The organism is Nocardiopsis sp. MT53, from assembly GCF_019598965.1.
Taxonomy (GTDB): Bacteria; Actinomycetota; Actinomycetes; order Streptosporangiales; family Streptosporangiaceae; genus Nocardiopsis; species Nocardiopsis changdeensis.
Map to the genome: position 1 here is coordinate 6,839,153 of NZ_CP080599.1, position 230,686 is coordinate 7,069,838.

Consider the following 230,686-nt stretch of genomic DNA (forward strand, 5'->3'; position numbering starts at 1 on the left):
GGGACGGCGGCGGCCATGAGCTCGGCGGTGGAGCCGTAGCCGACCGTCTTGAGCATCTCCTCGACGGCGCCGGGCGCGGGTCCGACGTGGCGGTCGGCGAACACCCGGGCGGGCGCGCCGGGGACGTTCACGGGCTGGTCGGACACGGAGACCTCCTGGTGACAGGGCCGATGCGGATCGGCGGTGTTCCTCACGGTCTCCCCCTCTGTCACCGGGCACGGCGGCGCCCAGGCTTCAGAGCGGCCTTCTCCGCACGGTCCGTGGTGCCTGAGAGGTTACTGGGGAGTATTGCCCCGTCGGCGCCCCTGGGTCAGGGGTCTCTCCCGCGCGGTATCGACAGCCTGCTGACGCTGTGTTCACTTGTACGGACAGGGCGAATGTCGGTTTTCATCCCTGTTGTGGTTACGACCGTACTCGATCACATCGCCACAGGCCGAGTCCCCCCGCGCGTTCCGCGCGCCTCGCGCGCCCGGGCGCAACGAGGGCCCGTGCGGCCGTCCCTCCGCACGGACCCTCCACCGTCCTCTCTCGGACGGTCCCCGGCGGGGCCTTCGCGCGGCCCCGCACTCCTCTCTCGGACAGTCGCACCGCCCCCGCCCCGAGAACACACCGTGTCCCGCATCACACCCAGACCCGGGGTGGAAAAGGGGGGAGCCCGTGCGGCCGTCCCTCCGCACGGGCTCCTTCTCCCATCCCTCTCGGACAGGGTTCGAGGAGGGCTTCGCACGGCCGTCCTCCGCACGAAGCCCTCGACTCTCACTCTTTCATCCCTCTCGGACGATCCGCAGCCACACCGCCGTGTCGGACGGCAACCGATCGCCCTCCAGGGGCCCGCTGGCCACCAGCACCCCCCGGTGCGCGGGCAGGTCCGCGGGGTCCCCGCCCAGGTTGACGACACAGGCCACGTCGCCGCGGGCGAACGCCAGCACCTCCTCGGGCGCCTCCAGCCAGCGCATCCCCGGGCCGTCGGCGGGCGGGGCGCCCAGGGCGGGTTCGGCCCGGCGCACCGCCAGCGCCCGGCGGTACAGGCGCAGCATGCCGTCGGGGTCGGCGGCCTGGGCCGCGGCGGTGCGCGCCGCCCAGCCCGCGGGCTGCGGCAGCCACGGATCGGCCGCGCCCGGCGGCCCGAACCCGAACGGCGGCCCCTCCCCCGACCACGGCAGCGGCACCCGGCAGCCGTCCCGCCCCCGGTCCGCGCCGCCCGAGCGGACGAACACCGGGTCGTCGATCAGCTCCTCCGGGACGTCCACTTCCTCCAGGCCCAACTCCTCGCCCTGGTAGACGTACACCCCGCCGGGCAGCGCCATCGCGAGCAGCGCCGCCGCCCGCGCCCGCCGGGTGCCCAGCTCCAGGTCCACGGGCTCGCCGTGGCGGCGGTCCGCGAACGAGAACCCGGTGTCCCCCGCCCTCCCGTACCGCGTGACGTGCCGGGTCACATCGTGGTTGGACAGCACCCACGTGGCGGGCGCCCCCACCGGGGCGTGCGCGGCCAGGGTCCGGTCGATGACCGCCCGCAGCGCCTTGGGCTCCCAGGGGCAGCTGAGGAAGTCGAAGTTGAACGCGCTGTGCAGCTCGTCGGCCCGCAGGTACCGGGCGAACCGCTCCGGGTCGGGCAGCCACATCTCCCCCACGAACACCCGGTCGGGCCCGTAGGACTCGGCGATCCGCCGCCACCGCCGGAACACCTCGTGCACCCCGTCGCGGTCGGAGAACGCGCTCTCGTCCCCCTCCGGGACGTCGGGCAGCCCCGGGTCCTTGACCATCCCGTCGGCCACGTCGACGCGGAACCCGTCCACCCCCCGGTCGAACCAGAACCGCAGGATCGCGTCGAACTCCTCGCGCACCCGCGGGTTCTCCCAGTTCAGGTCGGGCTGCTGCGCCGAGTACAGGTGCAGGTACCACTCCCCCGGGCTCCCGTCGGCCTCGGTGACCCGGGACCAGGCGGGGCCGCCGAACCGGGACCGCCAGTTGTTGGGCGGCAGTTCCCCGCTCTCGCCCCGGCCGGGCCGGAACCAGAACAGCGAGCGCTCGGCCGAGCCCGGCCCGGCCGCCAGCGCCTCCCGGAACCACACGTGCTCGCTGGAGCAGTGGTTGGGCACGATGTCGATGATCACCCGGATGCCGCGCTCGTGGGCGGCGGCGATGAGCCGGTCGGCCAGGTCCAGGTCGCCGTACACGGGCGCGATGTCGGTGTAGTCGGCCACGTCGTACCCGCCGTCGGCGAGCGGCGACGGGTACCACGGGCTCATCCACAGCGCGTCGACCCCCAGCTCCGCCAGGTGGTCGATCTCCCGCAGCACCCCGGCGAGGTCGCCGACGCCGTCGCCGTCGCCGTCGGCGAAGCTGCGCGGGTAGATCTGGTAGATGGCGGCGCCGCGCCACCAGTCCGGGTCGTGGTGTCCGGTCACGTTGCGGTGTCCTTGTCGTCGGAGGGGTCGGGAGGGACGGTCATCCCTTGAGCGCGCCGGCGGAGAGCCCGGCGATCACCTGGCGCTGGAACACCAGGAACAGGGCGAGCACCGGCAGGCTGGAGACGACCATCCCGGCGATGAGGAGGTTGAGCGGCATCTCGGTGGAGATCCGCGCCAGGTGGACGGTGATGGTCTGCACCAGCGGGTCCTGGAGCACCACCAGCGGCCAGACGAAGTCCTTCCAGGCGGCGACGATCGCCAGGATCGACACCACCGCCAGGATCGGCCGCGACAGCGGCAGCACGATCCGCAGCATGATCTGGGCGGGCCCGGCCCCGTCCAGCCGGGCGGCCTCCACCAGTTCGGCGGGGACGCGGTCGAAGAACTGCTTGAGCACGAACACGTTGAACGCGTTGGCGGCCATCGGCAGCCACACCGCCCAGGGCGTGTTGAGCAGGTTGACCCCGATCAGCGGCACGTCCGCGACGGTGAGGTAGGTGGGGACGAGCAGCGCGGCGGCCGGGAGCATGAGGGTCGCCAGCATCATCCCCAGGACGGCGTTGCCCAGCACGGGGCGCAGCCGCGACAGCGAGTAGGCGGCCGGCACGGCCACCCCCAGCTGGAACAGCCAGGCGCCGCCCACCACCACGAACGTGTTCCACAGGTACCGGCCCAGGTCCAGGGTCTCCCAGGCGAGGAGGTAGGTTTCGGGCCGCCACTCCTGCGGCAGCAGGGTGGGCGGGGTGCGGACCAGTTCGGCGGGGGGTTTGAGGGAGCCGCTCACCGCCAGCAGCATCGGCCCCAGGAACACCACGGTGAACAGGACGATCACCAGGAGCAGGACCACCCGGTAGCCGATCCTGCCCCGGGGGCTGTTGAGGGTGAGCGGGGAGACGAGGGTGCGCTCCCCGGTGCGCGCGGGCGGGCCGCCGCGGGCCCGCCGGGGACGGGTCGGGATCATGGCTCTCCTTCGGGGGGCGGGTCAGCGGGCGCGGGTGGCCCACAGGTACAGGGCGGAGAACACGGCCAGGACCGCGAAGAGCATGAGGCTCAGGGCCGCGGCCGCGCCGAAGTCGCCGAAGGTGAAGGCGTAGCGGTAGATGAGCAGCAGGACCGTGGTGGTGGCCCCCTCGGGTCCGCCGCCGGTGAGGATGTAGGGCTCGACGAACACCTGCATGGTCGCCACGACCTGGAGCAGCAGGAGCACGAGGATCACGAACCGCATGTGCGGGATGGTCACCGACCACACCCGCTGGAGCAGCCCGGCCCCGTCGAGTTCGGCCGCCTCGTACAGCTCGCCGGGGACGGCCTGGAGGCCGGCCAGGTAGATGAGGGTCGCGGTGCCCAGGTTGGCCCAGGTGGAGACGATGACGAGCGAGATCATCGCGGTGTCGGCGGAGTTGGTCCACTCCAGCCCGGGCAGGCCCACCGCGCGCAGCGCCCCGTTGAGCAGGCCGGGGCCGGGGTCGTAGAACCACTTCCACAGCAGCGCCGACACGATCGGCGGCAGCATCACCGGCAGGTAGACGACCAGCCGCAGGTACCCGCGGGCGTGCCTGAGCTCGTTGAGGACGAGCGCCAGCACGAACGGCAGCGCGAAGCCGAAGACCAGGGCCAGCAGGGTGAACCGCGCGGTGTTGGCCCAGGCGGTGGCGAACAGCGGGTCCTCGGCGAGGGTCCGGAAGTTCTCCAGTCCCACCCACACCGGGTCGGTGACGAAGTTGACCTGTTGGAAGGCCAGCGCGACGCCCCGGGTGACCGGATACCAGGAGAAGACGGCGAAGCAGAGGATCGCGGCGGACAGGAAGGCGTAGGCGACGGCGTTCTCGGCGACGCGGCGGCGCAGTGCCCCGGCCGGCCGGCGGGGGGCGCGGGCCGGGGTCGGCGGTGCCGGCGGCGCGGGAACGGTCGCGGTGCCGGTTTCGGGCATGGCGGGCTCCGTGGGGACGGGGCGGCGGCCCGGGGTGCGGGCCGCCGCCGGGGGCGGGGGCGTCACTCCAGGACGGCGTCGATCTCGTCGCTCGCGGTGGCGAGCAGCTCGTCGATGTCGGCGTCCTCGCGGGTCAGCACCGCCTGCATGGCCGTGTCGAGGATCGCGTAGACCTGCTGGGCCTGCGGGGGCTCGACGAAGCCGGGGATGTCGGGCTGGGCGTCCACGAAGGTCTGGTAGTTGTCCAGCGGGACGTTGGCGTTGGCCTCCTTCAGGGCCAGCTGCTCCTCGCGGGTGCCGCCGACCCAGATGTCGGGCGTGGGCGCCATCGGCAGGCCGACCGGGGAGCCCAGTTCGAGGGCGTCGTCGATCATCTCCTGGAACCGGTCGGGCTCCAGGAACTTCCACTGGAGCCAGGTCAGGCCCGCCTCGATCTGCTCGGGGGTGAGCCCGGCCCTGAACATGTAGCCCTCGCCGCCGATCAGCGTGCCCTGCTGCTCGGGCATGGGGGCCAGGCCGTAGTCGTCGTAGTCGCCCTCGAAGTTGTCGACGATGGGCTTGAGGTTGTCGGGCGCGCCGATGTACATCCCCAGGGTCCCCGCGCCCATCATGCGCTGGAGGTCCTCGAACTCCAGCATCTGCCGGTCGCCCATGGAGCCGTCCTCCCAGCGCATAGCGTGGAGGGTCTCCAGGATCTCCCGACCCTGGGCGCCGTCGACGTTCGCGGTCATGGTGCCGCGGTCGACGGTCTCGGCGCCCAGGGAGTTCATCCAGGCGTTGAAGTGCCAGCCGCCCTGGTTGTTGGTGCTCAGCTCGGCGAAGCCGACATGGTCCCCGCCCAGGTCGCTGATGGCGTCGGCGGCCTCGCGGACCTCCTCCCAGGTGGTGGGCGGGGAGTCGGGGTCCAGTCCGGCCTCCTCGAACAGGGTCCGGTTGTAGACCAGGCCCATCGAGTAGTTGGCGGTGGGCAGCCCGTACAGGCGGCCCTCCTCGTCGCGGAACACGTCGAGCAGCCCGGGCTGGATCCGGTCGGTGATGCCCAGGGCCTCGGCCTGCTCGGTGATGTCGGAGACCTGGCCGCGCTCGATGAGCGCGGCGGGGTCGGTGAAGTAGACGTAGAAGACGTCCTCCAGCTGCCCTCCGGCGAGCTTGGTCTGGAACGTCGCGGGGTCCATGAACCCCTCGCGGGGGTCGATGCGGATGTCCTCGTGGAGGGAGTGGAACTCCTCCACGTCGTCGTCGAAGATCGCCCGCTCGACCGGCTTGGTCCGCTCCGGCTGGCCGTTGACGACGATCGTGACGGTGCCGTCGGCGGCCGGGGCGTCGGAGCCGCAGGCGGTGACGCCCACCGCCAGGGCGACGGCGGCGGCCGCGAGTGCGGTGCGCCGGGGAACTGCGACACGGTGTGTGCCCATAACCTGCTCGTTCCTTTCCGGCTCCTCCCCCGGGGAAGCCATGTGGTGGTGCCGGAACGATAAAACAGCCGGACACACTTCTGCAAGAAACGAACATGAGCTTGCAAATCAGCTACACAGCCTGGAAATACAGGCATAATGCGAGCTGAATCACACAGGGGAGTCGAGCGAACCCGCCTAACGAAGGCGTAACGAAGCCCCGCGGAACCGCCCGGACGGGGACATCGGGCACACGGGGGTCCCGGACACGACAGAGGGGGCGTGCGCGACCGCGCACGCCCCCTCCGGGGATCCCGTGTCTCAGCCCCGGACGGCCGCCCTCTCGCCCCGGGGGCCGCCGTCCGGGAGGGCCGGGGCCGGGCCCGCCGAGGCCCGCACCACCAGCTCCGGCTCGAACATCAGCTCCTCGCGGGAGACCCGGCCGCCGTCGATCCACCGGGCCAGCACCTCCACCGCCGACCGGCCCATCGCCTCGATCGGCTGGCGCACCGTGGTCAGCGGCGGATCGGTGCAGGCCATCAGCGGGGAGTCGTCGTACCCGACGATCGACACGTCCCCGGGCACCGACAGCCCGCGCCGCCGGACCGCGCGCACCGCCCCCAGCGCCATCACGTCGCTGGCGCACAGGATCCCGGTGACCCCGCGCTCCAGCAGCCGCTCGGCGGCGGCCCGGCCGTTCTCCATCGAGTACAGGGCGTGCTCCACCGGGGGCGGCGGGCCGTCGCCGAAGCAGGAGCGCAGCGCCGCCCGCTTGCGCTGGGAGGGGACGTGGTCGGGCGGGCCCGCCACCAGGCCGATGCGCTCGTGGCCCAGCGCCCGCAGGTGGGCGACCACCTGCTCGACGGCGACCGCGTCGTCGCAGGCCACCCGGGGGAAGTCCAGGGAGTCGACGGCCGCGTTGACGAGCACCGTGGGCAGGTTGCGCTCGTGCAGGTCGGCGTAGTGGTCGTGGGCTGCGTCGCCCTGGGCGTACAGCCCGCCGGCGAAGATGATGCCCGAGACCTGCTGGGACAGCAGCAGCGAGACGTAGTCGGCCTCGGTGACCCCGCCGGCCGTGCGCGTGCACAGCACCGGGGCGAAGCCGCGCCGGGCCAGTTCGGTGGCCATGACCTCGGCCAGGGCGGGGAAGATGGGGTTCTGGAGTTCGGGCAGCACCAGGCCCACCAGGCGTGCGCGCTCGCCGCGCAGCTGGGTGGGGCGCTCGTAGCCGAGGACGTCAAGGGCGGTCAGGACGGCTTCGCGCGTACCGGGGGACACTCCGGGCTTGCCGTTGAGGACCCGGCTGACCGTGGCCTCGCTGACCCCGACCTTCTCGGCGACCTCCGCGAGTCGACGTTTCATGCCCCTAAGGTACGGCATGGAACGCAAGCGGCTTGCATCCGCTTGCAGGAATCGTCATCGGCTTGCGGTGCTCGGCGCGGAGCCCGGGTCAGCCGGTGCGGCGCTCCTTGCGCCGGCGGGCCAGCTCGTCCACCGGGGCCGCGGGCGGGGCGGGGGGCAGTTCGCCGCGCTCCTCGGCCGGGACCACGCCCAGCGCCTCCTCCAGCTCCCGCCAGACGTTGGCCAGCGCCAGCCCGAACATGCCCTGGCCGCGCTGCATGAGGTCGACGACCTCCTCGGGGGAGGTGCACTCGTAGACGCTGACGCCGTCGCTCATGAGGGTGATGCGGGCCAGCTCGGGGGCGGGGCGGCCGCGCAGGTGGTCCACGGCGGTGCGGATCTGTTGGAGGGATATCCCGGTGTCCAGCAGTCGCTTGGCCACCTTGAGCAGCAGGACGTCGGGGAGGCTGTACAGGGGGGCGTTGTGGGCACCGGTGTGCACGCTCGGCTCCACCAGGCCGGTTCTGGCCCAGTAGTCGAGCTGACGGTAGGTGATCCCGGCGGCCGTACAGGCCGCGGGACCCCGGTACCCGACGTCCATAGGCGGCGCCACCACGTCCTCTTCGCACGGTAGGCCCTGCTGCCCCGCTAGCCGCAGCGCGGACCGCCTGTCATGGGGTTCCCGCTTGCCGCTCGCTACCGCCACGCCGACCTCCGGCTTCTCGTCCCGCGGCGGTCTCGACAGGGGATGTCCACAGAGGGAACGGGTGCGCCGCGGGTTCCACTGCACCGACCGTAAGGCGGCCGGAGGGCAGCGTCAACGACACCCCTCGGCGCGTCGCCAAGTGCGCGCCCCCGGGTGCCGCGGAGCCGCGGTGGTCACGCCGTGTGCGCGCACCCCGTTTTTCGGCCCCGACCTCGACGTTCACTTCCCCGTCCCCAATCTAACACCGGCACCCCGGAACATCACCGCAGGTCGCGGCCGTGTTCCGGGGCGTCCCCGAGCGCCCGGCGCGGTTTCACTCCGTACGGCGCCCGAAATCCTCGGGCGTGATGTTGTCGAGGAATTCCCTGAACGCCTCGACCTGGTCCTCCTGCTCGTCCGGGATGGGCATCCCGGCCTCGTCGATCACGTCCTCGTGCGCGTAGATCGGCGTACCGGTCCGCAGCGCCAGCGCGATCGAGTCCGAGGGCCGGGCGCTGACCTCGGCACCGTTGCTGAACACGAGCTCGGCGTAGAAGATGCCGTCGTTCAGCCCGGTGATGTTGACCGTGGTGAGCTGGGTGTCCAGCGCGTCCAGCACGTCCCGGAACAGGTCGTGGGTGAGCGGCCGGGCCGGGACCACACCCTGCTGCGCGAGCGCGATCGCGGTCGCCTCCACCCCGCCGATCCAGATCGTGAGGTAGCGGTCCCCGTCGGATTCCTTGAGCAGGATTATCGGCTGGTTCGAGGGCATCTCAACCCGGACGCCGACGAACTCCATGTGCTTCACAGCGGCTCCGTCCCACGAGTCGTCATGCCGGATGGGCGCTCGTCCCTGTATCCCCCGTTGGATCAGGACCCGAGGGCGAAATCGGCACCCTTCGATACAAAGCTCTCCGGCGGCGGGGGGCCGCAAACCTACTCGGCCCCGGCCGCCGCCGTCAACGGTGCGCGTGCACGCCCGATACCGTTCCTCAGCGGCGCGGCTTGGTCAGCAGCACCATCCGGAACTTGCCGATCTGGATCTCGTCGCCGCCGCCCAGCTCGGCCTCGTCCACCGGCTCCCGGTTGACGTAGGTGCCGTTGAGGCTGCCCACGTCGCGGACGCCGAAACCGTTGCCGCGGCGGAAGAACTCGACGTGCCTCCGCGAGACGGTGACGTCGTCGAGGAAGATGTCGCTGTTGGGGTGGCGCCCGGCGGTCGTGACGTCGTTCTCCAGGAGGAAGCGACTGCCGGCGTTGGGACCGCGCTTCACCACCAGGAGAGCCGTACCGGGCGGCAGGGCGTCGACGTTGGTGGGGTCGACGTTGCCCGACTCGTCACCGGAGTCCTCCTCCTCCAGGGCCTGTATGCCGGAGATGGAGATGGTGGACGTGACGTCTCCGGCGGACTCCCCGCTCCCCCCGGGCCGGGGACCGGGCTGTCCGTCCCTGCGGACGGGGGTCCCACAGTGGGAGCAGAAACGGGCATCATCCGCAACGGCGTGACCGCACTGCGTGCAGTAAACGCTCGACATAGGTCGGCTCGGCCTCCTACCGCACGGGGCGGTGCTTGATTCGGCTGATCGGTGGCACGTTCCGGTCGTCGTGCGGGCGAGGGGCCCGCACGGCGTCCGGAACGCGGCGAGACGATCCGCTGTCGCGGCAGCGGCGCACCTCGCACGGTCGGTCGCTAGGTCTCATCCCCCATGTTGTACTCCTCATCACCTCTACCGGGTCCGCCGTTGCGGGAAGGCCCGTGCGGTAGGCGACGCGGCGCTCCAGGGAACACTCGACTTTAAACCATATCCCTGTCCGGGAAGGGCTTCGCTCCTCGTCGGCCTGCCGTGGACACCCCGCCTCGGGAGCGGTGGGGCGAACGGCGGATCCGGTGCCCGGAGCACCGACTCCGCCGGGGACGGTCCCGACGAGAAGAGACACCTCTCTGGTTACCGATGCCGCTCCGGGGGTTTTGGTTCGCTCCCGCGCCCCACGGATTCGCCTCGCCGCCGCCGTACCGCCACGACCTGTCGTTATGCCCAGTTTAGCCAGCGGGCACGGCTCGGCCACCGGCACCGGGGCCGTTGTTTCCACCGTACACCGAAGGGGGTGCGGGCCACACGGCCCGCACCCCGGCCGGAATCCGAGGTCAGCCCTCGGCGCGTTCGACGACGTTCGCCCACTCGGCCAGCAGCCGGTGGGCGGTGTCCGGGTCGGGACCTTCGGCCCAAAGATGGGTCACGGCCTCGGCGGTGTCCGGCAGGACCAGCGCCCAGCTGCCGTCGGGCTCCAGGACGCGCACGCCGTCGGTCGTGTCGAGCTCGCGGTCGCCCGCCGCCTCCACGACCGCCCGCATGACGCTGCCCTTGACGGCCCAGGGGGTGGGCACCGAGCGGCGCAGCAGGTGCGCGTGCGGGATGGCCCCCTCGATCCGGCTCAGCGTGCTGCGGGTCCGCGCCACCAGGCCCAGCAGCCGCACGAAGGCCGCGATGCCGTCACTGGTCGGGCTGAACTCGGGGATGACGAAGCCGCCCCGGCCGTCCCCGGCCAGGATGACGTCGTCCCCCTCCTGTACCGCCTTGGTGAGCTCGTTGATGGCCGTGGCCGTCCAGAGCACCTCGACGCCGTGGGCCCGGGCCACCTGCTCGGCCACGCGGGTGATGGTCACCGGCAGCGCCACGCTGCCGCCCTTGCGCTCGGCGCACACCAGGTCCAGGACCGCGAGCAGGGCGCGCTCGCCGTCCACCAGCTCGCCCTTCTCGTCCACGATGGAGAGCCGCTCCGCCACCGGGTCGAACCGCACCCCGAAGTCGGCCCCCGAGCCGGAGACCAGCTCGCCCAGGCGCTCCAGGTCGCGGTTGCGCTTGGCCGCGGTGTCGGTGGGAGAGTCCTCGTCCAGCCGGTTGTTGACGGTGAGCACGTCCACGCCGATCCGGCCCAGCAGCGAGGGCAGGATGAGCGAGCCGCTGCCGCCCGCGCAGTCGACCACGACCTTCAGGCCCGCCTCGGCGACCCCGGAGGTGTCCACCGCGCGCAGCAGGTCGTGGGCGTAGTTCTCCACGTTGCGCGAGGGGAACGTCAGCTCGCCGATCTCCCCGGGGAAGGCCCTGCGGTACTCGGCCCGGGAGAACACCCGGTCGAGCTTGCGCTGGGCCGCCGGCGACAGGTCGGCGCCGTCGGAGTCCAGGAACAGGATGTCCACCGACTCCGGGTCCCCCGGGGTGGTGCGCACGGTGATGCCGCCGCTGACCCCGCTCTGGGACGTGTGGAAGCGGGCCACCGGCAGCGGCACGACCTCCAGGTCGCGCACCTCGATGGCCGCGGCCGTCAGTGCGCTGATGACCGCCCGCTTGAGCGTCCGGGCCGCGCGCGAGACGTCGCGCGAGGTGGTGACGATCGCGCCCTTCTTGAGGGTGGTGGCGTAGGCGTTGGCCAGCCGCACCGCCAGCTCCGGGGTGATCTCCACGTTGATCAGGCCCGAGACGCCGCGCGGCCCGAACAGCGACCGCTGCCCGCGCGACTCCCAGATGACGTTGGTGCTGACGACCGCGCCGGCCTCGATGGTCTTGAACGGGTAGACCTTGACGTCGTTGTGGAGGTAGGCCTCGGACTCGATGACGCAGTCCTCGCCGACGACCGCGCCCTCCTCGATCCGGGCCGCCGCCATGACGTCGGTGTTCTTGCCGATGACCGCGCCGCGCAGGTTGGCCCCGCGGCCGATGAAGACGTTGTCGTGCAGCACGGTGCGGTGCGCGAAGGCCTCGGCGCGCACCACGGCGTTGCTGCCCACGACGGTGAACTCGCGCAGCTCGGCGCCGGCCTCCACCTTGGCGTAGTCGCCGATGTAGAGCGGGCCCTTGAGCACGGCCTCGGCGGAGACCTGGGCGCCCTCGCCGACCCACACGCCCGGGGAGACCTCGAACCCGTCGATCTCCACCGCGACCTTGCCCGACAGCACGTCGGCCTGGGCGCTGAGGTAGCTCTCGTGGGTGCCCACGTCCTCCCAGTAGCCGTCGGCGATGTAGCCGTAGAGGGGCTCGCCCTCCTCCAGGAGCTCGGGGAAGACGTCGCCGGACCAGTCGACCACCTCGCCCGCGGCGACCCGGTCCAGGACCTCCGGCTCCATGATGTAGATGCCGGTGTTGACGGTGTCGGAGAAGACCTGGCCCCAGGTGGGCTTCTCCAGGAAGCGCTGGATGCGGCCCTGCTCGTCGACGATGATGATGCCGAACTCCAGCGGGTTGGGGACCCGCTTGAGGGCGATGGTGACCTTGGCGCCCTTCTCCCGGTGGAAGCGCACCATGTCGGTCAGGTCGATGTCGGTGAGCGCGTCGCCGGAGATGACGATGAAGGGCTCGCCGCGCAGGTGGTCCTCGGCGTTCTTGACGCTGCCGGCGGTGCCGAGCGGGACCTCCTCGGCGACGTAGTGCAGCTTCATGCCGAGTTCTTCGCCGTCGCCGAAGTAGTTGCGGATCAGGGTGGCCAGGAACTGGACGGTGACCACCGTCTCGGTGAAACCGTGCTTGCGCAGCAACCGCAGCACGTGCTCCATGATGGGTTTGTTGACCACCGGAAGCAGGGGTTTGGGCTGGTTGGCGGTCATGGGGCGCAGGCGGGTGCCCTCGCCCCCGGCCATGACCACGGCCTTCATGTTCGGCGAGGACGCCGCGGCGCCCTCCTCGCGGGCGGTCATCGCCGGCACCTCCGCACGGTGGAGGGTGCGGGGACCGCGGGAGGCACCGCGGGGAAAAGGTGTTCGGAGCGCGCGGACGACCGCGCGGTGGGACATGTTCTCATGGTGGAGACGACACTCCCTTTCGTTCCGACAGGACTCTCGGTGAGCCGGTCCGTCGGTGGATCAGGTGCCCGTCCGCCCCTGTTCCCGGCCTGGCAGGCCGAGGCCGTCGACGTCCGCGCCGGGGTCGCCGTCGGCGGTCGCCTGCGTGGCCGGATCGGAACGACCCGGGTCGAGGCCGCGACCGGGGTCGCCGTCCTCGGCGGCACGGTGACCGTCGGTGAGATCGACGCGTTCGTCACGGCGGGTCTGGGCGATCAGGCGCAGTCCCTGAACGGCGTACAGCAGTCCGGCCCACCAATAAAGAGCCGTTCCCCACAGCGCGAAGGCCCAACCCATAATCTGCGCCACATCTCCGACGACGCTGGCGTAACCCGCGATGAACAGCAGGGGGAAGGCGTAGAGAAGGCACAGGGTGGCGGCCTTGCCGGCGAAGTTGACCGGCAGGGGGCCGTAGCCGAAATACCGCAGCAGCGGCAGGGCGCCGAGGATGAGGACGTCGCGCAGGACGAGGATGGCCATCAGCCACCACGGGACGATGTCGCGCACGACCAGTCCCAGCAGGGCGGCGAAGATGTAGAGGCGGTCGGCCAGCGGGTCCAGGACCGTGCCCAGCCGGGAGGTCTGGTTCCAGGCCCGGGCGATCTTGCCGTCGAGCCAGTCGCTGAGCCCGGCGAAGGCGAGCACGCCCAGCGCCCACCAGTCGGCCTGCGGCACCAGGACGAGCCACAGGAAGAGCGGGACGCCCAGCAGCCGCAGCATGCTCAGCAGGTTGGGAACCGTCCAGATACGGTCACTGACCGCCGGGCTGGCCACATCGCCCCCCGCCTCGAGTCTGCCATCTTCCGCGGATCGCCCCATGACGCCAACGATAACGGTCCGAGGTGTCGTTCTCCGCCACCGTGGTGCCCCACTCCCCCTGTGGCCCGGCAGGCGATCGCCCGCCCATCGTACCCTGCGGCATTGCAGGTCGATTGACCGATATGTCGTTTTCGCTCCGTGTGATCCTCCAGGACGAACGAACCGGGCCCCGGAAGCGTTCCCCCACGTGGCCGCCCCGGCGGACGCCGGCGCGCCCGCCGGCCGGGCGACGCGCCCGCACGCCGGGTGTGGCCGGGGCGCGGGGCCGTCTGCGAGGCTGGCCGGAGCAGAACCACAGCGAAACCGGGAGGACCCCATGCTCGTCGCCTTCTCCGTCAGCCCCATGGGCACCGGCGAATCCGTCGCCCCGGCGGTGGCCAGGGCCGTCAAGGTCGTGCGCGACAGCGGCCTGCCGAACCGCACCGACGCCATGTTCACCACGGTCGAAGGGGAGTGGGACGAGGTGATGGCCGTGGTCAAGGCCGCCACCGAGGCCGCGGGCGAGGGCGCCGGCCGGGTGTCCCTGGTGCTCAAGGCCGACATCCGGCCCGGCGTCGCCGGGGCGCTGGAGGGCAAGGTCGAGGCGGTCGAACAGGAGCTGCGCGACCTGTGACCCGGCCGCGGGCCCGCCCCGGCGGGCCCGCGCCTCAGCCCTGGGCCTCCAGGACCATGTCCGCGGCGCGCAGTCCCGACAGCAGCGCGCCGTGCACCGTGGCGATGTGCTCGATCTCGGTGGCCTCGCCGGCGAAGAACAGCCGGTCGTCCACCGAGGCGCGCAGCGCCACCCGGTCCCCGTCGCCGGAGCCGACGGCGGTGTAGGAGAACGCGCCCCTCGCGAAGGGATCGTCCGTCCAGGCGCTGAGGTGGTGGTCCACCGGGTCGGGCGCCTTGCGGAACATGGTGCGCAGCGACGCCATCGCGTGCTCCACCACCTCCCCCTCGGACATCTTCGCCAGGAACCGCGCCGGGGCGCCGCCGTTGCGGGACACCAGCACCGGCACCCCCAGCACCCGCTGGCCCGCGTACCAGTGGAACCAGGCGCCGTGCTCGGTGCCCAGGTGCACGAGCACCTCGGCGTCGCCCCAGAACACCTCGTCGAAGCGCAGGAACAGCTTCTCCAGGCGGCCGTTGCCCAGCCGCTCGATCGCCAGCCTCTTGTCCTCGGGCAGCTCCGGGCGGAAGTCCACCTGGCCGGCCTTGAGCACGCCCAGGGGCAGGGTGACCACGACCCGGTCGGCGGTGAGGGTCTCCTCCCCGTCGGGGGTGTCCACCCGCACCGACACCCCGTCCTCGCCGTGGGACACCTCCAGGACCACGTGCTCCAGGCGCACGTCCAGGCCGCGCGCCAGGTGGTCGGTGATCTGGCCCATGCCGTCGGGGAACACCACGTCGTCGCCGCTGAACTCGTGCAGGGCGCCCACCGCCTCGAAGGAGACCTCCTCGGCGTCGGCGCCGTGGTCGCCCTCGACCATGCGGTGCACGATCTCCTTGGCGTCGCGGGCGCGGGCGCGCACCAGGTTCGCGTCGTAGAGGGCCTGGTCGATGCCCTGCTCCATGGACTCCTGGGAGCCCGCGCCGATGTTGGCCCAGTACATGTGCTCGTGCAGGAGGTTGACGTCCTCCATGTTGCGGCGGTGCCGGTCGAAGAGCAGCCGGCGGCCCTTGGGGTCGTAGGCGGTCTCCGTGGAGCGGTTGAACACGGCGGTGCGCAGCCCCAGGGAGCGGACCAGGTCGGCCAGGGGGTTGTTCTCCTCGCCGCGCATCCAGGAGGCCCCGGCGTCCAGGGTGGCGCCGTCCCATTCGCGGAACGTGTGGATGCGCCCGCCGGTGCGGGCCCGGCCCTCCAGGACGGTGACGCGCTCGCCGGCCTCCGCCAGGCGGTCGGCGGCCGACAGACCGGCCATGCCCGCCCCGATGACGAGGGTGTGTCCGCGCCCGGGCGCCGCCTCGCGGCCCCGCGGTTCGGGGGCGGTGTCGCCCTCGACGGGTTCCTCGGTGATCTCCGCGCCGACGTCCTCCTGCATGGCACTCCCCTCCCGGTGACCGACAGTGCGACTGTATGTGCCCTTCGTGGCGATCGCCGGGATGACACCCCGGCGGGCACGGCGACCGCGAGCCGGGGAAGCGGAACCGGATCGGCCGCTTTCCCTAACAATCCGCGGTCATGTGGTTACACTCCGGATGTCCACCTCCCGTCTTCCGAGGGGTTCACCGTGCGTCTCATCGCCGCCACCGTCACTTCGGCACTCGTCCTGGGCTGTGCCACCGCCGCCTCGGCCACGGCCGCGCCCCCGGTGACCGCCCTCCTGGCCCCGGTGGTGGAGCTGTCGGCCGACCGGCTGGCCACCGCCGAGCTGGTGGCGGCCGCCAAGTGGCACAGCGGCGACCCGGTCGAGGCCCCCGAGCGGGAGGCGACGGTGCTGGCCGAGGCCGAGCGGTCGGCCCGCGCCCTGGGCGGCGACCCGGAGGTCGCGCTGGCGGTCATGCGCGACCAGATCGAGGCCAACAAGGTGATCCAGCGGGGCAGGCACGCCGACTGGTACGCCCACCCCGACCGGAGTCCGCTGCGGCCGCCGGACCTGGCCGACGCCCGGGCCGACCTGGACCGGATCACCCCGGCCCTGGTGGGCGCGCTCACCGACGCCGGCGCCGGTCTGGCGGCCCCCGGCTGCGAGGCCGAACTGGCCCGCACCGCCCGCCGCGTCGCCGACGAGCGCGGCATGGACCGCCCGGGCCGTACCGCCCTGGCCGTGTCCCTCTCGTCCGTCTGCGCCTGACCGGCTACCCGGCCACGTAGGCCTCCACCTCGTCCGGCAGCCGCTCCCACAGGGTCCAGGCCAGCATGCGGTGCAGGCCGTCCAGGTGGGTGAGCCCCTCCCGGCGCTCCATCCGCTCGTAGTAGGGGTGGTCGACCGCGCCGTCGCTCAGGAACAGCGGGCCGTGCGGGGCCTCGGCCATCCAGGACAGCCGGCCCCAGCAGTCCGGGTTGGTGCGGTGGTAGTCCTCGCGCCACTCCCGCAGGGTGGCCGCCGCCTCGGCGACGGTGGCCCCGGCGGGGGGCACCGGCTCGCGCTCCCCGTACTCGCCGGCGTGCCAGGGCAGCAGGATCCCGGCGATGTCGTCGCCGGTCAGGACGGCCCGGTACCACCGGCCGCCGCGCTGCTCCCCCGCCAGCCGCAGGACGCCCTCCACGTACTCGTTGCCCGACCGCGAGACGGCGTCGGTCCCGGGGTGGGCGGCCAGGAACCGCCGCACCACGTCGTCGGTGGTGAGGGCTTCGAAGGTGCGCATGGGACGGTCCTCGTTCTCGTCGGGGCGTCGTCCCACTCTAGAGGTGGCCCCGGCCCCCCGGGAGGGGTGCCGGAGCCACCACCGCGGTCCGCCGGGGCGTCCGCGCCCCGGCCGACCGCGTCAGCGCCCGTCGGGGTTGCCGTCCTCGTCCTCGAACTCGATCCGCTCGGCGCGACGCTCGCCCTCGACGTGCTCCTCGTGGGTCACCTCGCGCTTGCGCACGTGGATCTCCTCCACCGGCACCTGCCGCTTGGAGACGACCGGGCGCTCCTCGTAGAGGGTGAAGGTCTCCTCCCCCTCCTCCATGGAGTGCGCGTCCGTGACGTCGGCGGGGTCGGTGATCGGGCGGCGCTCGACCTCCAGCTCCTCGTGGGAGACCGGGACGGCCTCGTCGAACCGCTCGGTGTCGACGTGGCGGCGCATCCTGGCCTGACCGGACTCGCGCCGCTCCACACCGATGTCGACCTCCTCCTCGGAGCGGATGACGACCTCCTCGTCGGCTCCGGCGGACGCCTCGCGCTCACCGGTGCCGACGGGGCCGGGCCCGGCCGCGCGGGGCGGGGCCCCGGTCGGCTCGGCCCACCCCTCGGGGGCCGTGTCGGTCCGCCCCGCCGTGTCGGCGGTTCGGCCCTCGGCGGCCCACCCCTCGGTGGTCCGGCCCTCCGCGGCCCGGCCCGAGGACGAGGGCGCGTGCTCCTCGTAGTACCGGCGGACCGTCTGCTCCTCCTCCGGCGAGATGTGCTCCTTGGCGTCGATGTTCGGAGCGCCCTTGACGGTGGACTTGTCGTAGGGGACCTGGATGTCCTCCTGGACCGGCTGCGCCCCCTGGAGGGGGACCAGCGTCTCCCGCATGCCGAACAGCCCGGTGTGGACGGAGGCCCAGGTCGCGTCACCGGTGCGGTCGTCCAGGTACACCCGGGCGATCTTCCCGATGTCGTTGCCCTCGTCGTCCAACACGTGGTGCCCCACGAACCTCTCCGCACGGTGGCCTGCCATGGTCCTCCCCCTTCGGTCGGCGGGCGGGCCCGTCGACCCACCCCACACCCCGCCGCCCTACCCCCTGTGAGCGGGGGAAACGGCATTTTTCCCAGATCAGGGAAGAGATGGTCAGGGCTTGGGACGGGTTGACGGGCCGCCGACCCGGCGTTGGCGGAGAGCATGCACGCGCCCGGCTCCGGGGAGGACCCGGCGGCTCCGGCGGGGCACCGCCCGGGTCAGACGAGGACGCCGTCCCTGGCCACCACGCGGCCCGCGCGCACCACCAGGTTCCGCGGCGGCAGGTCCACCACGACCTGGGGCGTGCACTCGCCCTCCACCAGGACGAAGTCCGCGGGCGCGCCGGGGGTGAAGTCCGCCGCGGGCAGGCCCACCACGGCCGCTCCGCCGTGCGCCGCGGTGTCCAGGGCCGCGTCGAGCTGCTCGTCGGTACGGGCCCGGGAGACCTTGGCCAGCTGGTGGGCGCGGTGCAGCATGTCGGCGTCACCGAACGGGCTCCAGGCGTCGCGGACCCCGTCGGAGCCCAGGCCCACGAGCACGCCGTGCCCGCGCAGCCGCTCCACCGGCAGCACCCGGTAGGGGTCGGAGGCGACCGTGGTCAGGGCGACCCCCGCCTCGCCCAGGGCGGCGGCCAGCGCGTCGAACCCGTCCCCGGCCTGGGGCACGGCGAAGGCGTGGCCGACCGTCACCTTCCCGCCCAGGCCCAGCGCCCGGGTGCGTTCGGCGATGGCGTACAGGGTGCGCGCCCCGGTCTCCCCGCCCTCGTGCAGGTGGATGTCCACGCCGACGCCGTACCGGTCGGCCAGGCCGAAGACCAGGTCGAGCTGCCCGGTGGGGTCCTCGTCGAACTCGGTGGGGTCGATGCCGCCGATGAGGTCGGCGGCCCCGGTGCGCAGCGCCTCCTCCATCAGTTCGGCGGTGCCGGGCGCCCGCCGCACCCCGTGCTGGGGGAACGCGACGACCTGGACGTCCAGCGCGTGGGCCAGGTTCCGCGCGGCCTCCCGGACGCCCTCGACCCCGGCCAGCCCGTAGGCGGGGGCGATGTCGGCGTGGGCGCGCATCGCCCGGGTGCCCCGGGTGACGGCGTGGCCCATCAGGCGCTCGGCGCGCGCCCCGACGGGGGTGGGCAGGGTGGCGAACACCTCGGCGTCCTGCTCCCCGAGTTCGGCGATGCCGCGCGCCGGCCGGCGCGAGTACCAGGGCTCGCCCCAGGTGGTCTTGTCCGGGTGGATGTGCGCGTCGACCAGCGTGGGCAGGGCGACGCGGCCGCCGCAGTCGACCACCTCCGCCCCGTCGGCGGGGCCGGCCGCCACCCGGCCGTCGACCACGACGAGGTCGACGGGGTCGCCGCCCAGGGGGCGCAGGTCGCGGAAGATCGTGGTGCTGGGGTGTGCGGTCACGTGGGATCCTTCCCGGGTCCGGCGCGGCGGGCCCGGGTGGCGGGCGCCGTTGCCGCGCGAGAGATCGGCCGTCGGCTCAGCCCGACGGTTAACGGTATACCACTATCCCCCCGCGAGAACGGCGAAGGCGCGGGGCCGTCGCACGGCCCCGCGCCTTCGCGGTGGTTCTCGGCGGGAGGTCAGACCTTGCGCCACTGCGGCACCCAGGCGCCGTCCTCCACGGTGTAGTCGCCGAACAGCGCCGGGGCCTCCTTCTGGAGGGTCTCCCCGATCCGGTGGAAGAGCAGGCGGATCTCCTCTTCGGCGCCGGGCGCCGTGCGGGCCTCCAGGGTGTGGCGCAGGGTGCGCACGTTGGCGGTCCACACCAGCCCGGTGGCCACGCCCTCGGGGGCGAACCGGCGCATGAAGGAGGTCTTGTGCTTCTTCTCCGCGAACTTCACACCCTCGTCGTCGAGGCCGAAGTGGTCCGCCATCCAGAGCTGGAACTCCTCCATCTGCGCCAGCATCGCCTCGGCGCGCTCCATCAGCTCCGGGTCGTCCTGGGCCCAGTCGGGGAACCAGAACGGCAGGTCCGTGAGGCGCACGAACCGCAGCGACTCCTGGGAGATCGCCACGCCCGGCCGGTGCCGGATGAGCTCGTGGGTCAGGACGCGCGACACGTTGTGCAGCACGAACCCGAAGTTCACGTGCTCCAGCACCGAACCGTGCAGGCTGGCCAGGATGTTGCCCAGGTAGGCGTCCTGGTCGGTGCGCACCCGCGTGACGTTGGGGTTCAGGCCCGGCTCCCAGGAGCGGTAGCACAGCCGCCCGGCGAACTCGGCGAGGTTCTGCGGGTCGTTGAGGTGGTCGTCCAGGTCCCCCCGGTCGAAGCGCTCCAGCCAGGACTCCCCGCCGACCTCCTTGAGGTAGTCGGCGATCGCGTCGTAGTCCAGTTGCGGACGCGAGATCAGTCGGACCTGTGGTTCGACCCTCTTCACTGCACTGCCTCCCGTGTCATGGCCCCGGCCCGCGGGCACGCGTGAGCGCCGTGGCCTGGGGTTCGGGAACACGGGGGCGTGTGACGGGGTCGGGGCTGATCAGCCTTCCACGAGGGTACACGTCCGGGGGCGCGGCGGCGCTGGCCGCACGCCCGGCGGGCCGGGGCCGTCCGCGGACCGTCCGCGGGCCGCGAGGGGGCGACCTCCCGGCCCCGCCGGGAGTACGGGACGCCGGGCACTAGAGGCCGAAGAAGTAGCCGGGGGTCAGGATGAGGCCGAGCACGATGGCGATGATGCCCCACAGGAGCTGGCCCCGCAGCACCCCGAGGACGCCGGCGACGAGAAGGATGATTCCGAGGATTGTCAGCAAAATACCCATGCACAACCACTAACCGATAACGAATCGATCAAACTCGCCGTCCCCGCGAGGAGAACGCGCGGGCCCCGTGCCGCACCGGATCCGGCCTGGTGGGCGGTGCTCCGTGTGGGCCGCGCCACGGTCGCGATCCGCCCGCGGACCCCGGTTCCGGGCCCCCGCAGCCCGCCCGCGCGGGCCGGCGTGCGGCCGGGACCCGCGCAGGGGCCCCGGCCGCGCACCGGCGGGTCAGCGGCGGGCCAGGCGCAGCGCCCGGGCCACGATCTCCTCGCCGACCGAGGCGGTGAGGATCGACTCCGGGTGGAACTGCACCGCGTAGCGGCGGCTCTCCCGGTCCTCGATCGCCATCACCACCGGCTCCTCCCCCTCGGCGTCGATGACCGCGGTGACCCGGTAGTTCTTGACCTGGTCGGGCAGTGCGTAGGTGGAGTGGTACCGGGCCGCCTGGAACACCCCGTCCTCGCCCAGCCCGGCCACCAGGTCCCCGCCCAGCGCGCGGACCCGTCCCGGCTTGCCGTGCACCGGCGCGTCCAGGGTGCGCAGCTCCCCGCCCGCGTGCTCCACCATGCCCTGGAGGCCCAGGCACACCCCGAACACCGGCAGGCGGCGGGCCTCCAGCGCGTCGAGCAGGGCCGCCATCCCGAAGTCCTCGGGCAGCCCCGGCCCGGGCGAGAGCACCACCAGGTCCGGCGCCAGCCGGTCCAGCAGCTCCGGCTCGAACCCGTAGCGGACCGTGGTGACCTCGGCCCCGTGGCGGCGCACGTAGTCGGCCAGGGTGTTGACGAACGAGTCCTCGTGGTCGACCAGCAGCACCTTCAGGCCCTCGCCCGGGCGCTCGGCCGACGCGTCCGCCTCCCGCCCCGCGGACTCCCCGGCGGCGTCCGGGGCCTCCTCGCTCAGCGCCAGGGTCTCCAGCAGGGCGCGCGCCTTGAGGAAGGTCTCGCGCTCCTCAGCCTCGGGGTCGGAGTCGTAGAGCAGGGTGGCCCCCACCCGCACGGCCGCGACCCCGTCACGGATGTGCGCGGTGCGCAGGGTCAGCCCGGTGTTCATCGACCCGTCGAAGTTGATCACCCCGACGGCGCCGCCGTACCAGCGGCGCGGGCTGGTCTCGTTCTGCTCGATGAACCGCATCGCCCAGGTCTTGGGCGCCCCGGTCACCGTGACCGCCCACATGTGGGTGAGGAACGCGTCCAGCGCGTCGAACTCCCGGCGCAGCGTCCCCTCGATGTGGTCGACGGTGTGGATGAGCCGCGAGTACATCTCGATCTGGCGGCGTCCGATGACCCGGACGCTGCCCGGCTCGCACACCCGCGACTTGTCGTTGCGGTCGACGTCGGTGCACATGGTGAGCTCGGACTTCTCCTTGACGGAGGAGAGCAGCTCCTGGATGTTCTCGGCGTCGCCCAGGGCGTCCTCGCCGCGGCGGATGGTGCCGGAGATGGGGCAGGTCTCCACCCGCTGCCCCCGGCCCGGCTCGCCGCTGACCCGCACGAACATCTCCGGGGAGGCGCCGACCAGGTACTCGCCCTCGCCCAGGTTGAAGAAGAACTCGTACGGTGCGGGGTTGCGCTCGCGCAGCTGCTCGTAGAAGCGGGCGGGCGAGGAGCAGCGGGCGTAGGTGCGGTGCCCGGGGACGACCTCGAAGAGGTCGCCGCGGCGGAACTTCTCCTTGGCGCGGGCCACCACGGCGGCGTAGGAGCCGGGCTCGGGCCCGTCGGGCACCTCGGCGGCGACCACCGGCGGGGTCGGCTCGGTCTCGCGGGGCAGGCCCCGGGTGTCGGCCGCGTCCCGGCCGCCGGCGGCCGGGACGGCGAAGTCGTAGGTGTAGCGGACGCACGTCTCGCGCTTGCGGTCGCGCACGACGATCGCGTCGGGCAGGTGCAGGACGAGGTCGCGGTCGGCGGGGTCGCGGTCGATGTGCCGCTCGATGGGCTCGAACTGGAAGGCCAGGTCGTAGCCGAAGGCTCCGTACAGCCCCAGGTTGGGGTCCTCCGGAGCGCTGAGGGCGTCGATGACGGCGCGCAACGCGGTGAAGACGCTGGGGCGGCGGCTGCGCTCCTCCTCGGTGAAGAACACGCCCGGGTCGGGCTCGGGGACGGTGACCGCGGCGTGCGCGGGACCGCTCTCGAAGTCGACGCCGGTGGGCTCCAGCGCGCCGGCGACGACGGGGAGCAGCACGCGGCCGCGGTCGTTGAGGGCGGTGGCGGTGACCCGGCGCCCGCGGGCGGTCAGCTCCAGACAGGGGTCCACGTACCCCAGGTGCCAGCGGTCGTACCGGCCCGGGTACTCCATGCCGGAGGACAGCACGCCGCCGCGGCGGGTCTCGACGTCGCGGACGAGGTCGGTGAGGACCTCGGGGTCGCAGGGGGTGGCCTGGCGGTGGACGGTCACGCCGCCCCGGGTGCGGTACGTGGTGGTCTGTGCGTCGCTGGGTGTCACGGCCGGTCCTTCGGGCGCTGGTCGGTCGGGGTGGGCTGCACCGGCCGGGGCCGCGAAAGGAGAACGACCGCCGGTCCGGGGCGGTCGCTGCGAGAGATACGCGAAACGTGGGCGCCGCCTAGGAGCGGCGCCACCACTGGGCCTGAACGGAGGTGTTTCGCATGGGGCAGAGTGTAGCGGGCGCGCGGACCGCTGGGGAGGCCTTCGGGGAAATCCGCCGGAACGCGTCGCGGGCGGCGGAGCGCGGGTGGCACGCCCGGGGTCGGCGTGCTATGGTGAGGGGCTCTGCCCGATGAATACCTGACATCAGTCTTGATATCAACGCTGATCTTACCACGAGGAGACCAGTGAGTCAATCCGCTCCCGAAGCCCGGTCGCCCGAACGGGAGGCCCTGGCCGCCGAGCAGGCCCGGGTCACCGCGATGTACGAGCGGCTGGACGAACTGCGCGCCCGCACCGAGCTGCGGCTCTCCGACGCCCAGCTGCAGGACCGCAGCGGGTTCGCCGCCCTGGTGGAGCGCGAGACCCGCACCTTCGAGCACGCCCGGGAGCGCGCCCGCCTGGGAGCGGTCGAGGAGGGCCTGTGCTTCGGCCGGATCGACCTCGTGCACGACGACGGCCCCGAGGCCCGCTACATCGGGCGGATCGGCCTGCGCGACGCCGACTACGAGACCATCCTCGTGGACTGGCGGGCCCCGGCCGCCCGCCCCTTCTACGCCGCCACCCCCGGCGACCCGAACGGGGTGACCCGCCGCCGCCACCTGCGGGTGCGCCGCCGCCGGGTGACCGGGCTGGACGACGAGGTGTTCGACCTCGACGGGCTCGGCGACGCCGACCGCCGCCAGCTCGTCGGCGAGGCCGCCCTGCTGGCCGCGCTGGGCGGCGGCCGCACCGGGCGCATGGGCGACATCGTCGCCACCATCCAGACCGAGCAGGACCGGGTGATCCGGGCCCGGCTCGACGGCGTGCTCGTGGTCCAGGGCGGTCCCGGGACCGGCAAGACCGTCGCCGCCCTGCACCGCGCCGCCTACCTGCTCTACACCCACCGCGACGTCCTGGAGCGGCGCGGCGTCCTGGTGGTGGGGCCCAACCCGGCGTTCCTGCGCTACATCGGCGACGTCCTGCCCTCCCTGGGCGAGACCGACGCGGTCCTGCGCACGGTCGGCGACCTTTTCCCCGGGGTCTCCGCGACCCGGCACGACCCCTACCGGGTCGCCGCCCTCAAGGGCGACACCCGCGTCACCGCCCTGGTCCGCGCCGCGGTCCGGGACCGCCAGCGCACCCCGCGCGAGGCGTTCGGCTCCGACGACCTCCTGGTGGAGGCCGACGCCGGGGTGCTGACCGTGCCCGGGGAGGCCTGCGAGCGCATCGTGCGCACCGCGCGCGGCCTGCGCCTGGGGCACAACGTCGCCCGCAAGTACGCCGTCAACGCGCTGCTGGCCGAGCTCGCCCGCGCCGAGGCCGCGCTGCTGGGGCGCGCGCTGCCGGAGGAGGACGTGCGCTACGTCGGCGAGCGTCTGTGGGCCGAGGACCCGGTGCGCGACGCCCTGGACGCGCTGTGGCCGCTCCTGTCCCCGCGGCGGCTGCTGCGGGAGCTGTTCGCCGACGCCGAGGCGCTGGCCCGGGTGGGCGGGCAGGCCGGGTACTCCCCCGCCGAGGCCGCCCTGCTGCACCGGCCCGCGGACGGGGGCGCCGCGGACTGGACCGTCGAGGACGTGCCGCTGCTCGACGAGGCCGCCGAGCTGCTGGGCCGCGACGACTCCGGCCGCCGGGCCCGGGAGCGCCGCGCCGCCGCCGAGCGCGCCGAGGAGGAGCGCTACGCCCAGGGCGTGCTGGAGTTCACCGGCCTGTTCGAGGACGGGATGATGAGCGCCGCCGACCTGGCCGAGCGGCACCGCGACCGCGGCCCCGGCCTCACCACGGCCGAACGCGCCGGCGGCGACCGCGAGTGGACCTACGGGCACGTCATCGTCGACGAGGCCCAGGAGCTGTCGCCGATGGCCTGGCGCACGGTGATGCGCCGGGTGCCCACCCGCTCCCTCACCGTCGTGGGCGACCTCGCCCAGACCGGCAGCGCCGCGGGCGCCGCCTCCTGGACCGGTGTCCTGGAGCCGTACGCCCCGGGCAAGGTGCACGTGGAGCGGCTGCGGGTGAACTACCGCACGCCCGCGCCGATCATGGCCGTGGCCGCCGACGTGCTGCGCGCCGCCGCGCCGGACGAGGAGCCCCTGGAGTCGGTGCGCGAGGACGGCGCCCCGCCGCGCGCCGTACCGCTGCCCGCCGGCCTCGCGGGCCTGGCCGGCCTGGTGGCGGCCGAGCGCGCGGAGATCGGCGAGGGCAAGGTCGCGGTGATCACGGCCGACGCGCGTATCGGGGCGGTGCGGGCCGCCCTGCCCGGGGCCGCCGGGGCCCGGGACCTGGAGCACGACGTGGTGGCGCTGACCGCCACCGAGTCCAAGGGGCTGGAGTTCGACGCCGTGGTGGTCGTGGACCCCGACGCCCTGCTGGCGGCACCGCGCGGTGCCAACGACCTGTACGTCGCCCTGACCCGCGCCACCCGCCGCCTCGCCGTCGCGCACACCGGCCCGCTGCCGCCCGTGCTCTCCCGGCTCGCCTCCTGACGCGGCCGCGGTGCCGCGGTGCCACGGTGCGATGGCACCGCGGCGCCGTGGCGGCACGGCAGCGTGACGCGGTGGCACCGTGGCGGCGCGGAGCCGCCGGACGGGTCTACCAGCCCGCCCCGGGCGCCAGCTCGCGGACCTGCGGTCGGGCCGCGTCCCAGACCGTGGTGAACCACGCCGAGAACGGCTCCGCGGCGCGCAGGCGCTCCAGCTCCGCGGGGCCCACCGCGAGGACCTCCTCGACCTCGTCGGGGTCGGGGTCGGCCGGCAGGTCCAGGCGCCCCACGAAGAGGTGGTTGAACTCGTGCTCCACCAGGCCCGACGCCGGGTCGGGGTGGCGGTAGGCCACCGTCCCCGCCTCGCGCAGCAGGGCGGGCGCCACCCCCAGCTCCTCGCCCACCCGGCGCAGCGCCGCGATCAGCGGCCGTTCCTGCGGGTAGGGGTGGCCGCAGCAGGTGTTGGTGAGCACCCCCGGCGAGTGGTACTTGCCGCGGGCGCGCCGCTGCAGCAGCAGGCGGCCCTCCCCGTCCACGAGGAAGACGGAGAACGCCCGGTGCAGGACGCCCGGCGCGCGGTGGGCCGACAGCTTCTCCGCGATGCCGGTGGTGACCCCGTTCTCGTCCACCAGCTCCAGCAGGATCGGTTCCTGCCCGGGTGCCGGGGCGGGGCGCTCGGGCGCCGCGGTGCTCGTACTCGTGCTCAGGGAGTGGGACATCGCCGTCCTCGGGTTCGGTGCGGATGCGGGGGACCGTGCCCGCCTGAGGCGGGCACGGCGTGCGCCGGGGTCCGGGGCGCGGTCTCCCCGGGGCGGACCGGGCCGCTCCGGGAAGCACGGCGTCCGGGCCGGGGGCGGCGGCCCCGCGGCCCGGAGGCCTCAGATGCGGTCGGCCGCGATGAGCAGGTAGTGGAAGCTGCGCTCGCGGTAGGCCGTCAGGAAGGGCTCCTCGACGCCCGTGGCGACGGAGGAGCGCTGCCGCAGCTCCCAGTAGGGGATGGTGGCGTCGGTCAGGTCCACCACGGAGATGGGGACCAGCCCGTTGGCCGCCATGGCCTTGAAGTAGTGGCTGCGCGGGTGGATGTTGCAGGTGTAGTGCTCGTCGATGCGGCTGACCGCCTTGGAGCGGCCGCCGGTCACGTCGTTGTAGCAGCCCGTGATGGTCACGTAGCGGCCGCCGTGCCTGAGCAGGCGGGCGTGCTCGGCGAAGAGCTCGAACAGGTCCACGTACATGGTGGACTCGTTGTTCCAGCTGGCGCTGAGCGAGCCGGTCTCGAAGCCGGTGTCGAGCATGTTGCGGAAGTGGAAGCTCACCTTGTCGTCCACCCCGCGCTCGCGGGCCTGGGCGTTGGCGAAGTCCACCTGCTTCTGGGAGATGCTGATCCCGTCCACGCTGCAGCCGAACCGGGCGTTGGCCATGAAGCTCGTCCCGCCGCGCCCGGACCCGGTGTCCATGATCCGGTCCTGGGGGCCGAGCGGGCCCAGGTGGTCCAGCAGCAGGTCGGCCTGGGCCGTCTCCAGGCGGTGCATCTCCTCGATGATGCGCCGGTCCCGGGTCTCCTCCGGGCCCTCCAGGACGGAGGGGTCGTAGTCCCCCACCCCGTAGTGGTGGTGGAAGAGGCCGTCGACCTCGCCGAGGCGGATGTTGACCGGGTCCTGCTCGGCGTTCCAGTAGGCGGCCACCGACTCCTGGTAGGCGGTGCGCAGGACCTTCTCCGAGGGTGCGGCCGAAGGCGCGGGCATGGTGTCGGTCATCGGGAGGGAACTCCTTGTCGTCGTGATGGTGCGGGGCGGCGCCCCGCGGGCACGCGGAAAGCGCGCGTGCCGGAAGGGTGTGCGTTGCGTTCGGGGGCCCGTGCCGGCCGTCAGGCCTGGACGGTCTCGGCGGGCCGGTGGTAGCGGGCGCTGCTGGCGTGCCATTCGCGGCTGCCGCCCATCCAGGCCCACAGGCCCCACAGGAACCGGCCGAGCTCGGGCGGGCCGGTGGCGGCCAGGGCGGCGGCCTCCGCCTCGAAGGTGTGCATGAGCTCATCGTGGATCTCGACGGTGCGCACCATCGCCTCGCGGGCCGTGCAGCCGTCCTCGGTCTCGATGAGCCGGGGCAGGCTGAAGTCGTCGACGTCCTCCTTGCCCATGGAGTAGAGGTCGTTGACGATGACGCTGGCCGATCCGGCCAGGGTCAACGCCCGCCGGACCTCGGGGCGGCCGAACTGCTCGGCGGGCAGCTCGTAGCCGGCCACCGGGTCGATGAGGGCCATGCAGGGCACGAAGCTGTTCTCGTGCCGGTGCATGAGGAACTCCCACACCGGCGGGCGCTGCCCGCTGGTGTACCAGACGCCCTCCTGGTTGTAGGCGACGAACATGATGGCCAGCTCGTGCCGGAGCCTGCGCACCTGCTGCCAGGTGGCGTACCGGGCCAGGTTGTCGATGCTGGAGCGCAGCGCCACCGCGACCGGGTCGGCCTGTACCACCCGCTCCAGGACGGGCGCGTAGCGGCGCGGCAGGTGGGCCTGGTCGATCACCGAGTGGGCGATGGCCAGGCGCTGCCCGAGCAGGTCGTGCCGGGCCTCCTCGACCTCCCCGTCCACGTAGTGGTCGTCCACCGACCACTCGGCCAGGGCGCACTTGGCTGCGGCCAGCAGGCGGTCGGGGTCGTCGGTCTCGGGGTGGGCGAGCATGATGAGCCGCCCGAACCCGGCGGCCCGCACCCGGTCGAGCTGGCCGGGGTAGACGCCGACCTCCTCGGCCCACTCAACGAGCCGGTCGTCCACCTCGTCGCCCAGCGCCGGGTCGTCGCGCACCGCCGGGGGGCAGTACAGGACCGGCACGGGGTCGGCCTCCCCGCCCGCCACCCGGGTCCCGGGGTCGGCGGGGGTCGCGGGGACCGCGGGAGCGGAGGCGACCGCGCCGGAGGACCCCGCCGGGCGCAGGCCCGGCGGGTGGACCGGCAGGGACGGGGTTCCGACTCCGGCCCCCGGGCCCGCCGGGGCGGGGGCCCGCACCGGCAGCTCGGCCGGACCGGGGCGCCGGGGATCGCGCAGCACCGCGTCCACCAGCGCCGCGATCTCGGACGCGGCGGGAGCAGCGAACAGCCTGGACAGCGAGGACACCGTGTCACCCCTCCTTCGTCGGTGTCGTCCGCGGCGGTGCCGGTGGGCCCGGCACCGCCGCCGATCGTGTCGGCGATGCGTCAGGCACGCGGCCTGACCTCGATGTTCTCCAGGATCCCGACGGCGTCGGGCACCAGGATCGCGGCCGAGTAGTAGGTGCTGACCAGGTAGGAGATGACGGCCTTGTCATCGATCCCCATGAACCGCGCGCTGAGCCCCGGCTCCACCTCGTCGGGCAGCCCGGTCTGGTGCAGGCCGATGACGCCCTCGTTGTCCTCGCCGGTGCGCACCGCGATGATCGAGGAGGTCCGGTGCTCGGTGACGGGGATCTTGCCGCAGGGCAGCAGCGGGATACCGCGCCAGGCAGGCACCCGGTTGCCGTTGATCTCGGCGGTATCCAGGGACAGGCCGCGCTTGTTGCACTCCTTGGCGAACGCCGCGATCGCCTTGGGGTGCGCGTACAGGAACTGGGTGTTGCGCCGCATGGTGATGAGGTCGTCCAGGTCGTCCGGGGTGGGCGGACCGTCCTGGGCCTGGATGCGCTGGCCGAAGTCGGCGTTGCGGAGCAGGCCGAAGTCCTCGTTGTTGACCAGCTCGTGCTCCTGGCGCTCGCGCAGCGCCTCGATGGTCAGGCGGAGCTGGTGCTCGGTCTGGTTCATCGGCTTGTTGTAGAGGTCGGCGACCCGGCTGTGGATGCGCAGGACCGTCTGGGCGACGCTGAGCTCGTACTCGCGGGGCTTGAGCTCGTAGTCGACGAAGGTCTGCGGCAGCTCGAACTCGCCGTCGTGGCCCGAGGCCAGCTCGATCTCGGCCTCGCCGTACTTGTTCTGGCGCTGCTCCGGCAGGGCCCCGAACATCTGCACGTGGAAGCTCAGCGCCTCGGAGCGGTCCACCGCCTCGGCGAAGTCGCGGCGGGTGAGCGAGAGCAGCACGCCGGCGGTGTCGGCCCGGTAGGTGGAGTCCCACACCGGGTCCTCCGCCACCAGGTGGGACTCGCCGAACTGCTCGCCGTCGGCGAGCACGCCCAGGCGGTCGGCGCTGCCGTAGCGGCCGGTGGCGATGCGGCTGATCCGGCCGTGCACGATGAGGTACAGGCGGTCCACCGGGTCGCCCTCGGAGACCAGGACCTGGCCGGGCTCGAACTCCTGCTGCTCGAAGCGGCCGGCGAGGTCGGTGAGCACCTCCTCGTCCTCGAAGCCGCGCAGCAGCGCCAGCTCGCCGAGTTCGCGGGGGATCACCTGGACCTGCGAGCCGGTCTGCTGGAACTCGATGCGGCCGTCGCCCACGGTGTAGGTCAGTCGGCGGTTGACCCGGTAGACGCCGCCCTCGGTCTGCACCCAGGGCAGGGTCTTGAGCACCCAGCGGGAGCTCTTGCCCTGCATCTGCGGGGCGGATTTGGTGGTGGTGGCCAGATTCCGCGCGGCGGCGGTGCTCAGGCTCTTCTGCTGACCGCTACGCACCTCGGGGGCTTCGGTCGACATCGGCCGTCTCTCTCCTGTGTCGTGTGAGGGTCCCCGTTCCGCACCCGCTGAAAGGGACCCCGGAACAAGGTGGGAAAAGGTTCGATTCGGTCGCCGGACGCGGACCGGAAGCGGCATGCGAATGCGTCCCCCGACCGCGAAAGCGCTGCCCACGCTAGAGGCGCCGCCACCGGCCCCGCAAGCGAACGGGGAATTTTCCCGACGAACCGCGATCAGCGGTGATCCGATAACACAAAAGTACGAAGTCCCTTAAAAGAAACCCCGGACTTTATTTCCGTGACCCATGTCTCACGCACATGGGAAGATCGCGACATAAAGCCGCGATCCGCCACTCCCACAAAAGCCGCAAGGAACACCAATGCCGCATTACCGGCCGCGGCGCGACGCCCACCCGAGGGGTTCCCGGTCACCCCCGCTCCCCCGTTTCCGGCCCGGCCCCGGTGACGGATGGGACCCCCGTCAACGGACGGCGGCCCGCCCGGCGGGGGTCGCCGGGCGGGCCGCGGGTCACGGGGCGGGGGCGTCAGGTCGCGCCGATGGCCCCGCACTCCTCCTCGCCCATGTCGCGAGCGGACTCCAGGTCGTAGGGGTCGTCCTCGATCCAGCCCTCGGGGCGCTCGCCCTCGGGCATCTCGTCGGAGTAGGCGGGCGTGAAGGTGTACTCGTCCCACACGCAGTGCACCGGGCCGGCCGAGCGCCACCAGTTCGGCCAGGCCTCCCAGCGGCCGCCGACGTCGTAGAAGGACACCTCCCCGTAGTGCGAGGTGACCAGGCGCACCGACACCTCCTCGCCCGGCCGGGCGACGGGGTGGACGACGGTGTACTCGGTGCGCACCGCCAGGTACGGCATCCCGTACTGGTCCTCGGCGGTCTCCGCCCACATCCGGCCGTCCACCTTGACCACGTCGCCGATGGGCTCGGCGGTCCCGGGCGTGAGGTGGAAGAGCAGGGAGCGGCTGTCGAGCGCGGGGTCCTCGTGCCCGTGGTACTTCTCGTACCAGTCCATCGCCTGCCCGCTCAGCAGGGACCGGAAGCGCATGTCGTCACCGCCGAAGACGGATTCCCGGTCCAGGTAGACCGCCTCCAGCAGCTCGCCGGTGGTGTCGTAGGCCTCCTGGACCCGGTCGGCGGGGTACTCGCCGATCGCGGCCGCCTCGGGGACGGTGAACCCCTCCCCGTACTCCTCGGCCTCGGTGCCGCCGAACGGGTCGTCGCGGTCGACCTGGTCATGGGTGATCGGGACACCGGTCACGTCCCGGACGACGTCGTTGAGGAGGTTCTCGGCGGGGGCGCATCCGGTCAGGGCCGTCGCCGCGACCACCGCCGCGCACAGCGCCGCGCGCGGATTCCGGGTCAGGGGTTTCAGGGACACGGGGGATCCTGTCTTCACTTGTCGGGGGATATACGAACTTCGCCCAGTTTTACCCCACTCCCACGACACTCCCCCAGCCCCACCCGCCCCATGCCCACCACCGTCGAGAGGCCGGGGCCCCACCCCGCCCCGGGGCTCCCGGCCGGGGCCGGAAAATCCCTTTCCCCCGTTCCGGAAGGCGGGGTACGTTCGCCCGGTGAACACTCGGAAACGCAACGGCACCGTATTGAGGCTCGACTCGGCGGCGTGCGGCCCGGTGCCGATGGCGGCCCCGAAGCGCCGCGCCGTCACCGGCCGCTGCGCCCGGCCCGGCTGCTCGTGCTCGGGCTGGTGCGCCCGGTTCGCCGCGGTCCGCGGACGCCCCGGCACCGGTCCTGGCCGCACCGGCCGGTCCGCCGCCCGGCGGGGCGCACGCTCCCCCGCCCTGCTCCACCGCACCACGACCGGCCGCTCCCGCCACGCCTGACCGCCCCCCACCCGCCCGGGACGGCGCCCGCGGACTCCGCCGGGCGCCGGTCCGGGGCGGCAGGCCGGCAGGGCCGCCCGGAGCGCCGGCTCATACCAGTTCGGCCGCCACGGTCTCGGGTTCGGCCAGGCACCGCCAGGCGGGCACCCGTACCGTCCGCATCCCCGAGACGGCGGCGAAGAGCCCGACGCGGTCCACCGTTCGCTCCAGGGCCCGCCCCGGGATGGACGAACCCGTGGTGTCCGGCGCCGCCCCGTCGAGTACGACGGCCGTGTCCCCGTCCGGCCCGGGCACCACCAGGTCGCACGGGTACCCTCCGGCGCGGTGCCCGACCCGGGGATCCCGCCCCCGCGCCAGGAGCGCCTCGAAGAGCAGGACGCCCGCCGCGTCCAGCCCGGTCTCCTCGGCCGGGCCTCCGGCGGAGGCGAGGTCGGCGAGCAGGCCGCCCTTCTCCTCCCAGTAGCGCCGGTCGCCCACGATGTACAAGCGCGACCTGGCCCGTGTCGCCGCGACGTTCCACAGGTTCTGCCGGCTCAGGGCCCACTGCCCGGCGTTCCGGTGCACCCCCGTGGCGGCCGTCGGCGAGATCACGACCACGTCCCGTTCCCCGCCCTGGAAACGGTGGGCCGTACCCACCCGGATCCTCTCGGCCGCCTGCTCGCCCAGGTTCTCCTCGAACCAGCGGACCTGTGCGGCGAAGGGTGACACCACACCGATGCCCGCGTCCGGGGGGAGGGTCCGCCAGAGTTCCCTCAGCAGTTCGAGCACCGCCTCCCCCTCCTTCCGGTTGAGGCACGAGCCGGCCCGGGGCCGCTCGCAGCTCCCCTGGACGTCGATCCATCGAACGGCCGGCTCCACGGGCGCGGCCAGGGACGCGGTGTCGGTGCGCACCGACAGGCGGCCTCCGTAGAACCGCCGGTTCACCGGGGCGATGATGTCGGGGTGGCAGCGGTAGTGCTCGTCCAGCCAGAGCACTTCCCCGCCCCCTTCGACGAGCGCGGACGCGGCGGCGTGGTAGGCCGAGGCACCGGTGAGGCCGAGCGACCGCTCCTCGAGGAGGGCGCGGTCGAGGCCGTGCACCGCCTGCAGGCGGCGGTCGTCCTCGGAGTCGAGCGGATCGACCGGCTGGAGCTGGTGGGGGTCCCCGATGACGAGGGCGCGCCGCGCCCGGTAGAGCAGGGGGACGAGGTCGGCCACGGTGCACTGGGTGGCCTCGTCCACCACGACGAGGTCGAACAGACCCGGATCCGGGGGGAAGACGCCGCGCACCGACCGGGACGTGACGGCCCACGCCCGCACCGTGCGCACCAGGGACCGCATGCCCTTCCAGGACTTCTGCTTCGACGCCAGGTCGCGCAGACGGCCCTCGATGACGCCTCGCCCCCGGTGGAGCGCCTCCGCCGTCCGGCCCAGCAGGTACTCCTCGGAGGCCTCGCGGCGCTCGGCCCTGATCCGGCGGATGCGGGCGGCCGTCTCCTCCGGGCTCGGCGCCGCGGCGGAGGAGGCCCGCAGGGCCCGCCACTCGTGTTCGACCTCCAGGAAGGACAGGACCGCGCCCAGCTCCGTCTCCGTACCGTCGATCCCCAGGAGGCGGCGGGTCCGCCACCGGTGCCACCAGCCGGTCCACCGGGCCTCCATCGCCGCCCCCACGCGGTGCCTCCAGCCGTGCAGGTCCGGCGAGTCCCCGAAGGACTCGGCGGCGACGGGCGGGGGCAGGCCCCCGAGCAGGCGCCGGCGCGTGCCGGCGATCAGGGCCGACCGCCGTTCGCGCCGCTCGGCCTCGGCCAACTCCTGCCGGGCCTGTCCGAGGGCCCGCTCGTGGACGGCCAGCCGGGCACCGGCGGTGGCGGCGTCGGCCTCCGGCCAGGAGGCGGCCAGCAGTGCGGTGAGGGCCTCGGGCTCGGCCGCCCTCCGCTCACGGTTGCCGGTGCGCACCATGAGGGCCGCCCCGCCGCCGATCCGGTTCACCCGGCCGGCCACCTCGTCGACGGCCGTGTTGTTGGTGGAGGCGACCAGGACCGACTGCCCCGCGGCGACGGCGGTGGTGACCACGGAGGTGATGAGTTCGCTCTTGCCCGTGCCGGGGGCGCCCGTCGCCACGGTGAGGGTGCGGTTCATCGCCGAGGCCAGGATGGCCTCCTGCGCCGAGTTCCCGTGGCCGGTCACCACGGCGGGGGCACGGGCACCGTGTTCGCGTGCGGCCTCCGCGGGCTCGGACAGCGCCCCCAGGGCCGTCCCGCGGATGGCGCCGGGCCTGATGCCGTTCCCGCCTTCGCGGTGGTCGAGGTCGCCGACGAGCTGTTTGACCGCCGTGGCGGCGGGATCCCCGCGGTAGAGCAGGGCGGCGTTGTAGGCCCCGCGCCGCGCCCCCGGGCGGAGGTCCAGGGCCCGCCGCAGCCCTCCGGCGGCCAGTCGGTCCACCATGGCCAGGCCCAGGCGCCCGCACACGGTGCGCGCCCTGTCCGACAGCGCGGTGACGCCGTCCCCGGGCCGGTCCGCCTCGAACCAGGCGAGCAGCTCCTCGATGTCCTCCTCGGCCACGGCCTCGGCGGAGAGCAGCAGTTCCCGGTTGAGCTCGGGCTCGCCGACCGGAACGAGGAACCGCCCCCCGGGCTCCTCCACCATCTCCACGTCCATGACGACGAGGGGGGCGGCCTTGGGCCGCCCGCCCCTCCGGCCCCGGCGCGCGGGGTCGAACAGCACCGCGGGGTAGCCGTAGCGCAGGGGACGCGACTCCTTGGCCGCCTCCCCGGCGAGGTCCCCGGCCCGGCCGGTCAGGGCCCACCGTTCCAGGGCCCGGCTGAGGAGGGCCTCCGATCCCATATCGCAGACCGCGATGTCCTGGCTCCCGGCATCGGGCAGCTGCTGGAGGAGGCTCTGGCGCAGCAGCCCGTCACGCAGGTAGTCGAGGTAGGGCGCCCACGACCATGTGCCCGGGGCCGACGCCGGAGCCGCCGGCTCCGTCCGGGTGCCGCGGCCGGAGGAGGCGTCCCGCACCCCCCTTCCCGCCCCCGCTCCGCGCGCCTCCGTGTCCGGAGCCGCCGCGCCGTCGGCGCGGCCGGGCAGACCCGTGGCCGTGGCGGCGCCGGTGTGCCGGGCCAGGATCAGTGATCCGCGCACCCCGAGCGAGGAGACCGTGACGCGCTGCCCGTCCACCTCGTCCACCTCCCGGTGGACGTGCTGGTAGAGGTCGACCGCGTCGATCCACCCGTCGCCGTCGGCGTCGGGGGCCGCCCCCGCCAGCCCCCGGATGACCGCGCTGGAGAAGGGGGAGGGGCGGACGCCCTGGCTGTTGTCCCCCTCGCGCGCCCGCTCCAAGGCTCCGGAGGCGGCGATGACGTAGATTCCGGCACCGTCGCTGAGCTGGCGTTCGAGGTCGAGCGGGTCTTCCTCCTCCGCACCGCGCGTGGCGAAACCGTCCGCGAAGGCGCCGCCGTAGCAGCAGTCCAGCAGGAGCACCCTGCTGCGCATCCTGGAGTCCTCCAGGAGCCGCTTGAGGACCTCCGACGAGATCGCCGTGGTCTCGAGCCGCTTGCGCCGCGTGTCCCGGAGCGCCAGGTGCAGGCGGCCCCGTTTGTCCTTCAGCCCGTGTCCGGAGAAGGAGATCAGGAGGAGGTCCCGGGGGCCGGCCTCGGCGAGGGCCGCCTCGAGGACCTCCATGGCCTCGTTCCGGACGGGGTCCAGGAGCGTCTGGATCCGGTCGTAGTGACCGTTGGCCCTGAGCACCCGCTCCAGGGAGAGGACGTCGGCGTGCGGCGAGCGCAGGTCGTCGAGTTCCTCGTAGCAGTTGACACCGATGAGGATGGCGGTGCGCTTCACGCTCCGGTGTCCTCCGCCTCCGCGCCCTCCCCTGCTTCCAGGGGTTCCCCGGCCTCCCGGGCCTCCAGAGGCTCCGGGGGTCCCCCGGGCCTGTCGGCCTCCCCGGCCGGCCGGGGCTCCCGGGCGCGCAGTGCCCGCACGTAGGTCTCGACTTCGGCGGGGTCCATCCGCCCCTGGACCGTCACCCTGTTCCCGTCGACCTCCACGGTGACCGACCTCTGCCCGCTCTGTTCGAGCCAGGTCCCGGCGAGCGAGACCAGAGAGGTGAGGACCGGTTTGAAGAGGACTCCGACGACCACCACCGCTCCCGCGACGGCGGCCGGGTCGGCGGACCGCGTTCCGGCGGAGGAATCCCCCTCCTCGGCCGGCCGGACCTCGTCCACGTCGAGGCGTTCCAGAAGGAGCACCAGGTCGCGGGTGTACCGGTCGGCCTCCTCCTCTGTGACGTCCTCTTGGAAACCGATGCTGACCAGCGACTCGTCCCGCGGCACCCGCGCACACTCCTCTTCGCCGAAAGGGACCGTTCTGTCACGGTCCGCGACCATTCCGGCACGCACGTTTTATCAGGTCAACGGAATATCTGTCGGTGGAATCGAGCAGGTGACCGCTTTCGGCCAACCGAATGGTGCGCACAAAGCGCTCCTGTCGCTCTCAGCGAGGCAGGACGCGACCGCGTCAACCGGCCGATTCCGTCCCTCTTCGGCTCTGCCGTACACGCCGGCTCCGAAGCGACCGCCGCACGCGGCGTCGGCCACGCTGCGTGACGAACCTAGCCGAGCCCTGCGGCGACGCCCAGAGGAAGAAGTCCGGATAGCGACAAAAACCCCAGGCGCCGCGAACCCCGGACTTCGCTCACGTCCCCGGTGCGACCCGCAGCACGATGAGGGCGTACTCGCGGCCCCGGTTCCCGGCCTCCCGCGGGTCGTCCCGGAGTTTCAGGCCCAGGGGTCGGCGTCCCGTCCCAGCCGGGGCAGCCGGACGGACACCCCGTCGGCCCGGCCCCTCCCGACCAGGAAGTCCATGCTGGCCGCCATGTCGTCGAAGAGCAGGGGCAGCGGCCGCAGCGGCCGGTGCAGCGGGCGCAGGAAGTCGTCCCAGTGGATCGGGACGACCCGCCGCGCCCCGAGCGCGGTCACCGTGTGCTCCCAGTACCGCTCGCGGAACTCCTCGTCCTGCCTGCCCAGGGCACCGATGCCCAGGTAGACGGTCTCCGCGCGGTACCCGTCGAGCGCCCCCGGCACGCTGTTGGCGCTGGCCTGGACGAGGAGACCGCGTCCGCCGTGGTGCACGTGCAGCGCGTAGCAGTCACCCGTCCTGTAGCCGGAGGCGCGCGCCGGGGTCCACAGGGGCGCCCGGACACTGCCCGGGGCCCGGTCCCCGGGACTGTGCGCCGCGGGCAGCGCGGTGAGCTCGAAGCCGCCCACCTCCACCGTCCGGCCCGTCACCACCTCCCGGAACCGGTGCCCGGGAAAGCCCTGGCCCAGCGCGATGTTCCGGGTCGAGGCCGAACCCATCAGGGTCGCCCCGGTCATGGCGGCCACCGTGGCCGAGTCCAGGGCGTGGTCGTAGTGGGAGTGGGCCACGAAGAGCGCGTCGACCCGGCCGACGCCGTACCGCCGCAGGCAGGCCCTGATCCGCGCCCGGTCGGGCGCGATCCCGCCCAGGGCCAAGCGCAGCGGGGAGGGGCGGCTGAAGAAGCCGTCGGTGAGGACGGCGTGCTCCCCGTCGTGGAGCAGCAGGGTGGACACCCCGAGGAACTTCACGCGCAGCGCTCCGGGCTCCGGCGGCGCCGGCTCCTGCCACAGGCCGTCCCAGGCGGCGAGGTCGGGGGCCGTCAACCCGTCGAGCACGGCGAACGGCCGGGACCGCCCGGTCACGCGGGCCACCGGACCGGAAGCCGGGTGCCCGCCGGACGGACACGGAGGTCCATGGGTCCTCCCTCGGGTCGGGGAACACGGTGGCGGGCCCTGGAGGCCCGGGGGTCTCAGGGTCCGCGCACCGTCGGCGGAACACCTTCGTGCGCACCGGCCGGGCGGCGTCGGGCCGTTCTCCCCCGAGCCCGCGACCGGTGGTCAGCGATACCGGTAGTGAGCGTAGACCCGGTTCACCTGGCCGGTCCAGAAGTCCAGCCGCTGGGCCGGGGAGGCGTTCGGGGTCAGCAGCCCCTTGTCCACGGCCAGGGCGTAGAAGCCCGGCCCCGGGTCGTTCCCGCCCTGGTAGAGGGTGATCGCCGAGATCATGGCGCCGACCTCGGGCAGGGTCCGGTCCACCGCCTCGCCGAGCAGCCGCCCCACCGCGGCCCGGTCGTCCGGCTGGGAGAAGTCCAGGGCCCGCTGTCCGGTCCGCACCACCAGGGCGCGGCTCAGCTCGGTGTAGGTGACGACCGCGCCCGCCCGCGCGCGCTCCTCCAGGAAGCCCACGGTCGCGGCGACCAGTTGCTCCCACTCGACAGCGGTCTTTCCGTACACGCTTCCTCCATCGCGTCGGCGCACTGCCGTGAACCGGCGGCCGGGGAGACCGCGCGGTGGCGCGAACCTATCCGAGCCCCGGGAACCGCTCCAGGGTCTTAGGTCCGGAACCCGGCGGGCCGCGGCGGGGCGCCGCGCTCACCGCGCCCCGGCCCCGCCCGCGCACCAGCGGCCGGTGTCCGGATGGGCGGCCGCGGCCACGGCACCGGCCGCCGTACCGGCGCTCACCAGGCCGAACACGATGGCGATCAACACCCAGTCCACCGGCCCTCCCAGGAAGAAGACCTGAACGATGATGCTCGCCCCGTGCACGGACGCCGCGATACCCGCCCCGATGACCATCCGCCTCCCGTTCTCCCCCCGCCGGGACAGCCGCCACGCCCCCAGGAAGAGAAGCGGCGCCTCGATGAGGCCCGCCACCAGGTTCACCACGATCGCCTCCGTCGGCGAACCGGGGAAGAGAAGGCCCACGACGGCCAGCACGACAACCTCTACGACTGGCCGAGCTCGTCCTGAGCGCGTGTTCCTACGAGCCCAGCGAGGACCGCGCAGTGCGCGCCGACTGCCTGATCTTGCGCATGTGGCAGGTTTTCGAGGACTTCGGCATCCGAGCCCTGTCCGACGCCTTGAGCGTCAGGGGAGGCCGGTGTCTGCCCCAAGATTCACGATCCCACTTGGACCACGAGAGAACAGCACGACTCGCCCAGGTCTCGTTTACGAGCTCTTGGGAGCCGACAGCGGCAGCCCCGCCGACGTGGTGGACGTCAAGTACAAGCGGGTCTAGGGTACAAGCGGGCATGTCGGCGACTGCCACCAAATGTTGGCTTACTGCACTCGGCTCGATCTCGTGAATGGCCGCCTGGTTTACGCAGCGAGTCCGAAAACCAAGGGCGGCCGACACCATCTCCACGGCGGCAGGGGGATCACCGGACACCAGCACGTCCTTGACCTTGGCACCAAGCCGGAGGCTCTCCTCGATCGGATCGACGCCATCGCCGACTCCATCCACCAAACGGCACTTCCAGCCCTGGGAAGCTTATGAAGAGCCCACCGAGTCCACGTGAATCCGAGCGACGTTCACCTTGACCCGGGACTCTACACCCGGGAAGCCTCTCTAACTCAAAGCTTGCCGTACCAGCGGAGAGTCGCAGGAAGAGCGGCCACATTCGGCCATCAACGCAGTACTTTATTCGAACTTGATTTCGACCTCCTTAAGCTTCCCGAGATCACTCCACGTCAGGGAGCCGTTCGAAAACCATCCCACCGCCACCTGCACGCGGTTTCCTGAGAAGAAACCTGAGACCTGGCCCCCTTGCCTCAAGGGAAGTGGTAGAAACAGCTTGACCAATCTCTGGAAAGGGTGAACATCTCTGAGCGAGACTCCCCTCCTTGCGGTGGCCCCAGAGGAAGACTCCGGCTCCCGTACTCTCAACCGCTATCGCTGGCAGTCACGTGTCGCCACCCGTGATCTCCTCGCCCTCCTCAGCCTGGATCTGACCGACCGGCAACACGGAGAAGTTTCACCCCATCGAGCGTTGATCAGCGAACGCCACGAGGATTGGGCACTATTCGACGGGGATCGATGGTGGCTGGTATCCGCCAAACACCTCGACAACGATCAGGGGGCGTGGACCTGGTCGACCCTGATGAGCGATGGCGGAATCCCTCATCTCTACCGGAACTACCGACGTCTCTCCGAAGCTCCTGGGTGCCGCATGGTGACCAACAATGCCATCCGAAGCATGCCGGAGACGCGGCTCCTTCGCGACCTGTGCCAGCTCGAAGACGGAGCCGACGCCACTCCTCGAAACGCACTGTCCCCCGAGGAGCGAGCCGGTTTGAACCTCACCTTGGCCCGGTACCTGTTGGTACACCACAAGGACGCCGGGCTGAGCGAAGAGGAGTCCCAGGGGCGCTCAAACCATGTGAACCACTGCGAACCGAATAACGATCTGATCGCCTCCTCTACACGCTTCCTGGATTCCCTGTTGTTGGACACGAACATCCCGGGCCGAAGGCACATCGTCGACGCAGGGCCACTGAGATTCGTCAGACCCGTGCTCCACCGGCTCGGACATCCTTCGACCGAGGCGGAGGCGGTCTGGGAGGCGCTCACCGGATTCGTGGAACAGAGCATGGAGGACCAGCTCCCCACAGAAGATGCAGGACTCACCGACCTGATCCGTTCCTTCAGCACACGGCCTCATGCTCTCGGACCAGAGGCCGTGGAGAAGCGCACCGTGACCACGGGTCAGGCTTTGACAGTGATCGAGCGGGCTCTGCGCAGGCCTCAGGTCTTTCTCGCACCGGGACTCCCCTTCGAACACAAGGTCTCCGTCAAAATGACCGTAGGCAAACTGGAGTCCAACGCCATTCAGCGGGCCGAAGACCGCATGGCCACATGGCGAAAAACCTGCGCAGCGGAGGTCGACGACTCACCGGGCAACCACGCCCAGCTCCAGGAGTTTGCAGACGAACTGGAAGACCGAGTCGATGATCTCCATGTCGAGCTGCGCAACGAAGGTGTGGGACAGGAGATGTTCGGCACCCGCCTATGGCACAGCGCCACACGGCTGCCACCCGAGAGCTTTCCACCCCTCCCCTTCCGACTGACCCGGACACTCCTCACCGGAGCGCTCGCCGATGCCTCCGATCAATGCCGCATCTGGTTCACACCGTTCCGGTTCAACGCCGACGCCATCCTGCTCGGATCCTCCACTCCCGTTTCCGATGCCCAGGACGAAGAAGGAAGCGAGTGACGTGAACCACCCTATTCCGACTCGGAACCGGGAGTACTTCCTCCGGGACCGGAACTACCACGAGATTCGGGTTCTCCTCCTCGTTCATTCGGTCTCCGAGGAAAATTCCGGGCCCGGATACGTAGATGGACTGGGGCAGTTGGCCAAACTCGACTTCCTGGTGCGCTATCCCCTATTCGCCAGTCAGGTCCTCGATGAACTCGACCCCACCGATCCCCGTCTCCACCGGGAGGAGGCCGATGTCCGGGCTGTGGAGGCCCCCATGCACAGGCACCGCTACGGCCCATGGGACGAGCGTTACTACACCGTGGTGGGTGCACTGCTCGGACGGACTCTGCTTCTCCGCGGCTCCGAAGGCCGGGCCCGCATGACCTTGCGGCCGAGCGCTCATGGCATAGAGGTGGCCCGGGCAGCGGCAGTCACGCCCGCATGGGCGGCGATCTCGGACCGCTGCCGCGCTGTGGCCGAAGCCGCCCGTGGCATGAACGGTAACCGTATCGCGGGACTGATCCAGGGCCGCTTGTCCCTGAACGAGGAACACGATTTCGGAGATTTGATCACGTGAGCATCCTGTTCCGGGTCGAAGCGCTCGAACTCCACACGGACAAGGAACGACATGACCGGCGAACCTTCCGGAAAGGCCTGAACCTTCTGATCGGCGACCCCGGAGCGGGCAAGAGCACGCTGATCGAGCTGATCCGCTTCGGCTTGGGAATGAAAGCCCAGCAGACCCCAGTGGTGGAACGCTCGGTGGAACGAGTCACCGTGGAGATCGTGGCTGGCGATCACCGGCTCGGCCTGGCACGTGCGGTACGCACTCCCGGAATCGTGGAAGTCGTCGACCTTGACTCCCAGGAAGCCCTCGGTGAGTACCCGGTCGTTCCCGACCAGGACGAGATCGGTATCGGCACAGCCTTGCTCCGATGGCTGGGGGTCCCTTCAGATATCGAGGTCACCGTGAACGGCCGACGTAAGGTAGTGACTTTCGAACATGTATGGGAGTACATGCACGTACCCCAGTTCGAGATCGATCACAGTATCGCCCGCCACGATGTCACCTCTCTGACCCCTCGACGCAAGCGCATCTTCGAATTGCTCTTCGGGCTTGTCGACGAACGCCTCACGACCCTGGAGGCAAAGGTCGATGAGACCAAGGGGAAGCGGCGTGATGCCGGCGCCCATCTCCAGGGTGTACAGGCTCTGGTCGAACGCGCAGCTCTCCCTGAACAGCACGACCTCATGAACGAGTTGTCCGAGGCGGAGCAGCATCGGCAACGACTTCTACGGACCGATGAGAGGCTGCGTTCCTCTCTCGGGGCCCGTGACGACCGAATCGTCGCACTGCGCGGACTACTCACGGCCACTCGCAATACGGTGGCCAGAACAGACGAAGCACTGCAACGCCTTGAACAGACACAACAGCAGCGCCGTACACGATCCGAGGAACTGGCAGCAGCCCTGGCGAGGCTGGATCGCGTCCGTACCGCAAACGTCCTTCTTGCCCCCATCGAGTTCAGCCAATGCCCGCGATGCCTCCAGGAGCTGGATGAACATCGTGCAGAGCCCGAAGCCTGTCGGCTATGCCTTCAGGACATTCCACAGCAGGAACCTCACCGCCCAAGAAGGACACCGCATGAGCGGTCCGGCGGCCCGGACCGGCTCCCGCTCGCCGTGCCAGGAGAGGCAACCGCCCAGGAGACCCAACTATCGGACCAGAGCGAGGAGATACGCCTGCTCCTAATCCAAGGAGAACAGGAACGCGCGACTCTTCAAAGTTACCGCAGCGACCTCTTGGAGGAACTCCGCGAACTGGAGGCGGAGCTGGACCTTCTCACCTCGCGCCTGGGTTTCCCCGGCTCCGAGGAACTCGCCCGGGTCGCAGAACAGCTCGCAGGGGCGACGGCGGAGGTCGAACGGATCAACCTCCTGCTCTCCACTGCCGAACACGCGGCGAGCTTCGCCACCGCGTACGAAGTGGCTGTTGAAGCGTGGACGGACGCCAAAGAGGAACTGAGCCGACACCAGGAGTACCTCGAGTCCACGTCCAGTACGCTGTTCTCCAGCCTGACAGAGATCTACAGTGCGCTGCTGCTGGATAGCTTTACGGCTCCCAACGTGCGGGAGGCGCTCATCTACTCGCGGGATTTCCTCCCCTACATCGACGGGAAGAAATTCGACACCGTGAGCATCAGCGGGGGCAACCGGGTCCCCTTCATCGTGGGGTACTGGTTGGCGCTGCAGTCGGTCGCGTTGAGCAGTCCTCAGTACCCCTTCCCCGGTTTTCTCATCCTGGACAGCCCACAGAAATCCCTGGGCCCGCTCCAGGAGCTGAGTACAAAGATGTACCGGCAGATCCAGGCCATGGCCGCAGAACGGGAGGAAACGTTCCAGATCTTCGTGCTCGACACGGACTTGCCCAGAGATTTCACGCCCTCCCGGGAACCGATACAGCTCACTTACCGGAACCCGGGTATCCGGTCGATCAGACATCCGGGGCCCGGAGCCGTCCATACGGTCGAGGGCGAACCCGTCGAGGAGCCCGGCATCGAGTAGGCCGCCTCGCTCAAGGCGACGGAAAAGTGTTGTGCGGCCGCACACCAGGCGCAGCCGCACAGGTCCTTCGGAACCGGGCTCAGCACTCGGTGTGGAGCGGACCGAGCAGTCGGTGAAAGGTCCCCCATCAGGGACTTCAGCAAGGTCGGTGGAGGAGGCGCCCCAGTAGGAGCCGGTGGCCTCACCAAACCAGACGGCCAAGTGCGGGTGCCGGACTTGGAGGGCGGCGGCGCGGCGGTGCTCGCGCAGGTACTCGGCGTGGTGGCCGCCCAGCAGGGGAGGTTCCGAGCGCGGAGCCAGCGACCGGACTGGTGCTCGCAGGCCTGGCAGTGCGGGCCTCGGGTTCCGGGTCGCCGGGCTAGGGGGCGAGCGGGGTCCGGGGGCGCGAGACAGGATGCGTCATCGACTTCGAGCACCGGGATGGACAGTACCGGGTACTGCGCCACGGGGAGCCCGCACGCCACCTCAGTGAGGGCGAGAAGACCGCGATCGCCCTGCTCTGCTTCCTGCAGAGCCTGGAGGAGCGGGGCAGGGAGCTGTCCTCGACCGTCGTCGTGGTGGACGACCCGGTGTCCAGCCTGGCCGACGAACTCACGTACGGCGTCTACTCCACCCTGACCACCAGGCTGGACCCCGAGGAGGGAAGTGCCGTCAGCTCTTCGCCCTCACCTACAGCACGGCGTTCCTGCGTCACTGGAGCAAGGACCTCAAGCACCAGGACACCTCCAGCACCCTGCACCTAATGAAGTCACGACGGACCGCCGAAGGGCGCCGGTCCCCGGAACTGGTCCCGATGGACCCCAAGGGTCCCAAAGCTGTCCTGCTAGAAACCGAATATCTGTTCCTGTTCCACACCGTTGCCGACACACTGCTGCGGGCACTGAACGAGCCCTCCGTGGAGGCGGACCTCGCACTGACCACATCGTCCCCTAACCAGGCGCGCAAGATCATGGAGCTTTTCCTCCAGTTCAAGTCGCCCAAGCAGGGCATCAACCTGGCCAATGCCGTCGAAGTCGCCCTCAAGGACCACCCCGCACTGGCCGCGCGCATCGTCCGGTTCGTCCACAGTGGTTCCCACCGCTCCGCGGATCCGAACTCTGTCCCTCTCGCGGATCCCACAGTCCGTGAGACGTCGCCGCAGTGTTCATGCGCAGGGTGGACAAGACCCATTTCGAGGGCACCTGCCATCGCCTGGGCTCACTGACCGGATGGACCAGATCTCGTCCCCGTGAGAACCGGGGAGCCCAATTCGCCGAGGCGCACACGCTCCTGCCGTTGGGCAGCCCCGGGAAGGTCCAGGACCTCCAAGGGCCGTCGTACATCTTCGACCTTCTCACCGACCTCCGCATCGGAGCCTGACCCGGCCGCCCAAGAGACCGGCGCGCCCCGCAGCGGGCGATGCGGCGAACGAGTCCCGATGACAGGATCACCGTGGCGCCTCTGTTTCTCCGGCAAGCCGACACCGAGGCCGGGCACCACAGAAAGGGAGCGCAGGGGTCACCGACGAACGAGACCTGATCGGGTACGACGAACCCCGTGTCTTGGGCGAGGTCTTCCCCGACCGGAACACCGTCGGCCCTGGCCACCTAAGGTGCTCCACATGCGGGACCGTCCTGGCCGCCGACCGGTTGACCATCATCAAGCACCACCACGCGCGGTGTACGAAAGCGCAGCTGCGGATCTACTGCCCCGACCATGCCTCCCGCGCCCAGGAACGCGTCGGAGGCGGTGCGCCCGGATCTGCACCCGACCGCCGAACAGATCACAGCCGGCCGATGACCCCCTGATCGACACGACATACGACCACCGACATTCCCGTGGGTAAGGCCCCTGAGGCCCACAACGACACCCTGCGCCTCTACCACCGGACGCTCTGGATCAGGGAACTTCCGGACGGAACGTGCTTCGATCTCGCCGATGGGAGTCGGCGGGTTATCCCATTTACGAGTCGGACCAAGGCGGCTTCTGGCTCAGCAGCGACACCGTCGTCTCCATGTTCCCGCACAAGACCCGGGCCGTCGTCACGGAGCTCGATGACGGGAAGTTCAAGACGTTCTGGAACCTGGGCTACACGGTCGGCGGGGTGATGATCTGGCCGGGCAACAGGGCCGGGAACAAGCAGACGATCAGCAGCGCCCGCGGCTTCCCTCCCCGGCTCTCCGACCGGTTCGACCTCACCGTCGAGTGCGTCCGCCGCCGCTACACGGGCGGGCGGAGCCCACTCGGCGACGTCCTCATCCGGCACGCCGAGTTCTTCGCCTTGTTCGAGACCTTCCAGGGGCTCATCGACCACTTCCTCCTCCGCGACCTGCGCAAGGGGGACCGGATCAGGTTCGCGATGCCGTTCGACGACTCCGCCCTGCCGTCAGTGCCACAGGACCTGGCGACCTACCCGCGATAGGACTCCCCGGGAACATCGGGGGTTGACCGGAAACTCTTCCCTCCTCGGAGGTCGGACCTGGTGACCGGATCCTTGGGGGCGCTCAGCCGGCCCGTCGTTCTCGGGCCGGGGCCGCGGTCCGCGGCCCCGGCGGGTTCCCGGTCATAGGACCGCGAAGACGACGCCGACCATGGCGATCAGTGCGGTCATCGTGGCGAGGAACGTGGTGAAGGACGCGCGCAGCGCGGCCGACCACGACTTCTTCTCCTCTCGGGTGAGCAGCATGGCGATCACGGCGAACAGCAGCGCCAGACAGGCGGCGATGGCCATGCAAATGAGAACCGCGGCGAGCTTGACAGGCATGTGTCTGCGACCTCTGTTCATTTGTGAGTTACGGAGAGCGACGAACTGGGGGTGTGGTGCGGCGCACCCGAGCGGGCCACAGCACGGGCGGGTTCTACGTCTACAACGGTACCAATCAGCTGCAGCACGCACAACTATTTACCGCACTCAATAGATGCATTATCCTGAACAAGGCCGACCGGATACCTCTCCCGCCATCGGGAGAGCCGATCTGACCAGGTATTTCGAGGGACGAGGAGACGGTTCGCGTGAATGAGACCCTGTCGCTGGGGCCACTCCGGCGCCTGGTGGGCATCGTCCGGGAGGGCCTTCGACCCGCGCCCACCGCCACCGGGGCAACAGAGCGGGACACTGAACACGCTGCCGTCCTGTGGGTGCTCGCCACCGCCTTCGTCGCTTTCTGTGAGGACATCGGGCTCGTGGAGCACACGTCCCTGACCCGGACGGACGTGCCGGCCGACCTCCCGACCGCCAGCCCCCTACAGGTCATCGAGCGGTCCATGAACGAGGCGGTCGAAGCGCACCCCGTTCTCGGCGAGGTCTTCCACGGCGCAGGCACATGGCGAGAGCACCGGCCGGACGAGGCCACGGCCCGGCACCTGGTGGCCTTCTGGCGCAACGGGAAACGCGCGCCTCTGGGATCGGTGCCGATCCCCTCGGCCACCGGCGCCGGACCGGACACCACCCTCTTCGAGATCCTCTACCAGAACCTCTCCGAGGACTCACGCAAGGCCTACGCCCTGCAGAGCACTCCCGACTTCGTCATCGACCTGGTTCTCGACCGTTCCCTGGGGCGGGCCCTCAAGGAGACCGACAGCGTCACCGAGCACGGGTTGCGCTACATCGACCCCGCCTGCGGTTCCGGCGGGTTCCTCCTGAACGCGTTCCGCCGGGTGTTGGAAAGGATTCGCGAGGAAAGGCCGGACCTGCCCGGGGGCGAGGCGATCGCCCTGGCCCTGGCCTGCGTCCACGGTTGCGACCTCAGCCCGATCGCCGTCATGGTCAGCCGCTTCCGCCTCGCGGTCGAAGTGCTCGGGCAGGCCCGTAACGCCTCCCCCGAGGCCGAGCGGGAGTGGCGGCTCCTCGTCGCCGAGGCGGACTCACTGCTGGAAGGGCCCGGCGCACCCGTGGTCCTGGGCTGGCCCTGGGCCGGAAACGGGGATCTCGCCCTCCTGAACCTGACCACGGGCGCGAACATCCTGCGGCGTTCCAGCTACGACGCGGTGGCCACCAACCCTCCCTACATCGTCCCAGGGGACCAGGACGCGACGAAGGCCTACCGCGAGGGCTATCGGAGCGCGCGATCCGGTGCTTTCACCCTGAACGCCCCTTTCACCGAGTGCGCCTTCTCCCTGGCCCGCTCGGGTGGGTACGTCGGCCTGCTGACGGCGAGCGCCTTCGCCAAGCGGGAATTCGGCAGGCCCCTGGTCGAGCGATTCCTCCCCACGGTGCAGATCAGCGACATCATCGACACCTCCGGCGCCTACATCCCCGGCCATGGCATACCGACGCTCATCCTCACCGGGCGCAACCGGGAACCCTCCCCGGGCTCACGCGTCACCGTCGTCAACTGTGAGCGCGGCGAGCCCTCCGCCCCGGACGACCCGGGCCAGGGCAGGGTGTGGACCTCCCTCAAGGAGCGACTCGCCAAGGTTCCCAGCGAGGACGCCTGGACGTCCTCCCACGAACGCCCACAGGATGATTTCCGGACCCACCCCTGGCTTCTCAGCCCGCCCCGGACCGAAGCCGTGTTCCGCTCCCTGCGCTCGGACACACTGCTGAGCGACCACGTCCACCGCATCGGCTACATCGCCAGCACCGGAGCGGACGAGCTGTTCTCCGCGTCCCCCGCCTCGATGCGCCGTTGGGAGGTGGAGGCGGAGGCGACCATCGACCTGGTCACCGGTTCGGAGGTTCGCGACTGGCAGGTCCGCAGCGACCTGAAGGCCTTTTTCCCCCGCACGTGGGAAGAGCGCACGAAACTCGTCGACCTGCGGGACCTTCCCGGGCACCTCAGGCGGTTGTGGCCCTATCAGAGGGTGCTCGCCAACCGGTCCAGGATCAACCCGAAGAAATGGTACGACTGGCATCAGTTGACGACCAACCGAAACGTGTCCTCATGGTCGATCATCTTCCCCTGGGTGGCCACCCACACCCACTTCGCCCTGAACCGGGACGTGAACGCGCCGCTGAATTCGGCTCCGGTCATCGAACTGCCCACCTCCATCACCGAAGAGACGGCCCTGGCGCTACTCGGGGTGCTCAACAGTTCGACCGTGTGCTTCTGGATGAAGCAGGTCAGCCGGAGCAAGGGCAACCCCAGGGGCGACCAGCTCAGGTCGGGGGAGGGCTGGGAGGCGATCTACGAGTTCACCTCATCGCGTATGCGTGAACTGCCCCTGCCCGCTCTCACCGAGGCGGAGATACCCCGGGAACTCGACTCGCTGGCGCGCGAGCTCCTCACCCTGCGCGCCGAGGTCGAGGATGCCGGAACACCCCCGACCGGAGAGCGCATCGCGGTACTGGGCCGAGAGTGGCGCTCCATCCTGGGGCGTATGGTCCTGCTCCAGGAGGAGCTCGACTGGCGGGTCTACGAGTCGTACGGGATCGTTCCCACCGGGAGCATCCCCCATGTTCCCCTCGACTCGTTGCCCGAAGGGATCGTTCAGGGAGAACGGGCCTTCGAGTTCGCACTGGCCCGGGAGCAGGACGAGGCTCCCGAGGCCTTCGAGGAGAGCGAGTGGTTCGCGAGGAACGCCATCAGCCGCTCCACGACTCCGCCCGCCCACTGGCCGTCCGATTACCGCCGGGTCGTGCTCGCGCGCATCGACGCCCTACGTAACGACCCTGCGCTCCGTGTGCTGGAACGACCGGACTTCAAACACCGGTGGGCCACTCCCCCGTGGGAATCCGTGTGGCGCCCCGCAGTCGCCGCCTGGCTCCTACAGCGGTGCGAGAGCCGAGAGCTCTGGTACACACTGGGGACGGACGGGGTCGAGCGGCCGACCGTTCGGCCTCTCTCCGAGTTGATCGGGGCGCTGGAGAACGATCCGGACGTGATCGCCGCCGTCGAGACGCACAGCCCCGGATCCACCGTCAGGAAGGTGCTCGCCGCGCTGCTCGCGGAGGAACACGTCCCCTTCCTCGCAGCGCTCAGGTTTCGCGCTTCCGGCCTGCGCAAACACCGAGAATGGACGCGCTTGTGGGACCTGCAGTGGAGGTGGGAGAACCCTCCTCCGTCCGGTGACACCGCTGACGCCGATCCGTCGGGCGCGCCGTCGCCCCCCAAGTTCACCGCGGCCGATTTCCTCAGGAAGTCGTACTGGGCCAACCGAGGCAAATTCGACATGCCCAATGAACGGTTCACCTCCTACTCTCCCGACCCCTCCCCCGGGCTGTCCCCCACCAGCATGCTCGGATGGGCCGGATGGGACGCGCGTGACCGCGCCTGGGCACTGGTGGACATCGTCGAACGGAACCTGGCGACACCCCAGGCCCCCACGCAGACCGTGGTCCCCCTGCTCGCAGGCCTGGCCGAGATACTGCCCTGGGTCGACCGCGTCGGGGCCGGAATCGGCCCGCGCCGTTCGCACAGAGACGGCGTCGAACTGAGGCGAAGGTTCGCAGAGTACCTGAACAGGTTGGAGCTGACCGAGGAACAGGTCTCCGCATGGGCACCGCCTCCCCCGCGCCGTGGGCGTCCGCCCAAGCGGACCGAGAGCTGAGCGTCTCCATGCACAGGGCCATCTGACCGGTACCGGCACATCAGACACGAACAGCGGCCGACGAGTGGGGGCGGATGCAACCGTCACCCGCCCCTTTCGGAGACGGCCCGGTCCTCTGCGGCGGCCCCGGCTTCGGCCCGGGTCGAGGATGAGCAGTACCGTGCCGGGGAATGCACAACGCTAGGGGCACGATGCAGGAGACCCGTCTGCTGGGCGAGGAGTGGAGAGGGGCATGCCTTCAGCTGGTCCAGGACACCTTGCTGGTCGTCATGGAGGACGAGCGCGAGGACGCCCGTCTCACCGATCTCTTCCTCGCGGTCGCCTTCGACCTGAGGAGCCGCCGCCCCCTGGGCCCCATGAACTCTTTCGGATCCCCGGTCCACCTGGTCGGCCTTCCCGCTCTCGCTCCCACCCCGGTCCTGGCGTCCGCCACCGCCGAGACCCTGACGATCACCGACATGCGCAACGGCTCCGTTCTGAAGACCTTCCCCCTACCTGATACAGGGACGGGGAAACGATCCTTTGACGGGTACCACCTGGCCATGGGCCACCACGGCGGCCGTGACCTGCTCTTCCTGCACCAAGCCGGGGAGGGGCACCACCATTCGGTGTCAGCTGTGGACCTTGCCACCGGAGAATCGCTCCCCGCCCTGGGATTCAACCACTGCCGTTACCGGGAAATCAGCGAGTGCCTCACTTTGCGGCACGGCTACCTGGTATGTCCTACAACCAAGGAGGTCGTCGAGGCCTGGGACTACGGCTTCGACACCATCGACAAGCCCTTCGTTCACGTACAACGGGCGGATGACGGCTCCCGGGTGGGCGAGGTCGGTCTCCACGGTTGGGTCCCCGAGGGCCGGGCCGTCGATATCGTTCGCGCGGCCGGGAACACCTACCTCGCCGAAGCCGAGGACATAGTCACCCTGCCCGATCTGGAGCCGGTGTTCTCGGCGGGGGATCCGTGGGCTGTGGTGTCGCGGGTGACCGAGTGGGACGGACGCCCGGTCGCCGTCATCGTCCAGGAGAGAAACCGCCCACAGGAGCTTCCGGGGCTGTTGTACCTCCTGTTCCTGGACACGAAAACCCCGCAGAAGATCGTCCTGCCCTGGCCGGCCCCGCCACGGGTACACGACCTTCTGGCCACCCCTGACGGCACAATCGTGGTCTCATCCGCCGCGGGCGTCCACGTGCTCGACGTGGATCCCTCCGAGGCCGCCCGCACCAACCCACCGAAGTGAGCCAGCCGGTATCGGAGCGGGTCCGGTCCCCAGACGAACGGCCGACGGTGTTCCGGTTTCCTCTCCCAGTGAGGCACGGCGCTGCGCTGCGACCCCGAGTGTCCTCAACCCCGCACCAGGGACGAACCGGAACCGCAGGGCCGAAGGCTTCTGCTGCTAGGGTTCCGGCCCGGTGAAGCCCATCACGCCGATGTGCTCGTTCGGGGTCTGGTAGAGGATCGCGCGACCCGGTAACCGTCCGCCGCCAACCGGAGCACAAAAGCCAGGTCCCGGCGCGGATCGGTCGAACCCCGCCATGTCCTCTACTTCTCTCTGCCCGTGTCGTGGTTCTCGAAGCCGTGCACAACGGCCCAGCAGGTGGGGTGCGGGGCCCACGAAGCGAGTGCTCCGCGGGTGCCCTGTGCATTCCTGGCGGCACATTGTCCCTGCTTTCACCGCCGGTTCTCGTTCGTTCCAGTCCGCTCGGCCGACGGGCGAGGCGGTGAGGACGGGGGCCGGTACGAGGAGGGAAAAGGCAGGTGCGGAACCGGGGCGAGACGTCGGTGTCGACGCGCGTGGTCTTCGATCGGTCCCGTATTCGCGAGCTTGAGAGAGGTGCGGGTCACCAGAGGGGACGTTGGTGGAGGAGTTCGGTGTGGGGCGTCCGCCCGGGCGGGGTGGCCGGGCGGGTGGGGCGGTCAGGTGTGGGGGCGGGCCCGGGGGCGGTCGGGGTGGCCGCTGCCGGCGATGTCGCTGAGGACCTCGGCGGCGGCGAGTTCGTCGCGGGCGGCGAGGCGGTCGAAGCCGTCGACGGCCGGGTGGGCGTAGGGGCCCAGGGTCGCGATGAGGACGGCGCCGGCGACGAGGACGCCCATGAGGACGGGGATGACGGGGTCGTAGGAGCCCAGCAGGTCGTAGCCGAGCCCGAGGAGGAGGGGTCCCAGCGCGCTGCCGAGGAGGAACGCGGCCTGGACCAGGCCCAGGATCCGGCCGAAGTGGCGGGTGCCCAGGTAGCGGGTGATGAGCAGGGCGAGCAGGTCGCCCTCGATGCCGAAGGCGACGCCGATGAAGGCGACCGCGACCGCGGCGGCGCCGAAGGGCGGTTCCAGAAAGAGCATGCCGGCGATGGGGGCGAGGATCACGATCGGGCCGACGACGGTCGCGTGCACGCGGTCGAGGAGGAGGCCGCCGACGACCCGGCCCACGAGCGAGGCGAGGCCGAAGACGACCAGCAGGGTGGCCGCCTGTTCGGGGGCGAGCCCGCGGTCGGTCATCATCGGCACGAGGTGGACCTGGAGGCCGTAGACGACGACCCCGACCAGGCCCAGGCCGAGGGCGACGGCCCAGAACCGCCGGGTGCGGAGCGCCTCGCCGACGGTCAGGCCGGGGAATTCGAGGCTGACGTCGCGTCCGCGGGACCGGGTCTCCCGGACGAGCCGTCCGCGGACGTGGTGTTCGGCGCGGGCGCGCACGAACAGGGTGACCATCGTGACCGACACCAGGACGGAGACCAGGGCCATGAGGCCGTACGCCGACCGCCATCCGACGTTCTCGATGAGCGCTCCGGCCAGCAGCGGGGCCAGGGCCGAGCCCAGTCCGATGATGCCCGTCACGACCCCGACGGCGAGGGCGCGGTTGTTGTCGAACCAGCTCACCACCGCCCGGGTGGCGGGCACGGCCGTTCCGGCCCCGAAGAGGCCCACGAAGAAGCAGGGGACGAGGTAGGCCCACTCGATGGGCGGCACCAGGCCGATCAGCGCCATCGAGGCCGCGAACAGCACGAAGCCCGGCACGAGGATGTAGCGCGCGGCGAAGCGGTCCACGAGTTGTGCGACGACGACCAGGCCGATGGCCATCCCGACCGCCGCGACCGAGAACGCCCCGGTGACGGTGGTGCGGCCGAACCCGGTCTCCTCGGCGATCGGCAGTACGAACAGGCCGATGGTGGCCAGGTACATCTGGGGGCCGACGGCGTTGGCGGTGCCGCTGCCGATGATCACCCACCAGGGGCTTCTGGGGCGGGGCGGGCGGGGGGCTGTGGTGCTCATGCGGCCTCCGTGGGCTGTGGGGTGGCGGTGCGGGCGGCGGTCAGGAGGCGGGGAAGGCGACCTCGGTCAGTTCCTCCGAGGTCCGCCAGACGCGCGCGGCCTCCTGTTCGCTGCGCAGCGGCGGGTACAGCCGCTGCCGGGCCGGCGGGCCGCCGAGCCGGCCGGGGCCGGCGGGGCTGTAGAGCTCGCCTCGCCCGGCGTCGGGGACGGTCGCGGCCAGGAGGGCGGGCAGCTTCGCGGTCTCGAGGGTGCCCAGCAGGATCCCGCGGGCCGACAGGGCCCGGATCCGGCGGATGTGCGGGGTGTCCTCACTGCGGCCGAGCTCGGGGCGGGCGGCCAGCAGGCTGGTCGGGGCCACCCCGGGGTGGGAGAGGTTGCTGGTGATGCCCCAGCCGTGGGCCGTGCTGCGGCGGTCCAGTTCGAGGCCGAACAGCCCCAGCGCGATCTTGGACTGGCTGTACGCGCGCATCTCGTCGTAGGAGCGCTGCCAGTTCAGGTCCCCCCAGTTGACGGCGCCCCGCCGCGCGGCCACGCTGATCTGCGAAGTGACCCGGGCCCGGCCGGCGCGCAGCAGCGGGAGGAGGCGGGCGACCAGGGCGAAGTGGCCGAGGTGGTTGGTGCCGAACTGCAGCTCGAACCCGTCCGCCGTGGTCTGCCGCCCCGGGGGCCGCATCACGCCGGCGTTGTTGATGAGGATGTGGATCGGCCGGGCCTCCCGACGCAGGGTGTCGCCGAGGGTCGCGACCGAGTCGAGCGAGGACAGGTCGAGGCTGCGCAGCGAGACGTCGGCGCCGGGCGCGGTGTTCCGGATCTCGGCGATCGCGGCCGCGCCCTTGTCCGGGTTGCGGACCGGCATGATCACCTCGGCGCCCGCCGCGGCGAGCTGGAGGGCCATTCCCAGGCCCATCCCGTCGCTCGCGCCGGTGACGACGGCGCGCTTCCCGGTCAGGTCCGGCATGGTGATGTGGATGGGTCGGCGTGGCATGGTCCTGCTCCTCGGTGTCGTGGTCGCGGGGCGGTCGGCGGGCTGTCGCCGCCGGGGCCCGGGGTCTTCGGCCCGTGCGGGCGGTGCCGGTGCGGGCGGTCGCGCCGCCGGTGCCGCCGGGGGCGCCGGTCGTGGTCTCCCGCGGCCGGTCCGGCCCGGGGCCGGGTGGTGGTGGGCGACGCGTCCGATCGCGTCCCGGGGTCCCGTTCGAGCCGTGGCACCGATCCTGGGCGGGCGGCATGGGCCTATCCAGGACCTCGCGATCACAGGTTCGCCGGGCCTCCCCTGCGGTCCCTGCGGGGTTCGTCGCGGTCGGGGCACCGGGCCCGGGGGAACCCTCAGGGAGCCCGCGAGGAGCGAGTGGATGCCGACGGCGGTACGGGGGCGACCGGGGCCGGAATTCCCATCACCGTTCCGGTACCACGTCCCGAAAAACGCCGCACTCACGGATGATCACCGGGTTTCCCGAACTTTCCGAGGACCAGGGGGGAATGAAAAAGCGATACAGCCACTCGCTTTTTTATGTGCGCGGAGCCATCGGAACCGGACTCCGCTACGGAAACGCGTCGATACCCCGGGGGAGCGGGAAAGGCCCCCGCGCCAGGCCCGCCCGGCGCCGGGCGGCGACACCTCCCCAACCAGGCAAGGCCCCCGCCGCACCTCGGTTGATGGGATCATGGAATGCACGGTTCCACCGACCTCTGTTCCCGCCGGTCCCGCCGTTTCCACTGTTTCGAATGTTTCTGCGGTTTCTGTTGTTCCTGCAGTTCCCGTTGCCCGTGTTAACTTCTGGAGACCGAGCCAACGAACCTGGCGCAATTGGACATTCAACCTTTAAGGTTCTGCCATCACCCCGCAGTAGGGCGTGGTGAGAGAAAGGTTGTCCCATGAAGGCATCCCCCCTCCTTCGTTTCGCCGACCGGATCCTCGAACGCTTCACCCCCCGGGCCGAGGCCCAGGCGGCCGCCGCCCCGTGCGGCTACCAGTACCGCTGCGTCAGCAGCACCTGTCCCCGGCGCGTGTACCGGCAGCGCCGCGAGTGCTGCCTGCAGGGCGGCGATGCCCGTTGCAGCTCGTGGGTGACCATCGCCTGCGACTGCTGACCCCTGGTCGGCGCGGTCCCGCCGCAGGGCGGGGCCGCGCCCGCCCCTCCTCCCCCGCCCCCGCGAACCGTGAAGCGGACCCCCTTGCTCGTACTCACCACGTTCTTCCTGCAGACCGCGGTCGCCGGGATCCTCCTCACCTCCGGGCTGTCCAAGGTCCGCGGTGACGCCAACCTCCGGACCTGGGCGGACCTGGCCGAACGCCTTCGTGTCCCGCGCTTCCCCGCCCGTGCCGCCTCCCTCGCGCACGTCGCGGTCGAACTGCTCGTGGGCGCCGCCCTGCTCGCCGGGGCGTGGGCGAGGGTGCCCGCCCTCATCGCGGCCACCGTTCTGTTCACGGCCTTCGCCCTGCTCGCCCTGTACTCCGTACGCGCGGAGAAGGCCGTCACGTGCTCGTGCTTCGGCAAGGCCGAATCCGCGCTGGGGTGGCCGCACGTGTGGCGCAACGCCGTACTGACCGTGCTCGCCGCCGCCGGCCTGGGGTGCTCCCTCGCGCTCGGCCCCGCGCTTCCGCCCCCAGGCGGAGCGGCGGTGATGCTGGCGGCCGCCGTCGCGGTCACGGCGGTGACGTTCTACTTCGACGACCTCGTCGACCTCTTCGGCCCCGGGGCGGGCGGCACGCCGTCCGCGCCCCTCCCCCACGCATAGAACCTGGAGAACGTGATGGGAGTCCTCGTCGCGGCGGTCGTGGTACTGACCGCTCTCACGCTGTTCAACCTGGTGCTGACCATGGCGCTGGTGCGCCGCCTGCGCCAACTGGAGGCCCCCGGGCGGGGAGGGGCGTTCCCCGAGTTCCCGGACCTGGAGGAGGTCCCGGCCGGCCGGCCCGTCCCGGACTTCACCGCCACGACCAGGGACGGGGTCGAGATCTCCGCCAAGGAGCGGCTCGGCGACCGGGCGGTGTACGCGTTCTTCGACACGAGCTGCGGCACCTGCAAGAAGCAGCTCCAGCCCCTGGTGGACTTCGCCCGGCGGGCGGGCCTGTCCCCCGAGCAGGTCATCGCGTTCGTGGGGCACGAGGACCCCGAGGCCGACGCGGACGCCTACACCTCCGTCCTGGAGGGGCACGCCACCATCGTCATGCAGAGCCTCGGCGACGAGGTCGGCCTGGCGTTCTCCCCCGGCGGCATCCCCGCCGTCATCCTCGCCGACGCCGACGGTGTGGTGGTCCGCTCCGGTGTGGAGGTCAGGAGCGTCGCGGCCGCCTTCCTGGAGGCCTGATGCCCTCGGACGCGCCCGGGTCCGCCCCACGGGACGGGATGGGCCCGCGCGCCGCGTGTGCGCGGGCCCTCCGCTCGCTGGAGATCGCCTGGCGGGCGGCCCCCTGGTCGCTGGTCCTGTACTCCGTCCTGACGGTGGCGGCCGGCGTCCTCCCCGCCGGGGCCACCCTCGTCACCAAGTGGCTCCTGGACATCCTCCAGGCCGGTGACGGCGCCGAAGGCGTCCCGGGGCCGCTGGCGGAGGCGCCCCTGCTGCTCGTGGTGCTCCTCGGGATGTTCACCCTGGTCTCCGCGCTGTCCGAGTACGTGCTGACCTACCTGAGCTCGCGCCTGAAGCGCGCGGTGGCGCTGCTCGTGCAGGAGCGCCTGTACGGCGCGGTCGACCGGATCGCGGGGCTACGCCGGTTCGAGGACCCGGCGTTCCTGGACCGGTTGCGGATGGCGCAGACGGCGGCGACCACCGCTCCGGAGGAGATCCTCGGGTCGCTGTTCGGAACCGTGCGCTGGGCACTGACGATCACGGGCTTCCTCGGGATCCTCCTGACCATCAGCCCCGTGATCACCGCGATCACGGTGGTGTCCGCACTGCCGATGCTGTTCGTGCAGATGATGCTCGACCGCGAGCGGGCCGGGATGCTGTGGCGGATGAGTCCGCGCATGCGCCGGCAGATGTTCTACCAGCAGCTGATGCTGGACCCGGCGGCCATCAAGGAGACCCGCCTGTTCGGCGCCGGGGGGTTCCTGCTGCGGCGGATGCGCGGTGAGCTGCTCCGGATCAACGGCGCCGAGGAACGCCTGGACCGCAGAACGGTCCTCGGTCACGGGCCCCTGGCCCTGCTGGGCGCGCTGGTGTCGGCGGGCGGCCTGGTGTGGATGGTGGCGGGCGCGCTGCGCGGAGAGTTCACGATCGGCGACGTGTCGGCGTTCATCGCGGCGGTCGCGGGGGTCCAGTCGTCCCTGGGCGGCATCGTCGGGAGCCTGACCGGCGCCTACCAGGCCCTGCTGCTGATGGGCCACTACCAGGACGTCGTCTCCACCCCCTCCGACCTCCCGGTCCCGGCCGATCCGCGTCCCGTCGGGCGGCTGCGCGAGGGGATCGAGCTGGAGGACGTGTGGTTCCGGTACACCGACGACGGGCCGTGGGTGCTCCGGGGGGTGTCGCTGACCATCCCCGCGGAGGGGTCGCTGGCCCTGGTGGGGCTCAACGGCGCCGGCAAGAGCACCCTGGTCAAGCTCCTGTGCCGCATGTACGACCCGACCCGGGGCCGGGTGCTGTGGGATGGGACGGACCTGCGCGAGATGGACCTCGGCGCGCTGCGGAGCCGGATGAGCGCGGTCTTCCAGGACTTCATGTCGTACGAGCTGCCGGTACGGGAGAACATCGCGCTCGGGGCCCTGGAGGACGGGGACGACGGCGACCGGATCCGCGAGGCCGCCCGGACGGCCGGGGCGGACGGGTTCATCGGGGACCTGCCGCACGGGTACGACACGATGCTCTCCCGCGTCTTCTACCAGTCGGAGGACGGGGACGAGGACACGGAGTCGGGCACGACCCTGTCGGGCGGCCAGTGGCAGAAGCTCGCGATCGCGCGGTCGATGATGCGGCGGGGCCGGGACCTGCTGATCGTGGACGAGCCGACCTCGGGACTGGACCCGGAGGCCGAGCGGGAGGTCCAGGACCGGCTGCGGGCCCTGCGTACAGGGGCGGCGACGGTGATGATCTCCCACCGGCTGGGCGCGGTACGCGGAGCGGACCGGATCGTGGTCCTCGAGGACGGTGTGGTCACCGAGCGGGGCGACCACGGGGAGCTGATGGCCCGGGGCGGGGAGTACGCCCGGCTGTTCTCCCTCCAGGCGGAGGGGTACACCGGCGGCGACGCGCCCGGCGACGCACCCGGCGGCCCTCCCGCGGAACCGGACGAGGTGATGGCGTGATCGTGGTCGCGGTGCTGGGGCCGGCGGTGCTGGCGCTCGCCGCCCTGGGGGCGGCGGCCTGGCGGTTGCGCAGCCGCTACGTGGTGATCACGGTGCGGGGGACGAGCATGGAGCCGACCTACCGGCCCGGGGACCGGGTGCTGGTCCGGCGCGGCGTGTCCGGCATGGCGGCGGACGACGTGGTGGTCGTGGGCGAGCCCGACCCGGTGACCGGTTGGCGCGGGGCGGCCCCGTTGGACGGGAGGGTCGCCGGCCGGGGGTGGTACATCAAGCGGGTGGTCGCCCTGGGAGGCGACCGGTACCCGGTGGAGGTCGGCCTCCGGGGGGCGTGCCCGCGGGGGCACGTGGCGCTGCTGGGCGACAACGTGCTGAGCACGGACTCCCGGGTGCACGGGCCCTGCCCGGAGGGGCAGGTCCTGGGGGTGGTGGTCCGGCGGATGGCGTCCGTTTCCGGGGGGCAGGAGGCGGCGGGCGGGTCTCCCGGGGTGTGACGGGGGCCTGCGACCGGTCGGCACCGGGCAGGCGCGCCGCCGATGGAGCGGACGCGATGGGTGGGACCCGGCATGTGCCGAGTCCTGCAATCGGCCCACGCCGGGCAAGCGCGCCGTCGGCGGAGCGGAGGCGGGCGAGCCTCGGGATGTGCCGAGGTCTGCGACCGGCCCACGCCGGGCAGGCGCGCCGTCGGCGGAGCGGACGCGTATCGGAGCCGGTCGGCGCGGGCGGGGTTTCGGCCTACGGGGAGGGGCGGGTGCGGGTTGTTGCGGGGACCCGTGCCGGATAGGGGCGGACCGTTGCGGAATATGGGCTCGGATTGCACGAAACCGCCCCCGGAGCCGCCCCGCGGGCGGTAGAACGGTGGTCGTTGCGCGCGGTGACGCGGTCATCGCGGAAGGTGCGATGGAGCGGGGGCGGGAATGGTGTACGCGGGCACGGGCGGCGGTCGGCCGGTCCGGCCGCGGGTCGCCCCCGGGGGTGCGCACCCCTCGGCGGCGGGGACCGGCGGCGGCACCGGGGGTGTCGGCGAGTGTGCGGCCCGGGGGGTCGTGGCCGAACCCGGGTACGGCGGATTCGAGGAGTCGCTGCCGATGTCGGGCTGGGGCATGGGCGGCCGCGTCGCGTTCGCGCTGCCGGACGGGACGGGGCCGGCGCGGGCCGCCGCGCGGACCGTTCCCCTGTGCGACCTGCTGGACCTGGCCCGGTGGGTCTCCCCGTGCAGGCCGCTGACCCGTGCCGGAGCACTCGGCGCCGACGACGTGCGCGCCGCGGTGGAGGAGCTGGGTCTGTGGCCCGCGGTCACGGAGGCTGCCGCGGCCGATCGCGCCGACCGGTTGCGGAGGCTGGGCTGCGCCGGGGACCTGCCGGAGTTCGCCGCCCTGTGGCGTGCGGCGGTGGAGCTGGGGGTCATCGAGGTGGACTCCCGGGAGGCGCGCCCCGCCCCCGGGTTCGCGGACGGGCGGACCGATGGGCTCCTGCCCGTGTGGGAGGCCCTGTTCCTGTCGGCCGTCGAGGGCGACGAGGTCCCCGGGCGGGAGGTCGGCGGGGGCGAGGCCCTGCCGGCCGTCCTGCACGTGCTGCGGGAGGTGCCCGAGGGCACCGCGGTCCCGCTGACGCGGCTGGTCGACCTGGCGTGGCACCTGCGCCGCGGCCGCCGCCCGGCGGAGCCGGAGCGCCGGGCCCGCGCGGTGGCGGCCGAGACGGTGTACGCCGGTGTGGTGCGGTTGGCCCGGGTCGGGGCGGTCCGGCTGGTCGGGGCCTCCCCCGCCGGGCTCCTGGTCCCGCACCGGCTCGGCCGCGGGCGCTCGCCCCTGCCGCTCTGGCCGGGCGCCCAGGAGGCGGTGTCGACAGAGCCGGTCGACGGCGCGGTGGTGCTCACCGCGCTGGGGCGGCACGGGATGCGGTCGCTGGGGCCCGGGGACGGACCGCGTGGGGAACCGGTCTCCGGGGGCGCGGTGCCCGCCCCGCGCGCCGGGGCCGACCGGGGCGACGGGGTCGGCGCGTTCGGCGCAGGTGCCGGGGGCCGGGATGCCGGAGCCGCGGGGCGGGGCTCCGGTTCCGGGACCGCCGGTCTCCTCGACAGGCTGAGCGCCCTGCCCCCGCCCCGGCACGACGCCGAGATCGGGCCGTGGCTGGCTGAGCGTACGGCCGCCGAGGCGGTCCGGGACATCGCGGCCGCGGCCGCCGAGCCCGGGCCTCGGGGGGCGCTGCGCCGCACGGTCGGGGTGTCGGTGCTGGTCGCGGTGGGCGATGGGGCAGCGCCGGAGCTGCGCGCCCTGCTCGGATCCGCGAGCGCCGAGGTGGCCGGCCTGGCGGCCGGGGCGCTGATGGCCCTGCCCGGGACCCCGCCCGGGGAGCATCTGGACCTGCTCGCCGAGTACGGCCCCTGGTGGACGATCGACACGGTGTCCGGGCTGCTGGCCCTGGGCGAGGAGCATGTCGGGGAACTGCTCGGCCCCGGGTCCGGGGAGGGGACGGACGTCCTCGGCGAGATCCTCCTGTCCGGGCAGGAGCGGGTGTGGCGGGTGGACCACCCCGGGGCCCTGACGGCCCTGGAGGCGCTGGGCCGCCTGCATCCGGACGCCCGGGTCGCGAAGGCCGCGCGCCGGGCGGCGGACAGGGCCCGAGCCCGTCGGGGCTGAGGGGCGGGAGCGCGCGGGCCGGGCCGTTCCCCCGCACTCGGCCGGGCGTTCGTCGTCTCCCAGGGCGCCCGCCGCCGGGGGTGGCCGACCGGTGCCGGGCCACCGCCCAGAGGGGCCCGGGCCCGGCGCCGGGCCCCGCCGGAGAGGCCGGCGGGAACCGCGGGACCGCGGTCAGTCGCAGCAACAGCAGCAGCAGTCGCAGTTGCAGTCCGGGCAGTCGCAGCCGTCGCACCAGGCGTCGCGCCGCTTGCCCGACCACGGCCCCGGGTGGGGGTCGCGGCAGCAGAGCTGGCAGGTGCAGCACATGAACAGCGCCACCGCGCAGCCGGCGATGGGGCCCCGGCGCTTGGGAGGGTGGTGCAGCTGCGGCGTTCCGCAGGTGCACGACTCACAGCAGCCGCCGCCGTCCTTGTCGCGGCCGCCGCGGTCCCCTCCGCCGGACGAGTAGGAGTCGTAGCCGTCGCCGGAGGTGCCGCTGTCGTTGCGGCGCCGCTTGCGGTTCTGGTCCTGGTGGCCGTGGGGGTGGTGGCCCTGCGGGTGGTGCGGGCCACCGGCCGGGTACTGACCGGGGTACGGCTGCTGCCCGGGGTGGGGGTGTTGTCCCGGGTGCGGATGCCGTCCGGGGTGCGGGTGGCCGTGGCCGGGAGGGTGGTGGCCTGCCTGGGAGAAGACGCGGTCGACGGCGCGGCCGAGTTCGCGTTCCAGGAGGGCGCGGACCAGGCGGTCGTCGGTGAAGGCGGTCTCCGCCAGGGCCAGGCGGACGCCCAGCGCAGCGTCGTCGCACAGTTCGCGGGCCCGGTCCAGGCCGGTGCCGGTGGCGGCGAGCGGGTTCCACGCGCCGCGGGTCCGGTCCTCCTCCAGGTCCTCGACGGCGTCGAGGAGGTGGGCGATGCGGCCGAAGAGGCGGCCCGCCTCGCGCAGCGGCTCGGCGTTGGCCGGGCGGCCCGCCAGGGCGGCGGTGTGCGCGAACGCCTCGCCGGTGGCCTCCTCGGTCGGGGCGGTGACGGTGAGGACGTCGGTGCCGGGCCCGGCGGAGAGTTCGAGTTCGCGCTGGCGGTCGATGACCGCGAGGAGGGCGGAGCCGTCGAGGCCGAGCCCGTCGCCGGAGGCGGTGGCGCCGCGCCGCCAGCGTTCGGCCATCCGGCCCGCGAGGGCGCGGACGCCGCGGCGGGCGTAGACGCCGTCACCGTCCTCGATGTGGTCGGTGATCTTGGCCGAGGCCAGCATCAGGGACACCGCTGCGGCCAGGTGGGCGCCCGCGCCGTCGGCGGCCTGCGCCCCGCGCATGCCGCGCAGCGGGCAGCGTCCGGCCTGGCGGGTCCCGGCCTGCTCCGGGGCCTGGGCGGCGGTGAGGACGGAGATGACCAGGCCGTCGTAGTTGGTGGCGATCCGGGAGACCTGGCCGTGGTCGTCGCGTAGGGCCAGGCACAGCCCGCACATGTGGGCCATCCACTCGTCGGCCAGTCCGTCGGGCAGGGTGTGGCGACAGGGGCGCAGGATTCCGAACACGGGCGCCATCTCACTTCCGGATCGTCGCGATGGGACGACGGTTCGATGCCGTGGACGGGCTCCGGGTTCCGGCGGAACGCGAACGGGGGCGGTGGTGCCGCCCCCGGCGCCCACCTGGGGCTGCCCGGTCAGGGGGCGCGCCGTGCCCCGGTCCGCCCCGGCGCCGCCGAGGGGCGGGCGGTCGGGGGCCGGACGGACGGAGAGCCGGGCGGGCGAAGGACCGGGCTGGCGGGTCAGCGCAGGGAGGCGGAGCCGCAGCACTTCTTGTACTTGCGGCCGGAGCCGCACCAGCAGGGGTGGTTGCGCTCGGGCGGCCAGGGCGCGACGTTCGGGGAATCCGGCGCCGGGACCGCCGAGACCCAGGCGCGGAGGGTGCCCGGGTCGGCCGGGTCGAGGCCGTGTTCGGCGGCGAAGTCCGCGATCTCGGCCGGGGTGACCGGGATCGTGCCCAGCCGGACGTCCGGGAAGCCGCGGGCCTGGGCGCGCAGGGTGAGCTCGACGGCGTGGTGGTGGGCGGCCGGGTCGCCGGAGCCGGAACCGGGGTCGGCGGGCAGCAGGCCGCGTTCGCGCGCCTCACCCAGGGCGGGGTGGGGGAAGAAAGCGTGGTTCTCGCGCACGGTCTCCGGGATCGGGCGGGGGTCGGCGGTGTCCTGGGGGAAGGAGCCGGAGAAGGCCTCGGGGAGGGGGAGGTCGGGGGCGGTGGTGTCGCCCGCCATGCGGCGGAGTTCGGCGGCCGCGTCGGGCAGGTGGCGGTCGGCCTCGCGGGCGGCCAGGTCGTGGCCGTCGGGGGTGAGGCCGAGGCGTTCGCGGACCGCGGCCCGGCCCAGGAGGGGCATCAGGCCGATGCGGTTGAGGTCGGCGACGGTCTCGGCCGGGCCGGTCAGGATGCTGCGGCAGGCGATGTTGTAGCAGTTCAGGGCGCGTTCGAGGGCGCCGTCGGCGGCGAACTCCTCGGCGAGGAGGAGGGCGAGGACCCGGTCGAGGCGGCCGGAGTCGAGGAGGCCGGCGATGAGCCGGTCGGCCGTGTCCGCGTCGCCCTGGCGGCGCAGGAGGACGGCGAGCGCGTGGGTCGCGTACTGGCGGTGCGCCTCCTGCGGGGCGTGGGAGCGCAGGGCGTCGAGGAGGGCGCGGGCACCGTCGGGGTCGGTGTCGCCCAGGTCCAACGCGGCGTCGAGGAGGAGGTGCGCGTCCGGGGCGGCGGCGAGCGCGACGCGCCGGTGCTCGGGCAGGGGAAGGGCGTGGACCGCTTCCAGCAGCGGCTGCGGGAGGGCGGCGGGGACCGGCGGTGTTCCTGTCATCCCTCCAGGTTAGGAGCGGGTGTCCCCCGGCCGCGCCGCACGCGGGCGGGGCCGGGGAAAGCGGCGGAAGGTCACAGCCCGCTCAGGGGGTCGGCCGCACGCGGGTCGGCCGCGCTGCGGGAGTCGGCCCGGGCAAGAGCGGCATCGGACGGGACGCGTCCGGCCGGGGCGGCCGCCGCCCCGCCGGTGCCGGTCGGTACGGGGGTGGGCGGCGCGACCTCCCGGACGGATCAGAGCGGCCACCAGGAGGCGTCGGCCAGTCGCCCGAGGAGGTCGAGAGCACCGACGCCGAAGCGGGCCCCGGCTTCCAGGCCGGTGACGAGGAAGGCGAACAGGAGCAGCGCCACCAGTGCGCGGACGGGCCACCGGCGCTGCGGGGAACCGGTGGCGAGGGGTTCGTCGTCGTCCTCCCGATCGATCCAGGAACGGTCCAGGCGGGCGACCTCGCGGCGGGAGTCCTGGAGTTCGGCGTGGTAGTGGTCGCGTTCGTCGCGCACGCGCTGGAGCTCGGAGCGTTCGGCGCGCACCGCGGCGCGGGCGTCGACGAGGTCGATGCGGGCCTCCTCCGGGCCGTACTTGGTGAGCCAGCGCTCCAGGCGGTCCAGGGGGAGGTCGACGTACTGGGTGGGCCAGTTGTCCTCCGGGGCGACGTGCTCGGAGGGTTCGGGGGCGGTCTCGGCGGCGTAGTCGGGGGTGCCGGGGGGCTCGGGGTGGGGAGCGGCGGCGGCATCGGGCTCGGGGGTGTCGGGGAAGAGGGGCGGGGCCTCGTCCGGGGTGCGCTCCGCGGCGGGCGGGAACTCCTCGGGGTCGGGGGGCTGCGGGGTCGACCGTGTGGGGCGGCCCCCGAAGGCGCCCTCGGCGAGGGCGCGGACCCGGCCGTCCGGGCGGGGCGTGTCCGGTTCCTCGGCGCGGGAGGTGCCGCCGGCGGGGGTGTCGCGGCGGGTGGTCCGCTTGCGGAAGAGGCCGGTGCGGATGGGCGAGGGGGAACGCCGGGCGGAGGCGGGGGGTTCGGGATCCCTTGGAGGCTCGGGGTCCCGCGGGGGTTCCGGATCGACGGCGGGGGCGATGCGTGGCCTGCGGGGTTCGGGGGTGTCGAAGATGCGCGGCGGGCGCCCCTCTCCCGGTCGGCGGTCGTCCGGGGAGGAGGGCTCAGGGCCGGGGCCGGTGGCCGTCTCGGTGTGCGTCGGCGCGATGCGGGGGCGGTGCGGGCCGGGGGCACCGTCGTCGGCTCCGCTGCCGGGGGTCGGGGTGGTGGACGGCCACAGGGCCTCGTCCGGGTCCGCCCCTCCGGAGGAGGCGGGGGCGAGGCCGGGCCAGAGGGGTTCCTCGGGGCCGGGGTCGGGATCGGGGCTGGAATCGGGTGGCTCCACGGCGGCCCGGCCGCTGGGAACCGAGGGCTCGGGGGGTGCCTGGGGGCCGGTCTCGTCGGTGCCGGGCGGCTCGACCTCGGGCAGGGCCGAGGCTGCCTCGGCGGCGGCCTCCCGGGACGCCCAGGCCCGGGCAGGGAGGTCTCTGGCCGGGGACGCCTTACGGAACGGGGAGGACAGGGGCGCGGAACCGCCGCCGGTGTCACCAGGGAGGGATTCGGCCTCGGGGAGATCGTCGTCGGCCGCGGCGGTGTCCGTGAGGTCCGCGAAGCGGGAGGGTCCCGCTGGCCCTTCGGTGCTCGTGATGCGGGTGGGATCGGTGGGGCCGTCCGGGTCGGCCGAGGTGAAGGGTGCGCTGCCGCTGCCCGTGCGGCCCGTGGGGTCGTTGGAGCCGTCGAGGCCGGCCGACGTGAGGGGCGTGCTTCCGGTGTCCGTGCGACCTATGGGGTCGGTGGGGTCGTCGCGGTCGGCCGACGTGAGGGGCGTGCTTCCGGTGTCCGTGCGACCCACGGTGTCGGTGGAACCGTCCGGGTCAGCCGACGTGAAGGGCGCACTCCCGCTGCCCGTGCGACCCACGGGGCTGGTGGGGCCATCGGGAACGTCGGAGGCATCCGCAGGTGCGACCTCGGCAGCCTCCCCGCCCCCGGAGAAGCGAGCGCTGCCCGCAGGCCCCGAATCGGCAGGAACACGGGGCAGGGGCTCGGCCTCGGGCAGATCGTCGTCCGCCTCTGCCGGACCGGTGCGGGCGACCGAATCTCTGCCGCCGGCAGGGAAGGCCGCACTCGCGGTACCCGTGGGGTCGGTGGGACCGTCGAGGTCAGCCGACATGAAAGGCGCACTCTCGATGTCCGTGCGATCCACGGGACCGGTGGGACCATCGGAAACGTCGAGGGCATCCGAAGGCACGGCCTCGGCAGCCTCCCCGATCCCCGGAAGGCGAGCGCTGCCCGCGAGTTCAGAATCGACAGGAACGCGGGGCAGGGGTTCGGCTTCGGGCAGATCGTCGTCTGCCTCTGTCGGGCCGGCAGGGCCGACCGAATCTCCGCCATCAACAGGCCCGAAGGCCGCGCTCATGGAACCTGTGTGACTCGCGGGGCCCGTGAGATCGCCGGGACCCATCGAGTCGCCATCGATGGCCGATGTGAAGGGGGCGCTGCCGCCGCTGTCCGTGCGGTCCACGGGGCCGGTGGGACCATCGGGAACGTCGAGGGCATCCGCAGGTGCGACCTCGGCAGCCTTCCCGGCCCCTGAGAAGCGAGCGCTGCCCGCAGGCCCTGAATCCTCAGGGAGCCGGGGCAGGGGCTCGGCCACCGGCGGCTCATCACCTGCGTCCTCGTCAGCCGCGGCGCGTTCGGGACCGGCTGAATCGCCCGGACCTGCGGATTCCCGGGGAAGAGGCTCGGCTTCCAGTGGGTCGTCGGCGGGGCCCCCAGGGCCGGTGGGACGTGCGGGACCACCGGGGGCGACCGGCCCCTCCGTGTGCTCGGCACCGGAGGGGAGACCGGTGTTCCGGTCGTCGGAAGCAGCGGACGCATCGGCGGGGCCGTTAGGGCCCGGGGAGTCGGTGTCCTCGCCTCCGAAGGCGCCCTCGGTGACGAAGCGGCGGAGGCGGGCGGCGCCCTCCGGGCGGGCCGCGGACGCCTTCGCCGCGGGCACCGTCGGCACAGGCGCGTTCACCGAGGGCTCCGGCAAGCGGTCCGGCGCGGCCTCGGCGCCCGGCTCCGCACCGTCGGCGGCGACCGCCGCGGCGAGCGGCCGGTCATCACCGTCCTCGCTCCCGTCCCCGGCACGGGGTGCCAACGGGCGGGGGTCCAGCCAGTCGGTGAGGAGGTCGCGGCGCTCCCCGAACGTCGGCGCGTCCGGAACGCCCCGCTCCGCGAGGTGCTCCGCGAGCGCGTCCCCGCCCTCCTCGCGCAGCACGCCCACCAGGCGCTCGGCCACCGTCCGGAACCCGGCCCCGGGCATCCGCAGCAGCGGCCCCGCCGCCCCCGTCGGCGGCCCGAAGACGATGTGCTGTCGGCTCTCCTCCAGTACCGGGTCGTACGTGGACAGCGACCACTCCCAGCCCGGCGCCGGGCTCGTCCCGCGCGGGCTCAGCACCTCGTACAGGCTCCGGTGCAGCCCCCACAGGAAGCGCAGCTGCACCGCGTTCCACAGGTCCGCCCGTCCCGGGTCCAGGAACACCCGCACCGGCAGGTCGGGCCGCTCCAGCGCCGCCGCGACCCCCAGCGCCAGCAGCTCCTCCCCGCCCGGGGCGGCGAGGTCGGCCGCGCGGCGGTCGCGGGCGCGCACCGCGCCCGGCGCCGCCGACCGCTCCCAGGGCTCTGGGGCGTCCAGCACCGGCATCGCCGCCCACCCCGGGGCGGGCGGACGGGTGCGGTGCGGGCGGGTGTTGGGGTTCTCGTGCAGGCTCAGAACGCGCGGGAGGGTGAGCCCCTCGGCCGGGCCGACGATGGCCCAGGCGTGCGCGGACTCCACGTCCCCCGGCCAGCGGTAGACGAGCGCCGCCTGCCCGTCCTCGTAGGCGCGCACCCACAGGGTCTCGGGGTGCTCGGCCGGGTCGGGCATGCACACCCGGTAGTCGACCGTGAGGGCCGGCTGGAGGCGGTTGCGCCAGGCGCGCAGGGTGAGGCGTTCGTCCTCGGCGAGGGAGGAGGAGGCGGGCCCGGGGCCGACGCGCCCCAGCAGGGTGGGATCGGCCCAGGCGAAGTGGATCTGGTGGTACGTGCTCTCCGGCAAGTGCCCCTCCCCGCGGGTCGCCCGGGCGGTGGGATCCGACCGCCGCCTCTAGGGAAGGTATCCGGTCAAACGCCGGTAAAAACCGTGTTCGCGAACATGTGCACGGCCCGTGTCCGCCGTTGCTCAGGCGTCACTCGCGTCCCGGGGGTCTCCGGTCACCCCCGGGAGGCCGCTCCCACCTGCCCCTATCCGGTCCGGCCCGCCCGGCCCCGGGCCCGGCGCGCGTCGGCCGCGGCGCGCGGGGCCCGCGGGTGTCCGCTTCCGGCCGTGCCCCGGCCCGCCCCCGTTCCGGCCCGCCCCCGCGCGCCGGAACGGGCCCGCACCGCGGCCGCGGCCGGTCAGTGGGCCGCGTCGAGGGTCTCGCGCTGCTCCGGGGTGAGTTCGAGGTCGGCGGCCTCCACCGCCTCGTCCAGCTGCCCCGTCCCGCTGACCCCGATCACCGGGACCATCCCGCCGCCGATGAGCCAGGACAGCACCACCTGGTTGCGGGTGGCGCCGGTCTGCCGGACGACCTCGTCGAGCGCGGCCAGCCGGTTGCGGGTGCCGGGGTGGTCGTAGGCGGGGCCGAGTTCGGCGGCGCGTTCGGGGCGCGCGTAGGAGCCGTGGAGCAGCGGGGTGTACACCGTCAGGACCAGGTCGCGCCCGGCGGCCTTCTCGGCGTTCACGTAGTCCAGCAGTTCGGGGGTGACGTGCGTGAACCCCGGGGACTCCAGCTGCACCTCGTGGCGGGGCTGGAGGTAGCTGTACCGGTACTGGAGCGCGGTCACCCGGTGCCCGTGGACCCGGGCCGCGGCCCGGGCGCGCTCCAGCCGCCAGGTGCGGTGGTTGCTCATGCCCAGCAGCGCCACCGAGCCCTCGTCGACGGCCCGCGACAGGGCCGCCATCGTCTCCTCCAGCGGCGTGGCCGGGTCCTCCTTGTGCGTGTACAGCAGGTCGAGGCGGTCGGTGCCCAGCCGCCGCAGGCTGCGTTCGACGGCGGTGGCGACGGCCCCGGCGGACAGCCCCTCCCAGGACTCGGGGCCGCCCCCGGGGACGGTGGGCTGGGCGCCGAGCTTGGTGGCGATGAAGACCTCGTCGGTGATGCCGCGTTCGCGCCGCCACCGGCCCAGGAAGGTCTCGCTCTCGTGCCCCTCGAAGCCGTCGACCCAGTACTGGTAGCAGTCGGCGGTGTCGACGAAGGTGCCGCCCGCCTCCATGAACCGGTCCAGCAGGGCCGCCGAAGTGGCGTCGTCGGTCTGGCTGCCGAACTTCATGGCGCCCAGGCACAGGGCGCTGACCTTGCGGCCGCCGATCTCGGTGTAACGCATCAGTCGCCGTCCTTGAGGGTGTGCGCGGTCTCGGCGGCGCGGTCGGAGAGGACGCCGAGGTAGTAGTCGATCTTGTGCTCGATGGCGCCCTGGCGGTCGATGAGTTCGGCGATGCGGGCGTCGAGCCGGTTCTTGTGCTCCTGGAGCACGTCCAGGCGCTCGGGGATGGTCTGGTCGCCCGCGCGGACGAGTTCGGCGAAGTCGCGCAGGCGGGCGATGGGCATGTCGGTGTCGCGCAGGCAGCGGATGAGGTGGAGGAGCTCCACGTCGTCGGTGCGGTAGCGGCGGTGGCCGCTGGGCGCCCGGTCCACCCGGCGCAGCAGCCCGGCCTTCTCGTAGTAGCGCAGCGTGTCGAGGGTGAGATCGAAGCGCTCGGCGATCTCCCCGGGGGTGTAGAAGTCCTTCACGGGTCCAGCATGGGACCTGGAGTGCACTCCAGGTCAAGGGCCGCCGCCGAACGGGGTCCCGGGCGGCGCGCTCCCGCGGGCGTCAGGCCCGGTCACTGCTGCCCTGGACGGCGCCGACCACCGCCGCGGTGAGGTGGTCGATGATCTCCTCCTCGCCGACCTCGGGGTGCTCCAGCCACCACTCCCCCGCCGCCTGCACCATCCCGACGACGGCGTGCGCGGTGATCTGGGCGCGCAGCCGCCCGGTGATGCGGCCCTCGCCGACCAGGAGCTCGGCCAGCTCCTCCCCCATGCGGCGCACCATCATGCCCAGGTCGCTGCGGGTGCGCTGGTCCTCGGAGGTGGCCCGGTCCATGAGGAAGCGGTAGAGGTTGAGATTCTGGGAGATCATCGACAGGTAGGCGCCGACGGTGGCCCGGGCGCGCACGTCGAACTCGGTGTGCCGGTGCAGCTCGTCGCGGATCCGCTCGATGAGGGGGTCGACGTGGCGGGAGGCGAGCGCCCTGTACAGGCCGCTCTTGTCGCCGAAGTGCCGGTAGAGGATGGGCTTGCTGATCCCGGCCTCGGCGGCGATGGCGATCATGGAGGCGTCGGGGCCGTCGCGCTGGATGACCCGGTCGGCGGCGTCGAGGATGGCGCGGCGGCGTTCGGGGTCGCGCCCGCGTCCGCTCCCCCGCCCGCCGCGGGCGCGGGGCGCGGGAAGGGTCTCCGACACGGGCGCCGTGCCGGGGGCGTCGTCGCTGTCGGTCATCGGGGTCCGCCGCACGTCTTGGTAGGCCACAACGTTCGAGCTTAGAGGTTGCCGAGGGGTCCGGTGCCCGCGCCGGGGGCGGTCCCGCGGGGGTTCGCGGGGTCCGTCCCCGGCGCGGCGGGCCCGGGGTCAGCCGCGCAGGGCGATCCAAGTGGCCCACGCCTGGCCGAGGAGCAGCCCGTCGGCGTCGTACAGGGCGCTGCCGGTGCGGATCTTGCGGCCGTCGACGGAGTCCAGGTGTCCGGCGACCACGTGCGTCCGGCCGATCCGGGGGGCGCTCAGGACCTGGACGGTGATGCGGCCCAGGACGGCGGGGCGGCCGGCGACGTCGCTGGACCAGCCGCCGGGGCAGTCCAGGGCGGCCCACACGTCGGGCAGGCCGACGGCGCCGGTGCCGTCGTCCAGGGAGGGGTGCGGGGTCCAGGTGCAGGCGACGGTGTTGCCGATCCCGTCGGGGCCGTGGCCCGCGCGGACCTGTCCGGCGAACAGGCGCAGGCCCTCGCCCTCGGCGCGCTCGGTTCCGCAGCTGTAGCAGCGGGGGAAGGGGTGCCGGTCCAGGCCCGCGTAGCGGCCCTCGGCCTCCCGGGCGGCGGCCGGGTCGACGGGTTCGCCGGGGACCGCGGGGGTGTCGGGGGCGGTGACGGTCTCGGCCTCGGCGACGAGCCGGGCCTTGGCATCGGCGGCCTCGGGGTCGACGAGCCGCACGGGCGCTCCGTCCTCCTCCTCGACGGCCAGCGGTCGGCCCAGGGGCGGCGGGACCCGCAGGGTGACCTGCACGGCCGGGCCGCCGACGGCGGTCAGGCGGGCGGCCAGCAGTCCGGCGCTGTAGCCGCCGTTGCCGGAGCCGTCGGGGCCGTTGTGCGTGGTGGGGATGGTGATGGTGGGGGCGTCGTTGCCCGTGGTCGCGTGCATGGCCCCAGGGTAGAGGTGGGACGTTTCCCGCCGCCAGGACGCCGGGGCCCGTTCGTAGGGCACCGGCCGCCCGGGGGCGGGGGAAGGGCGCCGGCGGTCGCCGCCCCCGCGGGGGTCAGTCGTCCTCGGGGAGGGCGGCGGCCAGGCGGGCCGGCGGCCACTCCTCCAGGCTCCGGAAGTCGGCGTCGAGCAGCCCGATCCGCGGGTCCACCCGGTGCAGCAGGGCCGAGGACGGGTGGCGGCGGTGCACCCAGTCGACGTCCCGGTCGGTGATCATGTCGTCGACCCAGGCGAAGGGCCGCCCGTCGGCGTACTCGACCAGGGTCGCGGTCTTGAAGCAGAGCCCGTCGGTGGCGTCGGACCAGTGCGGCAGCTCGACCACCGGCAGCTCGGGCAGGCCGATGACGGGGCCGATCATCGTGTTGGCGTCGTACTCCCAGGTGGTGGCCCAGACCAGGGTGTAGGGAAGGGCGAGCAGGTACTCGCCGTGGTCGGGCCGCAGCCACACGCGCAGGGGCTTGGGGGCGTCCTCCCAGCCCCGGGGGCGCAGGCGGTGGGTGGTGTAGCCGTCGGGGCGGCGTTCGCCCGGTGCCCGGAACGGGTTGAGGGGGCCGTCGACGTCCAGGAACAGCAGGGGAAGGTGGGACACGGGTCTCCTGAGGGGGTGTGGATGGCGCGCCGCCGCCCATCTTAGGGACGGGCCGCCCGGGCGCCCAGGGGATTGTCGCGCCGCCGGCCGGCGCGCACGGCCGCCGCGCGCAGCAGCCGGACGTACGGGCTCCACCGGGCGGGGGCGCGGACGGTGCCGGTGAGGGCGCGCTCGGCGCGGTCCAGGCAGTCCTCCAGCAGGGCGTCGTGCAGGGGCCCGAACACCAGCGGCCAGGTGAGCAGGGCCGGGCCGTGCGCCCGGATGACCAGCAGGTGGCGCAGCACGGTGCCGTCCTCCCCGGGTTCGACGGTGAACTCGTGGAACCCGTCGAACCCGCGCGGGGCCGTGAAGCGGAACCGCACGTGCCGCCCCGGGGTGTAGGCGGCGACGGTGTAGCGGACGGGGCCGTGCCCGCCCGCCGCCCCGACCTCCAGGGGGCGGTCCAGTACCAGGGCGGGCCAGCGGTCGGCGGGCCAGAGGGGGTCGGCGGCCGAGGCCAGGCCGTCGAGCAGGGCGCCGACCCGGTCGGGGGATGCCGCGAGGTGGCGCAGGTGCAGGTTGCGGACACGCATGGGAGCGGACTCCTTGTTTTAGAGAGGTGTCTCTAAAACCAAGTGGAGCATACAGTCGCCCCTATGGGAAGACCCGCGCGCTTCGATTCCGACGTCCTGGTGGCGGCCGCCACCGCCCTGGCGGCCCGGGGCGGGCCCGGGGCGGTGACGATGGCGGCCGTGGCCCGGGAGGCGGGGGCGCCCAGCGGTTCGGTCTACCACCGGTTCCCGGGTCGGCCCGCGCTGCTGGCGGCCGTCCGGCTGGCCGCCCTGGCCGACTTCCAGGAGGGCTGCTTCGCCGCCCTGGCCGCACGGGACCCGCTGGCGGCGGCCGTAGGCGCGGCCCGGCACGTGCCGGCCTGGAGCCGGGCCGCCCCGGACCGGGCACGCGTCCTGCTGTACTCGGACGCCGACTTCGAGGCGGAGCGGTGGCCGCCCGCCGAGCGGGAGCGGCGGGACGGGGGGAACGCCCGGCTGGGAACAGCGTTCGCGGAGGTCGCCGAACGGCTGCGCGCGCCCGGGGAACCGGTCGGCGCGGCCCTGGAGCGGGTGCGGACGGCGGTGGTGGACCTGCCCCTGGCCCTGGTGCGCCGGCATCTGACCGAGGGCGGGGAGGTCCCGGCCGAAGCGGAGGAGGCGGCCGCGGACGCAGCACACCGGCTGCTCGCACCCCGGCCCTGAACGCCTCGTTCCGCGCGGCCCCGACAGGGCGGTCCCGCCGTCCCCCTCGGGAACGGCGGCCGTGCGGTCCCGAACGCCGTGGACGCTGCGAACGCCGCCGACATCACGAACGCCCTGGACGCCGCGGATGTCGCGGACACCGCCGGCATCACGGACACCGCGGCGGCCCCGGTCAGGAGTGGTAGTCCACGGTGACCACGTAGGCGTCGCCGGGCAGCGCGTCCAGCAGCGGCACCACCCGGTCCAGGTGGGCTCGGCGGCGGTCGATCCGGTTCCCGTGGGTGATCGGCGCCCGCACCCCGGCCTGGGAGTCGGGGTCGTACCAGGTGCCGTCCAGGTCCAGGAAGGCGAAGCCGAGGCCGACCCCGTCGCGGGCGTCGGCGACGTACTCCTCCCGGGGGCGGTCGTACACATCGATGGAGCAGTCCAGATCGCCCGCCAGCCCGGCGTCGATCAGCCCGCGCACCGCGGGCTGGGCGAAGTAGCGGGCGCGGGCCCGCTGCCGCTCCTCTCCCTTCGCCCCCGCGACCAGCTCCCTCAGCCGCACGGGGAACGGGTGCTCCGTCAGGATGCGGTGGGCCCGGTCCCAGTCCCGGGCCGCCCGGGCGGCCTTCCGCGCGCGCTGCTCCCCGAGGGCGAGCAGCCGCACGGGGGCGCCGGTGGCCGGCCAGGGCCCGTGCTCCTCCCGGGGCCCCGCCCGGCCGGGCAGCACCCGGGGGTCATCGGGGTCGGACACCGGGAGCATGCCCGGGTACCTGCCGCCGATCGACCAGTAGTCCCACTGCGCGCGGGGGTTGTCGGTGGTCACGGCGTAGAGGCGGCCGTCGGCCGGATCCCGGTGCACCGGCGTGTACAGGAGGGCGCTGAGCAGCGAGAGGCGGTCGTTCGGGTCGAAGGGGTCCGGACGCCGGTCGGGGTGCGCGGTGAAGTACTCCACCGCCCAGCGGTACTCCTCCTCCCAGTCCTCGTACTCGTAGTCGCGGTACGGGGGGACTTCGAGTTCCATGTCGAAGGGGGCGAGCACCGGCTCCAGGGCGGCCTCCAGACCGCTCAGGAGGTCCTCCCCCGGCACGGGCCGGTGGTCGAGCGCGACGGTCAGTGCGGCGTGCACGCGGTTCCCTCCTCGCGGAGCCGGGTCGGCGGTCCGCCGCAAGCCTAGGGCGGGTCCCCCGGCGGAGCGCCGGCCGGTGCTCAGTGCCAGCTGCCCCGGACCTCCAGGGCCCCGTCCGCCGCGACCAGGGTGGCGCGGCCGTCGTGGTCGTCGATGGTGCGCGGCCGCAGGGTGCCGCGGAACGCCGGGGTGGACACCCGCACGCGGTCGGGCGCGCGGGCGGTGAGGACCCGCAGCCGCCAGGGCTCCCCCGGGTCGGCGGGGTCGGCGGGGGCCGCCAGGTGGACGGTGGCGTCGGGCTTCAGGGCGCCTTCCTCCCACGACCGCCCGGCGGTGTAGGAGACCAGGCGCAGGGCGGCGGCGGAGGGCACGTCGAGGTCCCGACTCGGAGCGGTCCGCGGCTCCGGGGCGCTGTCCCGCCCGCGCAGTTCGCGGGCGAGCCGCCGGGCCGCCTCCAGCTCGTCGATGCCCGAGGAGCGGGACACCGCGTCCAGCGCCCGGTCGAAGTGGGCGGCCGTCTCGGGTCCGCCGCGGCGGACCCAGGCCAGGGCCAGGTCGCGGAAGGCCCGTTCGCGCCGCCCCGGGGTGAAGTGCGCCGCGGCCGCGGCGATGTCCGCGCCCGCGCCGGCCAGGGCCCGGCACAGCGCGGGCACCGGGGTCGTGCTCCGGCCGGGATGGCCGCCGGACGAGCGGATCCTGATCATCGTCCAGACCAGCAGATGGCAGACGGCCCGGGCGGCGGGCCCGGAGACCTCCCCCGTGAGGGGACGCGCCTCGCGGCCCCGGTCCCGTCTTCGGGCGGGTTCGGGAGAGGGCCGGGGCGGGGGCGACCAGCTCCGGGTGGCCGCCGGCAGCCCCGGACCCCGGGCCTCCCTGCGGACCTCCACCGTGGCGGCGGGCCCGCGCAGCAGGCCGTCGCCGAAGGCGACCGTGACCCCGTAGTGGTCGCAGGACAGGCGGGCGCCGGGAACGTCGCGGGTGTCGAAGCGGACCTCGTCCACCTCGGGCAGGCGCACGACCAGGTCGGCCGTCCCCTCGCCCTCCTCCGGCCCGGGGCGGGCGCGCTCCGCCGTGAGGACGACCCGGGCGGTCAGCCGGGTGCCCCGCCGCTCCACCGAGAACGTGCTGACGGTGGCCGTGTCCAGGCGGTGGTCGGCGGCCAGCCCTTCGGCGACGCCGCCGGTCACCGGGGCGGCCGCGGGGCCCGGGTCGCCGGAGGTCCGCGCGGGCGGTACCAATGCGCCGATGTCGTACCCGGCCTCGGCGGCGCTCGCCGCCATCCAGGCCCGGCGTGCGGGGCCGAGGTCGGCCATCCACCGCAGGGCCCGGCGGGCGCGCCGGTCCCGGGCGCGGCGGGTGCGGCCCAGGGCGGAGACGAAGAGGGCTCGGGTGTTGTCGTCCCAGACATCCGCGGCGGCGCGGACGGTCTCCCGGTCGTGGAACCGGGCGTCCGCGGTGGCGTCCTCGATCTGCACCAGGGAGCGGTCCAGGAGCGCGCCGAGTACGGCCAGAGCGGACGCGGGGCGCGGGTCGGCGGGGGGTGCGGTGCCGGGCATACCCGGAATCCTGGCACATCCGCGCCCCGGGCACGAAGCGGCGAAGGCCCTCTGCCCCGGACGCGGCCCCGGGCGGTCCCCGTCCCGGAGGGGCGGAGGCGGCGGGCCGGGCGGAGCGGGGCGCCGTACGCGGGAGGGCGGGCACCGCGCGGACGGGCCCCGGGGCGGGTGCGGCGACAGGGAAACCCGCCGCACCCGCCCCGGGGCCGTACGGCCCGGCGGGGCCGGGGACCGGGGTCCCCGTCGGAGCGCCCCGCCGGGCGGGCGCCGCCGTCCCACGGGACGGCGGCGCGGCTCGCGGCCGCGGCGGCGGGAACCGGCCCCCGCGCGGCCGGAACCCCCTGACCGGCGCGGACGTCAGCGCACGGGCAGACCGGTGACCGCGCGGCCGATGATGAGCTTCTGGATCTCGCTGGCGCCCTCGAAGATGGTAAAAATCGTGGCGTCGCGGTGCCAACGCTCCACGGGGTACTCCCGCGTGTAGCCGTTGCCGCCCAGGATGCGCACCGCGTTCTGGGTCACGAAGGTCGCGGTCTCGCTGGCGTAGAGCTTGCTCATGGAGCCCTGCGCGTTGTCGAAGTCCTTGCCGTTGCGGGCCATCCAGGCGGCGCGCCACACCAGCAGGCGGGCGGCGTCGATGCGGGTGGCCATCTCGGCGAGCAGGAAGGCCACGCCCTGGTTCTCGCCGATGGGCCTGCCGAACTGCTCGCGCTGGGTGGCGTACTCCAGGGCGTACTCGTAGGCGGCGCGGGCGCAGCCCACGGCCATGGCGCCGACGGTGGGCCGGGAGGCCTCGAAGGTCTTCATCGCGGCCTGGCCCTTGGAGCGCCGCCCCTCACGGGCGCGGGCGATGCGCTCGTCGAGCTTCTCCTTGCCGCCCAGCAGGCAGGCGCCGGGGATGCGCACGTCGTCCAGGACCACCTCGGCGGTGTGGGAGGCGCGGATGCCGTGCTTGGCGAACTTCTGCCCCTGGCTCAGGCCGGGGGTGTTCGGCGGGACGATGAAGGTGGCCTGCCCGCGCGAGCCCAGTTCGGGGTCGACGGAGGCGACGACCACGTGGATGTCGGCGATGCCGCCGTTGGTGGCCCACGTCTTGGTGCCGTTGAGGACCCACTCGTCCTTGGCCTCGTCGTAGACGGCGCGGGTCCTGATGGCGGAGACGTCACTGCCCGCGTCGGGCTCGGAGGAGCAGAACGCGGCGAGCTTGATGTCGTCGGCGGTGCCGAACATCTGCGGCGTCCACTCGAAGATCTGCTCCTGGGTGCCGTTGGCGGCGACGGAGACGGCGGCCAGGCCGGTACCGGTGATGGCCAGCGCGATGCCCGGGTCGCCCCAGTACAGCTCCTCGAAGGCGACCGGGATGCCCAGGCCGCTGGGCTCCAGCCACTGGTTGGCGAAGAAGTCGAGGGAGTAGAGGCCGATCTTGGCGGCCTCCTGGATGATCGGCCAGGGGGTCTCCTCCCGCTCGTCCCATTCGGCGGCGGCGGGGCGGATGACGTCGGCGGCGAACCCGTGGGCCCAGTCCCGGACCTCGCGGATGTCCTCGCTCGGTTCCAGGCTGAAGGCGGGCGCGGTGGCCTCACTCATGCGCTTACATCCTTTGTCGGACCCTCCGGGGGAGGAGGGGGAGGTTCAGCTCGTGTTACCAACGGTAACACCAAGGGTGGCCGGGCACAATCGCCACCCGGCGCCGACGCCGCCACCCCGGCGGAGGCCCGCACGCACGGCCACCCGGGCACCCGCGAACGGGCGGGCGCGGGCGCCCCGACGAAGCCCGACCGGCCCCCGCCCGAAGGAATCTCTGGAGAGCGCTTGCCTATATCGCGCCCCGAGCCGACCGATCCACCACCCGTCGCGCCCGTCCACCTCCACCGCCCAACCGAACAGGGAGCCCCTCTGACCCCGAACGCGCAGGTCGTGCGGGCTTCATCCACCGGAACCCGAGGCCGATTCGAGGGATAGCGCTTTCCGTTACATTCGGCCCGTGAATGGACCCCCGAAACATCTCGAACGGACCCTCGACCCGGACCACTCGGGCATTTCCGCATCCCCTCCCGAAGGCCCCGGAAGCCGACGGAGATACGGGCCGGCCTTGCCCGACCGGGGTGAGCACCACGGCACCGAGAGCCATGGGGGCTGGTGGAGGGATCGAATCGAGTCCTCGAACGACCACGGGAGGGCGGCCCCGATCGCGTCCTCTTTGGTACCGGATCCTAAATTCCACGTCGAATTCCGCGGAATCGCTGGTTACGGGCGCACGACGCACTCGCGTCATCCGGGTTTCCCAGAAAAGGTCGATTGACCCCCTTGACGGGGAAAGCGCTTTCCTTAACTCTCGAATGAGACACACCCCACACTCGTCCCCCAGAAAGGGGAAACGGTGAGACGAACAAGCACGCGTCGGCTGGTATCGACGCTGGCGGCGACGGCCATGGTCGCCGCCGGCCTGGCCCTGCCGATGTCCCTGGCCTCGGCGCAGACCGGCGAGGCCACGGGCTACGCGACTCAGAACGGCGGGACGACCGGAGGCGCGGGCGGGCAGACCGTTCGCGCCACGACCGGCACCCAGATCCACGAGGCCCTGTGCGAGCGGCCCGACACCTCCACCCCGGTCATCATCGAGGTCGAGGGGACCATCAACCACGGCAACACCTCGAAGGTGTCGGGCGACGGCTGCGAGACGGCCGCCGGCGTGATCGAGCTCAAGAACATCAGCAACGTCACGATCGTGGGCGTCGGCAGCGGAGCCGTGTTCGACCAGCTGGGCATCCACATCCGGGGGTCCAGCAACATCATCATCCAGAACGTGACCGTCCGGAACGTCAAGAAGTCCGGCTCCCCCACGTCGAACGGCGGCGACGCCATCGGTATGGAGTCGGGCGTGCGCAACGTCTGGGTCGACCACGTCACCCTGGAGGCGTCAGGCGGGGAGTCGGAGGGCTACGACGGCCTCTTCGACATGAAGAACGACACCAAGTACGTCACCCTCTCCTACAGCGTCCTGCGCAACTCCGGCCGCGGCGGCCTGGTGGGGTCCAGCGAGAGCGACCGCTCCAACGGCTTCGTCACGTACCACCACAACGTGTACGAGAACATCGACTCGCGCACGCCCCTGCTGCGCGGCGGCGTCGGGCACATGTACAACAACCACTACGTCGACATCGCGGAGTCCGGGATCAACTCCCGGGCCGGGGCGAGCGCGAAGGTGGAGAACAACTACTTCGAGGACTCCAAGGACGTCCTGGGCACCTTCTACACCAACGAGAGGGGCTCCTGGGAGGTCGGCGGCAACGTCTTCGACAACGTGACCTGGTCCGCCCAGGGCGACGAGAACTACCCCGCCGGACCCGACCCGCGGTCCAACACGTCGGTGAGCATCCCCTACTCCTACGAGCTCGACGACGCCGACTGCGTGCCCGCGATGCTCGGTGAGATCGCCGGCGCGGGCAAGGGCAACCGGGTCTCGGACGGCGAGTGCGCCGGACAGGAGCCGACCGACCCCGAGCCCACGGACCCCGAGCCGACCGACCCGGAACCGACCGACCCGGAGCCCACCGATCCCCCCGACGGGACCAACCTCAGCATCGGCGCCGGCGCCGACGGCTCCAGCAAGGGCTCCGGCACCAGCTTCGGGAACGTCATCGACGGCGACATGGGCACCTACTGGTCGCCGAGCGGCTCGACCGGGCGCATCTCGGTCAAGTGGGGCGCCGACACCACGGTGTCCGCGATCAACATCCGCGAGGCGGCGGGCGCCGAGGGCGCCATCGGCTCGTGGCGGGTCGTCGACCACGACACCGGCAACGTCCTGGCGACCGGCAGCGGGGCGGGCGTCATCACCTTCGCCCCGACGGCGCTGAGCAAGATCGACTTCGAGATCACCGGTTCGAACGGCACCCCCCGCGTCGCCGAGTTCGAGACCTACGCCGGAACCCCGTCCGGCGGCGGTGACGGAGGCGGCGACGGTGACGGTGACGGCGACGGCGGCGGCCAGACCCCCCAGCCCTCGGGCGACGAGCTCTTCGTGGCCCCGGACGGGAGCGCCGGTGCCCCCGGCACCGAGTCCGACCCGACGACGCTCACCTCGGCGATCGACCGGATCGAGCCCGGCGGGACGATCTACATGCGCGGCGGCACCTACGACTTCTCCGAGACGGTGCACATCGAGCCGGGGAACGACGGTCTGTCGGGCGACCGCAACGAGCTGTTCGCCTACCCCGGCGAGACCCCGGTGCTGGACTTCTCGGCGCAGAGCGAGGACCCGGCCAACCGCGGGCTCGCCATCGGCGGGGACCGGTGGCACGTCAACGGCCTCATCGTCCAGCGCGCCGGCGACAACGGCATCCTGCTGGGCGGCAGCGACAACGTCATCGAGCGGGTGACCACCCGGTTCAACCGCGACAGCGGACTCCAGCTGGCCCGGTACACCGCCGGGGCTCCCCGGTCGGAGTGGCCCGCGAACAACCTCATCGTCACCTCGGTCTCGCACGACAACGCCGACTCCGACGGCGAGGACGCCGACGGGTTCGCCCCCAAGCTCACCGTCGGGGACGGCAACGTGTTCCGCTACACGGTGGCGTACAACAACATCGACGACGGGTACGACCTGTACGCGAAGTCGGACACCGGGCCCATCGGCGAGGTGACCATCGAGCACTCCCTGGCGCTGGAGAACGGTTCGCTCTCGGACGGCTCCCAGCACTCCAACGGCGACCGCAACGGGTTCAAGCTCGGGGGCTCGGACATCGCCGTGGACCACACCATCACCCACAGCATCGCCTTCGGCAACGGCAAGCACGGGTTCACCTACAACTCGAACCCCGGCAGCCTGACCGTGTCGAACAACCTGGGCGTCGGCAACGAGGAGCGCAACTTCCAGTTCGACGGCGGTTCGTCGGTGTTCCGGGGCAACACCTCGTGCGACGGCGGCTCGAACGACCGCTACGAGGGTGACGCCGACGGCTCGAACCAGTTCTGGAACGGTTCCAACGGTTCCCGCTGCTCCCAGTACTCCGGGTCGCTGGACTGGAGCTTCGCCTCCGACGGCCGGCTCGTGGTGACCATCGGCGGCAACGAGGTCGAGCTGTAGCCGACCCGTTCGGCGCAGACCAGGGCCCGCCCGGTTCTCCGGGCGGGCCCGTCCGCGTCCGTACCGGGGCGGAGCGGCCCGGTCCCGGGGTCAGTCCTCGTGGGCGTACTTCTCCAGGAACGTGTAGACGTCGTGCTCGTCCACGCCCGGGAAGGTGCCCGAGGGCAGCGCCGACAGGACGTGCGAGTGGGCGCGCGCCGACGGCCACACGTTGCCCTCCCAGCGGGCGGCCATCTCCGCGGGCGGGCGCACGCAGCACTCGCCGCCGGGGCAGTTGGACTTGGTGCGGTTGGTGGTCTCCCGCCCCCGGAACCAGCGCGACTCCTTGTAGGGCACGCCCAGGGTGATCGCGAAGTTGCGCTCCCGGCTGGGGTCGACGTGCGCCACGCACCAGTGGGTGCCGTTGGGCTTGTCGGTGTACTGGTAGTAGATCGAGTACCGGTCCGGGGAGGCGAACACCTGGCGCCCCGACCACTGGCGGCACATGCGCTGGCCCTCGATGGCGCCGGTCTCGTCGGTGGGGAAGACCAGCCCGTCGTTCTCGTAGGCCTTGTAGATGATGCCGGTCTCGTCGTTGCGGATGAAGTGGCAGACCAGGTCGAGGTGGCGGTACGCGAGGTTGGTGAACCGGTGCGCCGCCATCTCGTAGGACACCGAGTAGACGTCGCGCAGGTCCTCGACGGACAGGTCGCGGGCGTGCTTGGCCTCCTGGAGGTAGGTGACCGAGGTGGACTCGGGGATGAGGACGGCCGCCGCGAAGTAGTTGGCCTCCACCCGCTGGCGCAGGAAGTCGCCGAAGTCCTTGGGCTTCTGGTGGCCCAGCACGACGTGGCCCAGGGTCTGCAGCAGGATCGTGCGCGGGCTGTGCATGCCCAGGGTGGTCTCGCGCTTGAGGTAGATGCGCCGGTTGACGTGGTCGGTGAGGGAGCGCACCGAGCGGGGCAGGTCCTGGACGTAGCGGAGGCTGAACCCGTGGTGGGTGGCGATGGCGAGGATCTGGCCCTGGGAGAGGGCGCCCGCGCTGTAGTTGACGGCGTCGAGGGTCTCGGCCGCGGCCTTCTCGATGTGCTCGAAGTAGTTGCCGCGCTCGCGCATCTGGCGGCGCAGGTCCGCGTTGGCCCGGCGGGCCTCCTCGGGGGTGGCGGTGGGCTTGGCGCTGCGGCGCTTGAGCTCGTCGTACAGGCCCACGATGTGCTCGAGCACGTCGTTGGGGACCCGCTTGCCGACCTTGAGGTGGGGGAGGTTGAGGGTCTGGTAGACGGGGTCGCGCTGGGCCTCCTCGACCGCGATCTCCAGCTGCGCGCGCCGGCTGGGGGGCTGCTTGGAGAGGAGTTCCTCGACGGAGACGCCGAGGGCGGAGGCGAGGGACGTGAGGAGGGAGAGCTTGGGCTCGCGTTTTCCGTTCTCCAGCAGGGAGAGCTGTGAAGGCGCCCTGCCCACGCGTTCTCCCAGGTCGGAGAGGGTCAGGCCGCGCGCCCGGCGGAGATGACGGAGCCGCTGGCCGAAGGTGACGAGATCTAGGTCACCTGTCAAAGACGGTATTTCTTCAGCACCAAAGTACGCCATGGGTTCATGGTACGGAAAGAAACAACGATCTTCACCCGATTTCGAGTGGAAAAGGCTTGGATCTTCACCAAGAATCATAGTTACCGGCGGGGAACTTACCGCCCAGGGCTCACCCCCTGGCCCCGGGCAGGGCCTCCCCTCGACCGGTGCGAACACCTTGGGGACTACACGTAAGGCGGGAACGCACATGAGCACCAGCGCTCGACGACAGGAAGCCAGCGCGGCACTCCAGCGGGAGTGGGAGACCGACCCCCGGTGGGCCGGGATCGAGCGCACCTACTCCGCCGACCAGGTGATCAAGCTCCGCGGTTCGGTCACCGAGGAGCACACGCTGGCCCGCCTCGGTGCCGAGCGCCTGTGGAACCTGCTGCACACCGAGGACTACGTCAACAGCCTCGGCGCCCTCACCGGCAACCAGGCGGTCCAGCAGGTCCGCGCCGGCCTCAAGGCCATCTACCTCTCCGGCTGGCAGGTCGCGGCCGACGCCAACCTGTCGGGCAACACCTACCCGGACCAGAGCCTCTACCCGGCCAACTCCGTCCCGGCCGTCGTCCGCCGCATCAACAACGCCCTGATGCGCGCCGACCAGATCACCTGGGCCGAGGGCGACGACAGCGCCCCGCACTGGCTCGCCCCGATCGTCGCCGACGCCGAGGCCGGCTTCGGCGGCGTCCTGAACGCCTACGAGCTCATGCGCGGCATGATCGCCTCCGGCGCGGCGGGCGTGCACTGGGAGGACCAGCTGGCCTCCGAGAAGAAGTGCGGCCACCTGGGCGGCAAGGTCCTCATCCCCACGGGCCAGCACGTCAAGACGCTGAACGCCGCGCGCCTGGCCGCCGACGTCGCCGGCGTCCCCTCGCTGGTCATCGCCCGCACCGACGCGCAGGCCGCCACGCTGATCACCAGCGACATCGACGAGCGCGACCAGCCCTTCGTCACCGGCGAGCGCACCGCCGAGGGCTTCTACCGCTTCCGCAACGGCGTCGACGCCTGCGTCGCCCGCGGCCTGGCCTACGCCCCGCACTCCGACCTGCTCTGGATGGAGACCGCGACCCCGGACCTGGAGGTCGCCCGCAACTTCGCCGAGCGCATCAAGGCCGAGTACCCGGACCAGATGCTGGCCTACAACTGCTCGCCGTCCTTCAACTGGAAGCGGCACCTGGACGACGCGACCATCGCGAAGTTCCAGCGCGAGCTGGGCCACATGGGCTACAAGTTCCAGTTCATCACCCTGGCGGGCTTCCACTCGCTCAACTACTCGATGTTCAACCTGGCCAAGGGCTACGCCCGGAACGGGATGACCTCGTACGTCGAGCTGCAGGAGGCCGAGTTCGCGGCGGAGGCCGAGGGCTACACCGCGACCCGCCACCAGCGCGAGGTCGGCACCGGCTACTTCGACACCATCAGCACGACCATCTCCCCCGAGGCCAGCACCACGGCTCTCACCGGCTCCACCGAGGAAGACCAGTTCTCAGCGGCTCACTGACCCTGGTCTTCCGTTCCCCGGCGGTCGTCCCTCCCCGCTTTCGTGGCTGGGGCGGGGCGGGACGACCGCCACCCCCTAGCCGTCGGCCATGCGCGCTCCGTGTCACACGCGCATGGCCGGCGGCTTGTCGGCGGCCGCCTCCCATCCCCTGGAGGCGGCCGCCGGAGCGTGTCCGGGACCCGGCCGCGGGACCGGTGGCCGGACACGGCCGCGTTCCCGGCCCGGCGGGGCCCCCGCCCCTAGGCTGAACAACGCACGGGCCGGCCCCGGCCCGGCGGAGGAGATGCGGAGGGACCCGTGACACTTCCCGACACCCCGCGCCCGTGGTGGGCGTCGCTGCGCGCGCTGCTGGCCGCCCTGACCCTGGCCGGCGCCGTGACGCTGGGCGCGACCGCCTGCGACCTCGGCGGCGGAGACGACGATGACGCCGAGCAGGGCCAGGAGGACGGCGGCGACGGCGGCAACGGCGGCGGCGGGGACGACGACGGCGATGACGGCAATGACGGGAACGACGACGGCAACGACGGGGACGACGGCGACCAGGACGGGGACGACTGACCCGCTCCCCCGGCGCCCGCGCCCCTCGTCACTGTGAGCGCCCCCGCGCCCCCGCCGGACGGGGGCGCGGGGGCCGTGGCGGCCGTCCGCCGCGGTCCGGCGTGCACCGGAGCCGCGACCTGCGGACACCGCCGGAGCGCGAGCAGGCGCGCGGGGCGCGTAGATTGCGTTGCGTGAGAGACGAGATCCACTCCGACCGGCGGCCGCCCGAGGACACCCCGGCCGCCGGGGACGCCCGGACACCGGACACCGCGCGCCCGACCGCCCCCGCCCTGCCGGGGGCGACCACCCTGCGCTGGGAGATCGTGTGCCTGCTGGCACTGTCGCTGGGCGCCTCGGCGGTGTCGGCGGTCATCTCCTTCCTCGGGGTGCTCACCGCACCCGAGTCCCTGGCCGAGCACACCGCCAGCCTCGTCCGCCCCCAGGCCGACCAGCGGCCGTGGCTGGACCTGTCCTGGCAGCTGTACCGGGTGGCGGTGGGCCTGGCCCCGGTGCTGCTGGCCGGCTACCTGCTGCACCGCTCCGCGGAGTCGATGCGCACCATCGGGTTCGACCTGCGCCGCCCCTGGTTCGACCTGCGGTCGGGCACCGTGCTGGCGGCCCTGATCGGGGCGGGCGGCCTGGCCGTCTACGTGGTCTCGTGGCGGCTGGGCATGACCGTCACCATCGCCCCCAGCGCCCTGGAGGGCAACTGGTGGGACGTCCCCGTGCTCGTCCTCCAGGCGGCCAAGAACGGCATCCTGGAGGAGGTCATCGTCGTCGGCTACCTACTGCACCGGCTGGGGCAGCTGGGCTGGACGCCCTGGAAGGCGGTGGTCGCCAGCTCGGTGCTGCGGGCCTTCTACCACCTGTACCAGGGCGTGGGCATGTTCTTCGGCAACCTGGTCATGGGCCTGGTCTTCGGCTGGTTCTACCACCGCTACGGCCGGGTGATGCCGCTCGTGGTGGCACACACCGTCATCGACATCGTGGCGTTCGTCGGCTCGGTGTACCTCGTCGGCCGCCTGGACTGGCTGCCCTCCTAGGCGTCGTCCCGGGCGGCGAGGGCGTCCTCCAGGTAGCGGGGGCGCCCCAGCAGCCAGCCGGAGGCGATGTTGCCCAGGACCAGCACCAGGACCAGCAGCAGCGGCGCGTGCCACCCCCCGGTCAGCTCGTGCAGCAGGCCGAACAGGAAGGGTCCGGCGCCGCCCATGAGGTAGCCCAGGCTCTGGCTGGTGGCCGACAGCGCCGCCGTTCCCTCGCCGGTGCGGGTGCGCAGCGCGAACGAGGTGAGGGCGTAGACGAAGCTGCCCATACCGATGCCGATCAGGGTGGTCCACGCCCACACGCCGTCCAGCGGCGAGATCCACAGGCCGGCCAGGCCCACCAGGTAGGCCGCCGCGAACATCAGCACGAACGGCCGCTGGTCGCGCACCCGGGTCAGCAGGGTGGGCAGCACCAGGGACATGGGGATGCCCAGCAGGGTCAGGTACGACAGGGCCAGCCCGGCGCTCTGGGCGCTCATGCCCTCGTCGCGCAGCATCTGCGCGTACCAGCCGAACATGATGTAGGCGATCGAGGACTGGGTGCCGAAGTACAGCATCGCCTGGAGCCCGACGCCGGTGGAGAGCACCCGGCGGAAGCCCAGCGCCCGCGCGCCGTCGCCGGGGGCGGGCCGGTGGCGCAGGGTGACCAGCCACGGCAGGGCGGCGACCAGGCCGAACAGGGCGTAGGAGCCCAGGGCGACGCGCCACTGCCCGGTCGACTCGTACATGGGCACGGTGGCGGCCGCGGCGATGGTGGTGCCCAGGGCCAGGGCGGTGGTGTACACGGTGGTCATCAGCCCGACGCGGTGCGGGAAGTGCTGCTTGACCAGGGCGGGGAGGATCACGTTGCCGACCGCGCCGCCGGACAGCGCCAGCACGCTCAGCACGAGGAACAGGGCCGGGGAGTCGGCCAGGGCGCGCCCGGCCAGGCCGACGGTGACGGCGGCCAGGGCCAGCAGCAGGAGCAGGTGCGACCCGAGTCGGCGGGACAGGGCGGGGGTGAGCCCGCCGAAGAGGGCGAAGCTCAGCACGGGGAGGGTGGTGAGGACTCCGGCGCCCACGGCGGTCATGCCCAGGCCCGCGGTGACCTCGTCGAGGAGGGGGCCCACACTGGTGATGGCGGTGCGCAGGTTGAGCGCGGCCAGGGCGATGCCGGCGGCGATGAGGAGGAGCGCCCCGGCGCCGGGGCGGCCTGGGGCGTCGGGGGTGGTGTTCAAATCGCTGCTTCGGGGAACGACTCGGGTACTCATGTAGGGCGGCTCACATATTCGTAGGATGACCCGATGTACTGCATGAGGATAACGCATTGCCGTCCGAGACCAATTCCCGTACGGGACTGGTCTAAGCTCCGGCTTTAACCGACCCGCACCCGTACGCTGGCCCTGTCATCCGGCGACCCGCCCCTAGGAGGTAAAAGCGTGCCCCTCGCCTCGACACGCCGGACCGGTCTAGTCGACCAGGTCATCAGTCAGTTACGAGCGCAGATCGACTCGGGTGAATGGGGCATCGGCGACCGCATCCCCACCGAGTCGGAGCTGTCCGAGCAGTTGGAGGTGGGACGCAACACGGTGCGCGAGGCCGTGCGCGCCCTCGCCCACGCCGGCCTGCTGGAGATCCGCCAGGGGGCGGGCACGTTCGTGCGCGCCTCCAGCGAACTCGGCGGGGCCCTGCGCCGCCGCCTGGAGCGCTCGCGCCTGCGCGAGAACCTGGAGGTGCGCCGCGCCCTGGAGGTGGAGGCCGCCCGCCTGGCAGCGCTGCGCCACACCGAGGAGGACATGGCCGACATCGACCGGGCCATGGGCCTGCGCGAGGCGACCTGGCGCGAGCGGAACATGAGCGCGTTCGTGGAGGCCGACTTCGCGTTCCACCGGGCGGTCGTCAACGCCACCCACAACACGCTGCTCATCGACCTCTACGACGACATCGCGCAGGTCGTGCACGCGAGCATCGCGCACACCGCCTACGAGCAGAACCAGAAGGAGGACGTCGACCCCACCCCCTCGGGGGACGGCATCGACCACTCCAAGCTCACCGAGGCGATCCGCTCCGCCGATCCGGCGGCCGCGGTCCGCGAGGCCACCTGCTACATCGACGAGCTGCTGTCGCTCACCGAGGAGTGAGGCCTCCGCACGCCTCGGCCCCGGTCCCGGGAACGTCCTCCGGGGACCGGGGCCGCGCCGCGTCCGATGGGGCCGAAGTTTTTTGTGGTGCCGGTGGTGCGCACGGTACGTGACGGCGTCCCGGGCCGCAGCGGCCCTCCGCGCCCCGGCGGGCTCAGTCGCCGTAGGAGTCGCCCACCGCGGGCCGGGAGGGCAGCCGCGACCGGCCCGCCTCGCCCCCGGCGCCGCGGGCCGGGACCTCGCGGCGGGGACCCAGGGTCCGGGGCCGCGCTCCGGCCCGGCGGCCGCGGGCGTCCGCCCCGCCCTCCCAGCCGCTGACCCGGGACGGGTCCAGGCCGAGCAGGTCCAGGGTGCTCTCCCCCGCGCACACGGCGTCGATGATCTCCTGTTCGCGGGTGATGCTGTCCATCGTCTCGGTGATGATGGCGCTGACCTGCCCCCGGGGCAGGCACACCACGCCGTCGTCGTCGGCCACGATCCAGTCGCCCCGGCGCACCGCGAGCGGGACCGGTCCCGCGGCCGTCATGGCGATCGGGTCGCCGACCGAGCCGCCGGCCTCGGGGCGGGCCTCGCGCACCGCGACCCCCGCGCCGAACACGGGCAGCTCGCAGCGGGCGATGGCGGCGACGTCGCGCACGCACCCGTCCAGGACGATGCCGCGCACGCCGCGGGCCCGCGCCGCCACGGCGAGGATCTCGTCGACGTAGCCGTACTCCGACTCCCCGGACACGTCGACGACCAGGGCCGACCCAGGCGGGGCCTGGGCGACGGCCACGTGGATGGCGAGGTTGTCGCCGGGGGTGCAGCGCACCGGGAAGGCGGTCGCCGCGAACGACGCCCCGGGCCAGACGGAGAAGAGGTGCGTACCGAAGGGGCGGCCGCCGCACCTGGCCAACGCCACAGTCCCCACAGCCGTCAGTGTGTCCGCAAGCGCCACGTCAGCCTCCCACTACACCCGCGCCCGGTGCGGCCGGTTGGAACCGACCCCTTCCATACTCACGGGTAACTTAAGCGTGATGCAAGGCGTACGGGACGGAAACACGTAAAAATGCTACCGCTGGTTACATTTCGCGCGTCCGACGGCCGCCCCCGGCCGGCCCTAGCCCGGGATCCACTCCAGTTCGCGGTCCCCTCCCCGGCGCTCCTTGCGGACCGACAGGTGCTCCCACGTCTCCACGTGGGACACCCCCGAGGTCGAGCGGACGCCCTCCAGCGCCTCCACCAGGCGGCAGCGGTCGGGGGCGCTGAGCGTCCCGACCACGTCGTAGCGGCCGAACCCGCTGGCCAGGAACGACACCCGGGGCAGGTTCGCCAGCCCCGTCCCCAGCGCCTCGGCGTCGCCCCGGCAGCGCAGGCCGAACCCCAGCTGCTCGTTGGCGCCCATCGCCGTCGGCTCCACGACCGCGGTCACGTGGATCACCCCCGAGTCCAGCAGGCGCACCACCCGGGAGCGGGCCGCCGCCTGGGACAGCCCCACCTGGCGCGCCAGGTCCGCGTACGAGGCCCGGCCGTCGCGCAGCAGCCTGCGAACCAGTCGCCAGTCCAGGGCGTCCAACTCGACGTCGCGCAGTTCGCGCACGCTGCTGTGGGCGTCCTTGAACACCGACCCGGCCCGGAACACCTCCGCGCCGTCCACCCCCGGCAACGCGCGCAACTCGGCGAGCTCCTTGGTCAGGGCGCCGTCATCGGCCACCCTGACATGGGCGACGGCGGGGAACCTGCCCGCCGTCTGCGCGGCGAAGGTCACCGCCTCGCGCTCCCCCAGAGCGTCCAGCAAGGGACCCACCGGTCCCGTGACACGGAACGACACATGGCCGAGGACCTCCATGCCCACCACACCGGCGTGCAGGACGCCGACGATCCTGATCGCCCCCGACTGGACCAGCTGGCGCACGCGGGCGCGCACCGCCGTACGTGAGAGGCCGACCCCGTCGGCCAGTGCCTGGAACGTCGCTCTGCCGTCCCCCTGCAACGCGCGCATCAGCGCCGCGTCAACCGCATCGAGCACAATGGTGCCTTTCGTTCCCATGACGCCGCCCTTCCCCCGGACGGCGCCCCCTCCTGCGGCCAGATCATCGCAGCTACGGCGCCGCCATCACTACCGATCGAGAAAGAAATCGGCTGATTCACCCCTTTGAACGGCCGGAAGGGTCCGCGCAATGCCCCATCGGCGGCGTCTGCGCCACATAACAGACTTGTATAGAACATCCCTAATGAGGGAGTAGCCGTGCACACAACTCCGACAAAGCGCCACACTGATCACACGTGTCGGCGCGACACCCCCGGGGGCACCCCGCACCCCGTGGCGGAGGCGGCCGGCCCCGACGGCGGACCCCGGTCCGCCCCGGGCCCGCGCGTGGCCCTCCGCGTTCCGTCCCGGAGGCTCCCGCCGGGAGTCGAGGACCCGTTCGGCAGCGGTGCCCGATGACCGCGAACGGTCCGGCGGCGGGGAACAATGGAGAGTACGGGGCCGGAAGGCCGACCCCTGGAGAGGAATCGTCGGTGGCAGCGGAGGACGAGCAACAGGACGGGGCACCCGCGCGCCCGAGCACGGCCGGGGCCCTGCTGTGGACCGCCGCCGCGGTCCCCCTTCCGGGCATCGCCCACCTGCGGATGCGCCGCAGGGTGGCGGGCGGGGTCATCATGGGCCTGTACCTGGCCGGGATCGCGGCCCTGGCGGTGTGGGCGCTGAGCCTGGGGCGCTCCGACGCGGGCACTCTGACGTCCGTGGCGAGCCTGGCCCTGCGCAGCAGCTGGCTGATGACCGCCATGGGCGTCGTGTTCGTCGTGGCGGTGCTGTGGCTGACCGTCATCGTGCACTCGTGGGTCATCACCCGGCCCCCCGGGGCGACCACGGGCGCCCGCCTGCTCAGCGGCGCCGTGGTGGTCCTGCTGTGCCTGACGGTGGCGGCGCCCTCGGCGCTGGCCCTGCACGGCGGGTACACCGCGTACGAGGCGCTCAACAACATCTTCGGCGGCCCCGAGCGGGAGGACCTGCCCCCGCACAACGCCGCCGACCCCTGGGACGGGGCCGACCGGGTCAACGTGCTGCTGATCGGCTCGGACTCGGCGGACAACCGGTACGGCGTCCGCACGGACACGATGATCGTCGCCAGCCTGGACCCCCACACCGGCGAGGCGGTGCTGATCGGCCTGCCCCGCAACCTGGAGAACGTGCACTTCCCCGAGGGCAGTGCGCTGGCCGAGCGCTACCCCGAGCCCTACGGGTTCGACCTGCTCCTCAACGACGTCTACCAGACGGTCGCCGAGGAGCCCGACGAGCTGGCGGTCAACCCGCGCGTGCCCGACCCGTCGGCCGACACCCTCAAGGCCGTCATCGGCTACAACCTGGACCTGGACATCTCCTACTACGCGATGGTCGACATGAGGGGCTTCCAGGACCTCATCGACGCCATCGGCGGGATCCGGGTGAAGATCGAGGAGCCCATCCCCTACGGCGTCCACGGCGGCGTCCTGGAGCCCGGGGTGCGGGTGCTCGACGGCCACGAGGCGCTCTGGTACGGGCGCTCGCGGGTGAACAGCGACGACTACGGCCGGATGGGGCGGCAGGGCTGCCTCATCAAGTACGTGACCGAGCAGGTGGAGCCCACCACCATCCTCACCAGCTACCGGGAGCTGGCCGGCGCCACGCAGCGGACGCTGAGCACGGACATCCCGCAGTCGAAGGTGCCCGCGTTCGTGGAGCTGGCGGACCTGGTGACCGACACCGGCGAGATGAGCACGCTGCAGCTCTCCCCGCCGCAGGTCAACACGGCGAACCCGGACTGGGACGCGATCCGTGCCCTGGTCGCCGAGACGATCTCGGCCGGTGGCCCGGAGGGCGACGAGCTGCCCTCCGACGGCCCGAGCCCGTCGGACCCGGCCACCGCGGGCGAGGAGGGTGCCGGGGAGGGCACCGGCGACGACCGCACCGAGTGGCAGGAGTACACCGGCCTGGACGAGCCGTCCCCGGCCGACCCGGGCCGCCAGGTGGGCGAGGAGGCCAGCGACCTCAACGCCCTGTGCCCCTGACCTGAGGACAGTGGAGGGCGCCGACCGGGTTCCGGTCGGCGCCCTCCGGCGTTCACCTCCGGATCGGCGGGGCCGCGGGGACACGGGGGCGGCGCGGTTGCCCGCTCGGACCCCGCGTGAAACCGCGGACACACAAGGTGACCGCTGTCGGTCAGCCCGCGGCGGGCCGTTGCCCGCTCCCCCGGTGCGTGTGAACCTGACGCCGTGACCTCCGCTCAGCTTCTGACCCTCGTCGCGTTGGGCGCCTTCCACGGCCTGCACCCGGGCATGGGCTGGATGCTGGCGGTGGCCCGGGGCCTCCAGGAGGGCGGTCGCGGCGCGGTGCTGCGCGCGCTGCCCCCGATCGCCGCAGGCCACGCGGTGAGCGTCGCGGCCGCCGCGGTGGCGATCACCGTCACCGGGTCGGTGACCGCGTCCGTGCTCTTCCCCGTGGTCGGGGGCGGGGTGATCGTGCTGGTGGGACTGGTGATGCTGCTGTGGCGCCGCCACGTCCACCGGATGGAGATCCGGCTGCCGCCCTGGCAGCTGGCGGCCTGGTCGTTCGTCATGGCCTCGGCGCACGGCGCGGGGCTGATGCTCATGCCGGTGCTGGCGGGGCGGACCTCGCACGGCGGCACGGGCCACGGCGGCGGCCACGCCGGCCACGGCGCCGCGGCCCCGGCGGCCACGGGGGCCGGTGAGCCCGGCGGGGCGGCCGAGGCGCATGGGGCAGCGGAGGGTGACCGAACCGCAGAGGCGGACGGGGCAGCGGAGCCCGGGGCGGAGGGCGCCCGGACCCCGGAAGCAAACGGATCGGCGGAGAGCGCCCAGGCCCCAGAGGCGGACGGGTCGGCCGAGGCGGACGGATCGGCGGGGCCCGGGGTGGGGGACGTGCCGGGGGACGGGGTGTGGGACCTGTGGGACGCGACGCTCACCGGGCTGCTCGCGGCGGGGGTGCACACCGCGGCGATGCTGGCCGCCTGCACCGCGGCGGCGCTGGTCGCGCACGATTTCCTCGGGGTCCACGCACTGCGGTGGAAGGGGGTCACCATGGACCGGATCTGGGCGGTGACCCTGGTGGCGGGCGGCCTGCTGGTGCTGTGGTCGGTGCGCTGAGCGCCGCCCCGGCCCGCGTTCCCACGGGTGGGCGATCGACAATGTGGGAAAAATGTCCATTGTGCCGGAAATCTGAGCATCTCCTGAGGAGTTGACCACTCTGGAACCCGCGCCGGGCGGCCACCGCCCGGCACGAGCGAAGGGCACAAGGGGCATGGCACACAGACCCGTACGACGGGAGCGGCGCTGGAACGGCGTCCTCCTGGCCGTGGGCATCCTCGTCATCCTGGCCGCCCTCGCGGCCCTGGGCACCCGCTGGGCCGTACAGCGGGGCGAGATCGCCTTCCCGATCTCCACACCCTGGGGCCCCGAGTGCTCCGTGTGGACCGGCGAGGACACCGTCCGCCTCGAACGCGACCAGGCGCGGCGGGCCACCACCGCCGCCGCGGTCGCCGTCCAGGGCGACGACGCGCCCGTGGAGGCGCCCGACACCGACGACATCCCCGATGCCGTGATGGACGTCCTGACGAACGGCCCCGAGGACGACGCCGGACCCTCGCTGACCTGCCGTTCCGTCAAGAACCGCGACCTGGTCCTGGAACCCGACCTGGAGCCCTCGGGCCTGACGCCCCGGGCGCAGAACCTCAAGGACGGCGTGGAGGAGCACTTCTCCGGCCTCAGCCTGGGCGGCTTCGTGCCCGGGGGCTACAGCACCGGCCACGGCGAGCGGTCGGCGCACTACGAGGGGCGGGCGCTGGACATCTTCTACCGCCCGGTCAACGAGGACAACCGGCGCGCGGGCTGGGTCATGGCGCACTGGCTGATCGCGCACGCGCCCGACTACGAGATCGACGTCATCATCTTCGACGACCGCATCTGGAGCACCTACTACCCGTCGCTGGGGTGGCGCGACTACGAGGCCGACCCCGACAACGAGATCCTGCGGCACCTGGACCACGTGCACGTGGACGTGCAGCGCGGCAGCGACCCGTCCGAGGAGCGCTGACCGGCGCCGGCCGGGGCCGACCGGAACGTACGGGGCCGGGCGGGGGACGACTCCCCCGCCCGGCCCCGCCGCCGTCCGGCGGCGCTGCTACTCCTGCGGCTCCTCCAGCCGGAAACCGACCTTGAGGCCCACCTGGAAGTGTGCGATGCGGCCGTCCTCGATGTGGCCGCGGACCTCGGTGACCTCGAACCAGTCGAGCCCGCGCAGCGTGCTCGACGCCCGTTCGATCCCGTTGTGGATCGCCTCGGTGACCCCCTCGGGCGACGTGCCGACGATCTCAGTGACCCGGTAGGTGTGTCCGGACATGTGTGGACCCCCTGACTGATCGGTTGCGCGCGGCCCCGCGGGCCGGCCCCGACCACCTGCCTGCCCACATTCCCCGCCCGTCACACCGGCCCCGTTCGTGCACGCCGCGCGGGGGAAGGGAACGGACGCGGCACTTGACCCGGTACGGATAAGGACTTTGGACCCTGTTGGGATTTCTGTTACCAAGAGGGCACGGACGTCTCCTCCGTCACGCTCCCAGAGGCCCCACAGAATGGGCATATAAGCCCTGACCTGGGACTTAAGTCCTTCGAGCGCCGGGACTCTCCCGAGACAACGTCGTAACTGACTCTTGACGTACCCCCGGGGGTGGCGGTGTACATTGGGTCTTGGCGCTCCGGTCCCCCGTCGGAGCGCGGGACGATGTTTCGAGCCCCCGTCGGAACATCGCATGCGACGCCGGGTGGTTTGCCCCCGTAGCCACCCGGCGTCGCCTTTTGTCTTTTCCGGCCCGCTTCCCCTAGCCTGCCGTTGCCGCCCGTGGACCGGGCGTCCGTTCTCTTTCTTCCCCGGGGGTGGCGTTGAGTGATTCCGAGCGGGCCGAGGCCGTGATCTGCTCACGGCGCGGCTGCCGTGAAGCGGCGGTGTGGGCCCTGGCGTGGAACAACCCCAAGCTGCACACCCCGGACCGGCGCAAGGTGTGGACCGCCTGCGACGAGCACCGCGCCTACCTGGAGGACTTCCTCCGGCTGCGCGGGTTCCTCCGTGAGACGCTGCCCCTCGACGAGCTGGACGGCTCCGAGGGCTGAGCCCAGGGCCCGGGGCTCGGCGCCCCGGGCCCGGCCCGGATCAGTCGGCGGCCAGCCGCCAGGCGGCGGCGCGCAGGGCGGGGTCGCCCAGTTCCGCGACACGGGTGAGCAGCGCGGGCCAGGGGTCCGCCCAGCCCCGCTCGCGCACGACCCGGCCGACCATTCCCAGAACGGCCCGCCCCACCCGGTCCCGGGCCCGGGGCTCCTCCCGCTCCGCCGCGTCCAGGAGACGGGCGCAGACCTCGGCGGCGATCCCGTCCGGGACCTCGGTGCCGGTGCGGCCGTCGCGCAGCATCCCCTCGAACACGTTCACCCCGTCTCCCTCCCCTCGCACGCTCAGGCCGCCCGCCCGGAGGTACCGCAGCATCAGCCCGGCGAGCTCCTCCACGGAGGCCCCTCCATCGGCCCGGACCAGCTCCCGGATCCACCGTACGATCAGCCGTCCCGCCTCCACCCGGTACTCCTCACGGGATTCCAGGGCCTCCAGGACGCCGTGCGGCGGCCTCGTGGCGGGTCGGCCCGCGAGCACCACGAGCAGGGCGACGAGCCTGCGGTGCGGGGTGTCCTCCCCCCTCGGGACCGCTACGGGCGGAGCGCCCCGCGGGACGAGGGCGAGCAGGCGGCGGACCACCTCGTCCCCGCGGTCGAGGGCGATCCCCCGCCTCCACAGGGCCGCGATCCGCGCGTGGGACCGCTCGAAGGGCCGGTCCATGTCGCAGAGGGCGTCGACGAGCGCGTCGGTGTCCGCTGCCGGCGCCCAGGGCGTCCAGCGGGCGGCCCAGCCGTTGAGCCGCCAGTGGCGCGCGTCCGGGTCGGGCAGCGCGTCCACCAGGGACGCCACGGCCTTCCGGTGCTCCGGCGGGCAGGACCGGGGCCCCGGGGCCAGGAAGGCCAGCTGCAGCTCGGTCTCGGTGAAGGACGGGGCGTGCCGGGCCAGCGCCGGGAGCGCCGCCGGGTCGTCCAGGCAGTGGACCAGGGCGCCCACCACCGCGGCGCGCACGTCGCGGTGCAGCCCCTCGGTGTCCAGCGCGCGGACCAGGTGCCCGACCGCGCCCGGGGGACGGTGGTGTCCGAGCAGGCGCGCCGCCGTCTTGCGGACGGTGACCTTGGCGGGGCCCGCGAGGGCGCCGGCCAGGGCCGGGCCGAGTTCCGCGGGCGGGGTGGCCGACGCCTGGCGCGACAGCGCCGGGCCGGCGGCCCGCGACTGCGGGCCGTCCGCGCCCCGCAGGATCAGGCCCAGCGTCCGGTCGCCGCTGCGGCCCAGCGCGGACAGCGCGGCCTCGCGCAGGACGATGTCGTCCCCGTCCAGGAAGGGCCGCAGCCGGTGGGCCGTGCGGGGAAGGTCGCCCAGGCTCAGCAGCGCCCGCTCCCGGTCGTCGGTCCCGAAGGCCGGGTCGGCCGCGACGGCCGTCAGGCGGTCGGCCAGGGCCGCGGTCAGCCGCACCGGCCACCGCGAAGCCGCCCTCCGGTCGGCGTCCGGGATCCAGGAGGGGGAGGCGGCCAGGGCCGCCAGGACGTCGGCGGTGGGCCGCGTGCGGACGAGGAGGTGCCGGACGCGCGGCAGCCAGACGGTGTCCGGGGCGGTCTCGACGAGGTCCCAGGCCCGGTCCGCCGCGTCCGGCCCGGACAGGTACAGCGTCGCCGCCCGCTCCGCCACGGCCGGATCCTCCGCCTCCAGGGCCGCCGAGCGCAGGTGTGCGCCCAGCTCCGGCAGGTTCCGGACCCGGCCGCCCAGTTCGTAGGCCGCTTGGACGGTGGGGGCGTGGTCGCCGCGGCCGCGGGCGGCGTCCAGCACCGGGGCCGCCCGCCGGTACAGGTCGGTCTCCAGTCCGGCGGGGAGCACCTGGTCCAGGTGGGGTTCGAGTTCGGCCGCGCCCCCCTTCCGGCGCCCCGCCCACCAGGGCGGGTTGGCGCGGGGGCGCCCCCACGGGTCCAGGCCGTCCACGCCGAACCGCTCGATCAGGCGCACGTACACGTCCAGGGCCCAGGAGGCGGCGTCCGCGCCGGTGTCCGGGTGGCGCAGCAGGCGGGTCGCGATGTCCCGCAGCGCCCGCCGGGTGTCCGCGCTCGTGTCACGGCTCTGAACGGTGTCGGCCAGCAACCTCTCCAGGGCCGGGAGCGCCTCCCCGAGCAGGGGCGCCGGGAGGCCGGCCACCGAGCGCAGCAGGACCCGGCGCACCGGATCGCGTTCGGCGCGCGCCCGCTCCGCGCGGGTGAGCAGGACGCCGGCGACCGTCCCCGGGTCCCCCGTGCGGCCCGCGGCGGCGACCAGGGCGGCCAGGCCGCGGGCCCGGCGCCCGGCGTCGCCGGAGGCCGCGGCCCGGTCGAGCTCGTCCGCGACCTCGGCGTAGGGCAGGAAGGCCAGGGCGTCCAGGTCCTGGTACGGGTCGCCGTACCGGAGCCGCCACCGCTGGGTCCGGCGGATCTGTTCCAGGACGGTCCGGGCCTCGCGTTCGGCCAGGTCCGCGGGGGCGAGGTCGAGGTGGGCGAGGACCGCCGCGTGGGAGAGGTGGTCGCGGCGGGCGAGGAAGCGCTCCAGGTAGGGAGTGCGCACGGCGGGTTCCATGGCGCTCAGGACGACCCGGGCCTGGTCGGGCCACTGGCGCATGAGGCGCAGCAGGGACCGGACGCTGCGGTCGCCGTAGGGCGTCATCGGGTAGCGGGACGGGTAGGAGTGCTCGTCGCCCCCGCTCCGGAGGCGGGCGGCGTGCGGGTAGAGGTTCGGCCACCGCCGTGCGTCCTGGTCGGCGAGTTCGGCGACCGCGGCGGGGCGGACCGGGTCGAGGGCGCTCAGCGCCCTCCGGTCCGGTTCCCCGACCAGGGCGCGCAGGTACGCGACCAGGGTGTCGGGGTGGCGGCGGGCGAGCCTGCTCCAGGACCGGACCGCGTGGGCGAGGCCGGGCAGGTGGTCGGCGACGGCCCGCGCGGAGCAGGCCGGGAGGAGGACGGCGGCCTCGGGGGCGCCGTGGTCGCGGCGGACGACGGGCAGCAGTCGGTCGGCCAGAACCGTGCGGCGGGCGTGGAACAGGGTGCGGTAGAGGGCGCGCCGCAGCCCGGTGGGCGCGTCGCGCAGGACGGGGAGCACCGCCTCGTCCGGGACCGGGAGCGTGCGCACGGCGCGCAGGGCGGCGCGGCGCAGGTCCGGGTGGGGCGAGGCGAGGTGGCGGGCGACCGCGTTCAGGTCGCGGGACACCAGCGCCAGGTGGGAGGCGAACGCCCGTCGGGCGTGCGGGGCGAACCCGGTCCCCGGGCCGTCGGCCTCCAGGTCGCGGACGACCGCGGAGAGTTCCGGGGTTCCCGCGTGCCGGCGGGCGAAGTCCGCCAGGGCGCGCATCCGCGCGGCGCAGGAGAGGGGTTCGACGGTGGACAGAAGCTCGTGGGCCGACGCCTGCGCCGGCTCGGTGGGGCTCAAAGGCCCGGGCGGAGACCGCCCTTCCTGATCGTCATGGCGCTCATGATGGGGGACGGGGACCGCATCGCGCAAGTCGCCCGTGTGCGGGGCGCCGTCGGCGGCGGGGCGACGCTGACAGCGCCCCGCCCCCGGCCCCCGGTCAGGCGAGGTCGGTAGTCTCGTGGAAGCGCTGCCACCGGTTGAACGCGCCCGCCAACCGCGCGACGGCGGTGCGCGGCAGCACGCGTGCGGGCCAGGTCATCATCCGGTTCAGGAACCACCCCGGGTAGGACACCGCGCGGCGGCGGGCGTAGTCGTCGAGGCTGCGGGCCGCGACGGTCTCCGGAGCGTCGGCGGCGGTCGCGTTGATCTCGGCCGTGGTGCCGTCGAAGAAGCCGGTCGCGATCGCCCCGGGGTGCGCCGCCATGACGTGGACGCCGCTGCCGCGCAGCTCCTCCGCCAGCGCCTCGGTGAACGAGAGCACGAACGCCTTGGTCGCGGCGTAGCCGGCCTGGTAGGGCAGCGGTTGGAAGGCGGCCGTGGACGACACGTTGATGATGCCGCCGGAGCCCCGGGCCGCCATCTCGGTGCCGATCGCGTGGGTCAGCGCGAGCAGCCCGCCGACGTTGAGCCCGACGGACCGCAGCTGCGGCTCCAACGGGCGTTCGAGGAACGGTCCGGCGCTGCCCGCACCGGCGTTGTTGACGAGCAGTCCGACCGACAGGCCGCGGTCGCGCAGTTCGGCCGTCACCCGGCCGGGGCCGTCCGGCGCGGAGAGGTCGGCGGTGATGACCTCGGGGTCGGGGCCGCCGTGCCGTTCACGGATCTGCGCGGCGACCTCGCGCAGGGGCGCCTCGTTGCGGGCGAGCAGGACCACCCGTGCTCCCCGGCGCGCCAGTTCCAGCGCGTACGCCCGGCCCAGCCCCTTGGACGCACCCGTGACGAGTGCCGTGACACCGCGGAAGTCGTCTCCCATGAGACCCTCCATTACTTCGAGACTTGAAGTATGAACGTAGCACGATCCTTCGAGCCTCGAAATACCGATAGGATGGCGGCATGGACACGCCAGAACGGACCGGACTCCTCGAGGCCGTCGCCGCGATCCACGACATCTGGACGCGGACCAACGACCTGATCGGCCCGGCCCTGGCCGAGAGGCGGCTGACACCGGCGACGTTCCAGGCCCTGTGGGCCATCGATCCGGACGAGCCCCCGCCGTCGATGAAGACGATGGCCGAGCGCCTGCACTGCAACGCCCCGAACCTGACCTTCATCACCAACCAGCTCATCGAACGGAACCTGGTGGAGCGCGCCGTGGACCCCGCGGACCGGCGCTCCCGCGTCCTGGTCCTGACCGAGGCGGGCCGCAGCGCACGCGCCGAGCTGGTCGGCGCCGTCCTGGAGAAGACCCCGCTGGCGGCGTTGGACGCCGACGGGCTGCGGCGGCTCGTGGCCCTGCTGAACCGGGCGGCCGGCGCAGGCTGACCCCCGCGCCCCCGTTGCGGGGCCGCGGGCCGGTCCTCCCGGTCAGCCGTCCAGGCGGCGGGCGGCGCGCTCCAGATCCTCGGGGGTGTCGCAGTCGGCGACGGCGTCCGGGTCCGGCGCCGGGACGAGCCGGGGGCCCAGCGGGCCGAGCAGGCCGTACAGGGAACGGCCCCCGTAGGCGGCCAGGGCGGCGCGGACGTCGCCGGTGCGCCACACGCCGGTGAGCCACTGCTCGCGCCCGTCCGCGTCGACGAACACGGCGTTCGGTTCGAGCAGGGCCAGGTGCCGCCCGGCCAGGTGGGGCAGGTCGGCGGCGAGCAGCGCGAACCGGTCCGCCCGCACGTGCGGCAGCCCCGCGCGCAGGGCCGGGACCGGGCCCGACCCGGGCGGGTCCTCACGGACGTACAGCGCCCGCGGCGAGTCCCGTTCGGGGCCCACGACGATGGTCCGCCCCTCGGGCTCATGGTCGCGGACCGCCGCCGCGACGCGCTCCAAGAGGGTGCGCCCGCCGACGGCCAGGCCGGGCTTGTCGACGCCGCCCATGCGGGTGCCCGCCCCGCCGGCGAGGATCACCGCGTCCAGAGTGCTCATCCCCCCAGCATGCCCCGCCGCGGCCCTCTCCGCCTCCCCTGTCGTCGGCCCTCTCCTTCGGGCGGGGCTTTGGAACGCACCATCACACGGGCACGACCGGACCGGGATCCCGCCCCCGGTCCACCGGCCTCGCGGAGCGGGCCCGCCGTCCGGTACGGAACCGGACGGCGGGCCCGCCGCGTCCTCTCCCGCTAGAACCGGAGGGCGGGCTGGTCCACGACCCACAGCCACGTCCCGTCCGGCTGGCGCCGGGCGATCTCGACGCTCACATCGCCGTTGGCCTGTGTGGCCACCGTCAGCGCCAGGTCGCCGCCCACCAGCGCGGGCTGCTGCTTCCCCGGTTCGAGCACCGGAGCCGCGGCGGCGAACTGCTCGAACACCGCGCGGATCTGCTCGTGGCCGGTGGCCACGCTGCCCGGCGGGAACGCCAGCACGGCGTCCGGCTCGTACAACGCCACCAATCCGTCGACGTCGCCCGCGTTGCCGCGCTCGATGAAGTACCTGCCCAGGTCGTTCGGCTCGGTGGCCGCTCTCTTGTTCGTCATACCGACCAGCCTTCCGGGAAAACACGACATCCTCTGTCAGGTATTTCTGTAGAGTTCTCGGATGCGCGCGGATCGGCTGGTGTCACTGGTACTGCTGCTGCGTCGGCACGAGCGCCTGACGGCGCCCGAGCTCGCCCGCGAGCTGGAGGTCTCCACCCGCACCGTGCTGCGTGACATCGAGGCCCTGTCCGCGGCCGGCGTCCCGGTCTACGCCGAACGCGGCCGGCACGGCGGCTTCTCGCTGCTGCCCGGCTTCCGGACCGAGCTCACCGGCCTGAACCACGACGAGGCGCTCGCCCTGCTGGTCGCCGGGTCGCGGCGCGGGGCGCAGGCGTTCGGCCTGGGCTCGGCGCTGGCCTCGGCCATGCGCAAGGTGGTCGACGCGCTGCCGGAGGGCGACCGGGCCACGGCGGCCGGGGCGGCCCGGCGGCTGCTCGTCGACCCGGAGACCGACCTGCTGGAGCGCCGGCTCGCCGCCGAGGAGGTGCCCGACACCGTGGTGGCCCAGATCCGGCGCGCGGTGTTCGCCGGGTACCGGCTGCGCATCCATTACGCGGCCGCGGGCCGGGACGCCCGGTGGCGCACGGTCGACCCGGTCGGCCTGGTCACCGTGCGCGACCAGGGCTACCTGCTGGCCACGAGGTCCGGGGAGGACCGCACCTACCGGCTGTCCCGGGTCCTGGCCGCCGAGGCGCTGGACGAACCGGCGCGGCGGCCGGACCGGGTGGACCTGGACCGGGTCTGGCGGGAGCGCGGTGCGCGGTTCCGTACCGGCGGCGACCGGGTGTCCGTGCTCGCCCGGGTGGCCCCGCAGCGGCGGGAGGAGCTGGCGGACACCGCGCTGGAGGTCCGCGAGGCGCGGGAGGAGGACGGGGACGGCCGGCCGACGCTGGAGGTGGACTTCCAGGACCGCCGACACGCCGAGTGGGCGCTGTGGCAGCTGGCGGCGGACGCGGAGGTCCTGTCCCCCGAGTGGCTGCGCACCGCCCTGCGCGACCGCGCCGCCGCGATGGCCGAGCGCTACGGGAGCCCGTCCTGAGGGACGGCACCGGACCCGCCGTGTACCGCTGCCGGGCCCCATACCGGGCGCGGGTCCCTGTCGGGGCACCGGGCCGGCCCGCCGGGGCGGCGACCACCGCGGGGAGCCCGCCGGGGCACCGCGGGCCGTTTGCGCCCGCCCCGGGGACGGGTGCGGACGGCCCGCGGCCGGTCAGCCCTTGACGCAGACCACCTGGCGCAGGTGCGCGACCACGCGCACCAGGTCGGTCTGGGCGGCGATCACCGACTCCAGGTCCTTGTACGCGGCCGGGATCTCGTCCACGACCCCCGCGTCCTTGCGGCACTCCACGCCCTCGGTCTGGGCGGCCAGGTCGGCGGCGGTGAACGTCTTGCGCGCCTTGGTCCGGCTCATCCGGCGCCCGGCCCCGTGCGAGGCGGAGTTGAACGAGTCCTCGTTCCCCAGCCCCCGGACGATGTACGTCCCCGTCGCCATGCTGCCCGGGATGATCCCGTACTCCCCCGACCCGGCGCGGATCGCGCCCTTGCGGGTGACCAGCACGTCCACCCCGTCGTAGGTCTCCTCCGCGACGTAGTTGTGGTGGCAGGAGATCCACTGCCCGAACCCGGTGCCCGGCACCTGCTCGGCCAGGACCTTGCAGGCCAGCCCCATCATGACGTCGCGGTTGCGGCGGGCGTAGTCCTGGGCCCAGAACAGGTCACGGCGGTAGGCGTCCATCTCCGGGGTCCCGGTGAGGAAGACCGCCAGGTCCCGGTCGGGCAGGTCCTGGTTGTGCGGCAGGGTGCGGGCCTGCCCGATGTGGTGCTCGGCCAGCTCCTTGCCGATGTTGCGCGAACCCGAGTGCAGCACCAGCCACACGGTGTCCTCGTCGTCCAGGCACACTTCCAGGAAGTGGTTGCCGCCGCCGAGGGTCCCCATCTGGCGCAGCGCCCGCTCGCGGCGCGGGTGGACGGCATCGGCGAGGCCGTCGAACCCCCGCCAGAACGCGTCCCAGCCCTTGCTGCGCAGCCCCGGGACGGCGGCCGGGTCGACGGCCTCGTCGTGGAAGTGGAACCCGACGGGGATCGCGGCCTCCAGGGCCGACCGGAGCTTCCCGAGGTCGTCGGGCAGGCGGGAGGCGGTCAGGTCGGTGCGCACCGCGGTCATGCCGCAGCCGATGTCCACGCCGACGGCGGCCGGGCTGACGGCGTCGCGCATGGCGATGACGGATCCGACGGTGGCGCCCTTGCCGTAGTGCACGTCGGGCATCACGGCCAGGCCGTGCACCCAGGGCATGCCGCTGACGTTGCGCAGCTGTTCCAGGGCGGCGCCCTCGACCTCCTCCGGGCGGGCCCACATGCGGATGGGGATCCGGGTGCCGGGGATCTCGGTGTAGGTCATGACAGGCCACCTCCCTTTCGCGAACGGCCTGTTCTCACGGTTCGGGCGCGGTCGCGCCCCGGAACATTGAGCCGCAAAAGGGGCCGCCCGTCCACCGGTTTTCCCGCGGTGTCCGGGCCCGGCCGGTCAGCCGCCGATCGCGGACATGGGCCGGGCGGGCTGGAGGAACCCCGGGTCGTCGATGCCGTGCCCGGGGAACTTGCGGGCGACCGCCGCCGTCCAGCGCTCGGCGATCTCGGCGTCGGTGGCCCCCTCGCGCAGCGGGGTGCGCAGGTCGGACTCCTCCCGGGCGAACAGGCAGTTGCGGATCTGGCCGTCGGCGGTGAGCCGCACCCGGTCGCAGGTCCCGCAGAAGGGGCGGGTGACCGAGCCGATCACCCCGACGGTGGCCTCGCGGCCGTCGGGGAAGGTGTGCCCGAGGACCCGGAACAGCTCGGCCGGGGCGCTGCCGCGCGTTCCCGGGTCGGCCTCGGCGAGGTCGAACGCGGTCTCCAGCCGGGCGAGGATCTCGTCGGCGGTGACCATGTCGTCGCGCCGCCAGCCGTGCTGGGCGTCCAGCGGCATCTGCTCGATGAAGCGCAGCTCGTAGCCGTGCTCGATGCAGTAGCGCAGCAGGTCGGCGGCCTCGCCGTCGTTGACGCCGCGCATGAGCACCGCGTTCACCTTGACCGGGGTGAGCCCTGCCTCGGCGGCCGCGGCCATGCCCTCGACGACGTCGTCGAACCGGCGGCGGCGGGCGAGGGTCTCGAAGACGTCCGGGCGCAGGGTGTCCAGGGAGACGTTGACGCGGTCCAGGCCCGCCTCGGCCAGGGCGGGGGCCATCCGGGCCAGGCCGATGCCGTTGGTGGTGAGGGCGGTGTGGGGGCGGGGGCGCAGGGCGGCGGTCCCGGCGACGATGGCGGGCAGGCCGCGGCGGAGCAGGGGTTCCCCGCCGGTGAAGCGGACCTCGGTGATGCCCAGGCGGGTGACGCCGATGTCGATGAGGCGGAGGAGTTCGTCGTCGGTGAGGAGTTCGGGTTTGGGCAGCCACTCCAGGCCTTCGGGGGGCATGCAGTAGGTGCAGCGGAGGTTGCACCGGTCGGTGAGCGAGACCCGCAGGTCCGTCGCCACTCGCCCATAGGAGTCGGCCAGCACGGGCGTCACCCTCTCAGTCGAAGTCGTCGAGCAGAACGCCACCGGCACCACTCGGGGGTCATCCGAAGGGATACCCATCTGTCCAGCGTAGAAGATCGCCTTTCGGGGCGAGTAGCCCCGATCACACGCTTTGAGATATTTCGTCGGCGCGCACGAGAGGACACCGCCGTTTCCGGAGCATCCTCCGGACCCGGGCCCGTCGCGGCCGGGGCGCTCCGCCGGGGCTCCGGCCGGGCCCCGGACGGAGCCCGCCGCCGCGGCGGACCCGACCGGGTCGCGCGGACGCGCGCGGGCGATGTTCTAGGGTGTCCAACGCCACAGGCGACCATCACCGCGATCGTCGCAGACGCGCAGGCCGATGAGGAGGCAGGACACGGTGATCACCACACGGGAATGGGGACTGGCGGGCGGGCCGAACGGTTCGGGGAGGCTGGCGGCCCGGGCCTGGGCGCCCGCGGAGGGCGAGCCCTCCTGGCTGGCCGTCCTGGTCCACGGGTACGGCGAGCACCTGGGGCGGTACGAGCAGGTCGCCGCCGACCTGGTGGCCGCCGGGGCGGTGGTCTACGGGGCCGACCACCGGGGACACGGCGGCTCCTCCGGCGAGCGGGTCCTCATCGAGGACTACGCGGAGGTGGTCCAGGACGTCCATCGGGTCGTCACCCAGGCCCGGACCGCCTACCGGTCGCTGCCCCTGGTCCTCATCGGCCACTCCATGGGCGGCCTCATCGCCTCCCGCTACGCCCAGACCCACCCGGAGGAGCCGACCGCGCTGGTGCTGTCCGGCCCCGTCCTGGGCCGCTGGGAGGTACTGGAGGCGCTGTCCGCCGCCGAGGAGATCCCCGACGTCCCCATCGACCCCGCCACCCTCTCCCGCGACCCCGCCGTCGGCGAGGCCTACGTGGCCGACGAACTGGTCTGGCACGGGCCGTTCAAGCGGGCCACGGTGGACGCGATGCTCACCGAGATCGACCGGGGGCTGGCGGCGGGCTCGCTGGGGGACATGCCCCTGCTGTGGGTGCACGGCTCCGACGACCGCCTGGTGCCGCTCTCCGGCACCCTCACCGGCATCGAGGCGGTCCTCGGCTCGGACTTCACCGCCCGGATCTTCCCCGGGGCCCGACACGAGGTGTTCAACGAGACCAACCGCGACGAGGTGATCGGCGAGGTCGTGCGGTTCGCCCGCCGGTTCACCGGCTGAGGGGCCCGGCCGGGCGGGGCGCGCCCTCCGGCCCGGACGTACGGCCGGGCCGCGGGGCGCGCGGCCGTCAGACGTACAGCCGGCCGTGGGGCTGGACCGGGTGGGCCAGGGTCTCGGCGTAGGCGGCGGCCAGCCGGTCCACGGCGTCGGCGAGCACGTCCGGCGGCCGCGTGTAGGACAGCCGCAGGTAGCGTTCCAGGGTTCCGTCCGACCCGAACACCGGCCCCGCCGCCGGGTGGACCCCGTGCCGGACCGCCGCCGCCGACAGCGCGCTCGCCACCGGCTGGGGCAGCGCCGCCCACAGCACCAGGCCGCCGCCGGGCACGTTGGGCCGCCAGTCGGGCAGCCGGTCGCGCAGCGCCGCCAGCAGGGCGTCGCGGTTGCGGCGCAGCCAGCGGCTGCGCTCGGCGCGGATGCGCATCACGTCGGCGAGCAGGTGGGTGGTGGTGAGCTGGTCCAGCACCGCACCCGCCAGGTCGAAGCGCTGGCGCACCGCCATCAGCCGCGCCACCATCGGCGGGGTGGTGCGTATCCAGCCCACCCTCAGCCCGCCCCACAGCAGCTTGCCCACGGACCCGACCGTGATGACGCGGCCGTCGGTGTCGTGGGCGGCCACGGGCGCCGGCAGGTCGCCGGAGTCGATGGCCAGCTCGGCCACCGACTCGTCGACCACCAGGTGGGCCCCGGCCCGGCGCGCCTCGCGCACCAGCACCCGCCGCTCGTCGTCGTCCATGAGGGCGCCGGTGGGGTTGTGGAAGTCGGGGATGAGGTAGGCCAGCGAGGGCCGCCACTGGCGGAACGCGTCCACCAGGTACTCCATGTCCCAGCCCTGCGGCGTCACCCCCACCGTGCGCACCCGGGCCCCGCTGCGGCGGACCGCGTCCAGGGCGTGCGGGTAGGTGGGCGACTCCACCAGGACCTCGTCGCCCGGCTGGACCAGCAGGTCCAGGAGCAGGGCCACCCCCTGCTGGGCGCCGTTGGTGACGAAGATCTGCTCGGGGGTGGTGGGCAGGCCGCGTTCGACGTAGCGGCGGGCGATGGCGTGGCGCAGCTCGGGCAGTCCGTGGGGGTAGTAGCCGAGGCCGCCCACGTGCGCGGCCAGCTGCTCGGCGGCCCGGAACGCGGCGTCGCGCAGGCCCTCCACCGCCGGGGGCCCGGCCACGCCCAGGTCGATGTGCTCGGCGGCCCCGGACAGGAACGGGGACGGGGAGGGGTCCCCCGTGCCGGAGTCGGGCAGCACGGTCCAGCTGCCCGCGCCCTGCCGGCTGTCCAGGAACCGGTTGTCGCGCAGCCAGGAGTAGGCGGCGGTTACGGTGTTGCGGCTGACGCCCAGGGCGGTGGCGAGGTCGCGTTCGGCGGGCAGGCGGGTGTTGGTGGGCACCCGGCCGTCCAGCACCAGGCCGCTGACGGCCCGGCCGATGGAGAGGTAGTAGGGGCGCTCCACCGGCGCCTCGCCGATGAGGCGGGCCAGCAGGCGGCCGTTGATCCGGCGGGTGCCGCCGCCGGACGTGGAGCGCTCCGCGGTCCGGACCGCGCCGCCCTGTCGTGACGCCATGGCGCCGCCTCCTCGTACCCGTTCCCGCTGCGTCCGCGCCCTCGTGGGGCCACTTTCTGGAATTGGCACTTTGAGTACGGTGCCATATGGGCCAGGATACCGAAGTGGCACCACCGTGGCACGGGGGATGGCGGTGGAGCCGGGAGGGGTCCGCACCGCCCGATCCGATGATCCCCCCTTTTCCTTGAAAGGACGGGTCCGTGGACGAACGGAGCGAACCCCGCCCCGACGAGTTCCGCCCCGACGGACCGGAGGCCCGCGGCGCGGCGGCGCCCCGCCCCTCGCTGCTGAGCCGGGTGATGATCACCCCGGTCCTGCCCCGGCCGCGGCTGCGCCGCCTGGTGCGGCTGTACGTCGGCCTGACCCTGTACGGGCTCAGCGTCGCCCTTCTGATCGAGTCCGACCTGGGGGCCATGCCCTGGGCGGTGCTGGACCAGGGGCTGGCCCTGCGCACCGGGCTGTCCATCGGCACCTGGACGATCATCGTCGGCGCGCTGCTGATGCTGCTGTGGATCCCGCTGCGACAGAAGCCCGGGCTGGGCACCCTGAGCAACGTGGTCATGATCGGCGCGACCGCGGACCTGTTCCTGTGGCTGCTGCCCGAGACCGGCGTGCTGTGGATCCGCGTCGCCGGGCTACTGCTGGGGATCCTGGCGTGCGCACTGGCCACCGGCTACTACATCGGCGCGGAGCTGGGCCCTGGCCCGCGCGACGGGCTCATGACCGGCCTGGCCGCCCGGGGGCTGTCGGTGCGCCTGGCCCGCACCGTGATCGAGGTGGCGGTGGTGATCACCGGGTTCCTGCTGGGCGGCACGGTGGGCGTGGGGACACTGGTGTTCGCGGTGGCGATCGGCCCCCTCACCCAGATCTTCCTCCCCCTGTTCCGGATGTCCGAGAACCTCCCGGAAACACCGATCCGATCGGCGAATCAGTGACCCCTTCGCCATTAGTTGATCACCACGACATAACTTCTGGTCCGGCAAACTCCCCCAATTGACCACATACCGCCCTGCACTCTCCGATGCACGTGCAATTGCGGGTGGCGCGCCCTCCGGAGAGGGGGGAAGATGGGGAACCGCGGTGAACGGAAAGGACCGTTTCGGAGCGGCTCTCCCGAGCCGACCTTTGTGTCGCCCCCCACCTGGGCACATACCCGGGTACAGGGGCAAGCGGCGCGTGGTCGCGAGGGGAGGGGCCGTGACCCGAACGGCGCCCCTGCCCGCGGTGGGCACCGCCCCATCGGAACGGGCCGGGAGAAGCACCCCGACGGGGCGTGCACACGGGCGTGCGCGCAGCGGGCCGACCCAGAGCACCGCACCACCCCCGTCCGGAGGCGAGAGTGCCCGCGCCGACCGCAAGACTCAGGACGAACGTGTTGGGGGTGAGCCGCGTGCCCGGCTGGATTGAAGACTACGCAATGATCGGCGACATGCAGACCGCCGCGCTGGTCGGGCGCGACGGTTCCATCGACTGGGCGTGTCTGCCCGACTTCGACTCCTCCGCCTGCTTCGCCGCCCTGTTGGGCGACGAGCAGAACGGCAACTGGACCCTGCGCCCCGCCGACGGCGAGCCCCGGGCCACCCGGCGGCGCTACCGGGGCGACACGCTCATCCTGGAATCGGAGTGGGACACCGAGACCGGGACGGTCCGGGTCATCGACTTCATGCCGCCCCGCGGCGGCGCGCCGCACATCGTGCGCATCGTGGAGGGCATCAGCGGCCGGGTCACCATGTGCACCGAGCTGCGCCTGCGGTTCGACTACGGGCACGTGGTCCCGTGGATGCACCGGACCGGCAGCGAACTGGTCGCGATCGCCGGACCCGACGCCGTCTGGCTCAGCACCCCCGTCAACCTCCAGGGCCACAACTTCACCCACGACACGACCTTCACCGTCAGCGCCGGCCAGCGCGTCCCCTTCGTCCTCACCTGGCACCCCTCCCAGGTGGAGGAGTCCGACCACCTCGACGCCGAGAAGGCGCTGTCGCGGACCGAGCGGTTCTGGGAGAAGTGGGTGAGCCAGTGCACCTACGACGGCCCCTACCGCGAGGCCGTCATCCGCTCCCTCATCGTGCTCAAGGCGCTCACCTACCGGCCCACCGGCGGGATCGTCGCCGCCCCCACCACCTCCCTGCCCGAGGAGATCGGCGGCGTCCGCAACTGGGACTACCGGTACTGCTGGCTGCGCGACGCCACCATCACCCTGGAGGCGCTCATCCGTTCGGGGTACACGGACGAGGCGCTGGCCTGGCGCGAATGGCTGGTCCGGGCGGTCGCCGGAGAGCCCCAGCTGATGCAGATCATGTACGGGATCCGGGGCGAGCGTCGGCTCACCGAGTGGGAGGCCGACTGGCTCCCCGGGTACGAGGGGTCGCGGCCGGTGCGCATCGGCAACGCCGCCGTCGGCCAGTACCAGCTGGACGTGTACGGCGAGGTCATGGACGTGCTGCACCTGGCGCGGCGCACCGGCATCCGGGGCGGCGACTACCTGTGGGGGTTGCAGCGGTCCCTGGTCAACTACCTGGAGTGGTGCTGGGACGAACCCGACGAGGGGCTGTGGGAGGTGCGCGGGCCGCGCCAGCACTTCGTGCACTCCAAGGTGATGGCGTGGGTGGCGGCCGACCGGGCGGTGCGCAGCATCGAGGAGTTCGGCAAGGAGGGGCCGATCGAGCGGTGGAAGGCCCTGCGGGACACCATCCACGCGGAGGTGTGCGAGTACGGGTACGACCCGCAGCGCAACACGTTCACGCAGTACTACGGCAGCAAGGAGCTGGACGCGGCGCTGCTGCTGATCCCCGAGGTGGGGTTCCTGCCCTATGACGACCCGCGGGTGATCGGGACGATCGAGGCGGTGCGCAAGGACCTGATGGTGGACGGGTTCGTGCTGCGGTACCGGACGGACCTGGAGAACTCGGCCGACCAGCTGCCGGGGGACGAGGGCGCGTTCCTGGCGTGCAGCTTCTGGATGGCGAACGCGCTGCTGTCGATCGGGCGCCAGGACGAGGCGCGGGACCTGTTCGAGCGGCTGCTGGCGCTGCGCAACGACGTGGGGCTGCTCGCCGAGGAGTGGGACCCCAGGATCGGGCGGCAGGTGGGGAACTTCCCGCAGGCGTTCAGCCATGTGCCGCTGGTGACGACGGCGCTGAACCTGGCCGACCGGCAGGGCGGCTGGCGCGCCGAGTGAGAACGGCGGGTGCCCCGCGGCCGTCCGGGAACGGCCGCGGGGCACCGGTGTGTTCGGGGCCGGGTCAGGCGGTGAGGGCGGGGTCGGCCCAGACGGGGTAGACGCCCCCGGCGTCGCTCTCCACCTCGATGCGCAGGCGCAGGGCGTCGCGCACGTCGACCTCGATGTCCAGCGTCTCGCCCAGCCTGAGCGTCTCGGTGACCTCGGGGTTTCCGTCCACGTGGACGATGAAGGTGGTGGTCGCCGAGGAACTGGAGGTGTCGGTGACGCCGAGCCGGGCGGTGAAGGTCGTCCAGCCGCGGCCCAGGTTGTACTCGGCCCAGCCGGTGCAGGGGTTGTAGTCGGAGCAGCGGTCGCCGGGGACGAGGGCCCGGCTGTAGGCCTGCCCGTCGATCTCGGCACGGCCCGACCCGGGCTCCCAGCGGCCGTCCTGGTCGACGATCTCCATCTGGGTGAGCAGGGTGGTGTCCCCGGTCGGGCCGGTGCCGGGCGGGGAGGCGTCCTCCTTGGGCGCGCCGGTGGGCTGCGCGGCCAGCGGCGGGGCCTCCTCCTCGGGTTCGGAGGGGGCGGCCGGGTCGCTGGGGGCGTCGGCGGCGACCTGCTGGGAGCCGTCCGCCAGGAAGGGCAGGCCGCGGTCCATCACCACGTAGGTGACGGCGGAGCCACCGATCATGCAGACCACGGCGAAGACGGCCAGGCCGATGAGGGCGGGCTTGCGCGACCTCTTGCGGGGCTCGGGGTGCTCGGGGGCGGGCCGGTGGCCGTAGGCGGGGAAGGCGCCGGTGGCCGCGGGGGGAGGCGGCGGGCCCCAGGAGGGCTGGGAGTGCGGGGGCGGCGGACCGCCGTAGGCGGGGCCGGAGGGCATCGGGCCCGAGGGGACGCGGCCCGGCCCGGGCGGCGGCATCGGCGGGCGCGCCGTGCCCCCGGGAGGGGTGGGACGGCCGGGCCGGCCGGGCGGCGGCCCGGCGGGGGCGGAGGCGGTGGGCGGGGAGCTCGGCTGCGGGGGGCCGGCGGCGGGGCGCTGCTGGACGGGGCGTCCGCGCATCCCGCCGACCGGCCGGTGCGGCATGTCCTCGACACCCGGCCCGGTGCCGGGCAGGACGACGGTCGACTCCGTGTCCGCGGACGCCGCGGGCGTCCCGGCCACGGGGGTCGGTGCGCCCACCGCGGGCGTCCCGAACGCCGGGGTCGGCGACAGCACCGCGGTCACGTCCGCCCCCCGCCCACCGGAGCCTGGAGCGCCGCCCGCGCCCTGCGGGGCCCCGGGACCCGGAGCGCCGCCGGAAGCAGAAGTACCCCCTGGGGCAGGCGGGGCGCTTGGGGCCTGCGGGGCGCCGGGCCCCGAGGCGCCGCTGGAAGCGGACGGGGACACAGCGCCGGCAGGGGCGCCCGGGGCCTGCGGGGCGCCGGAGCCCTGAGCGCCCGGGGCCGAAGAGGCCCGATGGCCCTGGGAGCCGCCAGAGGCGGTCGAGCCCTGTGAGGCACTAGCGGCCTGAGCGGCGCCGGAGGCAGACCGCGGCGAAGCGTCTGCGGAGCCGCCCGGGACCTGCGGGACACCGGAGGCCTGAGCGGCGCCGGGAGCAGAAGTACCCCCTGGGGCAGGCGGGGCGCTTGGGGCCTGCGGGGCGCCGGAGCCCTGGGCGCCACCGGAGGCGGGAGCACCGCCCGGAACAGGCGGGGCACCGTGGTCGGCCGGGGCCTGTGGGGCACCAGAGACAGAAGCGCCCGGGGCCGATGAGGCTCCAGGGCCCTGGGCGCCGCCAGAGGCGGCCGAGCCCTGCGGGGCACCAGAAGCGAACGACGCTGGAACACCGGCAGAGCCACCCGGGACCGGTGGGGCACTGGGACCGGAGGGGTCGACCGGAGCCTGCGGGACGCCGGAAGGCGGTGGGAGGACGACCGTCTCGTCCGTGCCGCGCTCCTCCTCGGCCGGGGCGGCCGGGGCCTGCGGGAGGACCGAGGGGTCGAGCCTGGCGGTGGAGTCGGTGTCCTCCGCGGCGGCGCTGAACAGGGACGCGGCGAAGACCGCGGAGGTGCCGGGGTCGCCCGCCGGGTCGCTTCCGGGTCCCGTCCAGGGCACGGAGGTGGCCAGGGTGCGCAGCGCGCCCACCCAGGCGGAGGCCTCGGGCCGGTCGGCCGGCTCGGCCGAGAACATCGACGCCACCAGGGCGCGGGTGGGCTCCTCGGCGTCGGCGAGCAGCGGCAGCGCCGCGAAGCGCTCGCGCAGCTGCTCCGGCGCCGTCGGCGGGTCCTCGCCCGTCAGGGCGTAGAACGCGACCGCGCCGAACGCGTAGCGATCGGTGGCCGGGCTGTACTCCCCGCTGAAGATCTCCGGCGCCGCGTACCCCGGCGTGAACCACGGCCGGGCCGTCATGTGCCGGGCCGCGATCCGGCTCAGTCCGAAGTCCACCAGCGTCGCCTGGCCGTCGGTGTCGATCATGATGTTGCCCGGCGACAGGTCGCCGTGCACCACCGGCCGCCGGGACGGCGTGGCCCGCCCCGCGTGGAGCATGTCCAGCACCTGGGCGACCTGCTCCAGGTAGCGCAGCACCTCCCGCTGCCCGCGCACGCCCTCCTGGGCGTGCTCGGCGCGCCAGTCGCGCAGGTCCAGCCCGTCGATGTGGTTCATCACCAGGTACAGGCAGCGGTCCGCCTGCTCCCCCGTACCGCCCGCGGGGTGCTCCGGCGCGCCCTCGAAGTGCTCGCGGACTCCCACGACGCCGAGCCGGTTGATGAAGCGCAGCAGCTCCGCCTGCTCGGCCCAGCGGGCGCTCAGCTCGGCGAACTCCGCGGAGTCCGCGGTGATGTCGGCGTTCAGCGCCTTGACCACGACCGGCTCCGTCTGCCCCGCCAGGGTGACCTCCGCCAGGTAGAGGGTCGCCTCGCCGCCGCGCCCCACGGAGCGCACCAGGCGGTACTTGTCCGGATGGGAGTCCGGACCGACGTAGAGACTCAGGCTCACGGCTGTGGTACTCGATTCCACGTGGGGGCTGCGGCATCGCCCTCGGCGGGGGTTCGGCCTGCGGGCACAGGGGACCACATTAACGCGGACAACTGTACTCTTACGCCCTGTACGGCCCATTGGCCGTGAACGGTCGCAGGAGCGGCGGACGGGCTCGGGACGGTGAGGAACGGGAATGGCCGACGAACGGGTGCTGGGCGGCCGCTACCGTCTGCTCTCCCTCCTGGGCCGGGGCGGCATGGGCGAGGTGTGGCGGGGGGTCGACGAGCTCCTGGACCGCCCGGTCGCGGTCAAGCTGGTGCGCGCCGAGCGGGGCGGCTCCGACGAGGCCGCCGCCCGGTTCCGCCGCGAGGCGCGGGTGACCGCGCGCCTGGCCGGCCACCCGAACATCGTCATCCTGCACGACTTCGGCCGGGAGTCCGACGGCTCGGTGTACACGGTCATGGAGCTGGTCGCCGGGCGGCCGCTGGCGGACGTGCTGCGCGAGTCCTCCCCCCTGCCGGTCGAACGCGCCGCCGACCTGATGTCCCAGGCCGCCTCCGGGCTGGGCGCGGCACACGCGGCCGGGATCGTGCACCGCGACGTCAAGCCCGGCAACCTGATGGTGATCGGTGAGCGGACCGGGCTGTACGGCGGCACCCTGAAGGTCCTGGACTTCGGCATCGCGGGGCTCACCGCGTCGGAGCAGAGCCGCCGCCTCACCCAGACCGGCCGGGTGCTCGGCACCCCCCTGTACATGGCCCCCGAGCAGGTGCGGGGCGAGCGGGTGGGCCAGGCGGGCGACCTGTACTCGCTGGGCGCGATCCTGTACCAGATGCTCACCGGCGAGCCCCCGTTCCCCGGCGACGACCCGCTGACGGTGCTCCGCGGCCACCTGCGGAAGACGCCGCGGCCGGTGGCGTCCCTGCGGCCCGGGCTGCCCGGGCCGCTGGCGGAGCTGGTGGACGCCCTGCTCGCCAAGCGCGCCGAGGAGCGCCCCGCCTCCGCCGAGGAGGTGCGCGAGCGCCTGGCGCCCTTCGCGGTGCCCCGCCCCTCGCGCCCGACGGTCGGCCCCGACACCGGGGGGTCGCTGCCGGTGCCCAGGACCCTGCCCTACACGGAGGCCGCGCCCCCGCCGCCCGCCGCCCGCGGCGGGGACCGGACCGAGCTGCGGCTCCTGGTGGAGCGGGCCCAGGAGGCCGCGGGCGAGGGCCGGTTCGCGGAGGCGGCCGCGCAGCTGCGCCCGCTGCTGCCCCGGCTGCGCGCGGCGTTCGGCCCCGACGACCCCGAGACGCTGCGGGCCCGGCGCCGGGAGGCGTACCTGACGGGCAAAGGCGGCGCGCACGCGCGGGCGGCGGAGTCGATGGAGGCGCTGCTGCCGGACATCCTGCGGGTGCACGGCCCCCGGCACCCGGAGACGCTGACGGTGCGCTACTACCTGGCGACCAACGCGGGCCGGGCGGGCGACCACGCCAGGGCGGCGCGGGTGCACGCCGAGCTGCTGCCGGACCTGGCGGCCGTGTACGGGCCGGACTCCGAGCGGGTGCTCACCACCCGGCTGTACCTGGCGTTCGAGACCGGTGAGGCGGGCGAGCCGGGGCGGGCGGTGGAGGTGCTCGACGGGCTGATCCCGGAACTGGAGCGGGTGCTGGGCGCCGACCACCCCACGACGCTGCGGGCCCACCACTACCAGGCGGCCTACCTGGGGCACGCTGGCGACCCGGCGGAGGCGGCCCGCCGGTACCGGAAGCTGGTGGCGCGGCACGTGCGGGTGTTCGGCGAGGAGTCCCCGGAGACCGTGCGCGTGGCGGCCCACCTGCGCCGCTGGCACGGCCTGGCCAAACGGGACCGTCCCAAGGCCTGAGGGGGCGGGCGGCGGCCGCGGGCGGCCCGGGGATGTCCGTTCGGGGGCCGATCGACCGGAAGGGACGTGGATGTCGCCGCCGGGCGCTAGTGTTCTGGCCATGGCCACCAAGGACCTCAACGAAATCATGGAAGCCGGGTGGGCGAAGGCCCTGGAGCCGGTCGCGCCGCAGATCACCGCGATGGGTGACTTCCTCCGACAGGAGGTCGCCGAGGGGCGCACCTACCTGCCCGCCGGCGAACACGTCCTGCGCGCTTTCCAGCAGCCGTTCAAGGACGTCCGCGTGCTCATCGTGGGCCAGGACCCCTACCCCACGCCCGGCAACCCGGTGGGGCTGAGCTTCTCCGTCGCCCCCGGTGTCCGGCCGCCCGCGAGCCTGAAGAACATCTACAAGGAGATGCAGGACGACCTGGGCCTGCCGATCCCGAACACCGGCGACCTCACCCCGTGGACGAAGCAGGGCGTGCTGCTGCTCAACCGGGTCCTGACCGTGCAGCCCGGTTCGCCCGCCTCCCACAAGGGCAAGGGCTGGGAGGCCATCACCGACCAGGCCATCCGGGCGCTGGCCGAGCGCGGCGGGCCGCTGGTGGCGATCCTGTGGGGCCGCCAGGCGCGCGACCTGCGGCCGCTGATGCCCGGGGTCCCGTGCGTGGAGTCGGCGCACCCGAGCCCGATGTCGGCGCGCAACGGGTTCTTCGGGTCCAAGCCGTTCAGCCGGACGAACGAGATGCTCAAGGAGCAGGGCGCGGAGCCGGTGGACTGGAGCCTGACCTAGCCCGTCCCGTACGCACATCCCCCATACCCCTGTCGACCTGCGGACTCGGCACCGACCCCCGGTGCCGGGTCCGACCCGTGTCCCGCCCCCCGACGACGGAAGGTCCCCACGTGGCCAAGCAGCTGTCCTACGCGGACGCCCTGAAGCTCCTGGGAAAGAACGACTCCGAGGTCCTGGCCGCGGCCGAGAAACTGGCCGACGGGGGGCTGGGGGCGCTGGGGGTGCCGGACCTGTTCGGTATCAGGGGCATGGTGGTCGGGAAGGGCCGCAAGGCGCTGGAGGGGATGCGGGACAAGCTCAGGGGCGAGAGCAGGATGTCCCGGACGGAGAAGATCCTGGCGGCGGAGCGGATCCTGGTCGTGGTCTCCTTCTTCGAGGCGGTGGAGGAGGCCTGGGAGCAGGCCGGGATGCCCTTCCCCTTCAGGGACCTGGAGATCACCGCCGAAGAGCAGACCGCCCTGGTCGGGCGACTCCTCTCCGACCGGCCGCCCCCCGTACCGAGCCCTGCCGCGGCATGGCACGGAATCGGTCACGGCCCCGGCTTCTCCGAGCTGACGGAGTGGGAGCACACAGACCGGTTCGAGGACCTGGAGCTCTCCTTTCTCAAGCTCGTCACAGGCCTGGCCGTAGCCGAGGCGCACGGTATCGCCGACGTTCGCCATCCGTCTCTGCGAGCACTGGGCGACAGGTTGGCCGAGACCGCGGCCCTTCGTCACGACGAACATCTACGAAGCCTGTCGGGTGAGGTCCCCGAGTTCGCGATGTGGATGCACGAGCAGCGGGACGGCCGTATCCGAGGCAGACTGGACACCGGGCTCGCCGAAGTGAGCCGCCTGCTGGAATCGATCGCCTCGAACCGACCGGTGGACCGGCGGCGGGCCGAGCTTTCCGCCCTCTATCGAAACGTCCTGCACCGGCCGGTCCTGCCCACGGACGACGGCCCCGTCAAGGGCCTGGTCCTGCCTTCGCTCGAAAAGACGTACATCTCGCCTCGCGGCCGCATCGCCGTGGAAGAAGGGAATGCGGTTCTCTTCTCCGAGAAGTGGTGGTCGGAAATCAGCGTCACGGATGACATTGCGGGATTCGTTTCAGCCCATCTCGTACATCCGCAGAGCACAGAGACCCCGACTGTGATTCTCGGGCATCCGGGATCCGGCAAGTCGAAGTTCACAGAAATGCTCGCGGCGCAGCTGCCGCCATCTGATTTCCTGCCGATTCGGGTAGAGCTGCGCTCCGTCCCGCCCAACGCCCCGATCCCCCTCCAGATCGAAGAAGGCCTGGCCGCTTACCTGCACACCCGGGTGTCGTGGCGGGATCTGGCGGACTCCACCGACGGGGCGCTGCCGGTGATCATCCTGGACGGCTTCGACGAACTCCTTCAGGCCACCGGCGTCGACCGCTCCGACTACCTCGAGCAGGTCCAGGAATTCCAGCGGCTGCAAGAAGCGATGGGACTTCCCGTGGCCGTCATCGTCACCAGCCGAACCGTCGTCGCCGACCGCGCCCGCTTTCCCATCGGGACCACCGTTGTCAAGCTGGAGCCCTTCAATGATGCTCAGATCGACCGTTTTCTCCAGGTATGGAAGAGGGAGAACGATCGACCTGACGGCGCTCTGCGAGATCTGACCACCGAGGTGGTCCTGCGCTACCGCGATCTGGCCGAGCAGCCGCTGCTCTTGGCGATGCTGCTCATCTATGACGCCGAGGACGGCGCACTGCGCAGCGCTGTTCGAAACCTCACCCACCGGGAACTGTACGAGCGACTGCTCACCAAGTTCACCGAACGCGAAGTGAAGAAGCACCGGTCCTCACTCGAGAAGAACAGTTTCGATCGAGCGGTCGAGGGGGAGTTGCGCTGCTTGGAGATCACCGCGGTAGCGATGTTCACCCGGCGGCGGCAGCATGTGACCGCCGAAGAACTGAACCGCGACCTGGCGGTCCTGATGCCCGGCGGCTTCGAATACGCAGCCGATCCCGATCTGCACGGCCGCATCGCCCCGGCCCACCAAGTGCTCAGTCGGTTTTTCTTCGTACATGAGGCGAGGGCACAGAGCAAGAACGGCACGGCGAGTACTTTCGAGTTCCTGCACGCCACCTTCGGTGAGCACCTGGTGGCCCGGGCCGTGGTCGCGGCACTGGACTACCTGAATGACACTCGAAAGCTGGCCCTGCACAGGCGCAGATCAACCCAAGCGGCCGACGACGGCGAACTGTACGCCCTCCTTTCCTTCGCCTGCCTGTCCGGCCGGGAAAAGATAGTGGACTTCGTTTCCGAGGAACTACGGGATCGATTCTCGGAAAACCCGGAAAAGACCTCGGAGTACTCCGGCCTGCTCATAGAGCTCTTCCAGGAGGCGGCCTTCCCGACAAACGAGCGCTCCTACAGCGACTACACCCCGACCCGCCTTCCCAGCACCATCCGGCAGGCCAATTACACGGCGAACCTGGTCATCCTACTGATCTTGTCCCACGAGAACCCCGTGGACATAGAAGAGATCTTCCCCGAGTCGGGCCATCCACTAGAAGAGTGGAAAAAGGCATCCAACCTGTGGAGCTCCCTTCACAGCTCGGAATGGCTTTCCCTCCTGAACACGATACGCGTCAAGCATGTGAAGGCCGACGATGGAACAGAACAGAGGAGGTCCATCATCGTCCGCGAATCGGGCGAACCGGTGAACATGGGAGAGTGCATCGGCTTCATCATGGAAGGCTACGAGAACACGCCTCCTTTCGGTGATTTTTCACTGGACATCGGCGACCCGTACCAGACCACAATAAAATTTTCAACGTCGGCTTCGCAGACACTCCGTTCGACCTCCTTGTGCGTCAACGACGCCGGCGCAGACGTCCTCCTCAGGATCCTCCCGTACATCCAAGGGGTTTCGGAAGACTTCGACTCCTGGCACGGGATCATCGACGGCAAAGGCCAGGTCGCCTGGCTGAAGATGCACGAAGTACTACGATTGCGCTTGGAACTCCCCAGGCTCTTCTCCGCATCCCGAACCGCCACCTATCGAAGACTGCTCTCCGGTCCACGGCTCGGAAGACTGGAGGTGTTGGTGCTCCAGCAGGCCGCAGAAGACATGCGGCACCACCTGCCAGAAGGCGACCTGGGCCATTTGAGAAGCGCGGTCCTGAGATATCTGGACGAAGTACGCTCCGTGGAAACGAGAACTCTTCTCCCTTCGCAGACGGTACGGTCGGTCCTGCAATCCTTTCCGAAAGGTTTCCCTCCGGAAAGAGTGGTGAACCGAATCCTGGATCTCGCACGAAGCCGTCCGGACCCGCAATAGACAGCGGGGCACCGCCCCCGGCCGACCCGCGCCTCCCATCCCCCGAACCACCTCCGACGACGGAAGGTCCCCCCGTGGCCAAGAAGCTCTCCTACGCGGATGCACTGAAGATCCTCGGCAAGAAGGACTCCGACGCCTGGGACCTCGCCGAGCGGCTCGCCGACGGCGGCCTCGGCCTCCTCGGGGTCCCCGACCTGTTCGGGCTGCGGAGCCTGCTGGTGAGCAAGGGCCGCGAGGCGGTGGAGGGCATCCGGGAGCACCTGCGCGGCGAGAGCCGCCTGACCCGGACCGAGCGCATCCTCGCCGCGGAGCGCGTCCTCGCGGCGGTCGCCTTCCTGGAGGCCCTGGACGAGGTCTGGGAGGCCGCCGACGCCCCGCTGACCCTGGACGAGCTCGGCCTCTCGGAGGAGGACCGGGCCGCCCTGTTCGGCCCCCTGCTGTCCCCCGGCCGGCCCGGCCGGGTGGCGCTCCCCCACCGCTGGAACGCCGACACCGACACCGGCCCGCGGGCCCTGGAGGTCGCCCCGCAGGAGGCCGCCGCCCCGTCCGCAGCCCCCTGGGCGCACGCGCCCGGGGTGGAGGAGGCTGCCTGGCGGGAGTACTTCGACGGCCTGGCCGAGGCCTTCCAGAACGCGGTGCCGCAGGTGGCCGCCGCCCGCGGGCACGGCCTCGACTCCCCCGCCCACCCCCTGCTGGCCGCCGTGGGACGGGAGCTGGGCCGCCGGTCGACCGAGCGCTACGAGGAGCTGCACCGCCTCCTGGCCGCCGACGTCCCCGAGTTCGCGCTGTGGGCGCACCAGGTCGAGCACCGGCGCACCCGCTCCGCCGTCGACGACGGCCTGGGCGAGCTGCGCCGCCTGCTGGCGACCGTGGCCTCGGACCGTCCCGTGGACCGGCGCCGCGAGGAGCTGTTCGCCGCCCACCGCGCGGTGCTGGAGCGCCCCGTGCTGCGCGCCTCCGACGTCCCGCCCGGGCTGGTGCTGCCCTCGCTGGCCGACGCCTACATCCCCCCGCGCGGGCGCGTCGCGGTCATCACCCCCGATGCGGTCCCCTCCTCCGAGGAGTGGTGGTCCCTGCACCGGCCGGTGGACGACCTGTCCGCGTTCATCGCCGCCCACCTGACCCACCCCGACGCCACCGACCACCCCACCGTGGTGCTCGGGCACCCCGGCGCGGGCAAGTCGAAGTTCACGGAGGTGCTGGCCGCCCGGCTGCCGGCCTCGGACTTCCTGCCCGTGCGGGTGGAGCTGCGCGCGGTCAGCCCCAACTCGCCCATCCACGTGCAGATCGAAGAGGGTCTGGCCGCCGCCCTGCACACCCGCGTCTCCTGGCGCGACCTGGCCGACTCCGCCGACGGGGCGCTGCCCGTCGTCATCCTGGACGGCTTCGACGAGCTCCTCCAGGCCACCGGCGTCGACCGCTCCGACTACCTCGAACGCGTCCAGGAGTTCCAGCAGCAGCAGGAGGCCATGGGCCTGCCCGTGGTGGTCGTCGTCACCAGCCGCACCGTCGTCGCCGACCGCGCCCGCTTCCCGCGGGGCACGACCGTCATCAAGCTCGACCCCTTCGACGAGCCGCGGATCGGCCGCCTGGTGGGCATCTGGAACCGGGCCAACGCCCGGGCGGCGGACGCGACCGGGGCGCTGACCACCGAGGCGGTGCTGCGCTACCGCGACCTGGCCGAACAGCCGCTGCTGCTGATGATGCTGCTCATCTACGACGCCGAGGACGGCGCGCTGCGCGGCACCGACCAGGGCCTCACCCACGGGGAGCTGTACGAGCGGCTGCTCACCATGTTCGCCCGCCGGGAGGTGGACAAGCACCACTCCGGCCTGGGCCGGCACGACCTCGCCGAGGCCTTGGAGGGCGAGCTGCGCCGCCTCGAGGTGGCGGCGCTGGCCATGTTCACCCGGCGCAGGCAGAACGTCAGCGCCGAGGAGCTGGACCGCGACCTGGCGGTGCTGCTGCCCGACGCCGCGCTGGACCCGGACGACACGGGGATGCACGGCCGGATCGACCCGGCCCACCAGGTGCTGGGCCGGTTCTTCTTCGTGCACGAGGCGCGGGCCCGGACCGGTGACGGAACGGCGAGCGTGTTCGAGTTCCTGCACGCCACCTTCGGCGAGTACCTGGTGGCGCGGGCGGTGGTCGCGGCGCTGGAGGAGCTGGACGCCTCGCGCTCGCGGACCTCGCGGCGGCGCGGCCGGGCCCGGCGGATCGACGACGGGGAGCTGTACGCGCTGCTGTCGTTCGCCTGCCTGCCGGGCCGGGACAAGGTGCCGGACTTCCTGGCCGAACTGCTGGAGCGGCGGTTCGCCGAGGACCCGGGGCTGCGCGGCGACTACTCCGACCTGCTCATCGAGCTGTTCCGGGAGGCGCCGTTCCCGGCGGCCAACCGCTCCTACGCCGACTTCGAGCCCCAGCGCCTGCCGGTCACGGTCCGCCAGGCCAACTACACGGCGAACCTCGTCGTACTGCTGGTGCTGGTGCGCGAGGACGACGTGGACCTGGACGAGCTGTTCCCGCAGTCGGCCGGGCCGATGACCGAGTGGCGCACCCTGGTGGGGGTCTGGCGCTCCCTGGACAGCCCGGAGTGGTTCGGCCTCCTGAACGCCGTGCGGCTGCGCCACATGCAGTCGTGGACCCGCGAGGGCAGCCGCAGGCTGCTCTCACGCGAGGTGGGAGACCCGGTGAACGTCGGCGAGTGCATCGGGTTCGAGCTGCACACGGACGTGGAGGTGCGCCCGGACGTCTACGACCCCTACGGCATGACGATCGCCTACAACCGCACGATCTCCCGGATGCTGCGCTCCATCTCCATGCGCGTCAACGGCAGCGGGGCCCGCGTCCTCCTGGGGATGCTGCCCTACCTCGGCGAGGTCCACGGCGACATGGGGGCCTGGTTCCTGGACCCCGACGGCGACAGCGCGTGGCTGGAGCCGCACGAGGTGCTCAAGCTGCGGCTGTCCCCTCCCCACATCGACCCCGAGGGCCGCCTGAACGCCTACCGCCGCATGCTCACCTCCACCCAGCTGGGCCGACTGGAGCTGCTGGTGCTGCGGCAGGCGGCCGAGGACCTGCGCTGGCCGGGCACCGGGGACGGCGCGGAGTACTCGCCCCTGCGGCGCCTGGTCCGGGAGTACCTGTCCGGGGTCGACTCCGTGGTCTCGGGGAACCGGCTGGCGAAGGACGCCGTCGCCCCCGTGCTGGCCCTGTTCCCCCCGGGCTTCCTCCCGGACGGGACGGTGGAGCGGATCATCGCCATCGTCGACCAGGAGAACCCCCAGCGCGGCAGGCGCACCCGTGTGACCGCCCACCTGCGCTGACCGGCGGGTCCCGGCGGCCCCGTCCGGCCCCGGTTCCGCCCGGCGGGACCGGGGCCGGGGCCGGTACCGGGGCCGCTCAGCGGGCGGCGGCCGCCCGCTCCACCAGGGCGGGCAGCACCTTCCCGATGGAGTCGTGCACGACCGCCGAGGCGAAGTCGTCGTAGGGCGTCTCCTCGCCGTTGACGATGACCAGGGACGCCCCCGCCATCATCGCCATGTCGCACAGCCCCGCCACCGGGTGGACGGTCAGCGACGTGCCGACCGCCAGGAAGACGTCGCAGTCGCGGGCGGCGTGCGTGGCCGCCAGGATGACGTCCGGGTCCAGGTGCTGGCCGAACGAGATCGTGTCCGACTTCTGGATGCCGCCGCAGGCCGTGCAGCGCGGGTCGGACTCCTCGTCCAGCCGGGCCAGCACCTCGGGGGTGGGGGTGCGCAGCCCGCAGGACATGCACCGCACCCACAGCATCGTCCCGTGCACCTCGACCACCCGCTCGTCGGACACGCCGCCCCGCTGGTGCAGGCCGTCGATGTTCTGGGTGATGAGCGCGCGCAGCCGCCCGGTGCGCTCCAGGCCGGCCAGGGCGCGGTGGGCGGCGTTGGGCTCGGCGTCCCACACCTGGTGGGCGCGGCGCTGGGCCCAGACCCGGCGCCGGACGTCCACGTCGCCCATGTAGATGGTGATGTCGGACTGGGCCTGGGCGTCGGGGTCGGTGGTCCACACCCCGTTGGGCCCGCGGAAGTCGGGGATCCCCGAGTCGGTGGACACGCCTGCGCCGGTGAGGACCGTGATGCGGTCCGCGGCCTCCAGCAGTTCGGCGGCCCGCTCGAACGCCTGGGGATCGGCGAACGCTGGGGAGTCTGTCGTCATCGCGGCCCTACCTCGATCTTGCGGCGACTTGGTGTCGGCTTTCCCTCTGCTTGACGGAGGGCGGCCCCGTGCACCCCCTGCACACCCTAGCCTCGGAAAGCACACGAAGGCACGCAGGACCGACGCCCCTCCGATGCACACGAGAAGGGCAAAGGGTGCGAAAATCAGCACGATCATGAAGCAGCCGTCCTACATCCTCGTGGTCAACGGGACCAAGGTGCAGCGCCCCGTCTTCCTGCTGGGCGCTCCCCACTCCGGTGTCCCCGAGATCGCCCGCGCCCTTTCCCGCACCCCCGGGTTCCACCTGAGCGCGGGCTCCCCGGGCGTGCTCAACGCCGTGTACGCCGTCGCCCGAAGACCCTCGCTGGCCCTGGAGAAGGCGGCGGGCACGGCCTCCCTGCTGCGCGAGGCGTACGCCGAGTCCTGGCAGCTGACGCCGCTGACCTGCCCGCGCTGCGCGGGCCGGTGGGAGCGGGTGCCCGCCAGCGCCGCCGCCGAGCCGTGCGAGCACAGCGCGCAGGCGACCCGGTACGGGGACGCCAGCCCGGACCTGTTGTTCAGTGCCAAGGCCCTGCACGCGGCCTTCCCCGACGCGCTGTTCGTGCAGATCATCCGGGACGGTCGGGACGTCGTCTCGGAGATGCTGGACGACGAGCGCTCGCTGGCCTGGCTCAAGCCGAGCTTCATGAAGCTGGAGCACGAGTTCCCCAACCACTTCTTCGGGCTGGAGGACTCCTCCGACCTGGAGACGTTCGGGGACGGGTCGGTGGAGGCCAAGTGCGCGATGCGCTGGCGGGGCGCGGTGCGCATGTCTGCCGTGCTGAGCCGCGGCCTGGACTCCGGCCGGCTGCTGACACTGCGCTACGAGGACCTGCACGGCGGCGAGGTGCAGGCCGCCAAGAGGCTGCGGGAGTTCACCGGGGTGCGGGTGTCGGCGACGGAGCTGCTGATCGGGCGCTCCTGGCGGGTGGGGACCTGGCGGGAGCGGCTGTCCCGGGACCAGCACGCGGACGTGGTGGAGGTGGCGGGACTGGAGCTGTCCCGCCTCGGCTACGTGTGACCGGGGCGCCGGCGGCCCGGCACTCCCCCGGCCCGGCTCAGGGCGCCCCGTGGGCGGTGAGCAGCGCGTCGGCGGCGGCCCGGGCGGTGCCGACGGCGTCGGGGACGCCGGTGACGGTCCGGGTGAGGACGGCGCCCTCGTGCAGCATGGTCAGGGTGTCGCCGAGGGCCTCGGGGCCGCGGGCGCCCGACTCGCGGGCGAGGTCGGTGTACAGGGCGCGCAGCCAGCGCTTCTGCTCCCGGGCCACGGCCCGGCCGGGGTGGTCGGGGTCGGCGAGCTCGGCGTAGGCGTTGACCATGGAGCATCCGCGCGGGCCGTCCTCGCCGACCCACTCCTCCAGGGCGTCGAAGGTGGCGGCGACGCGTTCGCGCGCCGTGGCGGCGGGGGCCAGGCGGGCTTCCAGGTGGGCGCGCCAGCGGGCGTCGCGGGCGCGCAGGTAGTGGGCGACCAGGGCGGCCTTGGAGCCGAACCGGTCGTAGACGGTCTTCTTGGTGACCCCGGCGCGTTCGGCGACGAGGTCCATGCCGACCGTGTTGATGCCGCGCGAGTAGAACAGCTCGTCGGCGGCCTCGAGGACCCGGCGGGCGGCCGGGGTGAGGGGGCGGGCGGCGCGGTCGGCCGGATCGGCCCCGGTGGCGGCGGTCATGGCTCCCCCTGGAGGCGGACGGGCCGGGGCGGGCGCTCCCGGCCGGAAGGTCACTACATCGCGAGTATACCGACCGGTGTGTTTACCTAGGGGCGGAGGACACGGACGACGACACCGGAGGTGGAAGGATGCGGCGCTCGCCCGCCCCGGCCCTGCTCGCCGCGGGGCTGGTGGTGATGTGGAGCTCGGGGTTCGTGGGGGCCGAACTCGGCACCCGCCACGCCCCGGCCGAGACCCTGCTGGCCTGGCGGTTCCTGGTGGTCGCCGGGCCGCTGGCCGCCTGGTGCCTGTGGGCCCGCGCGCGCTCGCGGGGCGGACGGACGCGGGCCGCCCGGACCGACACGGGCGGGCCCTCCGGGTCCGGGCCGGAAGGCGAACGGGCCCGGAGCGGACGGATGACCGGGCGGGACGCGGCCGGCCACGCCGCGGTGGGGGCGCTGGCCCAGGCCGGGTACCTGTACGGGGTCTTCGCCGCGGCGGGGGCGGGGGTGGCCGCGGGGACGGTCGCGCTGATCGCGGCGCTGCAACCGCTGGTGGCGACGGCACTGGCGGTGCCGCTGCTCGGGGAGCGGGTCCGACCCCGGCAGGTCGCGGGGCTGGCGTTGGGCCTGGCCGGGGTCGGCCTGGTGGTGGGCGCGGACCTGCGCGCCCCCGGTGCGGCCCCCTGGTGGGGGTACGCGCTGCCGGTCGGGGCGATGCTGTCGCTGGTCGCGGCGACCCTGCTGGAGCGGCGGCTGCGGCCGGGCGGGTCTCCGGCGCAGGCGCTGGCCGTGCAGTGCGGGGTGAGCGCCGTGCTGTTCACGGCCCTGGCGGCGGCGACCGGGACGCTCGCGCCGCCCGCGGACCCCGGGTTCTGGGCGGCCGTGGCCTGGGTGGTGGTGCTGTCGACCGTCGGCGGCTACGGCCTGTACTGGGCCGCCCTGGCCCGGTTCGGGGTCGCCCGGGTGTCGGCGCTGCTGTACCTGACACCGCCGACGACCCTGCTCTGGTCCCTGCTGATGTTCGGCGACCCGGTCGGCGCGGCCGCCCTGGCGGGCCTGGCCGTCTGCGCTGCGGCGGTGGTCCTGGTGACGGCCGCCGGCCCCGGCACGGGGCGCGCGGGCCTCAGGCGGGCGAGCGCTCGCGCAGGTCGCCGGGGTCCTCCGTCCCGGGAGACGCGGTGACGCCCGGCCCGGACGACTCCTCGATGCTCTCCAGCATCTCGCGGGTCTCGTCGTCCTCGTCCAGCTCCGCGGCGTCGCGGACGTCCGGGACGACCGCGGTGCACACGATCTCGACCAGCGCCTCCGGCTCCATGAGCTCGGTCACCCCGACCACCGTCATCGGCGGGTAGTAGCGGCCCATGTGGCGGCGGTACACCGACCCGATGGTGTTGCTGCTGACCCGGTAGGAGCGCATCGCCGTGGTGTAGATGCGCATGTCGACCACGTGCTCGGGCACGGCCCCGGCGGCGCGCAGCGCCTCCACGACGTTGCCGAGCGCGCGGTCGAACTGCTGGACCACGCCGTCCCCGGCCACCACTCCGTCGGAGCGGCGGGCGATCTGGCCGCCGATGTGGACCACCTTGCCCGGTGTCACCACCAGGGCGTGGGAGAACCCCACCGGGTCGGCGAGGGTCAGCGGATTGACGATCTGGTGCGGTGTGGTGTCCACCGGCGGGCCCTTCCGGTCGCGGGGCGGCCCACCGGCCGCGTCCGGGCGGACACCCCACTGGGAGTCGCCCGGGCGGGCGGCTACGATGAGCCCATGTCGATCACTTTCCTGCTGTCCGCGCTCGCCCTCGTCGCGGTGCTCGCGCTGTTCGCCGCCATCTTCGTCGGCGGCTTCGTCTACGTCATGCGCATGAAGCGCCAGGGCACCGAGGCCACCCTGGCCGGCGCGCGCAGGCGCCGCGAGCTGCGGCAGAGCTAGGCCGTACCCGGCGGAACGCTCCCGGCGGCGCGTCCGCCGGAGGTGTCCCGCGAACGCGGGGCGGCGGACGGTCAGTCGCCGTCGAACGCGTCGGGGTCGGGGCCGGTCCTGGCCCCGCGGTCGAGCGCGCCGATGCGGTCCATCTCCTGGTCGGTGAGCTCGAATCCGAAGATGTCGAAGTTGGCGCGGATGCGCTCGGGCGTCGCCGACTTGGGAATGACGACGTTGCCGAGCTGGATGTGCCAGCGCAGCAGCACCTGGGCGGGCGTGCGCTCGTGGGCCTCGGCGATCCCGATGACCGTGTCGTCGGTGACGAGGCGGCCGTGCGCGAGCGGGCTCCACGCCTCGGTGACGATGGAGTGTCGCCGGTCGAACTCGCGCAGCTCCGCCTGGGCCAGCAGCGGGTGCAGCTCGACCTGGTTGACCATGGGCGTGATGCCGCCCTCCTCCATGACCCTCTCCAGGTGCGCGATCTGGAAGTTGGACACTCCGATGGCGCGCGCCCGGCCCTCCGCGTACAGGTGCTCCAGGGCCTTCCAGGTCGGGACGTAGAGGTCCCGCGCGGGCAGCGGCCAGTGGATCAGGTACAGGTCCAGCGTCTCCAGGCCCAGGCGTTCCAGAGTGGCGTCGAAGGCCCGCAGGGTGGCGTCGAAGCCCTGGTCGGGGTTGGCGACCTTGGACGTGACGAACAGGTCGTCGCGGTCGATGCCCGAACGCCGCAGCGCCTCGCCGACACCGCGCTCGTTGCCGTAGGCGGCGGCCGTGTCGATGCTGCGGTAGCCGGTCTCCAGCGCGATGGCGACCACGTCGACGACTTGGTCGTCGGGGACCTGCCACACGCCCAGGCCCAGCTGCGGTATGCGCAGCCCGTTGTTGAGTGTGAGCTCGGGAACCGTCATCGTCCTCATCGCCGTCATCCCCCGTCGGCCCGTAACGCCCTCGCCTCCCGCCGAAGGGCCGTCGGCGGGCCCGCGGCCTCCCCCGGGCCGCACACTTGGCATACTGCCACGGCGGACCGGCCGCGCTCCGGTGGCTGCACCGCCGCCGTACGGGCTTTTTACCCGGGAGGCCGCCGATCGCACCGCCGATCCGGTGGTGCGGACCGCCGAACCGTGACGGCGCGCGGGCCCGACGGTCCGCGGGCGCGCCACCGGGCGGCGGCGCACGGGCACGGTTCCCGGCGGGCGCTCGGCATGACGCGGGGCGCGGCGCGCGGGCAGGACGGTCGCGGGCACGACGGCCGGGCGACGACGAGGTGGGGGGCGGGGATGGGACGGGAGCGGCGGGCCGCGGTGGGCGCGGAGCTGATGCGGGACCGCGCCGCGCTGGTGGAGCGGATCGTGGCCGAGGTGCACGCGGAGGTGCCCGCCTACCGGGCGCTGCACGGGTCGCAGCTGGCCGAGGTGCGGGCGATCACGGCGTGGCTGGTGACCCGGTCCCTGGAGCTGTGGGCGGCCGGGGCGACCCGGCTGGCCGCGGAGGACGTGGAACGGCTGCGCGAGATCGGCCGCAGCCGGGCGGCCGACGGCCGGTCGATCGGCGCCGTGGTGCGGGCGCACCGGGTGGGGTCGGTGGCGGCCGTGCGGGCCGTGGCCGAGTACGCGGGCGACCGGCTCGACACCGCGGACGTGTTCGCTCTGAGCGAACTGTGGATGACCTCCATCGACCAGATCTCCGAGAGCCTGGCCGCCGGGCACGCCGAGACCGCCCGCCGGATGGACGCGGACCTGGAACGGGCGCGGCGCACCTTCCTGGACGACCTGGTCATCGGCCGCCAGGCCTCGCGCGGCGCCATCCGCGACCGGGCGCGCACCCTGGGCATCGCCCCGCCGGACCCGGGGGTGCTGGTGGTGGCCGAACCGGTCGGCGACCGGACCCCGGTGACGGTGTCGGGCGCCCTGGAGCTGGCGGCCCGGATGGAACCCGCGGGCGGCGACCCCCTGGTGACCACCCGCTCGGGGCGGGCGGTGCTGCTGCTGGCGCCCGACGACGCCGGCCGGGCGGCGCGGGCGCTGGACGGCGGACACTGGCGGGGCTGCATCCCGGCGCCGCGGCCGCTGGCGGACGTGTCGGCGGCCTACCGGCTGGCCGACGGCGCCCTGGAGACGGCGCCGCCGCACGCGTTCGGGGCCGGCGGGCTGCTCGGCGAGGCCGACGCCTGTGTGCTGGCGCTGCTCAACGGCGGCCCGGTCGCCCCGGACGCGGTGCGCCGGGCCGTGCTGGGGCCGCTGCTGACCGAGTCGGGCGCGCACCTGCTGGAGACGCTGCGCGCGTACTTCCGGGAGGGCGCGGCGACCGCGGCCGCCGACGCCCTGCACGTCCACGCCCAGACCCTGCGCTACCGGCTGCGCCGGGTGCGGGAGCTGACCGGCCACGACCCGCACCGGCCGTGGTCCCGGTTCGTCCTGGAGACGGCCTGCGCCATCGCCCCCTGACCGGGGGTCAGTCCCCGGTCCGCCCGATGACCTGGTCCCGGTAGGCCTGGAACTCCTCCCAGGACTCCCCGCCTCCCTCGTCGGAGAAGAACTCCCCGTCCGAGCAGTCGAGGGCGCGGCAGTCCAGCAGGCGGGCCATGCGCCGCAGGGGGGTCACCGGGTCCCCGCCGCCGCGGATGTGCAGCATGATGCTCTGGACCGGGTCCTCGGAGCCGATGCCCAGCTCCATCGACCACCCGTCCTCCCTGTCCTCGAGAATGCCCCACGTGGGGTCGGACAGGTTCGTCTCGGGGAAGGCCGTGCGGATCCGGTGCAGGACCTCGGCCGCCGGGCCGATCGGCGGCGGCGGGTCGTCGTCGGACAGGTCGTCCACGGAAACGGCGTCCTCGGGGAAGCGCATCAGCAGTACGTCCCAGCTCACGGGGTCTCCTCTGTTCCGGGGTGGGGCACGGGGAGAACGGTAGCGGACCCGTACGACGGGCAAGCGCTCCCGACCGGCCGGTCACGCGCCCCCGTCCGGAGCGGCACGGCCCCGATCGCGCCCGAGCGCCCGGGCCAGGTCCTCGTGGAACCGTGCGCGGGAGCCCCCGTCCTGCTCCCAGTCGTCCCAGGTGACGATGTCACCGGAGGACAGGTCCAGGGCCCGGCAGTCGAGGAGGTCGGCCAGGTACAGCACGGCGGGCACGCTACCGCCGCCCCGCATGCGCACCATGAGGCTCTCGACCGGGTCCCGGTCGCCGATGACCAGTTCCAGCAGCCATCCGGCGCCCCGGGCTCCCGGTTCCTCCAGGAGGCCCCAGGTGGGGTCGGACAGGTCCACGCCGGGGAAGGCGGTACGCAGGCGGTCCAGGATCCCGGCCGCCGGGCCGATCGGCGGCGGCGCGTCGTCGTCGGTCAGGTCCGCCACCGAGGTGACGTGGTGCGGCAGCCGCATCAGCACGATGTTCCAGCTCATGGAGGGCTCCGGGAGGGGTTGGGGGGCGTGCGGGGCGAGGGTAGCGGACCCGTACGACGGGCGGGTGTCCGGAACCGGCCGCGGGGCGCGGCGTGTGCGCGGGGCGCGGGGTACGCGGGTGGGTAGGAGTCAGGGGTCCCCGCAGACACACCCCGAAAGGCCCCGGTATGTCCGTCTCCCCTCCGCAGCTGCACGGCCCCGCGTTCGAGGCCGACCCGCACCCCGCCTACCGGTGGCTGCGCGAGCACTCCCCCGTCCACCGCGTGGACCTGCCCGGCGGGGCGTGGGCGTGGATCGTCACCCGCTACGACGACGCCAAGGCGGTGCTCGCCGACCCCGACATGCTCAAGAGCCCACACGCGGGGAACGAGGTCTGGCGCAAGGCCGGGCTCGGGCTGCCCTACGACCACCGGCCCTCGCTGATGCTCAGCATGGTCAACGTGGACGCCCCCGACCACACCCGGCTGCGCCGGGCGGCGGGCGCGGCGTTCACCCCGCGGCGGGTGCGGACGCTGGTGGAGCGGGCCGGGCGCGTGACCGCCGGACTGCTGGACCGGATCACCGCCGACGGCTCGGGCGAGGCCGACCTGGTGCGGGACCTGGCCTACCCGCTGCCCATCACGATCATCTGCGACATCCTCGGCGTGCCCGAGGCGGACCGGGCGGAGTTCCACCGCCGGGCCGCGGTGATCGACTCCTCGTCCTACGAGGAGCTGGAGGCGATCGCCGCCACCACCGACTGGTTCGACTCCTACCTGGGCTCCCTGGTGGACGTCCGGCTGGCCGCGCCCTCCGACGACCTGCTGGGCGACCTCGTGGAGGCGCACCGGCGCGGGGAGATGAGCCGCGACGAGGTCACCTCCGCGGCGTTCCTGCTGCTGGTGGCCGGGCACGAGACCACGGTGGCGCTCATCGGCAACCTCTTCCACCTGCTGCTGCGCCACCCCGACCAGCTGGAGCGGCTGCGCGCCGACCGTTCGCTGGTGGGTCCGGCCGTCGAGGAGGCGCTGCGGATGGAGAGCCCCCTGCAGAACGCCACCTGGCGCTTCCCGCGCCGGGCGACCACCGTGGGCGGGGTGGAGCTGGCGGCGGGCGAGCCGGTCCTGGTGTCGCTGCTGGCGGCCGGGCGCGACCCGGCCCGTTACGAGGACCCCGACGCCTTCGTCCCCGAGCGGAACGACTCGCACCTGGGGTTCGGGCACGGCGCGCACTTCTGCATCGGGGCGCAGCTGGCCCGGATGGAGGCGCAGGTGGCGGTGAACGCGGTGCTGGACCGGCTGCCCGGGCTGCGCCTCGCCGACGGCGCCGAGGACCTGCGCTGGTGGCCGAGCATGATCATGCACGGGCTGTTCGCGCTGCCGGTCCGGTTCGACCCGGCCTGACCGGCTCCGGGGCTCCCGCCTCCGGCCCCTGGGGCCCTGCTCCGCGTCCCCCGGGGGGCGGTGGGCACCGGGTGCGGGCGAGGGGGCGGGAGCCGAAGAAGCACCGAAAACTTACTTGTGATTGGTCCGTTATGCGGGCTTCGCGGGGGGTAGGGGGCGGAGACTGGCAGGCGGGGTTCCGACAGGGGCTCCCGTCGCAGGACACGAGTCACATCGACTGGAGGGGGACCAGAGGTGACGACCGCGGAGAACAGGTCAGGGACGGCGTCCAAGTCCAAGGGCAGCCAGCCCTGGCTGCACCAGAAGGGCAAGGAGATCCAGGAGTTCGGCACGGTCCGCCAGCTCCCGGTGGGGCTGTCCTACGACGCGCGCATGTACTCGTGCCAGCGGCTCAACCAGGTGCTGTGCGACACGAGGATCCTGCACGACCTCTACAAGAAGCACCACTGGCTGATGCGCGGCCAGACCTTCTACCAGCTGCACCTGCTCATGGACAAGCACGCGGACGAGCAGCTGGAGCTCATCGACGCCGTCGCCGAGCGGATCCAGACCCTGGGCGGCGTGGCGGTCGGCGACCCCCGGCACGTCGCGGAGATCACCAACATCCCGCGCCCTCCGAACGGTGTCGAGGAGGTCCCGGCGATGCTCTCGCGCCTGCTGGAGGCGCACGAGACCATCCTGGAGGAGGCGCACGACGCGGCGGCCCGGGTGCAGGAGCTGGGCGACGACGGCACCAACGACCTGCTGGTGTCGGACGTCATCCGCAAGAACGAGCTCCAGGCGTGGTTCGTGGCCGAACACCTGGTGGACACCCCGCTGGTGCACTCCTAGAGGACACGGCGCACGGGGCCGGGCGAGCCGCCCGGCCCCTTTTCCGTACTCCCGGGCGAGGGTGGCGTGGGGCGGGGCGGGGGCGCCGTCGCGGGTCCGCCGCGTCGGCGGTGCGACCGCCGCGGGAGCGGCACGGCGCTAGATTGGTGGCCCCGCCACGCCCCAACCCCCCGGAGGACGACGTGCCCCGTATCGGCATCACCGGACACAGCGATCTGGGCGAGGAGACCACCGCCCTGGTGCGGCGGGCCCTGGACCGCGAGCTGGCGGCGTTCGGCGGCGGACCCGAGCTGGTCGGGGTGACCTGCCTGGCCAAGGGGGCCGACCAGGTGTTCGCCGAGTCGGTCTGGGAGGCGCGCGGGACCCTGGAGGTGATCCTGCCGTCGGTCGACTACCGGGAGACCAAGGTCGGGGCGGACGACCTGTACCGGTTCGACGGGCTGCTGATGCGCGCCGCGGCGGTGCGCTTCATGCCGTTCCGCACCGCCGACGAGGAGGCGTACGCGGCGGCCAACACCGCGGTGCTGGCCCGCGTGGAGCGGCTGTTCGCGGTGTGGGACGGCAGGCCCGGAACCGGGAGGGGCGGCACCGCCGACGCGGTGGCCACCGCCCGGCGCCACGGGGTGCCGGTGCACGTGGTCTGGCCCGAGGGCGCCGTCCGCGGGTAGGGCCGGGGCCCGGGGGTCCGCGCGGGATCTCCCGGGCGGCGCGTGGGTGACCAACGACGGCAGCACCCCTGGCAAGAACCTCCGCCAGTGGGTGTCCTGCAAGCCCTGCAACGGCACCGGGAAGGTCGGCAAGTGAGCGGGCAGACCGAGGGTATGACCCTCGACCACACACCCCTCGCCCAGGGCCTCGCCGACGGGCTGCGCGCCCAGGGCACCCCCGACCGGCTCGCCACCGTCTTCGCCCGGGTGCCTCGACACCGGTGCCTGCCCCGTGCCTTCTGGGGTGAGGACCGCGCCTGGTACGACCGGAACACCGACCCCGACGAGTGGCTGCGCGCCGCCTACACCGACCAGCCACTCGTCACCCAGGTCGATGACGGCGCCTCCGGGGGGATGGGAATCCCCTCCTCCTCCAGCAGCGCCCCGAGCATCATGGCGCGGATGCTGGCCGCTGCGGACCTGCGGCCCGGGCAGCAGGTCCTGGAGGTCGGCACCGGAACCGGGTACAACGCGGCGCTCCTCACCGAACTGGTCGGTGCGGACCACGTCACCACGATCGAGGTCGACCAGACCCTGGCCGACACGGCGCGCGCGGCCCTGGCCGCGGCCGGGTACCTGCCCACCGTCCTGCACGGGGACGGCGAGAACCCGACCGTCCCGGCCTCCTCCCAGGACCGGCTCATCGCCACGTGCACGGTGGCCGACGTGCCGTGGCGGTGGCTGGACGTCGTCCGGCCGGGCGGCCGGATCGTCACGCCCTGGTCGCCGTCCCCCGGAGGCCCCGGCGGGGTCCTCGCCGCCCTGGACGTCGACGGCGACCAGGCCCGCGGGCGGTTCGAGGGCAGCCTTGCGTTCATGTGGTCGCGCAGCCAGCGCCGGCCCGCGCGGTCCATGCCGGACCTGGACGCCCGGCCGGACCAGGTGGACCAGGTCACCGGCGATCCGCGCGAGGCGTGGCTGGACGGGGACATGGCGGTGCTGTTGTCCCTGCTCGTGCCCGGCTGGGCGCACGGTCTGGGCTTCGAGCCCGACACCGAGGAGCCGCACGTCCGGGTCGCCTCGACATCCTGCGCGTCATGGATGTGGCTGCACGCAGATGGCCGGGTCGAGTCGGCCGGCAGCCGCCTGCTGTGGGAGGAGTTCGCCGCTGGCCTGTCATGGTGGCGTGCCCAGGGGGCGCCGGACGTCACCGAGTTCGGGCTGACCGTCGACCGACACCGCGGAACCCAGACGGTGTGGCTGCGCTCCCCGGACGCGGCGGTGTGGGCCACGGACCGGCGCCGCGCATAGACCCCGGGCGTCCGGTGACCGCTCCCCCGGGAGTGCAAAACCAGGCCATCCCCGAGCCGCGGCCACTGGAGAGGGGGCACCGGCGGCCCAGCGCAAAAGCTCCCCCGCCTCACCATGCTGGTAGGGCGGGGGAGCTCGACTCTCCGTGACCTACTTGGACAGTCGGCCCTCCCAGCGGCACCACAGGTACGCGGCGACCGGGGGATGAGGGCCTGGAGCAGGACTGCGACGGTGACGGCCTCGCCGGTGGATAGCAGGGCGGTCAGCACGGTGGCAACCACGAGCAGCAGCCCGGCCAGGCTGGCGCCGATAGCGGTCTGGCCCAGGGTGCGGAGCCCGCGCGCGGGGCTGACCGGGTACCTTGCGTGACTGTCTCGACGTAGAGCGGTCCATCCCCGCATGCGCGGGGCTGACCACGAGCATGCCGCGGCCCATGCCCTCGAACGCGGTCCATCCCCGCGTGCGCGGGGCTGACTGGGTGGGCTTCACCCTGTCCGGTGGTCTGCACGGTCCATCCCCGCGTGCGCGGGGCTGACCGATCCCCTCGGGCCACTTTGAAGTATGCGTACGGTCCATCCCCGCGTGCGCGGGGCTGACACGACGATGCTCCGCCACGCCCCGGGCTACCGGGGTCCATCCCCGCGTGCGCGGGGCTGACAGTTAACGACCAGGGAAAACGCGGGGCGTCATCTCCGCGTTACGTGCACTTCGGCACGACCAAGCCACCACCTCCGGACACTGTGGCACGAGAACCGAAGCAGGCTCAAGGCGGGCAGAGGAACAGCACGGTTGCCCGCAAGCAAGTTCCGCATCCCCCTCCCGGGCGTCGCCGTGGAGCGACCGTCACCCGAGACCATCCGGAACGATACGGAGCTTCTCCGCGATGCGGACCAAGGCCTTCTGGTCGGTCGGACTCAACGCATCAAGAACGACGGCGCGCACGGAACGCAGGTGCGTGGGAGCCGCCGCCTCCACGATGTCGAAGCCGTCGTCGGTGAGTTCGGCGAGGGTGTACCGGCCGTCGGACGGGTCCGGCATCCGCACGACCCAGCCCCGCTGTTCACAGCGCTTGACGACGTTGGACAGGCGGGAGAGCGAACCGCTGGCCAGAAAGGCCAACTCCCCCATCCGCAGCTTGCGCTGCGGCGCCTCGGAGAGGTGGCTGAGCACGAGGTACTCGAACAGGGTGAGGCCGTTCTCCTGCCGCAGCGGCGACTCCAGCTTGCCGGGCAGAAGCAGCACAAGGGAGATCAGCCCCGTCCACGCCGCCTTCTCCTGCTCGTCGAGCCATCGCAGTTCGCCGTCCCCGTGCTCGGCCGTGTCGCCCATGAACCTTCCCGTCCTTCCGATGTGATCCGCCATCACTTGACGCTTGAAGTCATCGCTTGCTAGCTTCACTTTACGCGTGAACTCATCAAAGAGGAAACGCACCCCTACGGACAGGAAGATGTGCCATGAGCACCGTCACCTTCGGCGTCACTCCGGGCTTCGGGGAGAAGCTGCACGCAGCCCTCGGCTACAGCGGAGCCGTCCGCGTCGGCGACCGGGTCGAGATCTCCGGCCAGGCCGGGGTGGACGACGACCTGGTCATCCCCGACTCCCTGGAGGACGAGATCGTCCTGGCCTTCGACAATGTGGAGCGCACGCTCGCCACGGTCGGCGCGACCTGGAAGGACGTCATCCACGTGAACTCGTACCACAAGGTCGCGCCGGAGGACCGGGTCATCGGTGAGGACCACAACGCGGTCATGGCCGAGCAGTTCCGCCGCCGGCTCGGCGGCCGCGCGCCGATCTGGACCGAGACCGGCGTCACGGCCCTCGGCCTCGCCGCCATGCGCGTTGAGATCCGCGTGACCGCCATCGTCGGCTCCGGGAACTGAACCGTCGTCTTCGGGGACCGAACGGGGGCCGCCGAAGGCCGGAGCACACTTTTGCGCCGCAGGCGGCCACCCGCAACCGGGTGGCCGCCTGCCGTGTGCCGGAACCAGTGGCAGCTCCCGCCTCGGCGCGGCTGGAGCCATCACCTCCGGGCACTGTGGCACGGGATTCAGCGCGGGCTCAAAGCAAGCCGTAGAAACCGGCGCGGCCAGAGCGAGCAGACATGCGCGAGGCCCACCGCCCCCCCCCCCCCCCCGCCAGAGCCCACCGGGCACCATCCGCCCAGGGGCAGACGCTCCAGCCAGCGACTCCCCTTCCCGACCGCCCCTCACTCCCCCGGGTCGCCCACCTTTCGAACACGGGTGTCCGCCGCGTCCAGCGGGGTGCCGTCGGCAGCAGCGGGAGCGACCGGGGGGACCGGCGCGCCCGTGGCGAGGACGAGCAGCTCCGAGCGCTCCTCCCCCGGCTCGAAGGCGTGGCGCTCCCCCCACTGGCGCAGGGCCACGACCACGGTGAACAGGTCCCGCCCCTTGTCGGTGAGGACGTACTCGTTGCGCGTGCCGCGCTCGTTGGGCCGCTGCTCCATGACCCCGACGGCGATGAGCGCGCGCAGGCGGTCGCTGAGGATGTTCCGGGCGATCCCGAGGCCGCGCCGGAAGTCGTTGAACCTGCGGACCCCGTCGAAGGCGTCGCGGACGATCAGCAGCGACCAGCGGTCCCCGAGGAGGTCGAGGGTCCGGGCGACCGGACAGTGCGGGTCGGTCCATTCCGGGTCCGTCATGCAGCCCCACCTTTCGGTTGCACTTCGCAACCATTTAGCCATAGCCTCTGATTGGTTTCAAACTACTACCTAAATCCGTCGAGGGTGGGCGAATGACCGAGTGCGCGGCCCCCGGGGCCGGACCGAAGGCCGTGACCGGAGCAGTGCGGGGGCTGCTCGCGGTGCTGTGCGCCGTGGCCGTGGCGAACGTCTACTACGCCCAGCCCCTGGTGGAGCGGATCGGGGCCGACCTGGGGATCCCCGAGGCCGGAACGGGGGCGGTGGTGGCCGCGGCCCAGGCCGGGTACCTGGTGGGGCTGGTGCTGCTGGTGCCGCTGGGCGATCTGGTGGACCGCAGGGCGCTCATCGCGGTCCAGCTCGCGGCGGTCGCGGCCGGGTGCGCACTGGTGGCCCTGGCCACCGGGAGCACCGTACTGCTGGCGGGGATGGCCGTGGTCGGCCTGTTCTCGGTGGTGGTGCAGGTGGCCGTGGCGCATGTGGCGGCGGTGAGCGGGCCCGCCGAGCGCGGCCGCAACATGGGCACGGTGACCGGCGGTGTGGTGGTCGGCGTCATCCTGGCCCGGACGGTGTCCGGGACGGTCGCCGACCTGGCCGACTGGCGGTGGGTGTACGCCGGTTCGGCGGTGCTGGTGACGGCGCTGGCCGCGGCCGTCGTGGCCCTGCCGCCCGCGCGGCGGGCCTGCGGGCGCGGCCCGGCGGTCGGCTACACGCGGGCGGTGGCCTCGGTGTTCACCCTGACCGCGACCGACCGGGTGTTCCGGGTCCGGGCGCTGGTCTGCCTGTTCCTGTTCGCGTCGTTCGGAGTGCTGTGGAGCGGGATGGCGCTGCCGCTGGGCGCCGGGCCCTGGCACCTGTCGACGACGCAGATCGGCCTGTTCGGGCTGGTGGGGGCGGCGGGCGCGCTGGGCGCCGCCCGGGCCGGGCGGTGGGCCGACCGGGGGCTGGGCGGGGCCGTCACCACGGGCTCGCTGGCGGCCGCGGTGGCGGCGTGGCCGCTCATCGGGCAGGCCGGGAACTCGCTGGTGTGGTTCGCGGCGGGAGTGGTGGTGCTGGACTTCGCGGTGCAGGCCGTGCACGTGACGAGCCAGGACCGCATCGTCGCGGCCGATCCGGGGTCGAGCGGCCGGACCATCGGCGCGTACATGGTGTTCTACTCGTCGGGCAGCGCGCTGGGCGCGGTCACCGCCGCCTGGGTGTACGCGCAGGCGGGGTGGGGCGCCGTCAGCGTGCTGGGCGCGGCGTACGCCGGGGCCGCGCTGGCGGTGTGGCTCGCGGACCGGCGTGCGGGGGCGTGAGCGGCACCGGGGCCCGGCCGGGCCCCGGCGCCCGCGGCTCAGGCCGGAACGGGCCTTCGGGCCCCCGTGACCAGGGGCAGCACCTCCGCTCCCACGCGCCGCGCCTCCTCCAGGTGGGGCACCCCCGCGAGGATGAACGCGTCCACGCCCAGCGCGATCAGCTCGTCGATCCGCTCGGCGACCTGGGCGTAACTCCCCACCAGGCCGAACGCCGGCCCGCCCCGCAGCAGGCTGAAGCCGCCCCACACGTTCGGCTCCACCTCCAGGTCCCGGTACCCCGACACCGGCCCGTCGATGAACGACAGGCTCCGCGCCGCCCCCACCGAGTCCCCCGTCCGCCACTGGGCGAGCGCCGCCGGGTCGGCCGACTCGAACCCGGTCCGCACCACGTCCCACGCCGCCTTCTCGGTCCGGCGCGCGACCACGTCCACCCGGACCGCGAAGCGGGGCGTGCGCCCCAGCGCGGCGCTGTGCTCGCGCACCGCCGCGAACTTCCGCGCCAGGGCCGCGGTCGGCTCCATCCAGGACAGGTAGTGGTCGGCGTGCCGGCCGGCCGCGTCGATCGCCGCCGCGGAGGAGCCGGAGAAGTAGATCTCCGGCAGGTCCTGCGCCGCCAGCGCGTCCGGCAGCGCCCCGTTCTCGACCCGGTGGAAACGCCCGTCGAAGGTGTACGGCCGCTCCTTCCACACCCCCTTGTGGACGTGCAGGAACTCCGAGGTCCGCGCGTACCGGTCGTCGTGGGCGACCTCGTCGCCCCACCACAGCTGCGCGGGTCCGCCCCCGCCGGTGATGACGTTGTAGACCACGCGCCCGTTCGTCGCCCGCTGGAGGCTCGCCGCCATGCGGGCCGCGTGCACCGGGTTCAGGAACCCCGGCTGGAACGCGATCATGAACCGGAACCCCCGGGTCTCGCGCGCCAGCAGCCCCGCGGCGGCCCACGGGTCGTCGGTGAACGGGAACGACGGCATCAGCCCGCCGTAGAACCCGGCCGCCTCGGCGGCGCGCGCCACGTCGGCCATGTGCTCGATGTAGGCGTGCCCGTCGGGGACGCCGCCGCGCAGGGCGGGGGCGATGCGGCCCGGCCCGTCGGGCTCCCAGTCGCCGCGGGTGGCGGCGCGTTCGGTGAGGGACCTCTGGTCCCCGTGCATGCCGATGCGCCAGTAGAAGTCAACGGACACGGTCGGGCTCCCTTCTGTTCGTGTGTCGGAGGCGGGTCAGGACCCGCGTCGCGCCCGGCGCCCGGGGGGCGGCGCGCCGCACGCGCACCACCCACAGGCGGGGGCCGGAGGCGCGGCGGGCGGCGTCAGCGGGCACCGGCGACCGCCTCCTCCGCGAGGCCGGCGAGGGCCGGCAGCAGGTGTTCGCCCAGGCGGTACGCCTCCGCCAGGGCCGGGCGGGCCTCGACGACGAACGTGGTGACGCCGCGGCGGCGCAGGGCGTCCAGCTCGGCGGCCAGTTCGGCGGGGGTCCCCACCAGCCCTTCCGGGACCGTGTGCCCCAGGGACGCGAATCCGTCCCAGCGGCCGGCCACGCCCTCGGGCGGCCCGTCGTCCTGCCCCACATGGCGCACGGACACCGACAGCTCCACGCCCAGCCGGACCGCGCGCCCCGGGGCACGGCGGTCCAGTTCGGCCCGGACGGCCCCGACGTCGTCGCCGAGCCGCAGCAGGTGGACGTCGGCGTGGGCCGCCGACAGGTCCAGCTCCCCCGGCGTGGTCCCCGACAGGTACACCGTCGGGAAGGGCCGCCCCGCCAGCGGGTGCCCGAACCCGCCTCCCAGCACCCGGTAGAAGTCCCCCTCGAAGGTGTACGGCCTCTCGTGCCACACGCCCTTCGCGACGGTGAGGAACTCGTGCGCCCGGCGCAGCGCGTCCTCCCCCGTCACCGGGTCGCCCTGGGCGGCGCGCACGGCCGGGTCGCCGCCCACCGCCACCTTCCACCCCAGGCGCCCGTGGGCGGCCCGCTGCAACGTGGCCGACAGCTTGGCCGCGTACACCGGTGTCGCGAACGAGGGTGGGAACTCCGCGACGGCCCGCAGGTGGCGGCCGGCCCGCAGCACCCCCGCGGCGACCGTCCAGGGCTCCTCCCCGTCCGGGTCGTCCGGGGCGAGCACGCCGTCCAGCCCGGCGATCTCGGCGGCCCGCCAGGTCTGGAACGCCTCCTCCAGCGGCCCGTACAGGTCGCCGCGCACGTCCGTGGCCACCGCGCCCAGTCCCCGTGCAGGGGCGGGCCTGGTGGGCAGGCGCAGGATCACCTCGGTCATCGCGCGGCCCCGGGGACCGGCGGGACCAGGGCGCCGGCCTTCTCCGACACCGCGTCGGCCACGGTGGGCCGGGTCGGCAGCAGACCGCCCGCGTACAGCAGGTCGGCGGCGTGCTGCTGCTCGGCGACGAACTCCTCCGTCACCGGGTGCAGGCCGAACGGCCGGGTGCGCAGCGCGTGCTCCCAGGCGTCGGGGTCGGTGTCCGGGTTGCCGCGCTCGCGGGCGTCGGCCACGAAGATCTCCGCCGCCTCGCGCGGGTTCTCCCGGATCCAGGCGTCGGACTCCTGGAGCGCCCCGACGATCGCGGCCAGCTCGCCGGTGCGTTCCTCGGCGAAGTCGCGCCGGGTGAACCACAGCGAGCGATGGCTGAACAGCCCGTCGGTGGCGACCAGGTCGCGGGTCTCCACCCGCTCCTCGACCGCCTTCAGCCCCGGGTAGGCGCCCACCCAGGCGTCGATCTCCCCGCCCAGGAACTGTCCCCCCGCGTTGACGCCGGTGTCGACCGGGACGATGTCCTTCCAGGTCAGCCCCGCGCGTTCGAGGGCGAACAGCAGCAGGGCGGTCTGCCAGGACCCGTGGGCGATGCCGACCCTGCGCCCCCGGAGGCCGTCCAGGCCCCGGATGTCGGAGTCGGCCCTGACGATGAGCCGCCCGTTCTCCACCCGGGGCTCGGAGATCGCCGCGTAGACGATGTCCAGCCCGTGGCCCTGGGCGGTGATGGGCGGGGTGAAGCCGGTGCCGATGAAGTCGTAGCCGCCGTCGAAGAGGTGGTCGGCGTGGACGGTGGGCAGCCCGTCGGTGGGGGCGGGGCGCGCACCCTGGGGCAGGTCGCGCAGGTCCACCCACTCCACGTCGGGCAGCGTCCGTTCCAGGATGCCGCGGTGGCGCAGGACGAACAGCGAGTTGTTGTGCGGGAAGTACCCGACCTTGGTCATGGCGGTGCTCCTTGTGGTGGTGCGGCGGCTCAGCCGGTGGGGTTCTCGGGCAGGACGGCGTGTTCGGCGGCCAGGAGGCGGTGCGCCTCGGCCAGCGGTTCGTGGGCGGCCCAGGCGTGCACGTCCACCGGCTCGGCCAGGAAGCCGTGGTCGTGCAGGAACCGCTGCTGGCGGTCGAGCAGGTCCAGGCGCTCGGCGGACAGGTCCGGGGCCAGGTCGGTGTGGAACCCGTCGGCGTAGGCGCGGTCCACGCCCGCCGCCCCCGAGTGCGTCTCGGCGGCCAGGACGGCGCGCACCTCGTCGGGCCGGGTGGCGGCCCAGGCGGCCGCGCGCAGGGTCTGGACGAGGAACTCGGTGACCAGCCCGGGGTTCTCGGCCAGGGTGCGCTCGTGCACGGTGATGGGCCGCGGGGTGCCGTTGTTGACGCGTGAGCGCCGGTCGGGCACGGCGTCCAGGTCCACGGCGACGACCGCGCCGATCGCCGCGCCCTCCTCGGCGGCGCGGGCGCCCTTGACGTAGACGGCGTCGACCTCGCCCGCCGCGAGGGCGGACAGGCCGGGCCAGTTCCCGACCCGGGAGTCGGCTCCGACGGTGGGCTCGAACGCGGCCGGGACCTCGACCTGTCGGACGTCGTCGAGGGTGAGCCCGGCCAGGGCGAGGGCCCCCGCGAAGCCGTGCAGTGCCATGGCCCGGGGGAAGCCGCGGCCCGGGGTCGCGGCGCGGCCAGGGACGGCGACGCGCCGGCCGACCAGGTCGGCGGGTCCGGTGATGCCGGTGTCGGGGCGGGTGAGGACGGCCTGTCCCTCGTCGATCCAGGTGAGGCCGATGAGGCGGGTGGGGGCGCCCTCGGACCTGGCGGCCAGGGCCGGGACGCTGCCGCCCTCGCGGAACAGGCCGCGCAGGCGGTGGTCGAAGTGGTGGGCGGCGATCTCGGGCGGGGCGTCCTGGAGGACGCCGACGTCCAGGCCGTGTGCGGCGAAGCCGGAGGCGAGCCAGCCGAGGTTGAGGGCCAGCCCGCTGGCGGTGGGGACGGGGCAGCGGGTGTACCAGACGCGGTCCACACCGGGCGGCGGTGTGACTCCGGCGACCGCGGAGGCGTCGGTGACGGAGGTGGTCATGGATGCTCCTGAGCGGTGATGGGACGGGTGGTGGGTGGCGCCGGCTTCGGGGCGGCCGACCCCGCCCGGGGCCGAGGTGATGGCCGGGGCAGGCGGTGACGGACGGCGGGCAGTGGCGGTCGGTGACGGTCGGACGACCCGGAACCGGCGGACGGCGAAAGCCGAGCGGACGGGGCGGGCGAACGGCAGTAGCGGTGGCACTGGCGGCGGCGGTGGCGGTGGCGGTCGGACGATCCGGGGCCAACGGACCGCGAAGGCCGAGCGATCGAGGCAGGCGGACGGAAGCGGCGGCCGGGGTCGGCGGGCACGGGTGGTGGGTGTGGGCGGACGGGGTCGGCGGGTGGTCAGTGGGCGGCGGGGACGCCGAGTTCGGCGAGGAGGTCGCGGCGCAGGGCCAGCACGTCGGGGTCGTCGCGGTGGCGGGGGTGGTCCTCCGCCAGCTCCCGGTCCAGGGCGATGCGGCCCCCGCGCAGGATCAGCACGCGGTCGGCCAGCCGGACCGCCTCGTCCACGTCGTGGGTGACCAGCAGCACCGCCGGGCGGTGCCGGGCGCACAGTTCGGCCACCAGGTCCTGGGTCCGGAGGCGGGTGAGGGCGTCCAGGGCGGCGAAGGGCTCGTCCAGCAGCAGCAGTTCCGGTTCGCGGACCAGCGCCCGGGCCAGGGCGACCCGCTGGGCCTCCCCGCCCGACAGGGTCGCGGGCCAGGCCCGCGCCTTGTCGGCCAGGCCCACCTCGTCCAGCGCCCGCTCCCCGGCGGCCCGGGTGGCCGGGCCGCGCCGCCGCCCCAGGGTGACGTTGGCCAGTACCCGGCGGGCCGGGATCAGCCGCGGCTCCTGGTAGACGGTGGTGCGCCGGCGGGGCACGAGGACCTCGCCGGCGTCGGGCTCCTCCAGCCCGGCGAGGATGCGCAGCAGGGTGGTCTTGCCGGTGCCGCTGGGCCCCAGCAGCACCGTGAACGCCCCGCGCGGGATGTCCAGGTCGACGCCGTCCAGGACGGTCTTGGCTCTGAAGGCCTTGCGCAGTCCGCGCAGCCGCACGGCCGTGGTCATGGCGGTCCCTTCCGGGGTCTCAGCGGGCGGCGACATGTCCGCGCCAGGGCATGAGCAGCCGTTCCGCCAGGCGGATGGCGAGGTCGATGGCGATGCCGATGACGGCGTAGAGCAGGACGCACAGCACCATGTAGTCGGTGCGGTAGTACTGCTGGGCGAGGGTGACCAGGTAGCCGATGCCGGCGGTGGTGCCGATCTGCTCGGCGGCGATGAGGCCGGTCAGGCTCACGCTCAGGCAGATGCGCAGCGCCATGAGGATGCTGGGCAGCGCGGTCGGCACGATCACCTCGGCGACCAGGCGTGCCCGGCCCAGCCCGAGCCCTCGCGCCGCCTCCACGAGCCTGCGGTCGACCCCGCGTACGCCCAGGTAGGTGTAGGCGTACATGGGCGCCACCGCGGACACCGCGATGAGCACGACCTTGAAGGTCTCGTCCACTCCGAACCAGGAGATGAACAGCGGCACCAGGGCCAGGAACGGCACCGCCCGCAGGATCTGCATGGACGGGTCGACCAGTTCCTCGCCCAGGGCGGACAGCCCCGCGGCCACGCCCAGGACCAGCCCCGCCGACGCCCCCACCGCGACGCCCAGGGCGGCGCGGGTGAAGGAGGCGGCCAGGAATTCGGTGAGCTGGCCGGTGGCGACCAGTTCGCGCAGGGCCTGGAGCACGTCCGGCGGGGTGGACAGGACGGCCGGGTCCACCGCCCCGGAGCGAACGCCCCACCACCACAGCAGCAGGGCGGCCGCCGGGACGCTCAGCCGCAGCGCCAGCGACAGCGCGGGCGGGCGGCGGCGCGTCCCCAGGTGGGCGGGGCGCTCCAGGTCGTGGCCGGGGTCGGTGTCCGGGACGGCGGGGGCGTTGGACAGCACGCTCATGGTGGGCTCCGCTCGGAGGTGGTGCGGCTTCAGCCGGTGGCGGCGGACAGGTCGAAGACGACCTCGGAGGCGGTGACGGCCTCGGCGAGGATCCCGTGCTCGTGGAAGACCCCGCCGACGGTCTCGATGGCCGCCAGGTCCTCCCCGGTCGGGTACCGGAACTCGTGGGCCAGGCGCGTGGTCTCGATCGCGTCGTCCAGGCGGTCGCCGGTGCGGGCGGTGGGGCCCTCGTCCAGGAACACGTTCTGGAAGGCCTCGGGGTCCTCGTTGCCCTGGCGGACCAGCTCGTTGTAGACCTCGAAGAACACCTCCACGGCCTCGGGGTGCTCCTCCAGCAGTTCGACGCGGGCGGCGAACATGCCCAGGTCGGCGTCGTCCACGTCCTGGCCGGTCAGGATGGTCCGCGCGCCGTTGGCGACGGCCTCGGGGTAGGCGTCGACGATGGCCCACCAGGCGTCGATGTCGCCGGAGGCGAACGCGGCGGCGCCCTCCTGCGGGTCGAGGTGGACGCGTTCGACGTCGTCGGGCTCCAGGCCCTCGGCCTCCAGGGCGCGCAGCAGCAGGTACTCGCCCTTGCCCGCCCGGTTGACGGCGATGCGCGCGCCGACGAGGTCGTGGAGCGAGTCGGCGTCGCTGTCGGCCGGGACGACCAGGCCGTCGGCCAGGGGCGCCTCGGGGTCGGCGGTGTCGGCGACCATGAACACGCGCAGGTCGTCGCTGGTGGTCAGGGCTCCCACGGCGGGTGAGAGGGCGCCCTGCTGGATGTTGATGTCGCCGGTACGCAGCGCCTCGCTCGCGGCGGTGAAGGAGGCGTAGGAGCCGCCCCATTCGATGGTGGCGCCGACCTCGGCGAGGCGCTCCTCGAAGATGCCCTCGCGCTTGGCGTAGGCGAGGGGGCCGGCGTTCCCGGGGTCGATGAGGCGCAGGACCGCGCCCTCGCCGCCCTCCTCGGCGGCCCCGCCGGTGGCGGTGCAGGCGGCGGTCGTGACCAGGAGCGCGGCGGCCAGGGTGAGCACCGGGATGCGGCGAAGGGGCATGGCGGTCGCTTTCGGGACGGGGCCCTGGGGTGGGCCGGTGGACGTCCACACCGTATTTGCCACATCGTGGCAAAGTCAACCTTTCCAGTAGGTTTTCTGGGTAATAGGGTCGCGGCTCACGCCGACACGTGCTCCGACCTGGGATTCCCTACTCGGCGGGGTGCAGCAGCAGCCTCTGGAACGCGGGCGCGAACTCCCGGGCGATCCGGGCCAGCTCGGGGAACCGCTCCACCGGCAGGTCCTCGGCGTCGGCGCGCAGCGCCAGCGCCATCCGCACCCGGCCGGCCGCGTCCGTCAGCGGCACGGCCACGGTGCGCTTGCGGTCGGTGATCTCCCGGTCGTTGACCGCGTATCCCCGGGCGCGCACCTCCTCCAGCACGGCTCTGAGCCGGTCGGGGTCGGTGATGGTGTTCGCGGTCAGTCGTTCCAGCTCCAGCCGGGAGGGGTCGACCGAGGTGTCCCAGGCCATCAGGACCTTGCCCATCGCCGAGGCGTGCAGCGGGATGTAGACGCTCAGCCCCGACTCGGGGTCCACCGCCTCCCCGGCGATGACCACCGCGCGCGAACCGCTGCGGACGGCCAGGCCCGGCGACGTGCCGGTGGCCTCGGCCAGGCTCTCCATGAGGGGTTCGATCCGGTACAGGCCGCGGTGCCGGTACAGGGCGCGGCCCAGTTCGGCGACGGCGGCGCCGAGCCGGTAGCGGGAGGTGGCGGCGTCCTGCTCCAGGAAGCCCTCGGAGACCAGGGTGCGGGCCAGCCGGTGGGCCGTGCTGGTGCGCAGGTCCAGCAGCCGGGCGATGTCGGTGGCACCCAGTTCGGGGCCGTGGTCGCGGAAGCAGTGCAGCACCCGCAGCGCCCGGACCACCGCCTGCGACCCGGCGGGCCGGGACTCCTCCTCCATCGTTCGCCTCTCCTCGCGCTCCGGGCCCCCACCGCGGGACGCCCCGGCCTACCGGACCACGCACCACTGAACCACAGGGCGGCCCCGGAACGCCCTCCCAAATTCCCCACTCAATCGATAGGCTTTGCCGGGTGGAACTCCTCGTGGCCGCCCTGGCCGGATTCGCCGTCGCCGCGCTGACCGCCCCCGTCGGCGTCTCCGGGGCCGTCCTGCTGCTGCCCGTGCAGCTCAGCGCCCTGGGCATGCACGGCCCCCAGGTCAGCGCCACCAACCTGCTCTACAACGTGGTGGCCACCCCGCTGGGCATCGCCCGGCTCGCCCGGTCGGCGCGCGGGAACGGCGCGGAGATGCTCGTGGTGACGGCGGCCGCCGTGCCCTGCGCGGTCGCGGGGGCGGCGGTGCGGGTCACGTGGCTGTCGGACCCGCTGCTGTTCCGCGGCCTGCTCGGCGTGCTCCTGCTCGGCACGGGCGTGCGGCTGCTGTCCCCCTCCCGGCGGGACGCTCCCCCGCGTCCGGGACGCGAACGCGGCGGCCGCCGGCTGCTCGCGGCCGCGGCGGGCGGCGCCTCACTGGTGGGCGCGGCGGTGGGCATCGGCGGCGGGTCCCTGCTGTCGCCGCTGCTGATCGGGGTGGCGGGCTGGGTCACCGCGCGGGCCGCGGTGGTGGCGCTGACGACCACCTTCGCGACCTCGGTCGTGGGGCTGACCGCCTACGCGGTCTTCGACCGGGTCGGCTTCGGCGCGGCCCCGGCCGCCCCGGACTGGGAGACCGGCCTGGCCCTGGGCACGGGCGGTGCGCTGGGCTCCCTGGCGGGCATCGCCCTGTCGCGCCGGATGGGCGAGCGGCCCCTGCGCCTCCTGCTGGGCGCCCTCGTCTGCCTCACCGGCGCGGTCTACCTCGCCGGCCTGCTCACCTGATCCGCTCCGGGGCGCAGGAACGGGCCGCCCCGGGGTCCCGGGGCGGCCCGTCCGCGCGCTCAGGCGGTGATGCCCCAGCGCCGGCGCAGGGCGCGGTCGGCCCAGTTGAAGAACACGTCGATCACGATGCCGATGACCAGGACGATGATGATGTAGCTCAGCAGCCGGTCGGCGTCGTTGAGCTGGCGGGCCTGGCTGAGCGCCCAGCCGATGGAGTTCTGCTGGTTGATGATCACCAGCAGCTCGCCCGCCATCAGGGACCGCCAGGCGAACGCCCAGCCCTGCTTGAGCCCCGTGACGAACATCGGCAGCGCCGCCGGGATGATGAGCACCGTGTACCGCTGCGCCCCGCGCAGCCCCATGACCTGCCCGGCGCGCAGCAGCGTCGGCGGCACGTAGTCGATGCCGGACACGAGCCCGCCCGCGATGGAGGGGGCGGCGCCCAGCACGATGACGAACATGATCGCCGACTCGCTGATGCCGTACAGCAGCATCGCGAAGGGGAACCACACGATCGACGGCATGGTCTGGAGCCCGGTGATGAGCGACCCGATGGCCGCCCGCAGCGGCTTGAACTGCGACACCGCCAGCCCGATGACCACGCCCACGGCCAGCGCCAGCGCGAACCCCGTGAGGGCCCGGCGCATGGTCACCTGCACCGCCGTCCAGAACTCCGGCGTGGTGATCTCGCCGAACAGGGCGGGCAGCACCCTGTCCGGGCCGGGGAACACGAACTCGGTCCGCCACCCCGACCACACCACGGCCTGCCAGGCGGCCAGTACCAGGACCACGGCGACCAGCTTGGGCCAGGTCGCCGACCACAGCACGCGGGCCCTCGCGCCGAGCCCGGTCGCACCGGTGCCGCGCGCGGGCTGGAGTTCGAGGGCGTCCAGCCCGTGGACCTCGCGGTCCCGGTCCCTCACGTCGGCGTCAGGCATGGCGGGAGACCTCCTCGCGGAGCCGGTCGGTGATGGCGGCGGCCTGGGCCGCGATGGGCGCGGAGTCGATGCGGCGGGGCCGCTCGCCCTCCACGGGGAACTCGGAGATGACCCGGCCCGGGCGGCTGGACAGCAGCACGACCCGGTCGCCCAGGCGCACCGCCTCGCGCACGTTGTGGGTGACGAAGAGGACGGTCAGCCCCTTCTCCTGCCAGATCCGCTCCAGCTCGTCGTGGAGGATGTCGCGCGTCATGGCGTCCAGGGCGCCGAAGGGCTCGTCCATGAGCAGCACGTCGGCGTCCTGGGCCAGGGCGCGGGCCAGGGCGACGCGCTGGCGCATGCCGCCGGACAGCTCGTGGGGCTGCTTGCGCTCGAACCCGGTCAGGCGCACCAGGTCCAGGAGTTCGGCGACCCGCCGCCGGCGCTCGGCCCGGGGCACCTTGTTGACCTTCATCGGCACCTCGATGTTGGCCCCGACGCTCAGCCACGGGAACAGCGCGGCCTCCTGGAACATCATGGAGACCCGGTGGTCCCCGACGTCCACGGTGCCGGTGGTGGGGCGGTCGAGTCCGGCGACGAGGGAGAGCAGCGTGCTCTTGCCGCAGCCGGAGGCCCCCACGATGGACAGGAACTCCCCGGTGCCGACGGTGATCGACATCCCGTCGATGGCGGTCACGGCACCGCTGCCGTGGCCGAACACCTTGGAGATGCCGTCGATCTCGACGGCGGCGGTACGCGGGGGCGTGTCGGTGACGGCGGTCATCAGGGCGCCTCCCCTTCCAGCCCGGCGACCGGCTCTCGGCCGTCCTCGGCGAGGAGGGCGTTGAGCGGGTCCAGGGCGTAGATTCCGGTCAGGTCGACGGGGTCGAGCAGGCCGACGGCCTCGGCCCTCTCGGCTCCGGTGAGCAGTGAGTCCGCGGCGGGGTCGACGGTGAAGGCGATGTTGTCGAGCGCCGCGGCGGTGAGGTCGGGATCGGGCGTGCTCCCGGTGATCTCCTCCAGGTGGGCGGAGACGGCCCGCAGGGTGGCGTCCGGGTCGTCGTTGACCAGGTCGACCGCCTCGACGTGTCCGCGCAGCAGGTCCTCGACCCGTTCGGGGTGCTCCCGGAGCAGGTCGGCGGAGACGACGAGGTGGGTGGTGACGAACTCCCCGCCGGGCCACAGGTCGGCCTCGTCGACGAGCAGGTGCGCGTCGTCCTCGGCGAGGACGCGGCCGAGGAAGGGCTCGGGGAGCCAGGCCCCGTCGATCTCGCCGAGCGCGAAGGCGTCGACGGTCTCGGGGTTGCTCTGGGGGACGATGGACAGGTCGCCGCCACCGGCGGTGTCGGTGTCCCAGCCCTGTTCGCGGGCGAACCAGCGCAGCGCCACGTCCTGGGTCCCGCCGAGCTGGGGCGTGGCCAGGGTGGTGCCGCGCAGGTCCTCGACGTCGTCGATGCCCTCCCGGACCACGAGGCCGGTGCCGCGGGTGGCGGCACCGGCGACGATGCGCAGGGCCTGCCCCTCGGACTGGTGCCAGCCGTTGACGGCCGGGCTGGGCCCCAGGTAGGCGGCGTCGATCTCGCCGGAGAAGAGGGCGTTGACGGCGTCGGGGCCGCTGTTGAAGGTGCGGGTGTCGAAGGCGGTGTCGCCCAGGGCCCGGGCGAAGATCCCGTCCTCCACCCCGACCAGCGCGGGGGCGTGGGTGAGGTTGGGGAAGTAGCCCAGGGTCAGCGTGTCGTCCCGCTCGGGGTCCGCGGCGCATCCGGTGGCGGCCGCGCCCAGGACCAGCAGGACCGCGGCCGCGGTCCGCAGGGGCGGGGAGGGCACACGCATGAGGAGTCCTTTTCGGGTGCGGTCTGGCAACGGACAAAACTCTACTTAATAAGTAGGATTTGTGAAAGTCACCGCGCACCCCGGCCGGAGCACGGGATTCCCGGGGCCCGAGGCCCGGACGCCCTCCCCGCCCCGACCACGCCGAGTCCCGCAGAGAAAGCGCAGCTCAGAGCGGTGCGCCGACACGAATCCCCTCGTGGGGGCCGCGCCGCCACCGGCGGCCGCCACAGAAAGTGATCCAGGTCACTTTCTGTGGCGGCGCCCCGCCGGGTCAGAACCCGGCGACCTCTTCCCGGTCGAGCCCGGTCAGCACCCCGTTGAGCAGGTCGAGCGCGTAGATGCCCTCCAGGTCGACCGGGTCCAGCAGGCCGACCCCCTCCGCGTGCTCGGCGCCGCCGCGCAGCGACTCCGCGACCGGGTCGACGGTGAAGGTCATGTTGCCGAACGCGGAGGCGACCACCTCGGCGTCCAGCTCGCCGCCGGTCAGCGACTCCAGGTGGGCGATGGCCGCGGCCCGGGCCTCCTCGGGGTTGTCATTGATCCAGTCGACCGTCTCGACGTGCCCGCGCAGCAGGCCCTCGACGACCTCGGGGTTCGCCTCCAGGAAGTCGGCGTTGACGATGAGGTGGGTGGTGACGAACTCGCCGCCGGTCTCGGGCCACAGGTCGGCCTCGTCGACCAGCAGGTGGCCGCCGCCCTCCTCGACCAGGCGGCTCAGGTGGGGCTCGGGGACCCACGCGCCGTCGATCTCGCCGAGCAGGAAGGTGTCGATGATCTCCGCGTTGTCCTGGGGCAGGATCGACAGGTCGCCGCCGCCCTCGGTGTCGACCTCCCAGCCCTGCTCCCGGACGAACCAGCGCAGCGCCACGTCCTGGGTGTTGCCCAGCTGCGGCGTGGAGAGGGTGGTGCCGGGCAGGTCCTCGACGCTGTCGATGCCCTCGCGGACGACCAGCCCGGCGCCGCGCGAGGTGGACCCGGCGATGATGCGCAGGGCCGTGCCGTCCGACTGCGACCAGCCGTTGATGGCCGGATTGGGGCCGATGAACGTCGCGTCGATCTCCCCGGCGAACAGGGCGTTGATCGCGTCGGGGCCGGCGTTGAAGGTCTGGGTCTGCAACTCGACGTCGCCCAGCGCCTCGGCGAGGGTCCCGTTCTCCACGCCGACCAGGGCCGGGGCGTGGGTGAGGTTGGGGAAGTAGCCGAGGGTCAGGGAGTCGGCCGGGGCGCCGTCGCCGGACCCGCCGCCGTCCTCCGCTCCCCCGCACGCGGTCGCGGCCAGGCTGAGCGCCAGGGCCGCCGCGGCGGCGGAGAGCACGGTGGTGCGCTTGCTCATCTCGGGATTCCTCTTCACGACGTAGGGGGAGGCCGGAGCGACCAGGAAAAACCATACTTAATTAGTAGGATTAGTAGGAACTCAATCGACGGTGATCCAGCTCACAAAAGCTTGCGCAGAGGGTCCGGGCCGGGAACGCCGTGAGGGGCGGCGGGGCGCACGGCCCCACCGCCCCTCACGGTGTGCGGGGTCCCGCGCCGCCCGCCGGAGAGACGAGCCGGGGGCGGCGCGGAGCCCTGGTGTGAGCGGGGCCCGCCGGGCCCCTCTCGGTGTCGTCGCCGGGTGCTACTCGGCGGTCTCGATGACGTTGCCCTCGGCGTCCACGGCCAGGACGACGCCCTGCCAGGACTCCTTCACGAACTCCAGGACGCGCTCGTCGTGCAGCAGGTCGGCCAGGAGCCGAACGCGCTCGTCCTCGGCGTTCTCCTCCAGGGCCACCAGGCCGTTGGCGTAGGCCTGCACGTAGTCGTCGCCCTCGGGCTCCCAGGCCAGGACGTTGCTCTCCTCGGGCAGGTTCGCCTCGATGGCGTAGTTGCCGTTGACGACCGCGGCGTCCACGTCGGCGATGGCGCGCGGCAGCTGCGCGGCCTCCAGCGGCGTGACGGTGATGTCCTTGGGGTTGTCGGTGATGTCGTTCTCGGTGGCCAGCTCGCCGGCCTCCGGGTCCACCTCGATGAGGCCCTCGGTCTGGAGGATGCCCAGGGCGCGGTTGAGGTTGGCCGGGTCGTTGGGCACGGCGATCTCGGCGCCCTCGGGCAGGTCGGCGACGCTCTCGACGCTCTCGGAGTACAGGCCGAGGCGCTCGATGTGCACGTCGGTGATGTAGGTGAAGTCGGCGTCGGGGCCGTTGGCCGCCCACTCCTCCAGGTAGGTGCGGTGCTGGAAGTAGTTCGCGTCCAGCTCGCCCTCGACCAGGAGGGTGTTGGGGGTGTTGTAGTCGGAGATCTCCACGATCTCCAGGTCCAGCCCGGCCTCCTCGGCGAGGTTCTCGTCGATGAAGGCGAGGATGTCGCCGTGCGGGACGGGGCTGACGCCCACGCGCAGCACCTCCGCCGCGCCCTCTCCCCCGTTGTCCTCCGCGGCCTGCTCACTGGGGGCGCCGCAGGCGGTGAGCGCCAGGGTGACAGCGGCGGCGGCACCGATGACGGCTGAGGTCGTGCGCATGTGCGCTCCTTCGTGATCGTGAGGGTGGGGATCGCGGGGGGTTCCGCCGCACCGGTGCGCGACCGGCGCTCGGGTGGGACCGGAGGGTCCGATGGGACATCCGATGACCCAATGGAAGACTATCCCACCTCCTTGGTAGGAAATCTCCCGGCCACCCCCCGCGCCGCGTGGCATCGGCCACAGGGGGACAAGATTACCAACTAATACGGTAGCTAATATCGAGAATAGGCCGCATCATGGAGTCATGCCCACCGCACACACCGCCACAGCCGAGACCGAGGCCCGGCCCGCACGCCCGGCCCTGACCGCCGTTCCCGGCCCCCGGGAGACCCCTGGCGCCGACTCGGGCGAGCACTCGCTCCTGGGCGTGCTGCCCCTTCCCGAGAGCGGCAAGTACATGCTGGTGTACGGGGTCGTCGTGGACGAGCCCCACACCCGGGTCCGCCCCCTGCCGCCCGCCGGCGGCCTGCTCCTGGACCGCAACGCCCGCCGGGTGTGGTCGGACGGGCGCGAGGTGGAGCTGACCTACCAGGAGTACGAGCTGCTGGAGTGCCTGACCGGCTCCCCCGGCCGCGCGATCACCCGCACCGAGCTGATGGAGCGGGTGTGGGGCGCCGCGGAGGGGATGCACTCGCGCACCATCGACGTGCACATCCACCGGCTGCGCCGCAAACTCGGCCCGGCCGGGGACCTCATCGCCACCGTGCGCAGGGTCGGCTACATCTACCGGGGGCCGGGCGCGCCCTCCGCCGAGGCCTGACCGCCGGCGCGGCGGGCGGGCCCCGACGCGGCACGGCGCACCCGGCCGCGCGTCAGGCCCGCCCGCGCACCCGGCGCTCCGGGCTGCGCGTGGGCGTGTCCCGCGCCAGGCGCTCCACCACCTTCTCTGCGATGTCGCCCAGCACGCGGACCTCCTCCGGGGTGAGCAGGTCGATGAAGTGCTCCCGCACCGTCGCCACATGGGCGGGCGCGGCGGCCTCCAGGACCTCCCGCCCGTGACCGGTGAGCGCGATCTCGCTGCCGCGGGCGTCCTCCTCCGCCTCCAGGCGCCGGACCAGGCCGCGCTTCTCCATCCGGGAGACGTGGTGGGAGAGCCGGGAGGTGGACCAGAGCATGCGGGCGGCCATCTCACGGGTGCGCAGCCGGTTCCCGGCGGCCTCGCCCAGGTTGGACAGCACGTCGTAGTCCGCGTCCGAGAGCCCGTCCTCGGCGAAGTCGCGAGTGATCCGCAGGTCGAGCAGGGCGCGCATGCGCCGGTAGCCGCGCCAGGCGCGGGCCTCGGGGGCGGTGAGCCAGCGTGGTGGTTCCATGCCCCCACCCTAGCGTTGACATGTCACCAAGACTCCCCCTACATTGGTGACACGTCACCGGGATATCGGCTTCTTGGTGACACATCACCAAAGGAAAGCCATGTCCTCCCTCCCCCTCCGGTACACCGCCCTCACCGCCGGCCTCGCGCTCTTCGGCCTCGGGGTCGCCCTGATGGTCCGCGCGGACCTGGGGATGTCCTCCTGGGACGTGCTCCACCAGGGCCTGGCCCACCGCACCGGCCTGCCGTTGGGCGGGGTCGTGATCGGGGTCGGCGCGCTGGTACTGCTGCTCTGGCTCCCCCTGCGCCAGCGGCCGGGTCCCGGCACCGTCGCCAACGTGCTGCTGGTCGGCCCGGCCGTGGAGGTCTCCCTGGTCCTGCTCCCCGATCCGCAGTCCCTGCTCTGGCGCTGGGCCCTGCTGGCGGCGGGCGTCGTGCTCACCGCCGCGGCCACCGCCCTCTACGTCGGCGCGGGACTGGGCCCGGGCCCCCGGGACGGGCTGATGACCGGCCTGGCCGCGCGCGGCCTGAGCATCGCCCGGGCGCGCACCGCGATCGAACTGTCCGTCCTCGCCCTGGGCTGGCTGTTCGGCGGCTCGGTGGGCGTCGGCACCGTGCTCTTCGCCCTCGCCGTCGGCCCGCTCACCCAGGCGTTCCTGTCCGTGCTCCGCACCGGGGAACCCCTCCCCGCCCCCGCTCCCGTCCGCTCGCCCTCGAAGAACTGAGGAGGCACTCCCATGCCCCGCCTGATGATCCTCTCCGCCAGCACCCGACCCACCAGCCCCGGCCCCTCGATCGCCTCCTGGGTGACCGGGCGCGCGGTACGCGACGGCGTGTTCACCCCCTTCACCGTGGACCTCGCCGAGCTGGCGCTGCCCTTCCTGGACGAGCCGGGCTCCCCCTCCCAGGACGCGCCCGTGCACCCGCACACCAGGGCGTGGAGCGCGACGGTCGACTCCGCCGACGCCTTCGTGTTCGTGGTGAACGAGTACAACCACTCGTACACCGCCCCGCTCAAGAACGCGGTCGATTTCCTCTTCCACGAGTGGCGGCGCAAGCCCGTGGGCTTCGTCGGCTACGGGATGTCCTCGCGGGGGATGCGCGCGGTGGAGGCGTTCCAGCCGGTGGCGGCGGCCCTGGGCATGGTCCCGGCGGCCCCGGTCGTCACGGTCGGGCTGCGCGACGACCTGGACGGGGCCGGGGTGTTCCGGCCCGGCGCGGCCCTGGACTCCGCGGCCGACGCGATGCTGCGCGAGCTGGGCGGCCTGGAGCGGGCACTGTCCGGGCTGCGCGCCTCGGCGGCCGCCTGACCCCGGGACAGGGCGAGGGGGCGGGCACCGGCCCGCCCCCTCGCGCGTCCGCGCTCCGGCTCAGAAGGAGAAGCCGCGGAACAGCAGGAACGCCAGCACCAGGCCCACCAGCAGGTTGAACACGGTGGCCAGGGCGAAGACGCCGATCGGCCGCCAGCCGGCCTCGCGCAGCGAGCCCGCCCTGAACTCCAGGCCGATGCTGGTGAACGCCGCGATGAGGAACCAGTCGCGCAGCGCCTTGGCTGTGTCCAGGCCGTCCTGGGCGCCGTCGCCCCCGGTGTTGGCCCAGACCGTGGCGATGACCGAGGCGGCCAGGAAGCCCAGTACGAACTTGGGGAACCGCTCCCAGAGGGTCGTCAGGCCCGGGCGGGCGGCGGCGCCCTCCCCGGCGGGGGCGGCCTTGACGGCGAAGTAGGCGGTGAGCAGCACCGCCACCACGCCCATCAGGACGTTCTGGGTGGACTTGACGATGGACGCGATCTGGAGCGCGTCCTCGCCGACGATCGCGCCGGCCGCGGCGACCGCCGCGGTGGTGTCGATGTTGCCGCCGATCCAGGCGCCGGCCTGGGCGTCGTCGAGGCCCAGCACGCCGACCAGCCAGGGCAGCAGGAAGATCGACGGGACGGCGAACAGGATGACCAGGCTCGCGGTGTAGGCGAGCTGCTCGCGGCGGGCCTGCACGGCGCCGGCGGCGGCGATCGCGGCGCTGACGCCGCAGATGGAGACCGAGGAGGCCAGCAGCGCGCGCAGCCGGTCGTCCAGGCCGAACCGGCCGCCGAGCCACCAGGTGAACAGGAACACCGCGGTGACCAGGAACAGCGCTTGGAGGATCGCGGGGCCCGCGGCCCGGACGATGACGTCGAGCAGGACGGTGGAGCCCAGCAGGACCAGGCCGGTCTTGATGAAGAACTCGGTGCGGAAGGCCGGGGCCAGGCGGTCGCGCACGCCGGCCAGGGTGAGCACCAGGTTGCCGAGCAGGCCCAGCAGGATGGCGTAGACCGGGTACTCGACGGCCTCGGCGAACCCGGCCAGGGCCGTTCCCGCCGCGGCCTCGGGGACCCAGGAGGTGAGGAACCGGGTGGTGGCGGCCAGCGCCAGGACAACGGCCAGGCCGACGGCGGCCCAGGCCGGGGAGGCGCCGCCGCGGACCGCCGGGGCGTCCGCGCCGCCGCTTCCGGTGGTGTCCTCGGTGGCGGTGGCGCCCTGCCCTGCCGCCTCCGGCGGGCCCGGGTCCGCCTCGGTCCGCACCGTCTCGGCCCCGGCGGCCCCGGTGGCCTGCTCGGGGGTCTCGTCGCCGGGGGCGGGGGTCGCGTCGCTCACGGGATCAGCCCCGCCGGGATGGCGCCGACCAGGGCGAGGCCGAGCAGGACGAGTCCGGTGATGGTGGCGGCCCAGTCCTCGCCGAGGCGGCGACGGGGGCGTTCGGGGCCGGTGGGGGGTGTCTCGCTCATGGTCCTTCTCTGTTTCTCCGGGTGCCGGTGTCGGGGCGCCCTGGGGTGGGGGACGCGGCGGGGGCGCCGCCAGTTCTCTACAAAACCTACTGATTTAGTGTAATTAAGGGCCGCGCGGAGCGCCAGACCCGGGCGGACACCCGTCCGCCCGGGTCTCACCGCGCTCCGGACCGGGTCAGGGCCGGGGTTCGAGGACCGGGAGCCCCTGGGCCCGCCAGGCGCGGAAGCCCCCGACGAGGTCGGTGGCCCGGCTCAGGCCCAGCTCCTGGAGCTGGGCGGCGGCCAGGCTGGAGGCGTAGCCCTCGTTGCAGAACAGCACGATGTGCCGGTCGGCGGAGTCCGCCTCGGGCACCCGGTCCGGACTGGTCGGGTCCAGGCGCCACTCCAGGACGTTGCGGTCGATGACCAGGGCGCCGGGGATCTCCCCCTCGGTCTCGCGGTTGACGGCGGGCCGGGTGTCGACCAGCAGCGCGCCCGCGCACTGGGCGGCCAGGGCCTCGGCGGGCGAGAGGCGCTCCAGGCGGGCGCGCCTGCCGTGGAGGAGACGGTCGACCGCGCTCACCGGACCCCCTCGCGGGCCGGGACGCCGTCCAGGGTCGGTGCGCCGGGCTCGGGGTCGGTGGTGAGGACGCTGTCGGTGCGGCGCAGGGCGCCGTCGCCGCCCACCTCGTAGTAGTGCATGGCCGTCAGCGGCGGGGAGTAGGCGTGCACGCTGACGGCGGGCGCATCGGAGGCGTTGACGACGTCGTGGACGTGGCCCAGCGGGAAGCGGCCGCCCCCGCCGTCGGCGAGGGTGCGCTCGCGCAGCCCGCCGGCCCAGTAGCGCTCGACCAGCTCGCCGGCGACGACGGTCAGGGCGCCCAGGGAGCCCGCGTGGTCGTGCAGCCGGGTGGACTGGTCGGGGGTCCAGGAGATGAGCCAGACGTCGGTGTGGTCGTCCGCGTGCAGGCGCACCGACCAGCGGTTCTCGGCGTCGAAGCGGATCTCGTGCAGACCCCGGCGGACCTCTTCGGCCACTTCGGCGGTCAGCGCCGCCAGGCGGTCCAGGGTGAGCGGTGTGGGTGCGGTGGCGATGTCGGCGGTCATGGGCTTCGTCTTCTTCTCACTGCTGCGGCGGACGGGGTCGGGTGCGGGCGGCGCGGCGCGCCGGCCGCTCACCGACAGCGTTCGTCGAAGGTGAGCGACCTCCGCCAGGTCCGCGGCGGGTGTACCGGAGTGCTGACTGCCATGCACCGCAGTAAACCACATTCCCTACAGGTTTAGTCGGCATACTCCCGCGCCACGCGCGTCGCACCCGCACCGGACACACCCCCCGACCTCGCCCGAGGGCGCCCCGCCGAAGATTTCCTACTTTTCTGGTTGACAAAATGTGATTAGCGCTCCAGCCTGGAGAGGGGGCCGACGGAATCGCGGAGCCGCCGGCCAGGACCCGCCGCACCCGCGGCGTCCGCCCGGACCACCCCGCCGGGCGGACGCCGCGAGGCCGGTCCCCACGCCCCGGGCCGGGAGGGCCGCCGTGCGCGGAGCGGCCCGCCACCCCGGCCCGGGGCGTGCACACCCCCGCCGCCCGAGACCTCCGCACCGAACGCCACGCCGAAGATCGGGCACCACCGCCCGTCGCAGGCCGACCCGTGCTGTAATTCCACACAATTCCGGTAGGTATTCACAGGTCAGTGTGCGCCACAAGCAGGAGGTTCCCCGTGTCCGAGACGATCACCGGCCCCGCCCGAGGCACGGCCGACGACCGGGCGCCCGCCCGGGTCCTGGCCACCGACGCCGAGGCCCTGGACGCCGTACGCGACCTGCTCCCCCGCCTGGCCGAGGGCGCCGCCGCCCGCGACCGGGACCGCACGCTCCCCCGTGAGCAGGTGCTCGCGCTGTCGCGCTCCGGCCTGCTGGGCATCACCGTGCCGCGCTCCCTGGGCGGCGCCGGCGTGCGCGCCGCCACCGTCGCCGAGGTGCTGCGCCTGCTCGGCACCGCCGACCTCAGCCTCGCCCAGATCCCCCAGCCGCACTTCGCCTTCCTCAACGCCGTGCGCCTGCGCGGCGGCCCCGCCGCCCGCGAGCGGGTGTTCGGCGACGTCCTGGCCGGGGCACTGCTCGGCAACGCCCAGGCCGAGCGCTCGGGGAGGACCGCGCACACGCACGCCACCCGGCTGGAGCGCGACGGCGAGGAGTGGTGTCTGGAGGGCACCAAGTACTACGCCACCGGCTCGCTGTTCGCCGACTGGCTCGCGGTCGTCGCCCCCGCCGAGACCCCCGGCGGCCCGCGCCCGCACATCGCCCTCGTGCCCGCCTCCGCCCCCGGGGTCCGGATCGAGGACGACTGGAACGGGATGGGCCAGCGCACCACCGCCAGCGGCACCGTGCACCTGTCCGGGGTGCGGGTGCCCGGCGCGCTGGTGCTGGAGCAGTACCGCACGTTCGAGGCCCCCACCACGTTCGGCGCGTTCGCCCAGCTGCTGCACACCGCCATCGACGTCGGCGCGGCGCGCGGGGCCCTGGACGCGGCCGCAGAGTTCGTCCGCACCAAGAGCCGCCCCTGGTTCGAGAGCGGGGCGGACACCGCGGCGGAGGACCCCCTGCTCGTCCACCGGTTCGGCGAGCTGGAGGTCCGGGTCCGCGCCGCCGAGGCGCTGCTGGCCACCGCCGCCGCCCGGGTGGACACCGCCGACGCGGTCCTGGCCCAGGACTCACCCGAGGCCGGGGACGCCACCGCCGAGGCCTCCCTGGCGGTGGCCGCCGCCAAGGTCGCCGGCGGCCGGACCGCCGTGGAGGTGTCCTCGGCGCTGTTCGAGGTGGCCGGGACCCGCGCCACCGCCCAGAGCGAGAACCTGCACCGGTTCTGGCGCGACGCCCGCACCCACACCGTCCACGACCCGGAGCGCTGGAAGGTCCAGCACCTGGGCGAGTACTCCCTCAACCGGCGCCGCCCCCCGCGGCACGGGCAGATCTGACCCGCGACGACCGCCCCGTCCCGACCGCGTCCGACCGACCGACACACCGAACCCGAAGGCCCGCCATGACCACCACCGTCCTCGTCGGCAACCCCCGACCGCACTCGCGCACCGCCACCGCCGGGCTGGCCGTGGCCCGCCACGCCGCCCGGGCCGCCGGGCTCCCCGAGCGGGCCGACCTGCTCGAACTCGCCGGCCTGCAACCCCTGCTGCTCACCCCCGGCCCGCCGCTGGACGTGGCCGCGGCCCTGGAGCAGGTGCGCGCCGCCGAGCTGCTGGTCGTGGCCAGCCCCACCTACAAGGCCACCTACACCGGACTGCTCAAGGTGTTCCTGGACCTGCTGCCCCCGGGCGGCCTGGCCGGGGTCACCGCGGTCCCGGTGCTGGTGATGGCCTCGCCCGCGCACACCCTCGCGGTGGACGTGCACCTGCGGCCGCTGCTGCTGGAGCTGGGCGCGACGGTGCCCGCCGCCGGAGTGGCGCTGCTCCAGGACACCGTCCCCGCCGGGGGCCCGGACGTCCCCGCCCCGCTGCTGGACGAGGTGCTCGCCCCCTGGGCCGGGGCCGCCGCGCCGGCGCTGCGCGCGACCGCCCGGGCCACCGCGTCCTGAACCCGCCGTCCCACCACCCCGGGAGAGTCCGTTGAGTGCCACCGAGACCGTCCCCCCGCCCTCGACCGAGGCCGGCCGTTTCCGCGCGACGCTGCGCAACCACCCGGCCGGGGTCGTCATCATCACCGCCGCCGTGGAGGGGCGGCCCGTGGGGCTGACCGCCACCTCCTTCACCAGCGTGAGCCTGGACCCGCCGCTGGTGTCGTTCTACATCGCCGACTCCTCGACCACCTGGCCGGCGCTGCGGCTGGCCGGACAGTTCGGTGTGCAGCTGCTGGGCGAGGAGCAGTCGGAGCTGGCCACCCGGTTCGCGAGCAGGGGGGCGGACCGGTTCGCCCCGCCGACGGCCTGGCGGCCCGGCCCGTCGGAGGTCCCGCTGCTGGACGGGGCGGTGGCGTACCTGGTGTGCGACCGCTTCGACACCCGGCTGATCGGCGACCACTGGCTGGTGGTCGGCCGGGTGACGCACACGCTGGTGCTGGAGGACCCGCGGCCGCCGCTGGTCTACCACCGCGGGGCGTTCGGCGGCGTGGCACCGCTGGCCTGAAGCACTCCGCGGGACGCGAGGGGAGGGGCGCCCGCGGGCGCCCCTCGCCCGTGACAGAACGGACGGCGCGGGCTAAATTCGTTGGGAACCCCGACTAATTCCTTCACCGCGGAGTCCCGATGCCCCTCGTCGCCGGAATCGACAGTTCGACCCAGTCCTGCAAGATCGTGGTCTGCGACGCCGGTGACGGGAGCGTGGTGCGCGAGGCGCGCGCCCCGCACCCGGACGGCACCGAGGTCCACCCGCGCGCCTGGTGGGCGGCGCTGGAGGAGGCCTCGGCGGGCCTGCTGGACGGGGTCGCGGCCGTCGCGGTGGCCGGCCAGCAGCACGGCATGGTGACCGTGGACGGGGACGGCGAGGTGGTGCGCGAGGCCCTGCTGTGGAACGACACCCGTTCGGCCGGGGCCGCCGAGGACCTCATCGCCGAGCTGGGCGGGCCCCGGGCGTGGGCGGAGGCGGTGGACAACGTCCCCGGCGCCTCGCTGACGGTGTCCAAGCTCCGCTGGTTCGCCGAGAACGAGCCGGAGGCCGCCGCCCGCGCGACCGGGGTGATGCTGCCGCACGACTGGCTGACCTGGCGGCTGACCGGCCGGGAGGGCGCCCCGGCCACGGACCGGGGCGACGCCTCCGGGACCGGGTACTGGTCGGCGAGCGGCGGCGGGTACCGGACGGACCTGCTGGTGCGGGCGTTCGGGCGGGAGCTGGACACCCCGCGGGTGGCGGCGCCCGCCGAGACGGTCGGATACACCCCGGGCGGGGCGGTGGTCGCCCCCGGCACCGGGGACAACATGGGCGCGGCCCTGGGTCTGGGGCTGCGGCCGGGCGACGCGGTGGTGTCGCTGGGGACGAGCGGGACGGTGTTCGCGGTGAGCGAGACCCCGGTCCGCGACGCCTCCGGCACCGTGTGCGGGTTCGCCGACGCGACCGGGCGCTACCTGCCGCTGGTGTGCACCCTCAACGCAGCCCGGGTGCTGACCGCGACCGCGGGGCTGCTGGGCACCGACCCGGCCGGGCTGGACGCGCTGGCGCTGGCCGCCGAGCCGGGGGCGGGCGGGCTGGTGATGCTGCCCTACCTGGACGGCGAGCGCACCCCGGCGCTGCCCGCGGCCGCCGGATCGCTGCACGGGATGCGCCGGGACAACATGACGGCCGCCCACCTGGCGCGGGCCGCGGTCGAGGGGATGCTCTGCGGGCTGGCCGACGGGCTGTCCGCGTTGACCGACCGGGGCGTGCCGGTGCGCCGGGTGCTGCTGGTGGGCGGGGCCGCGCGTTCGGAGGCGGTGCGCCGGGTGGCGGCGACCGTGCTGGACGCGCCGGTGGCGGTGCCCGAGCCCGCCGAGTACGTGGCGCTGGGCGCCGCCCGCCAGGCCGCCTGGGCGCTGGCGGGCACCGACGCCCCGCCGGAGTGGAACGCCGGGGGCATCGCGGAGGAGGTCGGGGCCTCCCCCGCCCCGCAGGTGCGCGCCCGCTACGCCGAGGTCCGCCGCGCCGTCCACGGGGTCTGACCGTCGGGGACCCTCAGCGGGGGCCCGCGGTGGCGGTGGCCGGGGCCGCCCACAGCAGGGGGGCGGCGGCCGGGTCGCCGGTGGCGCGCCAGCGGTCCAGGCGGGTGCGCTGCCAGTCGGCCAGCACGCGCACCGGCGCGGGGGCGTCGTGGGCGGCGTCCACGGCGGCGATCAGCTCCGTGAGCGGCCGCTCCCCGGCCGGGACCCCGCCGAAGCGGTGGAAGGCGGCGTTGGTCGGCAGCGCCCACCGGGCCGCGGTGACCAGGTCGGCGCCGTTGCGCAGCAGCGCCGAGGCGGGGCCGAAGGGTTCGGCGAACCGGGTGTCGGCGCCGCTGTCGCAGGCGATGAGCGCCACCCGCGCCGGGGACGGCCACACCTCGTGCCCGGGCCGGCCGTCCGGGGTGCCCAGCAGCAGGTCCTTGGCGCTGAGCGGGCGGTGCCCGCGCACCGGTTCGGCGTGGCCCCCGGTGTCGGCGGTGCAGCACAGGTGGAGCAGGGTGTCCTCGCTCTGGCCCTCCTCCACCGGGGCGGAGGTGGCGTGGCCGACGTAGAGCAGGCGGCGCGCGCCCGCGCGCAGGGCTCCGCTCAGCCAGTGGCGGTCCTGGTCGGTGCGCCGTAGCGCCTCGTGCGGCGCGGCCACCCGGGGCAGCATGTCGTCGGCGGCGCGGTGGGCCTCGACCAGGGCGAGCACGTCCGGGTCGGTGCCCGGCCGCCCCAGCACCGAGCCGAGTTCCGCGTCGGCGCGAAAGCCCGGTACGCGTGGGTCCAGGACCAGCACCGCCAGCCCTTCGGGCGCGGGCTCCGGGCGGGGGCCGGCGGTGAGGGCGGCCGGGGCCGCCAGGGACACGTCGGCGAGGTCGAGCAGGCGGGTGCCGTCGGGGCCCGCCGCCAGCAGTTCCCAGGGGACGCGGCCGGTGCGCGGGGACGGCTGGACCCGTACCAGGGGACGCATGCCCAGCCCCCGGGCGACGGTGCGGATCTGGTCGGTGAGCTCGGCGGGCCAGAGCACCTCGGACAGGCGGGAGGCCAGGGCGTGCTCGGCCGCCGGGTCGGCGAGCGCGCCGCCCAGGGCCGCGGCGATCCCCTCCGGCCCCGGCAGGGCGGCGGACAGCTCCGCCAGCACGGCGTCGGTGTCCGGGCCCGGCGCGTAGCCGGTGCCGAACCCCTGGGCTCCCGCCGTCCAGCGCCAGGACATGTAGAGCCCCCCGGCGTCGGCCAGGCGGACCAGCACCGTCGGCATCGGCTCCGGGTAGGCGCGGTCGGCCCCCGCGACCGGGGCGACGGACCCGTCGGAGACCACCGGGCGGCGGTAGCGGGCCTCGGCCGCGGCGATGTGCTCCTGGAGGGCGAAGCGCCCCGGCGACACCTCCACCCGGGGCACCGGCCCCACCCGCAGGCCCGGGGCGTGGGCGGCCGGAGGCGGGAAGAGCGCGGCGACCGGGTCGGCGGGGCCGGGTGCGCGGTCCACCGCCAGTGGTGCGCCCGCGCAGGCCACCTCCACGAGCTCGAACAGCAGCCCCTGGTCCCCGGTGCTCCAGGCCAGGCGGAAGGCCAGGTCGGCGGCGGCGCGGGAGAGCTCGCCCCAGCGGGCGCGGGCGTGCCCGGTGGCGAAGTCCGCGCGCACCGCCGCCAGCGCCAGCGCGACCGGCACCGCCGTGGCCAGGGCCGTGCGCAGCAGCTCGTGTTCGCGGCCCGGGAAGGCCCCCGTCTCCGCGAGGGCGGCGGCGCTCGTGGCCATGAGCAGGTCCACCTGGGCGCAGCGCTCGAACGCCCCCTGCTCCTCGAAGAGGGCGCGGGCCCGGGAGGCGTGCTCCTGCACGGCGGGCAGGTCTCCGGCGGCCAGGGCGCGGTGGGCGTCCTCCAGCAGGCCCTCGCCCAGGGCGGCGCGCACCCCGTGCTCCTCGAACCGGGCGCGGGAGGCCGCGGCCAGGGCCCGGGCGGTGTCGGTGGAGCCGCGCACGCGCGCCAGGGCCGCGCGCACCTGTTCGCAGGCGGCCAGGGAGACGGGGTCGCCCCCGCGCTCGAACGCGACCGAGGCGCGCAGGTAGAGGCGTTCGGCCTCGGCCACGTCCCCGCGGAGCAGGGCCAGGTGGGCGCGGCCGCCGTCCAGGGAGGGCGGCTCCCCGCCGTGGGCGCGGAAGCGCTCCGCGGCCCGGGCGAGGAGGTCCTCGGCCTCGTCGAGGCGGCCGGTCTCGGCGAGCAGGTCCGCGAGGCCGGAGAGCAGGTAGGGAACGGGGTGCAGGCCGGGGTCGGTGGCCGCCAGGGCGGAGCGGTACAGCTCTTCGGCGGCGCCCCACTCGCCCCGGGTGACCAGGAGGAGGGCGCGGCCGCCCGCGGTCTCGGCGCGGTGGACCTCGGGGGTGACGCTGTCGTCGGCGCGGACCCCGGCCTCGTCCAGCAGGGCCTCGGCCTGGCCGGTGTCGCCCAGGCGGCGGGCGTTCTCGGCGCGTTCGATGAGGGTGTGGACGAGGATGCCGGTCCAGACGGGGCGGGCGGTGGGGCCGGTGACGTGCGGTCCCAGGGGGCGCAGGAGGGCCAGGGCGCGGTCCAGGTCGGCGGCCCCGCCGGTGAGGTCGGCCAGGCCGACGCGGGCGCGGCCGAGGTCGGAGAGCAGGGTGCCGCGCAGCAGGTCGACCACGGGTGAGGGGTCGAGGCCGCCGGTCGCTTCGAGGAGCCGGTCGAGGATGTCGCGGGCCTCGCGGAAGCGGTGGAGTTCGAGGAGGGTCCCGGCCTTGGCCAGCCACTCGTCGTAGGGCTCGCCGAAGAAGACGCCGTACTCGACGGGGATCTCGTCGGGGGGTCCGCCGGCCATCAGAAGTCCTCGTCCGCGCGGGCGGCGCGGACCTCGGCGGCGAACGGGGGCGGCTCGCCGGGGGCGGCGGGGGCACCGCGGGCCAGGTCGAGGCGGCGGGCGGCCAGGGAGCGCAGCCGGTCCCGGAAGACCGCGGCGCCGGGACCGCTCGGGCCGGGGTCGAACCCGGGCAGCAGCACCGCGACGTCCGGAGCGGGCACGGCGGTGGCGGGGAGGTCCAGACCGGCGCCGCCCACCCAGGCGTCACCTTCGGGTGCGAGGGGGATCCGGACGGGGGCCGCGCCGGGGGCGGGGACGACCTCGGCGACGGGGTGGGCGGACGCGCGCGGCCCGAGGGGGCCCATGACCGCGCGCACCTCGACGGAGCGGGCGGCGCCGTGGGCCAGGACCGTCCAGGAGACGGCGGTCTCCGCCGCGTCCAGGAACCCGGCGGGGTGGCGGCACCAGTCGTTGGCGCCGTGGCCGCGGGCCAGGGTCCGGGCGCGCCCGGGGGTTCCGGGGCCCGCCGCGAGGGCGTAGCCGTCGGCACGGGGCGGGGCGGCCGGGGGCGCCGCCGCGCCCGTGAGGGCGTCGATGTCGCCGCCGTCGATCCCGGCCGCGTCGGCGACCGCGGCGAGTCCGGCGGCGAGTCCGGGCGGGCCCTCGTCGAGCAGCGCTCCGATCCCGGCGCGGTGCTCCAGCAGCAGGTCGGCGGCCGCGTCCGGGGGCAGTGCGCGGTGGGCGCGGTGGGCGAGAACGGCCAGTTCCAGTCCCAGCAGGTCGGTGTCCAGGGCCGGGACGCCGTCCAGGCGGGAGGCGGGCCACCAGCGGGCCGCCCAGTGGCCCAGGGCCAGGGCGGCCAGGGGCCGCTCCAGGGCGCCCGGCCCGGCGGGGACCCGGACGGCCGTGCCGGGGGCGGCGGCGCCGACCGCGCGGGCGGTGTCGGGGCCGTAGAGGTCCCACAGCCACCCCTGGGCGGCGGACACGTCGTCCAGGTGCGCGTCGGGCAGGCCGGACGCGGTGATGTCCGGCCAGGTCAGCAGCCCGCCGTCGGCGTCGACCACTGAGGAGGCGAACAGCGGCGGGGCGGCTCCCCGGCCCGCGACGGCGACGGTGACGCCGCCCTCGACCGCGGTGATCTCCACGTCGGTCATGCGCCGCTCCCCCGGCCGCGGGCGGCGGGCGTTCCGGGACGGGACCGGTGGGCGCGGGGCGGGACCGCGTTCATGCGGCACTCCCGGAGGCGTCGGCGGTGTCGTTCGCGGGGGCGGTCAGGGACCGCAGCACCGCGCGGACGCGGGCGCGGTGGTCGCGCAGCACCGAGTAGGCGATGCCGTCCAGCAGCGCCCACAGCTCCGCGGTGTCGGACACCGGCACCGCGTGGGCGTCGCGACCGTGCAGGCGCGCCCACAGGCGGCGCACGTAGGCGGTCCACGGGTCGCGCAGGGCGCGGGCCAGGTCGGCGAAGGGACCCTGGTCGGCCGCGGGGTCGACGGTGGCGCGGCGGGCCCGGGACACCGAGGACTCGCGCCGCCAGCGCCGGTCCACGGCCCGGTGCGCGGCGGTGGGTCCGGTGCCCGTACCCAGCGGGTCCAGGCCCACGGCCAGGCGGCCGCCCACCAGGAGCGCGACGCGCAGGGACTCCTCGGTCAGCCCGAGCGGCGCGCAGGCGCGCGCCGTCTCCGCGTCCACCAGTTCGGGCACCGGCGGCAGGCCGTCGTGTCCGGGAGCCCGCAGCAGCGTGAACACCCTCTCGTAGACGCTGCGGTCCAGCGGGGCGGGCAGGGATGTGGTGGAGGCCCCCGCGCCCACCGCGGGCGGCGGCGGGACGGGTTCCGCGGTCAGGCCCAGGTGCGCGGGCGCTCCGGGCCGGCCCCACCCGGAGGCGGCACCTCCCCACAGCGCCGAGCCCAGGGCGCCGCCGTGGCCCCCGTCGACCAGCGCGGTGAAGGCCTCCCCTCCCCCGCCGTCCGGGCAGCCGTCCAGCACCGCGTCCGCCAGCGCCCGCGTCCCCTCTTTCGGCACCGGACCCGCGGGCGGCGGCGGGGTGCGGGACTCCCAGGCTGCGGCCAGGGCGGAGGCGACGGCGCGGGCGCGCGCGGGGTCGGCCAGGTGGCCGCGCAGGGCGGACACCGTGCGGTCGCCCTGGTCGGCCGCCTCCAGGACGGCGGCGCGGGCGACCTCCTCGGCGTCGGGGCCGTCGGGGGCGCCGTGCTCGGTCGCGAGTTCGTAGCACCGCTGGAAGTACAGGTCCTGGGGGTTGCCCCCGACCACCTTCAGTGCCCGGCGCACCCGCTTGAGCAGCGCGAACCAGCGGGCGGTGGCCACCAGGCGGGGCCCGTCGGCGCGCAGCAGCCCGGCAGCCAGGTCGGCGGCCCGCGCGGTGAGCAGGTCCCCGGCCAGGTCCGGGCGCAGCACCGGCCGCAGCACCAGGGGCAGGACGACCAGCTTCACCGAGCGGGTGAGCGGGGCGCCGTCGGGGCCGCTCAGCGGTTCCAGGCCGGGGCCGAGCGCGCGCCAGGCCCGGTCGATGACCTGCGACCGGGGGCGGAGTCGTTCGTCGGGGATCTCCGGCACGGAACGACGATACCCGGCCCGTCGGCGGCCGGCCCGCCCGGAACCTGGGATCGGTAGGCGGGGGCCGCGGTGTGGACTGTGGACGGCAGAGAGACCGAGAGAGACCGACCGCCGAGGAGGCGTCCCATGTCCGTGGTGAGAACGGTGTTGCGTCTGGTGTTCGCCGTCGAGGTGCTGATCGGGCTGGGCCTGCTCGGCGGGTACCTGTGGCTGGGGCTGAACGCCCCGGCCGGCGGGTTCCCCAGCCCCTGGGAGTCGTACCTGGGGATGGCGATCGGCGGCGGCGTCGTGCTGCTGACGTCGCTCTTCACGCTGAGGATCGAGTCGTCGCTCCGGGGCCTGGGCGGCGCGAAGGCGATGGCGGGCGCCCCGATCGCGGTCGGCACCGTCACCGACTGGCGGCGCACCGGGCTGACCGTCAACGACGCCCCGCAGATCGCCGTCACCCTGGACGTGGAGACCCCGGAGGGGCACCGGTTCACCGCCGTGGCCAAGGAACTGCTCGACCCGGCCGAGGTGGGCCTGCTGGAGCCGGGCGTCCTGCTGCCGGTGCGCTACCGCCCCGACCGCCCGGGCGTGGTCGCCATCGACCGCAGCGGCGACCAGGCGGCGGCGCAGGCGGCCTTCGACGCGGTGATGCTGCGGGCGGGGCTGACCACTCCGCGGGCGCTGGAGATCGCCGCGCACGGGATCCCCGCTCAGGGCGTCATCACCGAGGTCCGCCCGACCGGGAACCTGGTCAACGGTAACCCGGAGATGGACGTGGAGGTCGCGGTGACCCGCCCCGACGGCGGCGTCTTCCACACCCGCACGGTCAAGCGGCTGCCCGCCCGCCTGTCGACGTCCCTCCAGGTCGGCCGGGTGGTCACCGTCCACTACCTGCCGGGCCAGGAGGACGAGATCACCATCCAGACCCCCGCCAACCCCGGCGTCCACTGATCCGGTGCCGGAGGCGGCCGCCCCTCCGCGTTCCCCGCGGGGAGGCGCCTTCGGTACGCTGTTCCGTCGCCGGACGGAACACGGGCGAGGAACACGAGGGCCGCGGGAGGGCGCATGTCGGTCGGAGAGCGGCTCCGGGTCCCCATCGGGGCCGCACCGGGGTGGTCGACCGCCCCGGACGCCCGGCGGGTCCTGGTGGTGGCGCACACGGTCACCGCGCTGACCCGCCTTCTCGACATCATCCCGCTCCTGGAATCCGACCCCCGGGTGCAGCTCGTCTTCACCCGGGCGCGAACCTCGAACTTCCGCGAGGGGGTCACCGAATTCCTCGCCGACATCGGCGCGGCGGTGGCCCCCTGGGAACAGGCGGTGGAAGAGGAATTCGACCTCGCCGTCTCGGCCAGCTACGGGGACGATCTGCACCTGATCAAGGCCCCGATGGTCGTCTTCTCCCACGGGGCCGGTTATAATAAGCTGATGAAGCCGGAAAGCCGGAAAGCCGGAAAGCCGGAAAGCCGGAAAGCCGGAAAGCCGGAAAGCCGGAAAGCCGGAAAGCCGGAAAGCCGGAAAGCCGGAATCCGACCGGGCCTTTCCCGCGGATTCCGATCCCGATTCCATTCCCGGCCCCGACGCCGTCTTCGGCCTCTCCCGTGAGACCCTCCTGCGCGACGGCGCCCTCATCCCCCGGACGCTCGTCCTCTCCCACACCGAGCAGCGCGACCGCCTCGCCGCCGCCTGCCCCGAGGCCCTGGACTCCGCCGTCGTCGCGGGCGACCCGACCTACGACCGCATCCTCGCCGGGCTCCCCTGGCGCGCCCGCTACCGCGACCACCTGGAGACCGGCGGCCGCCGCCTGGTCCTGATCAGCTCCACCTGGGGTCCCACCTCCCTCCTCGGCGCCCGGCCCGACCTGCCCCTGCGCCTGCTGGAGGAACTTCCGGTCGACGAGTACCGCGTCGCCCTGGCCCTGCACCCCAACGTCTGGCACGGCCACGGCCCCTGGCAGGTGCGCGCCTGGCTGGCCGACGCCGAACGGGCGGGGCTGCGCGTCCTGCCTCCCCGCAGCGGCTGGCAGGCCGCCCTCGTGGCGGCCGACCACGTCATCGGCGACCACGGGTCGGTGACGTTCTACGGCGCCGCGCTGGGGACCCACACCGTGCTCGGCGCCTTCCCCGACCACGAACTGGCGACCTCCTCCCCCATCGCCCGGTTCGGCCGCGCGGCGACCCGGCTCGACCCGGACGCGCCCCTGCTCCCCCAGCTGGCCGCGGACGCCGCCCGGCACACCCCGGACCGGTTCGCCGCCACCACGCGCCTGCTGACCTCGGTCCCGGGCGGGTCGGCGGCGGTGCTGCGGTCCGCCTTCTACAAGATCCTGGACCTGGCCGAACCGGACCGGCCGGTGCGCGTCGTCCCGCCCGAGCCGCCGGCCGCGTACCGGCGGGGGTGGCCCGACACCGCGGGCGTCCCGCCGCTGATCGCCACGGCCGAGCCCGACCCCGCCGACCCGACCGCCGTCCGGGTGACCCGGCGCCCGGCGGAGCCCGTCGCCGCCGGGCGGCTGTCGCTGCGCCGCCCGCACACGGTCGTGCACGCCGACGAGCCCCAGACGCGGTGGCGCGACGCCGCCGACGCGGTGCTGTGCGGGCCCGCGCCCGGCGACCCGTGGCGGCGGCTCGCCGACGCCCTGGCCGCCCTGCCCGGCACTCGGCTGGCCGCCGAGGCCGACGGGGACGCCTGCCTGGTGCTGGACCGCGACGGCGTCCGCCACCGGTTGGTCCCGCGCGGCGCCGCCGCCCCGGACCCGACCGCGTACGCGTCGGCGTTCCTGCGGCTGCGCCGCACCGTCGCCGAACCGGACGGCCTGGTGTGCACCGTGAGGATCGGCGACCGGGCGGTCCGCGTCGGGGTGGAGCGCTTGGGGCCCTGATCGGCCCCGACCGGTCAGCCCGGTTCGGTGATCCGGGACCGCACCCGCGCCACCAGGTGGCGGGCCCCGGCCCGGGAATAGTGCTCCAGCGCGGTCTCCAGCGCCGCCCGCGCGGCGGCGGGGTCCGTCGGCTCCAGGGCGTCGGCGCGCTTGACGTACATGTCGCCGGTCCGGCGGTCGTCGCCGAGCCGGGTGTGCAGTTCGGCCGCGACGTCCCACTGCTCCAGCGCCCGTTCCCGGTCGCCGCACGCCAGCAGCAGGTCGCCCAGGGCGGCGCCGACCCGCGCCCGGTTGTGCAGGTCGTCGGGGCGCTTGAGGAGCACCAGGTCGCGGGCCCGGACCAGCAGACCGCGGGCGGCGTCGCGGTCCCCCTGCTCCAGGCGGACCTGGGCGAGCTTGCGGGAGGCGTTGAGCACGGCACGCGGGTCGAGCGGCTCGGCGGCCTCGGCGACGGCCAGCGCCTCCGCGAACCGTTCGGCGGCCGGCTCCGGACGCCCCTCCTCCCGCTCCACGTCGCCGACGGCCTCCAGGGCGGTGAGCAGCACCGGCGGCTGTACCGGCTCGGCCTCCCGGGCCAGCTCCAGGGCGAGTTCGGCGTCCTCGCGCGCCTGTTCCAGGGAGCCGTCGCGCCGGTAGGCGATGGAACGCTGCACGCACAGGCGGGACAGCCGGGCGGGCGACAGGCGGTGGGCGCCCAGGGCGTGCCGGAGCACCTCGGTGTGGGTGTCGACCACGTCCGCGAAGAGGCCCGAGGTGAACCAGTACGCCCACAGGTGCTCGCACAGCTCGGCGGCCCGCCGGTGCTCGCCGCGCACCGCCGCGTGCATGACGGCGGCGCGCAGGGCCGCCCGGTCGGGGGCCAGGGCCAGGCGGGCCGCCCCGCCGTCCTCGAAGCGGGGGCCCGCCGTGTCGGGGAACGCCGAGTCGTGGTCGAGGTCGGCCTGGAGCCAGCGGCCGGGCAGCAGCGCCCGGTGAGCGGCCGCGGCGAGCCCGAAGTAGTACTCCAGGACCCGTCCGAACACGGCGGCCCGGTCGTGGGCCGACGCCCCCAGCTCGCGCTGGGCGCGGGCGGTCCGGAACCGGTACCTGCCCCCCGGTACGGCGGTGAGCACGTCCCCCTCCACCAGGGCCGCCAGCAGGGCTCCGGCGTCCTCGCCGGGGAGGACGCGGGCGGCCACCCCCGCCCCGAAGTCGGTCTCGGGGTGGCAGGACAGCGCCACGGCCGCCGCGTGCACCGGCGCGGGCAGGCCCGCGCCCTCGCCGTCCCCGTCCCGCGGCCCGGCCGGGGCGGGGACGATGAGGCTCCGGTGCACGGCGGCCAGGGCGCCGTCGGCCCGGCGGCGCAGCCGCCGGATGTTGCGGCCCACCTGGAGCAGCAGGTGCGGGCTGCCTCCGGTGTAGCCGGCCAGGTCCTCGACCAGGCGGCGGTCCTCGTCGGTCTCCGGCTCCACCCCGGCCTTGGCGCACAGCAGCTCCACCGCGTGCTCGGCCGGCAGGGCGCCGATGCCGATCCACTCGTCCTGCACGTGCGGCAGCACCTCGTCGAACTCGAAGTCGTGGGCGGTCGCCACGACCGTGAGGCTGCCGGGGGCGGTGGACACGAAGGGCAGGACGTCGTTGACCCCGGCCGGGGAGTCGACCAGGACGGCGACGGCGCCCCGGCCGGTGAACTCCCCCTGGAGGCGGTCGCGCCGCCTGCGCTGCCCGGCGGGGATCTCCTCGACCCCCATCCGCCGCAGGATCTCGCTGACGGACTCGGCCACCCCGTCTCGTTCGACGTCGGCGAAGAAGTAACCGCCGGAGAAGCGCCGCGGGTCCCGGACGAAGACCTCGTGCAGGACCTTGAGCCCGAACGCGGTGGCCCCGCTGCCGCGCGGGGTCGCCTGGACGACGAGCACGCGGGCGTGCGGGCCCCCGTCCAGGGCGAAGTCCCGGGCCCGCTCCAGCTCCCCGTCTCGGTTGACGAACAGGGGCGGGGCGGGGACGGCGTAGAGCGGCGCGCCGCCGCCCTGCGGCCCGACCATGTTCACGGTGATGTCGCGCCCCATCATGGTGGTCCCGCCGCTGACGTCGCCGACGCTGTTCTCGGTGCGGGCGGGTTCGGGCCGTTCGTCGCTCAAGGTGCCACCTCACGGGTGTCGCGCTGCCGGGGTAGGGGCAGCCTACCGATCCGGTCCCGCACGGTCCCGCGTCCGCCCTGGAGGGTGACCGTTCTCGGCCGGGGTCCCGGCCGGGGCCGCGACACTGGCAGCGGGGCCGGCGGTGCCCTAGCCTGTGCGCGGCAGCATCCGCCCCCGTAAGAACCGTGGTGAGCATGAACGACGTCAAGCCCCGTCCCCTCGGCGACTCCGATCTGTACGTCTCCCGGCTGTGCCTGGGCGGGAACGTGTTCGGGTGGACCGCGGACGAGTCGGCCTCCTTCCGTGTCCTGGACGACTACGTCGCGGGCGGCGGCACCTTCGTGGACACCGCCGACTCCTACTCCGCCTGGGCCCCGGGACACCGGGGCGGGGAGTCCGAGACCCTCATCGGGCGCTGGCTGGCCGACCGGGGCCGCCCCGAGGACCTGGTGCTGGCCACCAAGGTGAGCAGGCACCCGGAGTTCCCGGGCCTGTCCGCGGGCAACGTCCGCGCCGCCGCCGACGCCTCGCTCGAACGGCTGGGCGTGGACGCCATCGACCTGTACTACGCGCACTTCGACGACCCCGACACCCCGCTGGAGGAGAGCGCCCGCGCCTTCTCCGAGCTGGTGGACGCGGGCAAGGTGCGCTACATCGGCCTGTCCAACCACACACCCGACCGCATCCGCGCCTGGCTGGACATCTGCGCGGACCAGGGCCTGCACGCGCCGGTCTGCGTCCAGCCGCACTACAACCTGGTGGAGCGGGGCGTGGAGGACGCGCTGGTGCCCCTGGCGCGGGAGCGCAGGCTGAGCCTGCTGCCGTACTTCGGGCTGGCGCGCGGCTTCCTCACCGGGAAGTACCGGCCGGGCGGCCCGAGCGTGGACAGCCCGCGCGCGGGTTCGGCCGGAGCGCTGCTGGAGGACGAGCGGGCGCTGCGCGTCCTCGACGCCCTGGACACGGTCGCCGGGCGGCTGGGCGTCCCGCAGGCCGCCGTGGCGCTGGCCTGGCTGGCCGACCGGCCGACGGTGTCCTCGGTGCTGGCCAGCGCCCGCGGCCCCGAGCAGCTGGCCGACCTGCTGCCGGTCAACACGCTGGTCCTGGACGCCGAGTCCGCCGACCTGCTGACCGAGGCGTCCGCCCCCTGACCCCGCGGACGGGCACCCGGGTACCGGCTGCAACCACTCCGGTCCCGGGTGCATCACACGTCCCATGAGCAACGGCATCACCGGACCCCTCACCGAAGAGCAGCAGCGCGAGTACGTCGAGGACGGGCTCCCCGACCTGGAGGACATATTCCAGGGCTACCCCTCCTACGATCCGTTCGGGCGCGTCGAGGCGGCGGCCTCCGGGCTGCTCGCCGACCTGTCGGCGGAGCGTCCCGTCGTGGTCTCCCTGCTGTCCACCCTGTCGGTCGTCTACTGGGCCGCGACGGTCGAGGGCAACGACGATCGGCAGTGGGCGGACATCCGGACGATGCGCACCGAGGTGCACCGGGCGTTCTCCGAGGCCGTGCGCCTGCTGGCCCCGCTCGCCGAGGAGCCCTGCGGGCACGGCCGGCACCCGGCCGAGGACGGGTTCGGTCCCGACGACTTCGAGTCCCTCGCCCTGCAGCTGCGGGACGTGGACGGCGTGCTGGAGTACGAGGGCTTCGACCGGGAGGACCCGGAGGAGCTCGCGGAGGCGGAGGAGTCGCACGGGCGGCTGTCCCAGGAGTGGGGCTGCGCCCACAACCTCCTGCTCCTGGCCCGGCAGGGCCGGAGGGAGATCTCCGCCTCCCTGGACGAGATCCCCGCACCCGCCTCAGCGGAGGTCGCCGAGTAGTTCCCGGACCAGCTCCCCCACCCGGTCCACCGCGAGCAGGAACCCGTCGTGCCCGTGGGGGGAGGAGATCACCCGCGCCCGCCCCGGCACCGGCAGGTGCCGGGCGATCTCCTCCTGCCGGGCGAGCGGGTACAGGTGGTCGGTGTCCACTCCCGCGACGATGGTGCGTTCGGGCATGTCCTTGAGAGCGCGTTCGACCCCTCCCCGGCCCCGTCCGACGTCGTGGCCGTTCATGGCCTCGGTCAGCACCACGTAGCTGGCCGCGTCGAACCGCCGGGCCAGCTTCCACGCCTGGTGGTCGAGGTAGGACTCCACCGCGAACCGGCCCCCGCGCCCCGGCTCCTCCCCGTCCTGGGGCCGGCGGCCGAACCGGGTGTCGAGCTCGCCCGGCCCCCGGTAGGTGACGTGGGCGATGCGCCGGGCCACCCCGAGCCCGTCGACCGGGGCGCGGCCGGTGAGGTGGTAGTCGCCGCCCGACCAGTCCGGGTCCGCGCGCACGGCGTGCAGCTGGGGCGAGGTCCATGCGATCTGCCAGGCGGTGGCGGCCACCGGGCAGGCCAGGACCAGTGCCCGGTCCACCCGGTCGGGGAGGGTGAGCGCCCATTCCAGCGCGCGCATCCCGCCCATGGATCCGCCGACGACCGCGGCCCAGCGCTCGACCCCCAGCGCGTCGGCGACCGCGGCCTCCGCGCGGACGGTGTCGCGCAGGGTGATGTGCGGGAACCGGCTCCCCCAGGGCCTCCGGTCGGGCGCGGTGGAGGAGGGCCCGGTACTGCCCTGGCAGCCGCCGAGGATGTTGGGGGCCACCACCAGGAACCGGTCGGTGTCCAGGGCCAGGCCCGGGCCGACCAGTCCGTCCCACCAGCCCGGCTCGGGGTGCCCGGGCCCGGCGGGGCCCGCGACGTGGGAGTCGCCGGTGAGCGCGTGCAGGACCAGGACGGCGTTGTCGCGGCGCGCGTTGGGCCGCCCCCAGGTCTGGTAGGCGATGCGCACCCCGGGCAGGGCCTCCCCCGATTCGAGTTCCAGGGGCGCGGGCAGGTGCACCCAGCGGCGCCCGCCGACCGGGTCGCCGTCCCGCCATCCTCCGGCCGGACCCTCCCTGAGGGGGCCGGACCACCGGGCGGCGGGACGGCCGGGAGCGGAGGTCACCGCAGCGCCCGCGCCGCCCGGAAACCGAGCTCCAGGTCGGCCTTGAGGTCGTCGGCGTCCTCCAGTCCGACGGCGAGGCGGACCAGGCCGGGGGTGACGCCCGCGCTCAGCTGTTCCTCGGGGGTGAGCTGGCTGTGGGTGGTGCTGGCGGGGTGGACGATGAGGCTGCGCACGTCGCCGATGTTCACGAGCTGGCTGAACAGCTCGGTGCCGTCGACGAACGCCTTGCCCGCGTCCACGCCGCCGCGCAGGTCGAAGGAGACCACCGCGCCCGCGCCCCGGGGCAGGTACCGGGCGGCGAGCCCGTGGTGGGGGCTGGAGGGGAGGCCCGCGTAGTAGACCTTCTCGACCTCCTCCCGCTCCTCCAGCCAGGCGGCCAGGGCCAGGGCGTTGTCGACGTGGCGCTCCACGCGCAGGGAGAGCGTCTCGACGCCCTGGAGGATGAGGAACGCGTTGATCGGGGCGATGGCCGCGCCCGTGTCGCGGAGCAGCTGGACCCGGAGCTTGGCGGCGTAGGCGCCCGGGCCCAGCGCCTCCCAGTAGCGCAGCCCGTGATAGCTGGGGTCGGGCTCGTTGAATCCGGGGAAGCGCCCGGGGTCGGCCCCGAAGTCGAAGGTCCCCGCGTCCACGACCACGCCCGCGACGGTGGTGCCGTGCCCGCCCAGGTACTTGGTGGCCGAGTGCACGACGACGTCCGCGCCGTGCTCGGCGGGCCGCAGCAGGTAGGGCGTGGGCACGGTGTTGTCCACGACCAGGGGCACGCCCTCCCCGTGCGCGGCGTCGGCGACCGCTCGCACGTCCAGGACGTTGCCGCCGGGGTTGGCCAGCGTCTCGGCGAAGTAGAGCTTGGTGGCGGGCCGGGTGGCGGCCCGCCAGGCGTCGGTGTCGTCCTGGTCCCGGACGAAGTCCACCTCGATGCCGAGCTTGGGCAGCGTGTAGTGGAACAGGTTGTACGTGCCGCCGTAGAGCAGGGCGCTGGAGACGATGTGGTCCCCCGCCTGGACGAGGTTGAGGACGGCGGCGGTGACGGCCGCCGAGCCCGAGGCGAACGCGACGGCGGCGACGCCCCCCTCCAGGTCGGCCAGACGCTGTTCGAGCACCTCCTGGGTGGGGTTGCCGATGCGGGTGTAGATGTTGCCGGGCTCGGCGAGGCTGAACAGGTCGGCGCCGTGCCGCGTGTCCCGGAACGTGTACGAGGTCGTCTGGTAGATGGGCGTGGCCCGGGCGTTGGTGGCGGTGTCGGGGGCCGCTCCGGCGTGGATCTGCCGGGTCTCGAAGGACCACCGGTGTTCGGGGACGGTCATCGGCGCACCTGTTCCTTTAATCCAGATAGGAAAAGTAGGGAATTGATCGCAGCGTAACACCGCGACCACCCTGACACCAGGCCTCCGACGGAATCCCTTACCGGACACCGGACACATCGTCACTTAGGGTTATGGGGTCATTACATTCTCGCCCGGGGGACGCACACGATGACCACCGACCTTCCCGACGACGGCGACCGCTCGTTCGACGAGTTCCTGGCCCGGTTCCTGGGCTCCTCGCGCGGCCAGGTGCGCCGCGTGGACCTGTCCAAGCTGATGAGCCCGGAGGCCCGCCAGGTCGCCGACGCCTCCGTCCGCCGCGCCCTGGAGAACGGCAGCGCCGACGTGGACAGCGTCCACCTGCTCTGGGCCCTGTTGCGGTACCAGCCCACCCGCGACCTCGTCGAACGCACCGCGGGCGGCGCCGGCCGCCTGGAGGAGGTGATCGACCAGGCCGCCGCCCACGCTCCCAGGTCGGTGCGCGCCTCGGCCCTGCTCACCCCCTCCGCCAAGCGCGGCCTGCTGGACGCCTTCCAGATCGCCCGCGCCACCGGCAGCTCCAGCATCACGCCCGAGCACCTGTTGTTCGCGCTCGCCGTCAACCCCGACAGCGCCGTCGGGCGGCTGCTGCGCGACTCCGGGGTCACCCCGCAGAGCCTCCAGCGGGCCGCGGGCCCGGCCCCCGCCGCGGCGGAACAGGCCGAGGGGGAGCCGTCCGCCACGCCCACCCTCGACGAGTTCGGCACCGACATGACCGGGCTCGCCCGCGAGGGCCGCCTGGACCCGGTCGTGGGCCGCGACGACGAGGTCGACCAGTGCATCGAGGTGCTGGCCCGGCGCCGCAAGAACAACCCCGTCCTCATCGGCGACCCCGGCGTCGGCAAGACCGCCATCGTCGAGGGGATCGCCCAGCGCATCTCCGACGACGACGTGCCCGAGACGCTGCGCGGCCGCCGCCTGGTCCAGGTCGACCTGGCCGGGCTGGTCGCCGGGACGCGCTACCGGGGCGACTTCGAGGAGCGCCTCACCACGCTCATCGACGAGATCCGCGCCCAGTCCGACCGGCTGCTGGTCTTCATCGACGAGATCCACACCATCGTCGGCGCCGGGGCCGCCGAGGGGTCGATGAACGCCGGGAACATGCTCAAGCCCGCGCTGGCCCGCGGCGAGCTGCACATCATCGGCGCCACCACCGTCGACGAGTACCGCAAGAACATCGAGAAGGACGCCGCCCTGGAGCGCCGGTTCCAGCCGATCCTGGTGCCCGAGCCCTCGGTCGAGGACACCATCGAGATCCTGCGCGGCCTCCAGGACCGGTACGAGGCCCACCACCAGGTGCGCTTCAGCGACGAGAGCCTGGTGGCGGCCGCCGAGCTGTCCGACCGCTACGTCACCGACCGGTTCCTGCCCGACAAGGCCATCGACCTGGTCGACCAGGCGGGCGCCCGGGTCCGGCTGCGGCTCAGGACCTCCAGCTCCGCGCTGCGCGAGCTGGAGGAGCGGCTCGAGAACCTGGAGGAGCAGAAGGAGAAGGCCGTCCAGGACGAGGACTACGAGCGGGCTTCGGCGCTGCGCGACGAGATCAACGCCGCCCGGAGCTCCGTCCACCAGGCGCGCGGCACCGGATCGGCGGTGCCGGAGGTGACCGCCGCCGACATCGCCGAAGTGGTCTCGCGCAGCACCGGGATCCCCGTCGCCCGGCTCACGCAGGAGGAGCGCGAGCGCCTGGTCGGCCTGGAGGAGGTGCTGCACGAGCGGGTGATCGGCCAGGACGAGGCGGTCACCGCGGTGTCGGAGGCCATCCGCCGCTCCCGTGCCGGGCTGGGCGACCCCGACCGGCCGGTGGGCAGCTTCCTGTTCCTGGGCCCGACCGGGGTCGGCAAGACGGAGCTGGCCAAGGCGCTGGCGGTGGCGCTGTTCGGGTCCGAGGACGCGCTGGTGCGGATCGACATGAGCGAGTTCCAGGAGCGGCACACCACCAGCCGCCTGACCGGCGCCCCGCCCGGGTTCGTCGGGTACGAGGAGGCGGGCCAGCTGACCGAGGCGGTGCGCCGCCACCCGTACTCGGTGCTGCTGCTGGACGAGGTCGAGAAGGCCCACCCCGACGTGTTCAACCTGCTGCTGCAGCTGCTCGACGACGGGCGCCTCACCGACGGGCAGGGGCGGACGGTGGACTTCCGCAACACGGTGGTGATCATGACCAGCAACCTGGGGTCGGAGGCGATCACCGGCGGGGCCCCGATGGGGTTCACGAGCGACGGGCAGATGGACCCCGACACCGAGCAGCGGGTGATGCGGCGGCTGCGGGAGGAGTTCCGGCCCGAGTTCATCAACCGGATCGACGAGATCGTGGTCTTCCGGCAGTTGGACCGCGAGGAGCTGGACCGCATCACCCGGCTGATGCTGGCCGAGACCGAACGGCGGCTCAAGGCCCAGGGGATCACGATCCGCTTCACCGACGAGGCGGTGGGGTGGCTGTCCCGGCAGGGGTACCAGCCCGCGTACGGGGCGCGGCCGCTGGCCCGCACCATCCAGCGCAACGTGGGCAACCGGCTGTCGCGGATGGTGCTGGACGGGCAGCTCGTCGAGGGCGACGACGTGGTCGTGGACGCGGACGGGGAGGACGGCCTGCGGATCTCCACCGCGTCCTCGGCCTGATCCGGTCCGGGCCCGGCGGCCCGGGCGCGCGGCCGTCCGGGCCGCGGCGGCGGGTCCGCCGGTGTCCGGAGGCCCCGGGGGCGGTGGGCGGGGCGCGTCCGCGCGGCGCGCCCCGCCCGCGTGCGGGGGTCAGGCGGAGGTGCCGCTCTCGCGGATGCGGTCCCTGATCCACTCCCCCGCCGGCTTGAGCGAGTCCCAGTCGCCCGAGGAGCACGACCCGGTCCGGAAGACCGCGCCGGAGCGGAAGTCGTCGGAGAAGTTCCAGTTGACCCAGCTGATCTGCTCCTGCTCCATCAGGTCGAGGTAGGCCTGGGCGGAGGCGAAGTCGTCGGGCCCGTCGCCCGTGTACTCCTGGGTGCCGAACTCGGTCACGAACAGCGGCAGCTCCCGCGCGGCGGCGCGGAGGCCCTCGCGGTGGTAGGACGTGTGCGAGGCCGCGTAGAAGTGGAAGACGTACATGATGTTGTCCGCGTCCACAGGGTCCGCGGTGATCTCCCGGTGGTCCCCGTTCTCGGAGAGGCCCAGCGAGGACCAGCCGCGGGTGCCCACCAGCACGACCGCCTCGGGGTCCCGGGCGCGGATGACCGGGATGACCTGCTCGGCGTAGCCCTTGATGGAGGACCACGGCACGCCGCTGGGCTCGTTGGCGATCTCGTACAGCACGTTGTCCTTGTCGGCGTGCACGTCGGCGATCTCGGCGAAGAAGGTGCGGGCGGCGTCGAGGTTGTGGTTGGGGTCCCCTGGGCTGAGCATGTGCCAGTCGACGATGACGTACATGCCGCGCTCGGTGGCCTCCCCGATGAGCTCGTGGACCCGGTCGGTGAAGCCGCGCGGGTCGGTCTCGTAGCCGCCCTCCTGGATGTACATGGACACGCGCAGCACGTCGGCGTTCCAGTCGTGGGCCAGGGTGTCCAGCGAGGCGTCGGTGAGGCAGTGGTCGAACCACTGGAGGCCGTGGGAGCTCATCCCGGTGAGCTGGACCCGCTGCCCGTTCTCGTCGCAGAGTTTGATGCCGCACACGCGCAGCCGCCCGTGTTCGCCCACCGGGGTGGCGGCGGCGTCCGCGGCGGCGGGGGCGGGGTCCGCGGCGGCCTGGCCGTGGACGGTGAACGCGGCGGTCGCGGCCAGGCCGAGGCCCAGGAGCGCGGACCCGGCGCGGGCGAGGCGCCCGGGGGCGGTGCGGGGCTTGCGGGCACGGCGGGACGAGGGGTGGGGCACGGCTTCCTCCGGCGGGGGGCGGCGGTCCGATGCGGCCGGGGCCGGGGCCGCACCGAACCGGAAGGAGTCCTTCCTGTCCGAAACCTAAGCCTCCGTCACGCTGGGGTCAATCCCCCTTACGGAACGGATTCGCCCCGGGCGACACCCTCCCCGCCGGGCACCGCCGTCACCGGCGGGAACGGCCCGGTCCGGCCCGCCCCCGGTTCAGGCCGGCTCGGGCTGGGGCTCCGGCGGGGGCGGCTCGGGGAAGGGGCCGGGGCCCGGCGGTTCGGGATCCGGCCCCGGCTCGGGCGGAGGCGGGGGCACGGGCATCGGCGAGGGCGGGAACGGGTCCGGCGGCATCGGCGGCTCCGGCGCCGGGTCGGGATAGCGCAGCCGGTGCGCGGACGGGCGCGGGCGGTGCTGTGAACGGGGCTGTCGGTTCGGGTGCACGGTGTGCATGTCTCCTCCGTGCTGTCGGGAGGACCGCGCGGCCGGGGCCGCCGCCCCGAAGCGGGCGGGGACCGCCGCCCGCCGTCCCCCACCGGTCGTGTCCCGGCTCGGAATCGTCGGTCGGAGGGATGTGTGTACACGGCTACCCGGGGCGACGTCGGGGAAACCCGCACGTGGCGGCGGGTGGGACGAACGTGTGCCCGCCTCGGGCCGCCCGGCGGCCCCGAAGGCGCCGCACACCGGCCGTCCACGGCCGCGGACGGCGGGCCCGGGGTCACCCTGCGCGAAAACCGAGGTCACGGACCCGCGGGCCATTGCCCGCGCCCGCCCGCCGGCGGTAACGTGCGCGGGTGGACTCCCCCCTGTACACCGGGCGCGCCCCTGTCAACCGCCCCGGCTCCCCCTTCCCCCGTCCCCCGGGCCGCCCCTGCGGCGGCCGCCCGTGACCGCCGGCCCGCTCCCCCGCTCCCGACTCCTCGCCTACGGGATCGGCTCCGTCGGCACCGGTGTCTTCTCGGCCCTGCCCGGCCTGCTGCTGCTCTACTACCTGACCGACGTGCTCGGCGTCGCCGCCGGGGCCGCCGGGCTCGTGCTGGTCCTGCCCAAGGTCTGGGACATGCTCGTCGACCCCGCCATCGGCGTGGCCAGCGACCGGGAGGCCGTGCGCACCGGCGGCCGCTCCCGGCTGATGCTCGCCGGGGCGCTCGCCCTCCCGCTGCTGTTCGCCGCCATGTTCGCGGCCCCCACGCAGTCGCCGGCCTGGTCGGCGCTGTGGGTGGGCGCGGCGTTCCTGCTGGCCACCACCGCGTTCAACCTCTTCCAGGTGCCCTACGTGGCGCTGCCCGCGGAGATCTCGCCGCGCCGCGACCAGCGGGCCCGCGCCATGTCCTGGCGGGTGGTGTGCCTGACCCTGGGCATCCTCGCCGCAGGCGGGCTCGCCCCCGTCGTCGTGGAGGCCGCGGGCGGCGGACGCCCCGGCCACCTGGCCATGGGCGCCGCCATCGGGGCGGTGCTGTGCGCGGCGCTGCTGGCCGCCACGCTGGGGACCCGGTGGATCCCCGGCCGTGCCGGTACCGGCACGCTCGGGCCCGTCGCCGCGTTCAGGGCGGCGCGCGGCAACAGGCCGTTCTTCGCGCTGGCCGCCGCGTTCTCCACCCAGTCCCTGGCGGTGTCGGTGATGCTGGCGGGCGCGCCCTACGTGGCCACCTACCGGCTGGGCGACTACGGGCTCACCTCCGCCATGTTCGTGTGCGTGGTGGGGCCGAGCCTGGTGGCCGTCCCGGCCTGGTCGGCGCTGGCCCGGCGGTTCGGCACGGTGAACTGCTACCTCGTGGCGCTGGTCGCGATGACCGCCACCACCGCCCTGCTGTTCCCGGCGGTGCTCGCCGAACACGCCGCCGCGGTGCTGGCGGTGACCGGGCTGGTGGGCCTCTTCTACACCGGCCTGCAGCTGCTGCCGCTGACCCTGCTGCCCGAGACCGTGCGCGAGGACGCCGGCCGCAGCGGGCAGGCCCAGGCGGGCACGTTCACCGGCCTGTGGACCGGCCTGGAGACGGGGGCGATGGCGCTGGGGCCGGGGCTGTTCTCGGCCGTGCTGGCCGCGACGGCGTTCCGCTCCTCGGACGTGGCGTCGGCCGTCGTCCAGCCCGGGAGCGCCCTGCTCGGCCTGAGCTGGGGGTTCACCCTGATGCCGGCCGCGCTGTTCCTGGTGAGCCTGGTGCCGCTGCTGGCCTTTCGGAAACTGACCGCCGTGGGAGAGAAAAGTGCTGCCTGAGAACGGACGCTCCACCGAGGACCTGCTCGCCGAACTGGCCCGCCTCAAGGAGGGCGACCTGCCGGTGCGGGAGGGCCGGGTCGCCGCCTACGTGTACGACCCCGGGCGGCCGCACGTGCGCGAGGCCGGGCACCGGGCCTACCTGGAGATGCTGGAGGTCAACGGCCTCGACCCGACGGCGTTCCCCAGCACCGTCGCCCTGGAGAAGCGGGTGGTGGGCGCGGTCGCGGCCGTCCTGGGCGGGGACGCGTCCACCCCGGGCGTCTTCACCAGCGGCGGGACCGAGTCCATCATGCTGGCGGTCAAGGCGGCCCGCGACACCGGGAGCGGGCGCGAGGTGGTGCTGCCGGTGACGGCGCACCCGGCGTTCCGCAAGGCCTGCCACTACCTGGGGCTGACGCCCGTCACGGTGCCGGTGGACCCCGGGACCCTGCGCGCGGTGCCGTCGGCGGTCGCCGACGCGATCGGGCCGGGCACCGCGCTGGTGGTGGCGTCGGCGCCGTCGTACCCGCACGGGGTGGTGGACCCGGTGCCGGAGATCGCGGCGCTCGCCGCCCGGCACGGGGTGCCCTGCCACGTGGACGCCTGCGTGGGCGGCTGGGTGCTGCCGTGGCTGGCGGACGCGCCGCCGTTCGACCTGTCCGTCCCCGGCGTCACCTCCCTCTCGTGCGACCTGCACAAGTACGGGTACGCGCCCAAGGGGGCCTCCGTCGTGCTGTTCGCCACGGAGGAACTGCGGCGGGCGGCGTACTACGCCAGCGCCGACTGGCCGGGGTACACGGTCATCAACTCCACCGTGCAGAGCAGCAAGGGCGCGGGTCCGCTGGCCGGGGCGTGGGCGACCCTGAACGCGCTGGGCGCGTCGGGGTACCGCGAGCTGGCCGCCGAGGCGATGGCCGCGGCCGCACGGCTGCGCGAGGGGGTCGCGGGGATCCCGGAGCTGCGGGTGCTGGGCGAGCCGGACGCGCCGCTGGTGGCGCTGGCCTCGGCCGACCCGGCGGTGGACGTGTTCGTCCTGGCCGACGAGGTCGCGAAGTCCGGGTGGTTCCTCCAGGCGCAGCTGTCGTACGCGGGCATCCCGCCCAACCTGCACCTGACGCTGACCGGGGTGTCGCTGGCGGGGGTGGACGCGCTGCTGGAGGTGCTGGCCGGGGCGGTCGCGGCGGTGGGCGGCCTGCGCCCCGACCTGCCCGGGGGCCTGGCCGGGACCGTGGAGGGCCTGGACCTGGAGGCGGTGGACGACCGCGCGTTCGTGGAGCTGCTGTCGGCGGTCGGCGTCACCCTGGGCGGCCCGGGCGGCTCCCCGACGGCGGCGGTGAACACGATCCTCGACGGGCTCGCGCCGGCCACCCGCGAGGCGCTGCTGGTCCGCTTCCTGTCGGCCCTCAACTCCCCGCACACCGATTGAGGGGTGCCTCTTCGGGTAGTCGCCCTCCCACATCCCCCGTCCCCCCGGTCCCCCAGTGGGGCACCGCGGACGGGGGACGGGGCGGAACCGGAGGACGAGGGAGGTCCGATGCCACGGAAGAACGTCTTCATCCCCGGCCTGGACGAACGCAACCACGAGATCCTCAGGAGGACGCCCACCGGCCGGGAGTGCGACTTCCACCCCCTTTCCACCCTGGACGACCTCAGGTCCGAGCACCTGGACATCGAGGAGACCATCGCCGGGGCCCAGGCCGCGATGGACGGGTTCGACGGGTCCGTCGACGCCATCGCGGGCTTCTGGGACTTTCCCATCACCCTGCTGGTGCCGATCCTGGCCGGCCCCCGGGGCCTGCCCTCCCCCACCCTGGAATCGGTCGTCCGGTGCGAGCACAAGTACTGGAGCCGCCTGCTCCAGAGCGAGGTCATCGACGAGTACCCCGCCTTCGCCCTGGTGGACCTGCACGACCCGGTCCCGCCGACCGAACCCGGCTACCCGATGTGGCTCAAGCCCGTGAAGTCGGCCTCCTCCGAGCTCGCCTTCCGCGTGGAGAACGACGAGGAGTTCTACGAGGCCGTCGAGCGCCTGCGCGAGGGGATCGGCAAGATCGGGCGCCCCTTCGAGGAGATCCTGAAGCGCGTCGACCTCCCGCCGGAGATCGCCGAGGCGGGCGGCACCTCCTGCCTGGCCGAGGCCGCCCTGCACGGGGTCCAGGTGGCCGTCGAGGGCTACGTCCACCGGGGCGAATGCGTCGTCTACGCCACGCTGGACTCGGTCGACTACCCGGCCAGCCCGGTCTTCCTGCGCCACCAGTACCCCTCCACCCTGCCCGAGGACGTCCGGCGGCGGCTGGCCTCGATCGCCACGCGGGTGATGGGCAGGCTGGGGCTGGACGACTCGACGTTCAGCATCGAGTTCTTCTACGACCCCGTCGAGGACGACATCCGGGTGCTGGAGGTCAACCCCCGCCACTCCCAGGCGCACGCGTCGCTGTTCGAGATGGTCGACGGCGCCGCCAACCACGAGCGGATGCTCAGGCTCGCCCTGGGGCGGGAGCCCGTGCTCCCGGACGGGCTCCGCGGGGAGTACGACATCGCCGCCGAATGGTACCTGCGCCGCTTCTCCGACGGCATGGTCGACCGGGTGCCCACCCCCGAGGAGGTCCGCCGGCTGGAGGAGGCCGTGCCGGGGGTGCGGATCGCGATCGTGCCGGAGGAGGGGCAGCGGCTCTCCGGGCTCCAGGCCCAGGACAGCTACAGCTTCGAGCTCGCCAAGATCGTCATCGGCGGCGCCGACGAGACGGAGATGCGCGCCAAGTACGAGCGCTGCGCCGAGGAGCTCTCCTTCGACATCGAGGACGACCCCGGCGACGACCACTGACGGAAGGAGACCCCATGCGGGTGATCGAGACCCTGCCGTACGAGGTCCGGACCGAGGACCACTTCTGGATCCCCCTCTCCGACGGAGTGCGCCTGGCCGGGCGGGCCTGGCTCCCCGTGTCCGCCGAGATGGACCCGGTGCCGGCGGTCCTGGAGTACATCCCCTACCGCAGGCGCGACCTCACCGCGGTACGCGACTCGACCCACCACCCCTACATCGCCGGGCACGGCTACGCCTGCGTCCGCGTGGACATGCGCGGCAGCGGCGACTCCGAGGGGGTGCTCACCGACGAGTACCTGGAGCGCGAGCAGCAGGACGCCGAGGAGGTCCTGGCCTGGCTCGCCGAGCAGCCCTGGTGCGACGGCACGACCGCCATGATGGGCCTGTCCTGGGGCGGCTTCGCCGCGCTCCAGGTGGCGGCCCGGCGCCCGCCGAGCCTGGGCGCCATCGCCATCGCGTCCTTCACCGACGACCGCTACAACGACGACTTCCACTACATGGGCGGCTGCCTGCTCTCCGACAACCTCGCCGAGTCCGGGACCACCTTCGCGTTCGGCACCTGCCCGCCCGACCCGATGACGGTGGGCGACCGGTGGCGGGACATGTGGCTGGAGCGGCTGGAGGCCAACCGCCCCTGGATCATCACGTGGCTGCACCACCAGCGCAGGGACGACTACTGGCGGCACGCCTCGGTGATCGAGGCCCCCGAACGGGTGGACTGCCCGGTGCTGGCCGCCGGCGGCTGGGCCGACGGCTACTCCAACGCGGTCCTGCGCGTCCTGGAGTGCCTGGAGTCGCCGCGGCTGGGGCTCATCGGCCCCTGGTCGCACCGCTACCCCCACCTGGGGCTCCCCGGGCCCGCCATCGGCTACCTCCAGGAGGTCGTGCGCTGGTTCGACCACTGGCTCAAGGGGGTGGACAACGGGGTGGACGAGGGGTCCGCGCTGTGGTCCTGGATGCAGGAGTCCGTCCCGCCCGCCACCTCCTACGAGGACCGGCCCGGGCGGTGGGTGCGCGAGGACCGGTGGCCGTCCCCGGGGGTGGAGCGGACGCGGTTCGGCCTGGGCCCGCACCGGCTGTTCACCTCCGACGGGTACACCCCGGCCGAGGACGAGGAGCCCGGCGACCCGCTGACCGTGTCCTCACCCCTGACCGTGGGCCAGTTCGCGGGCAAGTGGGCCTCCTACAGCGCGCCGCCCGACCTGCCCTACGACCAGCGCGAGGAGGACGGCGGCTCGCTGGTCTTCGAGACCGAGGCCCTCCGGGAGCCGGTGGAGATCCTCGGGGCCCCCGAGGTGGAGCTGGAGGTGTCCTCCGACGAGCCGGTGGCGATGGTCGCGGCGCGGCTGAGCGACATCGCCCCCGACGGGTCCGCCACCCGCGTCACGTTCGGGCTGCTCAACCTGACCCACCGCGACGGGCACGCGGAACCGGAGGAGATGCCGCCGGGCGAGCCCCGGCGGGTGCGGATCGTCCTCAACGGGGTGGCCCAGGTCTTCCCCGCGGGCCACCGCATCCGGCTGTCGCTGTCCACCTCGTACTGGCCGCTGGCCTGGCCCCCGCCCCGGCCGGTCCTGCTGACCGTCCACCCGGGCGGCAGCGCCCTGGACCTGCCGGTCCGCCCGGTGCCCGAGGGGGAGGACCCCTCCGCCCGGCCCTTCGGCGAACCCGAGACGACGGCGGAGATCCCGACCTCCCGGCACGAGCTGCCCGAGCACCGCTGGGAGGTGCACAGGGACCTGGTCGACACCCGGTCCTCGCTGGAGATCGTCAAGGACGGCGGGATCCTGCACCTGGAGGGCATCGACCTGGACGTGGGCCGCCGCGCCCGCGAGCACTACGAGTCGGTGGCGAACGACTTCACGTCGGTGCGCGGCGAGACCTCCTGGACGATGCGCTTCGCCCGGGGGGACTGGGCCACCCGCACCGAGACGCACACCTCGCTGGAGTGCACCGAGACCGAGTTCCGGGTGTACGGGACGCTCGACGCCTACGAGAACGGGGAGCGCATCTTCTCCCGCCAGTGGAACGAGACGATCGCACGCGACCACGTGTGAGGGGCGCGTGCGCAGGAGAGGGGGCGGGGCCGATGGAGGGCCCGGTGTCCGCGGGGCCGCTGGTGGTCCTCGCGTCCGCGGCCGTCCCGGTGCTGGTGATCCTGTTCGTGATCTGGGTGCTGCGCCGGGACGTCGCCCGCAAGCAGAAGGCCGTCCGCTCGCCGGACTACTGGAAGGAGCGGCCCGACGGCCGCCGGTACCCGACCGGGGGGTGGGACCAGAGCCCCGGGGCCGGGAGCGCCCGGCGGGAGCCGGAGGAGGGTCCGGCGGACGACGACCTGTCTCCGCCGGAGGGCGGCGACCCGCCGGTCCGGTGAGGCCGGGGGCGGGGGCGCCCGCGTTCACTCCCGGCGTTCATGGGTAGTCGCCCCGTGCACACCCGTGGTCGAACACCGTGGAAGGCGGTGAAGCCGATGATGGGCACGGAACCCGCCCCCGGCCTGCTGGAGCGGGCGCGCCTGCTCCCGCTGCTGTCCGCACAGGTCGCCCGGGGGGTGATCGTGCGCCGCCCCGCCTGGGAGGGCCTGGCCGCGGCGCTCGGCGCCGACCGCCGGCTCGCGGAGCTCCTGCGGGAGCTGCGGGAGCGGTACGGGGACCGGCCCCTGCCGCTGACGGTGGCGGGCCGGCCCGTCGCCCTCGTCCTGGACCCGGCGGACGTGCGCGGCATCCTGGAGCGCACCCCGGACCCGTTCTCGCCGGGCGGCCGGGAGAAGCGGGGCGCTCTGGCGCACTTCCAGCCGCACGGGGTGCTCGTGTCCGACGCCGACGACCGCGTGCCCCGTCGGGAGGCCAACGAGGAGGCGCTGGCCACCGGGCGGCCCCACCCCGACAGCGGGGTGCTGGACGCCCACGCCGACGAGGAGGCGGCGGTGCTGCGCCGCGCCCTGGGCGAGGCCGGGGGCGGGCTGGACTGGCCGCGGTTCTCCGCGTCGTTCGACGCGCTGGCCCGCAGGCTGGTCTTCGGGGCGCACGCCGCCGAAGACCACCTCACCACCGAGCTGCTCCGGCACCTGCGCTCGCGCGCCGACTGGTCCTACGCGCTGCCGGTGGACCGGCGGACCAGGGAGGAGTTCCTGGACCGGGTGCGGGCGGGCGTCGAGGGCGCCGAGCCGGGGAGCCTGGCCGCGCGGCTGCCCCGGGACGGCCGTGTGCGGCCCGAGGACCAGGTGGCGCACTGGCTCTTCGCCTTCGACGCGGCGGCCATCGCCGCCTTCCGGTCCCTGGCCCTGCTGTCCGCGGAGGGGGCCGGCCCCGACGCGGCGGCCGGCGACGCGGCCCGGTGGGAGGCGACGGTCCAGGAGTCGGTGCGGCTGTGGCCGACGACGCTCGTGATCCTGCGGGAGGCGGTGCGGGAGACGGTATGGCGGGACCGGGAGTTCGCCCGAGGCACGGTGTTCGTGGTGGTGAGCTCCTACTTCCACCGCGATCCGCGGCTGCCGTACGCCGACGCGTTCACCCCCGGGATCTGGCTGGACGGGCGCGCCCGGGCGGAGCCGGGGCTGGTGCCGTTCAGCCACGGGCCCGCCGGGTGCCCGGGCCGGGACGTGGTGCTGTCGAGCGCCTCGCGGTTCCTGGCGGCGGTCACCGGCGGGGACCCGCCGGCGCGCACCGACGCCTCCCCGCTGTCGGCGGCGGACCTGCCGGCGTCACTGGACCACACCGCCCTGCGCTTCTCCCTGGCGGGGACGGCGTGAACGGCGCGGTGGACCGAACGGACCCCGAATCGGAGAGGTGAAGGACATGGAATGGGCGTGGGTCGTGGCCGTGGTCATGGTCGTCGCGATCGTCGTGGCGGCGGTGTTCGTGCTGCGGCGCAACACCGCCGACGACCGCAGGCTCCCCGACAAGCCCGCCCGCGAGCGGCGGCGCTATCCGACGGGCTGGAACCGCAGTACCGGTGAGATGCGCATGCCCCCCGACGAGGGGGATCCCCCCGCGCCCCGCCGCGACGCCTGACCGGCCCGCCCACAGCGGACCACCGGACGGTGCCGTCCCCCTGGCGGGGACGGCACCGTCCGGGCACCCGCCCACTCCGGCGGAACGCCCTGTCCCCGGACGAGTCGGGGCGAGGCGGCCACTCTGCGGCCGCCGGGCCCCGGAAGGCGAGCGGAACGGTTCCCGGACGGGTGTTCCGCCCCGGAACACCCGGCGGACCAGTAGAGCTCCGACCAGCGCTCCGCCAGATGCGGCGCGCTGCCCCGGGGCGGGCGACGCACCGCGCCCGGCGGACACGGAAGCGGGCACGTGCCGGTTCGTCACGGCGGGTGCCCCTGCGACCGGCGGGCCCGCCAGGTGTCCCGCGTCAGAACAGCGGGGTCGGTCCGCGTGTCCTGCGGGGGTTGACATTCCAAAATGTTAGCGCGAACAATATTGTCTGGATCACATTCGCGCTCCCGCTCCCACCCCTCCCCCTTCAGGAAAACCGACACTCCCCCACTTCAGGGCACCATCCACCCGATACCCCTCAATCTCCCCATCTCGGAAGGAAGCGCCCTTGCCACGGAATGTTAGCGCCCACAAAAGCCCGCCGGACGATCCCGTGGTCGTCGGCATCGACTTCGGCACCCTCTCGGGCCGCGCCGTCGTGGTCCGGGTCTCCGACGGCGCCGAACTGGGCACCGCCGAGCACGCCTACCCCCACGGCGTCATCACCGACCGCCTCCCCGGCGGAAAGGGGGAGCTGGAGCCGGAGACCGCGCTCCAGCACCCCGGCGACTACGAGGAGGTGCTGCGCACCGCCGTCCCCGCAGCGCTGGAACTGGCCGGGGTCCACCCCGGGCGGGTCGCCGGGATCGGCACGGACTTCACCTCCTGCACCTTCCTGCCCGTCACCGCCGACGGCACCCCCCTGTGCCTGCTGCCCGGACTCGCGGACCGCCCGCACGCCTGGCCCAAACTCTGGCGCCACCACGCCGCCCAGCCCGAGGCCGACGAGATCACCGCCCTGGCCGCCGAGCGCGGCGAGCCCTGGCTGCCGCGCTACGGCGGCCGGATCTCCTCGGAGTGGCAGTTCGCCAAGGCCCTCCAGGTCCTGCGCGACGACCCCGGGGTGTACGAGCGCGCCGACCGCTGGATCGAGGCAGCCGACTGGATCGTCTGGCGGCTGTGCGGCCACGAGACCCGCAACACCTCCAGCGCCGGCTACAAGGGCCTGTACCAGGACGGGCGCTGGCCCTCCCGGGAGTACCAGGCCGCCCTCGACCCGCGCCTGGCGGACTTCGCAGCGACCCGGCTCGACCACCCGCTCTCCCCGCCGGGGACGCGCGCGGGCGGCCTCACCGCGCAGGCCGCGGAGTGGACCGGCCTGCCCGAGGGCACCCCGGTCGCGGTGGGCGCCATCGACGCCCACGTGACCGCCGCCGCCGTGGGGACCACCGGCCCGGGCCGGATGCTCGCCATCATGGGCACGAGCACCTGCCTGGTGATGAACTCCGACGTCAGGGCCGAGGTCCCGGGCATGTGCGGCCTGGTCAGGGACGGCATCACGCCCGGCGCCTGGGGGTACGAGGCCGGGCAGAGCGGGGTCGGCGACATCTTCGGCTGGTTCGCCGGCACCCACGTCCCCCCGGCCTACCACGACGAGGCCCGCGCCCTCGGGGTGTCCGTGCACGAGCTGCTCTCGCGCAGGGCGGCCGACGCCCCGGCCGGGTCCCACGGCCTGGTCGCCCTGGACTGGCACAGCGGCAACCGCTCGGTCCTGGTCGACCACTCGCTCTCCGGGCTGCTCGCCGGGATGACGCTGGCCACCCGGCCGGAGGAGGTCTACCGGGCCCTGGTGGAGGCGACCGCGTTCGGCGCCCGCACCATCGTCGATGCCTTCACCGGCGCCGGGGTCCCGGTCCGCGACCTCACCGTCGCCGGGGGCATGGTGCGCAACCCCTTCGTCCTCCAGGTCTACGCCGACGTCCTGGACCGGCCGCTGCGGGTCGCGGCCACCGGGCACGGCAGCGCCGTCGGGGCGGCCGTCCACGGGGCCGTCGCCGCCGGGCTGTACCCCGACCTGCACGCCGCCTCCGCCGCCATGGGCCGGGTCCGCGCCGATTCCGTCGAGCCCGACCCCGCCGCGGCGGCCGCCTACAAGGAGCTGTTCGCCGTCTACACCGAACTCCACGACCACTTCGGCCGGGGCGGCAGCGACGCCCTGCACCGGCTCCGCGCCCTGCGCAACGGCACCCGCGCCGCCGGCCCCTCCGGCACGGCGGCCTCCGGCGAGGGGAGGCGGCGGTGACGGCCCCCCGGACGCCCGCGCACGCGGCCGCTCTGGCCGCCCACCGCGACGAGGTGGAACGCCTGCGCGCGCAGGTCTGCGCCCTGCACGCGGAGCTGCCCCGCTGGAACCTGGTCACCTGGACGAGCGGGAACGTCTCCGCCCGGGTGCCCGGCGCCGACCTCATGGTCATCAAGCCCAGCGGAGTGTCCTACGACGACCTGGCCCCCGGGGACATCGTCGTCTGCGACCTCCACGGGAACACGGTCGAGGGGCGGCACCGGCCCTCCAGCGACACCTTCGCCCACGCCCACATCTACCGGGAGCGCCCCGACATCGGCGGGGTGGCGCACACCCACAGCCCCTACGCCACCGCGTGGGCCGCCCGCGGCGAGGCCGTCCCCTGCGTGATCACCGCGATGGCCGACGAGTTCGGCGGCGACATCCCGGTGGGGCCCTTCGCGCTCATCGGGGACGACGCCATCGGCCGCGGCGTGCTCGACACCCTGGCGGGCCACCGCTCCCCGGCCGTCCTCATGCGCGGCCACGGCGTGTTCACCGTCGGACCCACCGCCGCGGCCGCGGTCAAGGCCGCGGTGATGTGCGAGGACGCGGCCCGCACCGTGCACATCGCCCGGCAGGCCGGGCCCGTCGAGCGCCTACCCCAGGAGCACATCGACGCGCTCCACGAGCGCTACCGCAACGCCTACGGCCAGTGACCCCCACCGAAAGCGAGGAGACCCCCGTGACCGTCCCCACCGCTCAGCCCTCCCCGAACCCGGCCGTGCGCGGACGCGCGCCACGTATCGGACTGCTCGGCATCATGCAGCCGCTCTACGACGACATGATCCCGGGCATCACCGAGCACCAGGCGCGGTACGCCGCCCGGGTCGCCGACCGGCTCTCCGGCGTCGCCGAGTGGACCGTCGCCCCGCCGGTGCGCGGGCGCGAGGAGGCCGAGCGGGCGGTGCGGGCGTTCGAGGAGGCCGGCCTGGACGGGGTCCTGGTGGTCATGCTGACCTACGGGCCGTCCCTGCGGATCACCCGGGCGCTGACCGGCGCGCGGCTGCCGCTGGCCCTGGCGAACATCCAGCCCGAACCCTCCGTGAGCGCCTCGTGGGACATGGACGACATGACCTACAACCAGGGGATCCACGGCGCCCAGGACACCGCCAACGCGCTGGTCCGCGCACGGGTGCCGTTCGAGGTCGTCACCGGGGACTGGGAGGGCCCGGAGTTCGCCGAACGGGTGGGCCGCTGGGCCCGGGCGGCCCGGGCCGTGCGCGCGCTGCGGGACCTGCGGGTCGGCGTGTTCGGCTACCCCATGAACGGTATGGGGGACGCGCGGGTCGACGAGACCTCGCTGCTGCGGGTGATCGGCCCCGAGGTCCACGTCATCGCCCCGGGCGCCCTGCACCGGACCATGGCCGGCCTGCCCGAGGAGCCCGTCCGCGAGCTGATGTCCTGGGAGGACTCGGTCTTCGACGTGGACCCGCGCCTGTCCAAGGAGGAGCGGGAGGACCACGCCCGCATGCAGCTGGGCATCGAACGGCTGCTGGAGGAGGCCGGCTGCGGGGCCTACTCCACCCACTTCGACGCGATCGGCGAGGACGGCCGCTTCGCCCGGCTGCCCATGGCCGCCGCCTCCACCCTGATGGCCAAGGGGTACGGCTTCGCGGGCGAGGGCGACGTGCTCGCCGCCTCGGTGGTCTACGCGGGCCACCGCCTGGCGGGGGACGGCCACTTCACCGAGATGTACGCGATGGACTTCCCGAGCGACTCCGTCCTCATGAGCCACATGGGCGAGGGCAACTGGCGGCTGGCCCGGGAGGACGAGCCCGTGCGCCTGATCAAGCGCCCCCTGGGCATCGGCGGGCTGGCCGACCCGCCGACCCTGCTGTTCCGGTACCGGCCCGGCCCGGCCACGCTGGCCTCCCTGGTCGCCCTGGGCGGCGACCGCTTCCGGCTGGTCGTGGCCGAGGGCGAGGTCCTCGACTCCCCCGCGCTCCCCTCCCTGGAGATGCCCTACGGGCGGTTCCGGCCCGACAGCGGGGTGGGTGGGTGCATGGACGCCTGGCTCCGGGCGGGCGGCACCCACCACATGGCCATGAACACCGGCCGCCGGGCCGAGGACTGGCGCGTCCTGTGCGCGCTGGCCGGCATCGAGTACGTACCGGTCTGACCCGGCGCGCGGCCGGCGCCGGCCGCGCACCCGGCGCGGCCCCGGCCCCCGGCCCCTCCCCCGTCCCTCCGACCCGCGTCCGGTCCCCTCCCGGCCCGGACCTCCACGCACACCGACACGAAAGCGGACCCCCCATGTCGCACAGCCCACGTACGGCGGGCACCGCGCTGCTCGCAGCGTCCGCCCTCCTGCTCACCGCCTGCAACGGCGTCGGCGACGCCGCCCGGCCCGAGGGCGAGAACGGCCTCATCGGCATCTCCATGCCCACCCAGTCCTCCGAACGGTGGGTCAACGACGGGCGGAACATGGTCGCCGAGTTCGAGGCCCGCGGTTTCGGCACCGACCTCCAGTACGCCGAGGACGTCGTCCCCGACCAGATCTCCCAGATCGAGAACATGATCACCCGCGGCGCCGACGTCCTCGTCATCGCCGCGATCGACGGCGAGGCCCTGGGCGACGTGCTCGACACCGCCGCCGACAGCGGCATCCCCGTGATCGCCTACGACCGGCTCATCATGGGCAGCGAGAACGTCGACTACTACGCCACCTTCGACAACTTCGAGGTCGGCGTGCTCCAGGCGCAGTACATCGTGGACGCCCTCGGACTGGAGGAGGGCGAGGAGGGGCCGTTCAACCTGGAGGTGTTCGGCGGGTCCCCCGACGACAACAACGCCTACTTCTTCAACGACGGGTCCATGTCGGTGCTGCGGCCCTACCTGGACGACGGGACGCTGGAGGTCCCCAGCGGGCAGACGGAGATGGAGCAGATCGCCACCCAGCGCTGGGACGGCGCCATCGCCCAGGCCCGGATGGACAACCTCCTCAGCGCCCACTACTCCGACGAGGAGCTGCACGCCGTGCTCTCCCCGTTCGACGGCATCAGCCTGGGCGTGATCGAGTCCCTGCGCGCCGTCGGCTACGGCGGCGGCGACCTCCCCCTGCCCGTCGTCACCGGCCAGGACGCCGAGCTGTCGTCGGTGCGGTCCATCATCGCCGGCGAGCAGACCCAGACGGTGTTCAAGGACACCCGGGCCCTGGCGGCCCAGACCGTCGACATGGTGGAGGCGCTGCTCGCGGAGGAGGAGGTGCCGGTCAACGACACCGAGACCTACGACAACGGCGTCAAGACGGTCCCGGCCTTCCTCCTGGAGCCCGTGTCGGTCGACATCGACAACTACCGGGAGGTGCTCGTCGAGAGCGGCTACTACGAGGAGTCGGACCTGTGACCGGCGCCCCCGCCGCGGGCGCCCCGCCGGGCCCGCTGCTGAGCATGCGGGGCATCCGCAAGGAGTTCCCCGGGATGGTGGCCCTGGACGGGGTCTCCCTGGAGGTGCGCGCGGGCCGCGTCCACGCCCTCATGGGCGAGAACGGGGCGGGCAAGTCCACCCTGGTGAAGGTGCTCAGCGGGGTCCACCCCGCCGGGACCTACACCGGGGAGGTCCTCCTGGACGGGAGGCCCTGCGCGTTCACCGGGGTGGCCGACAGCGAGCGGTCGGGCATCGCCATCATCCACCAGGAGCTGGCACTGGTCCCGCAGCTGTCCATCGCCGAGAACGTGCTGCTCGGGCACGAGATCACCCGGTTCGGCGTCCTGGACCGGGACGCCACCCACGCCCGCGCCCGCGAGCTCCTGCTCCGGGTGGGTCTGGACGAGAACCCGGACGTCCCGGTGTCGGCGCTCGGCATCGGCGCCCAGCAGCTCGTCGAGATCGCCAAGGCGCTGGCCAAGCGGGTGCGGCTGCTCATCCTGGACGAGCCCACCTCGGCGCTGAACGAGACCGAGAGCCGGCGGCTCCTGGACCTGCTCCTCGAACTGCGCGCCCAGGGCGTCACCTGCATCCTCATCTCGCACAAGCTCGGCGAGGTGGTGGACGTGAGCGACGAGATCACGATCCTGCGGGACGGGCGCACCATCGAGACGCTCGCCGTGGAGCGCGACGCCGCCGGGACGCCGTCGGTGGACGAGGACCGGATCATCCGCGGCATGGTCGGGCGCTCCCTGGACCGCCGCTACCCCGAACCGCTCGGGGAGGCCGGCCCGGTGCGGTTCCGGGTGCGCGACTGGACGGTCGACCACCCGACCCGGCCGGGGCGGCGCGTGGTCGACGGCGTCGACATGGACCTGCGCGCGGGCGAGATCGTCGGGCTGGCCGGGCTCATGGGGGCCGGGCGCACCGAGTTCGCGATGAGCCTGTTCGGCCGCTCCTACGGCAGGTTCGTGCGGGGCACGCTGTCCAAGGACGGCGAGGTCCTGCCGGTGCACGACGTCGCCGCGGCCGTCCGCGGCGGCCTGGCCTACGTGCCCGAGGATCGCAAGACGCTCGGGCTGCTGCTCGACGAGGACATCCGGCGCAACACCACCCTGGCCGCGCTGCACCGCGTCTCGCGCCACGGGGTCATCGACCAGGCGCGGGAGACCGTCGAGGCCCGGCGGATGGGCGAGGAGCTGCGCGTGCGCGGGAACGTCGCCGCCGGGACGGTGCGCACGCTCAGCGGCGGCAACCAGCAGAAGGTCGTCCTGGCCAAGTGGATGTTCACCCGGCCGGAGCTGCTGATCCTGGACGAGCCCACGCGCGGCATCGACGTCGGCGCCAAGTACGAGATCCACCTGATCATCCGCAGGCTGGCGGCGGAGGGCGCCGCCGTCCTGCTCATCTCCTCGGAGCTGCCCGAGGTCCTGGGCATGTGCGACCGCGTCCACACCATGTGCGAGGGCCGCATCACCGGCGAGGTGCCCGCGGCCGAGGCCGACCAGGAGACCCTCATGAGACTGATGACGAGAACCGGGGACCGGCCATGAAACAGAAGACCGCGGGACGGACCGGCTCCGGGCGGGCCGGGCTCGGCGCCCTGCTGCGCGGCGACACCCGCCGCTACGGGATGGCGGTGGCGCTGGTCGCCATCGTCGTCCTGTTCCAGATCCTGACGGGCGGGCTGCTGCTGACCCCGCTCAACATCACCAACCTGATCCTCCAGAACTCCTACATCCTGATCCTGGCCATCGGCATGATGCTGGTGATCGTCACCGGGCACATCGACCTGTCGGTCGGGTCGGTGGTGGCGTTCACCGGCGCCGTGTCGGCGATCATGCTCACCTCCTGGGGGCTGCCGACCTTCGCGGTGGTGCCCCTGGCGCTGCTGCTCGGCGCGGCCATCGGCGCCTGGCAGGGCTTCTGGATCGCGTACGTGCGCGTCCCCGCGTTCATCGTCACCCTCGCCGGGATGCTCGTGTTCCGCGGCGCCACGCTGGCCGTCCTGGGCGGCGAGTCCATCGCGCACCTGCCCTCCTCCCTGCGGCGGATCGCGGGCGGGTTCCTCCCCGGCCAGACCGACGGCCCGCACCTGCCGACCCTGCTGCTGGGCGCGGCGGGCGCGGCGGTCGTGGTGTGGATCCAGTGGCGGGCCCGGGCGCGGACCCGGGCGCACGGGCTGCCGGTGCAGCCCGCGGCGGTGACCGCGGCGGGCTCGGCGGTGCTCGTCGCGGCGATCCTGGCGTTCACCTGGGCGCTGGCGGCCCACAACGGCCTGCCCCTGGTGGGGCTGCTGCTCGTGGCGCTGATCGCGGGGTACTCGTTCGTGACGCGCTCGACGACGCCGGGCCGGCGGATCTACGCGGTGGGCGGCAACGAGCGGGCGGCGGCCCTGTCGGGCATCCGCACGCAGCGGACCACCTTCTGGGTGTTCGTCAACATGGGGGCGCTGTCCGCGCTGGCCGGGCTGGTGTTCACCGCGCGGCTCAACGCGGCCACCCCGGGCGCGGGCACCATGTTCGAGCTGGACGCCATCGCGGCGGCGTTCATCGGCGGCGCGTCGGCGTCCGGCGGGGTGGGCACCGTGGTGGGGGCCGTCATCGGCGCCCTGGTCATGGGCGTCCTCAACAACGGGATGTCCCTGATCGGGCTCGGCGTGGACTGGCAGCAGCTCATCAAGGGGCTGGTGCTGCTGCTGGCGGTGGCCTTCGACATCTACAACAAGCGTCGGATCGGCGCGGGCGGGGCGGTGTTCGGGCTGCGCGTCCGCCGCGACGGGCCCGGGGCGGGCGGCGCCGCGCCCGCCCCGGGCGCCCGGGAGCCGGCCTCGGCCTGACCCGGCGCGGCCGCCCCGCCTACCGGGGCGGGGCGGCCACGCTGGCGCGTTCCACCAGGGTCGGCGTGATCGTCCGGCGGGTGGAGGCGGCGGGCTCCCCGGACATGCACGACAGGAGCACGTCCAGCGTCTCGGTGGCCACCGTGGCGAAGTCGGGGCGCACGGTCGTCAGGGGCGGGATGAAGTAGGCGGCCTCGGGGACGTCGTCGAACCCGACGACGCTCACCTCGCCGGGGACGGCGCGGCCGCGCTCCGACATCGCCCGCAGGATGCCCAGCGCCAGGTGGTCGTTGGCGGCGAAGACCGCCGTGACCTCGGGCATGCGGGCGAGGATCAGCCCGGCCCGGTAGCCCGAGGCGGCGCTCCAGTCCGCGGGGCTCACCGGCGGGACCTCGGCGCCGGCCTCCTCCAGGGTCCGCCGCCAGCCCCGCTCCCGGTCGGCGGCGTCGAACCACTCCGAGGGGCCGGCCACGTGCCAGACGGTCCGGTGCCCGGCGTCCAGCAGGTGGCGGGTGGCCAGCCGCGCGCCGGCCTGCTGGTCCACGGTCACCAGGGTGTCGCCGCGCGCGGGGTCGCCGTCCACCGCGACCAGCGGGATGTCCGGCGGCACCGCGGCCAGGGCCTCGTCCGCGGCGGCGGTGGGCGCTATCACCACGATCCCGGCGGCGCGCTGCTCCAGGTGGTGGTCGACGGCCTCCGCGATGGAGCCCCGGTCCAGCACCCGGACCCGGCGGACGCTGACGACGAAGCCCCGGGCCGCGGCGGCGAGCTCGAAGGCGGCCAGCAGCGAGGAGGGGCCGAACAGGGTCGAGTTCTGGGCGACGACGCCGATGAGCTGCGACCGCCCGGTCGCCAGCGCCCGGGCGGCCCGGTTGGGCCGGTAGCCGAGCTGCTCGATGGCCGCGCGCACCCGCAGCCGGGTCTGCTCGCGGACGTTGGGGTGGCCGTTGAGCACGCGGGAGACCGTCTGGTGCGACACCCCGGCCAGGCGCGCGACGTCGGTCATCGCGGGCTCCCGCGCCGCGCCGGGGGTCGATGGGGTCTGGGCCACCCGCAGCTCCTTCACAGCCGATGCGGTCGCGTGCTCGGTGAACGCCCGCCGGGCACGAGCCGGACGGTGGGCGCTAACATATCCCATTGCCCCCACACGGCAACAGCCTCCCACCCAAGGTAAACGCTTCCAGTTTCCTGTTGTTAGCGCTCCCATCCCGCCGATTCCCCTGCCCCCACGCCCTTGGCTGCCGCTCCCCGCTCCCGCCCCTCCGAGCCCCCACCCCCGCACCCGCGAGGAGCACGCCGCGATGACGGGTCATCTCGTCATCATGGAGGGACCACCCCCGCATGCGAGGGGAGCACGGCCGGTCGCTGCGGCTGGACATGACGGTGGCGGGACCATCCCCGCGTGCGCGGGGAACACCAACGACGAGATGGCGCACCGCCACGAGGACCGGGAGCATCCCTGCGTGCGCGGGAAGCACTTCGCCGCCTCCTCCAGGTCGGCGTTGGACGCGGGAGCATCCCTGCGTGCGCGGGGAGCACTTCGTCCAGGCGCAGGACCGCCACGCCCATGGCGGGAGCATCCCTGCGTGCGCGGGGAACGGGCAACACTGCGCGCAGGCGCGCCGCAGAGCTCGCACGTGGGGACCATCCCCGCGGGTGCGGGAAGCACTTTCTCTGGTCAGCGTTCGAAACGGACCCCGACGAGAAGAGCGACCCACTCGGCCCGGCCAAAAAAGGGAGCCCCGGCCTCTCGGTGCCAGGCGTCTCGAACGGCGGAGCCTTCGAGCGCAGTGGCCGCCTCGATACAGTCACCGGACGTTCCGCTGCGGGGCGGCTCCCGAAAGCCCGGAGAAGGCAGAAGCCGAACCGAGGCACGTGTGCTCATGCAGTGCCGGCACGGGGACCACATCCCCGAAGCCGACGGAAGCACTCTCTGCCATTGCACCAAAGCCGCCGCACCCCGGGAAACACCTTTGCCCAGGTTTCGTGGAGCATCAAGCTGCAATGGACCGGTTCAACGGCTGCAAGCACAGCCGTCACCGGTCATAGACATCCCCTCGAGGGCCGACCTTGATGACCACAACAGTGACCCTCCCATCATCGATTGTGTAGATCACGCGATGATCGCCGATGCGGACACGGTAGCCATCTCGGGCTTTGAGTTTTTTGCAACCGACCGGTCGAGGCTCCTCAGCGAGTTCGGCGATCGCTCGAACAACACGTTTGCGCACCAAGGAATCAAGCCTGCGCAGCTCCTTCTGCGCAGACGTGGTGACCTCGACCGTGTAACGGCTCACTCGTAGTCCTCAACCCGGAAAGGGACAGTCTTCTCATTGGCACGAGCTTCGATGACCGCGCTATCGGCGATGTCCTCAAGCTCTTCTAGATAGGCGGCGGACACCAGGACCAAGCCACGGTCGGCCAACGCCTCAGCCAACTCAGTTACCATGCCGTGCGGTTCGACCGATTCAGCTGTCATGAATTCTTCTCCGAACTATACCCACTACACCCACCTGCGGTGTTCGTGCGCGCCCACCATCGGGCACCAAAAGCCTTGAACGCCAGGCTTGCAAGCAATCGCCCCTTATGAACCATTGCCATCAACGTCCGGAAGTGAGAAATGCACCGGAAAAATATCCAGCCAAATACACACCTAGGGACCATCCCCGCGTGCGCGGGGAGCGCTCAAACGCATGAAACGCACAACTCATCGTACGCGGAACCGCCCCCACGTGCGTGGGGAGCACGCGCTTCTTGAAGTCCTGGGAGATCCACACCCGGGACCATCCCCGCGTGCGCGGGGAGCACCGCCCGGTCACCGACGGCAGCCCGTCGGCGGGGGGAGCATCCCCGCGTGCGCGGGGAGCACAGCATCGGGGGAGACGTTCGTATCACCGCCGTGGGAGCATCCCCGCGTGCCCGGGGAGCACTCACCTCCGCGCCTGCCGCGTCGCCTGTGGCCGGGAGCATCCCCGCGTGCGCGGGGAGCACCGGCCCACCAAGGAGCCCCTCGCCTACCTGGCGGGAGCATCCCCGCGTGCGCGGGGAGCACGTGTCCGCGGGGGCTGCGCTCGGACTGGGGGCGGGAGCATCCCCGCGTGCGCGGGGAGCACCGGGCTCGAGGTGGCCGGCGCCTCCGCGGCCGGGGAGCATCCCCGCGTGCGCGGGGAGCACGTCGCGGTGGAGCTGATGCCCCACGGGGTGGTGGGAGCATCCCCGCGTGCGCGGGGAGCACCTGCTCCGGGAGGGACTGTGGCCGCTGCACCCGGGAGCATCCCCGCGTGCGCGGGGAGCACGGTCGCGGGCCGGTGCGGCGGCCATGTGGCTCGGGAGCATCCCCGCGTGCGCGGGGAGCACACGGGCACCCCAGGGGGTGAAGTCATGTCTTCGGGAGCATCCCCGCGTGCGCGGGGAGCACTTCGTCGCCCGCCGCGGCGGCGCGGTGGCCGGGGGAGCATCCCCGCGTGCGCGGGGAGCACGACAAGACCGCGCACGCGGGGATCCGCTTGGAGGGAGCATCCCCGCGTGCGCGGGGAGCACTCTTCCTGCTGCTCCTTGCGGTCCTTGCCCTTGGGAGCATCCCCGCGTGCGCGGGGAGCACCTTGTCCGATGTGGCGTTTTGTCCGATTCTCGGGGAGCATCCCCGCGTGCGCGGGGAGCACGGCAAGAGCACGGGGCGCACCTCCGACGGCGCGGGAGCATCCCCGCGTGCGCGGGGAGCACCCCTTTCCCTGGCGGCTCAGCACCAGGCCCTCGGGAGCATCCCCGCGTGCGCGGGGAGCACGAGGACGTCGTTTTGGCTGTGCCCGGCTTGGTGGGAGCATCCCCGCGTGCGCGGGGAGCACGCCTCCGCCCGGTCCTTGGCCATGTCGACCCGGGGAGCATCCCCGCGTGCGCGGGGAGCACATCGACTTGTCCGCCTTGCGCTTGAGATAGCGGGGAGCATCCCCGCGTGCGCGGGGAGCACAGGCGCTCGTCCTGCTCGCTCTGCCCCTCGCCGGGAGCATCCCCGCGTGCGCGGGGAGCACGGCGCCCCAGGCCGGGGCGCCCCAAGGGGTGGGGGAGCATCCCCGCGTGCGCGGGGAGCACAGTAAATGACCTGCGAAGATCCCTTTGGGAAACAGGCGATTTTCAAACTTCTTGGATTTCGGACACTAAACCCAAAAGAACACAAAAGTCGAATATCGCTCAGTGGCCGAAACGACGTCGCTTGGAGGCCTTGCTCCAGCCCTTCTTCGGTGGGTTGGTGGAAGCAGACGGCGAAGACTCCTTCGGGCGGTTCATGAGGATCAGACCCTCATGGTCGACCGGCTGCCAGTGGTGCTCGAAGGTCTTGAAGCCGAACCCCTGCTCCGAATCGTTCGTGTACACGAGCAACGCCCTCCCCTGCCCCGCGTACTGCTGCACCTCCTCCCACAGCAGATCACGGATCCTCCGCGAGGGCCTGCCCACGAACACCCCTGACGAGATCTCCATCAGCCATCGGGTCAGCAGTCCCCGCAACCCCTTCGGACAGTTGGTCAGCACCAGGACCGTCACCACACGACCTCGAACTCGTAGTTGTGCCCCGCCTCCAACAACCGCCCGCGGTCGCCCACGAGGGCCACCTCGTCCCGCTCATCGGCCGCCTCGTCCGCCGCGTCCCCCAGGAGCAGACGCTTCACGTCGTCCACGCAGCGCTCCAGCAGCCCCTCGCGGTTGATCCGGTCCCGCAGCAACCGCCGGGTCACCCCGTCGACGTCCTCGTCGCCCTGCGCAGCCGCGTCGAAGGCCACCGGGATCCCGATCTCCACCTTGTACAGGTCGGCGATGTCCATGACGAACCCGCGCTCATGCCCCGAGTGCACGAACCCCAGCCCCGGACTGCATCCCAGCGCCGCCGTCACCGAGTGCGCCATCCCGTAGAAGCACTGTGCCGCCGAGGTGATCGCCTTGTTCGGCGTGTCCGACCGGTCGTGGTCCCCCGGCACGTAATGCCGCCCGCGCCAGGTCACCCCCGTCCGCTCGGCCTCCTTCCGATAGGCGGCCTGGACGCGCTTGCCCTCGTACCCGAGAAGCTGCTGACGCGTCCGCCCCTCGACATCCAGGTCCGGGAACCGCATCCGGTACATCCCCCGCGCCACGCTCAACCGCTTCTGCGGGTTCGCCCACGCCGTCGCCTGCGCCTCCACCAGCTTGGACGACCGCGTGAGCGCCCTCCCCGCCGCGTAGAACCGCACCCCGTACTCGCCGACCCACACCACGGTCGCGCCGCACTCCCCCAGCAGCTTCATCGCACCGTCGGTCACACTGGTCCCCGGCCCCAGCAGCAACACCCCGATGGTCGCCGACGGCAGGTGCCGGACCCCCTCGCCGTCCGCCGCGGTGATCGCGTTGTCCTCCCGGTGCACGATGCACTTCTCCAGGTACACGAACGAGATCCGCTCACCGACCCTGGTCAGCTCCCACGGTGTCGACGCCCCGCGGCTCCCCGCCGTGGCGGTCACCGCCCTGTCCCCACCGGCGCCAGCGTCATCAGCCCGCAGCCGTACGCCTTGGCCCTGCCGAGCCCCGCGCACAGCACCCGGCGCAGCGCCTCCGGGTCGGTGACGGTGAGCCGTCCGTCGAAGGTCGCCGTGACGATCGGCACCCTCATCCGCTTCCCCCGGCGGTCGGGCCGCGGGTCCGGCTTGTCGAACCCCGCCGCGTTCCGGTCGTGCACGGTCAGTTCGTACTCGTCCTCCCCCGGCAGCAACTGCTGGTCAGAGGGCTTGCGCACGATCACGAACCCGGAGGCGTCCTGCCGCTGGATCAGCCACCCCGCCTGGTGGCGCGGGGTGACGTGCGCGGTGACCTTGGTGGGCTCCCCGTCCTTGCGCCGGATGCTGTGCACCGGGTTGGCGGTGAGCCGGAACGCCCACGTCTGCCCCTTGGACAGCCGGTCGAGGAACCCGGTGTAGTCGTGGCTCTTCCACACCCGTTCCGGGTCGTCGACGCCCCGCCACCCGGCCTGGTCCATGAGGTCGTCCATCAGCGGCCGGGTCGGACTCACCACGTACAGCAGCACCTCCGCCCGCGAGTTGCGGTCCAGTCGCCACAGCACGCGCGGCCCGCCCGGCTCGGAGGGCAGTATCTCGGGGAAGCAGCCCATCACGGCGGCGTGCAGCACCTGCGGGGACGACAGCAGCCGACGGCTTCCCGTCTTGTTGGTGTTGAAGCGGAAGCGGGTGAGGTACATCAGTCTCCTCCCAGCGCGAGCAGGGGGTCGTGGTCGGGTATCCGCTCGCGGCGCGCGTCCGGGTTGCGCACCCGTACCGACGCGGTGGCGACCGCACGCATGGCGTAACGCCGGTGCAGGGGGTCGAAGCTGAGCGGAAGGTCGCGGAACAGGTCTCCAGCGGTCCCTCGTCCGGCGTCGATGATGGTGGTGAGGTCCACCGCGGCCTCCCGGCGCCTGCTGCGCCGGTACCACGGGGCGGCCTGCCAGGACTGGCCCTCCAGCACGTCCTCCACACGGCCGGGGACCGGCTCTCCCAGGTCGAGGGGCCGGGCCGGCGGGCAGGAGCGCCGCCCGAGGTAGGGAAGGAAGACCGGGGCCCGCACGGCGTCGTACAGCGTCCCGACGAGTTCGTCGTCGCCCTCGACCGCCGCGACGAACACCGCGTCCGCCAGGTAGAAGCGTTCCGATACCGGCATGGACACGTCGGTGACCAGGTGCCGGGCGGTCTGGTAGTCGCGCACCCGGACCCCGGGCTGGTCGATGCGGACCCCGAAGCGCAGCGCCGCCAGGTCGGACAGGTCCTCGGTGCGCTCCCGGCCCAGGGCGGCGGCGAGCAGCCCGACCACCCCGCTCTTGGTCGGGGCGTTCTCCGTGGTGCGCCGGGCGAACCTGGACGCCGACCCCCAGGACTGGAGCGGTCCGGCCAGGACGAGGGGCAGGACGCTCATGCGCCGGACACCTGCCGCCGGGCCACCGCCTCGCCGACCTGGTCGACCAGTTCGGCCAGGGAGACGGAGGCGCCGACGCCGGACAGCTTGGCCGTGCGCTCCCCCACCCGGACCACCCAGGTGTCCACGTCGTCGGTCGCGTTGTAGGCGCGCTCGACCCCGACGATGTAGTCGGCGAGCCGCGCGCAGGCCTCGGCGAGGTGTCCCCTGCCCGCCTCGACGGGCTCTTCAAAGGCCCCGACGAAGCTGATCGGCCGCGCGCTGCGCAGTTTGACGATCACCGCGTCCGGCAGGGTGTGGTTGCCGAAGGTGTTGATCTTGCCGGTGGGCAGCGACTCCACGAACCCGCGCACGAACGCCTGCACCGCTCGGCGCAGCGGCTCGGTGGCGGGCTCGTCCTCGCGCAGCCCCTCCCCCAGGTTCTTGCGCAGCTGGTCGACGTCGACGGCGGCGTAGCGGTAGAGGGTCGCGGAGTTGAACTCGACGGTGCCGATCATGCCCGCGCCCGGCTCGGAGTCCTCATTGCGGTCGTCGACGGCGGTGTAGTAGTCGGACTCGTTCTCGACCGCGTGCACGCTGATGGCGTGGGCGACCTGGGCGGCGGCGTCCACGTTGATGTCGGCACCGTCGGCGACCATGCGGCCGAACAGGGCGATGTCGACGGAGTGGTGGGTGTCGGCGATGGCCTTGGCACGCGCCTTGGCGTCCTTGTCCTTGAGGAACCCCTTGATGTCCTCGCGGCCCTCGACGGCGAGGGCGGCCAGGCCGTCGCGCTGGCGGGCGCTGAGGAACATGAGGTAGGAGGACTCGGGAGCGGGCTCCTTCTCGCCCTTCTTCTTGGCGGCGTCGGCCTTGCGCTTGGGCACCTCGATCTTGGACCCGGTGGCGACCTGAACGGTCTCGGCGGCGAGGGCGACGGCCTCGTCCCGGGAAAGGTCCGGTGCGAGTTCGGTGATGCGGTCGGCGACCAGTTCGGCGACGCGCTTGGTGCGGGTGCCCAGGTCCTGGGGGGCGAGGAGGGCACCGAACGCCTGGCGGGTGGCGCGCTTCCAGGCCTGGCTGGAGACCCGGGCCCGGCGGACGCCGCCGTAGACGGCGGTCTTGGGGGTGCCGGTGTCGTCGCGGTTGAGATTGCTGGGCGGCACGGTCTGCAACACGTGCACGTCGAGAATGGTGCGGCTCATGGTCGTCGGTTCCTCGTGGTCTCGTCGGTGTGGTGCTGTGTGCTCCGCGCTGTCGCAGCGGGGGCGGAATCCGGTGGATGCGCGCGCGACAGGAGGAGGGTCCCGGGATCGGCCGGAGGGCGTGTGGGCCAGGCCAGGCCCGGCCCCGTCAGCCGTCCGTCGGGGGCGTCGTCGTTCCGGTACCGCCCTCCTCCGCGGTCGCGGGGCGGTAGGACTGGAACCCGCGACCCCAAGCGGTGCGGACGAGGGAGGGGCCGCCCCTGACGGCCCGGATCGTGTAGAGCTGGTCGGCCAGCAGGCCGTAGTCGAGGGGGACGTCGGCGGCTCGCAGCAGCTTGACGATGCCCCGGAGGCGGTCCAGGCGGACGCCGTGGTCCACCGCGCTTCCGGCCTGGACGAAGCGCCTGCGCAGGGGTTCGTCGATGGTTCCGCCCGGCATGAGGCGCCGCACCGCACCGCCCAGGTCGCGACCCCGCCGGTGCATGCCCTGGTCCCGTTTGGACTGCTGGTGCAGGGCGTACAGGGTCAGGGCCTCGTGGGCGGCGGCCTCGGCGTGCTCCACATGCGGGTGGCCGGCCGGGAACTTCTCGTAGAAGTCGTGGTCGAGGGTGAGCCCGATCAGTTCCGGGACGTCCGCGAGGGGTTTGCCCGCGCCCCGGCGCAGTTTGGCCAGGAGCGCCACCGCTTCGGGCCGGTCCTTCATGTAGCCGCCCTGGATGGGGCGGATGCGCTCGTCGACGAAGGTCCCCAGGTCGTGGAGCGCCGGCATGTACTCGGTGGGGGTCGTGGTGGTCACCGCTGTGTCTCCGTTGTCCGGTTCAGTCGTCGTCGCCGGTACCGTCCGGCGTTTTCGAGTCCGCCGCGTCCTCGGGGGCGGCCATGGTCAGGGCCTTGCGCAGGCCGGAGCGGAAGCGCAGGTCGGCCCGGGAGGCGTTGAGCCACAGGTCCCCCTTCGCGGTGTGGACGACCCGTCCCTGCCAGGCTGCTTCTCCCGAGGCCCGGACAAGGTCGCCGCCCAGGTCGGAGACGATCCGGTGGACCTCGGCCTGCCACCGTCGGCGTTCTTCGGCCGGGTAGCCCGGGTCGTCCGATGACCTCAGTGCGCAGAGCCACGCACGGAAGCGGCCGTCGAGCGCGGCGAACCCCTGGTCGCGGGCTGTGCTCCGGGGCGGGTCGGGTTCCCTGCCCTCGGCTCGGGCGAGGTCGGTGGCCAGGTCGCCCAGAACGGTGACGGCGTTCTCGGCGTCCGCGACCGCGTCGACGGCCATCCGCCCGAGGTCCGCGTCGCGTTCGCCCAGCAGGACGATCGGCAGAGCGACGGCGTCGTCGACGATCTCGTCGATGACGGACTGCTGGGTGCCGTAGACGGCCCCGGCCAGGCGGACCCTGATGAGGGTCGACGGTTCGAAGGGCCCGTGCACCGCGAGCCGGTGGAACCAGTCCAGGATGCGGGGACGGACGATGGCCGCGGCCTCATGGCGTTGTTCGGCGCCGCGGACCTCCCCGGTGACCAGTGCGCCCAGGCCGCGCCAGGCCGCCCGGGAGGGATCGTGGTCCCGGGGAAGGTAGACGGTGGCCTGCTTGAGCTTCTTCTCCTGGGCGGGGCTGCGCCGCCAGGCCGTCATGGGTTCGCGGTCGTGCTTGTTGTGGGGGGTCAGCGGGTTGCCGTAGGCGAGCAGGACCCCGTTGACGGATTCCCCGTCGTGGTGCAGGCGCAGGCGGCGGGTCTGCCAGGTATAGAGGTCCCGCAGGCCGTGCGGTCGGCTGACGGCCGCGGTCCCGGCGAGGGGTGCGGACGTGTCGGGTGGCAGGCGCCAGGCGGGGAGGTCCGGTTCGGTGTCGAAGTCGGGGTCCCAGCGCAGGCCGTCGGTATCGAAGGCGACGAGGTTGAGCAGCAGTGTTTCCCGGAGGGTGTCGCCCTCGACGTGGACTCCGCCGAGGTTCCCCGCCCACCCCACCCCTTGCGGGTAGACCTTGCCGCTCTTGAGCCGGGGGTCGCCAACGGCCCCCGACTTGATGCCGGAGGTGTCGTAGGCGTGGGCGTGGACCAGCCAGCGGGCGGCCTCGGCGAAGGTCAGGGTGGCGGCACCGAGGGCGCGCATGGTGAAGAACCGGGCGTTGTTGGGGACGTCCGCGACGATCGGGTCGGGCGAGGAGTACTCGTCCTTGCCCGTGCGCAGGTCCGCGACCTGGAAGAACGGGGCGGCGGGGTGGAACAGGTCGAAGCGCTCGCGGTGGTCGTGCAGGTAGGCGGCGACGGTGTCGGCCGGGATGCCCTCCCGCCAGAGGTCCTCCCACTCGTCCAGGTCCGAGGGTCCGTCGAGGGCGTCGTGCAGGACCGCCAGCAGCAGGCGCAGCAGCGCGAACTCCTGGGTGGGCACGTCGCCGACCAGCCGCCGCAGGTCGGCGGCCTGGGCGAACACCTCGGTGAGGGAGAGTTCGTCCTCGGTGCCGTCGGTTCGCAGGACCGGTAGCCAGGGGCTGGTGGTGAGATCGAAGGTTACGGGTGCGGTGGCTGTGTCATTCGGCACGGGTGGCCTTCAATCCGTCGGTCCGGGTGTAGTGCAGGTGGTGTCCGGCCAGGTCGGCCCGGTCGTCCTCGTCGAGGAAGAGGACGAGTTCCCCGGCGATCCAGTGGGCGTCCTTGGACTGCCAGGCGGGGACCATGTCGGTTTCGAGTTCGTCGATGGCGCGGTCGATGGTCGCGCCGAAGGTGAACTGGTAGGGCAGGCGCAGCGCGGAGGCGAGCAGGGTGCGGGCGGCTTCGGCGGGAGGGGCGGTGTGGGTCGGCAGTTCCACGCCGCCGCGGCCGTCGGGAAGCCACGGGAAGGTGGTGACGGTGCCGTCGGCGGCCCGGCGGGCGACCAGGACCTCCAGGCTCTCCGCCGTGTCGCGGACCTGGGCGCGGCCCCTGTGGGAGTCGTCGGCGTCACCGACCCCCGCGTCGATCCAGCCGATGAGGGGTTTGCCCGGGGTGGCGGGCTTCCTGAGGAGGAACGTCCGGGCCTTCTCGCGCTGGGTCAGCCGGGCGACCTCGTGGGCGGTACGGGCCTCCTCGGCCCTGTCCTTCCAGGCGGGCGGGAGGAGTGCGTCGTCGTCGGCGTAGGCGTCCTGGACCAGGGGGCTGATGTCGGCGGGGAGGCGGACCGTGCGTTCGGCGTCGGCGTGCGCGTCCAGCCGGGAGCGCAGGACCGCGAGGGAGCGCAGGAGGACGTGTTCGCCGTAGATCGTGCGCGAGCCGCGGACGGGCTCGGGGGGTGTGGCGGTCCAGTCGACACCGGTGACCAGGCAGCGGGCGCGGCGCAGGGGTGCGGGGCGGTCGGACTGCCGCTCGCCGCGGGGGTGGCGGTGCAGGCGGCCCATGCGCTGGAGGACGAGGTCGACGGGGGCCAGGTCGGTGACCAGGAGGTCGAAGTCGACGTCCAGGGACTGCTCGACGACCTGGGTGGCGACCACGATGTGCCGGGCGGGGCGCTCCGGATCGCGGTCGGGCGGGCCGTAGGCGGCGACGAGGGCGGCGTCGTTCGCGGCGCGGTCCAGGTCGAGGAAGCGGGAGTGGGCCACGGTGACGGTGTTCTCGCCGAAGGCGTCGCGGAGGCGGGATGCGGCCTCGTGGACGCGGGCGACGGTGTTGCGGATGACCAGGGCGCAGCCGCCGTCGGAGAGTTCGGTCTCGAGCCGGCTTGTGAGGGTGTCGAGGTCGTCGTCGAGGGGTTCGATGAGGACGTCGGCGCCGCGGCCGGAGGCGCGGGGCTCGGTGACGTCCGCGCGGACGCCGGGAACCGCGGTGGTGATGAGGGGGTAGGCGCGGGCCTGCTCGACGTGGTCGTGGCCGTCGCGTTCACCGGTATAGGCGGCGACGAGTTCGCGCCGGCGGCGGGCGGGGAGGGTCGCGCTCAGGATGACGACGGGGACGCCGTACTCGCCGAGCCAGGTCAGGGCGCGGTCGAGGTAGGTGTTCATATGGGTGTCGTAGGCGTGGGCCTCGTCGACGACCACGACCTTCCCGGACAGGGCGAGGTGGCGCAGGGCCAGGTGGCGGCTCTTGAGGCCGAGGAAGAGGAGCTGGTCGACGGTGCCGACGGCGAAGGAGGCGAGCATGCCCTTCTTGCGTCCGCGGAGCCAGCGGTGGGCGATGAGGGCGGTCACGGCCCGGTCGTCACCGCCGTCCCGGTCGAGGTCGAGGGTGATACCGCCGCCCATGAGGGCGAGGTAGTCCTCGTTGAGGTGGGCCTTGGAATGGGCGAGGAAGACGGAGGCGGCTTCGGCGGGCATGCCGGGGACATGGGCGAGCCAGGTGAGGAAGCGGTCGAACATGGCGTTGCTCGTGGCCATGGTGGGCAGGGCGACGAAGCAGCCGCCGGCGCCGGAGCGGGCGGCGAAGACCTCCGCGACGGTGAGTGCGGCCTCGGTCTTGCCCTCGCCCATGGGGGCCTCGATGATCATCAGGCCGGGGGCGGGCATGGCGCGGGCGGCCTCGACGGCCTGTTCCTGGACGGGTCGGGGGGTGGCGCCGGGAGGGAGCTCGAAGCGGGCCGCGAAGAGCTCGGCGGGGGTCCCCTCGGGTTCTCGGGGGCGCCATTGGGCAGGGAGGCCGAGGAGACGCCAGGCCTCGCGAGTGCGGACGGGGTCGTGGGCGCGGGTTCCGGCGTTGGGGTAGAGGGGGAAGAGGTCGGGATTGCTGGCGATCCAGTCGGCGGTGATGACCAGTGCGGAGAGCAGGACCTGCGCGGTCTGGGGGATTTCGGCGTCACGCCAGGCGGTGAGGCGGGACGCGGCACCGGTGCGGGTGGCGGCGGCGTCGAGGAGTTCGTACTGGACATCGAGCCAGGCCTGCTCGTTGCCGGGGGTGCGCAGGAGTTCGGGACGCCTGTCGGCTTCCCGGATACCGGCGTCGGTGGGCTGGACGCCGTGGTGGCCGCCGACGACGACGGTGAGCTGGTGGGTGGCGCGCTTCGACCAGCCGTGGCGGGAGGTGAGCCAGTCACGGAGGATGAGCTGCCCGGCCAGGCCGTGGGGGGCGTGGGAGTGATCGGGGAGTTGCTTGCGCGAGGGGGTGTCCAGGCCGTTGGCGCGCATACGGTCGGCGAGGCCGTCGACCTGGCCGGCGAACGCGGGCGTCGCCTTGCCGATGTCGTGGACGCAGCAGAGCCAGGTGACGAGGAGGCGGGCGTCGGCCTCACCATCGGGCATGGCGGCCGCCATGAGGCGGCGGACCTGCGGGGGAAGCCACTCATCCCAGAGGAGGCCGCCGACGGCGGCGCTGTCGGCCATGTGGCGGTACAGCGGGAGCCAGCCGTCGGTGTCGAAGTCGTGCTTGGCCCACACGGCGCGCGCGGCAGGGAAAAGGGAGGCCACCCAGGGCTCGGGGTGCCCATCAGTCGTCATGGGCACATTGATAGTCCTTGGGGCTACGGCTTTACAGGGGAAACCGTAAATCTGTACTGACCGGACCCGGTCATGGCCTACCGCCCGGTTCACCTGCGGAAGGGTGATAAGTCGTGCTAAAGGCCAGAGGCCGATCCTATTCGGCCGCAAAGCACGTCCGGGCGGTCGTGCCCAGGAACCTGTGTTTTGCGGGTCGGCGTTCGGCACGGATCCCGACGAGGAGAACGACCCACTCGGCCCGGACGGAAACGGGATCCCCGGCCTCTCCGTGTCGGGCCTCCGGGACGGCGGAGTCTGCGGGCGCGGTGGCCGCCTCGACGCAGTCTCCGAACGTTCCGCCGCGGAATGGCTTCCGAAAGACCGGAGAAGGCGGGACCATCCCCGCATGCACGGGGAGCACTCCTCGTTGCACGCCTTGTGCGCCAGCTTCACGGGACCATCCCCGCGTGCGCGGGGAGCACAGCGGCACCTCGCTCAGCCCCGCCGCTCCCTCGGGACCATCCCCGCGTGCGCGGGGAGCACTCGTCCGAATCTCCACTCGGTGTTGACGCCGTGGGGCCATCCCCGCGTGCGCGGGGAGCACAGAAAGGCGCGGTCGCCTTTAGCTACCTAGCCCGGACCATCCCCGCGGGCGCGGGGAGCACTCCCGGCTGGCGGCCACCGCCCGGGCGGCGGGGTGGCAGGTGGGACCATCCCCGCGGGCGCGGGGAGCACGACCTTTCCGCGGCGGAGGTGGACGTGATCCGGGGACCATCCCCGCGTGCGCGGGGAGCACAGCCGGTACGCCGGCGTCAGCGTGTAGGTGGTGGGACCATCCCCGCGTGCGCGGGGAGCACGAGCGCCAGCCCTCCCTGAAGGAGGAGTGGGAGGGACCATCCCCGCGTGCGCGGGGAGCACTCCGTTCTCGGGAGGCTGTCCATCCTTGTCCAGGGACCATCCCCGCGTGCGCGGGGAGCACCGCGTCGCCCGCGGCGAGATCGACGACCCGTCGGGACCATCCCCGCGTGCGCGGGGAGCACGGGCCCAGGTCGCGGCCCAGGTCGATGAGTTCGGGACCATCCCCGCGTACGCGGGGAGCACGACAGTGCGAGGTCCTGGGTGGTGAACCACCGGGGACCATCCCCGCGTGCGCGGGGAGCACACCATGTCGCCTGGACCGCTGAGGAGCGCCCGGGGACCATCCCCGCGTGCGCGGGGAGCACCCGCGGAGGAGAGCCCGGCGACGGAACCGGTCGGGACCATCCCCGCGTGCGCGGGGAGCACGACGGGGCGGTCGACGTCGTCCTCCCCGGCAGGGGACCATCCCCGCGTGCGCGGGGAGCACGGCGGCCAGGTCGACGCCGCAGACCAGTTCACGGGACCATCCCCGCGTGCGCGGGGAGCACCCGCACCGCCTGGACGTCCGGTGTCGCGCGAGGGGACCATCCCCGCGTGCGCGGGGAGCACTCGCGCTGGAGCTGGCCTGCGTAGATGATGTGGGGACCATCCCCGCGTGCGCGGGGAGCACGACGCCCTGGGCATCACCGACGGCACCGACCTGGGACCATCCCCGCGTGCGCGGGGAGCACGCCCCGGACGACTCCGAGCACCCGGTGCCGCCGGGACCATCCCCGCGTGCGTGGGGAGCACAAGTCATTTCGTTCGCGTACGCGCTATGGGGTGGGACCATCCCCGCGTGCGTGGGGAGCACATGCGGTCGCTGATAATGATGGCCGAAACCGTGGGACCATCCCCGCGTGCGTGGGGAGCACTAGATGAGCACGCCCAGGACATCGAGCATCGGGGGACCATCCCCGCGTGCGTGGGGAGCACGAGCCGGGGTCGATCGTCGTCCCCGGCCGAATGGGACCATCCCCGCGTGCGTGGGGAGCACTCCCAGTGGTTCCGGTTGCGGTCGAGACCGCCGGGACCATCCCCGCGTGCGTGGGGAGCACTCATGCCTGCGGTGCTGGAAATGTGGAAGAACGGGACCATCCCCGCGTGCGTGGGGAGCACATGTGACCAGCGATGACGGTGATCTGGTCGCCGGGACCATCCCCGCGTGCGTGGGGAGCACTCGGCGCAGGGCCGGGGGCAACAGGTCCCCACGGGACCATCCCCGCGTGCGTGGGGAGCACATCGTCTGGTCGTTGGGGGGCATGGAGGCTCCGGGACCATCCCCGCGTGCGTGGGGAGCACGGCGTGATGCTCCTCCATCGCCCCCGCCCCCGGGGACCATCCCCGCGTGCGTGGGGAGCACTCGCCGAAGTTCGCGCGGGCGTCGGTGTCGATGGGACCATCCCCGCGTGCGTGGGGAGCACAGTAAATGACCTGGGAAGATACCACCGGATATTAAGGGATTTTCAAACTTCTGGAGATTCGGACACTGGTCTCGAATCGCCACTTTGTACGCACGGCGGGAAGAACCGGGGAAAGCAGAACCCCGGGGGTGCGAGCACCCCCGGGGTCTGTCGGTGCGTGAAAGTTCCAGGAAGGGAACACCGACAGATTCATTGTGCACCACACCGGGACTCTCCGTACACGACCGATTGCGCTTCCGTCGCTTTCCGGTCGACCCGAGGGCGGCGGTACGGCCGGGGGTGGGTGGAATGTCCGCACTCGGGGCCGGGTCTCGCGGGGATTCGGCAATGAAAACGTGACCATGGGCCCCGTCTGCAATCCGGGCTAGCACGCCTCGTAAAGGTGCCCCTCGGCGCCCTCGGGCACGAGGTCGAGGTCGCGCAGGATGGTGCGCGGCGGGGTGTCCGGGTCGGCGCACACCTCGGCGAAGGTCGTCCCCCGCTCTTCGAGCGTGTCCGGGTACTCGATGTCGAGCACCCCCTCGGCGCCGTAGGCGGCGGCGTAGACGTCGCACTCGTCCCAGGCGCCGCACGACTCGGTGACGGCGAAGTCGAACCCCGCCTCGACGCCCCGGTCGGTCTCCTCCGCCGTGTTCTTCTGGGCGGCGAGCATCCCGTGCTCGTGGACGACCGCGACGAGCGCCTCGGCCAGGGCGAAGTTGTCCTCGGCGGTGAGCGCCCCGTCCGAGCGCGTGAAGGAGTCCAGGTTGTCGAACTCCACGGCGGCGAACCCCGCGTCGGCGCACCCCCCGATCGTCCCGGCGAGCAGCTCTGTGATGCGTTCGCGCCCGGCCGGGTCGGAGGTGTCCAGCAGGAGCTCGTCCGGCCAGCCCGGATCGGCCACCGGCTCGCCCGCGCCGTCGAGGAGGACCAGCCCCTCGTCGAGCCACCGGTCCGCCTCGCCGGGCTGGGTCTGGAATCCGTTGACGTAGCAGACCGAGTACAGGCCCGGCTCCGGCTCGTCCGTGGAGTCCCGGACCACGATCCCCACGCCGTCGGGCGGCCCGTACCCCCCGCCCAGCTGGTAGTCGAACCCGCCCTGGGGCAGGCCCTCCGGTTCCGTGTGGGAGGACAGGTCCGCGGCCGGCGCGCAGGCCGTCGCGAGGACGGCCAGCGCGGCGATGGCGGCGAGCGGTGTCGGCCGGGAGTTCATGGTCGGAGCCTAGCGGCGGGCCGGGCGGTGCCCCCACCCGGCCCGCCCCGGGTCACGGCGCCAGGGCCGCGAACCAGCGGTCGGCGATCCTGCGGTCGCCGCTCGCCGACGGGTGGACGCCGTCATAGGTGTCGGCGTCGGTGTCGAACCCCGTCCACTGGTCGACGACGGTGACCGGCGACTCGGCGGTCGTGTTGGCCGCCGCCCAGGCCGGGATGGCCGCGTTCAGGTCCCGCACCCCCTGCCCGCAGGTCGCGCAGCTGCGGTCGGGGTCCATCGGGATGATCTGGGCGACCAGCACCCGCATGTGCGGGTCGTGCGCCCGCATCTGTGCCAGCAGCGTGTCGTAGGCCGCCAGGATGTCGGCCGTGGGGATCCCGCTCCAGACGTCGTTGGTGCCGAAGTGCATGAGCACCGTGTCCGGGTCGCTCCGCTCCAGCCACCCGGCGAGCAGCCCCTGCCGGGCCACGTTGGTGACCAGGTAGCCCCCGTGCCCCTCGTGTTCGCCGTCGTAGGCGAACCCGCAGCCGTCGCCCGGCAGGGTGCCGACGAAGTCGACCTCCTGCCCCGCGTCCACGAGGTCCCGCCACAGCAGCGCCCGCCAGCACCCCGGCGAGCCCGTGATGGAGTCCCCCAACGGCATGATCCGCACCGCGTCCCCCTCTTCTCCTCCGTTGCCCTCGTCCCCGAACGCACAGCTCAGCCCGGTGAACTCGGCCTGCCCGCCGGTGGTGGTGCCCTGTACCCCGAACTCGGCGGAGGCGCCCGGGGCGAGGTCGGAGTTCCATGCGGCGCCGCGGGCGGTGACCGTGTCCCCGTCGTGCTCGAACCCGGCGTTCCATCCTGCGGTGGTGGCCTGCCCCGCCGGGTGCGTCCAGGTGGCGGACCAGCCCGAGACCGGGTCGTCTCCGGTGTTGGTCACCGTGATCGAGGCGGTGAAGCCGCTCCCCCACGAGGAGGTGACGACGGCTCGGGCCGCGCATGTCTCGGCGGCCGCCGCCGGAACCGGGGCGAGGGCGGCCGCGGCGAGCACGGCCGCGAGGGCCGTGTTCAGGAGGGTGCGTAACACGGTCACATCCTTTCGGTCGGGTCTGGGAGCGCTCCCAGACGACCGAACGGTATCCCGCCGGCGCCGCCGCGCAAACCCCCCTTGTCCCGGGCGGTCCGGCCGCCGCCGCCGGCGGGCGGGCCGCGGCGGAGCGAGGCCCGGCAACTCGGCCTAGCGGTCCGCGAGCGCGAGGGTGGCGCGGGCGCGGTCGAGCATCGCCCGGTCCAGGAAGGTGCCGTCCGGGAGCGCGATCGCCCCCACGCCCGCGTCGGCCGCCTCGGCGACCCGGGCGAGCACGGTGCGGGCCCGGTCGACCTCGTCCGGGGTGGGCAGGAACGCGGCGCGGATGACCGGCAGCTGCGCCGGGTGGATCGCCGCCCGCCCGCAGAACCCCAGGGCGCGCCCCGCCGCGCAGGACGCCGCCAGCCCCTCCGGGTCCCCGACCCGCGGGTACACCGACATGGCCGGCGGCGGCAGTCCCGCCGCGCGGGCGGCGACCACCGTGCGCCCCCGGGCCCAGGCCAGCGCGGCGTCGCCGTCGGCCCGCAGGTCCGAGGACAGGTCGGCCTCGCCCAGGCCCAGGGACGCCACGGCCGGGGAGGCCGCCGCGATCTCGAAGGCCCGTTCCACGCCCAGCGCCGACTCCAGCAGCGGGTGCAGGGGGCGGCCCGGCAGGCGGGCGGCCAGGTCCCGCACCTGGTCCGGGGACTCCACCTTGGGCAGGCGGGCCCCGACGGCGGCGGGCAGGCCGGCGAGGGCCGCGAGGTCCCCGGCGTGCCAGGGGGTGTCCGGGTGGTTGATCCGCAGCTGCGTCGGCCGGTCGGCGCCGGCCAGCAGCCGCGCGGCCGCGGCCCGCGCCTCGTCCTTGCGGGCCGGGGCGACCGCGTCCTCCAGGTCGACGATCACCACGTCCGCGTCCGAGTCCAGCGCCCGCGCCACCCGGTCGGGCCGGTCGGCGGGCACGTACAGCCAGGTCAGCGGCGGCCTCATACCTGTCCCTTCGCCCGCAGTCCGGCGATCCGCTCCGGCGTGAAGCCGAGCTCGGCCAGCACCTCGTCGGTGTCGGCCCCGTGCGCCCGCCCGGTGAACCGGATGACGCCGTCGTTGCCCGACAGCCGGAACAGCGGCCCCTGCATGAGCATCGGCCCGAGTTCGGGGTCCTCGATCCGGTGGATCGTCCCCAGCTCCCGGAACTGGGGGTCGTCCACGATGTCGGACGCGTCGTACACCGGGGCGACCGCCGCCTGCGCCTCCTCGAAGGCCGCGACCACCTCGTCCCGGGTGCGGGCGGCGATCCAGCCGCCCACCGCCGCGTCGAGCACGTCGGCGTGCCGGGCCCGCTCGGCGCCGCTGCCGAACCAGGGCTCGTCGGCCAGCTCGGGCCGCCCCACCAGGCGGACCACCCGTTCGGCGATGGACTGCGCGGAGGTGGACACGGCCACCCACTTGCCGTCGCCGGTGCGGTAGGTGTTGCGCGGCGCGTTGTTGACCGACCGGTTCCCGGTGCGCGGCTGCACGGTGCCGAGCCGGTCCCAGCGGGTGATCTGCGGCCCCAGCATGGCGAGGATCGGCTCGATGATGGCCGTGTCCACGACCTGCCCGCGTCCGGTGCCCGCGCGGGCGGACAGCGCCACCATGACCGCGAACGCCGTGGCCAGGGAGGCGATGCCGTCGGCCAGCCCGAAGGGCGGCAGGGTGGGCGGCCCGTCGGGCTCGCCGGTCATCGCCGCGAACCCGCTCATGGCCTCGGCGAGGGTGCCGAAGCCCGGCCGGGTCCGGTAGGGCCCGACCTGCCCGAACCCGCTGACCCGGGCGAGCACCAGCCCGGGGTTGCGGGCGGACAGCTCCTCGTACCCCAGCCCCCAGCGTTCGAGGGTGCCCGGGCGGAAGTTCTCGATGACGACGTCGGAGCGCTCGGCCAGGGCCAGCAGTACCTCCCGGCCGCCCTCGGTGGACAGGTCGGCGGTGGCGGTCCGCTTGTTGCGCCCCAGGGTCTTCCACCACAGGTTCACCCCGTTCTCGGAGGCCCCGTGGGTGCGCGCCGGGTCCGGCCGCTCCGGGTGTTCGAGTTTGACCACGTCGGCGCCCATGTCCCCCAGGTGCAGCGCCGCCATCGGTCCGGCGAACAGGGTGGCGGCGTCGACGACGCGCAGCCCGGCGAGGGCCCCGCGCGCCGGGTCGCGTGAGACGGTCACCGCGCACCTCCCGGCAGGTCCCAGGCGCAGCGGAACCCGACGGTGGCCGAGCGCGCCTGTCCCAGGCCCGGCAGCAGCAGCTTGACGCTGTACTCCGGGCCGCGGCGCCCGCCCTCCACGTACCACTCCGACCCCTCGGCGGTGTGGTCGCTGCCGCCCTTGAGCATCACGAACCGGGTGCGCCCGTCGCTGTGCTCGCTCTCGGTCCAGTTCCACACGGCGGGCTCGCCGCGCAGCAGCGCCCCGGTCTCCCCGGCGAGCTGCCACTCGTCCTCGGTGGGCAGGCGGCCGCCCCGCCAGGCGCAGTAGGCCCGGGCGTCGTCGAGGTCGACGAAGGTCACCGGCCGGTCCAGCGTGCCGGGGGCGGGCCGACCGTCCCGCCAGTGCGCGAGGAACCGGTGCGGCAGGGCCGGGGTGTAGCCGGTGGCGTCCAGGAACTCGGCGAACTGCGCCTGGGTCACCTCGGTTGCGGCCACCGCGACGGGGGTGTCCAGCACGCCGTCGCGCTGGAGGACGCGGGCGTCGTGCAGGCGCGGGGGCAGCGGCTTCCACTCGTCGACGTAGGGCGCGCCCTGGTACATGCCGGTCTCGCGGGCCCGGTAGCGGACGGTCAGCGCGTAGGGGCCGGCCGGGACGACGGCGACGGCGCCGTCGGGGCCGCTCCCTCCCGCGGGGACCGCGGGCGCCGCCGGGGCGAGCCGGCGGGCGAGGCGGTGCCGGAACCGGGCGTCGGGTTCGTGCGGGCGCCGCCCCAGCTCGGCCAGCAGGCCGGGGAGCCATTCGGGAATGGGAGTGCCCTCGGCCACGTGCAGCAGGGCCGCGATCCCCCGGGCGGGGACGGCGGCGCGCCCGTCGGCCGACCGGCCGCCGCCGGTGAGGTCGAACAGCCTTCCGTCCGCGGGCGCCCCGGGGAGCACGGGCCCCTCGTGGTCGCGGTCGGAGGCGTTGGCCAGGGTCCACAGGGTGAGCCCGTCCCGCTCCCAGCGGGAGGCGTACACCCCGGCCCACTCGGCCGCGGGGTCCAGTTCCGCCAGCGGGGTCCACTCCCCCTCCAGCAGCAGGTCGCCGGCGGCGCGCTGGACGGCCGTCATGCGGGCGACGGTGGCCGCGTCGCGGCGGGACCAGCCGACCCACACCCCGAAGACCACCTCCCAGACCATGACGCCGACCCCGTTGAGCCAGGCCGACCGCAGCTCCTCGGTGTGGTCGCGGTGCCAGCGGCGCACGTGGTGCTGCATGTGGCGGCGCTCGTACCAGTGGGCCCGCAGCACCCCGGGCACCGGGGAGTCCGCGAAGAACTGCGCCCAGGAGGCGGAGTGGTCCTCGATCCGCTCCACCGCGAGCTTGGACTCGCCCTCCAGGACCACCCCGGGGCGGGCGGCCTCCAGCCGCTCCACCAGTTCGGGCTCGGCCTTCTTGAGCGTGTCCAGGAAGACGCCGTCGGCGTCCAGGTCGGCCACCAGCGAGGCCAGTTCGGTGACGTCGTCCGCGCCGCGGCGGGTGCCCACGTCCCAGGGGTTGTAGTCGACGAACACCCGCACCCCGGCGGCGTGCAGGTCGTCCACCAGGTCCCGCAGCCCGGGCACCTGCCGGTAGTGGTCCCACTGGTTGCGGTCGTCCAGGCCGATGACGGGGTAGGCGTGCCACAGGACGACGGCGTCCAGCCCGCCGAACCGCTCGCGCGCGTCGGCCAGGAACCGCCGGGGGGTGAACCGGCCCTCCTCGAAGGAGTACAGCAGCTCGTCCCACAGCCACACCTGCGCCACCGTGTGGCAGCGGGCCGCCCAGGCCGCCTCCGGGCGCGCGTACGCCGAGCCGTCGTAGGCGTGGCGGGCGCGCGCGTCCTCGCGCCAGGCGTGCAGGCGGGCCCGCCAGGCGGGGCGGTCGGCGACCCGTTCGGGGGCGGCGAAGATCTTGGCGTCGTCCAGCGCGACGAGCCGTTCGGGGGTGAGCTCGGCCGGGACCTCGGTGGGGCGGTCGATGGGGCGCGGGACGAGCGGGTCGAAGGTGTAGGTCATGCGGTCCTCGTGTCGTTCGTCGGACCCGGCGCGGGCCGGGCCGCGGCCAGGGCCGCCGTGCGTGCGGCCAGTTCGTCGATGCGCCGCTCCCCGCCGGGCAGCGAGGTGGCGATGCGTCCGTCCAGGGGGCGGGTCCACCGCCCGCCGATGCCGTCGACCCCGGACAGGGCGCCGACCACCCCGCCGACCGTGGCGGCGGCGGAGTCGGTGTCCCAGCCGGCGGTGACGGCGATCGACACGCTGGGGCCGAACTCCCCGCCCCCGCGGGCCAGGGCGTAGGAGATGACGGCGGCGTTGTTGAGCACGTGGACCCAGTGCAGGTCGCCGTAGGCGGCGTGCAGCCGGTCCAGGCCCGAGCGCACGTCGCCCTCGGCGGCGGCCTCCCGGCCCAGGCCCACCGCGGCGGCGATCCGGCTGCGCGGCGGCAGCACGGTCTGCGCGGCGTCCAGGACCTCCTCGACCGAGCCGGCGGTCATCGCCGCCGCGCCCAGCGCCGCCGCCCACATCGCCCCGTACACGCCGTTGCGGGTGTGGCTCAGCCGGGCGTCGGTCCAGGCCAGGCGGGCGGCCGTACGCACGTCGCCGGGGTGCGTCCAGCCGTACAGGTCGGTGCGGATGAGGGCGCCGATCCACTCGCGGAACGGGTTGTGGTGCGTGGCGGTCTCGGGGACGGGCCGGGCGTCGAGGATGTTGCGGTAGGCGGCCCGCTCGGCGGTGAACACCCGGCCCGCGGGCATGAGGTCGAGCCAGAGCGCGGCGACGTCGTCGGTGGTGAACCCGGGGCCGTGCCGCTCCAGGAGCTCCAGCGCGAGCATCGGGTAGTTGAGGTCGTCGTCCTCGGGCGTCCCGTCGATGTTCTCCTCCAGGGACGTGCCCGCGCTGCGCCGGTTCCACGGCCACCGGGCGGCCACGTCGGCGGGCAGGCCGACGGCGGTGAACCAGCGGTCCAGGGGCCAGCGGCCGGTGGCGCGCAGGATCTCCTCGATGCCCTCGCGGGGGATCTTCTCCACCGGTTTGCCCAGCAGGCAGCCCGCGGCGCGCCCGGTCCAGGCGCCGCGCACCCGTTCGGCGAGGCCGTCCCCGGGCGCGGGGAGCACCGGGGGCGGGGGCAGCAGTTCCTCGATCCGCTCCCACGGGTCGGGCTCGTGGTCGGCGGCCGGAGTCGGCAGCGCGTCCAGCTCGTCGAGCAGGGTGCGGGCCAGGGCCCGCAGCGGGGCGGGGGCCGGGGTCGGCCCGGCCCCGCTGACGACCGGTACGGGGTCGCCACCCGCCGCGGTCCAGCGGGCGAGGACCGCGCCGGTGTCGCGCCCCTCGGCCCGGGACTGGACGAGTTCGTGGGCGACCAGGTCCTCGGGCTGCGCCCAGGTGAGCCTCATGCCGCACCGTCCCCGGGGCCGTCGGCCGCGGCGGCCCCCGCCGCCGCGGCCGGGCCGGCGGGGTCCCCGCCGATCAGGGCGTCCATCCCGCGCAGCCGCGCCAGGGCGCGCTCGCGGTCGGCGCGCAGGATGTCGGCGGCGGCCGAGGCCATGAGGCGGCCGGTCGCACGGATGTCCATGCGGCTGGCCGCCTCGACCGCGTCGATCCACTCCGCAGGGACGGCGGCGGACCCGCCCAGCCCCGCGCAGACCGCACCGGCCATGACGGCGATCGAGTCGGCGTCCCTGCCGTAGTTGACCGCGGCGAGGACGGCGCCGCGGTAGTCGCCCCCGTGCCCGAGAAGCAGGCCCAGGGCGGCGGGGAGCTCTTCGATCGCCTTGGTCCGGGAGGGCCGCCGGGCGTCCCGGGACATCTGCCGGTAGTGCGGGCCCACCGAGTCGAAGGGCTCGACCGCGGCGCGCACCAGCCGGGCCAGTTCGCGCTCGCCCTCGTCGTCGGCGGGCGGACCGGCCCAGCCGTCCAGGGCCCGGACCACCGATTCCAGGGCGTCCCGGGTCCCGTCGTGGGCGACCTCCAGGGCGGCGGCGACCACGTCGTCCGCCGTCGCCCCGGGTGCCACCGCGGCGGCGACCATCGCGGCGAACACCCCGGCCGCCTCCCGCCCGTAGCTGGACTGGTGGGCGCCGGTGAGGTCGATCGCCTCGGCGTAGGCACCGCGCGGGTCCCCGGCGTTGGCCAGCCCCACCGGGGGCATGTACATGGCCGCGCCGCAGTTGACCACGTTGCCGACGCCCGCCTCCCGGGGGTCGACGTGCCCGTAGTGCAGCCGCGCCACGATCCACTTCTCGGCCAGGAACACCCGCTGGAGCAGCAGCGCCGTCGACTCCAGCTCGGGGATCCAGCGCGGTTCCCCGATCATCAGCGGGACGAGGTCCTCGGCCATCGCGTACGCGTCCAGGTGCGCGCGCCGCTCGGCGTAGACCTCCACGAGCGCCCGGGTCATCAGGGTGTCGTCGGTGATGTGCCCGTCGCCCTTGTGGTACGGCGCGATCGGGCGCGCGTCGCGCCAGTTCGGGTACCAGGGGCCGACGATGCCGGTGACCCGGCCGCCGTGGCGCTCCTCGATCTGCTCGGGGGTCCACCCCTCGGTGGCACCGCCCAGCGCGTCACCCACCGCGGCTCCGGTGATCACGGCCACCGCCCGGTCCTGCAGCCAGTCCACGACTTCTCGCCCTTCGTCCTCGGCTCTCGACTCTCCGTCCCCGCCCGACCGCTATCCGGTGATCTCCTCCCACCCCTCCTGGAGCTCGGCGCGCATCTGGTCGGAGTCCGTCTCCTGGGCGAGGAAGCGCTGGTAGGCGGGGGTGGCCACGGTGTCCTTCCACTGTGCGTAGGAGTCCACGAACAGGAACGGGGAGGACTCCAGGTAGTCGGCCGAGGCGAGGATCTGCTCCCAGCCGGGCTGGTCGTCCAGGGAGGAGGCCATGGCCTCGCGCGCGGACACGGTGGCCGGGATGAGGGAGTCGGCCTCGTTCAGCACCGCGAGGTTCTCGGTCGAGGTGAAGAACTCCAGGAACCGCGCGGCCTCCTCGACGTGCTCGGAGTCGACGTTGACCGACAGCGTCTGCGGGTTGGCCGTCTGCCAGGGGCCCGCGGGGCCCTCCAGCGGGGGCAGCACCACCCAGTCGAGGTCCTCGGGGGCGTCGGCGGCGATGTTGGTCGCCTGGAAGGAGCCCTGGACCGTCATGGCCACCTCGCCGGCGTAGAACGAGGCGAGCACCTCGGAGCCGGACTGGGAGAGGCCGACCGGGAGCATGGTCCCGTCCTCGTGCGCCATGGTCCCGACCAGTTCGGGCAGGGCCATCTCGCCCTCCCCCAGCACCAGTTCGGCGTCGGCGCCGGTGCCGTCGAAGAACGTGCCGCCGAACGACGGGGCCATGGACATGAACACGGCGGTGGGGCTGCCCAGCCCCCAGCCCAGGCCGTACCGGTCGCCGGAGGTCGTCTTCTGCGCGATCTCGCGCAGCTCGTCCCAGGTCATGGTCTCCCCGTCGGGGACCTCCACCCCGGCATCCTCCAGGATGCCGCGGTTGGCGAAGACCACGTAGGACTGCATCTCGGTCGGGTAGGCGACGACCTGCCCGTCGACCGTCACCGCGTCCAGGACGCCGGCGGGGATGTCCACGCGGGTCGCGTCGGACATGTGGTCCGACAGGTCGGCGAGGTAGCCGTCCACCGCGAAGGGGACGATCCCGGCGGCCTCGTAGTGGATGATGTCCGGCGCGGCGCCGCCGTTGAACTGGGTGATCAGCTTGTCGTAGATCCCGTCCCAGCCCGCGGGCACGATCTCGACCTGGACGTCGGGGTTCGCCTCGTTCCATTCCCGGACGATGTTCTCGGTGGCCTCGATGGCGGCGGGCTGGTCGGAGAGCGACTGGAACTGGAGCGTCACCGGCCCGCCGTCGCCCCCGTCCCCTCCTCCGCAGGCGGTGAGGAGCAGCATCGCGGCCGGGACGGCGGCGATGGACGCGGCTCGGGTGTTCATTCGGGGGTTCCTTTCCTCGGGGGTGGGTGCGGCGGAGTCCGCGCGGGGTCAGCCCTTGACGGCGCCGGCCATCAGCCCGCCGGTGAGTTTCCGCTGCATGAGGGAGAAGAAGACGATGCTCGGGACGGCGGCCAGCACCGATCCCGCGGCCAGCGGCCCCAGCGCCACCTTGCCCTCGCCGCCGATGAACATCTTCAGCGTGATGGGCAGGGTGTAGTTCTCCGGCGACTGGAGCAGCACGAGGGCGAAGAAGAACTCGTTCCAGGAGGACACGAACGCGAACATGGCCGTGGCGGCGACCCCCGGGACCAGCAGGGGCAGGACGACCAGCCGCAGCACGTCCAGGCGTCCGGCCCCGTCCACGGAGCCCGCCTCCTCCAGGTCGACGGGGATCGCGGACACGTACCCCTGGAGCATCCACAGCGCGAACGGCAGCGTGTAGGTCGTGTGGACCAGGATCAGGCCGCCCAGGCTGTCGGTGAGGCCCAGGGTCCGCAGGATCAGGAACAGCGGCAGGATGATGAGGATGACCGGGAAGACCTGGCTGACCAGGATCCAGCCGACCCCCGCGCCGCGGACCGCGCCCTTGAGCCGGGCCAGGACGTAGGACGCGGGCAGGGCGATGAGGACGACCAGGCCCGTGGAGGCCAGGGCGACCAGCAGGCTGTTGCCCGCGGAGCGGACCAGCCCCTGGCGTTCCAGGGCCCGGGCGTAGTTGTCCCAGCGCCATTCGCCGGGCAGCAGGGACACGGTGAGCGAGTTGAGCTCGGCGGACGACTTCAGCGACGCCGAGATCAGCCACAGCAGCGGGAAGCCCAGGAAGACGATGTACGCGGCCAGGGCGAGGTACTGGGCGGGACGGACGAGGGTTCGCACGGGTCAGCCCACCTTGCCTTCGCGGTCTTCGCGGAACTGCGACCACAGGTAGAGGGCCAGCAGCAGGACCACCACAACGACGAGCACCACGCCCATGGCCGCGGCGTAGCCGATGTTGCGGTTCTTGAACGCCTCCAGGTACGTGAACAGCATCGGCAGCATGGTCCGGCCACCGGGCCCGCCCTCGGTGAGCACGTACACCAGCGAGAACGAGTTGAAGTTCCAGATGAAGTTCAGCGAGGTGATGGAGGCGATGATGGGGCGCAGGCTCGGCAGGGTCACCCCGGTGAATCGGCGCCAGGGGCCGGCGCCGTCCATGGCGGCGGCCTCGTACAGCTCGCCCGGGATCTGCTGGAGCCCGGCGAGCAGGGTGACGGTGGTCTGCGGCATGCCGACCCAGACCCCGACGACGATGACGGCGGGCAGCGCCGTGGAGAAGTCCGCCAGCCAGTTGATGTCGTCGGGCAGTCCGATCGCGCCCAGGGCCGCGTTGAGGGGGCCCGCGTTGGGCGAGTAGATCATCTGCCACATGATCGCCACGACGACCGGCGGCATCGCCCAGGGGATGAGCGCCAGGACCCGGGTGAGCCCCTGGAGGCGCAGTCCGGAGTCGAGCAGCAGGGCCAGGCCCATCCCGGCGGCGAGCTGGAGCAGGGTCACCGACACGGCCCACACCATGCCGATGCGGAACGACTCCCAGAAGAAGCCGTTGTCCAGCAGGCGCACGAAGTTGTCGAAGCCGACCGGGTCGTAGTCGGGCCTGCGCACGAGGCGGGCGTCGGTGAAGGCCAGGCCGAGGCCGACGACCAGCGGGGCGACGCTGAGCACGAGGATCGGCAGCAGCGAGGGCATGACCAGGGCGGCCGCCTCGCGGCGGCGGGCGCGGGCCATGCCGCCGGGGCGCGGTGCCGGGCGGCGTCCGGCGGGGCCGGGCCGGGTGCGGGTGCCGCCGGAGGCGGTCGGCATGGGGGTCCTCACGAGTCCCCCTCGGTGTCGGCGGTCCCGCGGTTCCCGGCGGTCCCGGGCGCTTCGGCGTCACCGGCGCCGGTGACGGAGGTCGACTCGCGGACGATGAGCCGGGGGCCCACCCGGATCTGCCGGGTGCCCTCCTCGCGGCCCTCGGCCAGGTCGAGCATGATCCGGGCGGCGGAGCGGCCGCGTTCGGCCGAGCCCAGGGAGACGCTGGTCAGGGTCGGCTGGAAGACCCGTCCGAACTCCGTGTCGTCCATGCCGGTCACGGCGAGGTCCTCGGGGACCGACAGGCCCCGCTCCCGGGCGGCGCGGATGGCGGCGATCGCCAGCAGGTCGTTGGCGGCGACCACCGCGTCGAGGGGGTCCCCGGCCTCGGCGGCGCCGTCCAGCAGGCGCCGGGCCGCGACCACGCCCGCGGCGACGGTGAAGTCCCCGGCCACCTCGACGGCGGGGCGCGGGGCGTCCTCGTCGTCGGCGGTGGCCATGTCGAAGCCGCGCTGGCGGGCCTCGCCGGGGGTGGTGTCCAGGGGGCCGTTGAGGAAGCCGATGCGGCGGCGGCCGATCCTGCGCAGGTGCAGGACCGCCTGGCCGATACCGGCGGCGGAGTCGGTGGAGACCGAGTCGATGCCGTGGGCGTCGAGCTGGCGGCCGACGACGACCACGGGCACGTCGCGCTGCTGGAGGGCGTCGATGAGCCGGTCGTCGGTGCGCAGCGGCACGAGGATCATGCCGTCGACGAACCCGCCGCTGAGGCTGCGGACCAGCTCGGTGGTGGACTCCGTGGTGCCGCCGGTGGACATGACGACGACGCGGTACCCGTGCGGGGCGAGCACCTCGTGGATCGCGGTCATCATCTCGACGTAGACCGGGTTGCCGATGTCGGCGACGGCGAAGGCGATCTGGAAGGTCTTCTTCATGCGCAGCGAGCGCCCGATCGCGTCGGGGCTGTAGCCGAGCTCCTCGGCCGCCGCGCGCACCCGTTCGACCATGGCGGCGCTGGCGCCGCTCCCGTGCAGCGCACGGGAGGTGGAGGCCAGGGAGACCCCCGCCCGTTCCGCCACCTGGATCAGGGTGGCCCGTGAAGAGGTCATCGAAGCTCCAGTCACGATCCGCCGAGGAGAGTGAAAACGTTTCCAGGCCGACCGTAGGGAGACGCAGGCCACACTGGAAACGTTTCCAGGAAGCTACATCCGCCGCCTTCGCCACGTCAAGTCCGATGTGTACACAGAAAGGTCCCGGATCCGGGGCGGCCCGGAGGCCCCGGGCTCAGAGGTGTTCGGGCAGGCCGAAGCGCCGGAAGAGCGAGGTGTCGAAGAACATCGCCGTGTGCCGCACGCCGCCGGGCGCCAGGTCCAGCACCTTGAGCCCGAACGCCCGGTGCACGCCCTCCCCGTCGCGCATGTACAGCCCGAACCCGGCCTGCCCGTTGGCCTCGACCGGCACCAGCACCATGTCGCCCGCGGCCGAGGCCGGGCAGTGCACGGAGATCAGCTCCGCGATGTGCGCGGCCCCCTGGACCCAGGTGCGGAACGGCGGCATCTCGAACACCGCGTCCTCGGTGAACACGGCGGTGATGGCCGAGACGTCGTAGGTCTCGAACGCCGCCACGTAGCGGGCCAGGATCGCCTTGGCCTCGGCCGGCTCGACGATCTCCTCCTCCACCGGGGCGTTGCGGGACAGCTGCGCCCGGGCCCGCTGGAGCAGGCTGTTGACCGCCGGGACGGAGGTCTCCAGGATGTCGGCGACCTCGGCCGCGGACAGCCGCAGCACGTCGCGCAGGACCAGCACGGCGCGCTGGCGCGGCTGGAGGTACTGGAGCGCGGCCACCAGGGCCAGGCGCACCCCGGTGCGGGCGGCGACCACGCTGCCCGGGTCGTCGGCGCCGACCAGGGAGTCGGGCACCGGCTCCAGCCAGGGCACCTCGGGGCCGTCGGCCAGCTCGGCCGACGGGTCGGCGGCGGGCCCGCCCAGCCCGGTGGGCAGGGGCCGCCGCCGACGGCGCTCCAGTGCGGTGAGGCAGGCCGTGGTGGCGATGCGGTGCAGCCAGGTGCGCAGGCTCGACCGGCCCTCGAAGCCGTCGTAGGCCTTCCACGCGCGCAGGTACGTCTCCTGCACCAGGTCCTCGGCGTCGTGCACCGAGCCGAGCATCCGGTAGCAGTGGGCGTACAGCTCGCGCCGGTAGGGGTCGGCGAGCCTGGCGAAGTCCTGGTCGGTCGTCTGTTCCACCACGACCGACACGCTACGCCTCCTGTATGACAGAAACCACGTTCCCGGCCGGGTCGGTGAACCACGCGACCGAGGGCGTGCCGTGCGCGATCCCCTTCTCGTCCTGGTCGAACCCCTCGTAGCGCAGGGTCCGCACACCGCGGCGGGCCAGTTCGTCCACCACGGCCCCGATGTCGTCCACGACCAGGTTGAGGACCGTGTAGGTGGCGGGCACGTGGTCGGGCTTGGGGTAGACGAGGATCGCCCGCCCGTCGCCCAGGCCGATCTGGACGAGCCCCTCCTCCTCCATGCCCTCGACCGGCCGCACGTCCAGTCCCAGGGTGCCCCCGTAGAACTCGCGCGCCTTTGCGGTGTCCGGCACCGCGAAGGACCCGAAGGCCCGGCTGCCGTCGAACATGTCCCCTCCTAGGAATCGGTCTCGGTCGCGGCCATGGCCGCGCGGTCCGCTTCGCCGAGCTGGATGATCTGGACGTAGTTGCCGTCGGGGTCGGCGGCGGTGGCGAACAGGCTGCCGCCGCGGTCCTCCAGCGGCGCGATCCACGAGGTACCCAGCCGGTCCATGCGCGCGGCGACGGCGCGGGCGTCGTCCACGTCGAAGTTGATGATCATGCGGGCGGCGTCGGCGGCCTCGGGGCCGACGTCGTCGCGGCGGTCGATGAGCAGGTGGAAGCGGCCGAACCGCAGCACCCGGTAGGAGTCGACGTCGTCGTCGGAGTGGGGCTCCAGGGCCGCGGCGTACCAGTCGTGCAGGCGGTCGGGGTCGGTGCTGGCGAGCAGCATGCTGTCGAGGTTGGCCATGGTCTCTCCCGGGAAGTGTGCGAGCGGGTCCTAGTCGTTCACCCGTACCGACCCGTCCGGGGCCCCGGACTCATCGGGTGCGGCGGGTTTCTCCGGGACGCGCAGCAGGACCAGGGCGGCGGCGCCGAAGACGGCCATGGCGACGGCGCCGATGCCCCCGGCCAGGTTGAGCCCGGCGGTGAACGCCTCACGGGCCGGGCCGAGCAGGGCCGCGGCGAGGTCGTCGGGCAGGGTGCGGGCGGTGTCGACGGCCTGGGCCAGGGAGCCCGCGGCCGCGTCGGGGACCCCCTCGGGCAGGGTGAACCCGGCGCGGTAGACGGCGGCGGAGAGGCTGCCGATGAGCGCGATGCCCAGGGCGATGCCGAGTTCGCCGCTGGTCTCGGACATGGAGGCGGCGGCGCCGGCGCGTTCGGCGGGGGCCGAGCCGATGACGATGTCGGCGACCAGGGCGGCGCCGGGGCCCAGCCCGACCGAGGCGAGCAGCAGCCCGGCCATGACGGGGAGCTCCCCGTCCTGGGCGGGCGCCAGGGCCAGCACGGCGAACCCGGCCGCGGTGACGAACATGCCGCCGCCGATCACGGTGGCGCGGCCGATCCGGGCGGCCAGGGGCGGGGCCGCCAGGGTGGCGGCGATCATCGCCAGCGACGGGGGCACCAGCCACAGTCCGGCGGTGAGCGGCGGGTACCCGGCGACGAGCTGGAAGTACTGGCTGATGAGCAGGAAGGTCCCGCCCATGGCCAGGGCCCCGGCCGCCATCACGGCCAGGGCGGCGCCGAAGGCGGGCGCGCGGAACAGGCGCAGGTCCAGCAGCGGGTCGTCCAGGCGGAGCTGGCGGCGGACGAACAGCGTCCCCGCGGCCAGTCCGGCGGCGACGGTGAGCAGGGGGACGGCCGGGGCGTGG

190 protein-coding genes, 3 CRISPR repeat arrays and 1 riboswitch (2 of these 194 cut by a window edge) are annotated in these 230,686 nt (G+C 73.6%); of the genes, 74 read left to right on the plus strand and 116 right to left on the minus strand.

Going from position 1 to position 230,686, the window contains the following annotated elements; translation table 11 throughout:
* The 11 genes from gcvP to K1J57_RS30590 all read right to left on the minus strand — a co-directional run.
* Positions 1-131: the start of an aminomethyl-transferring glycine dehydrogenase gene (gcvP, locus tag K1J57_RS30540; protein WP_370634695.1), read on the minus strand. The gene continues 2,746 nt to the left of window position 1, outside the view; 131 of the gene's 2,877 nt are visible here — the first part of the coding sequence; it begins with the start codon at positions 129-131; the stop codon falls past the left edge of the window.
* 113 nt (positions 132-244) lie between these two features.
* A riboswitch (glycine riboswitch) is annotated at positions 245-336 on the minus strand.
* A 428-nt stretch (positions 337-764) separates the two neighbouring features.
* A complete protein-coding gene (locus tag K1J57_RS30545; RefSeq protein WP_220562142.1) occupies positions 765-2,408 on the minus strand; it encodes a glycoside hydrolase family 13 protein in 1,644 nt (547 codons plus the stop codon).
* 40 nt (positions 2,409-2,448) lie between these two features.
* Positions 2,449-3,372: a carbohydrate ABC transporter permease gene (locus K1J57_RS30550; protein WP_220562143.1), complete on the minus strand. Its 924-nt coding sequence runs from the start codon at positions 3,370-3,372 to the stop codon at positions 2,449-2,451.
* 21 nt (positions 3,373-3,393) lie between these two features.
* Entirely contained in the window at positions 3,394-4,341 is a 948-nt protein-coding gene (locus tag K1J57_RS30555; protein ID WP_220562144.1) for a carbohydrate ABC transporter permease, read from the minus strand.
* A 62-nt stretch (positions 4,342-4,403) separates the two neighbouring features.
* Positions 4,404-5,756 (minus strand): extracellular solute-binding protein, encoded by a 1,353-nt coding sequence (locus K1J57_RS30560; protein WP_220562145.1) that lies wholly within the window; start codon positions 5,754-5,756, stop codon positions 4,404-4,406.
* A gap of 300 nt (positions 5,757-6,056) precedes the next feature.
* Complete coding sequence (locus K1J57_RS30565) at positions 6,057-7,097, minus strand: LacI family DNA-binding transcriptional regulator (protein ID WP_220562146.1); 1,041 nt, start codon at positions 7,095-7,097, stop codon at positions 6,057-6,059.
* A gap of 88 nt (positions 7,098-7,185) precedes the next feature.
* Positions 7,186-7,677: a MerR family transcriptional regulator gene (locus tag K1J57_RS30570; protein ID WP_220565897.1), complete on the minus strand. Its 492-nt coding sequence runs from the start codon at positions 7,675-7,677 to the stop codon at positions 7,186-7,188.
* A 418-nt stretch (positions 7,678-8,095) separates the two neighbouring features.
* Complete coding sequence (locus K1J57_RS30575; protein ID WP_220562147.1) at positions 8,096-8,569, minus strand: bifunctional nuclease family protein; 474 nt, start codon at positions 8,567-8,569, stop codon at positions 8,096-8,098.
* 184 nt (positions 8,570-8,753) lie between these two features.
* Entirely contained in the window at positions 8,754-9,296 is a 543-nt protein-coding gene (locus tag K1J57_RS30580; protein WP_220562148.1) for an FHA domain-containing protein, read from the minus strand.
* A gap of 611 nt (positions 9,297-9,907) precedes the next feature.
* Positions 9,908-12,409, minus strand: coding sequence for a mannose-1-phosphate guanyltransferase (locus tag K1J57_RS30585; RefSeq protein WP_220565898.1), 2,502 nt, complete (start codon positions 12,407-12,409; stop codon positions 9,908-9,910).
* A gap of 207 nt (positions 12,410-12,616) precedes the next feature.
* The gene (locus K1J57_RS30590; RefSeq protein ID WP_220565899.1) at positions 12,617-13,369 is read right to left on the minus strand and encodes a CDP-alcohol phosphatidyltransferase family protein; all 753 of its coding nucleotides are present in this window, start codon (positions 13,367-13,369) and stop codon (positions 12,617-12,619) included.
* A 361-nt stretch (positions 13,370-13,730) separates the two neighbouring features.
* On the opposite strand from K1J57_RS30590, the gene K1J57_RS30595 reads away from it, so the two are divergent.
* A complete protein-coding gene (locus tag K1J57_RS30595; RefSeq protein WP_220562149.1) occupies positions 13,731-14,027 on the plus strand; it encodes an MTH1187 family thiamine-binding protein in 297 nt (98 codons plus the stop codon).
* 34 nt (positions 14,028-14,061) lie between these two features.
* Here K1J57_RS30595 and K1J57_RS30600 read toward each other — a convergent pair whose 3' ends face one another.
* On the minus strand, positions 14,062-15,438 hold the full coding sequence (locus tag K1J57_RS30600) for an FAD-dependent oxidoreductase (protein WP_220562150.1): 1,377 nt from the start codon (positions 15,436-15,438) through the stop codon (positions 14,062-14,064).
* 189 nt (positions 15,439-15,627) lie between these two features.
* On the opposite strand from K1J57_RS30600, the gene aroQ reads away from it, so the two are divergent.
* Positions 15,628-16,191 carry a gamma subclass chorismate mutase AroQ gene (aroQ, locus tag K1J57_RS30605; RefSeq protein ID WP_255646724.1) on the plus strand — a complete coding sequence of 188 codons (564 nt, stop codon included), beginning with the start codon at positions 15,628-15,630 and terminating at the stop codon, positions 16,189-16,191.
* A 4-nt stretch (positions 16,192-16,195) separates the two neighbouring features.
* Here aroQ and K1J57_RS30610 read toward each other — a convergent pair whose 3' ends face one another.
* From K1J57_RS30610 to K1J57_RS30635, 6 genes are all read right to left on the minus strand, one after another.
* A complete protein-coding gene (locus tag K1J57_RS30610) occupies positions 16,196-16,705 on the minus strand; it encodes a DUF6309 family protein (RefSeq protein WP_220562151.1) in 510 nt (169 codons plus the stop codon).
* 120 nt (positions 16,706-16,825) lie between these two features.
* Positions 16,826-17,701: a DUF2382 domain-containing protein gene (locus K1J57_RS30615; protein ID WP_220562152.1), complete on the minus strand. Its 876-nt coding sequence runs from the start codon at positions 17,699-17,701 to the stop codon at positions 16,826-16,828.
* Positions 17,702-17,919: 218 nt separating this feature from the next.
* Positions 17,920-19,101, minus strand: coding sequence for an amidohydrolase (locus tag K1J57_RS30620; protein WP_220562153.1), 1,182 nt, complete (start codon positions 19,099-19,101; stop codon positions 17,920-17,922).
* 179 nt (positions 19,102-19,280) lie between these two features.
* The gene (gene thyX, locus K1J57_RS30625; protein WP_220562154.1) at positions 19,281-20,078 is read right to left on the minus strand and encodes an FAD-dependent thymidylate synthase; all 798 of its coding nucleotides are present in this window, start codon (positions 20,076-20,078) and stop codon (positions 19,281-19,283) included.
* Positions 20,079-20,316: 238 nt separating this feature from the next.
* Complete coding sequence (locus tag K1J57_RS30630; protein ID WP_220562155.1) at positions 20,317-20,457, minus strand: GPGG-motif small membrane protein; 141 nt, start codon at positions 20,455-20,457, stop codon at positions 20,317-20,319.
* Between the two features lie 225 nt (positions 20,458-20,682).
* Complete coding sequence (locus K1J57_RS30635) at positions 20,683-22,893, minus strand: anthranilate synthase component I (protein ID WP_220562156.1); 2,211 nt, start codon at positions 22,891-22,893, stop codon at positions 20,683-20,685.
* A gap of 347 nt (positions 22,894-23,240) precedes the next feature.
* Here K1J57_RS30635 and K1J57_RS30640 point away from each other — a divergent pair, with 347 nt between their 5' ends.
* Entirely contained in the window at positions 23,241-25,514 is a 2,274-nt protein-coding gene (locus K1J57_RS30640) for an ATP-binding domain-containing protein (RefSeq protein WP_255646725.1), read from the plus strand.
* A 106-nt stretch (positions 25,515-25,620) separates the two neighbouring features.
* Here K1J57_RS30640 and idi read toward each other — a convergent pair whose 3' ends face one another.
* From idi to K1J57_RS30665, 5 genes are all read right to left on the minus strand, one after another.
* Positions 25,621-26,229, minus strand: coding sequence for an isopentenyl-diphosphate Delta-isomerase (gene idi / locus K1J57_RS30645; protein WP_220562157.1), 609 nt, complete (start codon positions 26,227-26,229; stop codon positions 25,621-25,623).
* Positions 26,230-26,388: 159 nt separating this feature from the next.
* Positions 26,389-27,264: a geranyl diphosphate 2-C-methyltransferase gene (locus tag K1J57_RS30650; RefSeq protein WP_220562158.1), complete on the minus strand. Its 876-nt coding sequence runs from the start codon at positions 27,262-27,264 to the stop codon at positions 26,389-26,391.
* 110 nt (positions 27,265-27,374) lie between these two features.
* Positions 27,375-28,619 (minus strand): family 2 encapsulin nanocompartment cargo protein terpene cyclase, encoded by a 1,245-nt coding sequence (locus K1J57_RS30655; protein ID WP_220562159.1) that lies wholly within the window; start codon positions 28,617-28,619, stop codon positions 27,375-27,377.
* A gap of 80 nt (positions 28,620-28,699) precedes the next feature.
* Positions 28,700-30,100, minus strand: coding sequence for a family 2B encapsulin nanocompartment shell protein (locus tag K1J57_RS30660; protein ID WP_220562160.1), 1,401 nt, complete (start codon positions 30,098-30,100; stop codon positions 28,700-28,702).
* A gap of 523 nt (positions 30,101-30,623) precedes the next feature.
* Positions 30,624-31,472: a hypothetical protein gene (locus K1J57_RS30665; protein WP_255646726.1), complete on the minus strand. Its 849-nt coding sequence runs from the start codon at positions 31,470-31,472 to the stop codon at positions 30,624-30,626.
* 196 nt (positions 31,473-31,668) lie between these two features.
* On the opposite strand from K1J57_RS30665, the gene K1J57_RS30670 reads away from it, so the two are divergent.
* Complete coding sequence (locus tag K1J57_RS30670; RefSeq protein ID WP_220562161.1) at positions 31,669-31,938, plus strand: hypothetical protein; 270 nt, start codon at positions 31,669-31,671, stop codon at positions 31,936-31,938.
* Positions 31,939-32,028: 90 nt separating this feature from the next.
* Here the strand turns inward: K1J57_RS30670 and K1J57_RS30675 are convergent, their stop codons facing one another.
* The 5 genes from K1J57_RS30675 to K1J57_RS30695 all read right to left on the minus strand — a co-directional run bounded on the left by K1J57_RS30675 (position 32,029) and on the right by K1J57_RS30695 (position 38,708).
* On the minus strand, positions 32,029-35,757 hold the full coding sequence (locus tag K1J57_RS30675) for an AAA domain-containing protein (RefSeq protein WP_220562162.1): 3,729 nt from the start codon (positions 35,755-35,757) through the stop codon (positions 32,029-32,031).
* A complete protein-coding gene (locus K1J57_RS30680; RefSeq protein WP_220562163.1) occupies positions 35,754-36,248 on the minus strand; it encodes a hypothetical protein in 495 nt (164 codons plus the stop codon). Before K1J57_RS30680 ends, K1J57_RS30675 begins: the two co-directional genes overlap by 4 nt.
* A gap of 444 nt (positions 36,249-36,692) precedes the next feature.
* Entirely contained in the window at positions 36,693-37,634 is a 942-nt protein-coding gene (locus K1J57_RS30685; protein ID WP_255646727.1) for an MBL fold metallo-hydrolase, read from the minus strand.
* A 195-nt stretch (positions 37,635-37,829) separates the two neighbouring features.
* Positions 37,830-38,225: a hypothetical protein gene (locus tag K1J57_RS30690; protein WP_220562164.1), complete on the minus strand. Its 396-nt coding sequence runs from the start codon at positions 38,223-38,225 to the stop codon at positions 37,830-37,832.
* A 138-nt stretch (positions 38,226-38,363) separates the two neighbouring features.
* Positions 38,364-38,708, minus strand: a complete 345-nt coding sequence (locus tag K1J57_RS30695; RefSeq protein ID WP_220562165.1) for a hypothetical protein — start codon at positions 38,706-38,708, stop codon at positions 38,364-38,366.
* A 911-nt stretch (positions 38,709-39,619) separates the two neighbouring features.
* Here K1J57_RS30695 and K1J57_RS30700 point away from each other — a divergent pair.
* The 6 genes from K1J57_RS30700 to K1J57_RS30725 all read left to right on the plus strand — a co-directional run bounded on the left by K1J57_RS30700 (position 39,620) and on the right by K1J57_RS30725 (position 45,938).
* Positions 39,620-40,984 carry a hypothetical protein gene (locus tag K1J57_RS30700; protein WP_220562166.1) on the plus strand — a complete coding sequence of 455 codons (1,365 nt, stop codon included), beginning with the start codon at positions 39,620-39,622 and terminating at the stop codon, positions 40,982-40,984.
* Between the two features lie 139 nt (positions 40,985-41,123).
* Positions 41,124-41,549, plus strand: a complete 426-nt coding sequence (locus K1J57_RS30705) for a hypothetical protein (RefSeq protein ID WP_220562167.1) — start codon at positions 41,124-41,126, stop codon at positions 41,547-41,549.
* On the plus strand, positions 41,546-43,537 hold the full coding sequence (locus K1J57_RS30710) for an ATP-binding protein (protein WP_220562168.1): 1,992 nt from the start codon (positions 41,546-41,548) through the stop codon (positions 43,535-43,537). The genes K1J57_RS30705 and K1J57_RS30710 overlap by 4 nt, the downstream gene beginning before the upstream one ends.
* 437 nt (positions 43,538-43,974) lie before the next feature.
* The gene (locus K1J57_RS34220; protein ID WP_370634696.1) at positions 43,975-44,280 is read left to right on the plus strand and encodes an AAA family ATPase; all 306 of its coding nucleotides are present in this window, start codon (positions 43,975-43,977) and stop codon (positions 44,278-44,280) included.
* Positions 44,223-44,741, plus strand: a complete 519-nt coding sequence (locus tag K1J57_RS30720) for an AAA family ATPase (RefSeq protein ID WP_220565905.1) — start codon at positions 44,223-44,225, stop codon at positions 44,739-44,741. Before K1J57_RS34220 ends, K1J57_RS30720 begins: the two co-directional genes overlap by 58 nt.
* 789 nt (positions 44,742-45,530) lie before the next feature.
* Entirely contained in the window at positions 45,531-45,938 is a 408-nt protein-coding gene (locus tag K1J57_RS30725; RefSeq protein ID WP_220562169.1) for a hypothetical protein, read from the plus strand.
* A 141-nt stretch (positions 45,939-46,079) separates the two neighbouring features.
* On the opposite strand, the gene K1J57_RS30730 is transcribed toward K1J57_RS30725, so the two are convergent.
* On the minus strand, positions 46,080-46,247 hold the full coding sequence (locus tag K1J57_RS30730) for a hypothetical protein (protein ID WP_220562170.1): 168 nt from the start codon (positions 46,245-46,247) through the stop codon (positions 46,080-46,082).
* Positions 46,248-46,528: 281 nt separating this feature from the next.
* Between K1J57_RS30730 and pglX the strand changes: the two genes are divergently transcribed.
* Positions 46,529-50,005, plus strand: a complete 3,477-nt coding sequence (pglX, locus tag K1J57_RS30735; protein WP_220562171.1) for a BREX-2 system adenine-specific DNA-methyltransferase PglX — start codon at positions 46,529-46,531, stop codon at positions 50,003-50,005.
* Positions 50,006-50,196: 191 nt separating this feature from the next.
* Positions 50,197-51,243, plus strand: a complete 1,047-nt coding sequence (locus K1J57_RS30740; protein WP_220562172.1) for a hypothetical protein — start codon at positions 50,197-50,199, stop codon at positions 51,241-51,243.
* A 677-nt stretch (positions 51,244-51,920) separates the two neighbouring features.
* Here the strand turns inward: K1J57_RS30740 and K1J57_RS30745 are convergent.
* The gene (locus tag K1J57_RS30745; RefSeq protein WP_255646728.1) at positions 51,921-53,270 is read right to left on the minus strand and encodes an MFS transporter; all 1,350 of its coding nucleotides are present in this window, start codon (positions 53,268-53,270) and stop codon (positions 51,921-51,923) included.
* A gap of 40 nt (positions 53,271-53,310) precedes the next feature.
* Positions 53,311-54,255: an SDR family oxidoreductase gene (locus tag K1J57_RS30750; protein ID WP_220562173.1), complete on the minus strand. Its 945-nt coding sequence runs from the start codon at positions 54,253-54,255 to the stop codon at positions 53,311-53,313.
* An 887-nt stretch (positions 54,256-55,142) separates the two neighbouring features.
* On the opposite strand from K1J57_RS30750, the gene K1J57_RS30755 reads away from it, so the two are divergent.
* From K1J57_RS30755 to K1J57_RS30780, 6 genes are all read left to right on the plus strand, one after another.
* Positions 55,143-55,358 carry a hypothetical protein gene (locus tag K1J57_RS30755; protein WP_220562174.1) on the plus strand — a complete coding sequence of 72 codons (216 nt, stop codon included), beginning with the start codon at positions 55,143-55,145 and terminating at the stop codon, positions 55,356-55,358.
* An 84-nt stretch (positions 55,359-55,442) separates the two neighbouring features.
* Positions 55,443-56,006, plus strand: coding sequence for a MauE/DoxX family redox-associated membrane protein (locus tag K1J57_RS30760; protein WP_220562175.1), 564 nt, complete (start codon positions 55,443-55,445; stop codon positions 56,004-56,006).
* Positions 56,007-56,021: 15 nt separating this feature from the next.
* The gene (locus K1J57_RS30765) at positions 56,022-56,579 is read left to right on the plus strand and encodes a redoxin family protein (protein ID WP_220562176.1); all 558 of its coding nucleotides are present in this window, start codon (positions 56,022-56,024) and stop codon (positions 56,577-56,579) included.
* Positions 56,579-58,513 carry an ABC transporter ATP-binding protein gene (locus K1J57_RS30770; protein ID WP_220562177.1) on the plus strand — a complete coding sequence of 645 codons (1,935 nt, stop codon included), beginning with the start codon at positions 56,579-56,581 and terminating at the stop codon, positions 58,511-58,513. Before K1J57_RS30765 ends, K1J57_RS30770 begins: the two co-directional genes overlap by 1 nt.
* Entirely contained in the window at positions 58,510-59,004 is a 495-nt protein-coding gene (locus K1J57_RS30775) for a S24/S26 family peptidase (protein WP_220562178.1), read from the plus strand. Before K1J57_RS30770 ends, K1J57_RS30775 begins: the two co-directional genes overlap by 4 nt.
* 552 nt (positions 59,005-59,556) lie before the next feature.
* Positions 59,557-61,149: a hypothetical protein gene (locus K1J57_RS30780; protein WP_220562179.1), complete on the plus strand. Its 1,593-nt coding sequence runs from the start codon at positions 59,557-59,559 to the stop codon at positions 61,147-61,149.
* A 171-nt stretch (positions 61,150-61,320) separates the two neighbouring features.
* On the opposite strand, the gene K1J57_RS30785 is transcribed toward K1J57_RS30780, so the two are convergent.
* The 9 genes from K1J57_RS30785 to K1J57_RS30825 all read right to left on the minus strand — a co-directional run bounded on the left by K1J57_RS30785 (position 61,321) and on the right by K1J57_RS30825 (position 72,660).
* Complete coding sequence (locus K1J57_RS30785) at positions 61,321-62,658, minus strand: DUF5685 family protein (protein WP_220562180.1); 1,338 nt, start codon at positions 62,656-62,658, stop codon at positions 61,321-61,323.
* 233 nt (positions 62,659-62,891) lie between these two features.
* Positions 62,892-63,956 carry an SEC-C metal-binding domain-containing protein gene (locus K1J57_RS30790; RefSeq protein WP_220562181.1) on the minus strand — a complete coding sequence of 355 codons (1,065 nt, stop codon included), beginning with the start codon at positions 63,954-63,956 and terminating at the stop codon, positions 62,892-62,894.
* A 230-nt stretch (positions 63,957-64,186) separates the two neighbouring features.
* Positions 64,187-68,062 carry a hypothetical protein gene (locus tag K1J57_RS34080; RefSeq protein WP_220562182.1) on the minus strand — a complete coding sequence of 1,292 codons (3,876 nt, stop codon included), beginning with the start codon at positions 68,060-68,062 and terminating at the stop codon, positions 64,187-64,189.
* A gap of 338 nt (positions 68,063-68,400) precedes the next feature.
* Positions 68,401-69,369, minus strand: coding sequence for an aldo/keto reductase (locus K1J57_RS30800; protein WP_220562183.1), 969 nt, complete (start codon positions 69,367-69,369; stop codon positions 68,401-68,403).
* The gene (locus K1J57_RS30805) at positions 69,369-69,776 is read right to left on the minus strand and encodes a MerR family transcriptional regulator (RefSeq protein WP_220562184.1); all 408 of its coding nucleotides are present in this window, start codon (positions 69,774-69,776) and stop codon (positions 69,369-69,371) included. Before K1J57_RS30805 ends, K1J57_RS30800 begins: the two co-directional genes overlap by 1 nt.
* Before the next feature lie 82 nt (positions 69,777-69,858).
* Entirely contained in the window at positions 69,859-70,527 is a 669-nt protein-coding gene (locus tag K1J57_RS30810; RefSeq protein ID WP_220565907.1) for a TetR/AcrR family transcriptional regulator, read from the minus strand.
* 129 nt (positions 70,528-70,656) lie between these two features.
* Positions 70,657-71,439 carry a hypothetical protein gene (locus K1J57_RS30815; protein ID WP_220562185.1) on the minus strand — a complete coding sequence of 261 codons (783 nt, stop codon included), beginning with the start codon at positions 71,437-71,439 and terminating at the stop codon, positions 70,657-70,659.
* 115 nt (positions 71,440-71,554) lie between these two features.
* Positions 71,555-72,088, minus strand: a complete 534-nt coding sequence (locus K1J57_RS30820) for a hypothetical protein (RefSeq protein WP_255646730.1) — start codon at positions 72,086-72,088, stop codon at positions 71,555-71,557.
* 41 nt (positions 72,089-72,129) lie between these two features.
* The gene (locus K1J57_RS30825) at positions 72,130-72,660 is read right to left on the minus strand and encodes an SRPBCC family protein (protein ID WP_220562186.1); all 531 of its coding nucleotides are present in this window, start codon (positions 72,658-72,660) and stop codon (positions 72,130-72,132) included.
* A 63-nt stretch (positions 72,661-72,723) separates the two neighbouring features.
* Between K1J57_RS30825 and K1J57_RS34085 the strand changes: the two genes are divergently transcribed.
* Positions 72,724-73,320, plus strand: coding sequence for a TetR/AcrR family transcriptional regulator (locus tag K1J57_RS34085; RefSeq protein ID WP_220562187.1), 597 nt, complete (start codon positions 72,724-72,726; stop codon positions 73,318-73,320).
* 172 nt (positions 73,321-73,492) lie between these two features.
* Here the strand turns inward: K1J57_RS34085 and K1J57_RS30835 are convergent, their stop codons facing one another.
* The 3 genes from K1J57_RS30835 to K1J57_RS30845 all read right to left on the minus strand — a co-directional run bounded on the left by K1J57_RS30835 (position 73,493) and on the right by K1J57_RS30845 (position 77,574).
* Positions 73,493-74,431 carry a hypothetical protein gene (locus K1J57_RS30835; RefSeq protein ID WP_220562188.1) on the minus strand — a complete coding sequence of 313 codons (939 nt, stop codon included), beginning with the start codon at positions 74,429-74,431 and terminating at the stop codon, positions 73,493-73,495.
* A gap of 80 nt (positions 74,432-74,511) precedes the next feature.
* Positions 74,512-75,987, minus strand: a complete 1,476-nt coding sequence (locus K1J57_RS30840) for a hypothetical protein (protein WP_220562189.1) — start codon at positions 75,985-75,987, stop codon at positions 74,512-74,514.
* 357 nt (positions 75,988-76,344) lie between these two features.
* Positions 76,345-77,574, minus strand: coding sequence for an acyl-CoA dehydrogenase family protein (locus K1J57_RS30845; RefSeq protein WP_220562190.1), 1,230 nt, complete (start codon positions 77,572-77,574; stop codon positions 76,345-76,347).
* 844 nt (positions 77,575-78,418) lie between these two features.
* On the opposite strand from K1J57_RS30845, the gene K1J57_RS30850 reads away from it, so the two are divergent.
* On the plus strand, positions 78,419-81,076 hold the full coding sequence (locus K1J57_RS30850; RefSeq protein WP_255647266.1) for a right-handed parallel beta-helix repeat-containing protein: 2,658 nt from the start codon (positions 78,419-78,421) through the stop codon (positions 81,074-81,076).
* A 90-nt stretch (positions 81,077-81,166) separates the two neighbouring features.
* Here K1J57_RS30850 and K1J57_RS30855 read toward each other — a convergent pair whose 3' ends face one another.
* A complete protein-coding gene (locus K1J57_RS30855) occupies positions 81,167-82,609 on the minus strand; it encodes a helix-turn-helix domain-containing protein (protein WP_220562191.1) in 1,443 nt (480 codons plus the stop codon).
* Positions 82,610-82,829: 220 nt separating this feature from the next.
* On the opposite strand from K1J57_RS30855, the gene aceA reads away from it, so the two are divergent.
* The 3 genes from aceA to K1J57_RS30870 all read left to right on the plus strand — a co-directional run bounded on the left by aceA (position 82,830) and on the right by K1J57_RS30870 (position 85,711).
* The gene (gene aceA, locus K1J57_RS30860) at positions 82,830-84,128 is read left to right on the plus strand and encodes an isocitrate lyase (protein WP_220562192.1); all 1,299 of its coding nucleotides are present in this window, start codon (positions 82,830-82,832) and stop codon (positions 84,126-84,128) included.
* A gap of 297 nt (positions 84,129-84,425) precedes the next feature.
* On the plus strand, positions 84,426-84,686 hold the full coding sequence (locus K1J57_RS30865; protein WP_220562193.1) for a hypothetical protein: 261 nt from the start codon (positions 84,426-84,428) through the stop codon (positions 84,684-84,686).
* A gap of 173 nt (positions 84,687-84,859) precedes the next feature.
* Complete coding sequence (locus tag K1J57_RS30870; RefSeq protein ID WP_370634557.1) at positions 84,860-85,711, plus strand: CPBP family intramembrane glutamic endopeptidase; 852 nt, start codon at positions 84,860-84,862, stop codon at positions 85,709-85,711.
* On the opposite strand, the gene K1J57_RS30875 is transcribed toward K1J57_RS30870, so the two are convergent.
* Positions 85,708-86,961: an MFS transporter gene (locus K1J57_RS30875; protein WP_220562194.1), complete on the minus strand. Its 1,254-nt coding sequence runs from the start codon at positions 86,959-86,961 to the stop codon at positions 85,708-85,710. The two genes, K1J57_RS30870 and K1J57_RS30875, sit on opposite strands and share 4 nt — an antisense overlap.
* A gap of 168 nt (positions 86,962-87,129) precedes the next feature.
* Between K1J57_RS30875 and K1J57_RS30880 the strand changes: the two genes are divergently transcribed.
* Complete coding sequence (locus K1J57_RS30880; protein ID WP_220562195.1) at positions 87,130-87,831, plus strand: FadR/GntR family transcriptional regulator; 702 nt, start codon at positions 87,130-87,132, stop codon at positions 87,829-87,831.
* A gap of 154 nt (positions 87,832-87,985) precedes the next feature.
* Here the strand turns inward: K1J57_RS30880 and K1J57_RS30885 are convergent, their stop codons facing one another.
* Positions 87,986-88,741: an RraA family protein gene (locus K1J57_RS30885; protein ID WP_220562196.1), complete on the minus strand. Its 756-nt coding sequence runs from the start codon at positions 88,739-88,741 to the stop codon at positions 87,986-87,988.
* Positions 88,742-88,930: 189 nt separating this feature from the next.
* A complete protein-coding gene (locus K1J57_RS30890) occupies positions 88,931-89,839 on the minus strand; it encodes an Lrp/AsnC family transcriptional regulator (RefSeq protein WP_220562197.1) in 909 nt (302 codons plus the stop codon).
* Between the two features lie 494 nt (positions 89,840-90,333).
* On the opposite strand from K1J57_RS30890, the gene K1J57_RS30895 reads away from it, so the two are divergent.
* The 3 genes from K1J57_RS30895 (at position 90,334) to K1J57_RS30905 (ending at position 93,904) form a co-directional block, all read left to right on the plus strand.
* Positions 90,334-91,863 (plus strand): LCP family protein, encoded by a 1,530-nt coding sequence (locus tag K1J57_RS30895; protein WP_220562198.1) that lies wholly within the window; start codon positions 90,334-90,336, stop codon positions 91,861-91,863.
* 204 nt (positions 91,864-92,067) lie between these two features.
* Complete coding sequence (locus tag K1J57_RS30900) at positions 92,068-92,958, plus strand: cell wall anchor protein (RefSeq protein ID WP_220562199.1); 891 nt, start codon at positions 92,068-92,070, stop codon at positions 92,956-92,958.
* Between the two features lie 154 nt (positions 92,959-93,112).
* Entirely contained in the window at positions 93,113-93,904 is a 792-nt protein-coding gene (locus K1J57_RS30905; RefSeq protein WP_220562200.1) for a hypothetical protein, read from the plus strand.
* Positions 93,905-93,991: 87 nt separating this feature from the next.
* Here K1J57_RS30905 and K1J57_RS30910 read toward each other — a convergent pair whose 3' ends face one another.
* Positions 93,992-94,210: a dodecin gene (locus K1J57_RS30910; RefSeq protein ID WP_220562201.1), complete on the minus strand. Its 219-nt coding sequence runs from the start codon at positions 94,208-94,210 to the stop codon at positions 93,992-93,994.
* Between the two features lie 539 nt (positions 94,211-94,749).
* Here K1J57_RS30910 and K1J57_RS30915 point away from each other — a divergent pair.
* Positions 94,750-94,977, plus strand: coding sequence for a hypothetical protein (locus K1J57_RS30915; RefSeq protein WP_255646732.1), 228 nt, complete (start codon positions 94,750-94,752; stop codon positions 94,975-94,977).
* 40 nt (positions 94,978-95,017) lie between these two features.
* On the opposite strand, the gene K1J57_RS30920 is transcribed toward K1J57_RS30915, so the two are convergent.
* A complete protein-coding gene (locus K1J57_RS30920; protein WP_220562202.1) occupies positions 95,018-98,389 on the minus strand; it encodes a hypothetical protein in 3,372 nt (1,123 codons plus the stop codon).
* Positions 98,390-98,528: 139 nt separating this feature from the next.
* On the minus strand, positions 98,529-99,344 hold the full coding sequence (locus K1J57_RS30925; RefSeq protein WP_220562203.1) for an SDR family oxidoreductase: 816 nt from the start codon (positions 99,342-99,344) through the stop codon (positions 98,529-98,531).
* Between the two features lie 80 nt (positions 99,345-99,424).
* Here K1J57_RS30925 and K1J57_RS30930 point away from each other — a divergent pair, with 80 nt between their 5' ends.
* Positions 99,425-99,853, plus strand: a complete 429-nt coding sequence (locus tag K1J57_RS30930; RefSeq protein ID WP_220562204.1) for a MarR family winged helix-turn-helix transcriptional regulator — start codon at positions 99,425-99,427, stop codon at positions 99,851-99,853.
* A 42-nt stretch (positions 99,854-99,895) separates the two neighbouring features.
* Here the strand turns inward: K1J57_RS30930 and K1J57_RS30935 are convergent, their stop codons facing one another.
* Complete coding sequence (locus K1J57_RS30935; RefSeq protein ID WP_220562205.1) at positions 99,896-100,444, minus strand: molybdenum cofactor guanylyltransferase; 549 nt, start codon at positions 100,442-100,444, stop codon at positions 99,896-99,898.
* Positions 100,445-100,635: 191 nt separating this feature from the next.
* The gene (locus K1J57_RS30940; protein ID WP_220562206.1) at positions 100,636-100,989 is read right to left on the minus strand and encodes a nuclear transport factor 2 family protein; all 354 of its coding nucleotides are present in this window, start codon (positions 100,987-100,989) and stop codon (positions 100,636-100,638) included.
* Positions 100,990-101,050: 61 nt separating this feature from the next.
* Here K1J57_RS30940 and K1J57_RS30945 point away from each other — a divergent pair, with 61 nt between their 5' ends.
* Positions 101,051-102,028, plus strand: a complete 978-nt coding sequence (locus K1J57_RS30945; protein WP_220562207.1) for a YafY family protein — start codon at positions 101,051-101,053, stop codon at positions 102,026-102,028.
* Between the two features lie 171 nt (positions 102,029-102,199).
* On the opposite strand, the gene K1J57_RS30950 is transcribed toward K1J57_RS30945, so the two are convergent.
* Together K1J57_RS30950 and moaA are read right to left on the minus strand one after the other, a co-directional pair.
* The gene (locus tag K1J57_RS30950; protein ID WP_220562208.1) at positions 102,200-103,387 is read right to left on the minus strand and encodes an RtcB family protein; all 1,188 of its coding nucleotides are present in this window, start codon (positions 103,385-103,387) and stop codon (positions 102,200-102,202) included.
* A 126-nt stretch (positions 103,388-103,513) separates the two neighbouring features.
* A complete protein-coding gene (gene moaA, locus K1J57_RS30955; RefSeq protein WP_220565912.1) occupies positions 103,514-104,521 on the minus strand; it encodes a GTP 3',8-cyclase MoaA in 1,008 nt (335 codons plus the stop codon).
* A gap of 376 nt (positions 104,522-104,897) precedes the next feature.
* On the opposite strand from moaA, the gene K1J57_RS30960 reads away from it, so the two are divergent.
* Positions 104,898-105,719 (plus strand): alpha/beta hydrolase, encoded by an 822-nt coding sequence (locus K1J57_RS30960; RefSeq protein WP_220562209.1) that lies wholly within the window; start codon positions 104,898-104,900, stop codon positions 105,717-105,719.
* Between the two features lie 67 nt (positions 105,720-105,786).
* Here the strand turns inward: K1J57_RS30960 and K1J57_RS30965 are convergent, their stop codons facing one another.
* A complete protein-coding gene (locus K1J57_RS30965; RefSeq protein WP_220562210.1) occupies positions 105,787-107,274 on the minus strand; it encodes a PLP-dependent aminotransferase family protein in 1,488 nt (495 codons plus the stop codon).
* 299 nt (positions 107,275-107,573) lie between these two features.
* Here K1J57_RS30965 and K1J57_RS30970 point away from each other — a divergent pair, with 299 nt between their 5' ends.
* Both K1J57_RS30970 and K1J57_RS30975 read left to right on the plus strand, forming a co-directional pair.
* Positions 107,574-108,209, plus strand: coding sequence for a YitT family protein (locus tag K1J57_RS30970; protein ID WP_220565913.1), 636 nt, complete (start codon positions 107,574-107,576; stop codon positions 108,207-108,209).
* 440 nt (positions 108,210-108,649) lie between these two features.
* Positions 108,650-110,455: a glycoside hydrolase family 15 protein gene (locus tag K1J57_RS30975; protein ID WP_220562211.1), complete on the plus strand. Its 1,806-nt coding sequence runs from the start codon at positions 108,650-108,652 to the stop codon at positions 110,453-110,455.
* Between the two features lie 64 nt (positions 110,456-110,519).
* On the opposite strand, the gene K1J57_RS34090 is transcribed toward K1J57_RS30975, so the two are convergent.
* Positions 110,520-113,417, minus strand: a complete 2,898-nt coding sequence (locus tag K1J57_RS34090; RefSeq protein WP_220562212.1) for a protein kinase — start codon at positions 113,415-113,417, stop codon at positions 110,520-110,522.
* 175 nt (positions 113,418-113,592) lie between these two features.
* Between K1J57_RS34090 and K1J57_RS30985 the strand changes: the two genes are divergently transcribed.
* The 4 genes from K1J57_RS30985 to K1J57_RS31000 all read left to right on the plus strand — a co-directional run bounded on the left by K1J57_RS30985 (position 113,593) and on the right by K1J57_RS31000 (position 122,654).
* Positions 113,593-115,260, plus strand: coding sequence for a serine/threonine-protein kinase (locus K1J57_RS30985; protein ID WP_220562213.1), 1,668 nt, complete (start codon positions 113,593-113,595; stop codon positions 115,258-115,260).
* 100 nt (positions 115,261-115,360) lie between these two features.
* Positions 115,361-116,035, plus strand: a complete 675-nt coding sequence (locus K1J57_RS30990; RefSeq protein ID WP_220562214.1) for a uracil-DNA glycosylase — start codon at positions 115,361-115,363, stop codon at positions 116,033-116,035.
* Between the two features lie 110 nt (positions 116,036-116,145).
* Entirely contained in the window at positions 116,146-119,328 is a 3,183-nt protein-coding gene (locus K1J57_RS30995) for an NACHT domain-containing NTPase (RefSeq protein ID WP_220562215.1), read from the plus strand.
* Positions 119,329-119,402: 74 nt separating this feature from the next.
* Positions 119,403-122,654: an NACHT domain-containing NTPase gene (locus tag K1J57_RS31000; RefSeq protein WP_220562216.1), complete on the plus strand. Its 3,252-nt coding sequence runs from the start codon at positions 119,403-119,405 to the stop codon at positions 122,652-122,654.
* Positions 122,655-122,730: 76 nt separating this feature from the next.
* On the opposite strand, the gene K1J57_RS31005 is transcribed toward K1J57_RS31000, so the two are convergent.
* Complete coding sequence (locus tag K1J57_RS31005; protein WP_220562217.1) at positions 122,731-123,522, minus strand: Sir2 family NAD-dependent protein deacetylase; 792 nt, start codon at positions 123,520-123,522, stop codon at positions 122,731-122,733.
* Between the two features lie 175 nt (positions 123,523-123,697).
* Between K1J57_RS31005 and K1J57_RS31010 the strand changes: the two genes are divergently transcribed.
* A complete protein-coding gene (locus tag K1J57_RS31010; RefSeq protein WP_220562218.1) occupies positions 123,698-124,582 on the plus strand; it encodes a sulfotransferase in 885 nt (294 codons plus the stop codon).
* Positions 124,583-124,619: 37 nt separating this feature from the next.
* Here the strand turns inward: K1J57_RS31010 and K1J57_RS31015 are convergent, their stop codons facing one another.
* Complete coding sequence (locus K1J57_RS31015) at positions 124,620-125,228, minus strand: TetR/AcrR family transcriptional regulator (RefSeq protein ID WP_220562219.1); 609 nt, start codon at positions 125,226-125,228, stop codon at positions 124,620-124,622.
* Positions 125,229-125,356: 128 nt separating this feature from the next.
* Here K1J57_RS31015 and K1J57_RS31020 point away from each other — a divergent pair, with 128 nt between their 5' ends.
* Positions 125,357-126,391 (plus strand): DMT family transporter, encoded by a 1,035-nt coding sequence (locus K1J57_RS31020; RefSeq protein WP_220562220.1) that lies wholly within the window; start codon positions 125,357-125,359, stop codon positions 126,389-126,391.
* On the opposite strand, the gene K1J57_RS31025 is transcribed toward K1J57_RS31020, so the two are convergent.
* On the minus strand, positions 126,333-126,881 hold the full coding sequence (locus K1J57_RS31025) for a RidA family protein (protein ID WP_220562221.1): 549 nt from the start codon (positions 126,879-126,881) through the stop codon (positions 126,333-126,335). The two genes, K1J57_RS31020 and K1J57_RS31025, sit on opposite strands and share 59 nt — an antisense overlap.
* A gap of 93 nt (positions 126,882-126,974) precedes the next feature.
* On the opposite strand from K1J57_RS31025, the gene K1J57_RS31030 reads away from it, so the two are divergent.
* Positions 126,975-127,139, plus strand: coding sequence for a hypothetical protein (locus K1J57_RS31030; protein ID WP_220562222.1), 165 nt, complete (start codon positions 126,975-126,977; stop codon positions 127,137-127,139).
* Between the two features lie 71 nt (positions 127,140-127,210).
* On the opposite strand, the gene K1J57_RS31035 is transcribed toward K1J57_RS31030, so the two are convergent.
* Positions 127,211-128,038, minus strand: coding sequence for an aldo/keto reductase (locus tag K1J57_RS31035; RefSeq protein ID WP_220562223.1), 828 nt, complete (start codon positions 128,036-128,038; stop codon positions 127,211-127,213).
* A gap of 369 nt (positions 128,039-128,407) precedes the next feature.
* Between K1J57_RS31035 and K1J57_RS31040 the strand changes: the two genes are divergently transcribed.
* Positions 128,408-129,574 (plus strand): CdaR family transcriptional regulator, encoded by a 1,167-nt coding sequence (locus K1J57_RS31040; protein ID WP_220562224.1) that lies wholly within the window; start codon positions 128,408-128,410, stop codon positions 129,572-129,574.
* Between the two features lie 7 nt (positions 129,575-129,581).
* On the opposite strand, the gene K1J57_RS31045 is transcribed toward K1J57_RS31040, so the two are convergent.
* Together K1J57_RS31045 and K1J57_RS31050 are read right to left on the minus strand one after the other, a co-directional pair.
* Positions 129,582-129,995 carry a hypothetical protein gene (locus tag K1J57_RS31045; RefSeq protein ID WP_220562225.1) on the minus strand — a complete coding sequence of 138 codons (414 nt, stop codon included), beginning with the start codon at positions 129,993-129,995 and terminating at the stop codon, positions 129,582-129,584.
* An 81-nt stretch (positions 129,996-130,076) separates the two neighbouring features.
* Complete coding sequence (locus K1J57_RS31050) at positions 130,077-130,529, minus strand: hypothetical protein (protein WP_220562226.1); 453 nt, start codon at positions 130,527-130,529, stop codon at positions 130,077-130,079.
* Between the two features lie 167 nt (positions 130,530-130,696).
* On the opposite strand from K1J57_RS31050, the gene K1J57_RS31055 reads away from it, so the two are divergent.
* From K1J57_RS31055 to K1J57_RS31070, 4 genes are all read left to right on the plus strand, one after another.
* Positions 130,697-131,911 (plus strand): cytochrome P450, encoded by a 1,215-nt coding sequence (locus K1J57_RS31055; protein ID WP_220562227.1) that lies wholly within the window; start codon positions 130,697-130,699, stop codon positions 131,909-131,911.
* 234 nt (positions 131,912-132,145) lie between these two features.
* Entirely contained in the window at positions 132,146-132,742 is a 597-nt protein-coding gene (locus K1J57_RS31060; RefSeq protein WP_220562228.1) for a Dps family protein, read from the plus strand.
* A 182-nt stretch (positions 132,743-132,924) separates the two neighbouring features.
* Positions 132,925-133,410, plus strand: coding sequence for a hypothetical protein (locus tag K1J57_RS31065; RefSeq protein WP_220562229.1), 486 nt, complete (start codon positions 132,925-132,927; stop codon positions 133,408-133,410).
* A gap of 132 nt (positions 133,411-133,542) precedes the next feature.
* A complete protein-coding gene (locus K1J57_RS31070) occupies positions 133,543-134,700 on the plus strand; it encodes an rRNA adenine N-6-methyltransferase family protein (RefSeq protein WP_255646734.1) in 1,158 nt (385 codons plus the stop codon).
* 325 nt (positions 134,701-135,025) lie between these two features.
* A CRISPR array of direct repeats spans positions 135,026-135,358; the repeat unit is 28 nt; unit sequence GGTCCATCCCCGCGTGCGCGGGGCTGAC.
* A 185-nt stretch (positions 135,359-135,543) separates the two neighbouring features.
* Here K1J57_RS31070 and K1J57_RS31075 read toward each other — a convergent pair.
* Positions 135,544-136,029 (minus strand): MarR family winged helix-turn-helix transcriptional regulator, encoded by a 486-nt coding sequence (locus K1J57_RS31075; protein ID WP_220562230.1) that lies wholly within the window; start codon positions 136,027-136,029, stop codon positions 135,544-135,546.
* 125 nt (positions 136,030-136,154) lie between these two features.
* Between K1J57_RS31075 and K1J57_RS31080 the strand changes: the two genes are divergently transcribed.
* The gene (locus K1J57_RS31080; RefSeq protein WP_220562231.1) at positions 136,155-136,580 is read left to right on the plus strand and encodes a Rid family hydrolase; all 426 of its coding nucleotides are present in this window, start codon (positions 136,155-136,157) and stop codon (positions 136,578-136,580) included.
* A gap of 326 nt (positions 136,581-136,906) precedes the next feature.
* On the opposite strand, the gene K1J57_RS31085 is transcribed toward K1J57_RS31080, so the two are convergent.
* On the minus strand, positions 136,907-137,359 hold the full coding sequence (locus K1J57_RS31085) for a helix-turn-helix domain-containing protein (RefSeq protein WP_220562232.1): 453 nt from the start codon (positions 137,357-137,359) through the stop codon (positions 136,907-136,909).
* Between the two features lie 92 nt (positions 137,360-137,451).
* Between K1J57_RS31085 and K1J57_RS31090 the strand changes: the two genes are divergently transcribed.
* Positions 137,452-138,654, plus strand: coding sequence for an MFS transporter (locus K1J57_RS31090; RefSeq protein WP_220562233.1), 1,203 nt, complete (start codon positions 137,452-137,454; stop codon positions 138,652-138,654).
* 38 nt (positions 138,655-138,692) lie between these two features.
* Here K1J57_RS31090 and K1J57_RS31095 read toward each other — a convergent pair whose 3' ends face one another.
* From K1J57_RS31095 to K1J57_RS31130, 8 genes are all read right to left on the minus strand, one after another.
* Positions 138,693-139,832, minus strand: coding sequence for an LLM class flavin-dependent oxidoreductase (locus K1J57_RS31095; protein ID WP_220562234.1), 1,140 nt, complete (start codon positions 139,830-139,832; stop codon positions 138,693-138,695).
* A 125-nt stretch (positions 139,833-139,957) separates the two neighbouring features.
* Entirely contained in the window at positions 139,958-140,917 is a 960-nt protein-coding gene (locus K1J57_RS31100) for an LLM class flavin-dependent oxidoreductase (protein WP_220562235.1), read from the minus strand.
* Positions 140,914-141,852, minus strand: a complete 939-nt coding sequence (locus K1J57_RS31105; RefSeq protein WP_220562236.1) for an ABC transporter substrate-binding protein — start codon at positions 141,850-141,852, stop codon at positions 140,914-140,916. The genes K1J57_RS31100 and K1J57_RS31105 overlap by 4 nt, the downstream gene beginning before the upstream one ends.
* Before the next feature lie 29 nt (positions 141,853-141,881).
* Positions 141,882-142,970, minus strand: coding sequence for an ABC transporter substrate-binding protein (locus K1J57_RS31110; RefSeq protein ID WP_220562238.1), 1,089 nt, complete (start codon positions 142,968-142,970; stop codon positions 141,882-141,884).
* Between the two features lie 344 nt (positions 142,971-143,314).
* Complete coding sequence (locus K1J57_RS31115) at positions 143,315-144,019, minus strand: ABC transporter ATP-binding protein (protein WP_255646735.1); 705 nt, start codon at positions 144,017-144,019, stop codon at positions 143,315-143,317.
* Between the two features lie 19 nt (positions 144,020-144,038).
* Positions 144,039-144,893: an ABC transporter permease gene (locus tag K1J57_RS31120; protein ID WP_220562240.1), complete on the minus strand. Its 855-nt coding sequence runs from the start codon at positions 144,891-144,893 to the stop codon at positions 144,039-144,041.
* Positions 144,894-144,922: 29 nt separating this feature from the next.
* Entirely contained in the window at positions 144,923-145,930 is a 1,008-nt protein-coding gene (locus tag K1J57_RS31125) for an NrtA/SsuA/CpmA family ABC transporter substrate-binding protein (RefSeq protein WP_220562241.1), read from the minus strand.
* 148 nt (positions 145,931-146,078) lie between these two features.
* The gene (locus tag K1J57_RS31130; protein WP_255646736.1) at positions 146,079-146,831 is read right to left on the minus strand and encodes an IclR family transcriptional regulator; all 753 of its coding nucleotides are present in this window, start codon (positions 146,829-146,831) and stop codon (positions 146,079-146,081) included.
* Positions 146,832-146,962: 131 nt separating this feature from the next.
* On the opposite strand from K1J57_RS31130, the gene K1J57_RS31135 reads away from it, so the two are divergent.
* A complete protein-coding gene (locus K1J57_RS31135; RefSeq protein WP_220562242.1) occupies positions 146,963-147,748 on the plus strand; it encodes a sulfite exporter TauE/SafE family protein in 786 nt (261 codons plus the stop codon).
* Between the two features lie 59 nt (positions 147,749-147,807).
* On the opposite strand, the gene K1J57_RS31140 is transcribed toward K1J57_RS31135, so the two are convergent.
* The 5 genes from K1J57_RS31140 to K1J57_RS31160 all read right to left on the minus strand — a co-directional run bounded on the left by K1J57_RS31140 (position 147,808) and on the right by K1J57_RS31160 (position 152,995).
* Positions 147,808-148,686 (minus strand): ABC transporter permease, encoded by an 879-nt coding sequence (locus K1J57_RS31140; RefSeq protein ID WP_220562243.1) that lies wholly within the window; start codon positions 148,684-148,686, stop codon positions 147,808-147,810.
* Positions 148,679-149,449: an ABC transporter ATP-binding protein gene (locus K1J57_RS31145; protein WP_220562244.1), complete on the minus strand. Its 771-nt coding sequence runs from the start codon at positions 149,447-149,449 to the stop codon at positions 148,679-148,681. Before K1J57_RS31145 ends, K1J57_RS31140 begins: the two co-directional genes overlap by 8 nt.
* Positions 149,449-150,498: an ABC transporter substrate-binding protein gene (locus K1J57_RS31150; RefSeq protein WP_220562245.1), complete on the minus strand. Its 1,050-nt coding sequence runs from the start codon at positions 150,496-150,498 to the stop codon at positions 149,449-149,451. Before K1J57_RS31150 ends, K1J57_RS31145 begins: the two co-directional genes overlap by 1 nt.
* 271 nt (positions 150,499-150,769) lie before the next feature.
* Positions 150,770-151,831 (minus strand): ABC transporter substrate-binding protein, encoded by a 1,062-nt coding sequence (locus tag K1J57_RS31155; protein WP_220562246.1) that lies wholly within the window; start codon positions 151,829-151,831, stop codon positions 150,770-150,772.
* Between the two features lie 285 nt (positions 151,832-152,116).
* The gene (locus K1J57_RS31160) at positions 152,117-152,995 is read right to left on the minus strand and encodes a MetQ/NlpA family ABC transporter substrate-binding protein (RefSeq protein WP_220562248.1); all 879 of its coding nucleotides are present in this window, start codon (positions 152,993-152,995) and stop codon (positions 152,117-152,119) included.
* 244 nt (positions 152,996-153,239) lie between these two features.
* On the opposite strand from K1J57_RS31160, the gene K1J57_RS31165 reads away from it, so the two are divergent.
* Positions 153,240-153,755 (plus strand): winged helix-turn-helix domain-containing protein, encoded by a 516-nt coding sequence (locus K1J57_RS31165; protein WP_220562249.1) that lies wholly within the window; start codon positions 153,240-153,242, stop codon positions 153,753-153,755.
* A gap of 52 nt (positions 153,756-153,807) precedes the next feature.
* Here the strand turns inward: K1J57_RS31165 and K1J57_RS31170 are convergent, their stop codons facing one another.
* The gene (locus tag K1J57_RS31170) at positions 153,808-154,305 is read right to left on the minus strand and encodes a MarR family winged helix-turn-helix transcriptional regulator (RefSeq protein WP_220562250.1); all 498 of its coding nucleotides are present in this window, start codon (positions 154,303-154,305) and stop codon (positions 153,808-153,810) included.
* A 100-nt stretch (positions 154,306-154,405) separates the two neighbouring features.
* Here K1J57_RS31170 and K1J57_RS31175 point away from each other — a divergent pair, with 100 nt between their 5' ends.
* Both K1J57_RS31175 and K1J57_RS31180 read left to right on the plus strand, forming a co-directional pair.
* Positions 154,406-155,029 (plus strand): YitT family protein, encoded by a 624-nt coding sequence (locus K1J57_RS31175; protein WP_220562251.1) that lies wholly within the window; start codon positions 154,406-154,408, stop codon positions 155,027-155,029.
* Between the two features lie 12 nt (positions 155,030-155,041).
* A complete protein-coding gene (locus tag K1J57_RS31180) occupies positions 155,042-155,614 on the plus strand; it encodes an NADPH-dependent FMN reductase (RefSeq protein ID WP_220562252.1) in 573 nt (190 codons plus the stop codon).
* Between the two features lie 60 nt (positions 155,615-155,674).
* Here K1J57_RS31180 and K1J57_RS31185 read toward each other — a convergent pair whose 3' ends face one another.
* The 4 genes from K1J57_RS31185 to K1J57_RS31195 all read right to left on the minus strand — a co-directional run bounded on the left by K1J57_RS31185 (position 155,675) and on the right by K1J57_RS31195 (position 158,151).
* Positions 155,675-156,934, minus strand: a complete 1,260-nt coding sequence (locus K1J57_RS31185; protein WP_255646737.1) for a YeiH family protein — start codon at positions 156,932-156,934, stop codon at positions 155,675-155,677.
* On the minus strand, positions 156,931-157,065 hold the full coding sequence (locus K1J57_RS33855) for a hypothetical protein (protein WP_255646738.1): 135 nt from the start codon (positions 157,063-157,065) through the stop codon (positions 156,931-156,933). The genes K1J57_RS31185 and K1J57_RS33855 overlap by 4 nt, the downstream gene beginning before the upstream one ends.
* Positions 157,066-157,240: 175 nt before the next feature.
* Positions 157,241-157,627, minus strand: a complete 387-nt coding sequence (locus K1J57_RS31190; protein ID WP_220562253.1) for a rhodanese-like domain-containing protein — start codon at positions 157,625-157,627, stop codon at positions 157,241-157,243.
* Complete coding sequence (locus tag K1J57_RS31195; RefSeq protein ID WP_220562254.1) at positions 157,624-158,151, minus strand: cysteine dioxygenase family protein; 528 nt, start codon at positions 158,149-158,151, stop codon at positions 157,624-157,626. Before K1J57_RS31195 ends, K1J57_RS31190 begins: the two co-directional genes overlap by 4 nt.
* A 614-nt stretch (positions 158,152-158,765) precedes the next feature.
* Between K1J57_RS31195 and K1J57_RS31200 the strand changes: the two genes are divergently transcribed.
* From K1J57_RS31200 to xylB, 4 genes are all read left to right on the plus strand, one after another.
* Positions 158,766-160,022: an SfnB family sulfur acquisition oxidoreductase gene (locus K1J57_RS31200; RefSeq protein ID WP_220562255.1), complete on the plus strand. Its 1,257-nt coding sequence runs from the start codon at positions 158,766-158,768 to the stop codon at positions 160,020-160,022.
* 65 nt (positions 160,023-160,087) lie between these two features.
* On the plus strand, positions 160,088-160,633 hold the full coding sequence (locus K1J57_RS31205) for an NAD(P)H-dependent oxidoreductase (RefSeq protein WP_220562256.1): 546 nt from the start codon (positions 160,088-160,090) through the stop codon (positions 160,631-160,633).
* 31 nt (positions 160,634-160,664) lie between these two features.
* Positions 160,665-161,180 (plus strand): flavin reductase family protein, encoded by a 516-nt coding sequence (locus K1J57_RS31210; RefSeq protein WP_220562257.1) that lies wholly within the window; start codon positions 160,665-160,667, stop codon positions 161,178-161,180.
* 119 nt (positions 161,181-161,299) lie between these two features.
* Complete coding sequence (gene xylB / locus K1J57_RS31215) at positions 161,300-162,685, plus strand: xylulokinase (RefSeq protein ID WP_220562258.1); 1,386 nt, start codon at positions 161,300-161,302, stop codon at positions 162,683-162,685.
* Positions 162,686-162,698: 13 nt separating this feature from the next.
* On the opposite strand, the gene K1J57_RS31220 is transcribed toward xylB, so the two are convergent.
* From K1J57_RS31220 to K1J57_RS31230, 3 genes are all read right to left on the minus strand, one after another.
* A complete protein-coding gene (locus K1J57_RS31220) occupies positions 162,699-165,497 on the minus strand; it encodes a tetratricopeptide repeat protein (RefSeq protein WP_220562259.1) in 2,799 nt (932 codons plus the stop codon).
* Positions 165,497-166,630, minus strand: coding sequence for a hypothetical protein (locus tag K1J57_RS31225; protein WP_220562260.1), 1,134 nt, complete (start codon positions 166,628-166,630; stop codon positions 165,497-165,499). Before K1J57_RS31225 ends, K1J57_RS31220 begins: the two co-directional genes overlap by 1 nt.
* 70 nt (positions 166,631-166,700) lie before the next feature.
* Positions 166,701-168,053: a hypothetical protein gene (locus K1J57_RS31230; protein WP_220562261.1), complete on the minus strand. Its 1,353-nt coding sequence runs from the start codon at positions 168,051-168,053 to the stop codon at positions 166,701-166,703.
* Between the two features lie 126 nt (positions 168,054-168,179).
* Between K1J57_RS31230 and K1J57_RS31235 the strand changes: the two genes are divergently transcribed.
* The 3 genes from K1J57_RS31235 (at position 168,180) to K1J57_RS31245 (ending at position 170,922) form a co-directional block, all read left to right on the plus strand.
* Positions 168,180-168,992 carry a DUF3592 domain-containing protein gene (locus K1J57_RS31235; RefSeq protein WP_220562263.1) on the plus strand — a complete coding sequence of 271 codons (813 nt, stop codon included), beginning with the start codon at positions 168,180-168,182 and terminating at the stop codon, positions 168,990-168,992.
* A gap of 114 nt (positions 168,993-169,106) precedes the next feature.
* Positions 169,107-169,646: a hypothetical protein gene (locus K1J57_RS31240; protein WP_220562264.1), complete on the plus strand. Its 540-nt coding sequence runs from the start codon at positions 169,107-169,109 to the stop codon at positions 169,644-169,646.
* 352 nt (positions 169,647-169,998) lie between these two features.
* A complete protein-coding gene (locus K1J57_RS31245; RefSeq protein ID WP_220562266.1) occupies positions 169,999-170,922 on the plus strand; it encodes a hypothetical protein in 924 nt (307 codons plus the stop codon).
* Positions 170,923-170,936: 14 nt separating this feature from the next.
* Here K1J57_RS31245 and K1J57_RS31250 read toward each other — a convergent pair whose 3' ends face one another.
* A complete protein-coding gene (locus K1J57_RS31250) occupies positions 170,937-173,042 on the minus strand; it encodes a tetratricopeptide repeat protein (protein WP_220562268.1) in 2,106 nt (701 codons plus the stop codon).
* Between the two features lie 194 nt (positions 173,043-173,236).
* Here K1J57_RS31250 and K1J57_RS31255 point away from each other — a divergent pair, with 194 nt between their 5' ends.
* Both K1J57_RS31255 and K1J57_RS31260 read left to right on the plus strand, forming a co-directional pair.
* On the plus strand, positions 173,237-174,190 hold the full coding sequence (locus K1J57_RS31255) for an aldo/keto reductase (RefSeq protein WP_220562269.1): 954 nt from the start codon (positions 173,237-173,239) through the stop codon (positions 174,188-174,190).
* A gap of 64 nt (positions 174,191-174,254) precedes the next feature.
* Positions 174,255-174,866, plus strand: coding sequence for a hypothetical protein (locus tag K1J57_RS31260; protein WP_220562270.1), 612 nt, complete (start codon positions 174,255-174,257; stop codon positions 174,864-174,866).
* Here the strand turns inward: K1J57_RS31260 and K1J57_RS31265 are convergent.
* Positions 174,846-176,015, minus strand: a complete 1,170-nt coding sequence (locus K1J57_RS31265; RefSeq protein WP_220562271.1) for a homoserine O-acetyltransferase — start codon at positions 176,013-176,015, stop codon at positions 174,846-174,848. The two genes, K1J57_RS31260 and K1J57_RS31265, sit on opposite strands and share 21 nt — an antisense overlap.
* Positions 176,012-177,319, minus strand: a complete 1,308-nt coding sequence (locus K1J57_RS31270) for a bifunctional o-acetylhomoserine/o-acetylserine sulfhydrylase (protein WP_220562273.1) — start codon at positions 177,317-177,319, stop codon at positions 176,012-176,014. Before K1J57_RS31270 ends, K1J57_RS31265 begins: the two co-directional genes overlap by 4 nt.
* Positions 177,320-177,487: 168 nt before the next feature.
* Here K1J57_RS31270 and K1J57_RS31275 point away from each other — a divergent pair, with 168 nt between their 5' ends.
* Complete coding sequence (locus K1J57_RS31275; protein ID WP_220562274.1) at positions 177,488-179,977, plus strand: ATP-dependent Clp protease ATP-binding subunit; 2,490 nt, start codon at positions 177,488-177,490, stop codon at positions 179,975-179,977.
* Positions 179,978-180,106: 129 nt separating this feature from the next.
* On the opposite strand, the gene K1J57_RS31280 is transcribed toward K1J57_RS31275, so the two are convergent.
* The gene (locus K1J57_RS31280; protein ID WP_220562275.1) at positions 180,107-181,195 is read right to left on the minus strand and encodes a glycoside hydrolase family 5 protein; all 1,089 of its coding nucleotides are present in this window, start codon (positions 181,193-181,195) and stop codon (positions 180,107-180,109) included.
* Positions 181,196-182,069: 874 nt separating this feature from the next.
* Here K1J57_RS31280 and K1J57_RS31285 point away from each other — a divergent pair.
* The 13 genes from K1J57_RS31285 to mmsB all read left to right on the plus strand — a co-directional run bounded on the left by K1J57_RS31285 (position 182,070) and on the right by mmsB (position 198,739).
* Positions 182,070-183,401: an MFS transporter gene (locus K1J57_RS31285; RefSeq protein ID WP_255646739.1), complete on the plus strand. Its 1,332-nt coding sequence runs from the start codon at positions 182,070-182,072 to the stop codon at positions 183,399-183,401.
* On the plus strand, positions 183,391-184,809 hold the full coding sequence (locus K1J57_RS31290) for an aspartate aminotransferase family protein (protein ID WP_220562277.1): 1,419 nt from the start codon (positions 183,391-183,393) through the stop codon (positions 184,807-184,809). Before K1J57_RS31285 ends, K1J57_RS31290 begins: the two co-directional genes overlap by 11 nt.
* 108 nt (positions 184,810-184,917) lie before the next feature.
* The gene (locus K1J57_RS31295) at positions 184,918-186,207 is read left to right on the plus strand and encodes an ATP-grasp domain-containing protein (RefSeq protein ID WP_220562278.1); all 1,290 of its coding nucleotides are present in this window, start codon (positions 184,918-184,920) and stop codon (positions 186,205-186,207) included.
* Positions 186,208-186,221: 14 nt separating this feature from the next.
* Positions 186,222-188,264, plus strand: coding sequence for a CocE/NonD family hydrolase (locus tag K1J57_RS31300; protein WP_220562279.1), 2,043 nt, complete (start codon positions 186,222-186,224; stop codon positions 188,262-188,264).
* A gap of 32 nt (positions 188,265-188,296) precedes the next feature.
* The gene (locus K1J57_RS31305) at positions 188,297-188,581 is read left to right on the plus strand and encodes a hypothetical protein (RefSeq protein WP_220562280.1); all 285 of its coding nucleotides are present in this window, start codon (positions 188,297-188,299) and stop codon (positions 188,579-188,581) included.
* A gap of 99 nt (positions 188,582-188,680) precedes the next feature.
* Positions 188,681-189,958, plus strand: coding sequence for a cytochrome P450 (locus tag K1J57_RS31310; RefSeq protein ID WP_255646740.1), 1,278 nt, complete (start codon positions 188,681-188,683; stop codon positions 189,956-189,958).
* Between the two features lie 46 nt (positions 189,959-190,004).
* Positions 190,005-190,220, plus strand: coding sequence for a hypothetical protein (locus tag K1J57_RS31315; RefSeq protein WP_220562283.1), 216 nt, complete (start codon positions 190,005-190,007; stop codon positions 190,218-190,220).
* Between the two features lie 583 nt (positions 190,221-190,803).
* Complete coding sequence (araB, locus tag K1J57_RS31320; RefSeq protein WP_220565917.1) at positions 190,804-192,492, plus strand: ribulokinase; 1,689 nt, start codon at positions 190,804-190,806, stop codon at positions 192,490-192,492.
* On the plus strand, positions 192,489-193,190 hold the full coding sequence (locus K1J57_RS31325; protein ID WP_370634559.1) for an L-ribulose-5-phosphate 4-epimerase: 702 nt from the start codon (positions 192,489-192,491) through the stop codon (positions 193,188-193,190). The genes araB and K1J57_RS31325 overlap by 4 nt, the downstream gene beginning before the upstream one ends.
* Positions 193,191-193,216: 26 nt before the next feature.
* The gene (locus K1J57_RS31330; protein ID WP_220562285.1) at positions 193,217-194,653 is read left to right on the plus strand and encodes an L-fucose/L-arabinose isomerase family protein; all 1,437 of its coding nucleotides are present in this window, start codon (positions 193,217-193,219) and stop codon (positions 194,651-194,653) included.
* A gap of 134 nt (positions 194,654-194,787) precedes the next feature.
* Positions 194,788-195,879, plus strand: a complete 1,092-nt coding sequence (gene chvE / locus K1J57_RS31335; RefSeq protein ID WP_220562286.1) for a multiple monosaccharide ABC transporter substrate-binding protein — start codon at positions 194,788-194,790, stop codon at positions 195,877-195,879.
* Positions 195,880-195,923: 44 nt separating this feature from the next.
* A complete protein-coding gene (locus K1J57_RS31340) occupies positions 195,924-197,453 on the plus strand; it encodes a sugar ABC transporter ATP-binding protein (protein ID WP_220565919.1) in 1,530 nt (509 codons plus the stop codon).
* Positions 197,450-198,739, plus strand: coding sequence for a multiple monosaccharide ABC transporter permease (gene mmsB / locus K1J57_RS31345; RefSeq protein ID WP_220562287.1), 1,290 nt, complete (start codon positions 197,450-197,452; stop codon positions 198,737-198,739). Before K1J57_RS31340 ends, mmsB begins: the two co-directional genes overlap by 4 nt.
* Positions 198,740-198,758: 19 nt before the next feature.
* Here mmsB and K1J57_RS31350 read toward each other — a convergent pair whose 3' ends face one another.
* The 27 genes from K1J57_RS31350 to K1J57_RS31480 form a co-directional block, all read right to left on the minus strand.
* Positions 198,759-199,745 carry a LacI family DNA-binding transcriptional regulator gene (locus K1J57_RS31350; RefSeq protein WP_220565920.1) on the minus strand — a complete coding sequence of 329 codons (987 nt, stop codon included), beginning with the start codon at positions 199,743-199,745 and terminating at the stop codon, positions 198,759-198,761.
* A gap of 672 nt (positions 199,746-200,417) precedes the next feature.
* Positions 200,418-200,648, minus strand: a complete 231-nt coding sequence (locus K1J57_RS31355) for a DUF397 domain-containing protein (RefSeq protein ID WP_338151184.1) — start codon at positions 200,646-200,648, stop codon at positions 200,418-200,420.
* A gap of 127 nt (positions 200,649-200,775) precedes the next feature.
* Positions 200,776-201,036, minus strand: coding sequence for a type II toxin-antitoxin system RelE/ParE family toxin (locus K1J57_RS31360; RefSeq protein ID WP_220562289.1), 261 nt, complete (start codon positions 201,034-201,036; stop codon positions 200,776-200,778).
* Complete coding sequence (locus tag K1J57_RS31365) at positions 201,033-201,218, minus strand: hypothetical protein (protein ID WP_220562290.1); 186 nt, start codon at positions 201,216-201,218, stop codon at positions 201,033-201,035. The genes K1J57_RS31360 and K1J57_RS31365 overlap by 4 nt, the downstream gene beginning before the upstream one ends.
* Positions 201,219-201,395: 177 nt before the next feature.
* A CRISPR array of direct repeats spans positions 201,396-202,828; the repeat unit is 29 nt; unit sequence GGGAGCATCCCCGCGTGCGCGGGGAGCAC.
* Positions 202,829-202,927: 99 nt separating this feature from the next.
* Positions 202,928-203,278: a type I-E CRISPR-associated endoribonuclease Cas2e gene (gene cas2e, locus K1J57_RS31370; RefSeq protein ID WP_220562291.1), complete on the minus strand. Its 351-nt coding sequence runs from the start codon at positions 203,276-203,278 to the stop codon at positions 202,928-202,930.
* Positions 203,275-204,225, minus strand: a complete 951-nt coding sequence (gene cas1e, locus K1J57_RS31375; RefSeq protein ID WP_220562292.1) for a type I-E CRISPR-associated endonuclease Cas1e — start codon at positions 204,223-204,225, stop codon at positions 203,275-203,277. The genes cas2e and cas1e overlap by 4 nt, the downstream gene beginning before the upstream one ends.
* On the minus strand, positions 204,222-204,956 hold the full coding sequence (gene cas6e / locus K1J57_RS31380; RefSeq protein ID WP_220562293.1) for a type I-E CRISPR-associated protein Cas6/Cse3/CasE: 735 nt from the start codon (positions 204,954-204,956) through the stop codon (positions 204,222-204,224). Before cas6e ends, cas1e begins: the two co-directional genes overlap by 4 nt.
* A complete protein-coding gene (gene cas5e, locus K1J57_RS31385; RefSeq protein WP_220562294.1) occupies positions 204,956-205,666 on the minus strand; it encodes a type I-E CRISPR-associated protein Cas5/CasD in 711 nt (236 codons plus the stop codon). Before cas5e ends, cas6e begins: the two co-directional genes overlap by 1 nt.
* Entirely contained in the window at positions 205,663-206,850 is a 1,188-nt protein-coding gene (cas7e, locus tag K1J57_RS31390; protein WP_220562296.1) for a type I-E CRISPR-associated protein Cas7/Cse4/CasC, read from the minus strand. Before cas7e ends, cas5e begins: the two co-directional genes overlap by 4 nt.
* Before the next feature lie 148 nt (positions 206,851-206,998).
* Positions 206,999-207,646 (minus strand): type I-E CRISPR-associated protein Cse2/CasB, encoded by a 648-nt coding sequence (gene casB, locus K1J57_RS31395; RefSeq protein ID WP_220562297.1) that lies wholly within the window; start codon positions 207,644-207,646, stop codon positions 206,999-207,001.
* Positions 207,647-207,668: 22 nt separating this feature from the next.
* Positions 207,669-209,381, minus strand: a complete 1,713-nt coding sequence (gene casA / locus K1J57_RS31400; protein WP_220562298.1) for a type I-E CRISPR-associated protein Cse1/CasA — start codon at positions 209,379-209,381, stop codon at positions 207,669-207,671.
* Positions 209,371-212,238 carry a CRISPR-associated helicase Cas3' gene (gene cas3 / locus K1J57_RS31405; RefSeq protein WP_220562299.1) on the minus strand — a complete coding sequence of 956 codons (2,868 nt, stop codon included), beginning with the start codon at positions 212,236-212,238 and terminating at the stop codon, positions 209,371-209,373. Before cas3 ends, casA begins: the two co-directional genes overlap by 11 nt.
* A 371-nt stretch (positions 212,239-212,609) precedes the next feature.
* Positions 212,610-214,538: direct repeats of the CRISPR family, unit length 29 nt; unit sequence GGGACCATCCCCGCGTGCGCGGGGAGCAC.
* A 364-nt stretch (positions 214,539-214,902) separates the two neighbouring features.
* Positions 214,903-215,730: an endo alpha-1,4 polygalactosaminidase gene (locus K1J57_RS31410; protein ID WP_220562300.1), complete on the minus strand. Its 828-nt coding sequence runs from the start codon at positions 215,728-215,730 to the stop codon at positions 214,903-214,905.
* Positions 215,731-215,782: 52 nt separating this feature from the next.
* Positions 215,783-216,799, minus strand: a complete 1,017-nt coding sequence (locus tag K1J57_RS31415; protein WP_255646741.1) for a cellulose binding domain-containing protein — start codon at positions 216,797-216,799, stop codon at positions 215,783-215,785.
* Between the two features lie 150 nt (positions 216,800-216,949).
* Positions 216,950-217,768: a CoA ester lyase gene (locus K1J57_RS31420; protein ID WP_220562302.1), complete on the minus strand. Its 819-nt coding sequence runs from the start codon at positions 217,766-217,768 to the stop codon at positions 216,950-216,952.
* On the minus strand, positions 217,765-218,973 hold the full coding sequence (locus tag K1J57_RS31425; protein WP_260697146.1) for a CaiB/BaiF CoA-transferase family protein: 1,209 nt from the start codon (positions 218,971-218,973) through the stop codon (positions 217,765-217,767). Before K1J57_RS31425 ends, K1J57_RS31420 begins: the two co-directional genes overlap by 4 nt.
* Entirely contained in the window at positions 218,970-220,991 is a 2,022-nt protein-coding gene (locus K1J57_RS31430; RefSeq protein ID WP_220562303.1) for an SUMF1/EgtB/PvdO family nonheme iron enzyme, read from the minus strand. The genes K1J57_RS31425 and K1J57_RS31430 overlap by 4 nt, the downstream gene beginning before the upstream one ends.
* The gene (locus K1J57_RS31435) at positions 220,988-222,367 is read right to left on the minus strand and encodes an ADP-ribosylglycohydrolase family protein (RefSeq protein WP_220562304.1); all 1,380 of its coding nucleotides are present in this window, start codon (positions 222,365-222,367) and stop codon (positions 220,988-220,990) included. The genes K1J57_RS31430 and K1J57_RS31435 overlap by 4 nt, the downstream gene beginning before the upstream one ends.
* Positions 222,364-223,590 (minus strand): ADP-ribosylglycohydrolase family protein, encoded by a 1,227-nt coding sequence (locus tag K1J57_RS31440; protein WP_220562306.1) that lies wholly within the window; start codon positions 223,588-223,590, stop codon positions 222,364-222,366. The genes K1J57_RS31435 and K1J57_RS31440 overlap by 4 nt, the downstream gene beginning before the upstream one ends.
* A gap of 51 nt (positions 223,591-223,641) precedes the next feature.
* Entirely contained in the window at positions 223,642-224,913 is a 1,272-nt protein-coding gene (locus tag K1J57_RS31445) for an ABC transporter substrate-binding protein (RefSeq protein WP_220562308.1), read from the minus strand.
* A gap of 48 nt (positions 224,914-224,961) precedes the next feature.
* Positions 224,962-225,789, minus strand: a complete 828-nt coding sequence (locus K1J57_RS31450) for a carbohydrate ABC transporter permease (RefSeq protein ID WP_220562310.1) — start codon at positions 225,787-225,789, stop codon at positions 224,962-224,964.
* A 3-nt stretch (positions 225,790-225,792) separates the two neighbouring features.
* Complete coding sequence (locus tag K1J57_RS31455; protein ID WP_220562311.1) at positions 225,793-226,755, minus strand: carbohydrate ABC transporter permease; 963 nt, start codon at positions 226,753-226,755, stop codon at positions 225,793-225,795.
* Positions 226,756-226,763: 8 nt separating this feature from the next.
* Complete coding sequence (locus K1J57_RS31460; RefSeq protein WP_220562313.1) at positions 226,764-227,852, minus strand: LacI family DNA-binding transcriptional regulator; 1,089 nt, start codon at positions 227,850-227,852, stop codon at positions 226,764-226,766.
* A 175-nt stretch (positions 227,853-228,027) separates the two neighbouring features.
* Positions 228,028-228,999, minus strand: coding sequence for a sigma-70 family RNA polymerase sigma factor (locus K1J57_RS31465; RefSeq protein ID WP_220562314.1), 972 nt, complete (start codon positions 228,997-228,999; stop codon positions 228,028-228,030).
* 1 nt (position 229,000) lies between these two features.
* Positions 229,001-229,384 carry a VOC family protein gene (locus tag K1J57_RS31470; protein WP_220562315.1) on the minus strand — a complete coding sequence of 128 codons (384 nt, stop codon included), beginning with the start codon at positions 229,382-229,384 and terminating at the stop codon, positions 229,001-229,003.
* An 8-nt stretch (positions 229,385-229,392) separates the two neighbouring features.
* Positions 229,393-229,785, minus strand: a complete 393-nt coding sequence (locus tag K1J57_RS31475; RefSeq protein WP_220562317.1) for a VOC family protein — start codon at positions 229,783-229,785, stop codon at positions 229,393-229,395.
* A 30-nt stretch (positions 229,786-229,815) separates the two neighbouring features.
* Positions 229,816-230,686, minus strand: partial view of an MFS transporter gene (locus K1J57_RS31480; protein ID WP_370634560.1) — the 3' portion only. 698 nt of this gene lie beyond the right edge of the window; only the last 871 of its 1,569 coding nucleotides appear in the window; the start codon falls outside the window, past its right edge; its stop codon occupies positions 229,816-229,818.

What these genes read in the sequence shown, in the direction of transcription:
- K1J57_RS30550 (WP_220562143.1), bottom strand. Translation starts at nt 3,372, where the DNA reads ATGATCCCGACCCGTCCCCGGCGGGCCCGCGGCGGCCCGCCCGCGCGC.
- K1J57_RS30555 (WP_220562144.1), bottom strand. Translation starts at nt 4,341, where the DNA reads ATGCCCGAAACCGGCACCGCGACCGTTCCCGCGCCGCCGGCACCGCCG.
- K1J57_RS30560 (WP_220562145.1), bottom strand. Translation starts at nt 5,756, where the DNA reads ATGGGCACACACCGTGTCGCAGTTCCCCGGCGCACCGCACTCGCGGCC.
- K1J57_RS30565 (WP_220562146.1), bottom strand. Translation starts at nt 7,097, where the DNA reads ATGAAACGTCGACTCGCGGAGGTCGCCGAGAAGGTCGGGGTCAGCGAG.
- K1J57_RS30570 (WP_220565897.1), bottom strand. Translation starts at nt 7,677, where the DNA reads ATGGACGTCGGGTACCGGGGTCCCGCGGCCTGTACGGCCGCCGGGATC.
- K1J57_RS30580 (WP_220562148.1), bottom strand. Translation starts at nt 9,296, where the DNA reads ATGTCGAGCGTTTACTGCACGCAGTGCGGTCACGCCGTTGCGGATGAT.
- K1J57_RS30585 (WP_220565898.1), bottom strand. Translation starts at nt 12,409, where the DNA reads ATGAAGGCCGTGGTCATGGCCGGGGGCGAGGGCACCCGCCTGCGCCCC.
- K1J57_RS30595 (WP_220562149.1), top strand. Translation starts at nt 13,731, where the DNA reads ATGCTCGTCGCCTTCTCCGTCAGCCCCATGGGCACCGGCGAATCCGTC.
- K1J57_RS30600 (WP_220562150.1), bottom strand. Translation starts at nt 15,438, where the DNA reads ATGCAGGAGGACGTCGGCGCGGAGATCACCGAGGAACCCGTCGAGGGC.
- K1J57_RS30610 (WP_220562151.1), bottom strand. Translation starts at nt 16,705, where the DNA reads ATGCGCACCTTCGAAGCCCTCACCACCGACGACGTGGTGCGGCGGTTC.
- K1J57_RS30615 (WP_220562152.1), bottom strand. Translation starts at nt 17,701, where the DNA reads ATGGCAGGCCACCGTGCGGAGAGGTTCGTGGGGCACCACGTGTTGGAC.
- K1J57_RS30630 (WP_220562155.1), bottom strand. Translation starts at nt 20,457, where the DNA reads ATGGGTATTTTGCTGACAATCCTCGGAATCATCCTTCTCGTCGCCGGC.
- idi (WP_220562157.1), bottom strand. Translation starts at nt 26,229, where the DNA reads ATGTCCCACTCCCTGAGCACGAGTACGAGCACCGCGGCGCCCGAGCGC.
- K1J57_RS30650 (WP_220562158.1), bottom strand. Translation starts at nt 27,264, where the DNA reads ATGACCGACACCATGCCCGCGCCTTCGGCCGCACCCTCGGAGAAGGTC.
- K1J57_RS30660 (WP_220562160.1), bottom strand. Translation starts at nt 30,100, where the DNA reads ATGTCGACCGAAGCCCCCGAGGTGCGTAGCGGTCAGCAGAAGAGCCTG.
- K1J57_RS30725 (WP_220562169.1), top strand. Translation starts at nt 45,531, where the DNA reads ATGTTCCCGCACAAGACCCGGGCCGTCGTCACGGAGCTCGATGACGGG.
- K1J57_RS30730 (WP_220562170.1), bottom strand. Translation starts at nt 46,247, where the DNA reads ATGGCCATCGCCGCCTGTCTGGCGCTGCTGTTCGCCGTGATCGCCATG.
- K1J57_RS30740 (WP_220562172.1), top strand. Translation starts at nt 50,197, where the DNA reads ATGCAGGAGACCCGTCTGCTGGGCGAGGAGTGGAGAGGGGCATGCCTT.
- K1J57_RS30745 (WP_255646728.1), bottom strand. Translation starts at nt 53,270, where the DNA reads ATGAGCACCACAGCCCCCCGCCCGCCCCGCCCCAGAAGCCCCTGGTGG.
- K1J57_RS30750 (WP_220562173.1), bottom strand. Translation starts at nt 54,255, where the DNA reads ATGCCACGCCGACCCATCCACATCACCATGCCGGACCTGACCGGGAAG.
- K1J57_RS30755 (WP_220562174.1), top strand. Translation starts at nt 55,143, where the DNA reads ATGAAGGCATCCCCCCTCCTTCGTTTCGCCGACCGGATCCTCGAACGC.
- K1J57_RS30765 (WP_220562176.1), top strand. Translation starts at nt 56,022, where the DNA reads ATGGGAGTCCTCGTCGCGGCGGTCGTGGTACTGACCGCTCTCACGCTG.
- K1J57_RS30770 (WP_220562177.1), top strand. Translation starts at nt 56,579, where the DNA reads ATGCCCTCGGACGCGCCCGGGTCCGCCCCACGGGACGGGATGGGCCCG.
- K1J57_RS30790 (WP_220562181.1), bottom strand. Translation starts at nt 63,956, where the DNA reads ATGACAGGAACACCGCCGGTCCCCGCCGCCCTCCCGCAGCCGCTGCTG.
- K1J57_RS30800 (WP_220562183.1), bottom strand. Translation starts at nt 69,369, where the DNA reads ATGCGTTACACCGAGATCGGCGGCCGCAAGGTCAGCGCCCTGTGCCTG.
- K1J57_RS30810 (WP_220565907.1), bottom strand. Translation starts at nt 70,527, where the DNA reads ATGACCGACAGCGACGACGCCCCCGGCACGGCGCCCGTGTCGGAGACC.
- K1J57_RS30815 (WP_220562185.1), bottom strand. Translation starts at nt 71,439, where the DNA reads ATGCACGCGACCACGGGCAACGACGCCCCCACCATCACCATCCCCACC.
- K1J57_RS30825 (WP_220562186.1), bottom strand. Translation starts at nt 72,660, where the DNA reads ATGCGTGTCCGCAACCTGCACCTGCGCCACCTCGCGGCATCCCCCGAC.
- K1J57_RS34085 (WP_220562187.1), top strand. Translation starts at nt 72,724, where the DNA reads ATGGGAAGACCCGCGCGCTTCGATTCCGACGTCCTGGTGGCGGCCGCC.
- K1J57_RS30840 (WP_220562189.1), bottom strand. Translation starts at nt 75,987, where the DNA reads ATGCCCGGCACCGCACCCCCCGCCGACCCGCGCCCCGCGTCCGCTCTG.
- K1J57_RS30845 (WP_220562190.1), bottom strand. Translation starts at nt 77,574, where the DNA reads ATGAGTGAGGCCACCGCGCCCGCCTTCAGCCTGGAACCGAGCGAGGAC.
- K1J57_RS30850 (WP_255647266.1), top strand. Translation starts at nt 78,419, where the DNA reads ATGGTCGCCGCCGGCCTGGCCCTGCCGATGTCCCTGGCCTCGGCGCAG.
- aceA (WP_220562192.1), top strand. Translation starts at nt 82,830, where the DNA reads ATGAGCACCAGCGCTCGACGACAGGAAGCCAGCGCGGCACTCCAGCGG.
- K1J57_RS30875 (WP_220562194.1), bottom strand. Translation starts at nt 86,961, where the DNA reads ATGAGTACCCGAGTCGTTCCCCGAAGCAGCGATTTGAACACCACCCCC.
- K1J57_RS30905 (WP_220562200.1), top strand. Translation starts at nt 93,113, where the DNA reads ATGGCACACAGACCCGTACGACGGGAGCGGCGCTGGAACGGCGTCCTC.
- K1J57_RS30910 (WP_220562201.1), bottom strand. Translation starts at nt 94,210, where the DNA reads ATGTCCGGACACACCTACCGGGTCACTGAGATCGTCGGCACGTCGCCC.
- K1J57_RS30925 (WP_220562203.1), bottom strand. Translation starts at nt 99,344, where the DNA reads ATGGGAGACGACTTCCGCGGTGTCACGGCACTCGTCACGGGTGCGTCC.
- K1J57_RS30930 (WP_220562204.1), top strand. Translation starts at nt 99,425, where the DNA reads ATGGACACGCCAGAACGGACCGGACTCCTCGAGGCCGTCGCCGCGATC.
- K1J57_RS30935 (WP_220562205.1), bottom strand. Translation starts at nt 100,444, where the DNA reads ATGAGCACTCTGGACGCGGTGATCCTCGCCGGCGGGGCGGGCACCCGC.
- K1J57_RS30940 (WP_220562206.1), bottom strand. Translation starts at nt 100,989, where the DNA reads ATGACGAACAAGAGAGCGGCCACCGAGCCGAACGACCTGGGCAGGTAC.
- K1J57_RS30945 (WP_220562207.1), top strand. Translation starts at nt 101,051, where the DNA reads ATGCGCGCGGATCGGCTGGTGTCACTGGTACTGCTGCTGCGTCGGCAC.
- K1J57_RS30950 (WP_220562208.1), bottom strand. Translation starts at nt 103,387, where the DNA reads ATGACCTACACCGAGATCCCCGGCACCCGGATCCCCATCCGCATGTGG.
- K1J57_RS30965 (WP_220562210.1), bottom strand. Translation starts at nt 107,274, where the DNA reads ATGGCGTCACGACAGGGCGGCGCGGTCCGGACCGCGGAGCGCTCCACG.
- K1J57_RS30970 (WP_220565913.1), top strand. Translation starts at nt 107,574, where the DNA reads ATGATCACCCCGGTCCTGCCCCGGCCGCGGCTGCGCCGCCTGGTGCGG.
- K1J57_RS30985 (WP_220562213.1), top strand. Translation starts at nt 113,593, where the DNA reads ATGGCCGACGAACGGGTGCTGGGCGGCCGCTACCGTCTGCTCTCCCTC.
- K1J57_RS30990 (WP_220562214.1), top strand. Translation starts at nt 115,361, where the DNA reads ATGGCCACCAAGGACCTCAACGAAATCATGGAAGCCGGGTGGGCGAAG.
- K1J57_RS31005 (WP_220562217.1), bottom strand. Translation starts at nt 123,522, where the DNA reads ATGACGACAGACTCCCCAGCGTTCGCCGATCCCCAGGCGTTCGAGCGG.
- K1J57_RS31010 (WP_220562218.1), top strand. Translation starts at nt 123,698, where the DNA reads ATGAAGCAGCCGTCCTACATCCTCGTGGTCAACGGGACCAAGGTGCAG.
- K1J57_RS31015 (WP_220562219.1), bottom strand. Translation starts at nt 125,228, where the DNA reads ATGACCGCCGCCACCGGGGCCGATCCGGCCGACCGCGCCGCCCGCCCC.
- K1J57_RS31020 (WP_220562220.1), top strand. Translation starts at nt 125,357, where the DNA reads ATGCGGCGCTCGCCCGCCCCGGCCCTGCTCGCCGCGGGGCTGGTGGTG.
- K1J57_RS31030 (WP_220562222.1), top strand. Translation starts at nt 126,975, where the DNA reads ATGTCGATCACTTTCCTGCTGTCCGCGCTCGCCCTCGTCGCGGTGCTC.
- K1J57_RS31035 (WP_220562223.1), bottom strand. Translation starts at nt 128,038, where the DNA reads ATGACGGTTCCCGAGCTCACACTCAACAACGGGCTGCGCATACCGCAG.
- K1J57_RS31040 (WP_220562224.1), top strand. Translation starts at nt 128,408, where the DNA reads ATGGGACGGGAGCGGCGGGCCGCGGTGGGCGCGGAGCTGATGCGGGAC.
- K1J57_RS31050 (WP_220562226.1), bottom strand. Translation starts at nt 130,529, where the DNA reads ATGAGCTGGAACATCGTGCTGATGCGGCTGCCGCACCACGTCACCTCG.
- K1J57_RS31055 (WP_220562227.1), top strand. Translation starts at nt 130,697, where the DNA reads ATGTCCGTCTCCCCTCCGCAGCTGCACGGCCCCGCGTTCGAGGCCGAC.
- K1J57_RS31075 (WP_220562230.1), bottom strand. Translation starts at nt 136,029, where the DNA reads ATGGGCGACACGGCCGAGCACGGGGACGGCGAACTGCGATGGCTCGAC.
- K1J57_RS31080 (WP_220562231.1), top strand. Translation starts at nt 136,155, where the DNA reads ATGAGCACCGTCACCTTCGGCGTCACTCCGGGCTTCGGGGAGAAGCTG.
- K1J57_RS31085 (WP_220562232.1), bottom strand. Translation starts at nt 137,359, where the DNA reads ATGACGGACCCGGAATGGACCGACCCGCACTGTCCGGTCGCCCGGACC.
- K1J57_RS31090 (WP_220562233.1), top strand. Translation starts at nt 137,452, where the DNA reads ATGACCGAGTGCGCGGCCCCCGGGGCCGGACCGAAGGCCGTGACCGGA.
- K1J57_RS31100 (WP_220562235.1), bottom strand. Translation starts at nt 140,917, where the DNA reads ATGACCGAGGTGATCCTGCGCCTGCCCACCAGGCCCGCCCCTGCACGG.
- K1J57_RS31105 (WP_220562236.1), bottom strand. Translation starts at nt 141,852, where the DNA reads ATGACCAAGGTCGGGTACTTCCCGCACAACAACTCGCTGTTCGTCCTG.
- K1J57_RS31110 (WP_220562238.1), bottom strand. Translation starts at nt 142,970, where the DNA reads ATGACCACCTCCGTCACCGACGCCTCCGCGGTCGCCGGAGTCACACCG.
- K1J57_RS31115 (WP_255646735.1), bottom strand. Translation starts at nt 144,019, where the DNA reads ATGACCACGGCCGTGCGGCTGCGCGGACTGCGCAAGGCCTTCAGAGCC.
- K1J57_RS31120 (WP_220562240.1), bottom strand. Translation starts at nt 144,893, where the DNA reads ATGAGCGTGCTGTCCAACGCCCCCGCCGTCCCGGACACCGACCCCGGC.
- K1J57_RS31125 (WP_220562241.1), bottom strand. Translation starts at nt 145,930, where the DNA reads ATGCCCCTTCGCCGCATCCCGGTGCTCACCCTGGCCGCCGCGCTCCTG.
- K1J57_RS31130 (WP_255646736.1), bottom strand. Translation starts at nt 146,831, where the DNA reads ATGGAGGAGGAGTCCCGGCCCGCCGGGTCGCAGGCGGTGGTCCGGGCG.
- K1J57_RS31140 (WP_220562243.1), bottom strand. Translation starts at nt 148,686, where the DNA reads ATGCCTGACGCCGACGTGAGGGACCGGGACCGCGAGGTCCACGGGCTG.
- K1J57_RS31145 (WP_220562244.1), bottom strand. Translation starts at nt 149,449, where the DNA reads ATGACCGCCGTCACCGACACGCCCCCGCGTACCGCCGCCGTCGAGATC.
- K1J57_RS31150 (WP_220562245.1), bottom strand. Translation starts at nt 150,498, where the DNA reads ATGCGTGTGCCCTCCCCGCCCCTGCGGACCGCGGCCGCGGTCCTGCTG.
- K1J57_RS31155 (WP_220562246.1), bottom strand. Translation starts at nt 151,831, where the DNA reads ATGAGCAAGCGCACCACCGTGCTCTCCGCCGCCGCGGCGGCCCTGGCG.
- K1J57_RS31160 (WP_220562248.1), bottom strand. Translation starts at nt 152,995, where the DNA reads ATGCGCACGACCTCAGCCGTCATCGGTGCCGCCGCCGCTGTCACCCTG.
- K1J57_RS31165 (WP_220562249.1), top strand. Translation starts at nt 153,240, where the DNA reads ATGCCCACCGCACACACCGCCACAGCCGAGACCGAGGCCCGGCCCGCA.
- K1J57_RS31170 (WP_220562250.1), bottom strand. Translation starts at nt 154,305, where the DNA reads ATGGAACCACCACGCTGGCTCACCGCCCCCGAGGCCCGCGCCTGGCGC.
- K1J57_RS31175 (WP_220562251.1), top strand. Translation starts at nt 154,406, where the DNA reads ATGTCCTCCCTCCCCCTCCGGTACACCGCCCTCACCGCCGGCCTCGCG.
- K1J57_RS31180 (WP_220562252.1), top strand. Translation starts at nt 155,042, where the DNA reads ATGCCCCGCCTGATGATCCTCTCCGCCAGCACCCGACCCACCAGCCCC.
- K1J57_RS33855 (WP_255646738.1), bottom strand. Translation starts at nt 157,065, where the DNA reads ATGAGCGAGACACCCCCCACCGGCCCCGAACGCCCCCGTCGCCGCCTC.
- K1J57_RS31195 (WP_220562254.1), bottom strand. Translation starts at nt 158,151, where the DNA reads ATGACCGCCGACATCGCCACCGCACCCACACCGCTCACCCTGGACCGC.
- K1J57_RS31205 (WP_220562256.1), top strand. Translation starts at nt 160,088, where the DNA reads ATGACCACCACCGTCCTCGTCGGCAACCCCCGACCGCACTCGCGCACC.
- xylB (WP_220562258.1), top strand. Translation starts at nt 161,300, where the DNA reads ATGCCCCTCGTCGCCGGAATCGACAGTTCGACCCAGTCCTGCAAGATC.
- K1J57_RS31220 (WP_220562259.1), bottom strand. Translation starts at nt 165,497, where the DNA reads ATGGCCGGCGGACCCCCCGACGAGATCCCCGTCGAGTACGGCGTCTTC.
- K1J57_RS31225 (WP_220562260.1), bottom strand. Translation starts at nt 166,630, where the DNA reads ATGACCGACGTGGAGATCACCGCGGTCGAGGGCGGCGTCACCGTCGCC.
- K1J57_RS31235 (WP_220562263.1), top strand. Translation starts at nt 168,180, where the DNA reads ATGTCCGTGGTGAGAACGGTGTTGCGTCTGGTGTTCGCCGTCGAGGTG.
- K1J57_RS31240 (WP_220562264.1), top strand. Translation starts at nt 169,107, where the DNA reads ATGTCGGTCGGAGAGCGGCTCCGGGTCCCCATCGGGGCCGCACCGGGG.
- K1J57_RS31255 (WP_220562269.1), top strand. Translation starts at nt 173,237, where the DNA reads ATGAACGACGTCAAGCCCCGTCCCCTCGGCGACTCCGATCTGTACGTC.
- K1J57_RS31260 (WP_220562270.1), top strand. Translation starts at nt 174,255, where the DNA reads ATGAGCAACGGCATCACCGGACCCCTCACCGAAGAGCAGCAGCGCGAG.
- K1J57_RS31270 (WP_220562273.1), bottom strand. Translation starts at nt 177,319, where the DNA reads ATGACCGTCCCCGAACACCGGTGGTCCTTCGAGACCCGGCAGATCCAC.
- K1J57_RS31275 (WP_220562274.1), top strand. Translation starts at nt 177,488, where the DNA reads ATGACCACCGACCTTCCCGACGACGGCGACCGCTCGTTCGACGAGTTC.
- K1J57_RS31295 (WP_220562278.1), top strand. Translation starts at nt 184,918, where the DNA reads ATGCCACGGAAGAACGTCTTCATCCCCGGCCTGGACGAACGCAACCAC.
- K1J57_RS31300 (WP_220562279.1), top strand. Translation starts at nt 186,222, where the DNA reads ATGCGGGTGATCGAGACCCTGCCGTACGAGGTCCGGACCGAGGACCAC.
- K1J57_RS31305 (WP_220562280.1), top strand. Translation starts at nt 188,297, where the DNA reads ATGGAGGGCCCGGTGTCCGCGGGGCCGCTGGTGGTCCTCGCGTCCGCG.
- K1J57_RS31310 (WP_255646740.1), top strand. Translation starts at nt 188,681, where the DNA reads ATGGGCACGGAACCCGCCCCCGGCCTGCTGGAGCGGGCGCGCCTGCTC.
- K1J57_RS31315 (WP_220562283.1), top strand. Translation starts at nt 190,005, where the DNA reads ATGGAATGGGCGTGGGTCGTGGCCGTGGTCATGGTCGTCGCGATCGTC.
- chvE (WP_220562286.1), top strand. Translation starts at nt 194,788, where the DNA reads ATGTCGCACAGCCCACGTACGGCGGGCACCGCGCTGCTCGCAGCGTCC.
- K1J57_RS31340 (WP_220565919.1), top strand. Translation starts at nt 195,924, where the DNA reads ATGCGGGGCATCCGCAAGGAGTTCCCCGGGATGGTGGCCCTGGACGGG.
- mmsB (WP_220562287.1), top strand. Translation starts at nt 197,450, where the DNA reads ATGAAACAGAAGACCGCGGGACGGACCGGCTCCGGGCGGGCCGGGCTC.
- K1J57_RS31350 (WP_220565920.1), bottom strand. Translation starts at nt 199,745, where the DNA reads ATGACCGACGTCGCGCGCCTGGCCGGGGTGTCGCACCAGACGGTCTCC.
- K1J57_RS31355 (WP_338151184.1), bottom strand. Translation starts at nt 200,648, where the DNA reads ATGTGGTCCCCGTGCCGGCACTGCATGAGCACACGTGCCTCGGTTCGG.
- K1J57_RS31365 (WP_220562290.1), bottom strand. Translation starts at nt 201,218, where the DNA reads ATGACAGCTGAATCGGTCGAACCGCACGGCATGGTAACTGAGTTGGCT.
- cas6e (WP_220562293.1), bottom strand. Translation starts at nt 204,956, where the DNA reads ATGTACCTCACCCGCTTCCGCTTCAACACCAACAAGACGGGAAGCCGT.
- cas5e (WP_220562294.1), bottom strand. Translation starts at nt 205,666, where the DNA reads ATGAGCGTCCTGCCCCTCGTCCTGGCCGGACCGCTCCAGTCCTGGGGG.
- cas7e (WP_220562296.1), bottom strand. Translation starts at nt 206,850, where the DNA reads ATGAGCCGCACCATTCTCGACGTGCACGTGTTGCAGACCGTGCCGCCC.
- cas3 (WP_220562299.1), bottom strand. Translation starts at nt 212,238, where the DNA reads ATGACGACTGATGGGCACCCCGAGCCCTGGGTGGCCTCCCTTTTCCCT.
- K1J57_RS31410 (WP_220562300.1), bottom strand. Translation starts at nt 215,730, where the DNA reads ATGAACTCCCGGCCGACACCGCTCGCCGCCATCGCCGCGCTGGCCGTC.
- K1J57_RS31420 (WP_220562302.1), bottom strand. Translation starts at nt 217,768, where the DNA reads ATGAGGCCGCCGCTGACCTGGCTGTACGTGCCCGCCGACCGGCCCGAC.
- K1J57_RS31430 (WP_220562303.1), bottom strand. Translation starts at nt 220,991, where the DNA reads ATGACCTACACCTTCGACCCGCTCGTCCCGCGCCCCATCGACCGCCCC.
- K1J57_RS31435 (WP_220562304.1), bottom strand. Translation starts at nt 222,367, where the DNA reads ATGAGGCTCACCTGGGCGCAGCCCGAGGACCTGGTCGCCCACGAACTC.
- K1J57_RS31445 (WP_220562308.1), bottom strand. Translation starts at nt 224,913, where the DNA reads ATGAACACCCGAGCCGCGTCCATCGCCGCCGTCCCGGCCGCGATGCTG.
- K1J57_RS31455 (WP_220562311.1), bottom strand. Translation starts at nt 226,755, where the DNA reads ATGCCGACCGCCTCCGGCGGCACCCGCACCCGGCCCGGCCCCGCCGGA.
- K1J57_RS31460 (WP_220562313.1), bottom strand. Translation starts at nt 227,852, where the DNA reads ATGACCTCTTCACGGGCCACCCTGATCCAGGTGGCGGAACGGGCGGGG.
- K1J57_RS31470 (WP_220562315.1), bottom strand. Translation starts at nt 229,384, where the DNA reads ATGTTCGACGGCAGCCGGGCCTTCGGGTCCTTCGCGGTGCCGGACACC.
- K1J57_RS31475 (WP_220562317.1), bottom strand. Translation starts at nt 229,785, where the DNA reads ATGGCCAACCTCGACAGCATGCTGCTCGCCAGCACCGACCCCGACCGC.